General features: G+C 64.4%; 190 protein-coding genes, 7 tRNA genes and 1 pseudogene (1 of these 198 only partly in view). 77 read left to right on the plus strand and 121 right to left on the minus strand.

Going from position 1 to position 230,686, the window contains the following annotated elements:
• Nucleotides 1–622 carry the 3' portion of a PQQ-dependent sugar dehydrogenase gene (locus ABB29_RS10205; RefSeq protein ID WP_083487775.1) on the plus strand. It extends 584 nt beyond the left edge of the window, so 622 of the gene's 1,206 nt are visible here — the last part of the coding sequence; the start codon falls outside the window, past its left edge; it ends in the stop codon at nucleotides 620–622.
• Nucleotides 619–1,035, plus strand: coding sequence for a hypothetical protein (locus ABB29_RS16715; RefSeq protein WP_057658705.1), 417 nt, complete (start codon nucleotides 619–621; stop codon nucleotides 1,033–1,035). The genes ABB29_RS10205 and ABB29_RS16715 overlap by 4 nt, the downstream gene beginning before the upstream one ends.
• A gap of 402 nt (nucleotides 1,036–1,437) precedes the next feature.
• Here the strand turns inward: ABB29_RS16715 and ABB29_RS10215 are convergent, their stop codons facing one another.
• Complete coding sequence (locus ABB29_RS10215; protein ID WP_057658707.1) at nucleotides 1,438–2,235, minus strand: amidohydrolase; 798 nt, start codon at nucleotides 2,233–2,235, stop codon at nucleotides 1,438–1,440.
• 29 nt (nucleotides 2,236–2,264) lie between these two features.
• Nucleotides 2,265–3,413, minus strand: a complete 1,149-nt coding sequence (locus tag ABB29_RS10220) for a pyridoxal phosphate-dependent aminotransferase (protein WP_057658708.1) — start codon at nucleotides 3,411–3,413, stop codon at nucleotides 2,265–2,267.
• 42 nt (nucleotides 3,414–3,455) lie between these two features.
• On the opposite strand from ABB29_RS10220, the gene ABB29_RS10225 reads away from it, so the two are divergent.
• From ABB29_RS10225 to ABB29_RS10285, 13 genes are all read left to right on the plus strand, one after another.
• Nucleotides 3,456–3,980, plus strand: a complete 525-nt coding sequence (locus tag ABB29_RS10225) for a DUF3293 domain-containing protein (protein WP_057658710.1) — start codon at nucleotides 3,456–3,458, stop codon at nucleotides 3,978–3,980.
• Nucleotides 3,981–4,071: 91 nt separating this feature from the next.
• Nucleotides 4,072–4,716, plus strand: a complete 645-nt coding sequence (gene ccmA / locus ABB29_RS10230) for a heme ABC exporter ATP-binding protein CcmA (protein WP_057658713.1) — start codon at nucleotides 4,072–4,074, stop codon at nucleotides 4,714–4,716.
• On the plus strand, nucleotides 4,713–5,396 hold the full coding sequence (ccmB, locus tag ABB29_RS10235) for a heme exporter protein CcmB (protein ID WP_057658714.1): 684 nt from the start codon (nucleotides 4,713–4,715) through the stop codon (nucleotides 5,394–5,396). The genes ccmA and ccmB overlap by 4 nt, the downstream gene beginning before the upstream one ends.
• Nucleotides 5,397–5,406: 10 nt before the next feature.
• Nucleotides 5,407–6,156, plus strand: coding sequence for a heme ABC transporter permease CcmC (gene ccmC, locus ABB29_RS10240; RefSeq protein WP_057658715.1), 750 nt, complete (start codon nucleotides 5,407–5,409; stop codon nucleotides 6,154–6,156).
• Entirely contained in the window at nucleotides 6,153–6,317 is a 165-nt protein-coding gene (ccmD, locus tag ABB29_RS10245) for a heme exporter protein CcmD (protein ID WP_057658716.1), read from the plus strand. Before ccmC ends, ccmD begins: the two co-directional genes overlap by 4 nt.
• On the plus strand, nucleotides 6,314–6,799 hold the full coding sequence (ccmE, locus tag ABB29_RS10250; protein WP_057658718.1) for a cytochrome c maturation protein CcmE: 486 nt from the start codon (nucleotides 6,314–6,316) through the stop codon (nucleotides 6,797–6,799). The genes ccmD and ccmE overlap by 4 nt, the downstream gene beginning before the upstream one ends.
• Nucleotides 6,800–8,722, plus strand: a complete 1,923-nt coding sequence (locus ABB29_RS10255; RefSeq protein ID WP_057658720.1) for a heme lyase CcmF/NrfE family subunit — start codon at nucleotides 6,800–6,802, stop codon at nucleotides 8,720–8,722.
• Complete coding sequence (locus ABB29_RS10260; RefSeq protein WP_083487777.1) at nucleotides 8,719–9,321, plus strand: DsbE family thiol:disulfide interchange protein; 603 nt, start codon at nucleotides 8,719–8,721, stop codon at nucleotides 9,319–9,321. Before ABB29_RS10255 ends, ABB29_RS10260 begins: the two co-directional genes overlap by 4 nt.
• A complete protein-coding gene (locus ABB29_RS10265; protein ID WP_057658722.1) occupies nucleotides 9,318–9,770 on the plus strand; it encodes a cytochrome c-type biogenesis protein in 453 nt (150 codons plus the stop codon). The genes ABB29_RS10260 and ABB29_RS10265 overlap by 4 nt, the downstream gene beginning before the upstream one ends.
• Nucleotides 9,764–10,795 (plus strand): tetratricopeptide repeat protein, encoded by a 1,032-nt coding sequence (locus tag ABB29_RS10270; RefSeq protein WP_057658724.1) that lies wholly within the window; start codon nucleotides 9,764–9,766, stop codon nucleotides 10,793–10,795. The genes ABB29_RS10265 and ABB29_RS10270 overlap by 7 nt, the downstream gene beginning before the upstream one ends.
• 150 nt (nucleotides 10,796–10,945) lie before the next feature.
• The gene (gene metX, locus ABB29_RS10275) at nucleotides 10,946–12,073 is read left to right on the plus strand and encodes a homoserine O-acetyltransferase MetX (protein WP_057658726.1); all 1,128 of its coding nucleotides are present in this window, start codon (nucleotides 10,946–10,948) and stop codon (nucleotides 12,071–12,073) included.
• 42 nt (nucleotides 12,074–12,115) lie between these two features.
• Nucleotides 12,116–12,703, plus strand: coding sequence for a cysteine dioxygenase family protein (locus ABB29_RS10280; protein ID WP_057658728.1), 588 nt, complete (start codon nucleotides 12,116–12,118; stop codon nucleotides 12,701–12,703).
• Nucleotides 12,704–12,808: 105 nt separating this feature from the next.
• A tRNA-Leu gene (locus ABB29_RS10285) sits at nucleotides 12,809–12,894 on the plus strand.
• Nucleotides 12,895–13,279: 385 nt separating this feature from the next.
• Here the strand turns inward: ABB29_RS10285 and ABB29_RS10290 are convergent.
• Nucleotides 13,280–13,888, minus strand: coding sequence for a hypothetical protein (locus ABB29_RS10290; RefSeq protein ID WP_157062602.1), 609 nt, complete (start codon nucleotides 13,886–13,888; stop codon nucleotides 13,280–13,282).
• 1,534 nt (nucleotides 13,889–15,422) lie between these two features.
• Between ABB29_RS10290 and ABB29_RS10295 the strand changes: the two genes are divergently transcribed.
• From ABB29_RS10295 to ABB29_RS10305, 3 genes and pseudogenes are all read left to right on the plus strand, one after another.
• Nucleotides 15,423–15,911: a hypothetical protein gene (locus ABB29_RS10295; RefSeq protein WP_157062603.1), complete on the plus strand. Its 489-nt coding sequence runs from the start codon at nucleotides 15,423–15,425 to the stop codon at nucleotides 15,909–15,911.
• A 237-nt stretch (nucleotides 15,912–16,148) separates the two neighbouring features.
• Nucleotides 16,149–16,883 carry a TetR/AcrR family transcriptional regulator gene (locus tag ABB29_RS10300; protein WP_057658732.1) on the plus strand — a complete coding sequence of 245 codons (735 nt, stop codon included), beginning with the start codon at nucleotides 16,149–16,151 and terminating at the stop codon, nucleotides 16,881–16,883.
• Nucleotides 16,884–16,990: 107 nt separating this feature from the next.
• A pseudogene (locus tag ABB29_RS10305) lies at nucleotides 16,991–17,170 on the plus strand (HupB); the annotation flags it as partial.
• Nucleotides 17,171–17,196: 26 nt separating this feature from the next.
• Here ABB29_RS10305 and ABB29_RS10310 read toward each other — a convergent pair.
• From ABB29_RS10310 to ABB29_RS10335, 6 genes are all read right to left on the minus strand, one after another.
• Nucleotides 17,197–17,643 carry a hypothetical protein gene (locus tag ABB29_RS10310; protein WP_057658734.1) on the minus strand — a complete coding sequence of 149 codons (447 nt, stop codon included), beginning with the start codon at nucleotides 17,641–17,643 and terminating at the stop codon, nucleotides 17,197–17,199.
• 4 nt (nucleotides 17,644–17,647) lie between these two features.
• The gene (locus ABB29_RS10315) at nucleotides 17,648–17,845 is read right to left on the minus strand and encodes a PspC domain-containing protein (RefSeq protein ID WP_057658735.1); all 198 of its coding nucleotides are present in this window, start codon (nucleotides 17,843–17,845) and stop codon (nucleotides 17,648–17,650) included.
• Nucleotides 17,846–17,990: 145 nt separating this feature from the next.
• Complete coding sequence (locus ABB29_RS10320) at nucleotides 17,991–19,073, minus strand: class III poly(R)-hydroxyalkanoic acid synthase subunit PhaC (protein ID WP_057658737.1); 1,083 nt, start codon at nucleotides 19,071–19,073, stop codon at nucleotides 17,991–17,993.
• Complete coding sequence (gene phaE / locus ABB29_RS10325; protein WP_057658739.1) at nucleotides 19,070–20,386, minus strand: class III poly(R)-hydroxyalkanoic acid synthase subunit PhaE; 1,317 nt, start codon at nucleotides 20,384–20,386, stop codon at nucleotides 19,070–19,072. Before phaE ends, ABB29_RS10320 begins: the two co-directional genes overlap by 4 nt.
• A 73-nt stretch (nucleotides 20,387–20,459) precedes the next feature.
• Nucleotides 20,460–21,074 (minus strand): CDP-alcohol phosphatidyltransferase family protein, encoded by a 615-nt coding sequence (locus ABB29_RS10330; protein ID WP_057658740.1) that lies wholly within the window; start codon nucleotides 21,072–21,074, stop codon nucleotides 20,460–20,462.
• Nucleotides 21,075–21,131: 57 nt separating this feature from the next.
• Nucleotides 21,132–23,000 (minus strand): 3-hydroxybutyrate oligomer hydrolase family protein, encoded by a 1,869-nt coding sequence (locus ABB29_RS10335; RefSeq protein WP_083487781.1) that lies wholly within the window; start codon nucleotides 22,998–23,000, stop codon nucleotides 21,132–21,134.
• A gap of 127 nt (nucleotides 23,001–23,127) precedes the next feature.
• Between ABB29_RS10335 and ABB29_RS10340 the strand changes: the two genes are divergently transcribed.
• Together ABB29_RS10340 and ABB29_RS10345 are read left to right on the plus strand one after the other, a co-directional pair.
• A complete protein-coding gene (locus ABB29_RS10340) occupies nucleotides 23,128–23,898 on the plus strand; it encodes a 3-hydroxybutyrate dehydrogenase (RefSeq protein ID WP_057658742.1) in 771 nt (256 codons plus the stop codon).
• Nucleotides 23,899–23,901: 3 nt separating this feature from the next.
• Nucleotides 23,902–24,567, plus strand: a complete 666-nt coding sequence (locus ABB29_RS10345; RefSeq protein WP_057658743.1) for a response regulator transcription factor — start codon at nucleotides 23,902–23,904, stop codon at nucleotides 24,565–24,567.
• Between the two features lie 325 nt (nucleotides 24,568–24,892).
• On the opposite strand, the gene ABB29_RS10350 is transcribed toward ABB29_RS10345, so the two are convergent.
• From ABB29_RS10350 to ABB29_RS10370, 5 genes are all read right to left on the minus strand, one after another.
• Nucleotides 24,893–25,483 carry an HAD family hydrolase gene (locus ABB29_RS10350; protein ID WP_057658744.1) on the minus strand — a complete coding sequence of 197 codons (591 nt, stop codon included), beginning with the start codon at nucleotides 25,481–25,483 and terminating at the stop codon, nucleotides 24,893–24,895.
• 131 nt (nucleotides 25,484–25,614) lie between these two features.
• Nucleotides 25,615–28,359 (minus strand): galactose oxidase-like domain-containing protein, encoded by a 2,745-nt coding sequence (locus ABB29_RS10355; RefSeq protein WP_083487783.1) that lies wholly within the window; start codon nucleotides 28,357–28,359, stop codon nucleotides 25,615–25,617.
• 243 nt (nucleotides 28,360–28,602) lie between these two features.
• Nucleotides 28,603–29,091: an NUDIX hydrolase gene (locus ABB29_RS10360; RefSeq protein WP_057658748.1), complete on the minus strand. Its 489-nt coding sequence runs from the start codon at nucleotides 29,089–29,091 to the stop codon at nucleotides 28,603–28,605.
• Nucleotides 29,092–29,176: 85 nt separating this feature from the next.
• A complete protein-coding gene (locus tag ABB29_RS10365) occupies nucleotides 29,177–32,533 on the minus strand; it encodes a hybrid sensor histidine kinase/response regulator (RefSeq protein ID WP_057658750.1) in 3,357 nt (1,118 codons plus the stop codon).
• Nucleotides 32,534–32,632: 99 nt separating this feature from the next.
• Nucleotides 32,633–34,852 (minus strand): TonB-dependent receptor, encoded by a 2,220-nt coding sequence (locus ABB29_RS10370; protein ID WP_057658751.1) that lies wholly within the window; start codon nucleotides 34,850–34,852, stop codon nucleotides 32,633–32,635.
• 171 nt (nucleotides 34,853–35,023) lie between these two features.
• On the opposite strand from ABB29_RS10370, the gene ABB29_RS10375 reads away from it, so the two are divergent.
• Nucleotides 35,024–36,421, plus strand: coding sequence for a GntP family permease (locus ABB29_RS10375; protein WP_057658753.1), 1,398 nt, complete (start codon nucleotides 35,024–35,026; stop codon nucleotides 36,419–36,421).
• A gap of 51 nt (nucleotides 36,422–36,472) precedes the next feature.
• Here the strand turns inward: ABB29_RS10375 and ABB29_RS10380 are convergent, their stop codons facing one another.
• The 33 genes from ABB29_RS10380 to trpB all read right to left on the minus strand — a co-directional run bounded on the left by ABB29_RS10380 (nucleotide 36,473) and on the right by trpB (nucleotide 70,973).
• Nucleotides 36,473–37,612, minus strand: a complete 1,140-nt coding sequence (locus ABB29_RS10380; RefSeq protein ID WP_057658755.1) for an NAD-dependent epimerase/dehydratase family protein — start codon at nucleotides 37,610–37,612, stop codon at nucleotides 36,473–36,475.
• Between the two features lie 159 nt (nucleotides 37,613–37,771).
• Nucleotides 37,772–39,880, minus strand: a complete 2,109-nt coding sequence (pnp, locus tag ABB29_RS10385) for a polyribonucleotide nucleotidyltransferase (protein WP_057658757.1) — start codon at nucleotides 39,878–39,880, stop codon at nucleotides 37,772–37,774.
• A 245-nt stretch (nucleotides 39,881–40,125) separates the two neighbouring features.
• Nucleotides 40,126–40,386 carry a 30S ribosomal protein S15 gene (gene rpsO, locus ABB29_RS10390; protein WP_057658759.1) on the minus strand — a complete coding sequence of 87 codons (261 nt, stop codon included), beginning with the start codon at nucleotides 40,384–40,386 and terminating at the stop codon, nucleotides 40,126–40,128.
• Between the two features lie 198 nt (nucleotides 40,387–40,584).
• The gene (gene truB, locus ABB29_RS10395; RefSeq protein WP_057659426.1) at nucleotides 40,585–41,517 is read right to left on the minus strand and encodes a tRNA pseudouridine(55) synthase TruB; all 933 of its coding nucleotides are present in this window, start codon (nucleotides 41,515–41,517) and stop codon (nucleotides 40,585–40,587) included.
• A 179-nt stretch (nucleotides 41,518–41,696) separates the two neighbouring features.
• Entirely contained in the window at nucleotides 41,697–42,068 is a 372-nt protein-coding gene (gene rbfA / locus ABB29_RS10400) for a 30S ribosome-binding factor RbfA (protein ID WP_057658762.1), read from the minus strand.
• 14 nt (nucleotides 42,069–42,082) lie between these two features.
• Complete coding sequence (gene infB, locus ABB29_RS10405) at nucleotides 42,083–44,755, minus strand: translation initiation factor IF-2 (protein ID WP_057658764.1); 2,673 nt, start codon at nucleotides 44,753–44,755, stop codon at nucleotides 42,083–42,085.
• Between the two features lie 96 nt (nucleotides 44,756–44,851).
• Complete coding sequence (gene nusA, locus ABB29_RS10410) at nucleotides 44,852–46,363, minus strand: transcription termination factor NusA (protein ID WP_057658766.1); 1,512 nt, start codon at nucleotides 46,361–46,363, stop codon at nucleotides 44,852–44,854.
• Between the two features lie 8 nt (nucleotides 46,364–46,371).
• A complete protein-coding gene (gene rimP / locus ABB29_RS10415) occupies nucleotides 46,372–47,007 on the minus strand; it encodes a ribosome maturation factor RimP (protein WP_057658768.1) in 636 nt (211 codons plus the stop codon).
• A gap of 186 nt (nucleotides 47,008–47,193) precedes the next feature.
• Nucleotides 47,194–47,270: transfer RNA gene (locus tag ABB29_RS10420), tRNA-Met, on the minus strand.
• Between the two features lie 62 nt (nucleotides 47,271–47,332).
• Nucleotides 47,333–48,811 (minus strand): NADH-quinone oxidoreductase subunit NuoN, encoded by a 1,479-nt coding sequence (gene nuoN, locus ABB29_RS10425; RefSeq protein ID WP_057659428.1) that lies wholly within the window; start codon nucleotides 48,809–48,811, stop codon nucleotides 47,333–47,335.
• A 9-nt stretch (nucleotides 48,812–48,820) separates the two neighbouring features.
• Nucleotides 48,821–50,332, minus strand: a complete 1,512-nt coding sequence (locus ABB29_RS10430) for an NADH-quinone oxidoreductase subunit M (protein ID WP_057658770.1) — start codon at nucleotides 50,330–50,332, stop codon at nucleotides 48,821–48,823.
• Between the two features lie 33 nt (nucleotides 50,333–50,365).
• Nucleotides 50,366–52,498, minus strand: a complete 2,133-nt coding sequence (gene nuoL / locus ABB29_RS10435; protein WP_057658772.1) for an NADH-quinone oxidoreductase subunit L — start codon at nucleotides 52,496–52,498, stop codon at nucleotides 50,366–50,368.
• Nucleotides 52,499–52,505: 7 nt separating this feature from the next.
• Nucleotides 52,506–52,811, minus strand: a complete 306-nt coding sequence (gene nuoK, locus ABB29_RS10440) for an NADH-quinone oxidoreductase subunit NuoK (RefSeq protein ID WP_057658775.1) — start codon at nucleotides 52,809–52,811, stop codon at nucleotides 52,506–52,508.
• Nucleotides 52,808–53,470 carry an NADH-quinone oxidoreductase subunit J gene (locus ABB29_RS10445; RefSeq protein WP_057658777.1) on the minus strand — a complete coding sequence of 221 codons (663 nt, stop codon included), beginning with the start codon at nucleotides 53,468–53,470 and terminating at the stop codon, nucleotides 52,808–52,810. The genes nuoK and ABB29_RS10445 overlap by 4 nt, the downstream gene beginning before the upstream one ends.
• 8 nt (nucleotides 53,471–53,478) lie before the next feature.
• Nucleotides 53,479–53,967, minus strand: a complete 489-nt coding sequence (gene nuoI / locus ABB29_RS10450) for an NADH-quinone oxidoreductase subunit NuoI (protein ID WP_057658778.1) — start codon at nucleotides 53,965–53,967, stop codon at nucleotides 53,479–53,481.
• Between the two features lie 3 nt (nucleotides 53,968–53,970).
• Nucleotides 53,971–55,062 (minus strand): NADH-quinone oxidoreductase subunit NuoH, encoded by a 1,092-nt coding sequence (gene nuoH, locus ABB29_RS10455; RefSeq protein WP_057658780.1) that lies wholly within the window; start codon nucleotides 55,060–55,062, stop codon nucleotides 53,971–53,973.
• A complete protein-coding gene (gene nuoG, locus ABB29_RS10460; protein ID WP_057658782.1) occupies nucleotides 55,059–57,308 on the minus strand; it encodes an NADH-quinone oxidoreductase subunit NuoG in 2,250 nt (749 codons plus the stop codon). The genes nuoH and nuoG overlap by 4 nt, the downstream gene beginning before the upstream one ends.
• Entirely contained in the window at nucleotides 57,305–58,657 is a 1,353-nt protein-coding gene (nuoF, locus tag ABB29_RS10465) for an NADH-quinone oxidoreductase subunit NuoF (RefSeq protein WP_057658783.1), read from the minus strand. The genes nuoG and nuoF overlap by 4 nt, the downstream gene beginning before the upstream one ends.
• A 4-nt stretch (nucleotides 58,658–58,661) precedes the next feature.
• Nucleotides 58,662–59,189, minus strand: coding sequence for an NADH-quinone oxidoreductase subunit NuoE (gene nuoE / locus ABB29_RS10470; protein WP_057658785.1), 528 nt, complete (start codon nucleotides 59,187–59,189; stop codon nucleotides 58,662–58,664).
• A complete protein-coding gene (locus tag ABB29_RS10475; RefSeq protein ID WP_057658788.1) occupies nucleotides 59,186–60,493 on the minus strand; it encodes an NADH-quinone oxidoreductase subunit D in 1,308 nt (435 codons plus the stop codon). Before ABB29_RS10475 ends, nuoE begins: the two co-directional genes overlap by 4 nt.
• On the minus strand, nucleotides 60,490–61,215 hold the full coding sequence (locus ABB29_RS10480) for an NADH-quinone oxidoreductase subunit C (RefSeq protein WP_057658790.1): 726 nt from the start codon (nucleotides 61,213–61,215) through the stop codon (nucleotides 60,490–60,492). Before ABB29_RS10480 ends, ABB29_RS10475 begins: the two co-directional genes overlap by 4 nt.
• 53 nt (nucleotides 61,216–61,268) lie before the next feature.
• Nucleotides 61,269–61,838: a NuoB/complex I 20 kDa subunit family protein gene (locus ABB29_RS10485; RefSeq protein WP_057658792.1), complete on the minus strand. Its 570-nt coding sequence runs from the start codon at nucleotides 61,836–61,838 to the stop codon at nucleotides 61,269–61,271.
• The gene (locus ABB29_RS10490) at nucleotides 61,829–62,185 is read right to left on the minus strand and encodes an NADH-quinone oxidoreductase subunit A (RefSeq protein WP_057658794.1); all 357 of its coding nucleotides are present in this window, start codon (nucleotides 62,183–62,185) and stop codon (nucleotides 61,829–61,831) included. Before ABB29_RS10490 ends, ABB29_RS10485 begins: the two co-directional genes overlap by 10 nt.
• A 402-nt stretch (nucleotides 62,186–62,587) precedes the next feature.
• Nucleotides 62,588–62,672: transfer RNA gene (locus tag ABB29_RS10495), tRNA-Leu, on the minus strand.
• Between the two features lie 55 nt (nucleotides 62,673–62,727).
• Nucleotides 62,728–63,204, minus strand: a complete 477-nt coding sequence (secG, locus tag ABB29_RS10500; RefSeq protein WP_057658796.1) for a preprotein translocase subunit SecG — start codon at nucleotides 63,202–63,204, stop codon at nucleotides 62,728–62,730.
• Nucleotides 63,205–63,269: 65 nt separating this feature from the next.
• Nucleotides 63,270–64,028 carry a triose-phosphate isomerase gene (gene tpiA / locus ABB29_RS10505; protein ID WP_057658797.1) on the minus strand — a complete coding sequence of 253 codons (759 nt, stop codon included), beginning with the start codon at nucleotides 64,026–64,028 and terminating at the stop codon, nucleotides 63,270–63,272.
• 114 nt (nucleotides 64,029–64,142) lie between these two features.
• Nucleotides 64,143–65,081, minus strand: a complete 939-nt coding sequence (locus tag ABB29_RS10510) for an isopenicillin N synthase family dioxygenase (RefSeq protein ID WP_057658799.1) — start codon at nucleotides 65,079–65,081, stop codon at nucleotides 64,143–64,145.
• Between the two features lie 91 nt (nucleotides 65,082–65,172).
• On the minus strand, nucleotides 65,173–66,513 hold the full coding sequence (gene glmM / locus ABB29_RS10515) for a phosphoglucosamine mutase (RefSeq protein ID WP_057658801.1): 1,341 nt from the start codon (nucleotides 66,511–66,513) through the stop codon (nucleotides 65,173–65,175).
• A complete protein-coding gene (gene accD, locus ABB29_RS10520) occupies nucleotides 66,510–67,409 on the minus strand; it encodes an acetyl-CoA carboxylase, carboxyltransferase subunit beta (protein WP_057658804.1) in 900 nt (299 codons plus the stop codon). Before accD ends, glmM begins: the two co-directional genes overlap by 4 nt.
• A gap of 406 nt (nucleotides 67,410–67,815) precedes the next feature.
• Nucleotides 67,816–68,403, minus strand: coding sequence for a carboxymuconolactone decarboxylase family protein (locus ABB29_RS10525; protein WP_083487785.1), 588 nt, complete (start codon nucleotides 68,401–68,403; stop codon nucleotides 67,816–67,818).
• Nucleotides 68,404–68,538: 135 nt separating this feature from the next.
• Nucleotides 68,539–69,348: a tryptophan synthase subunit alpha gene (gene trpA / locus ABB29_RS10530; RefSeq protein ID WP_057658808.1), complete on the minus strand. Its 810-nt coding sequence runs from the start codon at nucleotides 69,346–69,348 to the stop codon at nucleotides 68,539–68,541.
• Nucleotides 69,345–69,725 (minus strand): DUF3144 domain-containing protein, encoded by a 381-nt coding sequence (locus ABB29_RS10535; RefSeq protein WP_057658810.1) that lies wholly within the window; start codon nucleotides 69,723–69,725, stop codon nucleotides 69,345–69,347. The genes trpA and ABB29_RS10535 overlap by 4 nt, the downstream gene beginning before the upstream one ends.
• Nucleotides 69,726–69,743: 18 nt before the next feature.
• Nucleotides 69,744–70,973, minus strand: coding sequence for a tryptophan synthase subunit beta (gene trpB / locus ABB29_RS10540; RefSeq protein ID WP_083487787.1), 1,230 nt, complete (start codon nucleotides 70,971–70,973; stop codon nucleotides 69,744–69,746).
• A gap of 99 nt (nucleotides 70,974–71,072) precedes the next feature.
• On the opposite strand from trpB, the gene ABB29_RS10545 reads away from it, so the two are divergent.
• Entirely contained in the window at nucleotides 71,073–71,990 is a 918-nt protein-coding gene (locus tag ABB29_RS10545) for a LysR family transcriptional regulator (protein ID WP_057658811.1), read from the plus strand.
• Between the two features lie 71 nt (nucleotides 71,991–72,061).
• On the opposite strand, the gene ABB29_RS10550 is transcribed toward ABB29_RS10545, so the two are convergent.
• From ABB29_RS10550 to prmB, 7 genes are all read right to left on the minus strand, one after another.
• Nucleotides 72,062–72,706, minus strand: coding sequence for a phosphoribosylanthranilate isomerase (locus ABB29_RS10550; RefSeq protein ID WP_245622600.1), 645 nt, complete (start codon nucleotides 72,704–72,706; stop codon nucleotides 72,062–72,064).
• On the minus strand, nucleotides 72,703–73,485 hold the full coding sequence (truA, locus tag ABB29_RS10555) for a tRNA pseudouridine(38-40) synthase TruA (protein ID WP_057658815.1): 783 nt from the start codon (nucleotides 73,483–73,485) through the stop codon (nucleotides 72,703–72,705). Before truA ends, ABB29_RS10550 begins: the two co-directional genes overlap by 4 nt.
• Nucleotides 73,486–73,538: 53 nt before the next feature.
• On the minus strand, nucleotides 73,539–75,353 hold the full coding sequence (locus tag ABB29_RS10560; RefSeq protein ID WP_245622601.1) for a type IV pilus assembly protein FimV: 1,815 nt from the start codon (nucleotides 75,351–75,353) through the stop codon (nucleotides 73,539–73,541).
• A 126-nt stretch (nucleotides 75,354–75,479) separates the two neighbouring features.
• The gene (locus ABB29_RS10565) at nucleotides 75,480–76,505 is read right to left on the minus strand and encodes an aspartate-semialdehyde dehydrogenase (protein ID WP_057658819.1); all 1,026 of its coding nucleotides are present in this window, start codon (nucleotides 76,503–76,505) and stop codon (nucleotides 75,480–75,482) included.
• An 86-nt stretch (nucleotides 76,506–76,591) separates the two neighbouring features.
• Nucleotides 76,592–77,623, minus strand: coding sequence for a 2-hydroxyacid dehydrogenase (locus ABB29_RS10570; protein ID WP_057658821.1), 1,032 nt, complete (start codon nucleotides 77,621–77,623; stop codon nucleotides 76,592–76,594).
• On the minus strand, nucleotides 77,616–78,713 hold the full coding sequence (gene aroC / locus ABB29_RS10575; protein ID WP_057658822.1) for a chorismate synthase: 1,098 nt from the start codon (nucleotides 78,711–78,713) through the stop codon (nucleotides 77,616–77,618). The genes ABB29_RS10570 and aroC overlap by 8 nt, the downstream gene beginning before the upstream one ends.
• Complete coding sequence (prmB, locus tag ABB29_RS10580) at nucleotides 78,710–79,639, minus strand: 50S ribosomal protein L3 N(5)-glutamine methyltransferase (RefSeq protein WP_057658824.1); 930 nt, start codon at nucleotides 79,637–79,639, stop codon at nucleotides 78,710–78,712. The genes aroC and prmB overlap by 4 nt, the downstream gene beginning before the upstream one ends.
• A 112-nt stretch (nucleotides 79,640–79,751) precedes the next feature.
• Here prmB and ABB29_RS10585 point away from each other — a divergent pair, with 112 nt between their 5' ends.
• Nucleotides 79,752–80,423 carry an SCO family protein gene (locus ABB29_RS10585; RefSeq protein WP_057658826.1) on the plus strand — a complete coding sequence of 224 codons (672 nt, stop codon included), beginning with the start codon at nucleotides 79,752–79,754 and terminating at the stop codon, nucleotides 80,421–80,423.
• The gene (gene asd / locus ABB29_RS10590; RefSeq protein WP_057658829.1) at nucleotides 80,420–81,262 is read left to right on the plus strand and encodes an archaetidylserine decarboxylase; all 843 of its coding nucleotides are present in this window, start codon (nucleotides 80,420–80,422) and stop codon (nucleotides 81,260–81,262) included. Before ABB29_RS10585 ends, asd begins: the two co-directional genes overlap by 4 nt.
• 62 nt (nucleotides 81,263–81,324) lie before the next feature.
• Here the strand turns inward: asd and ABB29_RS10595 are convergent, their stop codons facing one another.
• Nucleotides 81,325–82,908 carry a transglycosylase SLT domain-containing protein gene (locus ABB29_RS10595; RefSeq protein WP_057659433.1) on the minus strand — a complete coding sequence of 528 codons (1,584 nt, stop codon included), beginning with the start codon at nucleotides 82,906–82,908 and terminating at the stop codon, nucleotides 81,325–81,327.
• 47 nt (nucleotides 82,909–82,955) lie between these two features.
• On the opposite strand from ABB29_RS10595, the gene ABB29_RS10600 reads away from it, so the two are divergent.
• From ABB29_RS10600 to pcp, 10 genes are all read left to right on the plus strand, one after another.
• Entirely contained in the window at nucleotides 82,956–84,548 is a 1,593-nt protein-coding gene (locus ABB29_RS10600; protein ID WP_281177434.1) for a helicase HerA-like domain-containing protein, read from the plus strand.
• Nucleotides 84,549–84,602: 54 nt separating this feature from the next.
• Nucleotides 84,603–85,112, plus strand: coding sequence for a transcription elongation factor GreB (greB, locus tag ABB29_RS10605; RefSeq protein WP_057658831.1), 510 nt, complete (start codon nucleotides 84,603–84,605; stop codon nucleotides 85,110–85,112).
• A 94-nt stretch (nucleotides 85,113–85,206) separates the two neighbouring features.
• Entirely contained in the window at nucleotides 85,207–85,866 is a 660-nt protein-coding gene (locus tag ABB29_RS10610; protein ID WP_057658834.1) for a dienelactone hydrolase family protein, read from the plus strand.
• Nucleotides 85,863–86,279 (plus strand): HIT domain-containing protein, encoded by a 417-nt coding sequence (locus tag ABB29_RS10615; protein WP_057658836.1) that lies wholly within the window; start codon nucleotides 85,863–85,865, stop codon nucleotides 86,277–86,279. The genes ABB29_RS10610 and ABB29_RS10615 overlap by 4 nt, the downstream gene beginning before the upstream one ends.
• Nucleotides 86,280–86,307: 28 nt before the next feature.
• On the plus strand, nucleotides 86,308–87,039 hold the full coding sequence (gene pxpB / locus ABB29_RS10620) for a 5-oxoprolinase subunit PxpB (RefSeq protein WP_057658838.1): 732 nt from the start codon (nucleotides 86,308–86,310) through the stop codon (nucleotides 87,037–87,039).
• The gene (locus tag ABB29_RS10625) at nucleotides 87,036–87,992 is read left to right on the plus strand and encodes a 5-oxoprolinase subunit C family protein (RefSeq protein WP_057658840.1); all 957 of its coding nucleotides are present in this window, start codon (nucleotides 87,036–87,038) and stop codon (nucleotides 87,990–87,992) included. Before pxpB ends, ABB29_RS10625 begins: the two co-directional genes overlap by 4 nt.
• The gene (locus ABB29_RS10630; RefSeq protein ID WP_057658842.1) at nucleotides 87,989–88,750 is read left to right on the plus strand and encodes a 5-oxoprolinase subunit PxpA; all 762 of its coding nucleotides are present in this window, start codon (nucleotides 87,989–87,991) and stop codon (nucleotides 88,748–88,750) included. Before ABB29_RS10625 ends, ABB29_RS10630 begins: the two co-directional genes overlap by 4 nt.
• Complete coding sequence (locus tag ABB29_RS10635; protein ID WP_057659436.1) at nucleotides 88,747–89,463, plus strand: DUF969 domain-containing protein; 717 nt, start codon at nucleotides 88,747–88,749, stop codon at nucleotides 89,461–89,463. Before ABB29_RS10630 ends, ABB29_RS10635 begins: the two co-directional genes overlap by 4 nt.
• On the plus strand, nucleotides 89,450–90,418 hold the full coding sequence (locus tag ABB29_RS10640; protein WP_057658844.1) for a 5-oxoproline transporter, DUF979 family subunit: 969 nt from the start codon (nucleotides 89,450–89,452) through the stop codon (nucleotides 90,416–90,418). The genes ABB29_RS10635 and ABB29_RS10640 overlap by 14 nt, the downstream gene beginning before the upstream one ends.
• Before the next feature lie 57 nt (nucleotides 90,419–90,475).
• Nucleotides 90,476–91,129, plus strand: coding sequence for a pyroglutamyl-peptidase I (gene pcp, locus ABB29_RS10645; protein ID WP_057658845.1), 654 nt, complete (start codon nucleotides 90,476–90,478; stop codon nucleotides 91,127–91,129).
• 113 nt (nucleotides 91,130–91,242) lie between these two features.
• Here the strand turns inward: pcp and dcd are convergent, their stop codons facing one another.
• A complete protein-coding gene (gene dcd, locus ABB29_RS10650) occupies nucleotides 91,243–91,809 on the minus strand; it encodes a dCTP deaminase (RefSeq protein ID WP_057658847.1) in 567 nt (188 codons plus the stop codon).
• A gap of 196 nt (nucleotides 91,810–92,005) precedes the next feature.
• Nucleotides 92,006–92,863: an iron-sulfur cluster carrier protein ApbC gene (gene apbC, locus ABB29_RS10655; RefSeq protein ID WP_057658848.1), complete on the minus strand. Its 858-nt coding sequence runs from the start codon at nucleotides 92,861–92,863 to the stop codon at nucleotides 92,006–92,008.
• A gap of 520 nt (nucleotides 92,864–93,383) precedes the next feature.
• Between apbC and ABB29_RS10660 the strand changes: the two genes are divergently transcribed.
• From ABB29_RS10660 to rnfB, 4 genes are all read left to right on the plus strand, one after another.
• Nucleotides 93,384–96,254, plus strand: coding sequence for a TonB-dependent receptor plug domain-containing protein (locus ABB29_RS10660; protein WP_211260724.1), 2,871 nt, complete (start codon nucleotides 93,384–93,386; stop codon nucleotides 96,252–96,254).
• A 147-nt stretch (nucleotides 96,255–96,401) separates the two neighbouring features.
• The gene (locus ABB29_RS10665) at nucleotides 96,402–96,845 is read left to right on the plus strand and encodes a DUF2147 domain-containing protein (protein ID WP_057658850.1); all 444 of its coding nucleotides are present in this window, start codon (nucleotides 96,402–96,404) and stop codon (nucleotides 96,843–96,845) included.
• Nucleotides 96,846–96,954: 109 nt separating this feature from the next.
• A complete protein-coding gene (metG, locus tag ABB29_RS10670; RefSeq protein ID WP_057658852.1) occupies nucleotides 96,955–99,024 on the plus strand; it encodes a methionine--tRNA ligase in 2,070 nt (689 codons plus the stop codon).
• 13 nt (nucleotides 99,025–99,037) lie between these two features.
• Nucleotides 99,038–99,445: an Rnf electron transport complex subunit RnfB gene (gene rnfB, locus ABB29_RS10675; RefSeq protein WP_083487791.1), complete on the plus strand. Its 408-nt coding sequence runs from the start codon at nucleotides 99,038–99,040 to the stop codon at nucleotides 99,443–99,445.
• Here the strand turns inward: rnfB and ABB29_RS10680 are convergent.
• The 8 genes from ABB29_RS10680 to ABB29_RS10715 all read right to left on the minus strand — a co-directional run bounded on the left by ABB29_RS10680 (nucleotide 99,442) and on the right by ABB29_RS10715 (nucleotide 110,229).
• A complete protein-coding gene (locus tag ABB29_RS10680) occupies nucleotides 99,442–101,013 on the minus strand; it encodes a tetratricopeptide repeat-containing sulfotransferase family protein (protein WP_342667059.1) in 1,572 nt (523 codons plus the stop codon). The two genes, rnfB and ABB29_RS10680, sit on opposite strands and share 4 nt — an antisense overlap.
• Nucleotides 101,014–101,052: 39 nt before the next feature.
• On the minus strand, nucleotides 101,053–102,627 hold the full coding sequence (locus ABB29_RS10685; RefSeq protein WP_057658857.1) for a tetratricopeptide repeat-containing sulfotransferase family protein: 1,575 nt from the start codon (nucleotides 102,625–102,627) through the stop codon (nucleotides 101,053–101,055).
• Nucleotides 102,620–103,552 (minus strand): TraB/GumN family protein, encoded by a 933-nt coding sequence (locus tag ABB29_RS10690; RefSeq protein WP_245622602.1) that lies wholly within the window; start codon nucleotides 103,550–103,552, stop codon nucleotides 102,620–102,622. The genes ABB29_RS10685 and ABB29_RS10690 overlap by 8 nt, the downstream gene beginning before the upstream one ends.
• A gap of 54 nt (nucleotides 103,553–103,606) precedes the next feature.
• Nucleotides 103,607–104,554, minus strand: coding sequence for a DUF1684 domain-containing protein (locus tag ABB29_RS10695; protein WP_245622604.1), 948 nt, complete (start codon nucleotides 104,552–104,554; stop codon nucleotides 103,607–103,609).
• Between the two features lies 1 nt (nucleotide 104,555).
• Nucleotides 104,556–106,334, minus strand: coding sequence for a DNA mismatch repair endonuclease MutL (gene mutL, locus ABB29_RS10700; protein WP_245622605.1), 1,779 nt, complete (start codon nucleotides 106,332–106,334; stop codon nucleotides 104,556–104,558).
• 89 nt (nucleotides 106,335–106,423) lie between these two features.
• Complete coding sequence (locus ABB29_RS10705) at nucleotides 106,424–108,052, minus strand: N-acetylmuramoyl-L-alanine amidase (protein WP_057658865.1); 1,629 nt, start codon at nucleotides 108,050–108,052, stop codon at nucleotides 106,424–106,426.
• An 84-nt stretch (nucleotides 108,053–108,136) separates the two neighbouring features.
• Nucleotides 108,137–108,613: a tRNA (adenosine(37)-N6)-threonylcarbamoyltransferase complex ATPase subunit type 1 TsaE gene (gene tsaE / locus ABB29_RS10710; protein ID WP_057658866.1), complete on the minus strand. Its 477-nt coding sequence runs from the start codon at nucleotides 108,611–108,613 to the stop codon at nucleotides 108,137–108,139.
• A 140-nt stretch (nucleotides 108,614–108,753) separates the two neighbouring features.
• Entirely contained in the window at nucleotides 108,754–110,229 is a 1,476-nt protein-coding gene (locus tag ABB29_RS10715; RefSeq protein ID WP_057658868.1) for a bifunctional ADP-dependent NAD(P)H-hydrate dehydratase/NAD(P)H-hydrate epimerase, read from the minus strand.
• A 32-nt stretch (nucleotides 110,230–110,261) separates the two neighbouring features.
• Here ABB29_RS10715 and queG point away from each other — a divergent pair, with 32 nt between their 5' ends.
• Nucleotides 110,262–111,341, plus strand: a complete 1,080-nt coding sequence (gene queG, locus ABB29_RS10720) for a tRNA epoxyqueuosine(34) reductase QueG (protein ID WP_425414766.1) — start codon at nucleotides 110,262–110,264, stop codon at nucleotides 111,339–111,341.
• Nucleotides 111,342–111,359: 18 nt separating this feature from the next.
• On the opposite strand, the gene pgi is transcribed toward queG, so the two are convergent.
• The 6 genes from pgi to pcnB all read right to left on the minus strand — a co-directional run bounded on the left by pgi (nucleotide 111,360) and on the right by pcnB (nucleotide 117,071).
• Nucleotides 111,360–112,877, minus strand: a complete 1,518-nt coding sequence (gene pgi / locus ABB29_RS10725) for a glucose-6-phosphate isomerase (RefSeq protein ID WP_057658873.1) — start codon at nucleotides 112,875–112,877, stop codon at nucleotides 111,360–111,362.
• Complete coding sequence (panD, locus tag ABB29_RS10730; protein WP_057658875.1) at nucleotides 112,874–113,254, minus strand: aspartate 1-decarboxylase; 381 nt, start codon at nucleotides 113,252–113,254, stop codon at nucleotides 112,874–112,876. The genes pgi and panD overlap by 4 nt, the downstream gene beginning before the upstream one ends.
• Nucleotides 113,255–113,425: 171 nt before the next feature.
• A complete protein-coding gene (gene panC / locus ABB29_RS10735) occupies nucleotides 113,426–114,271 on the minus strand; it encodes a pantoate--beta-alanine ligase (protein WP_057658878.1) in 846 nt (281 codons plus the stop codon).
• Nucleotides 114,272–114,340: 69 nt separating this feature from the next.
• The gene (gene panB, locus ABB29_RS10740; RefSeq protein WP_057658880.1) at nucleotides 114,341–115,153 is read right to left on the minus strand and encodes a 3-methyl-2-oxobutanoate hydroxymethyltransferase; all 813 of its coding nucleotides are present in this window, start codon (nucleotides 115,151–115,153) and stop codon (nucleotides 114,341–114,343) included.
• A 15-nt stretch (nucleotides 115,154–115,168) separates the two neighbouring features.
• On the minus strand, nucleotides 115,169–115,678 hold the full coding sequence (folK, locus tag ABB29_RS10745) for a 2-amino-4-hydroxy-6-hydroxymethyldihydropteridine diphosphokinase (RefSeq protein ID WP_057659440.1): 510 nt from the start codon (nucleotides 115,676–115,678) through the stop codon (nucleotides 115,169–115,171).
• A 10-nt stretch (nucleotides 115,679–115,688) separates the two neighbouring features.
• Nucleotides 115,689–117,071, minus strand: coding sequence for a polynucleotide adenylyltransferase PcnB (pcnB, locus tag ABB29_RS10750; RefSeq protein ID WP_057658881.1), 1,383 nt, complete (start codon nucleotides 117,069–117,071; stop codon nucleotides 115,689–115,691).
• A 60-nt stretch (nucleotides 117,072–117,131) separates the two neighbouring features.
• On the opposite strand from pcnB, the gene ABB29_RS10755 reads away from it, so the two are divergent.
• Nucleotides 117,132–117,206, plus strand: a tRNA-Glu gene (locus ABB29_RS10755).
• Nucleotides 117,207–117,270: 64 nt separating this feature from the next.
• On the opposite strand, the gene ABB29_RS10760 is transcribed toward ABB29_RS10755, so the two are convergent.
• Nucleotides 117,271–117,975, minus strand: coding sequence for a pirin family protein (locus ABB29_RS10760; RefSeq protein ID WP_057658883.1), 705 nt, complete (start codon nucleotides 117,973–117,975; stop codon nucleotides 117,271–117,273).
• Between the two features lie 289 nt (nucleotides 117,976–118,264).
• Here ABB29_RS10760 and fdxA point away from each other — a divergent pair, with 289 nt between their 5' ends.
• Nucleotides 118,265–118,588: a ferredoxin FdxA gene (gene fdxA / locus ABB29_RS10765; RefSeq protein WP_057658884.1), complete on the plus strand. Its 324-nt coding sequence runs from the start codon at nucleotides 118,265–118,267 to the stop codon at nucleotides 118,586–118,588.
• Between the two features lie 196 nt (nucleotides 118,589–118,784).
• Here fdxA and ABB29_RS10770 read toward each other — a convergent pair whose 3' ends face one another.
• The 3 genes from ABB29_RS10770 to ABB29_RS10780 form a co-directional block, all read right to left on the minus strand.
• Nucleotides 118,785–119,294 carry a hypothetical protein gene (locus tag ABB29_RS10770; protein ID WP_057659441.1) on the minus strand — a complete coding sequence of 170 codons (510 nt, stop codon included), beginning with the start codon at nucleotides 119,292–119,294 and terminating at the stop codon, nucleotides 118,785–118,787.
• Between the two features lie 14 nt (nucleotides 119,295–119,308).
• Nucleotides 119,309–120,217: a 4-hydroxy-tetrahydrodipicolinate synthase gene (gene dapA / locus ABB29_RS10775; protein ID WP_057658885.1), complete on the minus strand. Its 909-nt coding sequence runs from the start codon at nucleotides 120,215–120,217 to the stop codon at nucleotides 119,309–119,311.
• A 213-nt stretch (nucleotides 120,218–120,430) separates the two neighbouring features.
• Nucleotides 120,431–121,027, minus strand: coding sequence for a DNA-3-methyladenine glycosylase I (locus ABB29_RS10780; RefSeq protein ID WP_057658886.1), 597 nt, complete (start codon nucleotides 121,025–121,027; stop codon nucleotides 120,431–120,433).
• A 229-nt stretch (nucleotides 121,028–121,256) separates the two neighbouring features.
• Between ABB29_RS10780 and ABB29_RS10785 the strand changes: the two genes are divergently transcribed.
• The 5 genes from ABB29_RS10785 to ABB29_RS10805 all read left to right on the plus strand — a co-directional run bounded on the left by ABB29_RS10785 (nucleotide 121,257) and on the right by ABB29_RS10805 (nucleotide 125,508).
• Nucleotides 121,257–121,832, plus strand: a complete 576-nt coding sequence (locus ABB29_RS10785; RefSeq protein WP_057658887.1) for a glycine cleavage system transcriptional repressor — start codon at nucleotides 121,257–121,259, stop codon at nucleotides 121,830–121,832.
• A 2-nt stretch (nucleotides 121,833–121,834) separates the two neighbouring features.
• Nucleotides 121,835–122,320, plus strand: a complete 486-nt coding sequence (locus tag ABB29_RS10790; RefSeq protein ID WP_057658888.1) for a peroxiredoxin — start codon at nucleotides 121,835–121,837, stop codon at nucleotides 122,318–122,320.
• Between the two features lie 124 nt (nucleotides 122,321–122,444).
• A complete protein-coding gene (locus tag ABB29_RS10795; RefSeq protein WP_057658889.1) occupies nucleotides 122,445–123,848 on the plus strand; it encodes a PhoH family protein in 1,404 nt (467 codons plus the stop codon).
• A gap of 2 nt (nucleotides 123,849–123,850) precedes the next feature.
• Nucleotides 123,851–124,669 carry a bifunctional hydroxymethylpyrimidine kinase/phosphomethylpyrimidine kinase gene (gene thiD / locus ABB29_RS10800; protein ID WP_057658891.1) on the plus strand — a complete coding sequence of 273 codons (819 nt, stop codon included), beginning with the start codon at nucleotides 123,851–123,853 and terminating at the stop codon, nucleotides 124,667–124,669.
• Between the two features lie 5 nt (nucleotides 124,670–124,674).
• Nucleotides 124,675–125,508: an alpha/beta hydrolase family protein gene (locus ABB29_RS10805; protein ID WP_057658894.1), complete on the plus strand. Its 834-nt coding sequence runs from the start codon at nucleotides 124,675–124,677 to the stop codon at nucleotides 125,506–125,508.
• A gap of 109 nt (nucleotides 125,509–125,617) precedes the next feature.
• On the opposite strand, the gene galE is transcribed toward ABB29_RS10805, so the two are convergent.
• A complete protein-coding gene (gene galE / locus ABB29_RS10810) occupies nucleotides 125,618–126,634 on the minus strand; it encodes a UDP-glucose 4-epimerase GalE (protein WP_057658896.1) in 1,017 nt (338 codons plus the stop codon).
• A gap of 168 nt (nucleotides 126,635–126,802) precedes the next feature.
• On the opposite strand from galE, the gene tviB reads away from it, so the two are divergent.
• The 14 genes from tviB (at nucleotide 126,803) to ABB29_RS10880 (ending at nucleotide 144,218) form a co-directional block, all read left to right on the plus strand.
• Nucleotides 126,803–128,092 (plus strand): Vi polysaccharide biosynthesis UDP-N-acetylglucosamine C-6 dehydrogenase TviB, encoded by a 1,290-nt coding sequence (gene tviB, locus ABB29_RS10815; protein WP_083487796.1) that lies wholly within the window; start codon nucleotides 126,803–126,805, stop codon nucleotides 128,090–128,092.
• Between the two features lie 101 nt (nucleotides 128,093–128,193).
• Nucleotides 128,194–129,201: an NAD-dependent epimerase gene (locus ABB29_RS10820; protein ID WP_057658898.1), complete on the plus strand. Its 1,008-nt coding sequence runs from the start codon at nucleotides 128,194–128,196 to the stop codon at nucleotides 129,199–129,201.
• Between the two features lie 94 nt (nucleotides 129,202–129,295).
• Nucleotides 129,296–129,919 (plus strand): XrtA/PEP-CTERM system exopolysaccharide export protein, encoded by a 624-nt coding sequence (locus ABB29_RS10825; RefSeq protein WP_057658900.1) that lies wholly within the window; start codon nucleotides 129,296–129,298, stop codon nucleotides 129,917–129,919.
• Between the two features lie 2 nt (nucleotides 129,920–129,921).
• Nucleotides 129,922–131,484, plus strand: a complete 1,563-nt coding sequence (locus ABB29_RS10830) for an XrtA system polysaccharide chain length determinant (protein ID WP_057658902.1) — start codon at nucleotides 129,922–129,924, stop codon at nucleotides 131,482–131,484.
• An 8-nt stretch (nucleotides 131,485–131,492) separates the two neighbouring features.
• Nucleotides 131,493–132,212 carry a P-loop NTPase family protein gene (locus ABB29_RS10835; RefSeq protein WP_211260726.1) on the plus strand — a complete coding sequence of 240 codons (720 nt, stop codon included), beginning with the start codon at nucleotides 131,493–131,495 and terminating at the stop codon, nucleotides 132,210–132,212.
• 95 nt (nucleotides 132,213–132,307) lie between these two features.
• The gene (locus tag ABB29_RS10840) at nucleotides 132,308–133,648 is read left to right on the plus strand and encodes an outer membrane beta-barrel protein (protein WP_170185865.1); all 1,341 of its coding nucleotides are present in this window, start codon (nucleotides 132,308–132,310) and stop codon (nucleotides 133,646–133,648) included.
• A gap of 52 nt (nucleotides 133,649–133,700) precedes the next feature.
• A complete protein-coding gene (locus ABB29_RS10845) occupies nucleotides 133,701–134,507 on the plus strand; it encodes a polysaccharide deacetylase family protein (protein WP_170185866.1) in 807 nt (268 codons plus the stop codon).
• Nucleotides 134,504–135,667: a glycosyltransferase family 2 protein gene (locus ABB29_RS10850; protein ID WP_057658909.1), complete on the plus strand. Its 1,164-nt coding sequence runs from the start codon at nucleotides 134,504–134,506 to the stop codon at nucleotides 135,665–135,667. Before ABB29_RS10845 ends, ABB29_RS10850 begins: the two co-directional genes overlap by 4 nt.
• Complete coding sequence (locus tag ABB29_RS10855) at nucleotides 135,664–136,893, plus strand: glycosyltransferase family 4 protein (RefSeq protein ID WP_057658911.1); 1,230 nt, start codon at nucleotides 135,664–135,666, stop codon at nucleotides 136,891–136,893. The genes ABB29_RS10850 and ABB29_RS10855 overlap by 4 nt, the downstream gene beginning before the upstream one ends.
• On the plus strand, nucleotides 136,883–138,052 hold the full coding sequence (locus ABB29_RS10860; RefSeq protein ID WP_170185867.1) for a glycosyltransferase: 1,170 nt from the start codon (nucleotides 136,883–136,885) through the stop codon (nucleotides 138,050–138,052). The genes ABB29_RS10855 and ABB29_RS10860 overlap by 11 nt, the downstream gene beginning before the upstream one ends.
• A complete protein-coding gene (locus tag ABB29_RS10865; protein ID WP_057658914.1) occupies nucleotides 138,049–139,833 on the plus strand; it encodes an asparagine synthetase B family protein in 1,785 nt (594 codons plus the stop codon). The genes ABB29_RS10860 and ABB29_RS10865 overlap by 4 nt, the downstream gene beginning before the upstream one ends.
• The gene (locus ABB29_RS10870; protein WP_083487804.1) at nucleotides 139,823–141,004 is read left to right on the plus strand and encodes a glycosyltransferase family 4 protein; all 1,182 of its coding nucleotides are present in this window, start codon (nucleotides 139,823–139,825) and stop codon (nucleotides 141,002–141,004) included. The genes ABB29_RS10865 and ABB29_RS10870 overlap by 11 nt, the downstream gene beginning before the upstream one ends.
• Nucleotides 141,005–141,006: 2 nt before the next feature.
• Nucleotides 141,007–142,884, plus strand: coding sequence for an asparagine synthase (glutamine-hydrolyzing) (asnB, locus tag ABB29_RS10875; protein WP_057658917.1), 1,878 nt, complete (start codon nucleotides 141,007–141,009; stop codon nucleotides 142,882–142,884).
• Between the two features lie 2 nt (nucleotides 142,885–142,886).
• Nucleotides 142,887–144,218, plus strand: coding sequence for an O-antigen ligase family protein (locus ABB29_RS10880; protein WP_057658920.1), 1,332 nt, complete (start codon nucleotides 142,887–142,889; stop codon nucleotides 144,216–144,218).
• Nucleotides 144,219–144,295: 77 nt separating this feature from the next.
• On the opposite strand, the gene ABB29_RS10885 is transcribed toward ABB29_RS10880, so the two are convergent.
• The 3 genes from ABB29_RS10885 to ABB29_RS10895 form a co-directional block, all read right to left on the minus strand.
• Complete coding sequence (locus tag ABB29_RS10885) at nucleotides 144,296–145,054, minus strand: YdcF family protein (protein ID WP_057658922.1); 759 nt, start codon at nucleotides 145,052–145,054, stop codon at nucleotides 144,296–144,298.
• A gap of 1 nt (nucleotide 145,055) precedes the next feature.
• A complete protein-coding gene (locus tag ABB29_RS10890; protein ID WP_170185868.1) occupies nucleotides 145,056–146,588 on the minus strand; it encodes a lipopolysaccharide biosynthesis protein in 1,533 nt (510 codons plus the stop codon).
• Nucleotides 146,589–146,722: 134 nt separating this feature from the next.
• Complete coding sequence (locus ABB29_RS10895) at nucleotides 146,723–150,658, minus strand: non-ribosomal peptide synthetase (protein ID WP_057658927.1); 3,936 nt, start codon at nucleotides 150,656–150,658, stop codon at nucleotides 146,723–146,725.
• A gap of 315 nt (nucleotides 150,659–150,973) precedes the next feature.
• Here ABB29_RS10895 and ABB29_RS10900 point away from each other — a divergent pair, with 315 nt between their 5' ends.
• Together ABB29_RS10900 and ABB29_RS10905 are read left to right on the plus strand one after the other, a co-directional pair.
• Nucleotides 150,974–152,761 carry a hypothetical protein gene (locus tag ABB29_RS10900; protein WP_057658928.1) on the plus strand — a complete coding sequence of 596 codons (1,788 nt, stop codon included), beginning with the start codon at nucleotides 150,974–150,976 and terminating at the stop codon, nucleotides 152,759–152,761.
• A gap of 432 nt (nucleotides 152,762–153,193) precedes the next feature.
• On the plus strand, nucleotides 153,194–154,591 hold the full coding sequence (locus ABB29_RS10905) for a hypothetical protein (protein WP_057658929.1): 1,398 nt from the start codon (nucleotides 153,194–153,196) through the stop codon (nucleotides 154,589–154,591).
• A 77-nt stretch (nucleotides 154,592–154,668) separates the two neighbouring features.
• Here the strand turns inward: ABB29_RS10905 and ABB29_RS10910 are convergent, their stop codons facing one another.
• The 5 genes from ABB29_RS10910 to ABB29_RS10930 form a co-directional block, all read right to left on the minus strand.
• A complete protein-coding gene (locus tag ABB29_RS10910) occupies nucleotides 154,669–156,345 on the minus strand; it encodes a glucosamine inositolphosphorylceramide transferase family protein (protein WP_057658931.1) in 1,677 nt (558 codons plus the stop codon).
• A gap of 3 nt (nucleotides 156,346–156,348) precedes the next feature.
• Nucleotides 156,349–157,128, minus strand: a complete 780-nt coding sequence (locus tag ABB29_RS10915; protein WP_057658933.1) for an alpha/beta fold hydrolase — start codon at nucleotides 157,126–157,128, stop codon at nucleotides 156,349–156,351.
• Entirely contained in the window at nucleotides 157,121–157,900 is a 780-nt protein-coding gene (locus ABB29_RS10920; RefSeq protein ID WP_057658935.1) for an alpha/beta hydrolase family protein, read from the minus strand. Before ABB29_RS10920 ends, ABB29_RS10915 begins: the two co-directional genes overlap by 8 nt.
• 195 nt (nucleotides 157,901–158,095) lie before the next feature.
• On the minus strand, nucleotides 158,096–164,650 hold the full coding sequence (locus ABB29_RS10925; protein WP_057658937.1) for a non-ribosomal peptide synthetase: 6,555 nt from the start codon (nucleotides 164,648–164,650) through the stop codon (nucleotides 158,096–158,098).
• Nucleotides 164,647–172,149 (minus strand): polyketide synthase, encoded by a 7,503-nt coding sequence (locus ABB29_RS10930; protein WP_211260728.1) that lies wholly within the window; start codon nucleotides 172,147–172,149, stop codon nucleotides 164,647–164,649. The genes ABB29_RS10925 and ABB29_RS10930 overlap by 4 nt, the downstream gene beginning before the upstream one ends.
• 133 nt (nucleotides 172,150–172,282) lie before the next feature.
• Here ABB29_RS10930 and ABB29_RS10935 point away from each other — a divergent pair, with 133 nt between their 5' ends.
• Complete coding sequence (locus ABB29_RS10935) at nucleotides 172,283–172,936, plus strand: J domain-containing protein (RefSeq protein WP_057658939.1); 654 nt, start codon at nucleotides 172,283–172,285, stop codon at nucleotides 172,934–172,936.
• Nucleotides 172,937–172,963: 27 nt separating this feature from the next.
• On the opposite strand, the gene ABB29_RS10940 is transcribed toward ABB29_RS10935, so the two are convergent.
• From ABB29_RS10940 to ABB29_RS10990, 10 genes are all read right to left on the minus strand, one after another.
• A complete protein-coding gene (locus tag ABB29_RS10940; protein ID WP_057658940.1) occupies nucleotides 172,964–174,358 on the minus strand; it encodes a TIGR03013 family XrtA/PEP-CTERM system glycosyltransferase in 1,395 nt (464 codons plus the stop codon).
• A gap of 219 nt (nucleotides 174,359–174,577) precedes the next feature.
• A complete protein-coding gene (locus tag ABB29_RS10945; protein WP_157062606.1) occupies nucleotides 174,578–175,363 on the minus strand; it encodes a 4'-phosphopantetheinyl transferase family protein in 786 nt (261 codons plus the stop codon).
• Between the two features lie 146 nt (nucleotides 175,364–175,509).
• A tRNA-Arg gene (locus tag ABB29_RS10955) sits at nucleotides 175,510–175,586 on the minus strand.
• Between the two features lie 181 nt (nucleotides 175,587–175,767).
• Nucleotides 175,768–175,860 (minus strand) — tRNA-Ser (locus ABB29_RS10960).
• 85 nt (nucleotides 175,861–175,945) lie between these two features.
• Complete coding sequence (csrA, locus tag ABB29_RS10965) at nucleotides 175,946–176,155, minus strand: carbon storage regulator CsrA (protein WP_057658947.1); 210 nt, start codon at nucleotides 176,153–176,155, stop codon at nucleotides 175,946–175,948.
• A gap of 150 nt (nucleotides 176,156–176,305) precedes the next feature.
• Nucleotides 176,306–178,960 (minus strand): alanine--tRNA ligase, encoded by a 2,655-nt coding sequence (gene alaS / locus ABB29_RS10970; protein ID WP_057658949.1) that lies wholly within the window; start codon nucleotides 178,958–178,960, stop codon nucleotides 176,306–176,308.
• 108 nt (nucleotides 178,961–179,068) lie between these two features.
• On the minus strand, nucleotides 179,069–179,626 hold the full coding sequence (locus tag ABB29_RS10975) for a regulatory protein RecX (RefSeq protein WP_083487812.1): 558 nt from the start codon (nucleotides 179,624–179,626) through the stop codon (nucleotides 179,069–179,071).
• Between the two features lie 17 nt (nucleotides 179,627–179,643).
• The gene (recA, locus tag ABB29_RS10980) at nucleotides 179,644–180,681 is read right to left on the minus strand and encodes a recombinase RecA (protein ID WP_057658951.1); all 1,038 of its coding nucleotides are present in this window, start codon (nucleotides 180,679–180,681) and stop codon (nucleotides 179,644–179,646) included.
• A gap of 180 nt (nucleotides 180,682–180,861) precedes the next feature.
• Nucleotides 180,862–181,503 carry a transcriptional repressor LexA gene (lexA, locus tag ABB29_RS10985; protein ID WP_057658953.1) on the minus strand — a complete coding sequence of 214 codons (642 nt, stop codon included), beginning with the start codon at nucleotides 181,501–181,503 and terminating at the stop codon, nucleotides 180,862–180,864.
• Between the two features lie 46 nt (nucleotides 181,504–181,549).
• Nucleotides 181,550–182,047, minus strand: a complete 498-nt coding sequence (locus ABB29_RS10990; RefSeq protein ID WP_057658955.1) for a CinA family protein — start codon at nucleotides 182,045–182,047, stop codon at nucleotides 181,550–181,552.
• A gap of 180 nt (nucleotides 182,048–182,227) precedes the next feature.
• Between ABB29_RS10990 and mutS the strand changes: the two genes are divergently transcribed.
• Nucleotides 182,228–184,813, plus strand: a complete 2,586-nt coding sequence (mutS, locus tag ABB29_RS10995; protein WP_211260729.1) for a DNA mismatch repair protein MutS — start codon at nucleotides 182,228–182,230, stop codon at nucleotides 184,811–184,813.
• Between the two features lie 33 nt (nucleotides 184,814–184,846).
• On the opposite strand, the gene ABB29_RS11000 is transcribed toward mutS, so the two are convergent.
• Entirely contained in the window at nucleotides 184,847–185,476 is a 630-nt protein-coding gene (locus ABB29_RS11000) for a glutathione S-transferase family protein (RefSeq protein ID WP_057658957.1), read from the minus strand.
• A 99-nt stretch (nucleotides 185,477–185,575) separates the two neighbouring features.
• Nucleotides 185,576–186,268, minus strand: a complete 693-nt coding sequence (locus ABB29_RS11005; RefSeq protein ID WP_057658959.1) for a helix-turn-helix transcriptional regulator — start codon at nucleotides 186,266–186,268, stop codon at nucleotides 185,576–185,578.
• Between the two features lie 185 nt (nucleotides 186,269–186,453).
• Here ABB29_RS11005 and katG point away from each other — a divergent pair, with 185 nt between their 5' ends.
• Together katG and ABB29_RS11015 are read left to right on the plus strand one after the other, a co-directional pair.
• Nucleotides 186,454–188,697: a catalase/peroxidase HPI gene (katG, locus tag ABB29_RS11010; protein ID WP_057658961.1), complete on the plus strand. Its 2,244-nt coding sequence runs from the start codon at nucleotides 186,454–186,456 to the stop codon at nucleotides 188,695–188,697.
• A 241-nt stretch (nucleotides 188,698–188,938) separates the two neighbouring features.
• Nucleotides 188,939–189,553: a DUF937 domain-containing protein gene (locus tag ABB29_RS11015; protein ID WP_057659451.1), complete on the plus strand. Its 615-nt coding sequence runs from the start codon at nucleotides 188,939–188,941 to the stop codon at nucleotides 189,551–189,553.
• Between the two features lie 55 nt (nucleotides 189,554–189,608).
• Here the strand turns inward: ABB29_RS11015 and ABB29_RS11020 are convergent, their stop codons facing one another.
• Together ABB29_RS11020 and ABB29_RS11025 are read right to left on the minus strand one after the other, a co-directional pair.
• Nucleotides 189,609–191,045, minus strand: a complete 1,437-nt coding sequence (locus ABB29_RS11020; protein ID WP_057658963.1) for a DHA2 family efflux MFS transporter permease subunit — start codon at nucleotides 191,043–191,045, stop codon at nucleotides 189,609–189,611.
• Nucleotides 191,042–191,470, minus strand: a complete 429-nt coding sequence (locus ABB29_RS11025) for an RNA-binding S4 domain-containing protein (RefSeq protein WP_057658965.1) — start codon at nucleotides 191,468–191,470, stop codon at nucleotides 191,042–191,044. Before ABB29_RS11025 ends, ABB29_RS11020 begins: the two co-directional genes overlap by 4 nt.
• A 55-nt stretch (nucleotides 191,471–191,525) precedes the next feature.
• Here ABB29_RS11025 and ABB29_RS11030 point away from each other — a divergent pair, with 55 nt between their 5' ends.
• Nucleotides 191,526–193,016, plus strand: a complete 1,491-nt coding sequence (locus ABB29_RS11030) for an MATE family efflux transporter (protein ID WP_057659453.1) — start codon at nucleotides 191,526–191,528, stop codon at nucleotides 193,014–193,016.
• Nucleotides 193,017–193,258: 242 nt separating this feature from the next.
• On the opposite strand, the gene rplS is transcribed toward ABB29_RS11030, so the two are convergent.
• The 7 genes from rplS to ffh all read right to left on the minus strand — a co-directional run bounded on the left by rplS (nucleotide 193,259) and on the right by ffh (nucleotide 201,740).
• The gene (gene rplS, locus ABB29_RS11035) at nucleotides 193,259–193,681 is read right to left on the minus strand and encodes a 50S ribosomal protein L19 (RefSeq protein ID WP_057658967.1); all 423 of its coding nucleotides are present in this window, start codon (nucleotides 193,679–193,681) and stop codon (nucleotides 193,259–193,261) included.
• 203 nt (nucleotides 193,682–193,884) lie between these two features.
• Entirely contained in the window at nucleotides 193,885–194,634 is a 750-nt protein-coding gene (gene trmD / locus ABB29_RS11040; protein WP_057659455.1) for a tRNA (guanosine(37)-N1)-methyltransferase TrmD, read from the minus strand.
• Nucleotides 194,635–194,644: 10 nt separating this feature from the next.
• Entirely contained in the window at nucleotides 194,645–195,139 is a 495-nt protein-coding gene (gene rimM / locus ABB29_RS11045; protein WP_057659457.1) for a ribosome maturation factor RimM, read from the minus strand.
• A gap of 115 nt (nucleotides 195,140–195,254) precedes the next feature.
• A complete protein-coding gene (gene rpsP / locus ABB29_RS11050; RefSeq protein WP_057658968.1) occupies nucleotides 195,255–195,515 on the minus strand; it encodes a 30S ribosomal protein S16 in 261 nt (86 codons plus the stop codon).
• A 103-nt stretch (nucleotides 195,516–195,618) separates the two neighbouring features.
• Nucleotides 195,619–196,425, minus strand: a complete 807-nt coding sequence (locus ABB29_RS11055) for an aminotransferase class IV (protein WP_057658972.1) — start codon at nucleotides 196,423–196,425, stop codon at nucleotides 195,619–195,621.
• 76 nt (nucleotides 196,426–196,501) lie between these two features.
• A complete protein-coding gene (locus ABB29_RS11060; RefSeq protein ID WP_170185869.1) occupies nucleotides 196,502–199,750 on the minus strand; it encodes a S8 family serine peptidase in 3,249 nt (1,082 codons plus the stop codon).
• Nucleotides 199,751–200,369: 619 nt separating this feature from the next.
• The gene (ffh, locus tag ABB29_RS11065) at nucleotides 200,370–201,740 is read right to left on the minus strand and encodes a signal recognition particle protein (protein WP_057658975.1); all 1,371 of its coding nucleotides are present in this window, start codon (nucleotides 201,738–201,740) and stop codon (nucleotides 200,370–200,372) included.
• Nucleotides 201,741–201,845: 105 nt separating this feature from the next.
• On the opposite strand from ffh, the gene ABB29_RS11070 reads away from it, so the two are divergent.
• The 5 genes from ABB29_RS11070 to ABB29_RS11090 all read left to right on the plus strand — a co-directional run bounded on the left by ABB29_RS11070 (nucleotide 201,846) and on the right by ABB29_RS11090 (nucleotide 207,570).
• A complete protein-coding gene (locus ABB29_RS11070; protein ID WP_057658977.1) occupies nucleotides 201,846–202,637 on the plus strand; it encodes a cytochrome C assembly family protein in 792 nt (263 codons plus the stop codon).
• A gap of 204 nt (nucleotides 202,638–202,841) precedes the next feature.
• On the plus strand, nucleotides 202,842–203,297 hold the full coding sequence (locus tag ABB29_RS11075; protein WP_057658979.1) for a MarR family winged helix-turn-helix transcriptional regulator: 456 nt from the start codon (nucleotides 202,842–202,844) through the stop codon (nucleotides 203,295–203,297).
• Between the two features lie 47 nt (nucleotides 203,298–203,344).
• Nucleotides 203,345–204,790 (plus strand): efflux transporter outer membrane subunit, encoded by a 1,446-nt coding sequence (locus ABB29_RS11080; protein ID WP_245622607.1) that lies wholly within the window; start codon nucleotides 203,345–203,347, stop codon nucleotides 204,788–204,790.
• Nucleotides 204,787–205,983 (plus strand): HlyD/EmrA/EmrK family protein, encoded by a 1,197-nt coding sequence (locus ABB29_RS11085; RefSeq protein WP_057658981.1) that lies wholly within the window; start codon nucleotides 204,787–204,789, stop codon nucleotides 205,981–205,983. The genes ABB29_RS11080 and ABB29_RS11085 overlap by 4 nt, the downstream gene beginning before the upstream one ends.
• Nucleotides 205,984–205,986: 3 nt before the next feature.
• A complete protein-coding gene (locus tag ABB29_RS11090) occupies nucleotides 205,987–207,570 on the plus strand; it encodes a DHA2 family efflux MFS transporter permease subunit (RefSeq protein ID WP_057658983.1) in 1,584 nt (527 codons plus the stop codon).
• Between the two features lie 142 nt (nucleotides 207,571–207,712).
• Here ABB29_RS11090 and ABB29_RS11095 read toward each other — a convergent pair whose 3' ends face one another.
• From ABB29_RS11095 to ABB29_RS11105, 3 genes are all read right to left on the minus strand, one after another.
• Nucleotides 207,713–208,108, minus strand: coding sequence for a DUF805 domain-containing protein (locus ABB29_RS11095; protein ID WP_057658985.1), 396 nt, complete (start codon nucleotides 208,106–208,108; stop codon nucleotides 207,713–207,715).
• A 96-nt stretch (nucleotides 208,109–208,204) separates the two neighbouring features.
• The gene (radA, locus tag ABB29_RS11100) at nucleotides 208,205–209,596 is read right to left on the minus strand and encodes a DNA repair protein RadA (RefSeq protein WP_057659460.1); all 1,392 of its coding nucleotides are present in this window, start codon (nucleotides 209,594–209,596) and stop codon (nucleotides 208,205–208,207) included.
• A gap of 73 nt (nucleotides 209,597–209,669) precedes the next feature.
• Nucleotides 209,670–211,559, minus strand: coding sequence for a M61 family metallopeptidase (locus ABB29_RS11105; RefSeq protein WP_057658988.1), 1,890 nt, complete (start codon nucleotides 211,557–211,559; stop codon nucleotides 209,670–209,672).
• 667 nt (nucleotides 211,560–212,226) lie between these two features.
• Between ABB29_RS11105 and ABB29_RS11110 the strand changes: the two genes are divergently transcribed.
• On the plus strand, nucleotides 212,227–212,670 hold the full coding sequence (locus ABB29_RS11110; RefSeq protein ID WP_157062608.1) for a hypothetical protein: 444 nt from the start codon (nucleotides 212,227–212,229) through the stop codon (nucleotides 212,668–212,670).
• Between the two features lie 350 nt (nucleotides 212,671–213,020).
• Here ABB29_RS11110 and ABB29_RS11115 read toward each other — a convergent pair.
• From ABB29_RS11115 to murJ, 6 genes are all read right to left on the minus strand, one after another.
• Nucleotides 213,021–213,096: transfer RNA gene (locus tag ABB29_RS11115), tRNA-Thr, on the minus strand.
• Nucleotides 213,097–213,131: 35 nt separating this feature from the next.
• Entirely contained in the window at nucleotides 213,132–214,082 is a 951-nt protein-coding gene (gene ispH, locus ABB29_RS11120) for a 4-hydroxy-3-methylbut-2-enyl diphosphate reductase (RefSeq protein WP_057658991.1), read from the minus strand.
• 7 nt (nucleotides 214,083–214,089) lie between these two features.
• Complete coding sequence (gene lspA / locus ABB29_RS11125; protein WP_057659463.1) at nucleotides 214,090–214,593, minus strand: signal peptidase II; 504 nt, start codon at nucleotides 214,591–214,593, stop codon at nucleotides 214,090–214,092.
• Nucleotides 214,594–214,604: 11 nt separating this feature from the next.
• On the minus strand, nucleotides 214,605–217,436 hold the full coding sequence (ileS, locus tag ABB29_RS11130; RefSeq protein ID WP_057658993.1) for an isoleucine--tRNA ligase: 2,832 nt from the start codon (nucleotides 217,434–217,436) through the stop codon (nucleotides 214,605–214,607).
• Complete coding sequence (locus ABB29_RS11135) at nucleotides 217,433–218,380, minus strand: bifunctional riboflavin kinase/FAD synthetase (protein ID WP_057658995.1); 948 nt, start codon at nucleotides 218,378–218,380, stop codon at nucleotides 217,433–217,435. Before ABB29_RS11135 ends, ileS begins: the two co-directional genes overlap by 4 nt.
• Nucleotides 218,381–218,410: 30 nt before the next feature.
• Complete coding sequence (gene murJ / locus ABB29_RS11140; protein ID WP_057658997.1) at nucleotides 218,411–220,024, minus strand: murein biosynthesis integral membrane protein MurJ; 1,614 nt, start codon at nucleotides 220,022–220,024, stop codon at nucleotides 218,411–218,413.
• Between the two features lie 110 nt (nucleotides 220,025–220,134).
• Here murJ and rpsT point away from each other — a divergent pair, with 110 nt between their 5' ends.
• Nucleotides 220,135–220,401, plus strand: coding sequence for a 30S ribosomal protein S20 (gene rpsT / locus ABB29_RS11145; RefSeq protein WP_057658999.1), 267 nt, complete (start codon nucleotides 220,135–220,137; stop codon nucleotides 220,399–220,401).
• Nucleotides 220,402–220,576: 175 nt separating this feature from the next.
• On the opposite strand, the gene obgE is transcribed toward rpsT, so the two are convergent.
• The 3 genes from obgE to rplU all read right to left on the minus strand — a co-directional run bounded on the left by obgE (nucleotide 220,577) and on the right by rplU (nucleotide 222,416).
• Nucleotides 220,577–221,641, minus strand: a complete 1,065-nt coding sequence (gene obgE, locus ABB29_RS11150; protein WP_057659001.1) for a GTPase ObgE — start codon at nucleotides 221,639–221,641, stop codon at nucleotides 220,577–220,579.
• A gap of 187 nt (nucleotides 221,642–221,828) precedes the next feature.
• Nucleotides 221,829–222,083: a 50S ribosomal protein L27 gene (gene rpmA, locus ABB29_RS11155; protein ID WP_057659003.1), complete on the minus strand. Its 255-nt coding sequence runs from the start codon at nucleotides 222,081–222,083 to the stop codon at nucleotides 221,829–221,831.
• Between the two features lie 12 nt (nucleotides 222,084–222,095).
• The gene (gene rplU, locus ABB29_RS11160) at nucleotides 222,096–222,416 is read right to left on the minus strand and encodes a 50S ribosomal protein L21 (RefSeq protein WP_057659004.1); all 321 of its coding nucleotides are present in this window, start codon (nucleotides 222,414–222,416) and stop codon (nucleotides 222,096–222,098) included.
• A 300-nt stretch (nucleotides 222,417–222,716) separates the two neighbouring features.
• Between rplU and uvrA the strand changes: the two genes are divergently transcribed.
• Nucleotides 222,717–225,692, plus strand: coding sequence for an excinuclease ABC subunit UvrA (gene uvrA / locus ABB29_RS11165; protein ID WP_057659007.1), 2,976 nt, complete (start codon nucleotides 222,717–222,719; stop codon nucleotides 225,690–225,692).
• Entirely contained in the window at nucleotides 225,689–226,117 is a 429-nt protein-coding gene (locus ABB29_RS11170) for an acyl-CoA thioesterase (RefSeq protein WP_057659009.1), read from the plus strand. Before uvrA ends, ABB29_RS11170 begins: the two co-directional genes overlap by 4 nt.
• A gap of 92 nt (nucleotides 226,118–226,209) precedes the next feature.
• On the opposite strand, the gene ABB29_RS11175 is transcribed toward ABB29_RS11170, so the two are convergent.
• Nucleotides 226,210–226,656, minus strand: a complete 447-nt coding sequence (locus tag ABB29_RS11175) for a copper chaperone PCu(A)C (RefSeq protein ID WP_083487817.1) — start codon at nucleotides 226,654–226,656, stop codon at nucleotides 226,210–226,212.
• Nucleotides 226,657–226,715: 59 nt separating this feature from the next.
• Between ABB29_RS11175 and ABB29_RS11180 the strand changes: the two genes are divergently transcribed.
• The gene (locus tag ABB29_RS11180) at nucleotides 226,716–227,492 is read left to right on the plus strand and encodes an enoyl-CoA hydratase/isomerase family protein (RefSeq protein ID WP_057659011.1); all 777 of its coding nucleotides are present in this window, start codon (nucleotides 226,716–226,718) and stop codon (nucleotides 227,490–227,492) included.
• A 7-nt stretch (nucleotides 227,493–227,499) separates the two neighbouring features.
• Here ABB29_RS11180 and ABB29_RS11185 read toward each other — a convergent pair whose 3' ends face one another.
• The 3 genes from ABB29_RS11185 to ABB29_RS11195 all read right to left on the minus strand — a co-directional run bounded on the left by ABB29_RS11185 (nucleotide 227,500) and on the right by ABB29_RS11195 (nucleotide 230,610).
• Nucleotides 227,500–228,831 carry a substrate-binding domain-containing protein gene (locus tag ABB29_RS11185; protein WP_057659013.1) on the minus strand — a complete coding sequence of 444 codons (1,332 nt, stop codon included), beginning with the start codon at nucleotides 228,829–228,831 and terminating at the stop codon, nucleotides 227,500–227,502.
• An 85-nt stretch (nucleotides 228,832–228,916) separates the two neighbouring features.
• Nucleotides 228,917–229,810: a sulfurtransferase gene (locus ABB29_RS11190; protein WP_057659015.1), complete on the minus strand. Its 894-nt coding sequence runs from the start codon at nucleotides 229,808–229,810 to the stop codon at nucleotides 228,917–228,919.
• Nucleotides 229,807–230,610, minus strand: coding sequence for a CoA pyrophosphatase (locus tag ABB29_RS11195; RefSeq protein WP_057659017.1), 804 nt, complete (start codon nucleotides 230,608–230,610; stop codon nucleotides 229,807–229,809). Before ABB29_RS11195 ends, ABB29_RS11190 begins: the two co-directional genes overlap by 4 nt.
• Nucleotides 230,611–230,686: the final 76 nt, after the last annotated feature.

The raw sequence follows: 230,686 nt of genomic DNA on the forward strand, positions 1-230,686 counted from the left end.
CCAGCAGCGGATGATGGCCCAGGATCTGGGCAAGCTCCAGGGCAAACTGGTGCGCCTGAACCTGGATGGCAGCGTGCCCGCCGACAATCCTTTCGTCGGCCAGTCCGGGGCGCGCCCCGAGATCTGGAGTTACGGCCATCGCAACATGCAGGGCCTGGCGGTCGATCCGCGCACCGGCAAACTGTGGCAATCCGAGCATGGCCCGCGCGGCGGCGACGAGATCAACCTGCCGCAGCCGGGCAGGAACTATGGCTGGCCGATCATCACCGACGGCATCAATTACTCCGGCCTGCCGATCCCGGAAGCCGAAGGCAAGGACAAGCCAGGCATGGAGCGTCCCTATCATGTCTGGGCCAAGTCGCCCGCGCTCAGCGGCATGGCGTTCTACACCGGCCATACCGGCAAGCCGTGGAACGACAGCCTGTTCCTCGGCTCGCTGGTCGAGCAGAACCTGATCCGCCTGCAGTTGAAAGGTGATCGCATCGTCGAGGAAGAGCGGCTGCTGGGTGACCTGAAGCAGCGCGTGCGCGATGTGCGGGTCGCCGACAACGGCGCAATCTACGTGCTGACCGATGAAGATGAAGGCCAACTGCTGCGGATCATGCCGCCGGAGGCACCATGAAGATCGTCGCGCCAGCTGCTGGCCTGTTGTGTCTGCTCGGCAGCTGCATGGCATTCGCAGTGCTGGCGCAAGGCCCGGCCGACAACGCTGGACCGCCAGTTGCCGGTTACGACGAAGCCAAGGCCCGTGCCGACAGCGATGAGGCGGCGATGGCCCCGGACCAGCGCGCGGCGCTGATCAGCGCCCAGAGCGCCCTGCTCGACCAGACCCTGCCGGCTTGCAAGACCCCGGCGCCGGATCTGTCGCCATTCGTGGTGGTGGTGCAGCTGGACGCCGCAGGCAGGATTGGCAGGACCTGGCGCAAGGGCAACTCGCCATTGTCGATCTGCGTGCAGAAAACCTTGCAAGGCCGGCAGTTGCCAGCGCCACCACAAACGCCGTTCCTGACCTCGTTCGAACTGAGTTTCAAGTAGAGCGCAGCTTGCTGCGCTAAAGGCTCAAACAACCCGTCCTGGTGGCCGGTGCAGCGGAGCGAGCTCCGCTCTACGGAAATGTTGGAAACCGCAGCACCCACGTAGAGCGCAGCTTGCTGCGCTGAAGCCTCAAACAACCCGTCCTGCTGGCCGGGACAGCGGAGCAAGCTCCGCTCTACGGAAATGTTGGAAACCGCACTACCCCCGTAGAGCGCAGCTTGCTGCGCTGAGAGCTCAAGCAACCCGTCATGCAGGCCGGTGCAGCGGAGCGAGCTCCGCTCTACGGAAATGTTGGAAACCGCATTACCCCCGTAGAGCGCAGCTTGCTGCGCTAAAGGCTCAAGCAAGCCGTCCTGCAGGCCGGTGCAGCGGAGCGAGCTCCGCTCTACGGTTGATGGTGGTTCAGCGCCATTCGAAGCGATCGGCGTCCAGCATCGCCGGGAAATGCGCCCGGTGATCGGCCAGCGCCTGGGCTGAAATCGTGGTGCTGAGGACGCCTTCTTCAGCACCCATTTCGATCAGCGGCATGCCGAGGAAATCGATCACCGCGCTGTCGCCGGCGTAGGCCAGCTGGTTGCCGTCGGTGCCGACCCGGTTGACGCCGACCACGTAGGCCAGGTTTTCGATGGCACGGGCGCGCAGCAGGGTTTTCCATGGATAGGCGCGCACCGCCGGCCAGTTGGCGACGAACAGCTGCAGGTCGTAATCCATCTGCCCGGGACGCTCGACATCATGGCGATTGCGGCAGAACACCGGAAAGCGCAGGTCGTAGCAGACCTGCGGATTGATCCGCCAGCCTTTCCACTCCACGGTCAGCCGCTCACGTCCGGCGGCGTAGCGTTTGTGTTCGTTGGCATAGCGGAACAGATGGCGTTTGTCGTAATGGCGCAGCTCGCCGTCGGGAGTTGCCCACAGCATCCGATTGAATACGCCTTCGGCGGTCTTGATCTGGACACTGCCGGTGACCGCCGTATCCAGCGAGCGCGCCTGCGCGCGCAGCCAGGCCACGGTCGGGCCATCCATGTCCTCGGCACGATCAATGGCATCGTTGCTGAAGCCGCTGGTAAAGGTCTCAGGCAACACCACCAGATCGGTGCTGCCCGCCAACGGCGCGATCAGATCGCCGTAGTAGTCGCGATTGGCGGCCGGGTCGTGCCAACGGGTGGCGCCCTGTACCAGCGAAATCCTCAGGTCCTGCATATCCGGTTTCCTCGTCCGTGCGCGGGCGCTTACAGTTTTTCCAGGCGTTCGATCGCCGCATCCAGGGTGGTTTCGTTCTTGGCGAAGCACAAGCGCGCCAGCCGCTGCTGCGCTGGCGGCGACTGGTAGAACGGCGACAACGGAATCGCCGCCACGCCATGTTCAACCGTCAACCAGCGCGCGAACTCGGCGTCGGGCAGATCGCTGACCGCCGAATAATCGACCAGCTGGAAATAGCCGCCGGGCACCGGCAGCGGCTGCAACCGGGTTTGCGACAACTGCTGGCGGAAACGGTCACGCTTGGCCTGGTAGAACGCGCCCAGCTGCTGGTAGTGCTGCGGTTGCTCGCGGATCATCGCCGCAAACGCGAACTGGGCCGGGCTGAACGTGGTGAAGGTGTTGTACTGGTGGACCTTGCGGAACTCGGCGCTCAATGCCGCCGGGGCAATCGCGTAGCCGACCTTCCAGCCGGTGCAGTGATAGGTCTTGCCGAAACTGGAAACGACGAAGGCACGCGCGGCAATCTCCGGGTAACGCAGCGCCGACTCGTGCTGGCGGCCATCGAAGACGATGTGTTCGTAGACCTCATCGGAAATCAGCAACAGATCATGGCGCTCCAGCAGCTCGGCCAGCGCCTGCATGTCCTGCGGCGAGAACATCGCTCCGGACGGGTTGTGCGGGCTGTTGATGATCAGCAAGCGGGTACGTGGGCTGACCGCGGCGCGCACGCGCTCCCAGTCGACCGCGAATGTCCGCGGATCCAGCGGTACATGCACCGCGCGCGCGCCGGCCAGATCAATCGCCGGCTCATAGCAGTCATAGGCCGGATCCAGCACGATGACCTCGTCACCGGCGCGTACCACCGCATGGATCGCGTTGAAGATGGCCTCGGTCGCGCCGCTGGTGACGGTGACCTCGCTGTCGGCATCGATCTGGCAGCCGTAGCAGGCCTGCGCCTTGTCGGCGATGGCCTGGCGCAGGACCGGCACACCGGTCATCGGCGCGTACTGGTTGTGGCCGGCGCGCATCGCCCTGTCCAATTCGTCGACCAGGCGTTCGGGGACCGGGAAATCGGGGAAGCCCTGGCCCAGGTTGACGGCGCCATGCTCTGCCGCCAGTTGCGACATCACGGTGAAAATGGTCGTTCCGACGTTGGGCAATTTACTTTGCAGTGACATCCTCGGTTCCGGCAGCGCATTCAGGAACGCAAAGTGTACGCAATGCGCGGCATTGGCGATGATGTCGACATGAACATCCGGCGGATCGACGGGACAGAGGCCGCACGCCTGGCGCAGGCATGGCTGTCAGCGCACTACGCGGTCGAAGCCGGCGAGGATGTCCCATTCACCGTGGATGGCCCGCTGGCGTTCCGCGTTGGCGGGACGGCGCCGGTCATCGAGCGTTGCTGGCCGGCAGCCCGGTATCTGTTCATCACCGCCTGGAATCCGGCAGCGGTGCTGGTCCCGCCACGCCACAACCAGTTGGCCGATGCGCGCCTGCAACAACAATTGCGACAGTTGCGGTTGTCCATGCATCCCGCCTCGGCCTGTGATGCCGGCGGCGGTTGCTACGAGCGCGGCTGGCTGGTACCGCAGGCGACGACGGCCCAGGCCGACCGGCTCGCACGCGCATTCGGCCAGGGCGGCGTGCTGGTCTGGGATGCCGGCCAGGCCGTGCGCCTGCGGATGATGTGGCCGCCACCACCGAAAGCCCCGGCGCACCGCTACATCGATTGGGCAGGCTGAACCGGTCGAGCCGGCAGGCTCGCAACCGTTGGCGAACGAATACAATAGCCGGCCCTGCTTCATTGCCGTTCCCGAGGAAGATCGAGTCCTGATGCTGCCGTCCGCCCCGTCACCCTCGCCACTGCTGTCCGTGCAGGGACTGTCTTTTTCGCGCAATGACGAACCGGTGTTCGGCCCGCTGGATTTTGTCGTCGATGGCGGCGAAGCCCTGCTGGTGCAGGGCGGCAATGGCGTCGGCAAGACCACCTTGTTACGGGTGCTGGCCGGACTGCTGCGCGCCGATAGCGGCCACATCCAGCTGGATGGGCGTCCGGCCCAGTCCTCGCTGCTGGCCCGGGCACTGGCCTATCTGGGCCATCTGCCGGCGCTGAAGGCGGACTTGAATGCGCTGGAGAACCTGCAGTTCCTGTGTGGACTGCATGGCCGCCGCCCCCGGCAGCTGCCGGTCAATGCGCTGGCCATGGTCGGCCTCGGCGGTTATGAGGACGCGCCGGCACGGCAGCTGTCGGCAGGCCAGAAAAAACGCCTATCGCTGGCCAGGCTGTGGTTGTCGCCGGCGCCGCTGTGGTTGCTGGACGAGCCTTACGCCAATCTGGATCTGGACGGCATCACTCTGGTCAACCGGATGATTTCCGCGCATCTGCGCGAAGGTGGCGCGGCGCTGGTCACCACCCATGGCGCCTACGCCGCGCCACCGGTGCAGACGCGGACGCTGCTGCTGGGACAGCCCGCATGAGCGCGCCCGGCCTGCTGTCCGCCGCGCGTGCACTGCTGGTCCGCGACCTGCGCCTGCTCTGGCGGCGCCGCGGTGATGCCTTCCAGCCGGCGCTGTTCGCGCTGCTGGTGGTGGTGTTGTTTGCCTTGAGCCTGGGCGGCGATCCGCGCAGCCTGTCCAAGGTCGCCGCCGGCGTGCTGTGGGTGGCGGTGCTGCTGGCCGGGCTGCTGGCGCTGGACACGCTGTTCCGCGGCGATGCCGAGGACGGCTCGCTGGAACAATGGATCCTGGCGCCGGTGCCATTGGCCTGGCTGGTCGCCATCCGCGTGTTCAGCCACTGGCTGACCACCGCCCTGCCACTGCTGCTGGCCACCCCACTGCTGGGTGAACTGCTTCACCTTCCGCGCGAACAACTGCCGGTGCTGATGCTGTCGCTGCTGCTGGGTACACCGTTGTTGAGTCTGCTCGGCGCGGTGGTCGCCGCGCTGACAGTGGGGATGCGCCGCTCTGGTATCCTTGTGGCCTTGTTGGCATTGCCGTTGTACGTGCCGGTGCTGGTGTTCGGCGCCGGCAGCGTGGCTGCAAGCAGCCAGGGTCTGGACGCCGTCGGCGCCCTGCTGTTGCTGGGCGCGGGACTGGTACTGGCCCTGGTGCTGGCACCGCTGGTTGCCGCCGCCGCCATCCGCATTGCCTTGAACTGATATCCATTCGATGAATCCAATCGTACGCTGGTTCCACCAACTCGGCTCACCACCGACTTTCGATCGCTTCGCCGCCCGCTGGACCCCGTGGTGCTACGCGGTGGCGGTGGTGCTGCTGGGCGTGGGCCTGTGGCAGGCGCTGTTCGTGGTACCGGCCGATTACCAGCAGGGCGACAGCTTCCGCATCCTCTACATCCACGTGCCCAGCGCCTGGATGAGCATGTTCGTGTTCGCGCTGATGGCGTTGTACTCGGCCATCGCCCTGATCTGGCGGATCAAGCTGTGCGAAATCCTGGCCATGGCCTGTGCGCCGATTGGCGCCGCCTTCACCATCATCACCCTGGCGACCGGCTCGATCTGGGGCAAGCCGATGTGGGGCGCCTGGTGGGACTGGGACCCGCGCCTGACCACCGAACTGATCCTGCTGTTCCTGTACCTGGGCGTGATTGGCCTGTACCAGGCCATCGAGGATCACCGCGCCGCCGCCCGCGCCGCCGGCCTGCTGTCGATCGTCGGCGTGGCATTGCTGCCGATCATCCGTTACTCGGTGGTCTGGTGGAATTCGCTGCACCAGGGCCAGACCATCAACCTGTTCGGCAAATCGAGCATGGACAGCAGCATGATCCTGCCGCTGCTGATCATGGTGCTGGCAACCAAGTTCTGGTTCCTCGGCTCGCTGCTGGCGCGCGCGCGCGCCGACAACCTGCGTCGCGAAGCCGGCAAGGACTGGGTGGCCAGGCTGGCCGGGGACTCGGCATGAGCTACCTCGGCTACGTCATCGCCGCCTATGCGGTGTTCTTCGTGGTCCTGTTGTGGGACCTGCTGGTGCCGCAGTGGCAGATCCGCCGGCAGCTGCGTGCTGTCCGGCTTCGCAAGGCGCGCCAGTCGCGCAGGCACCAATCCGTGGAATTGAATCGATGAATCCTGTTCGCCGCCGCCGCCTGTTGTGGGTGCTGCTGTTGCTGGCCGCCGCCGGCGTCGCCGCCAGCCTGATTGCGATGGCGCTGCAGCGCAACGTCGCCTATCTGTACACACCGGTCGAGGTGCTGCGTGGCGACACCGCCGAGCATTCGCGTTTCCGCCTCGGCGGCATGGTCGAAAAAGGCTCGTTCCAGCGCGAACCGGGTTCGCTGCAGGCGCGCTTCCGGGTCACCGACGGTGACGCGCAGTTGCCGGTGGTCTACGACCGGATCCTGCCGGACCTGTTCCGTGAGGGCCAGGCGGTGGTCGCCACCGGGCGCATGCAGGATGGCGTGTTTGTCGCCGAGGACGTGCTGGCCAAGCACGACGAGACCTACATGCCCAAGGAAGTGGCCGACAAGATGGGGATGGCGCACAAGAAGCACGACGTCGAGCCAGCGACATCGGCAACGCCGGCTCCGGCCGCGACGGAATCCCGATAAGTGCTGCCTGAAATCGGTCAACTCACCCTGATCCTGGCCCTGCTGGTGGCGCTGCTGCAGGCGCTGTTGCCGCTGGCCGGCGCCCAGCGCGACAAGCACAGCTGGATGGCCGTCGCGCGACCGGCGGCGTTCGTGCAACTGGCATTGTTGCTGCTGGCATTCGCGATCCTGACCTGGGCGTTCGTACGCCAGGACTTTTCCGTCGCCTACGTTGCCGAGAACTCCAACACGTTGCTGCCGATGATGTACCGCTACTCGGCGGTCTGGGGCGCGCACGAGGGTTCGTTGCTGCTGTGGGTACTGGTGCTGGCAATCTGGACCGCCGCGGTAGCCGCCTGTTCGCGTGCGCTGCCGCAGGTGGTGATGGCGCGCGTACTCGGGGTGATGGGTCTGGTCAGCATCGGCTTTCTTGCCTTCCTGATCTTCACCTCCAACCCGTTCGCGCGGTTGTTGCCGGCGCCACTGGAAGGCCGTGACCTCAACCCGCTGCTGCAGGACCCGGGGCTGATCATCCACCCGCCGATGCTGTACCTGGGTTACGTCGGTTTCGTGGTGCCGTTCGCGTTCGCCATTGCCGCACTGCTGGATGGTCATGTCGATGCCCGCTGGCTGCGCTGGACGCGGCCGTGGACCAACGTCGCCTGGGGTTTCCTGACCATCGGCATCGCCCTCGGCAGCTGGTGGGCGTACTACGAACTGGGCTGGGGCGGCTGGTGGTTCTGGGATCCGGTCGAGAACGCCAGCTTCATGCCGTGGCTGGTTGGCGCCGCGCTGATCCATTCGCAGGCCGCCACCGAAAAGCGCGGCAGCTTTGCCGGCTGGACACTGTTGCTGGCGATTGCCGCGTTCTCGCTGTCGTTGCTGGGCACCTTCCTGGTCCGCTCCGGCGTGCTGACCAGCGTGCACGCGTTTGCCGCTGACCCGACCCGCGGCCTGTTCGTGCTGATCTTCCTCGGCCTGGTGGTCGGCGGTTCCCTGCTGCTGTACATCGTGCGTGCACCGCAACTGCCCGAGGGCGCACCGTTCGCGGCCGGCTCCCGCGAAACCCTGCTGCTGGTCAACAACGTGTTGCTGACCGGCGCCTGCGCGATGGTGTTCCTCGGCACCTTGTACCCGATGCTGGCCGACTCGCTGGACATGGGCAAGATTTCGGTCGGCCCGCCCTACTTCAGCCTGTTGTTCATCGTGTTGATGGCACCGCTGGTGGCGTTGTTGCCGCTGGGACCATTGAGCAAATGGCAGCGCGAACAGATGTCCCGGCCCCTGGCGATGCTGTTGCCGTGGGCAGGGCTGGCCCTGGTGGCGGCCGCGATCGGCTTTTTCATCGCACCGCAGGGGCCATGGAAAGTCGCCGCCGGCATCGCTGGCGCGAGCTGGGTGGCGCTGGGCACGCTGCGTTTCCTCTGGACCCGGGTCAAGGCCAAAGGCCGCCTGACCCCGGAAATGACCGGCATGGTCCTGGCCCATCTGGGTATCGCCGTGTTTCTGGTCGGTGCGCTGCTGGTCGAGGGCCTCAACGTGCAGCGCGAAGTCGCGCTCAAGCCGGGGCAGACGATGGAGATCGGCCGCTACAGCTTCCGCTTCGAAGGCGTCGATGAACTGACCGGCCCCAACTACCGCGCCCATCGTGGCCATGTGCAGGTGCTGCGCAGCGGCAAACTGCTGACCCGTCTCAATCCGGAAAAACGCGCCTATGCCAGTGGTGGACAGGTCATGACCGAGGCCGGCATCCGGCCGGGGCTGTTCGGTGATCTGTATGTCGCCATCGGCGAACCACTGGGCGATGGCGCCTGGGCGGTGCGCGTGCATGTCAAACCGTTCGTGCGCTGGATCTGGCTGGGTGCCGGATTGATGGCGCTGGGCGGGTTCGTTACCGCCACCGATCGTCGTTTCCGCCGCAAACCCGAGGTACGCAGCGCATGAGCCAGGTCCCGCCCACCCCGCCACCGTCCGGTGCCCGGCACAGCAAGGGCGCCTTGACCTTTGCCGCGGTCATCATCGGTCTGTTCTTCATCGGCCTGATGGCGCTGTTGTTCTACGGGGTCAAGCAATCGGACCGGCCCGACCGCGAATCGTTGCCGTCGCCGCTGATCGGCAAGCCGGCGCCGGATTTCGATCTGCCGGTGCTGCACGACCCCAGCATCCGGGTGACCCAGAAAAAGCTGGCCGGCCAGCCCTATGTCATGAATGTCTGGGGCAGCTGGTGTCCGGAATGCCGGGTCGAGCATCCGGTGCTGAGCCGTTTTGCACTGACCAAGCGGGTCCGCTTCATCGGCTACAACCTCAAGGACCAACGCGACGATGCGCTGCGCTGGCTCGAGCAGTACGGCAATCCCTACGTGCTGGTGCTGGCCGACGAGGATGGCCGCACCGCGATCGACTGGGGCATCTACGGTGCGCCGGAAACCTTCCTGGTCGACGGCAAAGGCATCGTCCGCTGGAAGCATGTCGGTGCGGTCAGCGATGAGATCCTCGCCAACGAGCTGATCCCGATGCTGGCAAAGATCGAGGCCGAGCAATGAAAGCGGCCATCGGCTTGCTGCGGACGATCTGCGTGCTGGCGATGCTGTGGCTGCCGCTGCACGCCATGGCCCAGTCCAGCGACGCCACACCGCTGCAGTTCCGCGACGACGCCGAGGAAGCCCGCTTCCACCAGTTGACCAGCGAGTTGCGCTGCGTGATGTGCCAGAACCAGTCGCTGGCCGACAGCAATGCACAGATCGCGCATGACCTGCGCCGGGAAGTTCTGGATCTGATGCAGCAAGGCCAGTCCGATGCGCAGATCAAGGAGTTCCTGGTCCAGCGCTACGGCCAGTTCGTGTTGTACCGGCCGGAAATGGAACCAGGCACCTGGCTGCTCTGGTTCGGGCCACTGCTGCTGGTGGTGGCCGGAGGCATCGTGGTGGTGCTGCTCATTCGCAAGCGCAACGGCCAGCAGGTGGTCGCGGCCGACGAGGATCAGGAATGGTGATTGGATTTGCAGTGGCCGCGGTGGTGCTGGTGTTGCTGGCCTTGCTGCCGGTGTTGTGGCCGCTGCGTCGCGATTCGCGGATGCTGTGGCTGGCCTCGACCGCAACCCTGGCGATTGCCACCTTCGCGCTGTATCACCTGGTCGGCACACCAGCGGCACTGGATCCGCAAGCGCAGCCCGCACAGATGCCGGCGACCCTGCAGCAGGCCATCAGCGAACTGGAAGCCGAGCTCAAGCAGAACCCAAACCAGGCCGAAGGCTGGCGCCTGCTGGGCCGTTCCTATGCCGCCGAACAACGCTATGCCGACGCCCAGGGCGCATTCGAACGGGCCCTGAAATTGACCCCTGACGACGCCGACGTGCTGGTCGAGACCGCCCAGGCGCGGCTCTACAACAATCCGCAGAAGCGCTTCGATGCGCAGGCGGTGGGGCTGCTGCAGCGCGCCCTGCAGCTGCAACCCGGCCACCAGCGTGCGCGCTGGTTCATCGGCATTTCGCAACGCCAGGATGGCAAGCCGGCCGAAGCGGCCAAGACCTGGGAGGGCCTGCTGCCGCTGGTGCAGCCGGCGACCGCCGCGACCCTGCTGCCTCAAATCAACGAAGCCCGCGCCGAGGCTGGCCTGGAACCGTTGTCGTTGCCATCGAACAGCGCGCCGCAACCTGCCACAGGTGACGCCGGCGGATTGCTGACGGTGACCGTGGACATCGCGCCGCAACTGCGCGCCAAACTGTCGGCCAACGACACCCTGTTCGTGTTCGCACGACAGATCGGCGGACCACCGATGCCGGTCGCCGCCAAGCGGGTGCCGGCCAACCAGTTCCCGATCAGCTTGACCCTCGGCGATGGCGACAGCCCGATGCCGACCTCGAAGTTGTCGCAGCTGGATCAGGTGCAGTTGGCGGCGCGGGTGTCGAAGGCCGGTGATGTCATGACCCGCAGCGGTGATCTGCAGGCCGCGCCGGTCACCGCCGAGGTCAGCCAAGGGGCCAGCTATACGCTGTTGATTGATCAGGTCGTCCCGTAACGCGGAGCCTGCTCCGCTACCTGCCCTGCAACGTTCGTGTGTGGCTGCATGGCGATTCCTTCCGCGCAGCCTGCAAGGGCAACGACTGACGCAATACGCGAATGGTCAGGGAACTCGCCAGCGCAGCAGGCTCCGCTCTACACTGGGGCAATGACTGAATTCATTCCGCCTGGTACCCGCTACATCGACCTGCCCTCGCCATTCCCGATGAAACGCGGCGGCGCACTGCATGGCGCGCGCATGGCCTACGAAACCTGGGGCCGCCTCAATGCCGCCGGCGACAACGCGGTGCTGATCGTCACCGGCCTGTCGCCCGACGCCCATGCCGCCGCCAACGCCGGCAATCCGCAGGATGGCTGGTGGGAGCCGATGCTGGGGCCTGGCAAACCGATTGATACCGATCGCTGGTTTGTCATCTGCGTCAATTCGCTGGGCAGCTGCAAGGGTTCGACCGGCCCGGCCTCGATCAACCCCGCCAGCGCCGCGCCCTATCGGCTGGATTTCCCGGATCTGTCGATCGAGGACGGCGCCGACGCCGCCTGGCACGTGGTCCGCCAACTGGGCATCGGACAGCTGGCATGCCTGATTGGCAACTCGATGGGCGGGATGACGGCGCTGGCGCTGCTGCTGCGGCATCCCGGCTGCGCCCGCCACCACATCAACATCTCCGGCAGTGCCCAGGCATTGCCGTTCTCGATTGCGATCCGGTCATTGCAGCGCGAAGCAATCCGCCTCGACCCGCAGTGGAACAACGGCAACTACGACGACGATTGCTATCCGGAATCGGGGATGCGCATGGCCCGCAAGCTGGGCGTCATCACCTACCGTTCGGCGCTGGAGTGGGACGGCCGTTTTGGCCGCGTACGCCTGGATCAGTCGCAGCAGGACGCACAGCGTGCCGAAGAAGATCCGTTCGGCCTGGAATTCCAGGTCGAAAGCTATCTGGAAGGCCACGCCCGCCGCTTCGTCCGCAAGTTCGACCCCAATTGCTATCTGTACCTCAGCCGGTCGATGGACTGGTTCAGCGTCGCCGAGAATGTCGGTGACGACATGCTGGCCTCGTTGGCGCGCATCCAGGTGCAGAAAGCGCTGGCGATCGGCGCGACCACCGACATCCTGTTCCCGCTCGAGCAGCAGCGGCAGATTGCCGAGGGGCTGGCCGCCGGCGGCGCACAGGCGACGTTTATGCCGATGGATTCACCACAGGGCCATGACGCCTTCCTGGTCGATTACCAGCGTTTCGGGCCGGCGGTCGGCGATTTCCTGGCCAGCCTGTGAGCGATGTTAGGATCGGGATTGTTTATCGCAGGATGAGTTGCCATGGCGCTTGAATTCCCCGGCCAGCAGACGTTGATCGCCGCACTCGATGCCGCGGTGGTGCTGGGCGATGCGCCAGCGGTGACCGATGCGTTGCGCTCCTCGCTGTGCTCGATGATCCGCCAGCAGGACGTGCGCCTGCCCGAATGCGTGTTCAACCCGATCGAAGACCACTACGCACGCCGGGAGCTGTATACCAGCGCCCAGTACGGCTACAGCGTGGTGGCAATGACCTGGGGCCCCGGCCAGGGCACCCGCATCCATGATCACTCCGGCCTGTGGTGCGTCGAAGGGGTCTGGCACGGCCGTCTGGAAATCACCCAGTACGAGCTGGCCGAGCAGCGCGACGACCACTACCGGTTCAACCCGGTCGGCACCATCGAAGCCGGCATCGGTTCGGCTGGCAGCCTGATCCCGCCGCACGAATATCACACCATCCGCAATCCCAGTGACAGCGCGGTCGCCGTCTCGCTGCACGTCTACCAGCGCACTATGGTCCGCTGCGGCGTCTACAGCCCCGATGACAGCATCGCCGGCGGCCCGTGGCAGCGTCGCGGCGAGCGGCTGCTGGGCACCGACCAGGCAGCCTGAGCGGCTACCGCCCGCGCAGCCGGCGCGGAGCCACCAGTTGCCGCGGAAAAACTTGCCCGCGCCCCTGTATGAATCCGCGCGGAGTCGGCTATACTTCCCGCCCGCGCCGAAGTGGCGGAATGGTAGACGCAGTGGATTCAAAATCCACCGCCGTTAAAAGCGTGTGGGTTCGAGTCCCACCTTCGGCACCAGATAAAACAAGGGGTTAGGCTTCGCGGCGTAGCCCTTCTGTTTTTCTGCAACACTTCTTGACCCTTAGTAGCCCCGTGAACGGCGCTACGCAGCGTCACTCATAGTGCCGGTGATTCACATTGTCGCCACACGCATAGCAGCGTCGTTAAGCGCCGCTCATGCGCGCGTAACCGAGACCCGATGCGGCTCGTGCCCTGCGGGCCGCCAGCGCCAGCAGCGGCACCCAGCGCCGGACCATCAGGAATCCAGCAAGCAGCCAACGCGAACACGGCGAGGTCGTAGCCCGAACCGCCACGCAATTCCATCGAACCATAAAGCCCTCCCAGGCGACATTGCCTTCGCCGATTCTTCTGTCCAGCGGTCGCGCCGGGTGATACTGGAATTCTACTTGCTGCGCTTCGAGAGCTTGCTGGTATCCCAGCGAATCCAGTTAGCACTTAAAGCCTTGTACCAAGGCACATGCCACATGTCAGTATCATCGTAACCCTTAGCCATCAGAAGCTCATTATGGGCCATCACATGCACCACCCTGAAAATGGTGGGTTCCTCACCTTCAATTAGGAGCCTAGCCTCACGCAGCTTTCTCAGTTCATCTCGAAACGGTTCCTCGCTAATTGTTGGCTCATCAAGCTTTTCAAGACGAATCAATAAACCTATGTAACGCTGCTTAAGCTGAGCATGCAGCGAGGCCATTGCCGAAGAACGCATCGTGATGTTGATGAGACTAAGTATCGCTACCATCGCCGAGGAGACGACCACAACCCAACTCGGCGCACTCTGAATAATCGCGAGCACCGCACCAGAGCCAACAATCAAGTTGAGTGCGTTCACTAAAGAATCGGAGCGCTCGTAGAATGCCTGCCTTCGCTCGTGATATCGAACAGAAGCATCTATGGCCCACGCCACATGACGTAGTTCTTCAGCCCTCACCTTCAAGGAGTTGGAAGCTCCGAGCGAGCTTTCTTTTAGTTGTTCGTCTTGATCTTCGCTCACTTTCCAATCTTCTTCGGCGGCACCGGTACCGACAAGGAAACGTTGTCTGACTTCCGAGCCCCATCATTGGGCCTAGCTCCACCGGTCAAACTGTCACGAAACGGTTGCGGTGGTTTTCGCGGGGCCGAACCGCCCTTGTTACCACCGCGTCCTGATCCATTTCCGCCCTTGTTGAAGTTCATCACTTTTTCCTCGTTTTCTTATCTGGTGGTGGGACACTATCCGAAACGTTCGTTTCACCTTTACCCTTTCCTGGTAACGAAATTTTCTCTTTAACTGTCGTATCAGGATGACGCTTAGCGTAGCTCTCCGAGACAAACTGGCCTGTCTTGGCGCTGCGGTGATTGGTAACTCGATCTTTTGACTTTTTCGACACAGCAGCGCTCCTCTCGAAAAGGCGAAGCCCGCACAAGGCGGGCTTCGCACGGACAGCCTTACTTCTTTGGCTTGGACGGCGGTGGATTGATTTCCCTCACCGTGGTCGCCGGGTGGCGCTTAGCATAGCTTTCAGTGACGAACTGACCCGTTTTCGCGCTGCGATAGTCGGGAGTCGCCGGAGGCTTCTTCGCTGACATCGGTCTTTCCTTATCGGTTGATGGCAATATGGCGCGTCTGAGCTGGTGTGAAGGGTGCCCCTTAAGGGGCACCCTTCCCCGTTACTTCTCGTTCTTTCCAGCGATTACTTGCTAGGTGCAGAACGGAAATGTGCGCATACGTGTTCCAGTCGTCCAAAACGACGACGCACGTAGGCTGTCACAAACACGGATTGACCGTTGCTCATGTCGCGCCTCCTAAAAAGCTGGAGGCGTGGTGGCCGGTGAGGAAGGAATTCGCGTGATGCTTTACGGGTACAGCGTTTAATTGCTATACTTGCCCGTCTAGCTAACGGCAACACGTTTCGTTCCACCCCCTAAGTGGTCAAGCAGCCTAATCAGCTTGCCCTCTTCGGTCCCGGCTAATCAGCGTTTGCGCGCTTCGTAGCCGCTACTGCGTTACATCTCTACACTTTAATTTCTAAGAATTTCCAAGGGCTCCGCAGACGCGGGGCCCTTTTTTGTGACCTACGACTCTATTGTACAGCAGTCAGCTTCCTGAATCAAGCGCGCTGCTGTGGATAAATTCCTTTGTTAATTTCTATACGGCACAATATGTGGGGGTCTTAAAGCACTTCCTGCCACTATTTATTCAATCTCAGCTGGTGAGATTCTATCCAAACGATAATTTAACAACTTCGGGTCAAACATATGGTGCCGCTGGCAATAAGCTAAAAGCACCTCGCTCGCTCCACTCGTAAGGCGTTCGCAGGGCCCAGGCACGACTGGCCGAATACAGCGAGCGCCGATGCCAGAACAAGGTCCTCATGCGCGTCCTCACAGCGTTGAACGACGCCAACGGCGCGGCGGTTGCCTTCGGTTCTCCAGAGCCGCCGGCAATGCTGGGGCCGATGTCCCCCGTCACCGGTTGCGCGATTGCCGTGCTATTTTTCGACCGACCCAGAGTCACATTCCCTCCCCTGTCACGACAAGGCATGGTCATGAATCGAAAAGCACTGAGCTCGACCCGCAATGCAGTCGCGGTATCCCTGCTGTTGCTGGCCACGGCGCCACTGGCGCAGGCCCAGCCGACCGGCTCGGACTTCGACCTGGTCTGTACCGGTACTGGCGAGAAGATGGAAAGCCACACCGATTACGACTGGGATTCCAAGCACCATGATTACCAGGAGCGCACGTCGGTGGGCAATGTGCAGGTCGCTGGCAGCGTGCAGGTAGAAATCCACGGTGGCGAAGGCCGCTTGCGCCTGCCCAAGAACCTGCTGCCACTGCTTACCGGTGGCGAGGGCGGCTGGTTCCCGATCCGGGACCTGGTGGTCAGCCCGGAGCGCATCCAGGGCTCGTTCAAAATCAATGGCCTCAACAAACCGAAACTTTCAATCGATCGCCGCACTGGCAGCCTGAAAATCGACGGTTCACAGACCTTCGAGGGCTCCTGCGAACCCTTCAATCCGGCCTCGACCAAGTTCTGATCCACGCCGCAGCCCGCGGTTTCGAGGATATGCGGCCGGCATCGCTGCAGGCGATGCCGGCAGTTAGCGACTATCCGCCCCCCTTGCGCAGGTCGCGTCGGCGTCCTCTGGCGCCGGCAAGCACACCCGGATGGCAACCGGGTTACCAGATCCAGCAAAAAGTTCCCGTACCCCTTTCCATACGCCGGCTCATTGTGCGATGGTACAGCATGCATTCAGTTTTGAAGGGGGCAAGCCATGAGCATTCTCGACGTGCGTCGGCTCGAGTTACCCAGCGAAGCCTTGACCGCGCTGCCGCTGCGGGGCCGCCGCGAGGTCGGGCTGTGCAAACGCGGACAGATGCGGGCGGCGCGCTTTCTTGATGCGGCCACCGCGATCTTTGCCGAGAAAGGTTACCAGCACGCCAAACTGAGCGACATCGTCGCCCGCGCCGGTGGTTCGCTGGCGACCCTGTACCGGGTTTTCGGCGACAAGGAAGGACTGGCCCACGCCATCCTCGAGCGCCATATCGAAACCCACGTCAACATGATGCATGACCTGGGGTTGTCCGAACTGCCGCCGGAGACCGCGTTGCGGCGGGTCGCCAGCCGGGTCGCCCGCAACATGGGCAAGACCGAATCGCTGGTCGTCTATCGCATCGTCATCGGCGAGGGCCAGTCGTTCCCGGCCCTGCGCAGCTGGTACTTCAGCCACGCCATCCCGATGCTGCGCAGCCAGCTGACCCAGTATTTCCAGCAGCAGGTCAAGGCCGGTGCGTTGCGGCTGCAGTCTCCCGAACAGGCCGCCAGCCAGTTCCACATGCTGCTGTTCGGTGATTTCCTGATCGCCCTGGCCAGCGGCTACGTCGAGACCGTCAACGCCGAGCAGCTGGAAGAACGCGCACTGGCCGCGGTGGAGGTGTTCCTGCGCGGGACCTCGCGCCACGCCTCGCCGGCAGCGCGGCAACACCCGCATATCCTCGCCACCAGCTGAGCGCGGAGCCGCGCTGCAGCCGATCAATCTTTTATTGACGCCGGCCTCATCTGCTCATTACCCCCGGCGGCCTAGCCTTCGCACATCCAGATCGCGGAGAGCCAGCCATGCCACGTGGTGAAAAAGACGCTTATACCGACAAGCAGAAACGCAAGGCCGAACACATCGAAGAAGGCTACGAAGACCGCGGCGTGTCCCACGACGAAGCCGAGCGCCGGGCCTGGGCTACCGTCAACAAACAGGATGGCGGTGGCAGGAAATCAGGGTCCGGCAGGGATTCGAAAAAATCGCATTGAACCGGACCAGCTGCGCGTCAGCGGGAACGGCCCGGCCACCAGCCTTGTCCGGTCATCGCATAGCGGTCAGCGGCACGCTCGAACGGGTTGCGGACGCTGACCCCGCCGCATAGCAGGTACAGCGGCAGGAACAACGGCCCCAGCAGCATGTACTGCAGCACGTGTGCCCGCTCGTGCGCGGCCAGCAGGATTGGCGGATGCTGCGCCCTGCCGGCACGGTGTTCGTAGGTCTGGCACGGGCAATCCAGGCTTGGGCCGGTGTGCAGGATGCAGTTGCCGAAGGTAATCGCCCCGCCCGGTCCCCACGGCCAGCGCTCGAACACCAGCGCCATCTCCTCACGACGCAGGCGCAGCCGGGCGCCCGCGGGCAATCCAACGAGGCCGGCCATCAGCCCGATCAGGGTGTTGGGGCTGGTCCAGAGGATCCCCAGCCCCAGCAGCAGGCCACCCCATCCGCGCCGCATGCGGTTAGTCTTCGCTGGGCATCAACAGCCACAGCAGCAGGTACACCAGGATGCCGGGGAACGCGGCCGAGGCGATCGAGACGATCACGAAGATCACCCGCAGCAGCGTGGAGCTCCAGCCGAATCGCCGGGCGATGCCACCCATGACGCCGGCGATCATGCGGTCACTGGAAGAACGAAAGAATGGCCGTGACGAATCCATGGCAAGCACCTGCTGAAAGTCGATGAAGCCAGTCTAGCGCGAAGCCGGCGATGGCCGCGTGTAGGCGTGCCGGTCCGCTGACGATGCCTGCCGCCTCGCTGCGCCGGGCATTGCCGCCTGGCGCCGCCAGGCGACAACCACGGCCTCAAGCCGAACGCTGCGCCAGCCAGCGGTGAATCGAGGACGGGACTTCACGCTGGGCCCGGCTGGAGACGTAGATGCCGATGTGGCCGCCGCGGAAGCTCAGCTCGCTGTAGTCTTCGCTGGAGACCAATGCCTGCAGCGCACGCGACGCGTCCGGCGGCACCAGGTGATCCTGCTCGGCATAGATGTTCAGCACCGGCATGTCGATGAAGCCCAGGTCGACCGCCTCCTCGCCGATGCGCACGCTGCCGTTGACCAGCCCGTTGGCCTGGTAGAACTGCTTGATGAACTGGCGGAAGGCTTCGCCGGCCAGGTCGGGTGAATCGAAGATCCACTTCTCCATGCGCAGGAAGTCCTCGACCGCTTTCTTGTTGTCGAGGATGTCGACCAGGCCCACGTACTTCTGCAGGTTGAGCCGGAATGGCTTCAGCATCAGGTAGCAGGCATTCATCATGTCCGCCGGTACGTTGCCCATCGTCTCCACCAGCAGATCCACGTCCAGTTCGCGGGTCCAGTGCGAGAGCATGTTGTCCGGGGTGTGGAAATCGACCGGGGTCACCATCGTGATCAGGTTCTTGACCTTTTCCGGATGCAGCGCGGCGTAGCACAGCGAGAATGCCCCGCCCTGGCAGATGCCGAGCAGGTTGATCGCGTCCAGCCCGTACGCATCGCGCAGGTGGTCGACCGCGCCGTCGATGAACCGATTGATATAGTCGTCCAGCTCCAGGAAACGATCCGAACGATCCGGATAGCCCCAGTCGATGATGTAGACATCCTCGCCCTGCGCCAGCAGGCCGCGGACCAGCGAGCGATCGTCCTGCAGATCGACCATGTACGGTCGGTTGACCAGCGCATAGGCGATCAGCAGCGGCACCCTGGCGGTGGGTGCGGTGGCGCCGATGAACCGGTACAGCACCACCTTGCCGTCGCGCCACACTTCCTGCTTGCCGGTGGCGCCGTAGTGGACATCGTCGACTTCCGGCAGCACCTGCAGGCCGGCACTGAGCTTCTGCTGGGTAACCCGGGCTTCTTCGGCCAGGCCGTCGACGCTGAAATTGAGCGGACTGTTGTTGGGCGGGCTCATCGACGCGATCCCCTGGCCGGCTTGCCGGCCTGGTTACGCGCCACCCAATCCTTCACCGATGAGGTAGCTGCCGCGGGCCTGGTCTTCGCGCTTTTGCTTTTGCCCGCGGTCGCTGCGGTGGAACGCGATCTGGTCGCCGCTGGCGCGGCGGCTTTCTTGGTCGCCGTGGCGGTGGTGTTGCGGCTGGCGCTGGCACGCTTGCCGGTGGCAGCGCGCTTGGATGGTGCTGCCGGCGCCTTCGCCGGTTTGCTCGCTGGCGCCGGTTTCGCCCGGCTGGCGGTCTTGCCGGCTTTCTTGACAGCCTTGGCCTTGCCGGCAGGCTTGGCCACCGATCTTGCCGCGGCCGGCCGACTGCGCGGCCGTGGCGCATTGGCCGCTGCCGGGCGCTGGGAAGTTTCCCCACCGGCACCGGTCCCGGCCGCACGCGCCTGGCGGCGCAACAACCGCTCCAGCTCGACAATCTTGCGGTGCGCGGCATCGACTTCGGTACGGGTCGGCACGCCCAGCAGACCGCACAGCTGTTCGGTCTCGCGCTGCACTGCCAGTCTCACCCGCATCTGCGCGTTGGTCATTGCGCCGTATACATGGCGGAATTCATCGGTCATCGCGATCTCGGCATAGCTCTGCTCGGCCGCATCAATCCACAGATCGAACAACCCGCGCGCGCTGGTGATCTGCTTGTCCGGCTCGGCGTGTTGCGCCAGCAGTGCCTCGAAATGCTTGAACGCGCCATCGGCGGTCTTCAGCATCAACGCGTTGAACTCATTGGAATGGCGCTGGTACTCCTGTTGCGCCAGCGCCAGTGCCTGCCAGCGTTCCTGATGCTCGCGGGACAGGCCAAAGGTCGGCGCATGCAGCCAGCGCGCGTTTTCACGCTCAAGCGCCTCGATATAGGGCCGCGCCTGCTGCATCCATTGCTCCATTCCCTGGCCGCCGCCCTGCCCCAGCATCGAGCGGAAATGCCCGGCAAACGCTTCCGGGCCGGCACCGCCGCCCAGCGCTTCACGCCAGGCCTGGGCGATGTCGGCCGGCGCCTGCTGCTGGCCAGCGAACTGAGCCGCGACCTGCTGCATCTGCGCATACCACTGGCCGGCCTGGTGCTGGATGCGATCGACCGCGTCCTGCAATGGGTTGGCCGGCTTGGGCATGAATTGCGACCAGAAGCCCATCGCCTGCTGCTGCCAGTCCGGCGTCATTGACGGTGCAGGCGCTGGCGCAATGCCGGCCTGGCGCAGGGCATCGCCCCACAAGGTCCAGTATTGCCTGGCGACGTTGTCCAGATCGCCCGGCCAAGATGATGCGGAATTGATCATGAGCCCTCCTGTGCTGATTGATTCTAGGCGTTCAACACAGCATCGGGGAAATAAACGGCGCCGATGTGACAGTTCAGGGTTTGGGGATGCGCAATGTACGGCTGATCATCAGCGTGCCGGACAGCGCGTACAACAGCACCAGCGGATGCAGCAGCCACGGTCCGACCTTGATGCTGCCCAGCCACAGCTGTCCACCCAGATGGCCGCCATAAGCGGCAATGGCCAGCACGATCACCAGCAGCAGGCTGGTCGGAATCGGCGTGCCTTCGAAATAGCGGACCTTGGCGTCTTCGCCGGCCAGGCTTTCGGCGGTGACGTTGTAGCGCGCCAGCCGGCTGACCCCGCAACCGACGAAGTACGACAGCACCACCCAGTCCCAGCCACCCTGCATACCGCAGGCGTAAGCCAGCGCCGCCGGGGCGACGCCAAAAGAAATCACGTCTGCCAGCGAATCCAGTTCCCGGCCCAGCACCGACTGCTGCTTGCGCCAGCGGGCAACCCGGCCGTCCAGCGCATCCAGCACGAATGCCAGCGGAATCAGGCTCATGCCGATCATCAGATCCGAGATCACGCCTTCCTGCAGGAACCGCATCGAGGCAAAGATGGCGCCGGTACCGCAGAAGGCATTGCCGAGGGTGAACCAGTCAGCCAGCTGGAAGTCGCGAATCAGGGAAAAGTGGCGAGCCATGCAGATGCACCGGAATGTGAAGCCAACAGACTGCCAAGCTCCCCGGGTTTCAGCAAGTCATTGCAACTGCGGCAGCTTCAGCTGCGCCGCCTGCAGCGTGCCCTGCCCGCGTGGCTGGCTGGCGATGACGCTGTCGCCGGCCACCCGGCCACGACCATCCAGCTGGGCGTCAATCTGATCCAGCGCCGCGTACATGTACGGCAGCAGCGGCACGTATCGGCTGCCGTAATCCGGCAGCGCCAGGAACCCATCGAAATGCTGCGCATGGCGCACCTGCCAATAACTCACTGGACGCCCGGAGGCCTGCGCCATCACCACATACGGCGCACTGCTGAACGCCGGCGGGATCAGCCCGTCATCGGTGCCATGCACGACCACCACCGGCAGTCCAGCCCGCGGCAAGCCAGCCTTCACTTCGGCGATGCCGGCCCTGACCCGGGCGGCATCGGCGCCGTCGCCGGTGCTCAGGCCGCGCAGGCATTGCAGGCCGGCCAGTGTCGGGTCGGCTCCGCCCAGCTGTGGATCGATGATGCCGACGCCGGCCCCGGGCGGGATGCCGCTGCCTTCGGCCCACCAGTTGCCGCGCTCGGCGGCGGTCGCCGGCCGGGCACTGAAATCGGGATTCTGCGCGGAAAAACCAAAACCACAGGGATGCTCGCCGACGCCATAGCGGCCGTAGCTGGACGCATAGGTCACCGCAATCGCCCGCCATACGTCGAAACCGACGTTCAACGCCCCGGCCACCAGTGCTTCATCGCTCCAGCCGGCATCGCGCAGTTGCTGGTATGCCGAAGCCGCCTGCGCGGCGATGTTGTCGCCACCGATCTGGCCTGCGGCCTTCAGGCTGGCGCAACGGGCGCTCCAGGCCGGCTCGGCCTGCGCCCGCAACGGCGGTTGTGGCAGCCGTTCGGCCGGCAGATGCAGCAGCGCGCACGGCATCAGCAGTGCGGCCTCGGTGACATAGTCATAAAGGTCGCGGCTGCCATGGCCGTCAATCTGGATGTTCGGCTCGCCGGCGACCACCGCATCCAACCAGTCACCGTCCAGCTCGGCCGCGCGCAACACCGCGCCACCGCCGTTGGAAATGCCGGTGGCAATGATCCGGGTATTGTCGAAACGGAATGGCGCTGCGTGCGGATACTGTTGATCCAGCACCGACAGGGCGAATTCGGCAGCTTGTTTGACGTGGCGGCCCCAGTCTGCCTCGGGGTTGTCCTGCGAATGCGCATGCTTGACCGCAACCCCACTGGCCGCTGTCGCTGCCTGCGGCGCGAACGCCAGCGCGGCCTCGTCGGCGCCAGCCACGGTGCCGTCCTCGCGACTGCCGACGCGCGCATCCAGATCAAAGTAATCGCTGCCGGCGCCCTTGTCGGTGTAGACCACCGCGCAGCCCTTCGGCAACGCCCACGGTGCGGCCACCGCAATCGCGCCATAGACGCCACGCGAGCCCGACGAAGCCGCCACCACCACGCAGCGCTTGCCGGTGTCGAAGGCATCCGGCAGCTGCATCAGCACGCGGTGCGGTTGCGCGGCGCCGGGCAGGCTCAACAGGCTCGAGAATTCGCGGCCGGGGATCCTGGCCACGCTGCCGTAGACCTGGCCATAGCCACCGGTCGCCGACAGGTCGGCGATACCGCGCCAGTTGCTCCAGATCGCCCGCCGCCGCAGTTCCGACGCGGTCGGATGTTCGGGATCGGCGAAGGCCGGCGCGGTCATCGCCCGCAGGCCATCCAGTCCCAGGCCGGCGCTCAGCAGATCATCGTCACCGCGGTGTTCTGTCATGCTTGGTGCTTGCACCATCGGGATTGCCGCCTTGTCGGTCATGGGGTGGGTGCCGGCGTCGGTGCTGGCGCAGCCACCCAGGCATGCGACCAGCAGCATGCTGGCGAACATCGACAGACCCGAGCGCTGCGGTAAGGATGACATCGACAAATCCCCTGCTTGGCAATACCTGCACGCTACCGGATTGGCCCGCGCCGATCATCGTACTTTGGTACCACGTAGGGTCCAAGCCAACTTGCTACGCTAGGCTCCCCACCCGCAGGAAGCCAGCATGAGCCGCCACACCATCCTGATCACCGGCGCCGCCAACCCCAGTGGCATTGGCGCCAACATCGCCAGCGAACTGGCCAAGGCCGGTCACCACGTCATCATCAGTGATCTGCAGCTGCAGGCCTGCCAGCAGGTGGCGCAGCAGATCCAGCAGGCCGGTGGCTCGGCCGAAGCGGTCGCCCTGGACGTCACTTCCGATGCCAGCGTCGAGGCCGCGCTGGCCGCGATCTCGCGCCCGGTCGATGTGCTGGTCAACAACGCCGGCTTGCAATTCGTTTCACCGTTGCAGGACTTCCCGATGCAGAAATGGGATTTCCTGGTCCAGGTGATGCTGGTCGGGGTCGCCCGGCTGACCCGCGCAGTGTTGCCCGGCATGCGCGAACGCGGCTTTGGCCGCATCATCAACATCGGCAGCATCCACGCGCTGGTCGCCAGTCCGTACAAGAGCGCCTACGTGGCAGCCAAGCATGGGCTGGTCGGATTTTCCAAGGTCATCGCGCTGGAAACCGCCGACAGCGACATCACCATCAACACGATCTGCCCGAGTTACGTCAAAACCCCGTTGGTGGAAAAGCAGATCGCCGATCAGGCGCGTACCCGCGGCATCGCCGAATCGGAAGTGATCAGCGAAATCATGCTCAAGCCGATGCCGAAAGGCGTGTTCATCGAAATGGACGAACTGGCTGGCACTACCGCCTTCCTGGCATCGCCGGCAGCGCGCAACATCACCGGCCAGACCCTGGTGCTGGACGGCGGCTGGACCGCGCAATAACCCATGCCACGCCTGCTGATTGCCGATGACCACCCGCTGTTCCGGGCCGCGCTGCGTGGAGCCGCCAGCGATGCAGTAGCACAGTTGTCGGTGCGCGAAGCCGATTCGCTGGATGGGGTGCTGGCGGCTCTTGAAGCCGATCAGGACACCGACCTCGTGTTACTGGATCTACATATGCCGGGCAATCACGGACTGGCCGGGCTGGCGGCGATCCGCGCCCAGTATCCGGCGGTGGCGGTGATCGTGGTCTCGGCCAATGACGACCCGCGGGTGGTCAGGCGCGCGCTGGATCATGGCGCGGCCGGTTATCTGCCCAAGAGCGCCGGACTGGACGAGCTGCGCGATGCCATCCGCAGTGTGCTGGCCTGTGAACAGTGGCTGCCTGCATCGCTGCGCGCGGCCGTGGCGCGGGCGCAATCCTCGCAGCACGACACCGCACTGGCCTCGCGCCTGGCCAGCCTGTCGCCGCAGCAGTTCCGGGTGCTGACCCTGGTCGCCAAAGGGCTGTTGAACAAACAGATCGCCGACCAGCTGGATGTACAGGAACGCACGGTCAAGGCGCATCTGTCGGCGATCTTCGAGCGTCTGGATGTGCGCAACCGGACCCAGGCCAGCGTGGTCCTGCGTGAGCTCGAATTGAGCGATCCGGCACGACAACTGGAAGCATGAGTCAAGTGTTTCATCGCCTGCATCCGGGCCGGTCAATTTTTGACCAATGTTCTTGACACGCTTGCGGCACAAGCGCGGCAGCCGCTTATCCACATGTTTGCCGACAACTCATCCACATCGGTTGTGGACAAACTTTTTTCTAGGTTAATCATGTTCCACGCATGTGGAACAGAACGTTCGCGCAGACAAAATCGGCTGGTCAATAATTAGCCAAACAGCTTGACACGATTGCGGCACAAGGCGCGCAGACGGTTATCCACATGCTTTGCCGAATTCCATCCACACCCACTGTGGACAACCCCGCAGGCGCCCGGCCAGACACTGCTCAAAGTCGCTGCCAGCGATAGATCCTGTGATCGGCCAAGGCCAGCATTGCCTGATCTTCGGCGGTGTCGCCGTAAGCGTGGATTGCCGCGAACTCATGTCGGTCCAACTCAGCCAGCACACGCCGCGGCTTTTCCTCCGCCACGCACTGCCGACCGGCATAGGCACCAGTCAAGCGATCACCGCGCTGTTGCAGCGACGAGCAGATCAGCTGCAGTTGATGCTGCCGGCACCAAGGGGCGAGATAGCTATCCAATGCGCCGGATACGACTATCACGGTATCGCCGCGGGCCTGGTGCCAGGCGATACGTTGCATCGCCACCGGTCTCAACAGACCCGGGATGATCTCGCGAGCGTAATCCTGGCCGCGTTGCCGCACCTGCTCCGCTGAAACACCCTGGAACGCGAAGCGTATCGCTGCTGCGCGCAGCAGCGATGGATTGACCACACCGGCACGATAGCCAAGCACCAGTGGCGCGAAGCACGGCACACCAAGCCATCGGCGCAATGGATGGGCGGAAAAGCGCAGAAAATCGGCGAAGGTTTCCCGCGTGGTGATGGTGCCATCGAAATCGAACAGGGCCAGATCCATCGGCGACGTCGTTGTTTCCCTTGGCCCTGCAGCTTAGCGCATCCTCCTGGCTGGCCAGGGCCTGGGCAACGCCTCACCTGACGTCACTGGTCCTACGCGTAACGACGGAAAATTCGCCACGCCGCTCGCTGCTACGGCTGGCCACGGCAGCTCAGGCCCAGCGCGTTCACCAGACTGCTGCTGCGCCCGGTCAGACCGTGCGCCGGTCGGTCGTGCTCGCAGCTGGCTTCCTGTTTGCGGCCGCCATGATCCCGTCCGGTCGCGCTCAACAGGCGGCCTTCACCCACAACTTCGCCGGCACCGCGCAATGGTTTGCAGACGGCCTGGATCTGATCGACGTAAACGCCACTGCCACTGGCCAGGCCGCTGACCGCTTCGCCTTCGTCGCAGCGCTGCTGGAAAACACCGCCACCAGTGCCGCCTGCCGCACCACGTGCGATCACTTCGGAGATCCAGCGACCTTCAGCATCCACTTTCACGCATAACGGGCTGACCATATCGACGTGCCAGCCGGAACGTCCTTCGATGCCGGCCATCACTTCGTCGCTATGACATGACAGATCGAACGAACCACCATCGCCACCGCCATGGACCTCAGTCGTCGATAGCTGGAAGTATGGATACTCGTTGACCGGATCGTTGCTGCGGCAGAGCAGTCCCAGCGAGTCGATCAGGCCACCAGCACGTCCATACAGGGCGCGGCCGACACCGTCGAAGGCGCAGCGGCGCGTGGGCTGCCACCCGCCACCAGCACCACCGATCGGGGCCAGCGCGGTGATCGGCCCGGTCCTGCGCGAAGCACTGGCGAAGGGCGCGCATTCGAGCTGTACCTGATCGACCAGCGCACCTGAGCGTCCGGCCATGCCGACCACCGCCTGGTTCCGGGGACAGCTGGTTTCGAAGCCGGAGCCCGCCGGCAACCCGGCGACCTGCCGGTTGCCGGGCTGGCCCTGCCAGTTGCCCGCCGCATCCACGCGCACGCAGCGCGGACCGATCTGGCTGAGCACCTGGATGCTGGTGCCATGGACACCGGCCAGTACTTCGTCATTGGCGCATTCGAGCTTGAACACGCCGCCGCCGGCACCGCCGATGGTGCTGGTCCATTCGGCACCGACTACCGCCATGTCACCGCTGGTTATCCGCACCATCCGGGCTTCGGAAGGCACGCCCTTGTCGTTGACGACAAACAACAGGTAATAGCCTGGCGGCACTACTGCGCTACTGTCCGGAATCTTGGCCGCCAGATCCGCGCCATGCTGCTCGTGCGCGAGCACGATGCGACGCTGATCGAAATTGAACGAATGAGTCACCGAACCGCTGCGGATCAGCACCACCTGTGAAACCGGCCTGCTATCGGCCATGGCAATCAACAACTCTTCGCCCGGCGTCAGTACCCTGGTTGCTGCCTTCAGCTGCGGTCGACGGGCCAGCCGGCCGCGTTCATCGAACAGATACGCCGGCAGATAGCGTTCGGCATTGACGTTGAGCAGCGGCCCGGGTGCGCCGCCACCCGCTACCAGCACCGTCGCGTCCGGCAACAACAAGGCGGTCGAATGGTACATGCGTGGCAAGGTGCCGCTGGCGCCCTGGCTCCAGCTGTCGGTCTTCGGGTCCCAGAGCTCGGCGCTGTTGTTGGCACCCGTAAGCACACTGTCACCACGGCCGCCGCCGGTCACCAGCACCTTGCCATCCGGCAGTACCGTGCCATTGCCCCAGAAACGCGGGCTGGACACCGGCGCGCTCTCGAGCACGCGTGGATTGGGCCGGTTGATCGACAAGCGCGCGACCCGCTCGCTCAGCGCGCCCACCTGCAGGATCTGGCCGGGTGCATACATCACCGCGGTGGCCCCATCGCCGGTGAATCCGGTGGCCAGATCATCCAGCCGCTGGACATGGCCCTCGCCCTGCGCATCGAGCCAGAACATCCGCCCTTCCGTGTCCAGTCCGAACAGACGGTTGTCGACCGCAAGGAAGCCGCGTGGATACCAGTAGCGGAAGCCGTAAGTGGGTGCGTTGCGCAGCAGCGAGAATTCGCCATCAACCGAACGCACTTCCGGCAGATCGACACCTCCGCTTCCGCCCATGATCAAGGTGCGGGCATCGGCCATGGTGGTTACGGTGCCGTACCAGCGTGGGCGATTCATGTTGTTGCCTGCGCACATCGAACCGCCATCGGCCGCCAGCAGCACCGAGTTGTCGTTGGGCTGGTTCAGCGATCTTACTTTTTCACCTTCTACCGTGGGCTCTGGCGTTATATCGCCGCCCGCGATGAACAGCTCACCGCTGCCCGGCAACAGCGTCTGCGCGCTGCAGAACACATCGGTGTCGGTGGTGTTGTCCAGGGTCAGGTGGCCACTGTCCAGCGAACGGGTCTTGGGATTCCAGATGTCATAGATGAACTTGCCGGTCTGGGTACCCATGCCGTCGGTACCGTAAGTGGCGACGCGTCCGTCCGGCAACAGCGCCGCGTGGATGGCGATCAATGGCCAGGGCTTGTCCTTCAACCACAGCCCATCGATATGTGGCAGCAGCTTGCCGGGCGCGGCCGGAGATGGCGCCTGCAGATCCAGCCGATCGCGCCTGTCCGCCGCCAACCAGTACGACGCGCGTTCGTGCCAGCTGGCAAGCGCAAGCGCTGGCGGTTCAATCGATGCGGCTCCCGCGCCGACGCCGTCCCCGTCATCGGCGCCCGGCCGGATGTCCCGGATTCCGTCAACCGGCCCCTCGCCGGCAGACGTCGAAAGGTCGCTGGCTTCGGCGTCTGGATCCGGATCGATGATCAGTACGGCTGCCGTCGCGGCGACCGAGATCGACAACGCCAGTGCAAGTAAAGAACGAAAGTTTTTTGATTTGTGCGGGGGACGACGCGGCGACATCGATGGTCTCTGTATCCAGGGGGTCGATGCATCGGTCCAGCGATGACCTGCTTCAGCGCAAGCCACGACAGAACCAGACCTGTCGTGATCGACAGCTGGTCGGCAGCACACAGGCGCTGGCGTTCAAAGGTCCCGGCGTTCGCCGACTGGACGCGATGCTTCTACTGGATAAAACGCATACCAGCGGTGGCGCGGACATGCAGGCACAACAAGTGACAGCCTTCACGTCACAAAGATGCCGCACTAGAGACGCGAATAACGCCACGACAGCATGCGTCCATCGCGATACGGCATGACGCCGTGGAATGCACGTGGATCATCGTCGAATACCAGTGGCAGAAAGTGACGATCACCATCCCACAATGGCAACTGCATGATGTCCTTGACCGCTTTCCATTCCAGTGTGCCTTCCGGATTGCGCTCCAGCGGCGTGCCACTGAAACCGCGGATGAGGAACACGAAGCCCAGCCAGTCCTCACCGTGTTTGCCGAATCCGGGCCAGCTGATGGTGCCGCGCAATTGCATATCGGTACATTCGATCGCCGCCTCTTCGCGGATTTCGCGACGCATGCCGCTGACCACATCCTCATCGGCCTCGATCTTGCCACCCAGACCGTTGTACTTGCCCAGATGCTGGTCATCCGGCCGCGCGTTGCGGTGGATCAGCAACACCTGTGAAGCGTCGGCGGACAATACGTAGCCGAGCGTGGCGACAATCGGGGTATACGGCATGCGGTTCTCGGTTGTAAAAAACGGCAGGCGAAGTGTAGCGGCCGCCGCAGTGGCCTGTCGCGTCGGTGCCCGCAGCTGCAACCGCTCACGGGTGGCTGGAATGACGCTGTGCGGACAGCAGCCGGTCCAGCACCGACTTCAGCGCCAAAGGCCGCACCGGCTTGGCCAACAACGACAGATCCGCCTCCTGCACCGCGCGGCGCACGCCGGCGCTGTCGTCGGCGCTGAGGATCAGGCAGGGTCGCGGTCCGAACCGATCCGCCAGCCGTCGCATCAGGACGACGCCGGTATCGCCGTTGTCCAGGTGATAGTCGAACAACCACGCATGCGCCGGGTGTCGTGCCAGTAACGCCGCCGCGCTGCCGTGGTCATGCGCGGTCAGCACCACGCAGCCCCAGCCTTCCAGCACACTTCGCAGCGCCTGCAAGGCAGTCGGATCATTGTCGACCGCGAGGATGACGCTGCCAGCCAGGCCCGCCAACGGCGTTGCATCACCCGAGCGGGCGATGCCGGCGTCGAATGGCATCGCCACCCGCGCTACGCTGACCGCGAACATCGAACCGCGCCCGCTGCTGCTGGCTACGCTCAACGGCGCATGCAGCAACTGGCTGATCCGTTCGGCAATCGAAAGCCCCAGGCCCAGGCCCTGCCCCCCCGCATGTTCGCCACGGCGGAATTCTTCGAAAATCAACCCGCGCTCGGCGTCATCGATGCCGGGGCCGGTGTCCAGTACCTGCAGCTGGATGCAATCACCCTGTCGGCGCGCGCCCAGCAATACCTCGCCGTGGCGGGTGTAGCGCACGGCGTTGGCGAGGAAATTCTGCAGGATGCGACGCAGCAGTTGCGGGTCGCTGTGCACCCAGGCCTGACTGCGCCGGTAGCGGAAGCGCAGGCCATGTTCGCGTGCCAGCACGGAAAACTCCGAAGCCAGCGGATCCAGCACTTCGGCCAATGGAAAATCACGCGGTTCCGGCACCAGTCCACCGGCTTCCAGCCGTGACATGTCCAGCAGGCCGGTCAGCAGACCGCTGGTCGAATCCAGCGCACCGCGGATCTGCGCCACCGATTCGCGTTGACGTGGCTCCTGGACCTGCTGGGCCAGGCCGTCGATGAATAGATGCGCCGCATGCAGCGGCTGCAGCAGATCGTGGCCGATGGCGGTCAGGAAGCGGCTCTTGGCATCGTTGGCGTGCTCGGCATCGCGCTTGGCGGTTTCCAGCAGCTCGGTGCGCTGGTGCACGCGCTGCTCGAGGGTTTCGTTGGCGCGCTTGAGGTCGCGTTCGGCATGCCGCGAAGCGGTGACATCGGTATAGGTGGCCACGAAGCCACCGCCCGGCATCGGGTTGCCACGTATTTCGATGATGCTGCCATCCGGAAACACCCGTTCGGTCAGATGCGGGGTGCCGGCGCGCATGTATGCCAGGCGTCGTTCCAGAGCGCGCTCGTCGTGGCCGCGATGCGGCAGGCGCTGCAGGGCCAGGCGGGTCAGATCCGCAATCGGCCGGCCAACCTGCAGGTACTCGGCGGGGAAATCGAAGATTTCCGCATAGCGCCGGTTCCAGGCCACCAGCCGTTGTTCGCGATCGACCACGCTGATGCCCTGACTCATGTTGTGCAATGCCGCTTCCAGCACCTGCTGGTTGAAGCGCAGGTCCTGCGATACCTCACCTACTATCGCTGCCACCGTTTCCAGCTCGCCGGTTTCGCGACGCGCGGCATCCAACAGCAGGCGCGCCGACGCCGCGCCCAGTACCGCCGACAGTTCGCGTTCCAGCCGCGACTCGGTCTCCGCCGGCACCGGACCACTGGCTGGCGCCGTGGCCAATAATTCGTCGACCCGTTCACGCGAGAGGAAGCGGCGTCCGGCTTGCCACAAGGTGTTGCGATCCAGATTGCGCCGCGCCGGATGCGGTGATTCGCGCCGCCACGCGGTTGCCAGCAGAGTCACCACGGTGCCGGTGAACAGGCTGGCGCCGACTGCCCGGCCGAGCGGGCTCCAGCCGGTCAAGCCGAACAGCCCCGACGGTGACAGCCATGACTGCCCCAGCGGACCCGCATCGACCCATGCCGGCGCGTGCCCTGCCGCCTGCAACAGCATCGGCAGCAGCATCACCCAGGCCCACGCCGCGAAACTGGCCAATACACCCGCCACCGCTGCCAGCGGCGGGGTGTTGGGTCGCCAGACCGCAAAGCCGAGCACCGGCACCAGCGTGGCCAGCGCCGAAAACGACACCGCGCCGACATCGGCCAGCGCGTCATTGCCACTGAGCAGGCGACTGTAGGCCCAGGCCAGCAACATGATCACGGCGATGCCGCCGCGCCGCAGTGCCAGCAGTGCACCCCGTTGATCGGCGCCGCCACTGCGTGACCAGACCCCGCGCAACAGCCCCGGCGCAAACCAGTGATTGCCGATCATCAAACTCAGAGTCAACGTGCTGACCACGACCATGCCGGTGGCCGCGCTCAGGCCACCGAGGAAGGCGAACAGCGCCAGTCCTTCATTGCCCTGCGAAAACGGCAGCGCCAGCGCGTACATGTCCGAGGGTACCGATGATCCCAGCGTCGACAGGCCGGCACGGGCCAGCGGCAAAGTCGGCAACGCGATCAATATCAGATACAGCGGAAACAGCCAGCGTGCGGTGCGCACGTGGCGCTCATCACGGCACTCGACCACGCCGACGTGGAACTGGTGCGGCAGGATGAACATCGCCAATGCACCCAGCAGCACCAGCGGTGCGAAACCGGTCGCCGGCGGCTGTGGCGCGGCGACCGCCGGCACACGCGGCAGATCGCCCAGTTGCAGCCAGACAAACACACCCAGCGCCAGCATCGCCACCAGCTTGAAGAGCGATTCGAAGGCCATTGCCAGCACCAGCCCGCGGTTGTGTTCGGCGGCACTGGCGCGACGGGTGCCGAACAGCATCGCGAACAGCGCCATCGCCAACGCCACGTACAACGCGCTGTCGCCCCAGAACGGTGGCGATTCGACCGGGTCGAACGAATGCAGGGTCAGGGTCGCGAAGCTCATCGCCACCGCTTTCAACTGCAGGGCGATATAGGGAATCAGACCCAGTGCGGCGACCAGGGTCACCGTCGCCGCCAGCCAGGCGTCGCGCCCGAGCCGGGTGGCGATCAGATCCGCCAGCGATGTGGCATTGCTCTCGCGGGCCAGGCGCACCAGCCGCATCATGAAGGCGACCGCCAGCGCGTAGAACACGATCGCGCCAAGAAACGTCGGCGGCAACGGCCAGCCGTAACGCGCGGCCTGGGTGACCGTGCCGTAGAACGTCCACGAGGTGCAGTGCACGGCCAGCGAGAGCGCATACACGTAGCGCCAGTGGCGGGCGAACACCGCCGCCTTGCGCTCGCCATACAGGGCGGTGCCGAACATCAACGCCAGCCACGCCACCCCGGCCAGGGCCACCGCCCACAAGCTCAACATGTCCGGTTGCCGTTCCCGCGTCGCTGCATCATCAGCCTCTCCCCTGCTGCGCGCAGGATAAACCAGAAGGCGGCGGCAGCGCCGCCGCCACTGGCGGGATCAGAAGCTGTAGCGTGCGGTCAGCGTGTACTGCCGCGGGGGACCGTAAAAGCCGGTCAGCACGCCGTAGCTGGCGATGTTGTAGCCAGTGGTGCGGTATTCCTCATCGGCCAGGTTGGCGCCTTCCAGCGACAACGACCAGGCATCGTTGACGGTCCAGATCACACCTGCACCCAGCAGTCCATAACCGGGCTGCTTGATCGCCGGGCTCAGATCGGTGGTTGGCCAGACCTCGGACTGGTAGGAATAACTGACCCGGGCCGACAACTGGCCGCCGTTGGCCAGCGGCGTGCGGTATTCGACGTTGACCGCACCGGAATATTCAGGCGCATTGGTGAAGTACTGGCTGTCGGCGATATCGACCCCGCCGCTGATGAACTCGTCGTACTGCGCATCCAGCCAGGCCAGGTTGCCACTGATCAGCCAGTGCTCGCTGGGCAGCCACTGGTATTCGGCTTCGATGCCCTGCACGGTGCCCTTGCCGGCATTGGTGAAATCGCCGAAGAAACTCTGGCTGCCATCGGGCAAGGTGTAGGAGGTGAATACCGACAGCTGGATGTCCTTGTACTGGTTGTAGAAATACGCCAGGTTGAGGAACATGCTCTGGTCCATGAATGCCATCTTGCTGCCGACTTCGTAGCTGTCGACCTGTTCGTCATCGAACGGCTCGCCCGAGCGCGGCACCGCGGTGGTATTGGCGCGGATGTTGTAGCCGCCGGACTTGAAGCCACGCGAGGCCGAACCGTAGACCATGATGTCCGGAGTGATCTGGTAGTCCAGCGAGGCCTTCGGCGAGGTGTTCTTGAAGTTGACCGTCTTGTCGAAATTGGCCGCTGTCGCCCATGACGTGGTGTAGTCCAGATCCGTATAGAAACGGTTCAACGCCACCGCATGCTTGTCCTCGTCGGTGTAGCGTGCGCCCACGTCGAGCTTGAGCCGATCGGTCAGATCGAAGGTCCAGTCGGCATACAAGGCGATGCTGTTGGTATTGACGTAACCCTGGGTGTCGCCATACAGGGGGTTGGTCAGGCTGGGCGGCAGCAGCGTATTGGTGAAATGGTTGAGCACCTGGCCGCCGGCGTCGCCGTTGAAGTAATACAGACCGACCACGCCGCGGGCAACGCCACCGGCATCGAAGTTGGCCTGCAACTCCTGGCTGACCTGCTGATCGTTGTAGAACGCGCGCACATCGACCAGCGGCAGCGGAGTAGTATCGAAATCGATATTGGTTTCGGTATCGGACTCGCGCTTGGCGAGGGTGTACTTGAACGACCAGTCATCGCTGGCGCGCCAGTTGATGGTCGCCGAGGCGCCCTTCATGGTGGTGTCGTTGATGTTCTTCATGCCGCTGCGGATGTCATAGCGATCATCCAGCGGCGGATAGGCCGGCGCCAGCGGATTGGGCGCCAGCATCCTGGCGCCACGCACGCCGGACTGGTCATCCATCCAGTCGAACGCGAACTGCACGTCGATATCGTCTCCGGCATAGGCGCCCAGTTGCAAGCGCGCGGCATTGATTTCCTTGTCGCTGACCTGCTGGCCGCTATACAGGTTTTCGCCATAGCCATCGCGGTTCATGCTGGCGACCGCTACCCGCGCGCGCAGGCCACTGTCTTCGCCGCCGATGGAGCCGCCGAGGCTGGCCTTGGCGTCGAGCTGGTTGTGGTTGCCGACCGCCAGCGAGACATGGCCTTCGGTATCCTTCGACAATCCCCGCGAGACGTACTTGATGGCGCCACCAATGGTGTTCTTGCCGTACAGCGTGCCCTGCGGGCCGCGCAGTACTTCGATGCGACCTACATCAAACACATCCAGCAGTGCGCCCTGCGGACGGGCGATGTAGACATCATCCAGATAGATGCCCACGCCCGGGTCGACGCCCCACAGCGGATCCGCCTGGCCGATGCCGCGGATATAGGCGGTCACGGTGCTGGTCGAGCCACGCGCGGCATAGATGGTCAGGTTGGGTACCTGAGCATCCAGATCGCCCAGATCCTGGATGTTGAGTTTGTCCAGCGTCTCCGGGGTGAACGCGGTCACCGCCACCGGCACTTCCTGCAGGGTTTCCTCGCGCTTGCGCGCGGTCACCGTAACCGTGTCCAGCGTGGTCGCCGAATGCCGTGGTGCCTGTGTATCGCTGTCGCTGTCCTGTCCCCACGCCAGCGTCGCTGGTGCCAACAACACACAGCCAATGGCCAGGCTCAAATGCTTGCGCTTCATCGGTCTCCCCTCCTCCCGGGTATGACATGGCGACACCCGCGTGCCGCCGATGCTGCACAAGCTACGTGATGCGCCGACGGCTGCGCATTGTCCGTTGGTACAGTGGGAACCACCCCGGCAGCTGCCGATACTCTGCGCATCTGTCGTGCGGCGCAAGCCGAGGAGCCATGGATGTCTTTCCTGATCGTGCTGGCCGCGCTGTGTTTCCTGATGTGGGTCGCCTATCGCGGCCACAGCGTGATCCTGTTCGCGCCAATCGCTGCATTGGGCGCGGTGCTGCTAACCGATCCGGCGCTGGTCGCACCGATGTTCACCGGCCTGTTCATGGACAAGATGGTCGGCTTCCTGAAGCTGTATTTCCCGGTATTCCTGCTCGGCGCGGTGTTCGGCAAGCTGATTGAAATCTCCGGTTTTTCCAAGTCGATCGTCGCCGCCACCATCCGTGTCGTCGGCCGCCAGCGGGCGATGCTCTCGATCGTGCTGGTCTGCGCGCTGTTGACCTACGGCGGGGTGTCGTTGTTCGTGGTGGTGTTCGCGGTCTATCCATTCGCGGCGGAACTGTTCCGCCAGAGCGACATTCCCAAGCGGCTGATGCCCGGCACGATTGCCCTGGGCGCGTTTACCTTCACCATGGATGCGCTGCCGGGCACGCCGCAGATCCAGAACATCATCCCGACCACGTTTTTCGGCACCAACTCATGGGCCGCGCCGGTGCTGGGCACGCTTGGCGGTGTATTCATCCTCAGCGTCGGCCTGCTGTACCTGGAATGGCGGCGGCGGATAGCGCTGCGCAATGGCGAGGGCTATGGCAGCGATCTGCGCAACGAACCCGAGCCTTTCCACGGCGGCGAGCTTGCCCATCCATTGATCGCGGTTTTGCCCCTGCTGCTGGTCGGAGTCGCCAATTTCCTGCTGACCCGCTGGATTCCGCACTGGTACGGCGACAGCCAGTCATTCGTGCCAGCCGTGATCGGCAACCCGGCACCGGTGGTGCAGGAAGTCGCCAAGCTGGCCGCGATCTGGGCAGTGCAAGGGGCACTGCTGGTCGGCATCGCCTGCGTGCTGGTCTTTGCCTGGAAACCGGTCATCGGCCGCTTCGCCGAGGGCAGCCGCAACGCCATCGGCGGCGCCTTGCTGGCTTCGATGAACACTGCATCCGAATACGGGTTTGGCGCGGTCATCGCCGCCCTGCCCGGTTTCCTGCTGGTCGCCAATGCGCTGCAGTCGATTCCCAATCCGCTGGTCAACGAAGCGATCTCGGTGACCGCGCTGGCCGGCATCACCGGTTCGGCCTCCGGCGGCATGAGCATCGCACTGGCAGCGATGGCCGACACCTTCATCGCCAATGCCAACGCCGCCGGGATCCCGATGGAGGTATTGCACCGGGTCGCTTCGATGGCCTCCGGTGGCATGGACACGCTGCCGCACAACGGCGCGGTGATCACCTTGCTGGCCGTTACCGGCCTCAGCCATCGCCAGGCCTACAAGGATGTATTCGCGATCACCCTGATCAAGACCACCGCGGTATTCGTGGTGATTGGCCTGTACTACGCCACCGGGCTGGTCTGACCCAGCCGGAGACCGTACGCCGCGACGACGTCGTATCCGCTGGGGTCAAGCTCAGGCGTCGCGTGCATGCCACAGCGCCAGCAACTGGGCTTCACGCTGGCGGCTGATGCCGGCGCGCAGTTCGGCCTGGCGTTCGGACGGCAGGCTGTGGAACCAGTCCATCAGATCGCGCACCGTGGTCGCGTACGGGCGATAGCTCAGTCCGGCGGCGATGGCGCGCGCATTGCTGACCTGACCATAGCCGGCATAGGGACCGCTGGCCGCGGGCACCCAGATCGGCAGCTCTACGTCGTTCTGTTCAAGAAACCCGGCGCTGACGTGGGTATAGCGCACGTCGCCGCCGGTGACAGCCTGCGCGCCGACCAGCATCTCGTCCATGGTCATCGGTTGCGCGGGTCCGACCGCATTGAAGGTGCCGATGGTGCCGGCTTCGGCCAGCCGGATCATCCATTCACCCAGATCGCGACCATCAATGAACTGCACCGGATCGCTGCCGTCACCGGGCACCAGCATTTCACCGCCTTGCGCCACCCGGTGCGGCCAGTAGGTGAAGCGGTCCGTTTCATCGCGTGGCCCGACGATGTAACCGGGCCGGACGATGGTCACCCGCTCGCCAAACTGCTTGCGTGCTTCGGCTTCGCTCAATGCCTTCAGCGGTCCGTACAGGTGTTCGATATCGGCGCGCAGGCTGTCCTGGGTTTCGGCCATCGCGTCCTTGCCCGCGTATGGCGCCAGCGCCGCCTGTTCGGTAATCCCGGGCTGGCTGCCATCGGCGTATACCGAGATGGTCGAAATGAACAGGTAATGGTCGATATTGCCTTTCAATACCTGTGCCGCATCGCGGACCCAGAACGGCAGGCTGGTCGGGTTGTCGATGCAGACGTCCCATTTGCGCCCCTTCAGCGCCTTCAGGTCGCCGCTGTTGCGATCACCCAGCAACTGCTCGACCTCGCCCGACCACTCCGGTGCCGGCCGCTTGCCGCGATTGAACAGGGTCACCCGGTGGCCGCGCTTGAGCGCGTAATCGACCTGGAACGGCCCGGTAAAGCCGGTGCCACCCAGGATCAGGATATCCAGCGGCTTGTCGGCGCGACCCACATTGTCGCCAGCCGCGCGTGCGGCCCAGGCCGGCAAGGCGGTGGTGGCGGCGGCAAGCGCGCCCAGCTTGAGCAATTGACGACGACTGGTCATGCGCGCCTCCGACAGGCTGTAGTGATGGGATCGACTTGTACTCCGCCGACCGACCGCCCGCCCCTGTCGAAAGTACCAGCTACACCGGCCGCGGCGATCAGCGGGCAAACAAAAAGCGGGCCGGAGCCCGCTTTTTGAACAACAGCTGCAGGGTGCGGCTTATTCGGCCGGCACGCCTTCGCCTTCTTCCACGGCCTTGATCGACAGGCGGATGCGGCCCTGCTTGTCGACTTCCAGCACCTTGACCTTGACCACGTCGCCTTCCTTCAGCTTGTCGCTGACCTTCTCGACGCGCTCGCTGGAAATCTGCGAGACGTGGACCAGGCCGTCCTTGCCCGGCAGGATGGTGACGAACGCACCGAAGTCCATGATCTTGGCGACCTTGCCTTCGTAGATGCGGCCCGGCTCGACGTCGCTGGTGATCTGCTCGATGCGGCTCTTGGCGGCCTGGGCAGCAGCGGCGTTGACCGAAGCGATGACGATGGTGCCGTCGTCCTGGATGTCGATCTGGGTGCCGGTTTCCTTGGTGATGCCCTGGATGGTGGCGCCGCCCTTGCCGATCACTTCGCGGATCTTGTCCGGGTGGATCTTGATGGTCAGCAGGCGCGGTGCATATTCGCTCAGCTCCGAACGCGGCGCGGTCAGGCCGTGGGCCATTTCGCCGAGGATGTGCAGGCGACCGGCCTTGGCCTGGTGCAGGGCCTGCTTCATGATTTCTTCGGTGATGCCTTCGATCTTGATGTCCATCTGCAGCGCGGACACGCCTTCGGCGGTACCGGCCACCTTGAAGTCCATGTCGCCGAGGTGATCTTCATCACCGAGGATGTCCGACAGGACGACGAAGTTGTCGCCTTCCTTGACCAGACCCATGGCGATACCGGCCACCGGTGCCTTGATCGGCACGCCGGCATCCATCAGCGCCAGCGAGCTGCCGCAGACCGAGGCCATCGACGAGGAACCGTTGGATTCGGTGATTTCCGAGACCACGCGGATGGTGTACGGGAATTCCTCGATGGTCGGCATCACTGCCAGCACGCCACGCTTAGCCAGGCGGCCATGGCCGATTTCACGGCGCTTCGGGCCCATCATGCGGCCACACTCACCCACCGAGTACGGGGGGAAGTTGTAATGGAAAAGGAAGTTTTCCTTGTACTCACCGGAGACGGCGTCGATCACCTGGCCGTCACGGGCTGTGCCCAGGGTGGTGACCACGATGGCCTGGGTCTCACCGCGGGTGAACAGCGCCGAGCCATGGGTACGCGGCAGCACGCTGGCCTTGACCGCAATCGGGCGCACGGTGTCGAGTGCACGGCCGTCGATACGGACCTTGGTCGACAGCACCGAGCCGCGCATGGTCTGGTATTCCAGTTCGCCGAACTCCTTGTTCAGTTCGCCGCTGCTCCAGCCTTCGCTTTCAGCGCGACCGGCCAGCTGTTCCATCACGTCTTTCTTGATGCTGGCGATGGCGTCGCGGCGCATCAGCTTGTCGCGGACCTGGAAGGCGTCAACCAGTTGGTTACCGACTGCTTCCTTCAGCGCCGAGATCAGCACTTCGTTCTTGGCCGGGGCGACCCAGCTCGACGGCTGGGTGCCGGCTTCGACGGTCAGCTCGTTGATCAGGTTGATGACCTTCTGCATTTCGCGGTGACCGTAGGTCACGGCGCCGAGCATCACTTCCTCGGACAGCAGCGCGGCTTCGGATTCGACCATCAGCACGGCGTTGGCGGTACCGGCGACGACCAGCTCCAGCTGCGAGTCCTTCAGCTCGGTCACGGTCGGGTTGAGGATGTACTCACCGTTCTTGTAACCGACCTTGGCGGCGCCAATCGGGCCCTTGAACGGAGTGCCGGCCAGCGACAGCGCGGCGGACGCGCCAATCAGGGCGGCAATGTCACCGTCGATGTCCGGGTTCAGCGACATTACGGTGGCGATGATCTGCACTTCGTTCTTGTAGTCTTCCGGGAACAGCGGGCGGATCGGGCGATCGATCAGGCGCGAAATCAGAGTTTCCTTCTCGGTCGCGCGGCCTTCGCGCTTGAAGAAACCACCCGGGATGCGGCCACCAGCGTAGAACTTTTCCTGGTAATCGACGGTAAGGGGGAAGAAGTCCTGGCCTTCGCGAGCCGACTTGGCGGCGACGGCGCTGACCAGCAGTACGGTGTCATCCATCTTGACGATGACCGCGCCGCCAGCCTGACGGGCGATTTCGCCGGTCTCGAGGGTCAGGGTGTGCTTGCCGTACTGGATGGTTTTGGTGATTTTTGCCACGTTGATTCCTCAGGGGATGCTGCTTGATTCGAATGGACCCCACACGACCCTTGCCGCGGAGGGCTGGCCGGAGACCCCGGCCGTAACACGATGAAACCTTGTTGCGTTGGTGCGGGCGGGAGCAATCGTCCCGGTCACGCCTTCATTAACTTCCAATCCACGACTTCATGCACTCAAGCCGATGCACATTTCAACGGCCGAAATGCAAACCGCGGTGCATCTCTGCACCGCGGTGGGGTATTGCATCAGCGACGCAGGCCAAGTTTTTCGATCAGGGCCTTGTAGCGCTCGTTGTCTTTCTTCTTGAGGTAATCAAGCAGGCTGCGGCGGCGGTTGACCAGCTGCAGCAGACCACGGCGGCTGTGGTGATCTTTCTTGTGGGTCTTGAAGTGGCCGCTCAGCTGTTCGATGCGGGCGGTGATCAGCGCGACCTGGACTTCCGGCGAACCGGTGTCGTTGGCACCACGCTTGTTGTCTTCAATGACTTTCTGGGTATCGATGGACATGTGTTTTCTCTTGAGATGCGAGGCCTGCAGAAGCGAATCGGTCACGGATGCCGCGCCGACGCACCGCCTGGTCCGCCGTTTGCTATGGGTTGAACGTGAAGTGCTTGAAAAGCGGGCGGAATTGTAACAGGACCGAACGCTCATTGCGAACCTGTGACAGTGCCGCCAGCGCCGATGGCCCAGCCGGCGCAGTCCTGTTCAGCTGGCGGCCCAGCGGAACAGCCGTTGCGGCTGCAGGCTGCCGTTGCCATCCAGCCGTCCCAGGCCCATGCACCTGCCCTGCCCGGTGAAAAGAGCGACCGTATGCTCGCCGGCCAGATCGCCGGCGGGCCGCTGCACGCTCTGGCCGAGGCCCAGCCGGCGCTGCTCGTCGGCGCTGACCTCGACCCGTGGAAAACCGCTCAATCCGGCCTCGACCGGCAGCAGCCAGTCCTCCAAATGCGCCGGATCCTGCATCGCCAGCGCCTGCAGCGCTTCCAAGGTGACCATCCGCGGCTGCATGAACGGCTCGACCCACAGCCGCCGCAAGTGGCTGACATGGGCACCGCAACCCAGCGTCTCGCCCAGGTCACGCACCAGGCTGCGGATGTAGGTGCCGGAACCGCAGGTCACCCGCAGTGACACCTGTTGCGGCGCCTGCGCCAGTATCTCGATGCGCTGGACCTCGACTTCGCGCACCGGCGCCTCGATCGCCTCGCCACGGCGGGCCTTGGCGTACAGCGGCTCACCGCCCTGCTTGAGTGCCGAGTAAATCGGCGCCCGCTGCTGGATACGTCCGGTCAGCGGTGCCAACGCCGCCTGCAGGCTGGCCGCGTCAATCGCCGGCACCGGCCGTTGCAGCAGTACGCTGCCGTCGGCGTCGTCGGTATCAGTGGTGAGGCCCAGCATGGCGGTGACCTCATAGGCCTTGGCCGACCCCAGCAACAGCCCGGCGATCTTGGTCGCCTCGCCAAAGCACAGCGGCAACAGGCCGGTGGCCAATGGGTCCAGGCTGCCGGTATGGCCGCCCTTCTCGGCACGCAACAAATGCCGCACCTGCTGCAGGGCGCGGTTGGAGCTCAGCCCCTGCGGCTTGTCCAGCAACAGGATGCCGTCGAGTGGGCGGAAGATGGTTTTAGGTCTGGAGGTCATCGCCAACAATGATAGGTACTTGCGCGAATCGGCACGCCCGCTGGGACGCAGTGGTGCCTGCATCGCTTCCCGGGACAGGGCGGCGCCACCTCGCCATCGCAATCATGCAGACAGGCCGGCCATGCCCCGCTGACGCATCAGGCCGGGATTCGCCGACGCGCTGGGCGCCGGCACATCAATCAGCTCGCGTCGTCGGGCTCGTCGCTGCGCGACAGATCGCGCAACAGGTTGTCGATGCGCTCACCGCGGTCAACCGAGTCGTCGTAATGGAAGTGCAGTTCCGGGGTGTGCCGCAGCTTGACCCGGCGGGCCAGCTCCATCCGGATCTGGTAGGCGATTTCACGCAGGCCCTTGACCGCTTCGGCCGATTTTTCCGGCATCAACGCGGTCACGAAAACCTTGGCATGGGCCATGTCGCGGGTGACTTCGACGTCGGAAACGCTGACCGACGGCAGGCCATGCTCGCGCACGGCCTCGTGCACCAGCGTGCCCAGCTCGCGACGGAGCTGGGCGGAGACGCGATCGGTGCGATGGAACGATTTGCTCGGCATCTGCTATCGATCCATTACAGCGTGCGCTGCACTTCGATACGCTCGAAGCACTCGATCTGATCGCCCGGCTTGACGTCGTTGTAAGCCTTCACGCCGATACCGCATTCGGTGCCGTTGCGTACTTCGTCGACGTTTTCCTTGAACCGGCGCAGCGATTCCAGTTCGCCTTCGTAGACCACCGTGCTGTCGCGCAGCACGCGGATCGGCTTGTTGCGCTTGACCACGCCCTCGACCACCATGCAGCCGGCGACGGCGCCGAACTTGGAGCTGCGGAAGACATCGCGCACTTCGGCGATACCGATGATCTCTTCGCGGATTTCCACGCCCAGCAGACCGGATGCCACCTGCTTCACCTGGTCGATCACGTCATAGATGATCGAGAAGTAGCGCAGATCAACGCCGTTGGCTTCGATGATGCGACGCGCCGAGGCGTCGGCACGCACGTTGAAGCCGATCACGGTGGCCTTGGACGCGACCGCCGAGTTGGCATCGGATTCGGTGATGCCACCGACGCCGGCATTGATGATGTTGATGCGGATGTCGTCGTTGGACAACGCCACCAGCGAATGGCGCAGCGCTTCGGCCGAACCCTGCACGTCAGCCTTGATGATCAGGTTCAGGCTCAACTGGCCCTCGCCCTTGCCGAGCTGGGCCATGATGTCTTCCATCCGGCTGCCTGCCGACTGCACCAGGCGCGACTCGCGACGCTTGGCATCGCGCTGCTGGGCCACGTCCTTGGCCAGACGCTCGTCGGCGACGACGACGAAGTCATCGCCGGCTTCAGGCACGCCGGACAAGCCCAGCACCTGCACCGGAATCGACGGGGTCGCCTCGGCCGGCTGCGCGCCGGTCTCGTCGAACAGTGCACGCACGCGGCCGTACTGCACGCCACAGACCAGATAGTCGCCCTTCTTCAGGGTGCCCTGCTGGACCAGTACGGTGGCCACCGGGCCACGGCCCTTGTCCAGCGAGGATTCGATGACCACGCCACTGGCGCGGCCTTCGTAGACGGCCTTCAGTTCCAGCACTTCGGCCTGCAGGGTAATCGCATCCAGCAGGGTGTCGACGCCGGTACCGACCTTGGCCGACAGTTCGACGAACTGGGTGTCGCCGCCGAATTCCTCGGCGACCACGTCCTGCGCCAGCAGCTCGTTCTTGACCCGCTGCGGATCGGCGCCGGACTTGTCGATCTTGTTGACCGCCACGATCAACGGAACACCGGCGGCCTTGGCATGCTGCACGGCTTCAATGGTCTGCGGCATCACGCCGTCATCGGCGGCCACCACCAGCACCACGATGTCGGTCAGCTTGGCACCGCGGGCACGCATCTGGGTAAACGCGGCGTGGCCGGGGGTATCCAGGAAGCTGATCACGCCCTTGTCGGTTTCGACATGGTAGGCGCCGATGTGCTGGGTGATGCCGCCGGCTTCGCCACTGGCGATCTTGGTCCGGCGGATGTAGTCCAGCAGCGAGGTCTTGCCATGGTCGACGTGGCCCATGATGGTGACCACCGGCGGACGCGACAGTTTTTCGCCCTGGTTTTCCTCAACGTGGGCCAGCAGTTCGTTCTCGACGTCATCGTCGTTGGCGCGCACGGCGTTGTGGCCGAGTTCTTCGGTGATCAATACGGCGGTGTCGTGATCGATGGACTGGGTGATGGTGGCCATCACGCCCATCTTGAACAACGCCTTGACCACGTCGCCGCCCTTCATCGCCAGCTTCTGTGCCAGATCGGCGACGGTGATGGTGTCGCCAATGGCCACGTCGCGCACGATCGGTGCGGTCGGACGTTCGAAACCATGGGCGCCGCCGCTGCCGCCACGCGACTGCTCGACCTGGCGACGCGACTTCGGCTTGCCGCGGGAGGTGCTGCGGCGGGCGCGGTCGGCGGCCGACAGATGCAGCTGGCCAGCGAAACGGCTGGTGCTGTCGTCGTCCTCGACCCCGGCGACCATGGCGTGCGAGCCACGGGTCTTGTTCTTGTTGGCGCTGGCGCGATCCTCGACGATGCGGATGCTGCCCGGATCCTTGCGCAACGGCGCCGGGGCCTTCGGCACGTGGTGTCCAGGCGTCGGCTTGGCGGCGCGGCTGCTGCTGCTGCCCTCCTCGTCGACCGGCACGGCACCAGCGGCGAGCGCGGCGGCTTCGGCTTCGGCCTGCATCCGCGATGCGTCGGCAGCGGCCTTGGCTTCCTCTTCCTGCTGGCGCTTGCGCTCGGCTTCTTCCTTGCGCTTGCGGTCTTCTTCAGCCAGGCGCTGCTGCTCTTCCAGGTTGCGCTGCTTGGATTCCTCCAGCTTGCGCAGGATTTCAGCGCGCTCGGGATCCTTCTCGGTCGCCGAGGTCGGCGGCGGCGGCAGCTCGATCTCGCCATCGGCCGGCTTGACGTAGGTACGCTTCTGCCGGACCTCGACGTTGACGGTGGTCTTGCTGCGACCGGCGGCCACGGTCACTTCCTGGACCTTGCGGCGGTTCAGGGTGATCTTCTTTGGCGCAGCATCCTCGCCTGCCTTTTCCGTCTTGCCGTGGGTACGGCGCAGGAACCCGAGCAGTTTCATCTTTTCGGTGCTGGTCACCACCTGGTCCGGACCACTGAAACTCATGCCGGCTTCGGCCAGTTGTTCCAGCAGTTTTTCGACGGGGGTGTTGACCAGTTCAGCGAGCTTGCGGATGGTTGTTTGCTGCGACATTCGTATCCTATGACCTAGTTTGCGCCCCCTACGCTCAGTGCAAGGGTAACGCGGATTCTAAACCCTGAGGGTGCCAGGGGGGCGTTCATTGCCGGCTCATTCGCCGCGCTCCAGACGGGCGATCTCCTCGGCGCGGGCCGCCAGGATCAGCGCGGCGGCGCGCGCTTCATCCAGGCCCTCGATGCCAAATTCGACCACTTCGTCGGCTGCCAGATCGGACAGGTCCTCACTGGTGCGGACGCCATGCGAGGCCAGCGCGTAGGCGGTTTCCTCGTCCATGCCATCCAGTGCCAGCAGGTCTTCCGCCGGCTGGTTTTCTTCCAGCACTTCCTCTTCAGCCAGTGCTTCGTTGAGCAGCGCGTCGCGGGCGCGGGCGCGCAGTTCCTCGACGATATCCTCGTCAAAGCCTTCCACCGCCAGCAGTTCGCCGACCGGCACGTAGGCGATTTCCTCGACCGTGCTGAAGCCTTCGGCGACCAGGATGGTCGAGATTTCCTCGTCCACTTCCAGCTTGTCCATGAACAGCTGGCGGGCGACTGCCTGTTCAGCTTCGGACTTGGCGGCGACCTGGTCCTGGGTCATCACGTTGAGCTGCCAGCCGGTCAGGCGGCTGGCCAGGCGCACGTTCTGGCCGCCCTTGCCGATGGCCTGGGCCAGGCGATCCTCGGCCACGGCCAGATCCATCGAGTGCTTTTCCTCATCGACGATGATCGACTGCACTTCGGCCGGCGCCATCGCATTGATGACGAAGGTGGCCGGATTGTCGTTCCACAACACGATGTCGACGCGCTCACCGTTGAGCTCGTTGGACACCGCCTGCACGCGCGAACCACGCATGCCGATGCAGGCGCCGATCGGATCGGTGCGGGTATCGTGGGCGAGCACCGCGATCTTGGCGCGGTCGCCCGGGTCGCGGGCGCAGGCCTTGATTTCGACCAGGCCCTGGCCGACTTCCGGCACTTCCAGCTTGAACAGCTCAATCATGAATTCCGGCGCGGCGCGGCTGATGAACAGCTGCGGGCCACGCGGCTCGGAACGCACGTCGAACAGATAGCCGCGGACACGGTCACCGGCGCGCAGGACGTCGCGCGGGATGCCCTTGTCCTTGGCGATGAAGGCTTCGGCATTACCGCCGAGGTCGACAAAGATGTTGCCGCGTTCGGCACGCTTGACCACACCGGTGACCAGCTCGCCGATGCGGTCCTTCCAGGCATCGACCACCTGCGCACGCTCGGCTTCGCGCACGCGCTGGACGATGACCTGCTTGGCGGCCTGCGCGGCGATGCGACCGAAGTCGGGGTTTTCAATCTGTTCTTCGATGTAGTCACCGACTTCGACGCCTTCGGCTTCGTCGACTGCGTCCATCAGACGGATCTGGCGGTCGGGCGACTCCATCACCACGTCGTCGGCCACCACTTCCCAGCGGCGGAAGGTTTCGTAGTTGCCATCCTTGTGGTCGATGGTCACCCGCACCTGCACGTCCTGGTCCAGGTAGCGCTTCTTGGCGGCAGACGCCAGCGCGGCTTCAATCGCGTCGAAGATCACTTCACGCGGCACGCCTTTTTCGTTGGCGACCGCATCCACCACCAGCAAAAGTTCCTTACTCATTTCTCATCTCACTCCGCTCGCGGCTTGGTGGCCGCCGGCTTGTTAGAGGGTTGCTTGCCTGTTTTCTTGGGGGCCGGCTTCTGCGCCCCTGTCTTCTTGGCCCCTGCCCCACTCGGGCCGGTGCCGGATTTCGGTTTCCTGCCGGGCTTTTCCGGGGCAAATCCCAGCGCCGCCCAGTCCGGTACCAGGCGCGCCTTGTCGATGTTGTCGAACGCCACCGGCACTTCATTGCCATCGACCGCAAACACGACCTGTTCGTCCTCGATGCGGACGATCATGCCCTGCAGGCGGCGCCGGCCGAGCTGCGGCAGCTTCAGGTTGACCTTGGCCGACTCGCCCTGGTGCCGCGCGAACTGCTGCAGCGTGAACAGCGGGCGGTCGATGCCCGGCGAGGACACTTCCAGGGTGTAGTTGCCGGTGATCGGGTCTTCCACGTCCAGCTGTGCCGAGACTTCGCGGCTGACGGTTTCGCAATCGTCGATGTTGACGATGCGGCTGTCCTGTTCGGCCGCCGGCACGTCGATGTACAAGCGCAGCGTGGCACTGCCCGGCGCGGGCAGGTATTCGGCCCCCAGCAGTTCAAGCCCGAGGGCCTGGACCGTCGGTGCCAGCAGGCTAGCGATTTGGTTTGCCTTTTCGCTCACGTGATGACCTGTCGCCTGGAAGGGATGTCGCCGCAGAGGCGATATTACAAAAACAAGAAAGGGCCCGATGGGCCCCTTGTCCGATGCGCTGGATTCCGGTGTAAAGATGGGAACATGCATCTTTACAAGCCCGAGCTTCTTAATCGGGAGAGCCTCTTTGCAAAGGCTCTCCCGAGAAGAAAAGCTTGGTAGCGGGGGCAGGATTTGAACCTGCGACCTTCGGGTTATGAGCCCGACGAGCTGCCAGACTGCTCCACCCCGCAGCAGAAGCGGAATTATGAAGAACCGGGCCGGATAATGCAAGCCCAATTCAGCAAAATAACTCTTATCCGGTGACCGTTGCGGCAAATGCCTGCTGGCACCATGCCATCAGCGGATTCCAGGCAAAGCCCAGCACCAGCAGTGCAACCGCATTGATGCCGAACACGATCGGCATGAAGCGATCCTTGCGTGGTACCGGCACCGCGCCGACCGGTTCATCGAAGTACATGACCTTGATCACGCGCAGGTAATAGAACGCGCCAATCACCGCGCACACCACCGCGACCACGGTCAGCCAGATCAGGCCACCATGGACCGCCGCGCCGAGCACCGCCAGCTTGGCCCAGAAGCCGAGGAACGGCGGGATACCGGCCAGCGAGGCCATCACGAACAACACCAGCAGCGCCTGCCAGGGATTGCGTGCATTCAGGCCCTTGAAGTCGTCGATGCGATCGGCCTCGAAGCCCTGCCGCGACAGCAGAATGATGGCGCCGAACGCGGCCGCCGACATCAGCGCGTAGCTGATCGCGTAGAACAGCGCGGCCGAATAGCCCTGCGCGCCGCCACCGGCGAAACCGACCAGCAGGAAGCCGACGTGCGAGACCGTCGAATAGGCCAGCATGCGCTTGAGGTTGGTCTGGGCGATGGCGATGACGTTGCCGATGATCAGCGAAGCGGTCGCCAATCCGGCAATCAGCCAATGCCACTGTGCGGCGGCCGGACCGACGCCGTTTTCCAGCAGGCGGAAGGCCATCGCGAACGCCGCCAGCTTGGGACCGGAGCTGATGAACAGGGTGATCGGGGTCGGCGCGCCCTGGTAAACGTCAGGCAACCACATATGGAAGGGAGCCGCGCCCAGCTTGAATGCCACGCCGGCAACCAGGAACACCACCCCGGTCAGCAGCAGCAGGCGGTTGTCGCCGCCCTGCCCGGCCAGCGCCTGCGCGGCGGCTTCGTGGATGCCTGGCAGATGCAGGGTGCCGGTGGCGCCGTAGACCAGTGACATGCCGTAAAGCAGCAGGCCCGAGGCCAGCGAGCCGAGCACGATGTATTTCATCGCCGCTTCCGCCGACAGGCCGTCATCGCGGTTCAACGCGACCAGCGCGTAGGAACACAACGCCAGCAGTTCCAGGCCGAGGTAGGCCATGACCATGCTGCCGGCCGAGACCATCATCATCATGCCGGCGGTCGCGAACAGCACCAGCACCGGTACTTCACCCGGATACAGATCACGCTCGCGCAGGTACGGCCAGGCGTAGATCAGCGACAGACCGCTGACCAGCACGATCGCCAGCTTGGTGACGTTGGCCATCACGTCGCGGACGAACATGCCATTGAACACGGTGCCCAGGCCACCGGCATTGGTGTACAGCATGAACAGCGCGGCGGCGAGCACCGCCAGCGCCAGCACGTGGGTGATCGCCCGCTGCGACTTGTCCAGGAACAGGTCAAGGATCAGCAGCACGAACGCACCGGCGATCAGGGTCACTTCCGGCAACAGCGGCAACAGGTCGGTAGCGGGGGGCAACATCGGCGTTGTCATCATTCTTCCTTACAGCTTGCTGTTGGCGAGCTGCATCGCCAGTTGGGCAATCGAGGGCTCCATCAGGTCGGTCAGCGGCTTGGGATAGACGCCCAGCGCCAGCACGCCGGCGGCGAACAGGCCCAGCACCAACGCCTCGCGGCGGTTGATGTCCTTCAGCTCGGCGACGTGGGCATTGGCGACCTCGCCATACATCACCCGGCGGACCAGCCACAACGTGTAGGCGGCGCCGATGATCAGGGTACTGGCCGCGGCCAGCGCGATCAGCGGATGCTTCTGGAAGCTGGCCAGGATGACCATGAATTCGCCGACGAAGCCGCTGGTGCCCGGCAGGCCAGCGTTGGCCATGCCGAACAGCACGAAGAACACCGCGAACCATGGCATGACATTGGCCACGCCGCCGTAGTCGCGGATCATGCGGGTGTGCATGCGGTCGTACAGCACGCCGACGCAGGAGAACATCGCACCGGAGACGAAACCGTGCGAAATCATCTGCACCATCGCGCCCTGCAGACCCAGGCGGGCCCCATCGAGATTGCCGTAATCACGGACCAGGCCAAAGGCGATGAAGATGCCGATGGTGACGAAGCCCATGTGCGAGACCGACGAATAGGCGATCAGCTTCTTCATGTCGTCCTGGACAAGCGCCACCAGACCGACGTAGATGACCGCAATCAACGACAGCGTGATCACCACCCAGGCGTATTCGTGGCCGGCGTCGGGCACGATCGGCAGGTTGAAGCGGATCAATCCGTAGCCACCGATTTTCAGCGCGATGGCGGCCAGGATCACCGAACCGGCGGTCGGCGCCTCGACGTGCGCGTCCGGCAACCAGGTGTGGACCGGGAACATCGGCACCTTGACCGCAAACGCGATCAGGAAAGCGAAGAACAGCCAGGTTTGCTCCTTCATGCTCAGCGGCAACGCGTACAAATCGGCGATCTGGAAGCTGCCACCCTTCAGGTACAGGTAGATCAGCGCCAGCAGCATGAACACCGAGCCGAGGAAGGTGTACAGGAAGAACTTGACTGCCGCGTAGATGCGACGCGGGCCGCCCCAGACGCCGATGATCAGGAACATCGGAATCAGCATCGCTTCAAAGAACACGTAGAACAGCATCGCATCGGTGGCGGCGAAGATGCCGACGGTGACGCCTTCCAGGATCAGGAACGCGGCGACGTACTGATTGACCCGCTTGTCGATCGAGGTCCAGGCACCGATCAGGGTCAACACGGTGACCAGCGTGGTCAGCAGGATCAGGGCGATGGCAATGCCATCGGCGCCCAGCGCGTACCAGATGTTGAAGCTCGGGATCCAGGCGTGCTTCTCGACGAACTGCATGCCCGGGTTGGCGGCATCGAAGCCACTCAGCAGCGGCAGGCTGAGCAGGAAGGTCAGCACCGCCACCGCCAGCGCGGTCCAGCGCGCAAGACTTGCCCTGCCGCTACCCAACGCGAGCACCGCGGCTCCGCCGAGAATCGGCAACCAGATCAAAATACTTAGCAAAGGCCAGTTCGACACGAGTGGTATCCGTTCAGTTCAGCGCCAGGGCGCTCATTGCCAGAAACGCAGGACGACGGCCAACAACACAATCAGGCCGAGGATCATTGCGAAAGCGTAGTGGTACAGGAAGCCCGACTGGGTCCGGCGCAACAGGTTGGCGGCCAGGTCCACCAGCTTGGCGCTGCCGTTGACGAAGGCGCCGTCGATGAGCCGGCTGTCGACCGTGCGCGAGGCACGCCCCAACTTCAGGCCCAGCCCGGTAAAGCCCCAGCGTCCAAGCCATAGAGCGTCCATGCCGTACTTGTTTTCCAGGATCCGCACCGGCAGCGCGAAGGTCTTGCGCGCCTGTGCGGCCCATTCCGGCTTGAGCAGGAAGAACACCGTAGCGGTGACGAAACCGGCCAGCGCCAGCCAGAACGGCCACGCGGTCAGACCGTGCAGGGCGAACGCCCACGGGCCATGGAATTCTTCCTTCAGCGCGGCCATGGTATCGGCGGCCGGATTGATGAAATCGATCGCACCAAGGAAGAACGGCAGCTGCTGGTGATGGCCGCTCCAATCGGTGGCGAACAGCATCGGGCCGATGGTGAAGTAACCGATGAAGATCGACGGGATCGCCAGCAGGATCAGCGGCAGCGTCACCACCCACGGTGATTCGTGCGGTTCATGCGCTCCGTGGTGGCCGTGCTCCTCATGCGCATGATCGTCATGCGCATGATCATCATGGCCATGATCGGCATGCACGTCGCGGAAACGTTCCTTGCCGTGGAAGGTCATGTACAGCAGGCGGAAGCTGTACAGGCTGGTGATGAACACGCCCAGCAGCACCGACCAGTAGCCGTAGCTGGCGACCAAGCTGTGCGCCTCGTGGGCATGGTGCTGGGCGGCCTCGATGATGCTGTCCTTCGAGTAGAAGCCGGAGAAGAACGGCGTGCCGACCAGCGCCAGGGTGCCGATCAGGCTGGTGATGTAGGTAATCGGCATGTACTTGCGCAGGCCGCCCATCTTGCGCATGTCCTGCTCGTGGTGCATGCCGATGATGACCGAACCGGCGGCCAGGAACAGCAGTGCCTTGAAGAAGGCATGGGTCATCAGATGGAACACCGCCGCCGAATAGGCCGACACGCCCAGCGCCACGGTCATGTAGCCCAGCTGCGACAGGGTCGAATAGGCGACCACGCGCTTGATGTCGTTCTGGACGATGCCGATCAGGCCGGTGAACAGCGCGGTGGTGGCGCCGATGAACAGCACGAAGTTGAGCGCGGTATCGGACAGTTCGAACAACGGCGACATCCGCGCGACCATGAAGATGCCGGCGGTGACCATCGTCGCCGCGTGGATCAGCGCCGAAATCGGGGTCGGACCTTCCATCGAATCCGGCAGCCAGACGTGCAGCGGCACCTGTGCCGACTTGCCCATCGCGCCGATGAACAGGCAGATGCAGATGATGGTGGCAATCGACCAGATCGCCGGCTCATCCATCAACTGCCAGCTGTGGCCGAACAGCGAAACCGCGCCCGACCAGACCGGGATGGCCTTACCGGCCAGCAGGGTCGAGTTGGCGAACACACTGGCGTAATCCAGGGTGCCGAACATCAGCAGCACGCCGGCGATACCGAGCAGGAAGCCGAAGTCGCCGACGCGATTGACCAGGAAGGCCTTCATGTTGGCGAACACCGCGCTCGGCTTCTTGAACCAGAAACCGATCAGCAGGTACGAGACCAGGCCCACTGCTTCCCAGCCGAAGAACAGCTGCAGGAAGTTGTTGCTCATCACCAGCATCAGCATGCTGAAGGTAAACAGCGAGATGTAGCTGAAGAAGCGCTGGTAGCCGGGATCCTCGGCCATGTAGCCGATGGTGTAGACGTGGACCAGCAGCGACACGAAGGTCACCACCACCATCATCATCGCGGTCAGCTTGTCGATCATGAAACCGACGTGGCCGCTCAGGTTGCCCACTTCGAACAGGGTGTAGATGTTCTGGTTGAACGGCGACGCGCCCTGCCAGACCAGCTGGTACAGCACCAGCATCGACAGCGCGCAGCTCACCGCCACGCCGAGGATGGTGACGATGTGGGCACCGGCGCGGCCGATCTGGCGGCCAAACAGGCCGGCAATGATGCTGCCCAGCAGCGGCGCCAGCACCACCGCCAGCAGGATGTTCTTGGAGATTGCGACTTCCATCAGTGCATCAGCCTTTGAGCGTATCGACTTCGGCGACGTTGATCGTGCGCCGGGTACGGAACAGGGTGACCAGGATGGCCAGGCCGATGGCCGCTTCGGCAGCCGCCACCGTCAGAATGAAGAACACGAAAATCTGCCCCGCCGGGTCGCCCAGCTGGCGCGAGAACGCGACGAAGTTGATGTTGACCGACAACAGCATCAGTTCGATCGACATCAGCAGCACGATGACGTTCTTGCGGTTGAGGAAGATGCCGGCAACGCTGATGCAGAACAGCACCGCGCCGAGCGCCAACAGATGTCCCAGGGTGATCATGGCTGCTTCTCCGACGGGCTGGCGGGGGCGTCGACGACGGTCTCCGGCACGGCCGGCCTGACCACGTCCATCTTGACCATGCGGACCCGACCGGCCGCCTTGACCCGCGACTGCTCGGACGGGTTCTGGGTCTTGATGCCGGTGCGCTTGCGCAGGGTCAGCATGACCGCGGCGACCACCGCTACGGTCAGGATCACGGCGGCGAATTCGAACGGCAGCAGGAATTCGGTGAACAGGCTGCGCGCCAGCCAGGTGGTATTGGATACATCGGCAGCGGCCGCGGCGGCATTGTCAGCCGGCAACGGGCTGGCCATGCGTGCCTTGACCCCGATGAGCACCAGCATCTGCGCCAGCATTACCACCGCCACCACCACCCCGACCGGCAGGAACTTCACCCAGCCCTCGCGGACGGCGACGATATCGATGTCCAGCATCATCACCACGAACAGGAACAGCACCATCACCGCGCCGACATATACCAGCACCAGCGCCACGCCCAGGAATTCAGCGCCGACCAACAGCCAGACGCAGGCGATCGAGAAGAATGTCAGTACCAGGAACAGTACCGAGTGCACCGGGTTGCGCACGCTGATGACCGCACCGGCCGCGGCTACGGCGATGGCGGCGAACGCGTAGAAACTGATTAATACCCAATCCATGTCTAACCTCAGCGGTATGCGGCGTCGGCGGCGCGGCGCTCGGCGATTTCGGCTTCGAGCCGATCCCCGATCGCCAGCAGCTGCGGCTTGGTGACCACGTTCTGGCCACGTTTGTCGAAGTGGTATTCCAGTACATGCGTCTCGACGATCGAATCGACCGGGCAGCTTTCTTCGCAGAAGCCGCAGTAGATGCACTTGAACAGATCGATGTCGTAGCGGGTGGTCCGGCGGCTGCCGTCTTCGCGCTTGGTCGAATCGATGGTGATTGCCAGCGCCGGGCACACTGCTTCGCACAACTTGCAGGCGATGCAGCGTTCTTCGCCGTTCGGATAGCGGCGCAGCGCATGCAGGCCACGGAAACGCGGCGACTGCGGGAACTTCTCCATCGGATACATCATGGTGTATTTCGGCTTGAAGGTGTACTTCAGGGTCAGCCAAAGGCCCTGCAGCAATTCCAGCAGCAGCAGGCTCTTGAAGTAATGGACCACTTTATTCATCACTCAGACGCCTTTCTCGAACACGTGGAAGAACACCATCAATGCGGTCACCGCGATCCAGGCAATGGTCAGCGGGATGAACACCTTCCAGCCCAGGCGCATGATCTGGTCATAGCGGTAGCGCGGGAAGCTGGCGCGGAACCAGATGTAGGCGCTCATGAAGAACACCACTTTCAGGAACAGCCACGGCCAGCCACCGGTCCAGATCCAGTTGACCCAGGGCGACACGTCGGCAGTGATCCAGCCCTGCAGCGGGCTCAGCCAGCCGCCCATGAAGAACAGCGCGACCAGGAAGCTGACCAGGATCATGTTGGCGTATTCGGCCAGGAAGAACAGCGCGAACGCGGCGCCCGAATACTCGACCATGTGGCCGGCGACGATTTCCGACTCGCCTTCGACCACGTCGAACGGGGCGCGGTTGGTTTCGGCGACGCCTGATACCCAGTAGACGATGAACAGCGGGAACAGCGGCAGCCAGAACCACTCGAAGAAGCCGTTGTTGCCGGCCTGCGCCATCACGATCTGGCTGAGGTTGAGGCTGCCAGCGGCGATCATCACCCCGACCAGGGCAAAGCCCATCGCGATTTCGTAGCTGACCACCTGCGCGGCAGAACGCATCGCGCCGAGGAAGGCGTACTTGGAGTTGGATGCCCAGCCAGCCAGGATGATGCCGTACACACCCAGCGAGGTCATCGCCAGCAGGTACAACAGGCCGGCATTGGCGTTGGACAGTACCAGCTGGGCATCGAACGGCACCACCGCCCACGCGGCGAAGGCCGGCGCCAGGGTTATCAACGGCGCGATGATGTACATCGCCTTGTGCGCGCTGCTGGGCTGGATGATTTCCTTGAACAGCAGTTTGAAGACGTCGGCGAAGGCCTGGAAGATGCCCATGCCGACGTACATCGGCCCGTGGCGCACGTGCATCCAGCCAATCAGCTTGCGTTCCCAGACCACGTAGAACGCGACGGTGATGATCACCGGCATCGCGATCAGCAGGATCTTCAGCACGATCCACAGAATCATGCCGATGTCGCCCAGCCCGAAGAACCACTCGCGCAGCGGGCCGATGGCATTGATCAACAACTCGTTCATGCGCTCACCACCGTCACCCGTCCCGCGCCCAGCGGCGCGGTCGCGCCGTAGCCGCTTTCAATCCAGACCGTTCCCGCCGCCACCCGTGCGTCCAGGTGTACCGGCAAGGTCGCGGTGCCATTGCTCGCCGACAGCTTGACCACCCTGCCCTGCGCCAGGCCAGCAGCTTCCGCGTCGGTCGGTGCCATCACCGCACGGGCGCCCACGGTCAGCGGGTGCTGCTGCAGCGCGTCGGCGCGGCGCACGGTGGCGTCGGTGCGGTAGATCGCCGCGCTGACCGCCAATTCCAGGCCGTTGCTGTCGGCCGCAGCGGCGGCGCTGCTGGCAATGCTGGCTGGCGCCTGCTGCTGCCCGGCCAGTGCCCGCGCGCCGGCGATATCGGTGAATTCAAACGATGCCAGCTTCAGCTCGCCACCCAGCGCACGCAGCACGCGCCAGCCTTCACGGGCGCCACCGGGCAGCTTGCCGCCGGCCTGGGTCAGCTGATCACGGCCATCCAGATTGGTCAGCGTGGCTTCGATTTCGGCCAGCGAACCAATCGGCAGGATGACATCGGCAACGTTGCGGGTGGACTGGCAGGCAAACTGGCTGAACGCAACGACCTTGGCCGCGTTCAGGGCTTTCTGCGCGGCGCCGGTGTCGGCGAAGTCCAGGCCCGGCTCGATGCCGTAGATGATGTAGGCGTTGCGCGGTTGCGCCAGCATGGCGGCGACGTCGCGCTGCGTCGGCAACACGCCGTGACGGGCCAGGCCAACGGCATTGGCGCCCTGCGGAATACGGCACAGCGAGGCGCCGGTCGCGGCAGCGAAGGCGCCCGCGGCGGCACGCAGCGCGGCGGCATTCGGGTGGTTTTCGACCATGCCACCGACAATCAACACGGCACGGCGAGCCGACTGCGCGGCATCGCGCAAACCGGCATCGTCAAGCGCGGCCGCCAGCTGCGACGGCGCGACAATCTGCTTGCTGGCGACGTTGAAGGTGAAATCGAAATCCACCGGGTTGACCACATGCACCTTGGCGCCGTTGCGGTTGGCCTTGCGGATGCGCTGGTGCAGCAGCGGCAGTTCGTGGCGGATGTTGCTGCCGAACACGATGATGGTGTCGGCCTGCTCGATCTCGGCCAGTGGCAGTGCGAACGGCTGGGCCACCGCGCCATCGGAGAAATCGCGGTTGTTGATGCGGTGATCCAGGTTGCCGCTGCCCAGTCCAGCAGCCAGCGCCGCCAGCAATCCGCCTTCCTCGTTGGAGGTGGCGGGATGGACCAGCACGCCGAGATCGTCGCCCTGATGGGCACGCAGGATCTCGGCGGCGGCGGCCAGGCCTTCGGCCCAGCTGACTTCACGCCATTCGCCATTGACCTTCTGCAGCGGCTTGAGCGCACGGTCGTCGCTATACAGGCCCTGGTGCGAATAACGATCACGATCCGACAGCCAGCACTCGTTGACCGCTTCGTTGTCGCGCGGCACCGCGCGCAGCACTTCGCCGCGCCGCGTGTGCAGGAACAGATTGGAACCCATCGCATCGTGGTAGCCGATCGATTCGCGCGCGATCAGTTCCCACGGACGGGCGCGGAACTGGAACACCTTGTTGGTCAGCGCGCCGACCGGGCACACGTCGATGACGTTGCCGGACAGCTCGGTAGTCAGCGGCTTGCCGTCGTAGGTGCCGATCTGCAGGTTTTCACCGCGGTACATGCCGCCCAGTTCGTAGGTACCGGCTATCTCGGCGGTGAAGCGCACGCAACGGGTGCACTGGATGCAGCGGGTCATTTCGGTGGCGACCAGCGGACCCAGATCCTCGTCGGGTACCACACGCTTGCGTTCCTGGAAGCGGCTGACCGAACGGCCATAGCCCAGCGACAGGTCCTGCAGTTCGCACTCGCCGCCCTGATCACAGATCGGGCAATCCAGTGGATGGTTGATCAGCAGGAATTCCATCACGTTGCGCTGCGCCTTGAGCGCCTTCTCGCTACGGGTGAACACCTTCATGCCGTCGGCTACCGGCGTCGCGCAGGCCGGCAGCGGCTTCGGCGAAGCACGGCCGCCCATCTCGGCGTCGACCAGGCACATGCGGCAGTTGGCGGCGATCGCCAGCTTGTCGTGATAGCAGAAACGCGGGATCGGGATGCCGGCCTTGTCGGCGGCCTGGATGATCATCGAGTTCTTCGGCACGGCCATGGACTGGCCGTCGATCTCGATGGTGACGTGATCCGGCGGAACGTTGGGATTTGCAGGTTGCGCACTCATGCGGCAGCCGCCTCCGGGTTGGCTTTGGCATCGACAATGGAGTGGCCATTGAGGATGTAGTACTCGAATTCATGCCAGAAGTGGCGCAGCATGCCCTGCACCGGCCACGCCGCGGCTTCGCCGAATGCGCAGATGGTGTGGCCTTCGATCTGGCCGGCAGCAGCCTTCAGCGTATTGAGGTCGTCGACGGTGGCCTTGCCATCGACGATGCGGGTCAGCATCCGGTACATCCAGCCAGTGCCTTCACGGCACGGGGTGCACTGGCCGCAGCTTTCGGCGTAATAGAAGCGCGCGATGCGCTGGCAGGCACGCACCATGCAGGTGGTTTCGTCCATCACGATGACCGCGCCCGACCCCAGGCCCGAACCGGCCTTCTGGATGCTGTCGTAGTCCATGGTCAGGCCCATCATGGTCTCGCCGGGCAACACCGGCATCGATGAACCACCCGGGATCACTGCCTTGATCTTGTGGCCGTTGCGGATGCCGCCGGCCATGTCCAGCAATTCGGCGAACGGCGTGCCGAGGCGGATTTCGTAATTGCCCGGATTGGCCACGTGGCCGGATACCGAAAAAATCTTCGGACCGCCATTGTTGGGCTTGCCGAGGTTGAGGAACCACTCGGCACCATTGCGGATGATCGCCGGCACCGAGGCATAGGTCTCGGTGTTGTTGATCGTGGTCGGCTTGCCGTACAGGCCAAAGTTGGCCGGGAACGGTGGCTTGAAGCGCGGCTGGCCCTTCTTGCCTTCCAGCGATTCCATCAATGCGGTTTCCTCACCGCAGATATAGGCGCCGGCGCCGAGCGCGTTGTAGATGTCGATGTCGATGCCGGAGCCGAGCACGTTCTTGCCCAGCCAGCCGTTGGCATAGGCTTCGGCGGTGGCCTCTTCCAGATGCTCGAACGGCTCGTGGTGGAATTCGCCACGCAGGTAGTTGTAGGCCACGGTGCTGCCGGTGGCGTAACAGGCGATCGCCATGCCCTCGATCACCGCATGCGGGTTGAAGCGCAGGATGTCGCGGTCCTTGGCGGTACCGGGTTCGGATTCGTCCGAGTTGCAGAGGATGTACTTCTGCATCTCGCCCTTGGGCATGAAGCTCCACTTCAGGCCGGTCGGGAAACCTGCGCCGCCGCGACCACGCAGGCCGGACGCCTTGACCATCTCGACCACGTCGGCCGGCGGGATCTTCTCTTCGATGATCCTGCGCAGGGCGCTGTAGCCACCGGTCTTGAGGTAGTTTTCGTATGACCACGGCTTGTCGAAGTGCAAGGTGGTGTAGACCACCTGGTGCTCTTTCGGCGCCGGACCGACCGGGCCGTAGCCTGCGGATGTGTGCGGATGCTGTGCCATGCGCTTATTCCAACCCGTCCAACAGCTCGTCGACCTTGGCCGGGGTGAGCTTCTCGTGATAGTGGCCGTTGATCACGACCACCGGGGCGCCGCAGCAGGCGGCCACGCATTCTTCTTCGCGCTTCAGGTACACGCGGCCATCGGCGGTCGACTGGCCCAGCTTGCAACCCAGCTTCTGCTCGGCGTGCCTGACCAGATCCTCGGCGCCGTTGAGCCAGCAGCTGATGTTGGTGCAGAAGGCGACGTTGTTGCGGCCGACCGGCGCGGTTTCGAACATCGAATAGAAGCTGGCGACTTCGTAGGCCCAGACCGGCGGCAGGTCCAGGTACTTGGCGACACCGGCGATCAGCTCGTCGGTCAGGTAGCCCTGGTTCTGTTCCTGTGCGGCATGCAGGCCCTGCAACACCGCCGAACGCTTGCGATCCGGCGGAAACTTGCTCAGCCAGTGATCGATGTGCGCGCGCGTGGCGTCGCTGAGAACGACCAGCGGGTCGACATGACGCGCTGCTTCAAAATTACCCGTGGCCCTCATCGGTCCACCTCACCAAATACCAAATCGTAAGTACCAATCATGGCCACCACGTCGGCCAGCATGTGGCCCTTGACGATCGCGTCCATGGAAGAAAGATGGGCAAACCCCGGGGCACGCAGCTTGACCCGGAACGGCTTGTTGGCGCCGTCCGATACCAGGTAGCAGCCAAACTCGCCCTTCGGTGCCTCGACCGCGGCGTAGGTTTCGCCGGCCGGCACGCAGTAGCCTTCGCTGAACAGCTTGAAGTGATGGATCAACGCTTCCATGTCGTCCTTCATCTCTTCACGGCTGGGCGGCGCGACCTTGAAGTTCTGCACCATCACCGGGCCGGGGTTGGCCTTCAGCCAGTCCACACACTGCTTGATGATGTGGTTGGACTGGCGCATTTCCGCCACCCGCACCAGATAGCGGTCGTAGCAGTCGCCGTTGACGCCGACCGGGATATCGAAATCGACCGCGTCGTACCTGGCGTAAGGCTGCTTCTTGCGCAGATCCCATTCGATGCCCGAGCCACGCAGCATCACCCCGGTCATGCCCCAGGCACGCGCTTCTTCCGGCGACACCACGCCGATGCCGACGGTGCGCTGCTTCCAGATACGGTTGTCGGTCAGCAGGGTCTCGTACTCGTCCACGCGTTCCGGGAAGGTACGGGTGAAGTCCTCGAGGAAGTCCAGCAGCGAGCCTTCGCGGGCCGCATTCAGCCGCTTCAGCGACTTGCCCTTGTGCCAGGGCGATTCCTTGTAGCGCGGCATGTGATCCGGCAGATCACGGTAGACGCCACCGGGGCGGTAATAGGTCGCATGCATGCGCGCGCCGCTGACCGCTTCATAGCAGTCCATCAGCTCTTCGCGCTCGCGGAATGCGTACAGCATCACCGCCATCGCACCCAGATCCAGACCGTTGGAACCGATCCACATCAGGTGATTGAGGATGCGGGTGATCTCATCGAACATGGTGCGGATGTACTGCGCGCGTTGCGGCGCTTCGATCCCCATCAGGGTTTCGATGGCGCGCACGTAGGCGTGCTCGTTGCACATCATCGACACGTAGTCGAGGCGATCCATGTAGCCAATCGACTGGTTGAACGGCTTGGATTCGGCCAGCTTCTCGGTGCCACGGTGCAACAAGCCGACGTGTGGGTCGGCACGGATGATGGTTTCGCCGTCCATTTCCAGGATCAGGCGCAACACGCCGTGCGCGGCCGGATGCTGCGGGCCGAAGTTCATCGTGTAGTTGCGGATTTCCTGCTTGCTTTCGGCAGGATTGCTCGCAAATGCCTCGTGGGCCTGCTCAATCTGGGTCATTTGGATGCCTCCCGCTGCACGGCTTCGTCGGCAGCGGTCTGGTAGCGCGCATCATCGCGGATCACGCGCGGCACGCCGACGCGGGGTTCGACCGAGGTTACCGGCTCGTAGATGACGCGCTGTTTTTCTTCGTCGTAACGCACTTCCACGTTACCGATCAGCGGGAAATCCTTGCGGAACGGATGGCCGACGAAACCGTAATCGGTCAGGATCCGGCGCAGGTCCGGGTGGCCTTCGAAGATGATGCCGTACAGATCGAAGGCTTCGCGTTCAAACCAGTTGGCGCCGACCCAGATGTCGGTGACCGAGGCCACCACCGGCAGGTCGTCATTGCTGGCGAAGCAGCGCACGCGCAGGCGCTGGTTGTGCTGGTAGGAAATCAGGTGGGCAACGGCGGCGAAGCGACGTTCCGGGCCGCCACCCTGCGGGCGCTGTTCCCAGTTGAAGCGGCCGGGGCCATTGCCTTCGACACCGCGGCTGAAGCCTTCATTGGACACGTCGGAGGTGTCCCACTCATCGCTGCCATAGCCCAGGTAGTCGACGCCGCACAGGTCGGACAACTGCTCGAAACCGAGTTCGTCGCGCAATGCCAGGCAGGTCTCGTGCCACTGCGACGCCGCGACTTCCAGCGTGATCTCGGCGCGTGGCCGGGCCACGAGGATCTGCGCATCGGCAAAACGCGCGCGCAGCCGGTCAATGAAGTTTGAAGCTTGCTCTGCCATGGGGCGTGGCGTGCTCTTGGAATTTGAAAGGGGGAAAGCCACCAGCGGGCGGGTCAGCGCTCGATGGTCTTGTTGGCGACCGACTGGGTCCGCCAGATCTTCTTCTGCAACTGCAGGATGCCGTACACCAGTGCTTCGGCGGTGGGCGGGCAACCCGGCACGTAGACGTCGACCGGGACGATGCGATCACAGCCACGCACCACCGAGTAGGAGTAATGGTAGTAGCCGCCGCCGTTGGCGCAGCTGCCCATCGAAATCACCCACTTCGGGTCGGGCATCTGGTCGTAGACCTTGCGCAGCGCCGGCGCCATCTTGTTGACCAGGGTGCCGGCGACGATCATCACGTCGGACTGGCGCGGCGACGGCCGGAACACCACCCCGTAGCGGTCCAGATCCAGGCGCGAGGCACCGGCGTGCATCATCTCGACCGCACAGCAGGCCAGGCCGAAGGTCATCGGCCACATCGAGCCGGTACGCGCCCAGTTGAGCAGCGCGTCCATGCTGGTGGTCACGTAGCCTTTTTCCAGCAACGGGTTGTCACCCTCGGGGCGCAGGATGTCATCCACCCGCCCTTCCGGGATCGGGTTGGTCATCAGACGGTCAATGGTCTGGATCACTCCCATTCGAGCGCTCCCTTCTTCCAAACGTAAATAAAGCCGAGGAACAGCATGCCGACGAACAGGCCCATGGTCACCAGCGCGCGTGCGCCCAGTTCCTGGAACACCTGCGTCCACGGCACGATGAAGATGATTTCCAGATCAAAGACGATGAACTGGATGGCGATCAGGTAATAGCGCACGTCGAACTTCATGCGCGCGTCTTCGAATGCTTCGAAGCCGCATTCGTACGGCGAGAGTTTCTTGGCGTCCGGACGCCGCGGCCCGAGGAAGCGGCCAACCACCATCAGCGCGATGCCGATGCCGGTGGCAACCATCAGGAACAGTAAGGTCGGAAGGTAATTGGCCAGCACTCGCGATTCTCTTCTTGTCCTAATCCGTCCCGCGCAAATTCTACATGCAACGCTGCACGCAGCTTGCGAAAGACTCGCATTTGGCTTGTGGAGCCACGCCGGGCGCGGCTTTGCGCGGGTGCGCCAGGGATTGGCGGGACGCCGGTTGGCGGCTCCCGTGGCACCCACTTCGCCGGCACCACGGTGACCGCGATGACGGCGCCTCGCCGTACCCCTTCCGCAACACGTACCGGGGCCCGACGAATCCGTCTTATTGTACCGTCTGGTTTACGAAGTAGTAAACGTTTACCGCCCTGATCACGCTGCGGTCCGGCAAAAAAAAGCCCGCATCGCTGCGGGCTGGGTGCTTCTGCAGATCGTCTTCCTCGGTGCCGTGCGGACAACCGGGAAAAGGACTGGTATTGGTGCCCTGGAGGGGACTCGAACCCCTACGACTTTCATCGCTACCACCTCAAGGTAGTGCGTCTACCAATTCCGCCACCGGGGCAAGTTCCACGCGCCGCGGCTGGGCAGCGACGCGCGGGGGACTATTGTAGCTTCCTTCAACCGCCTTGTGACGGGGCTGCCGGTGCTGGTTGTTCTGTGGCCGGCGCCGGCTGCGGCGCGGTCTGTGCCGGTACCGTCGCTTCCGGTGCGGCGGGCACGGTCGATGCCGGCGCGGTCTGGATCGGCGTGCTGGGCACGGTCGACGGTTGAGTCGATACCTCGCCCGGTGCCGGCGTTGCCGGCGCGGTGGCAACCGGCGCTTCGCTCATCACGCCCAGGTTCTGCTCGGTGGCCGGACGACCACCATGGCTGGCGTACCAGGCCATGAACAGGCTGATGCCGAAAAACGCCACTGCCAGCCACTTGGTGCTCTTGGACAGGAAGTTGGACGCGCCACGCGCGCCGAACACGGTGCCGGAGGCGCCCGCGCCAAAACCGGAACCCGCCTGGGCGCCGGAACCACGCTGCATCAGTACCAACGCGACAATCGCCACGGCGACCAACACGTAGATCACATTGAGGATCAACATCATTTCGAATTCGTCTCGATTCGGTTGTTAAGCCCGGAGGAAGCCGGACTTCCGGAGTGCCACCCGGTTTACGCGCTTTCCGCCGCCGCCGAGGCAATGGCAAGGAAGTCGCGGGCCACCAGCGAAGCACCGCCTACCAGCCCTCCATCGACATCAGGCTGCGCGAACAGTTCCGCGGCGTTGTCGGGCTTGACGCTGCCGCCGTACAGGACGGTCAGCGAATCGGCAATTCTAGCATCGTGTGCGGCGACTACGCCACGGATGAATGCGTGCACCGACTGGACCTGCGCCGGCGTGGCGGTCTTGCCGGTACCGATGGCCCAGACCGGCTCGTAGGCGACCACGGCCCTGGCGAAAGCGGTCACGCCCGCGGCCTGCAGCACCGCCTGCAGCTGGCGGCCGATGACCTGCTCGGTCTCACCGGCCTCCCGCTGCTGCAGGGTCTCGCCGACGCAGCAGATCGGCACCAGCCCGGCGTTGCCCGCGGCGATGAACTTGCGCGCCACCAGTTCGTCGCTTTCGGCATGGTACTGGCGACGCTCGGAATGCCCGACCATGCCGTACGCGGCGCCGACGTCCATCAGCATCGCCGCGGACACTTCACCGGTGTAGGCGCCCTTCTCGTTGCTGCTGACGTCCTGCGCGCCGAAACCGATTCCGCGCGGGGCGTAATCTTCAATCAACTCGCCCAGGTATGGCAGCGGCGGCAGGATCACCAAGTCCACCGGGCCTTGTGGCCGGCCGGCGGCGATTTCGTCCATGAGCCCGTAGGCGAACTGACGATCGCCGTGAAGTTTCCAGTTTCCCGCCACCAGTTTGCGACGCATAAGACCAATTCCTGTCCAATCAAGGCGCGCAGGATAGCCGATGTCCAGGCAAAGCGCCCGTGGTATCGCCGCCGCGGGCCCCCGCGGCAATCCGCCGGCGGGCGGACGAAGCGGCTACTTCAGCTTGATTTCGCGCAGCCGCTGCTCCAGGTAGCCCTGCGCGGTAATCGGCTGCGGATAGCGGTTGGGGTTGTCGGCGGTGATCGTCGAAGGCAGTACGTCGATCAGGAAATCCGGATTGGGGTGCAGGAAGAACGGCACCGAATAGCGCGGCTGGCGCGCCTGTTCGCCCGGTGGATTGGTGACCCGGTGGGTGGTGGACGGATACACGTGATTGGTCAGCCGCTGCAGCATGTCGCCGATGTTGACCACGATGGTGTCGGCGTCGGAGGTGAACGGCACCCACTCGCCCTGCTGCGAGCGCACTTCCAGGCCAGCGGCGCTGGCGCCGACCAGCAAGGTGATCAGGTTGATGTCCTCATGGGCACCGGCGCGCACATTGGGGATGTCGTCGGCGGTGATCGGCGGGTAATGAATCGGCCGCAGGATCGAATTGCCGCTGTTGGTGACGCTGACGAAATAATCTTCCGGCAGGCCGATATGCAGCGCCAGCGCCGCCAGCACCCGCGAGCCCAGCTGGTCCAGTGCCAGGTACAGGCCATAGCCATGTTCGCGGAAGCCCGGCACCTCATCGGGCCACAGGTTGGGCGGCATGAACTCGGCATATGGCGAATCCTGCGCAATCTCGCGACCGATATGCCAGAACTCCTTGAGATCGAAATGCCTGGAGTCCTTGGCCGTCTCGACCCCGAACGGGGTGTAGCCGCGGGCACCGCCACCACCAGCCACGTGGTATTTGCGCTTGACTTCGTCCGGCAGCGCAAAGAACCGCTTGAACGCGTCATAGGCCGCGTCGATGCTCTGCTGGCTGATGCCGTGGTTGCGGATGCCGGCAAATCCCCACTGCCGGTATGCAGCGCCCAGTTCGGCCACGAACGCCTCGCGGTCGCTGTCAAAACGGGTGATGTCCAGGGTGGGAATACGCGAACTCATGCCAGCTCCATTGCAGGTGACGCAGACAGGCTGCGCCACCCAGGTTGAATGATGTATTGCTCGGGGCGCTCACGCCCTGCCTGCGCCCGGTTCAGGCGACGGCCCGCACCGCATTGGCGAGGCTGTCCAGGGTGTCCTGCATCAGTGTTTCATCGTCTGCTTCCACCGTCACCCGCACCACCGGCTCGGTGCCCGATGGCCGCAGGAAAGCGCGGCCACGGCCGGCCACGGCCGTCTGCGCCTGGGCCAGAGCGGCCTGCACGCTGGCGGCTTCGACCGGACGGCTGCCAGCGGACAGGCGCACGTTGATGGTCTTCTGCGGCACTTTGCCCAGGCCTTCAAGCGCCTCGCGCAGGGACTGGCCACTGCGCTTGATCGCCTCGAGCACCTGCAACGCGGCCACGATCGCATCACCGGTGGTGGCGCGATCCAGGCACAGCAGATGGCCGGAGGCCTCGCCACCGAGCACGCCCTGCCCTTCGACCAGCGCCTGGTGCACGTAGCGGTCGCCGACCTTGGCCCGGACGAAGGCGATCTCGTGCTGCGCCAGCGCCCGCTCCAGTCCGTAATTGGTCATCAGGGTGCCGACCACCGCACCCTTCAGCCGGCCGCTGCGCTGCCAGGATTTGGCCAGCACGTACAACAGATCGTCGCCATCGACCGGACTGCCCTGGTCGTCCGCCATCAGCACACGATCGCCGTCACCGTCGAAGGCGATGCCCAGGTGCGCACCGGCTTCCCGGACCTTTCGCGACAGATTGTCGATGTGCATCGAACCGACGCCATCGTTGATGTTGACGCCGTTGGGCTCGGCGCCGATGGCGATGACCTCGGCACCCAGTTCGCGGAACAGCAATGGCGCGATGTGGTAGGTCGCGCCGTGGGCGCAGTCCAGCACCACTTTGAGCCCACGCAGATCGAACTTGCGGGCGACGCTGGCCTTGCAGAATTCGATGTAGCGGCCGACCACCTCGCGGCTGCGGATGGCCTTGCCGAGGCGATCCGAATCGACGGTGACGAAGTCCTGGTCCAGCGCTGCTTCGATCGCCAGCTCGGTCTCGTCGGCGAGCTTTTCGCCCTCGGCCGAGAAGAACTTGATGCCGTTGTCGTAATGCGGGTTGTGCGAGGCACTGATGACGATGCCTGCGTCGGCGCCTAGGGTGCGGGTCAGGAATGCCACCGCCGGGGTCGGCATCGGCCCCATCAGCTGCACGTCAGCGCCGGCGGCGACCAGCCCGGCCTCCAGCGCGGCTTCGAACATGTAGCCGGAAATGCGCGTGTCCTTGCCGATGACCACGATCGGCCGGCGTCCGCAACGCTCTCCCAGCACCCGGCCCAGCGCGTTGCCCAGGCGCATCACGAAATCGGCTGAAATCGGCGATTGGCCGACCCGGCCACGGATGCCGTCGGTACCGAAGTAGCGCCGGCTCATTCGGCGGTTACCAGATCGCTGTCCACCGGCTTGGGCTGGCGCATCATCATCGCGAAAAGATCGGCCAGCCGATCGCGCAGTTCGCGGCGGTCGCAGATCTGGTCGATGGCACCGTGCTCAAGCAGAAATTCCGAGCGCTGGAAACCTTCCGGCAGGGTTTCACGCACGGTCTGTTCAATCACCCGCGGGCCGGCAAAGCCGATCAGGGCTTCGGGTTCGGCGATGTTGATGTCGCCGAGCATCGCGAACGAAGCCGACACGCCACCGGTGGTGGGATGGGTCATCACCGAAATGAAGGGCAGGCCGGCTTCGCGCAGCTTGCCCAGCGCGGCCGAGGTCTTGGCCATCTGCATCAGCGAAAACAGGCTTTCCTGCATGCGTGCGCCGCCGCTGGCGGAGAAGCTGACGAACGGCGAACCGATTTCCAGTGCCCGTTCGGCGCCCAGCGAGAAGCGCTCACCGACCACCGAGCCCATCGAGCCGCCCATGAAGGCAAAGTCGAATGCGCTGGCGACCAATGGCTGGCCCTTCAGCAGGCCCTGCTGGGTGACCAGCGCGTCGCGTTCGCCAGTGCTTTTCTGCGCGGCCTTGATCCGCTCGGAATACTTCTTCTGATCCTTGAACTTGAGGATGTCGGTCGGTCCCAGCGCGGCACCGACCTCGCCGACGATGCTGTCGGCGTCAAACAGCGCGCGCAGGCGCGCGCGGGCGCGGATCGGCATGTGGAAGTTGCACTTCGGGCAGACTTCCAGGTTTTCTTCCAGTTCCGGGCGATACAGGACGGCGCCACAACGGTCGCACTTTTCCCACAACCCTTCCGGGACACTGCGTTTGCTCTTGGTGGCACCACCTTCGGTGCGGATGCCCGAGGGCATCAATTTGCTCAGCCAGCTCATGCGTTAGCCTACTTGTACGGACATGCCTTAACAGACAGGCCGATCAGCATACTCGACTTGACAGGGCCGATAAATGCGCCGCTCCCGGCCAGGGCGCTGCATGCCAGGGCCGGCGGTGCGATCGCCTGCCTGACAATGGACCGGGCCACCCGCCCCCGCCGGCATCTAGGGCCGAGGCTCAAGGATTCGGGTCAGGTATTCATCGCCAGCCAGCAACGCTGGCCACGGGCTGACTGGAAACCGTAGGGCGTGAACCTGCAGGCCGCGTGGATGGCGTCCTGCCGGCCATGCTTTCACATGCCACGGGAATCCTGCTTGTGGCTGATCATGTTGCAGGCCCGCCTGGCCTGGACCCGTCCGCGGGTAAGCGATGCCCTGTCCGCAAGTGGCCGGCAGGCTCCGGCAACTACGGCTTGCCGCCGGCGTCACCATCGGTGTAATACGGCACGTTGCCCTTGACTGCGAACATCCGTGCCCAGACATCCATCAACAGCGTGCACATGATGATGGTTTCCACTTCCTCATCCTTGAAATACTTACGGACCTGACTGGTGGCAGCCGGCATATTTTCATAATCGACACTGGAGATGGCCGCCGCATAATCCAGCGCGGCTTTTTCCTTGTCCGAATACAACTCGCTTTGTCGATAGGCCACGATATTGTCTATCTTGTGGATATCAATACCTGCATCACGCGCAGCCTGGGTATGGAAAATCGTGCAATAGCTGCACTTGTTCTTGATCGAGGTCCATAGCCGCACCAACTGTGCAGTCTGCCGGTCAAGCGGCAACGACTCGTAGCTGAAAGAGCCGTACTTCTTGGCAATCTGGGTGGGAAGGTCGGCGTAATTGGTGACATTGCCGCTGTAAAGCGTTTGCTTGAACGCCACCCCACCAAAATCCTGATGGACAATATCCTTCTTTTCGTCGGCTGCGACGGCACCCGTACTCAACGCCGTGGCGGCGCTGAAGACCAGCCATGATCCCATTTTCATTATGGTTGCACTCCCTCCGTTAAGTAATAACGAGGTTAGCAGCCAGCAGAGGATGCACCAAGCAATCCAGTGATTAAGTGAGATAAGTCACTACGAACGTTCGATGGCATGGCGCCATGGGAACTGATGCCCCGCTCACGTGGTGGAATCAAGCGCCTGTCGCAACGGCCGCAGGAACTCGCTGGCACTGGTACTTGCCTGGCCGGCATCGGATGCGCCAGCCAGCATGTCCACCAATGCACTGCCCACCACCACGCCGTCGGCGTCGCTGGCCATGGCACGGGCGCTGGCGGCATCGCGGATGCCGAATCCGGCCGCCACCGGCACCGGGGAAAGCTGGCGGATATGGCGCAGACGCTCGCTGGCAGCGGCCGTATCCAGTCGCTCCGACGCGCCGGTGACCCCAGCAAAACTGACGTAGTACAGATAGCCCTGGGCCTGCTCGCACAACCGTCGCAGGCGTGATTCGCTGGTGGTCGGCGAGGCCAGCGCAATCAGTGACAACCCGTGCCGGTTGAATACCACGCGGGTCTCGTCGGCCTCCTCCGGAGGCAGGTCGACCAGCAATACGCCGTCCACCCCAGCCTGCGCGGCTTCGGCGGCGAAGGCCCCGGTGCCCTTGATCTCGACCGGATTCAGATACCCCATCAACACCACCGGGGTCGCCTGGTCACGCTGGCGGAATTCGGCGACCGCGCGCAACACGTAGGACAAGCCCGCGCCCCGGCCCAGTGCCCGCTCGGAACTACGCTGGATGGTCGGGCCATCGGCACCGGGGTCGGAAAACGGCACTCCGAGTTCAATGACATCGGCGCCGGCGGCGACCAATGCATGCATCACCGGTACCGTCGCTTCCAGGCTGGGATCGCCGGCGGTGATGAACGGGATCAGCGCCTTGCGGCCGCCCGCCTTCAATCGGTCAAACGTGTGCTGGAACCGGCTCATTCGGGCTTGTCTGCGTTCGCCGCGGCGGCCTGCGCCGCCTGCAGGGCCGCGTATTCGGCGGCCAGTTCCGATTCGCCGACCGCGATGTTGCGCTCCTGGCCGAGGCCATCGAGGTGCTCGTTGAGCATGCGCCGGTACAGCGTGGTCATGTAATCCAGGAATTCGCTGCGGGCCGCGGCGGCATCGCCTTCCACCGACAGGTACACGTGGGCATTGAAGCGTGCGGCTGCGTACAAGGCGGCAATGCTGGTGCGCTTGAGGCCATGCTGCTGCGCATGCTTGTTGGTCAGTTCCAGGTACTGGTTGACGCAGTCGAAGAATGCCGGATCCAGCGGGGTGCCGACGGTGCCTGGGGCGGGAGTGTCCTGTTGGCTCATGGTGTTTTCCAAATTGGTTCAGAACTGGATGTTTTCACGCGCGGCGATGGTATGCACGTCCTTGTCGCCACGACCGGACAGATTGCACAGCACCAATGCGTCTTTGGGCAGCTCGCGGGCCAGTTTGATCGCCTGCGCTACCGCGTGGCTGGATTCGAGCGCGGCCAGGATGCCTTCGGTCCTGGCCAGCAGATGGAACGCCGCCAGCGCTTCGTCATCGGTGACCCCGACGTAACGGGCACGACCGCTGTCACTGAGGAAGGCATGTTCCGGACCGACGCCGGGATAATCCAGGCCGGCGGAGACCGAATGGGTTTCTATGATCTGGCCATCGTCATCGCACAGCACATAGGTGCGGTTGCCGTGCAGCACACCGGGGCGCCCGGCGGCGATCGACGCGGCGTGGCGGCCGCTGGCGATACCGTCACCGGCGGCTTCGGCACCGACGATGGCGACCTCACGATCGTTGAGGAAGGCGTGGAACAGGCCGATGGCATTGCTGCCACCGCCGACGCAGGCGGTGATGACGTCAGGCAGGCGGCCGTAGTCTTCCAGCATCTGCGCGCGTGCTTCGCGGCCAACCACGGCGTTGAAATCGCGGACCATGCGTGGATATGGGTCCGGGCCGGCGACGGTACCGATGATGTAGAAGGTATCGCGCACGTTGGTCACCCAGTCGCGCATCGCCTCGTTCAGGGCGTCCTTCAGCGTGGCCGACCCGGAGGTCACCGGCACCACCGTGGCACCAAGCAACTTCATTCGATAGACATTGATCTTCTGCCGCTCGATGTCGGTGGCGCCCATGTACACCACGCACTCCAGCCCCAGCCGCGCGGCGACCGTGGCGCTGGCGACGCCGTGCTGGCCGGCGCCGGTCTCGGCGATGATGCGGGTCTTGCCCATGCGGCTGGCCAGCAGCGCCTGGCCGATGGTGTTGTTGATCTTGTGCGCGCCGGTGTGATTGAGGTCCTCGCGCTTGAGCAGGATGCGGGCGCCGCCGACGTGGGTGGACAGGCGCTGGGCTTCGTAGATGGGGCTGGGGCGACCGACGTAATGCTTGAGGTCGTGGTCGAAGGCGGCGATGAAGGCCGGATCCTGGCGCGCGGCATCGTAGGCTTCGGCAAGTTCCTGCACCGGGCCAATCAGGGTTTCGGCGACGAAGCGTCCGCCATAGCGGCCAAAGTGGCCGGCGGCGTCGGGATAGGCGTGGAAATCGGCGACGTGGCTGGGGTCTGCGGGCAGGGTCATGAGGATCGGCACTTCAGGGATTCATCTTCAGCTTAACGCACGAATCGGACCGGGCAATATCGATGAATACTGCGCCATTCGTCAGTTAAACTCACAGGTATGAGCCGTCCCCTGCCCTCCTTGAATGCCTTGCGCGCCTTCGAGGCCGCTGCCCGCCTGCAAAGTGTCAGCCTGGCGGCGGCCGAGCTGCATGTGACCCACGGTGCCATCAGCCGACAGGTCAAACTGCTGGAACAGGAACTGGGGTTGGCCTTGTTCACCCGTCACGGCCGCGGCCTGGCGCTGACCAGCGCCGGTGTCCAGCTGCGCGATGCCAGCAGCGCCGCGTTCAACCAGTTGCAGCAGGCGATTGCGGGCCTGCGACCCGCCTCAGGCAAGCGGGCGCTGGTGCTTGGCTGCCCGAGCAGTCTGCTGGCGCGCTGGTTGATCCCGCGACTTGGGCAGCTTGAGCAGGATCTGCCGGGGCTGCCCCTGCACCTGGTGGCGCTGGAGACGGATCTGAGCAGTGCCCATCAGGATCTGGATGCGGCGCTGTTTCTGGGCCAATCGCCCTATCCCGTCGGTTGGGACATCCATGAACTGGCGGTCGAAACCATTGGTCCGGTATTGGCGCCGGAACTGGCCGAGCGATTGCATCTGGACACCTCGACGCCGCAAGCACTCTGTTCGCCAGCATTGCTGCACACCACTTCGCGGCCACAGGCATGGCCGAGCTGGGCCGCCGGCAATGGCCTCGACCCAGATGACTTCAACATGGGCAACGGCTTTCCGCATCTATATCACCTGCTTGAAGCCGCCTCGGCCGGGCTCGGCATCGCCATTGCCCCGCGACAACTGGTCCAGGACGAACTGGACAACCGACGCCTGCTGGCACCGTGGGGATTTACCGACACCGACGGCAGATGGGTCTTGGCCGCCCGCGCCGCGCATCGGGACCGGCGCATACCCGCGCTGGCCACCTGGTTGAGTGGGCAATTGCAGCAGCCATTCCGGCTAGGGCCCGATCATCCCGCGTAAAGCCGCGCGTACGCCAATGCCACGGATGGGATTGCGTTGGGCCGGGCCGCTGTGGCTCAGGAAATCCTGAATCAGCCGGCTGCGACATCCGCCCGCCGCACCGCTTCGACAAAGCCGCGCATTTTTTCCGCGTCCTTGATACCCGGGGCTGATTCGATGCCGCTGGATACGTCAACGCCCCACGGGCGGGCGACGTGGATGGCAGTGGCGACATTGCCGGGCGAAAGACCGCCGGCAAGCAGGAAGGGCGTGCCGCTGCTGGCCTCGGGCATTTGTCGCCAATCGAAAACCGCACCGCTGCCGCCAGCCTCACCGGCGCCGTGGCCGTCGAACAGGAAACCGCTGGCCGAGGAAAAAACCGGCAGCAGCGCGCTGACCTCGGCGGGCTGGCGTCCGCCCATGGCGATGGCTTTCCAGTAAGGCACGTCGAACTGGCGGCAGAAGGCTTCGTCCTCGCTGCCATGGAACTGCAGCAGCTCCGGCCGCAGCTGTTCGACCATGCTCCGCACTTCATCGACGGGATTGTCCATCAGCAAGGCGACCACAGCGATTTCTTCCGGCACCAGCGCTCGCAGTGACAACGCCTGCTGCAGGGTGACGCGGCGGCGGCTGTGATGGGCGAATACCAGGCCGATGTAGTCCACCCCCAGTTCTATCGCCGAGTGCACATCCTGGGCGCGGGTCAATCCGCAGAACTTGATCCGGGTGTGGCTCACAGGGTGACCTCCGCCGGCAGTTTCCATTCGGCTGGATACAGTGGGCTGACGAAGACCAGTCCATCGGCCGGTGCAGTCGGGCCGGCCAGCGTCCGATCACGACCGGCCAGCAGTTCGGCCAGCCAGCTTTCCGGTTGCTCGCCCCGCCCCACCAACAACAACGACCCGACGATGTTGCGCACCATGTGATGCAGGAAGGCATTGGCCTGGACCTCGACGATGACTTCCTCGCCATGCCGGCTGACGTTGAGATGATGCAGGTTGCGTCGCGCGTGCGGTGCCTGGCAATGCACGGTGCGGAACGCGCTGAAGTCGTGTTCGCCCAGCAGGTGCTGGCCGGCACGGTGCATCGCCGCCGCGTCCAGCGGCAGCCGCTCCCAGCTCAGGTACTGGCGTCCGAGCGCCGGGCGTACCCCGCGATTGAGGATGCGGTAGCGATAACGGCGCGCGCGCGCGGAAAAACGGGCGTGGAAGTCATCGGCCACCGGCTGGCACCAGCGCACGCAGACCGAGGCCGGCAGCTGCGAGGTCGCGCCCAGCGACCAGGCGCGCGGCGAGCGTACCGCGTCACTGTCGAAATGCACGACCTGGCATTGGCCATGCACGCCGGAATCGGTGCGCCCGGCGCAGACGGTTTCGATAGGGCTGTTGGCGACAAAGGAAAGCGCGTTTTCCAGCACCGACTGCACGGTGCTGCTGTCGTGCACGCCCGGCTTTGCCAATCGTTGCCAGCCGAGGAAATCACCGCCGTCGTATTCGACGCCCAGTGCGTAGCGCATGCCAGCTACCCCACCCTGCGCCGGTCAATGCCGTTGCCTGCGAACATGACGGCTCAGCCGATCTCGCGCAGCAGCTGCCGGGCTTCGCCACGCGCCACGTCGTCGTCGCTGTCGAGTACTTCGTGCAGCAGGTCGCGGGCAGTGGCGACATCGCCCAGATCCAGATAGGCCATGGCCAGTTCCAGTCGATCACGACCGGCCGGCTGGGTGCTGGACGGGCTGCTGGCGACCGCAGCGTTGGCTGCCTTGGCGGCTTCCACCGCGGTCGGCCCGGAATGCCACGGCGGCTGGATGGAAGCACTGTGGCTGAAGGTGGTGACCGGCTTGCCGACCGCTGGCTCCAGCATCGGCGAACCCGCCGGCTCGGCCACTATGTCGTCCACGGGTTCCGCCGCCGTCGCCACGTCGTCACTGGCAAGTGGCTGTGCTTCGGGCTCGGTAACCGGCACCGCCGCGGCCAGCGCGGCACTGTCGAAGCGCGGCGCACGCACGGGTTTGGCCGGCGCATCAATGGCCAGCCGCCTGCGTCGATGCGAGAAGCCCCAGATCACCGCGGCCGCCAACAGCAGCAGCAAGCCGGCACCGGCCCACAGCGGCAGACCACCGCTGCCATTGCTCTGTGCCAGCTGTTGCTGCGCGGCGGCCAGATCGCTGTCTTTCATCGCGATCAGTTTTGCCTGCTGCTGCTTGAGTTTCTCCAGCTCGGCGACCTGGGCGCGCAGTTCCTGCACCTCGGTTTCGCGCGCGGCCAGGTCTTCCTGGCTTTGTTGCAATTGTTGTTCTGCCAGCATGTCGCCCTCGCCTCCGCTGCTGATGCCGGATTGTGTGCCCGCCTGGCCTGCGTTGTCGGAAACCGGGGGCGCGATTTCCAGGCGTGCGTTGTTGTTTGCCGGTGCCGCGCCGGTTGCTGTAAGGCTGCTGCTGTTGTTGGCAACCGGTTGCGGAATCGGCTGGCGGGCCTGCCGCCATTCGGCGATCTGGCTGCGCACCAGCGCGGCGGCCTCGGCCTCCTGCAGCTGGGCGATGTCGGCTGACGGTGGTACCCGCAGTACCGCACCCTGCTTGAGCAGGTTGATGTTGCCCTTGATGAAGGCCTCGGGATTGGCGCGCAGCAGCGCGACCATGGTCTGGTCGAGCGTATAGCCGGTGCCGGCGCGCAGCCGGCTGGCGATTTCGGACAGTGTCTGCCCACGCTGGACCACGGTGTCCTGCATCGGCGCGGCCATGGCAGCGGATGGCGCGGCGGCTATCGCTTGCGGTGCTGGCACTGGCGCGGGCGCAATTGCCGTGTCGGCGGTCGGTTCGGCCGGCGTTGCTTCCGGCTCGGCGGCCAGCGGCTCACTCGACGCTGGCGGGCTGCTGGCCGGCATCTGCGGCTCGCGCACGATGGTATCGCTGGGCGCGGCCTGCGGTGCCTGGATGTAAGGCTGGTCGGCAGCGGCCACGGTGCCCGGTGCCTGCACCAGCGCCGAATACTCGCGTACCAGCCTGCCCTGGCCCCAGTCCACTTCAATCAGGAAATTGACCGCCGCCACGTCCACCGGCGCCTGGCTGGTCACCCGGATGACCGGACGACCGCTGTCATCCAGCGCCACCGCGAAACTGAGATCGTTGACCAGGCCTTGCGGCCGCGGCAGGCCGACGCGCTCGAAGGTGACCGGCGACGCCAAGCGTGCCTGCAGTTGCTCCAGTTCACCCGGCTCGTTGGAGATCACCGGGATTTCGGCCACCAGCGGCTGGCCAGGCTGCGACTTGACGCGTATTTCGCCCAGCCCAAGCGCCATCGCGCTGAAGCTGGCAAGCACCAGCCACAACGCCACCACCCATCGCATCGGATGTCTTGCCACCGGCATGACCTCAATCCCCATTACGTTTTCCAACAACAATATACCGGCTAAAACTGCACAAGGACATGAGGAGTCCGGCTGCCCGCGGCCCATGCCGCGGCAACCGGGGGTTGGCGGGACGCCGCGGTGGGCGTCCCGGACCCAGGTTCAGCCTTCGCTGGCGACCAGTTCTGCCAGCTGCACCGCGTTCAGCGCGGCACCCTTGCGGATGTTATCGCTGACGATCCACAGGTTGAGACCGCGCGGGTGCGAAAGATCTTCGCGGATGCGGCCCACGTACACCGGATCGGTGCCCGAGGCATGGGTCACCGGCGTCGGGTAGCCACCGGCCTTGTGCTCGTCGACCACTTCCACGCCCGGCGCGGCAGCCAGGATCTCGCGCGCCTGCTGCGGGGTGATACGGGTTTCGGTTTCGATGTTGACCGCTTCGGAATGACCGAAGAACACCGGTACCCGCACCGCGGTCGGATTGACCATGATGCTGTCGTCGCCGAGGATCTTGCGGGTCTCCCAGACCAGCTTCATTTCTTCCTTGGTGAAACCGTTGTCCTGGAAGTCGTCGATGTGCGGGATCAGGTTGAAGGCAATCTGGACCGGGAAACGTTCCGGCTCCGGATCCTGGAAGTTGAGCAGGGCACCGGTCTGGCGGCCCAGCTCTTCCATCGCCGAACGGCCGCCACCGGACACCGACTGGTAGGTCGCCACGTTGATGCGCTGGATCGGCGAGACCTTGTGCAGCGGCGCCAGCGCGACCAGCATCTGCATGGTCGAGCAGTTGGGATTGGCGATGATGCCGCGCGGCCGGTTGCGGACCTGCTCCGGGTTGACCTCGCTGACCACCAGCGGGATATCGTCGTCATAGCGGAACGCGGACGAGTTGTCGATGACCACCGCGCCAGCGGCGGCGAATTTCGGTGCATATTCCTTCGACACGCTGCCGCCAGCGGAGAACAGCGCGATGTCGACGCCGGTCGGGTCGAAACCCGCCAGGTCCTGCACATCAATCTGGTTGCCGTTGAATTCGACCGTGCCGCCGGCCGAACGCGCCGATGCCAGCGCGACCAGTTCGGACACCGGGAAATTGCGCTCGGCCAGGATGCTCAGCATCACTTCGCCGACGGCACCGGTGGCACCGACGACGGCGACCTTGAAACTGCGATTGGGATTGCTCATGGATTCGTAATCTTCAATGGAATGTGGGAGGGACAGCAGGACTACCAGCCATGTTCGGGGAACCGTCGACAGCCGATGACGGTTCCCTATCGTTTTTTGATCGCGGTTTTGCGCTCGGCACCGGCCAGCACCCCGGCGTTGATCGGCGCGGACGGTTGGCCGGCCTGCGGGCCTTGGCCCAGTGCGGCGATCAGATTGTCCACCGCCAGCGCCACCATCGCGCGGCGGGTGGCCAGGGTGCCACTGGCGATATGCGGGGTCAGCACCACGTTGCGCAGCGCCAGCAATGCCGGCTGCACTGCCGGCTCGCCTTCGAAGACATCCAGCCCGGCCGCGGCCAGCCGGCCGTTGGCCAGGGCGTCGGCCAGCGCCAGCTCGTCGACAATGCCGCCGCGGGCGATGTTGACCAGGGTGGCAGTGGGTTTCATCCGCGCCAGTGCGGCGGCGTCAATCAGGTGATGGACCTGCGGCGAATACGGCAACACCAGCAGCAGGTGGTCGGCCTGCGCCAGCAGCTGGTCGAAACCACTGTATGTCGCGTTGCAATCGCGCTCCATGTCCAAAGGCAGGCGTTTGCGATTGTGGTACAGCACGCGCATGCCGAAACCACGCGCGCGACGGGCAATGCCCTGGCCGATGCGCCCCATGCCGACGATGCCCAGGGTGCTGCCATGGATATCGGCGCCGAGCAGGCTGGCGAACGACCATTGCCGCCAATGGCCGGCGCGCAGCCACTGCTCGGCCTCGGTGATGCGGCGAGCCGTCGCCATCATCAGCGCGAAGCCGAAATCGGCGGTTGTTTCGCTCAGCACGTCCGGGGTATTGGTCGCGACGATACCGGCCGCGGTGAGTGCATCGACATCGAGGTTGTTGTAGCCGACGCCGACATTGGCGATGGCACGCAGGCGCGAGGCACCGGCGATTTCCGCCGCGCCGATGCGGTCATTGAGCGTGGCCAGCACGCCGTCGACATCGGCCAGCTGGCGCGCCAGCGCCGTCGAATCGTGCTGGCTGACCTGTTCGGTCACCCGCACATCGAAGTAGTCATCCAGCCGGCCGACGATGTCATCGAACAGCGGTTGCGACACCCATACGCGCTGGCGAGGCGCCTCAGCCATCCACGCTGCCCGCGATCCGCGGCGGCACCTCGCCGACATCAGCGCACTGGGCGCGGTGGCGCAGGGCCTGATCCATCAACACCAGCGCCATCATCGCCTCGGCGATCGGAGTGGCACGGATACCGACGCAGGGGTCGTGGCGACCGGTGGTCACCACTTCCACCGCGCTACCGCTGGTATCGACGGTGGCACCGGGCAGGCGCAGGCTGGAGGTCGGCTTGAGCACGATCGAAGCGCTGATCTGCTGGCCGGTGGAAATCCCGCCAAGGATGCCGCCGGCATGATTGGACAGGAAGCCTTGCGGACTCATCAGGTCGCGATGCTCGCTGCCCTTCTGCGAGACCGCGGCGAAGCCATCGCCGATTTCCACGCCCTTGACCGCATTGATGCTCATCAAGGCCGCCGCCAGTTCGCCATCGAGCTTGCCATAGATCGGCTCGCCCCAGCCCGCCGGCACGCCATCGGCAACCACGTTGACGCGTGCGCCAATCGAGTCGCCGGACTTGCGCAGCGCGTCCATGTAGGCTTCCAGTTCAGGCACCTGCGCGGCATGCGGCCAGAAGAACGGATTGTCCTCCACCGCCGACCAGTCGAAGCCCTGGTGCGTGATCCCGCCAAGCTGCGACAGATAGCCGCGCACGGTCACGCCGAAACGCTGCTGCAGCCATTTCTTGGCGATCACCGCCGCGGCCACCCGCATGGTCGTCTCGCGGGCCGAAGAACGACCGCCGCCACGTGGATCGCGGATGCCGTACTTCTGCCAGTAGCTGTAGTCGGCATGGCCGGGACGGAACTGCGCGGCGATGTTGCTGTAATCCTTGCTGCGCTGGTCGGTGTTGCGGATCAACAGCGCAATCGGCGTGCCGGTGGTCTGGCCCTCGTAGACGCCGCTGAGGATCTCGACTTCATCGGTCTCGCGGCGGGCCGAGGTGTGGCGCGACTTGCCGGTCGCACGCCGCTGCAGGTCATGGCTGAACTCGTCGGCGGCCAGCGCCAGCCCGGGCGGACAGCCGTCGACCACGCAGCCGATGGCCGGGCCATGCGACTCGCCGAAGGTGGTCACCCGCAGCAGCTGGCCAAACGTGTTCATGGACGCGCGTCGGCCAGTTCGCTGATGCGGGCGCTGTGCCGGATCAGTTCACGGCATTCCACCGAGAAGATGCCCATCTGCCCGACCTTGAACTCGATCCACTCGAAGCCGACTTCCGGCAGCAGCTTGATCAGGTGCTGCTCGGACTCGCCCACTTCGCAGATCAACAGGCCGTCCTCGCTCAGGTGCAATGGCGCATCGCGCAGGATCTTCAGCACCAGGTCCAGGCCATCGTCACCGGCGCGCAGGCCGAGCTCGGGCTCGTAGGAATACTCCTTCGGCAGTGCGTCGGTCTCGTCATTGGTCACGTAGGGCGGATTGGTCACGATCAGATCGTAGTGGCGACCGCCGAGACCGCTGAACAGGTCCGACTTCAGCAGCTGCACGTTGTCGGCCAGCAGCCGCGCCTTGTTCTCGGCCGCCAGCGCCAGCGCGTCATCGCTGATGTCGACGCCATCGACCTGCCAGTCCGGCTGGTAATGGCCCATGGCGATGGCGATGCAGCCCGAACCGGTGCACAGGTCCAGCGCGCGGTGCACTTCGCGGCCACCCAGCCAGGGTTCGAAACCGGATTCGATCAGTTCGGCAATCGGCGAGCGCGGCACCAGCGCACGCGCGTCGCTCTTGAAGTTGAGGCCGGCAAACCAGGCTTCGCCGGTCAGGTAGGCAATCGGCACGCGCTCATCGATGCGGCGCTGGAACAACGCCAGGATTGCCTGTTTCTCGCTCAGCAGCAGTCGCGCCTGGCCATAGGCCGGGCCGATGTCCGGTGGCAGATGCAAGGTGTGCAGCACCAGTTGGGTCGCCTCGTCCACGGCATTGTCGTAGCTGTGGCCGAAGGTCAGGCCTGCCTGGTTGAAACGGCTGGCGCCGTAGCGGATCAGGTCGATGATGGTGTGCAGTTCTGCGGCTGCTTCGGCAGTCATGGCGGGGCTTCTGGGGCACGCGGCGGATGCGGCCTTCCAGTATATAGGCAGCGGTCGGGTGTTATCGCGGCTCGCCGGCTATCATGGCCCGTCGTGCTTATGAGTCGTGGTCATGTTCAACAAGAAAATCGGTTATATCCTGGTCATCGCGCTGGCCGCCGGGCTCGGCCTGCTGGCCGCGCAGCACTGGCTGGCACCGGCACCGTCGAAAGCCGCGCTGCCGCAGACCCGCGCGGTCACCCTGTTCCCGCAGAGCCGTGAAGTACCGGCATTTTCGCTGCGCCAGTCCGACGGCACCCAGCTCACCGCCGGCGAACTGAAAGGCCACTGGACGCTGGTGTTCCTGGGCTTCACTTCCTGCCCCGACGTCTGCCCCACCACCCTGGCCGAGCTGGCGCAGGCGCAGAAGCAGTGGACCGCGCTGCCGGAATCAATCCGCCCGCGCCTGTTGTTCGTGTCGGTCGACCCCGAGCGCGATGACCCGGCCAAGGTTGGCGAATATGCGCACGCCTTCCATCCCGACACCCTGGCCGCCACCGCCGATGTGCCGGCGCTGGAGAATTTCGCCAAATCGCTGGGCTTCGTCTTCATCAAGGTGCCGGGCAAGCATTTCGACGAGAATCCGCGGGACTACAGCATGGACCATTCCTCCGGCATTGCCGTGCTGGACCCGCAGGGCCGCCAGGCTGGTCTGATCCGTGCGCCGCTGGACCCGGTGGCAATCGCCGCCGACATGCTGGCGCTGACCGACGCCAGCAGCGAAGGCGCCAGGACCTCGCCATGAGCCTGATCACGCCGCTGACCTATGTCCTGCCGCACCGGCTGCTGTCCTCGCTGGCGCGCAGGCTGGCCTATTCGACATCGCCGGCGACCAAGCAATGGTTGATTGACACGGTGACCCGCAGGTTCGGCGTGGATCTGGATGAGGCCGCCGAACCCGACGCCACGGCCTACCCCAGCTTCAATGCGTTCTTCACCCGCGCGCTCAAGCCTGGCGCGCGGGTGGCCGATGCCGACCCGCGGGCGCTGCTGATGCCGGCCGATGGCCATATCAGCCAGTGTGGTCCGATCAAGGACGGGCGCATCTTCCAGGCCAAGGGCCAGTCATTCACCGCCGCCGAGCTGCTCGGCAGCGAGGAGGATGCCAGGCCTTTCCACGATGGCCTGTTCGCCACAGTGTACCTGTCGCCACGCGACTACCACCGCGTGCACATGCCTTGGACCGGCACCCTGCGTGAAACCGTGCACGTGCCGGGACGCTTGTTCAGCGTCGGCACCGATGCGGTGGCGCGGGTGCCGCGGTTGTTCGCACGCAACGAGCGGCTGGTCTGCCACTTCGATACCGATTTCGGGCCGATGGTATCGGTGATGGTCGGTGCGCTGCTGGTGTCCGGGGTTGAAACCGTCTGGAGTGGCGAGGAAATCCCGGCCTATGGGGATCGCATCCAGCGCAAGGATTACCGTGGCCAGGGCTTCACCCTGCAGCGGTTCGCGGAAATGGCCCGCTTCAATTACGGCAGCACCGTGATCGTGCTGCTGCCGCCGGGCGTGGCCACGCTGGAGCCGCAACTGGGCGCCGAATCACCGGTCCGGCTGGGCCAGGCATTGGCCCGGCTGCGCTAGCGGCCTGTTTGCCGAGACTGACCCGGCGGGCGGCCGCCGCTGCGGGCAATGCTGTCCCGGCGCTATTTCCTGCAGCTTTCCAGTTTGATGGTCTGCCCCGGCTGCACGTTGTAGCGTGGCGCCTTGATGCCATTGGCCCGGGCCAGGGTCTTGAGGTCGCACTGGTAACGCTGCGCGACCTTGCCGAGGGTGTCGCCACGGGCAATGCGGTAGTCACGTGCCTGCCTGGCTTTGGGTTCGACCGGTTTCGGCGCGCCGGTGGCGACCGTGGTCGGCACCCCGGGCGGTGGGGTGGTTACCACGGTGCTGACATCGCCAACCGCCACGTTGCCGTTGAACGAGGGACGAATCAACGCCGCTTCGACACTGGCGGCCACCAGCGTGCGCGCCAGATCGGCCTGCGCGCCATTGATGCAATGACGCGTATACAGGCTGGCCATGCGGGTGTTGCCCTTCAGCGTGGTCCCGGTCGGCAACAGCTGATCGGCCTTGTAGCGCGGATTGAGGTTGCGCAGCGCACGCATGAAGCCTTCGCGGGTGCCGCCATTGCCCATGCAGATGGTCAGCTCGTAGATCGATGCCGGGCGGGCCAGCCGGAACGTCGCCGGTTGGCCGTTGATCTTCGGGAACTTGAGTCCGTACTGCTTGGGATGCAGGAACAGCCAGGATGCGGCGATGACCATCGGCACGTAGTCTTCGGTTTCACTTGGGAAGGCGCGGAACACCGACTCGTTCCAGAAATTGCCGCCGCCATTCTCGTTGTAGATACGCTGGGCGCGGCCCTCGCCGCCGTTGTAGGCGGCCAAGGCGTACTCGATGCTGTTGTTCATCGCGCGCATGCGCTCGTTGAGGTATTCGGCGCTGGCCAGCCCGACCGATCTGGGATCGAAGCGGGTATCGAAGCCGGTGCCGTCCGGGCCCAGCCCGAAGCGCTGTCCGGTGGCCGGCATGAACTGCATCAACCCGGCGGCGCCAGCGCGTGAACTGACATGCACGCGGCCGGTGGATTCCTTGGCCATGATCCCGAACAGCAGCGCCTCGGGCAAGCCGTTGCGCTCCCACGACGGCCACATGTCGGCGCGCAGGTACTGGTAATTTTCGTAGGTATCCATCAGCGAACCGCGCATATCGGTCAGCCAGCGACGGATGCCGGCCTGTACCGCCGGGTTGTACTGGACCATGCGATCGAAGGCATGGCGCTGGTCATTGAGCAGCTGCGCGGTGCGGGTGGCCTCGGGCAGGTCGCCGGCCACCAGTGCGGCGTGGTCGCTGCCATCATCCAGCGGATCGGTGATTTCCCAGTCGCCATCTTCCTGGCTGGCGTCGACTTCCTGCTTCAACAACCGTTTGTAGGTCGCCAGCAGGGTATGCATCTGGCAGCCCTTCTGCTTGATGCAGGCGTCCAGCACGTCCTCCATGTCCTCCAGCGCGGCATCGCCTTCGGTACTGCCCTTGGGGTCGGCATTGGCGGTCAGCACCAGCGCATCCTGGTAGCGTTTCTCGGCGGCGGCCATGCGCGCGGCCAGTGCGTCGGCGGCGGCCTGGTCGCGGGCCGATACCCGCGCCGAGGCGGCGGGAATGGCGGTGAACAACAGGGTGGCGGCCAGCAGCGACCAGGACAGGGTATTGCGGGGACTGAAAAACATCTGCAACCACATCAAAGACAAGTCCCGCAGGGTAGCTGGCGGGCCCCCTGCGGGGCAAGGCGCTCACAAAGCCGGCAGCGGCAGGCCGGCGCCGGTCACAGCGGCTAGAATCGGCGCATCGCCACACGAGAAACATCATGGATCCGATTCTGCTGGGCAAGGGCATCACCGACAACATTGCCGTCACCCTGATTCCCCGCTTCGGCAACCGCCACGGGCTGGTTGCCGGCGCTACCGGTACCGGCAAGACCGTGACCCTGATGACCCTGGCCGAGGGCTTTTCACGGCTGGGGGTACCGGTGTTCATGGCCGATGTGAAAGGCGACGTCGCCGGACTGGCAATGGCCGGCGATGGTAGCGAACGGGTGCTGCAGCGTGCCCGCGACATCGGTATCGACGACTATCTGCCACAGCCCAGCCCGGTGCTGCTGTGGGACATGTACGGCAAGCTCGGCCACCCGGTGCGGACCACCGTCAGCGAGATGGGCCCGACCCTGCTGGCGCGCATCCTCGAGCTCAACGACACCCAGGGCGGCGTGCTCGACATCGTGTTCAAGCTCGCCGACGACCGCGGCCTGCTGTTGCTGGATCTGGACGACCTGCGCGCGTTGCTGAGCCTGGTCGCTGCCGAACGCAAGGACATTTCAACCCACTATGGACTGGTCAGCGCGCAATCGATTGGCGCCATCCAGCGCGCGCTGCTGCGCCTGCAGCAGGATGGCGGCGAGCACCTGTTCGGCGAGCCGGCGCTGGAACTGGCCGATCTGATGCGGACCCAGGTCGACGGCCGTGGTGTCATCAGCATCCTCGCCGCCAACCAGTTGATTCTCAAGCCAAGGCTGTATTCGAGCTTCCTGCTGTGGCTGCTGTCGGAACTGTTCGAGACCCTGCCGGAAGTCGGTGATCTGGAAAAACCGAAGCTGGTGTTCATCTTCGACGAGGCGCATCTGCTGTTCGACGATGCGCCAGCGGCCTTGCAGCAGCGCATCGAACAGGTCGTCAGGCTGATCCGCTCCAAGGGCGTGGGCGTGTACTTCTGTTCGCAGTTCCCGGACGACGTGCCGGACGATGTGCTTGGCCAGCTGGGCAACCGCGTGCAGCACGCCTTGCGCGCGTTCACCCCGCGCGACCAGAAGGCGGTCCGGACCGCGGCGCAGACCTTCGTGCCCAACCCGAAGCTGGACGTGGCCGACACCATTTCCCGGCTCGGCACCGGCGAAGCGCTGGTGTCGACACTGCAGGACAAGGGCGTGCCCTCCCCTGTGCAACAGACGCTGGTGTCACCACCGCGCTGCCGGATGGGTGCGATCAGCGACAGCGAACGCGCCGCGGTGCTGGCAGCCAGCCCGCTCGGCATCAAGTATGACCAGCCGGTCAATCGCGAATCAGCCGCCGAGCTGCTGGCCAAGCGGGCCGACGCCACCCTGCAAAGTGCCGGCGCGCCGAAGGCGACAAGCGAACAGGAAGACCCGGACGCGGGCGGCTTCGGCCAGGCGGTCAAGGACGCGATCTTCGGCACCAGGCGCCGCCAGGGCATGCTGGAAACCATGGGCAAGCAGGCCGCGCGCAACGTCGGCAACCAACTGGGCCGCAAGATCGTGCGCGGCATCCTCGGCGGTATCTTCGGCGGCAAGCGCTGATTGCCTGGCCACCGCTGCTGTCGATGAATCCCCCCTCCGGCAACCACTGAACCGATGTCCCGCTGGCGCCCCCCCGCAGAAAAAAGCACCGCCCTGATCACCCGCCAGGGCCATGAACGGTTGAAGCAGGAACTGGATCGACTCTGGCGCCAGCAACGGCCCGAGGTGGTGCGCGCACTCGCCGCCGCCGCCGCCGAAGGTGATCGCTCGGAAAACGCCGAGTACACCTATCGCAAGAAACAACTGGGTGAGATAGACCGGCGCGTACGCTATCTGAGCAAGCGGCTGGAAATGCTGCGGGTGGTCGACAGCGCGCCATCCAACCCGCACGCGGTGTTTTTTGGCGCCAGTGTCGAGCTGGAGAACCTGGCCAATGGTGAAGTTTCGCGCTACCGCATCGTCGGCCCGGACGAAACCGACGCGCCGCTGGGCCTGATCAGCATCGATTCGCCACTGGCGCGGGCACTGCTGAAGAAGCAGCTGGATGACGAAGTGGAAGCACAATTGCCGGCCGGTCCGGTCCGCTTCGTGATTGTCGATATCCAGTATCAGCCAGCCGGGTGATGCCGGAGTATCCATCCCGACGTGCACGTCGTCACCATCATCAGCCGGCAGCGGCGGCCGCGCTAAACTGAGGCAAATTGCCAGGGACATCGCCATGGGCCAATGGATTCAACTGCAGACACCTCACGGAACGGTCGCCGGCTGGCAGGCCGAGCCCGCCGGCAAACCACTGGGCGCGCTGGTCGTGGTCCAGGAAATTTTCGGCGTCAACGCGCACGTGCGCAGCGTCGCCGAAGAGTTCGCGATTGAAGGTTATCTGGCGCTGGCACCGGCGTATTACGATCCCATCGAAGCCGGCGTCGAGCTGGGATACGACGATGCCGGTTACGCCCACGGCAAGACATTGGCGACGCAGTTGGGACTGCAGGCCGCGCAGGACATCACCGCCGCCGCGGCCGACGTGCTGGCCGTCCACGGCCGGGTCGGAACGGTCGGCTATTGCTGGGGCGGCACAGTCGCCCTGCTGGCGGCGCTGCGGCTGGGGCTGCCGTCGGTGAGCTACTACGGCGCGCGCAATCTGCCGTTCCTGGGCGAAAAGCCGCTGGCGCCGGTCATGTTCCACTTCGGCGAGCGCGACCGCAGCATCCCGCCGGAGATGGTCCAGCAACATCGCGATCTATTGCCGCAGATGGCGGTTTACACCTATCCGGCCGGGCATGGCTTCAATCGCGACGTCGGTGACGATTACGATCCGGCCAGTGCAAGACTGGCACAGCGGCGCACGCTGGAATTCTTCGCCCGGCAGCTGGCATGAAGGAGCAGGCTAGCTTCGAGCTGGATGCACGGCTGGCCGCCGACAGCGTATGGCTGGCCGATGGCCCGCTGTCGCAGATCCGGTTGATGAACGACAGCCGGTATCCGTGGCTGCTGCTGGTACCCCGGCTGGCCGGCGCCAGTGAATGGATCGAACTGGATGGCCAGCAGCAGCGGTTGTTGCTCGCCGAGGTCAACCAGGTCGGGCGCGCGCTGAAGCGTCATCACGGCGTGGAGAAACTCAACATCGGCGCGCTTGGCAACATGGTCCGCCAGTTGCACGTCCACCTGATTGGCCGGCATGCCGGCGATCCGGCCTGGCCGGGGCCGGTGTGGGGGCATGGCAGCGCGCAGCCGTATCCGGTCAATGAGCTGCAGGCACGCATTGCCGATTGGCGGGGCTGGCTCGAATGAACAGCCAACTGCACATCATCTGGCTGCGATGAGTACAACCGCGCACCCAGTGCCCGATTTCACCGCGCCCTCGTTCACCGCGCTGGCCGATGACGCGCTGCTGCTGCAATGGGGTCAGCAGATGGACCCGATCATCAACGCGCGCGTGCACGCACTGGTCGCGCGCATCCGCCGGGATTCGCCGGCATGGTTGCGCGACTGCGTGCCGGCCTATGCCAGCCTGGCAATCTTCTTCGACATCATTGCCCTCGGTGCCGATGCACACCACCAGGTGCAGACCTATGTCGCTGGCCTGTTGCGAGATGATGCCAGCGCGGCTGCCGCGCCGACCCGCTCAGCCGTGGTCCGGATTCCGGTGTGTTACCACCCTTCCCTGGCCCCGGATCTGGAAACCAGCGCGCAGGCACTGGACATGAGCGTCGAGGAACTGATCGAACGTCACAGCCAGGCCGACTATCGCGTGGCGATGATTGGTTTCGCGCCGGGGTTTCCCTACCTGAGCGGCTTGCCCGAAAACCTGGCCCTGCCGCGGCTGGCGACACCGCGCGCCCGGGTCGAGGCCGGTTCGGTCGCCATTGGCGGCAACCAGACCGGCATCTATCCGCTGGCCGGTCCCGGTGGCTGGCGGATACTCGGCCGCACCCCACTGCGGCTGTTCGACCCACGGCGGCAACCGCCATCGCTGTTGGTCGCTGGCAACCAGGTGCGCTTCGTGGCGATAAGCCTGGCTGAATTCCAGCAGCACAAGGAGGCGCTGTGAGCCATTGGAAAGTGCTGGCACCGGGTTTCATGAGCAGCCTGCAGGACCGCGGCCGGCACGCGTACCGGCATCTGGGCATTGCCCGCAGCGGCGCCCTCGACTGGGATGCCGCATGGCTGGCCAATCGCCTGCTCAACAATGCGCGCGACGCCTGCGTGCTGGAAATCACCCTGCAGGGACCGCGCCTGCGCTTGCCGGCTGCGGCGTGGATCGCGGTTACCGGCGCCCCCATCCAGCTGTGCTGGCGCGACATCACGTTGCCCATGAACCGACCGATCCTGGTCCCGGCTGGCGAGCTGTCACTACGCGGTGTCGGCCAGGGACTGCGCAGCTATCTGGCAGTGCGCGGGGGCTTCCAGGCGACCACGACGATGGGCAGCCGCAGCACCGACCTGCGCGCCGGTTTTGGTGGTATCGACGGCCGCACGCTGCGCGCCGGTGACCAACTGCCGGTCGGTCCGCAGCCGGCGTTTCGCGGCAGGCTGCCAGCACCCACACGCTGGTGGATTGGCGACGATGTCGATTACTCACTGCATGCCAAGCAGATTCGCTACGTGCCTGCGGGCGATCCCGCGCCAACGCTGCATGGACAGCGCTGGCGCTCCAGCCAGCGTGGCAATCGGCAAGGTCTGCAACTGGATGGCGAGCCCTTGCCGGGGGCGGGCGCCAGCCAGTTGTCCGAACCGGTCGCTCCGGGCACCATCCAATTACCACCCGATGGCCTGCCAATCGTATTGCTGGCCGATGCACAGACCGTCGGCGGCTATCAACGACTGGGCCATGTGATCACCGCCGATCTGCCATTGCTGGCGCAGGCCGCGCCCGGCACCGAGCTGGTGTTCCAGCCGGTCACGCTGGCCGAAGCCTATGACGCGGCTTGCCTGATCCGGCAGCGCATGGTCAGACTCGACCTGGCCATCCAGTCCCGCCAAGGTCCACGCAATACGTCATGAATAAACCGCATATCGATTTCAACTGCGATCTCGGTGAAGGCATCGGCAACGACGCCGCCATCCTGCCGTTCGTCAGTTCCGCCAACATCGCCACTGGCGGTCATGCCGGCGACGACATCAGCATGCGTGAGACGATGCTGCTGTGCCTGCAGCATGGCGTGGCCATTGGCGCGCATCCGGCTTATCCGGACCGCGAGCATTTCGGCCGCCGCGAACTGCAGCTGGCTCCTGCAGAAATCCATGCCACGGTACTGGCGCAACTGCGGCGAATGGCCGATGTCGCTGGTGATATCGATGGCGCGCGCCTGCACCATGTCAAGCCGCACGGCGCGCTGTACAACCAGGCAGCGCGCGACCCGCTCATCGCCGAGGCCATCGCCCGTGCCGTTCGCGATCATGATCCCCGGCTGCGACTGGTCGGTTTGTCGGGCAGCGCCCTGCCCGCGGCCGGACAGGCCATCGGCTTGCAGGTCGTGCACGAAGTTTTCGCCGAGCGGCGCTACGAAGACGATGGCAGCCTGACTCCGCGCCGCCATGCCGACGCCAGCATCGACGATATCGAGCTGGCCGTGCAGCAGGTGCAACGGCTGTTGAGCGATAGCCAGGTGTTGTCGCGCCAGGGCCATCTGGTTGATGTCGTCGCCGACAGCGTCTGCCTGCACGGTGACCGCGCTGACGCGGTCAGCTTCGCGCAGCAGCTGCATGCGGCCATCGTCGGCAGCGGTTATGTCATTTCCGCCATCGGAGCAGAGCATTGAACTATTGGCCGTTGCTGGGCATCGCGGTGGTGGTGCTGGGATTCGTGTTGCGTTACAACCCGGTGCTGGTGGTGGTGGTCGCTGGACTGGTCAGCGGCACCGCTGCCGGCATTCCCTGGCCGGATCTGCTGGCCCTGCTGGGCACCAGCTTCATCGAGAACCGCACCCTGCTCCTGTTCCTGCTGACCTTGCCGGCGATCGGCCTGCTTGAACACTACGGCCTGCGTGAGCGAGCGCGCGACTGGATCATCAGCTTCCGCGGCCTGACCCTGTCGCGATTCCAGATCGCCTATCTGGCCATCCGCCAGCTCACCAGCATGATCGGGCTGACCCATGTCGCCGGGCCGGCGCAGACGGTGCGCCCCCTTGTCGCGCCGATGAGCGAAGCGGCCGCAGAACGCACGCTGGGGCCATTGACCGATGACGAAATCCAGCAGGTCCGCGCCAATGCTGCCGCGGCCGACAACGTCGGCCTGTTCTTTGGCGAGGATGTGTTTGTCGCCATCGGCGCGGTCCTGCTGATACAGGGCTTCTACGCCCGCAACGGCATCGTTCTGGAACCGCTGGCGATTGCGTTGTGGGCCTTGCCGACCGCGATTGCCGCCTTCGTCATCCATGCGCTGCGGTTGAAGTATGTGCAACGGAAACTGGAGCGCGCGCGCCGGCTGTCGCCGCCCAGGCCGGTGCAGGCGGACGTTCATGCTGAAGATTGAGTACTTCTACTGGCTGATCGGCGCGTTCCTGCTGATCACCGCTCTGTTCAACCTGCGCGAACGCCGTCATGCGGCGGGCTTGTTCTGGCTGCTGCTGGTCATGCCGTTCGCCTTTGGCAGCCATATCCTGCAGGCCAATGCCGCGGGTGTGCATTGGCCGGCACAGTGGATGGGGGCCGGCGTCATTGCGCTGGGCGTGCTGGCGGCGCTGGCCAGGCTCGGTACGCCGGCCGACCGCGAGGATGAAAAGCAACGTCGCGAAGCATCAGCGCAACGCCTGCGCAACCGCCTGTTCTGGCCGGCGCTGCTGATTCCGCTGCTGACGATGCTGCTGTTCCTGTCCGGCAAATGGTTGCCCGGCATGGACCAGATACTGGACAGCAAGGCGCTGACGCTCAGTTCGCTGGGGCTGGCGAGCCTGCTGGCGATGCTGGCGGCATGGCGGGTGACCCGCGCCGCGCCCCTGGAGCCATTGGCCCAGGGGCGACGCCTGCTGGATGCATTGGGTTGGGCCGTGTTGTTACCGATGGTGTTGGCGACACTGGGCGGGGTGTTCGCCGCCACCGGCATCGGCGACATCATCGCAGGCCTGGTCGGTCGGGTGATTCCAATCGACAGTCGCCTGGCCTGCCTGTTGGCGTTCGCCGCCGGCATGGTGCTGTTCACCGTGATCATGGGCAATGCGTTTGCCGCGTTCCCGGTGATGATGGCCGGCGTCGGCCTGCCGTTGCTGATCCAGAAGCACGGCGCCGATCCGGCCAGCCTCGGCGCGCTCGGCATGCTGACCGGTTACTGCGGAACGCTGCTGACGCCGATGGCGGCCAATTTCAATATCGTGCCAGCGGTATTGCTTGAGCTGAAAGACCAGTACGGCGTGATCCGCGCCCAGTCCTTCACCGCCTTCGCGCTGCTGGCGGTCAACCTGCTGCTGATGGCCTGGCTGTGTTTCCGCTAGTCCACGCAACGTTCGCCCAGCCGCTATCCTTATCTGGTCTGAACCCGGGGGATCGCCATGAACCGTAGCGTCAAGACCGTGCTGCTGACCGGCTTCGAACCATTTGGCGGCGACAGCGACAATCCCAGCTGGCAAGCGGTGCAGGCCCTGCATGGACACCAGATCGCCGGCCACAGAGTGGTCACGCGCCTGCTGCCAGTGGCATTTTCCAAGTCACTGCGGGCGCTGCGGGCGGCGCTCAACGACAGCAGTCCAGCCGTGGTCATCTGTGTTGGCCAGGCCGGCGGACGCGCGCAGATTTCGCTGGAGCGGGTGGCCATCAACGTCGATGATGCACGCATCCCCGACAATGCCGGCAAGCAGCCGGTGGACGTGCCGGTCATCGACAATGGCCCGGCCGCTTATTTCAGCACCCTGCCGATCAAAAACCAGCTGCTGGCCCTGCGCGAAGCCGGTATTCCGGCAGAAATCTCGCAGAGTGCCGGCACCTATGTCTGCAACCACGTCTTCTATGGCCTGATGCACACGCTGCGCAACAAGAAGCTGCGCGCCGGCTTCATCCATATCCCCTATTCGCCGGCACAGGCCAGCCTGCATCCGGGCGCTGCCAGCATGAGCATCGAACAAGTCAGCCAGGCCCTGCGCATCTGCGTGCGGGTGGCGCTTGATCAGCGCCAGGATCAGGCGATCGCGGCAGGCGCCGAATGCTGAACTGAAGGGCTGCACGCCCATTCGTCAGTTCGGCGCGGACGACTTGTGTATCTGCACCTGATGGCAGCGCCAAGCCGGCTCCAGCGTTCTGCCAATGCTGGCAATGCCCGGAATCAGGTGCGCGGCAGCGTCACCCCGGTCTGGCCCTGGTACTTGCCGCCGCGATCCCGGTAGCTGGTTTCGCAGACCTCGTCGGATTCGAAGAACAGCATCTGCGCCACCCCCTCGTTGGCGTAGATGCGCGCCGGCAACGGCGTGGTGTTGCTGAATTCCAGGGTCACGTGGCCTTCCCACTCCGGCTCCAGCGGGGTCACGTTGACGATGATCCCACAACGCGCGTAGGTGCTCTTGCCCAGGCACACCACCAGCGTGCTGCGCGGGATGCGGAAGTACTCCACCGTCCGCGCCAGGGCAAAGCTGTTGGGCGGGATGATGCACACGTCCGACTCGATATCGACAAAACTGCCGCTGTCGAAATGCTTGGGGTCGACAATCGTCGAGTTGATGTTGGTGAACACCTTGAACTCACGCGAGCAGCGCACATCATAGCCGTAGCTGGAGGTGCCATAGCTGACGATGCGTTCGCCGTTGACCTGTTTCACCTGGCCCGGCTCGTACGGCTCGATCATGCCGTGCTGCTCGGACATGCGGCGAATCCAACGGTCACTCTTGATGCTCATGCAATGGTTCCTGGGCCAGCTCTGCGAAGGTGACCATTCTAGTGGCTGTCACCCGCTTTGGGGTGCCGCTGGAACCGCGCCGGCCGTCGCGCTCGCCGGCAGAGCGCAGCCAACCCGGTGATTTCGACCGCCGCCGGGGTTCCAGCCCGCTGCCTTGCACAGCGCGCCGCGCCCTGTCCGAGCAGCCGGTCCGCGCTTACAGCAGCGAAGCGGCGATCGGCATTGCCGCGCGCGGGCGCTTGTCCAGCTCGGCCGCCAGATTGCCGGCGGCCTGCAGATAGGCCTGGGCCACCGCCGAATCCGGCTGCGCCACCATCACCGGCTGGCCGGCATCACCCTGCTCGCGGATGCGGATGTCCAGCGGCAGCGAACCCAACAACGGCACCCCATAGCTGTCGGCCATCTTCTGGCCGCCACCATCGCCGAACAGGTGTTCGCTGTGGCCACAGTTGGAGCACACGTGGACCGACATGTTCTCGACGATGCCAAGCACCGGCACGTTGACTTTTTCAAACATTTTCAATGCCTTGCGTGCATCCAGCGTGGCGATGTCCTGCGGCGTGGTGACGATGACCGCGCCGGCGACCGGGATCTTCTGGGCCAGGGTCAGCTGGATGTCGCCGGTACCGGGTGGCAGATCAATCAACAGATAGTCCAGATCCCCCCACAAGGTGTCGGTGAACAGCTGGGTCAGCGCCGAGGTCGCCATCGGCCCGCGCCAGATCATCGGCGTGTCCTGATCGACCAGCAGACCAATCGACATCGCCTCGACCCCGAATGCCCGCAGCGGCTCGATCGACTTGTTGTCCGGGCTGTCGGGCTTGCCGCTCAGCCCCAGCATCGCCGGCACGCTCGGTCCATACACGTCCGCATCCAGCACCCCGACCCGCGCCCCCAGCGCATGCAACGCCAGCGCCAGATTGACCGCCGTCGTCGACTTGCCAACCCCGCCTTTGCCGGACCCCACCGCGATGACGTTGCGGACCCGGGGGATGGGAGACAGGCCGGGTTGGACGGCATGGGCGGCGATGCGCGCGGTCGGGACTTGGTTCACGAGGGAATTCCTGGGCAGATAACCTGCCCATTGTCCGGGGTTTGGCGACGCCAGCCTAGTGCATGATCTTCGCGTGCACCATCGGTGTCGGCCCCCGTTCTGTGGGCCATGCAGACCCCGCTCCGGCGGGTTTGTTTTTTTCTGCTTCCCTAAGCGCTTGCGCCCGGTTCGCTGCCGCGTGTCCGCGTTGACCCCTGTCAGCCGGTGCTCCCAGCATCTGTCGACACAGTCCCGATCCGCCTCACGCCGCTGGGCGTGCTCAACCGCTCGCACGGAACACAGATTGTCGAACCCCGATTCTTCTTCACATATTTAAATATGAACAGGGGTTCCAATTAGCTCTGGTTCACACATATTGACAGAATTGTGATGAATGTCACTAATTTATGAACATTTCGCGATTTCAAATGCAACAATTTTTGTTAACCACATGTTAGTTTCCTGAAGGAAGGCTAAAGGAAGTAGTCGCCGTTACGGCATGGAATGTCGGCTCAATCACACGTCCGAGGATCGTCCCAACATGTCAAACAGTTCCATTCGCAAGCCAAAGCGCAGCCGGCTGACCGCTGCCCTGCTGACCGTCCTGGTCATTCCCGCCGCTGGCGCTGCCTTCGCGCAGGATGCCGATACCGCCTCAAACGACCAAGCACGTGCGACCAATCTTGACAAGGTCACGGTAACGGGTTCTTTGATTCCACAAACGGAAGTCGAGACCTTCACGCCGGTGATGACCATCACCGCTGAAGATATCCAGGCGCGCGGTTTCACCTCGGTTGCGGATGTCCTCAAGCAAAGCGCGATGTCCACCGGCGGTGTGCAGGGTGCCCAGTCCTCGGCATCGTTCACCCAGGGTGCGGAAACAATTGGCCTGTTCGGCCTGGATCCGGGCTACACCAAATACCTGATCGACGGTCGCCCGATGGGCAACTATCCGGCGCTGTACAACGGCAGCTCGACCTTCAACAACATTAGCAACATCCCGGTCGACCTGGTCGAGCGCATCGAGATCCTGCCGGGTGGCCAATCGTCGCTGTACGGCTCCGATGCCATCGCTGGCGTCATCAACATCATCCTCAAGAAGAGCATGGATGGTGCCGCGCTGAACATCCGCGGCGGCTGGTATTCCGACGGCGGCGGCAGCAGCGTGCGTGTCGGCCTCGCCGACGGTTTCAGCGCCGCCGACGGCCGCTTGAATGGTCTGGTCGGCGTGCAGTACGAAGAGCGCGACCCGATCTGGGGTTACCAGCGTGACCTGACCAAGCAGTACAACACCCGCGGCACCAGTGCCCCGATCGCCAGCCGCGATTACCTGGTCTTCGGCTACAAGAACATTGGCACCTTGGGCTTTGATGATTACGGCTATGTAGATTTGCCGGCCGCCGCCGAGAATTGCGCCAACGTCACTGGACAGTTCGGCGGCACCGAAGGTCCGCAGAACCGTCCTGGTTTCGGCACCTACTGTGGCTCGTTCTACACTCCAGGTTACCGCACCCTGCAGAACGGCAAGGAAGCGGGCCAGTTCATGGGCCACGTGACCTTCGACTTCAGCGACAACGTGCAGGGCTATGCCGACCTTCTGTACAGCCACGAAGAAGTCGAGAGCCACGTGGGATCCAACTACACCTGGTGGGGCACCGGTACCAAGTGGGGCTATTACTACGATCCAGCTGTCGATGGCTTGATCAACCTGCAGCGCGCTTTCGCCCCCGAGGACATGGGCGTCGGTGGTTACCGCAACTCCATGAGCAAGGACAAGAGCGACGCCTACCAGGCGGCATTGGGCGTCAAGGGCTTCTTTGGCTCTGACTGGGACTACGACGTCGGTGTGAACTACACCCGCTACGAGCTGGATGAAGGCAGCTTCGTGCGCTGGGCTGATCCGATCAACGACTATTTCGAACAGAACGTGCTGGGACCGCAACAGGGTTGGGATCCCTACTACGGCGCCTACCCGGTATTCACGCCGAACTACGCAGCCTTCTACCAGCCCATCAGCCCGCAGGATTTCAACAGCTTCACCGGCTATGCGCACAGCAAGAGCCAGACGTCTGACGGCATGTTGCGCGCGCAGGTGACCAACAGTTCGCTGTTCTCGCTGCCCGGTGGCGACGCCGGCCTGGCCATTGCCGCCGAGTGGGGCAAGCAGAAGTGGGACTACACGCCGGATCCGGGTTTCCTGGACGGTTCCATCTGGGGCCAGACGGCGGTAGCCGGTGGTGGTGAGCGTGATCGCTATGCGGTGACCACCGAGCTGCGCCTGCCGATCGTCGACATGCTGACGGTGACCGCGTCAGGCCGTTATGACGCATTCAAGCCCGATGGCGGCGACACGATCGACAAGCCGACCTACAGCCTGGGCCTGGAATTCCGTCCCATCGACAGCTTGCTGCTGCGCGGCAAATACGGCACTGCCTTCCGCGCCCCGACCTTGTCCGATCAGTTCCAGGGTCTCAGCGGTTCTTACGTGCGCGTGACCGACTACTATGGCTGTGCCGAGGCAGGTTACTCGCCGGAAGATCCAGTCGCCATCGACAAATGCCCAGCTTCACTTTCCAATCGGCAGATTTTCAGCACGACCTCGGGTAATGTCGACCTGGAGCCCATCAATGCTGATGTCTGGAACGCCGGTTTCGTGTGGGCGCCGACTGCGGCGCTGTCGTTCAACGCTGACTACTACAACTGGGATATCAGCAACGAAGTGCGTCGCCAGAGCGTGGACGGCATTCTGTTCCAGGAATATCGCTGCCGTGAAGGACTGGATGACATCACCTCACCGACCTGCGTGCAGGCGTTCAGCCAGATCACCCGCAATGCGGCTTCCGGCAATGTCGAGGATGTCTACGCGCCCAAGGTCAACGTCGCCAATCAGACGCTGGAAGCGGTCACCGCAGGCTTCAACTATGCCGTCAGCGCAGGGGCATTCGGTGATCTTTCGTTCAACGGCAACTACACGCAGATCCTGAACCACGATGTGGTCGAACTGCCGGGCGATCCGTCCAACGACTATCTCAACGACCCGTACTACAGCACCGATCCGGAAAAGCGTGGCAACCTGTCCGCCACCTGGACCAAGAATCGCTGGAGCTCCACCGTATACGCCAACTGGATCGGGGAAACTCCGAACTACGCGGCTTCGATCAGCTCTCGCGGATACGACGCCACCAATGGCGGCAAGCTCGACTCGTGGACGACCTACAACGCCAGCGTTACCTACCAGGCGTTTGAAGGTTTGGATCTTTCGTTCCTGGTCAACAACCTGACCAACGAAATGCCTCCCTTCGATGACAGCTACCCGGGCAGTTCGGGTGCGCCGTACAACGAGTACAACTACAACGTCTACGGTCGTTCGATGTACATCGAGCTGCGCTACGCGTTTGGTGCCGGCAAGTAATCACCCCGCTTCATCAAGGTGACGGAAAAGCCCCGCTTCGGCGGGGCTTTTTTGTGCTCTGCACGCTTCCATACGGCGGCGGATGCGGTATAACAGCAGGCATGCCAGCACGGTGCTGGCGCCGTTCAATACCCTGGGAGGGGATTCATGCGCAACAAACTGCTGACCATGCTGGTGGCGCTGCCCATGCTGGCCTGGAGCATGACCGCCGCGGCGGCCAATCCGGCGGTGGGCCGCTGGAAGACCATCGACGACAAGACCGGCGAGGTGAAGTCGATCGTCGAAATCTACTCCACCACTGATGGCTCGCTGGCCGGCAAGGTGGTCGAGATCCTGAAGTCGGACAAAGGCCCCAACCCGGTCTGCAGCGACTGTTCCGGCGATCGCAAGAACAAGCCGATCAAGGGCATGGTGATCCTGTGGGGGCTCAAGCCCGACGGCGACAATGAGTGGGCCGGCGGCATCATCCTGGACCCGGCCAACGGCAAGACCTACAAGTCCAAGATGGAACTGCATCCGGACGGTCGCAAGCTGGACGTGTCCGGCTGCATCGCCTTCATCTGCCGCGCGCAGACCTGGGTCAAGGAATAGGCGGACCGTCACCGCGGCTGCCACCACCCGCAACTCCGAACAGCCCGGTCCGCCGGGCTGTTTGCATTCCTGCATGCGATAATGGGCAATTCCCCGCACGTCGAACGCCATGAGCCGCAACGCCCTCGTCACTACCGCCCTGCCCTATGCCAACGGTCCGCTGCACCTGGGCCACCTGGTGGGCTACATCCAGGCTGATATCTGGGTGCGCGCACGGCGGATGCGCGGCGACACGACCTGGTTCGTATGCGCCGACGACACCCACGGCACCCCGATCATGCTGGCCGCCGAGAAGGCCGGGGTGACGCCGGAAGCCTTCATCGCCAATATCCAGGCCAGCCATGAGCGCGATTTCGCCGGCTTCGGCGTGGCATTCGATCATTACGACTCGACCAACTCGGCCCACAACAAGGCGCTGACCGAGTCGTTCTACCAGCGCCTGCAAGCCGGCGGCCATATCGCCCGCCGCAGCGTGGCGCAGTTCTATGACACGGCCAAGGGCATGTTCCTGCCTGACCGCTACATCAAGGGCATCTGTCCCAATTGTGGTTCGGCCGACCAGTACGGCGACAACTGCGAAGTCTGCGGTGCCACCTACGCGCCAACCGAGCTCAAGGATCCACGTTCGGTGCTGTCCGGGGCGACGCCCGAGCTGCGCGATTCCGACCATTATTTCTTCGAAGTCGGCCGCTTCCAGGACTTCCTGCGCCAGTGGCTGGCCGGCGATGTCGCCCTGCCCGGGGTCAAAGCCAAACTACGCGAATGGCTGGATGCCGAAGGTGGCCTGCGGGCCTGGGACATTTCCCGCGACGCGCCTTATTTCGGCTTCGAGATACCCGGCGCGCCAGGCAAGTATTTCTACGTCTGGCTGGACGCACCGATCGGCTATCTGAGCAGCTTCCAGGCATTGTGCCGCCAGCAGGGAATCGATTTCGACGCCCACCTGCAGGCCGGCACCAGCACTGAGCTGCATCACTTCATCGGCAAGGACATCGTCAATTTCCACGGCCTGTTCTGGCCGGCGGTGCTCAATGGCGTCGGCTTCCGGGCACCCACCCGCTTGCATGTCAACGGCTATCTGACCGTCGACGGCGCCAAGATGTCGAAGTCGCGCGGCACGTTCATCATGGCCCGCACCTATCTGGATGTCGGCCTGCAGCCGGAAGCACTGCGTTATTACTACGCGGCCAAATCGTCAGGGGGGGTCGATGATCTGGATTTGAACCTCGGCGATTTCACCGCCCGGGTCAATGCCGATCTGGTCGGCAAGTTCGTCAACCTGGCCAGCCGCTGCGCCGGGTTCATCGAGAAACGCTTCGGTGGCAAGTTGGCCGCGGCCCTGCCCGACCCGGCCATGTACCAGCGCTTTGTCGACGCCACCGACGCCATCGCCGCTGCCTACGAACGCAACGATGCCGCCGCCGCGATCCGCCAGACCATGGCACTGGCCGACGAGGCCAACCGCTATATCGACGAACACAAGCCGTGGGTGATCGCCAAGCAGGAAGGCGCCGACGAGCAGTTGCAGGCGGTATGTACGCAGGGCCTCAACCTGTTCCGGGTACTGGTCACCGCGCTGAAGCCGGTGTTGCCAGCCACCAGCGCACAGGCCGAAGCCTTCCTGGCGGCGCCGACGGGGGCCTGGCAGGACCTGCAACAGCCGCTGCTGGCCCACGCGGTACAGCCTTACCAGCCACTGTTCACCCGTATTGATCCGAAACTGATTGCCGCCATGACCGACGCATCCAAAGACACCCTGGCACCGGCTGCCGCAGCTGTTGCCAGCCCACAGGCCAAGCCCGCCGCGAAGCCCCAGGCCGCACCTGTCGCCGACCAGGATACAGGCAAGCTCATCGGCATCGATGACTTTGCCAAACTCGACCTGCGTATCGGCAAGGTCGTGCAATGCGAGTTTGTCGAAGGTTCCGACAAGCTGCTGCGCTTCGAACTGGATGCGGGCGAGCTGGGCAGCCGCCAGATCTTTTCCGGCATCCGCGCCAGCTATGCCGAACCGGACAAGCTGATTGGCCGCAACGTCGTGTTCATCGCCAATCTGGCGCCGCGCAAGATGCGTTTCGGCCTCAGCGAGGGCATGATTCTGTCCGCCGGCTTCGATGCCAACGAACTGGCGCTGCTGGACGCCGATGACACCGCCAAACCGGGCATGCCGGTCCGCTGAGACGGACCCGGCGATGTTGACTCTTGCCGACCGCCTGGACCGCGTATTGCCGCAGACCCAATGCCGGCAATGCGGTTTCAACGGTTGTCGGCCCTATGCAGAAGCGATGGCTGCCGGCAGCGCCGGCCCGGATCATTGCCCGCCCGGCGGTGACAGCGGCGCCCGTGCGCTGGCGGCACTGCTGCGGGTCGATCCCCTGCCGTACGACCGCAGCCGCGGCCTGCACAAGCCTGCACTGCCAGTGGTCATTGTCGAAGCCGACTGCATCGGCTGCACCAAATGCATCCAGGCCTGTCCGGTCGACGCCATCATCGGCGCCGCCAAACAGATGCACGTGGTGATCGAGCCCCTGTGCACCGGTTGCGAGCTGTGCATTCCGGCCTGCCCTGTTGATTGCATCGAAATCGTGGCGAGCCGCTAGATCGCCACTCCGGCTGATTCCAGCAAGGTCCGCAACGGTTGCAGCTGCGATTCGTATTTCTTCCAGCGTTGCAGGGCATCGCGATAGATCGGCGAACGCACCTGGATGGCGCTGGCGGTGGCGACCGGCGCGTCATTGCGGTGGAATTCAAGGCAGGCATCGTCCCAGGGCAATCCGCAGAATTCCAGCAGTTCACGCGATTTCCGTTCCTGTGCTTCGACGATGTCCTCGTACTGGATCTGCAGGATGCGACCCGGCAACTGCTGCTGCCAGAACGCCATCAGATCCCGATACATCAAGTAATACCGTCCGGCATCCATCAGATCAAACGAATAGTCGTAGTACCGCGAGCTGAGCGCGAACAACTGCTTGAAATTGCCCAGGCAGGTGTCCATGGGGTTGCGTTGCAGGCAGATGATTTTCGCGTTCGGCAGCGCCCGCGCAATGAACCCCGCGTACAGGAAATTGTGCGGCAGCTTGTCGATGAAACGCGGATGCCTTCCGGTACCGGGACGGGTGCTCTGCACGTAGCCATCCCCCAGTGCTTTCCAGTCGATGCCGGCCAACCGCTGCAGCGTATCCACGTCCAGCATCTCCGCGCTGCGACTGCCACTGGCCCGTTTCAGCAGGACACTGAAATTCTGCAGTTCGCCGGCACTGTGGACATCCGGATGGCTGGAAATGATCCGCTCGACCAGGGTGGTACCCGAGCGCGGCATGCCGAGGATGAATATCGGCTCGGCACTGTCGCTGGCTGGCGTGGAGGCCGTGGGCAGTGACAGCCATGCGCTGCGAATGGCATCGAATATCCGTTGGTCACGCTGGCTCGACGATCCACGCACCTCGTGCATGGCGGATTTGCCGGCAGTCAAGGCATCGAACGCCTGAGGATACTGGCGCAGGTCCTCGTATTCCTTGGCCAACGCGAGTTGCAGGTACAGACGCGCCTCGCGGTCATGGCCATATTCGGCCAGCCGCGCCTGCCAAGCCTGCACATGGTTGTCGTCTGGCTGTTGGCGGCGTAGCTGCGACAACGCCAGATAGGCCTTCCAGTAGTCCGGGGCCCGCTGCAGACAGGCCAGGTACTGCTGTTCGGCCTGCTGCAGATCACCACTGAAGGTCAATGAGGTCGCCAGATTGAAACGAAAGCCAGCCTCATCCGGCATGCAGTCGACCGCCTGCCGGAAGGCGGCAATAGCCTTGTGGTGTTCGTTGGCCTGCGTGTAGACCACGCCCAGCGTATCCAGGGTCATCGGATCGGTCGGCGCCAATGCCATCGCCTTGTCGGCGATCTCGCAGGACTCACGGGTGAAGCGGCCACTGGCCAACGCGCGCGCGTACTGGGCGGCATAATCGGCGCGTGATGGATTGAGCAGGTGTGCACGTTTCAGCAGCTCAGCGGCCAACGGCATCTGCCCGAGCTGCATCGACGCCACCCCGGCCACGAATGGAATCCCGGCGTGTTCCGGGTGCTGGCGCAGGATGCTCATCGCCAGACGCTGGGCGTTGAGCCAGTCGTTGCGGTTCAGTGCATGCACCGCGTCTTCATAAATGTTTTTGACGTCCATCATATGGATCCAGATAAGGGTTTGCAGCGGCTCGCCGCATCAGTGCGAATGGCGGTGGGACACCTTGTCACCCAGCAGCTCGCGAAGCGGCTCCAGTTCCGTTTCGTAGCGTTTCCAACGCTGCAAAGAGGAACGATAGATGGGTGAGCGAACCTGTACCGCGCTTGCCGTTGTCACTGCATGCGGATTGCGCTCGAATTCCAGGCAGGCTTGCTGCCACTCCAGACCGCAGTGTTCCAGCAGCATCCGAGTGGTTTCTTCCTGTCGCTGGACCAGATCTTCATAGCTGACTTCAAGTATCCGCCCAGGAAAGCTGCGCTGCCAGTGCGCCATCAAAGCATCAAACATCAAGTAGTAACTTCCGGTATCGAGAATGTCGAAGCTGTAGTCGTAGTTCGGCGACTCAAGGCTGAACACCTGGCTGAAATTTGCTAGACAGGTGTCCATGGGATCCCGGCGAAGACAGATCATTCTTGCGTTCGGGAACGCCTTGGCAATGAATCCGGCATACATGAAATTGTGCGGTAGTTTATCCAGGAACCGCATCGTTCCTTGGGCCGGCCTTGTCTCCTCCAGATAATGCTGGCCCAATGCGCGCCAGTCCAGCGGATTGCTTGCCAGACTGTCCAGCAACGTAGACAGTGAACCCGGCGGCATCGCCAGCTGGCGGGACATGGCGACCAGGAAGCTGTTGCGCTCCCCCACCGGGGTGACGTGCCCGTGGCTGCTGATGATTCTTTCTACCAGTGTCGTGCCCGTGCGCGGCATCCCAAAGACGAAAACAGGTTCGGCGCTTTCGCATCCTGACGTAGCATGACGGTCAAACGGGAAGCTCTGCAGCTTGTTGAAAATAGCTTGATCCTGCTCGCTACGATAGCCGAGGCGTGTCTTCCATGCGCGCTTTCCAGCTGACAGATGCCAGAACGCCCTGCTGAACTGGCCAAGATCTTCCAACTCTTTGTACAGCGCTGTGTTCAGATATAGCGCAGCCAGTTGGTCGCCCTCTGCCTGCCGCAGACGCAACATCATTTCAGCCAGGTGGTTGCGATCCAGGCTTTGCTTTCGCAGCCGTGAACGGGCCAGGTACGCTGGCCAATGTGAGGGTTGAAGCCGCAGGCAATGGCCGTATTCCCGCTCGGCCTTGTCATTATCGCCCAGATACGTCCATCCCTCCGCCAGATGGAACCGCAATCCCGCATCGCCCGGAAACAGTTCGACGGCACGCTGGAAGATAGCCACTGACTGTTCTATGGCATTGGCCTGGTTATAGATGTGGCCCAGCAACTCCAGCGAACGCCTGTCAGCGGCCCCCAGGGAAACCGCACGATCTGCCTCGCGCAGAGCGTCTGGCAATCGATGGTCTGCCGCCAAGGCCGCCGCCAAGTGCGCCACGTAGTCCGCGCGCGCTGGCTGCAGCTGCGCGGCATGTGACAGATGCAGGCAAGCCCGTTCGCTGTCGCCCAGATGGCGGCTGGCAACGCCGGCCACAAAATGGAGCCCATCGTGATCGGGAAAGTCAGTCAGTGCCAATGATGAAATCCGCCAGGCCTCGGACCACTGCCCACCATTCAATGCAGTCGCCGCGGCAAGGAAACGCGACTGGCTGCTAGTCATCGCTGTTGCTGCATGCCGAACAAATGCGCTCTACCCGATAACCTTCGGCCTTCAGCTTCTGCACCACGCCATCGGCACCCAGCAGATGCAGGGCACCGACCACCACCAGGGTGTCGTCGCTGCCGGGGCGCGACAGCTGCTGTTCGATGCGCGGCACCCATTTGTCATTGCGTTCGACATTGATGCGCTGGTACAGGCGCGGGTATTCGCGCTTCATCTCGGCGGCCATTTCATTGCCTAGCGTGGCGGCATCACCGGCGCGCCAGGCAGCGTGGAGCTTCTCGGTTTCGGCGGCACCGGCGTCGGCTTCGTCAAGTACTTCGCGCACGAACTGGATCTGCTCTTGCTTGTCCATGCCGTCGAGCAGGTCAATCTGCTCCTGCGCCTGCTCCAGTCCCACGGTTGGCTTGCCATCGGCGGCAGCGGCCTGCATGAAATGATTGTCCAGGCCCAGGCCGGGGTCCAGACCCTGTTTGCCCATCTCGATCAGGCTGATGGTCAGGGCGACAAACCAGGGTTCGAAGGTAGACAGATTGACCAGCGGCAGCCCGTTGCGACTGGCGTAGTCATCCAGCTTCTGCCAGGTAGCCTCGTCCAGGTCTTCGCGCAACACGTTGCCGTCGGTGCGAATGGCGGCCCGGGTCATCCGCGAGGACAGATCGGCCGATTGCATTTCGTCCGGTGACAGCTCGAACATCAACGACTCAGCGTCGGCGTATGCCGCGTCGACATCGGCCGACAGCGGATAATCATCCGGCCGCAGCAGGTGGAAGGAACCGAGCAGGTACACCGCGTTGTCGTCGTCGGATACCTTCCACAACAACGGCACCGGTGGCGTTTGCCGGGCAATCAGGCCTGGTTCGTCGCCCGCAGGTGGTGAAAGATCCTGCGCTGGGCTGGCGGAACAGGCCCATGCAGCCGTCATCAGAAGGCCAGTAACCAGGCTCCGGCGAATCGTGGGTGCCATCTTCATCCTTTGTCAGTGAGTTTCCGTGCCGTGCCTGTACGCTTTCTCGCCGGCCTCGATGGCCACGTCCAGGCGGTTGTCCGCCGGCGGCAGGGGACAGGTGGCGAACGGAGTGAACGCGCACGGCGGGTTGTACGATTGATTGAAATCCAGGGTCAGCTTGCCGTTCAGCGGTGCCACCGTGTCGAGGAAGCGCCCTGCCGGATAACTGCCGTGGCCGCTGGTGCGATCAGCAAAGACCAGAAACAGACCACCGTTCTCACCGGCCAGTGCCTGTAGACGATACGTCTGGCCAGCGTGCTGGAATTCGACGACACCGGGACTGGGCGCGTCAGTGGTTGTACCGATGATGTCGACCATGGGCAGCGTGCTGTCCGGCGGATTGGCGATGAAGCGCGCCTGCACCTTCCAGCCCGGATCCAGCGGCCAGTACTGAAGGCCGGAAAATTGAGTGCGGCTGGCCGCATCGGCGTGTTTCACCCGCAACGCATGTCGACCGCCGCGCTGGATCAGCGTCATCTTGCCTTTGCCATCGTCAAACCCGATGACACCCGGTGTCGCCTGGTGGTCATCCATGAATTCCACCCTGCCGGTCAATGGCTCGCCGTTATAGGTCAACGCCAGGCCGGGCTCGGGAGTGAAATACACCGCATCCCCTTGCTGCGACACCATGCCCAGTTTTGCCGGGCCGACCGCCAGACGAATACCGCTGGCGGCGCCGCTGCCGATGTAGTGCGCCTTCAGTTCCAGCCAATGCAGACCCACCAGGCTGGTCCAGCCATCGGGCTGCAGCAGATCCTGTTGCCGTTGCGTTCGCCACGCGGTGTTTCCGGCAACGAAAGCCGGATCCATCGCTGCCGCTTTCGCCGGCTTGTGGGCACCACCGGAGCCATCGCCACACCCGCACAACAACAGCAGCACGAAGATGGCGGTCAGGCCGCGGCTCATGTATCTGGACATGTCATTTCCCCCTGTCGAACCATTGTTCAATCTCGGCCAGTGACCGATGCACGGCAACACCGCGCGCCAATGCCCCGTTGCCACCGCTGGCGGCTTCGATACTGCGCATCAGCGCGTTCATTTCGGTCAGGCTCAGACGCCGCTGCATGGCCTGGCCGGCATAAGCCGACAGGGCATCGACCCACACCTGCACTGAAGCCGGCTGCATCGATAACAGCGTCCGCACCAATCCAACCACCTCCAGATGTGCCAGCAGCATTGGCACGCCACGGATCTCGATGGCATCGGCCTTGACCAGCAGATCGAAGCCCAGCTGCTTCCAGACATCGAGGCACGATTGCACTGACGCGCAGGCGTCGTCGTCAACGGCAAATGTCTCCGGTAACAACAGTGCCTGGGTCGCCAGCGGTCCCTTGCGCAGGGCAGCTTCCAGCAATGCCTTGGCCTGCCGGGTCTGCGCGTCACTCGGATCGACAATCACCAGTCCCTGTGCGTTCTCGGCCAGGATGTAGCGGCCATGCAGTTGTGCGATGGCATAGCCCAGCGCGGGCACTCCGGTTGCTGCCGCTTCGGTGGTGTTACCAGCGTGATTCTTCGCTACCGGGGCGGCCGGTGCCGCGTACAGTTGTTGATAGGCTGCGCGCGTGTCAGCGATCGAGCGCGCCGACGGCGTGCCCGTACCGCCTGCCCACCATGAGGTGGTCGCCGCATGTTGATAGGCAGGTACATCCGACTGCGACTGCCAGGACTGGTTGGATTGGGCGCGGGTGTCGGCCAAGGCTTCATGCAGCGTACGCTGGATGAAGTCATGGACCATGCGTGCGTCACGAAACCGCACTTCGTGCTTGGCAGGATGGACGTTGACGTCGACCCGTCGCGGGTCCAGTTCCAGGAACAGCACGCAGGCCGGATAACGGCCATGGAAGACCACGTCCTGGTAGCCGCTCTTGATGGCGTGGGCCATGTTGCGATCGCGCACCGGGCGGCCGTTGACATACAGGTACTGCTGTTGCGCACTGGCTCGGGTATGGCCGGGCAAGGCAATCCAGCCATGCACACGCATGTCGGCGGCAGCGTGTTCGATCTGCAGCGCGTGTTCGGCAAATTCCGCGGACAAGGTGTCACGCAGCCGCTGCATCGGATCACTCCGGCTGGCCGGGTAGCGGCGCGTCGACTTGTCGTTGTGGCTGATCCGCAGTTCTATGTCCGGCCGCGCCAGCAACAACGAACGCAGCCATTCCTCGACATGGCCGAACTCGGTGCGCTCGGCGCGCAGGAACTTCTTTCGCGCCGGCACGTTGTAGAACAAATCGCGCACTTCCACCGTGGTGCCCGGTGGATGCGGTTTGGGCGACACCTGGCCGGCCTTGCCGCCATCCACCAGCAAGCCGTGGCCATGTTCGCTGCCCGCCGGCCGCGAGGTCAGCGAAAAACGGCTGACCGACGCAATCGACGGCAGCGCTTCGCCACGAAATCCCAGCGTCGACACGGCTTCCAGGTCATCCAGTGAGGCAATCTTGCTGGTGGCGTGCCGGCAGACCGCCAGCGGCAATTCGTCGGCGGCAATACCGATGCCGTTGTCGCGAATCCGGATAAGTCTGGCACCGCCCTCTTCGAGGGTGATGTCAACCCGGGTGGCGCCTGCGTCCAGCGCGTTCTCAACCAGTTCCTTGACGACCGAGGACGGTCGTTCCACCACCTCGCCGGCGGCAATCTGGTTGATCAGGGTTTCGGGCAGCTGGCGTATCGGCACAGGGGGGCGACGCAGTCGCGTCGTCAACGGAAATCAGCGTCGATGATAGCCCAGTGCCTGCATCGGCGGGCCAACGCCAAGGCACGCCCTCTTCAACGTGGCGAGTCGCCGGCGACTCAGGGCGATCCGGCGCTGCCGTTGCTGGCGACTTCACGGGCCTGCGCTTCGGCACGCGCACGCGCGGCATACAGCGTGCCCGGAGGCGGCTGGCGCAGGAAGTAGGTGTTGACCCCATCCAGCACCGCCCCGGCAACCTTGCGCTGGTAGGCGGGGTCTTTCAGCCGGCGCTCTTCTTCAGCGTTGGAGATGAACGCCGTCTCCACCAGCATCGCCGGCATGTCAGAGGTGCGCAGGACCGCGAAGTTGGCGCGTTCGATATGCGGCTTGTGGTTGTTGCCAACGCGCTTGAGGCCATCGAGCACGTGATTGGCCGCGTCCTCGGAAGCTTTCATGTGGCCGCTCTGGGCCAGGTCCAGCAACACCGCTGACAGCGTGTCCTTCTGCAACGGTACGCCGCCAATCAGATCCGAGGCGTTTTCCTTGTCGGCTAGCCAGCGTGCGCGTTGCGACGAGGCACCTTTCAGCGACAGCACATAGACCGACGAGCCCTGGGCGCTGCGGTTTTCCGCTGCGTCGGCGTGAATCGAGACAAACATGTCGGCGCCGGCTGCACGCGCCTTGCGTGCGCGCATCGGCAGCGGGATGAAAACATCGCTGTCACGCGTCATGTAAGCCTTCATGCCGGGGGTGGCATTGATCTGCCGCGCAAGCTCGCGACCGATCGCCAGCACCACGTTCTTTTCGTAAGTGCCGTTCTTGCCGACGGCACCGGAATCCTGGCCACCATGGCCGGGGTCGATGGCGATCACCAGCGAGCGACTGCCAGCGGCGATTTCACGCAACGGCGGCGCACTGGTCACGGCTTTTTCCGGCGTGTTCTGTACCGGCGCCGGCTTGCCGGTGGCAATGGTGTAGTTGCCGGCGCTGGCCGCTGGCGGTGCGGTGCTGGTGGCCACCGGGCTCGCCGCCACGGAACTGGTCACCGCCGCGGTCGTGGCCTGGCCATTGAGAATGGCCTGCGGCGACGGCGCGCTGCCGCGGGTTGCCGATGCAGCACTGGCAACCGGGGTCGGTACGACGGCGCTGGGCGATGACGTTGCTGAAGCCGTGGTGGTGCTGGAAGCCAATACCACTTGCGAAGTCAGCGCAGCCGTCGCACGCGCGGCATCGGCCGGATTGCCGGCCGGCGCGGCGGTTTCAACACTGGCCGTTGACGATACCGGTGGCTTCGCTGCGCCCGCAGCGACGGTGGCCGCAGTTGTCGCAGGTGCGCTGCCGTCACCCGGCCATTCAATGATCAGGCGGGCTCCGGAGGCGGAGGGCTCGACCCGCGGCTTCAGCGCGACCACTTGCTCGGCCAGGTCGAAAACGATGCGCAAGGTACCCGGCTGCGGCTGGCCGGTGCGGACCGACCGCACGATGCCGGCACCGGCTGGCAGCTTGAGATTGCGGGTGGCGCTGGAGGCGGGCAGATCGACGACCAGCCGCTCCGGATTGCTCAATGTCAGGGTCTTGAATTCGCCCTGGCCACGCAGCTCGACTTCGGCGCGAGTGCCTGCGGCGCCGTTGGCAACCAGCACCTGCTGCACTTCGCCGGCCGATACGGGTGCGGCGATCGCCAAGGCAAGTGCGGTCATCGCCGTCAGGCGATGCCAGGTACTGGAAAGGAGGTCGCCGCTGCGCATGAACCGGATTCAACCATCATCCGATCGTGATTGCAAGAACTTTTCCCTTAATAATCCGTAACCTGCCGGATCTTCCTGAGCAGACTAGCCAGCTGATCGCGGCAAGTGCATGTTATTGGCCAACCGCTGCAACCATTCGGTCCCCTGAGCACTGTCGGCGCACAGCTCGACCTGCCGGCCCTGATCCTGCATCTGCAGATGGATCCGCAGGTCGGCGGCCGGCAGCGCACCACTCCCGCGCTCGGGCCATTCCACCAGCCAGAGCGTGGCCACGGCCTCGTCCAGGCCCAGGAATTCCAGCTCGCCGGCGTCGCCAATCCGATACAGATCGAGATGCCAGGCCTGGCCGCCATCGTCTAGCGGATAACGCTCGATCAGGGTATAGGTGGGGCTGCGGATCGGCCCGCTGACGCCCAGGGCGCGTAACAAGGCACGGGCCAGCGTCGATTTGCCGGCACCCAGATCGCCCTGCAGATGCAGCACCGCCTGCGAAGGCCGGCTGGCGGCGAGCATCTGGCCCAATCGGTCGGTGGCATCGCTGTCGGACAGGAATATCTGCATGGGCGTTAGTTTAGAGCGTGTCGGCGGCTTTTTGAGCTGATGCATCGCGCCCCGCGCTGTACCGGCCACGGTCGATTGGCTGCACGATTGGCCGCGAGCCGGCGAAGCGCTCCGCTGTTGTTTGCGACCGTCACCTGCCGCTAGTGATTGACCCAGTACCGCAGCCAGGGCAGCAGGTCACTGGGCAGCAGGCCACGCTCGCCTTCCTTGGCGGCTGCTTCGTCGGCGGCCAGCGAATGGATCAAGGCACCTGCGCTGGCGGCCTCGAATGCGGCCAGCCCCTGCCCGCGCAACGCTGCGATCACCCCCGTCAACAGATCGCCCATGCCGCCGACGGCCATGCCCGGATTGCCGGCATTGATCACCCGCGGCAGTTGCCCTGGCGCGGCAATGATGGTGCCGGCGCCCTTCAACACAATCACGCTTTGAAAGCGTTCGACCAGCGCCTGCGCGGCGGCAAACCGATCGCGCTGGATGCTGGACGTATCACTGTCGAGCAAGCGCGCGGCTTCGCCCGGATGCGGGGTCAGGATGGCGTCGACCAGCGGCGCAGGACGCTTGGCCAACAGGTTGAGAGCGTCAGCATCCAATACCAGCGGTTTGCCGCTGGCCATCGTCAATGCATGCAGGCCGCTCGCCCATTCGCCCTGCCCCAGGCCAGGCCCCAAGGCGATGCAGTCGGCGGTCGCCAGCAATGGTGGCAGGTCATCACCGGACTCGATGCCGTGGGCCATGATCTCCGGGCGACGGGCGAGGATCGCCGGCAGATGCCGCTCGCGGGTGGCAACGGCGACCAGCCCCGCCCCACTGCGCAGTGCGGCTTCGGCAGCGAGAACCACGGCTCCGGCGGTGCCATGACCACCGCCGACACAGACCACCCGCCCCGACTCGCCTTTGTGGGTATTGCGTCTTCGCGCCAGCAGGCAGCGTGAAATGAATTCCGGCTCCAGCAGCGTCGCCTGCGCAGCGACCTGCGCGAACACCTGCACCGGCACGTCCAGATCATCGAATGCCAACGCGCCGCCGTATTCCAGCGCCGCGCCGGTGCGCAGGCCGATGTGCTGGCCTATGAACTGAAGCGTGCAACTGGCCACGACCGCGACCGTGGCGACGCTGCCCCGCTGCGCATCCACGCCACTGGGCACGTCCAGCGCCAAAACCGGTGCCGGCTGGCTGTTGATGGCGTCGATCAATCGCGACGAAGCCGCATCCGGCGCACGATCCAGGCCGATGCCGAACAGCGCGTCGACAACGACATCCGCGTCGGGCAGTTCGTGTTGGAACCACTCAACCTGGCCGCCGACGCCCAGATAGTCGGTACATGCGCGCTGCGCCAGCCCGGAGCGCGGCGAATGCGCTTGCAGATGGACCACCGTGACCTGGCGTCCGGCACGGCGCGCCAACCGCGCCAGTACATAGCCGTCGCCGCCGTTGTTGCCGGGGCCGCAGACCACGACCAGCCGTCGCGCCTGCGGCCAATGCTGCAGCAGGCACTGCCATGCGGCCTGCCCGGCGCGTTGCATCAGCAGATAGCCATCCCCGCCCAATGCAGTGGTGGCGTGCTGGTCCAGCGCTTTGCCGGCGGCATTGTCGAACAGCGGATAGGTGGCGGACATGCGCCGGATTCTATACTGCACGCATGTCCGAGATGGTCGCCGCCACCCGCCCTTTGCCACCGCCGCAGCTGCAGGCGCTGGCGCAGCGCGTGCGCGGACTGGCGCGGGAATTCGGCTTCCAGCGCTGCGGCATCAGCGACATCAACCTGTCCCAGGACGAAGCGCATCTGCAGGACTGGCTGGCCAACGGGCTGTACGGCAGCATGCACTGGATGGCCCAGCACGGCAGCAAGCGTTCGCGACCGGCCGAGTTGATCCCGGGCACGCTGCGGGTGATCTCGGTCGGCCTGGATTATGGCCGCAATGATGGCGACGAAGCCTGGCAGACCCTGGCCGATGGCCAGCGCGCCTACGTCGCCCGCTACGCGCTGGGCCGCGACTACCACAAGCTGATGCGCAACCGTTTGCAGCAGCTGGCGTCGCGCATCCAGCAGGAAGTCGGCAGCTTCGGCCACCGGGTGTTCGTCGACTCGGCACCGGTGCTGGAACGCGCTCTGGCCCGCAACGCGGGACTGGGCTGGATTGGCAAGCACACCTGCCTGATCGACAAGGATGGCGGCTCGTGGTTTTTCCTCGGCGAAATCTACGTCGACCTGCCGTTGCCGGTGGATGCACCGGCCAGCGCCCATTGCGGCAGCTGCGTGCGCTGCATCGATATCTGCCCGACCGCGGCGATCATCGCCCCGCATCGGCTGGACGCGCGCCGCTGCATTTCCTATCTGACCATCGAACACGACGGCAGCATCCCGGAAGCATTGCGCAAGCCGATTGGCAACCGCATCTTCGGTTGCGACGACTGCCAACTGGTCTGTCCGTGGAACAAGTTCGCCAAACGCAACGACGAGCCGGACTTCCGCGCCCGCAATGATCTGGACGTGGCCACGCTGCCGCAGTTGTTTGCCTGGGAAGAAGACGAATTCCTGCGCCGCACCGAAGGCTCGGCGATCCGCCGCAGCGGCCACGAGCGCTGGCTGCGCAACATCGCCGTGGCGCTGGGCAACGCGCCTGGCCGCCCGGACATCCTGCAGGCATTGGCCTCACGCCGCGATCATCCGTCGCCGCTGGTGCGTGAACACGTCGCGTGGGCGTTACGCCAGCACGGCGTCAGCTAGCGACGCCGCCGGCTTGGTTCAAGCGCGAGCCTGTAGCTCCGCCAGCAAGGTACGGGTGACCGCGTCATCGGCCTGGACCTGTCCACGCAAAGCCGGCAGCAAACCACTGGCCAGTTGCTTGCCCAGCTCCACCCCGAACTGATCAAAGGCGTTGATGCCCCAGATCACCGACTGCGCATAGACGCTGTGTTCGTACATTGCAATCAGGCCACCGAGGGATTGCGGGGTCAGCGCATCCAGCAGGATCATCGTGCTGGGACGACTGCCCGGATAGCTGCGGTGCGGATCATCGCTGCGCTGGCCATTGGCCAGTGCCTCGCTTTGCGCCAGCAGGTTGGACATCAATGCCAGGTGGTTTTCGGCATAGGGATCGTCGTTGCGCACAGTGCCGACAAAATCCAGCGGCACCACGGTCGTGCCCTGGTGCAGCGCCTGGAAGAAGCTGTGTTGCACATCGGTACCGGCACCGCCCCACCATACCGGCACGGTATCGACATTGACCGGGAGGCCATCGACCTGGACCGATTTACCCAGGCTTTCCATTACCAGTTGCTGCAGATACGCCGGCAGCAGCGCCAAGCGCTGGTCGTAGGTCATTACCCCATGCGCGGCATGGCCCAGCGCGTTGCGATTCCAGACCGCGGTCAACGCATGGCGCACGGCGATGTTGTCGGCCAGCGGCGTGTTGATGACATGCGCATCGAAATCGCTGGCCCCGGCCAGCAACGCCTCGAAGCGCTCGAAGCCAATCGCCAATGCAATCGGAAAGCCAACCGCCGACCACAGTGAATAACGGCCCCCGACCCAGTCCCACATCGGCAGCACCCGCTGCGGAGCGATGTCGAATGCGGCCGCGGCGCGCTCGGGATTAGCGCTGACCGCGTAAAGGCGTTCGCTGCCGCCCAGCCAGTCATGCAGGATGCGACCGTTGAGCAGGGTTTCCTGGGTGCTGAAGGTCTTGGAAATCAGCACCGCGGCGGTGCGTTGCGGATCCAGCGGTGCCAACACCCGTTGCGCGGCAGCGCCATCGACATTGGACAGGAAATGCACGCGCAGGCGGTTGCCGGCCGGATCGCGCAGCGCATCAGCCACCAGCCGCGGGCCGAGATCCGAGCCACCGATGCCGACGCTGACGATATCGGTGATCCCGCTTTGTTCCAGTCCAGCGACCAGCGCACCCATCTGCTGGCGCACCGCGCTGGCGGTATTGAACGCTTCACGTGCGAGCGCCGCGTGGCTGTGGTTGCCGCGCAACGCGGTGTGCAGCGCTGCCCGGCCCTCGGTGACGTTGACCTGCTCGCCATCGAACAGGCGCCGGAATGCCTGCGTCAACTCGCGCTGGCTGGCCAGCTGCAGCAACGCATCCAGCGCCTGGCGGTCAAGGCATTGGCGGGCGAAGTTGAAATACAACGGTCCGCTGCGCATCGCCCAGTCCTGCGATCGCTGCGGATCCTGCTGCAGCAATTGCGTCAACTCGACGCCACGCAGGCGGGCTGCGTGGGGCTGGAGGGCGTCACCGACCGTTGTGGAAATCATGCTGCCTGCTTGGGTATCGAATGATTGGTGTGGGTGATGGCATTGGCGCCATCGACGTAGACCAGGTTGGGCTGGAACGCATCGGCCTCGGCCTGGCTCATGCTGGCGAATGCGGCAATGATGATGAGGTCGCCGACCTGGACATGGCGGGCTGCACCGCCGTTGAGCGAAATCACCCCGCTGCCTTCATCGGCGCGGATCGCATAGGTCGAAAAGCGCGCGCCGTTGGTCACGTCCCAGATGTGTACCTGTTCGAATTCGCGGATGCCGGTGGCTTCCAGCAGCAGGCCATCGATGGCGATCGAGCCTTCGTAATTCAGTTCGGAATGGGTGACGGTGGCGCGGTGGATCTTGGCTTTCAGGAGACTCAGTTGCATGGTCGTGGACTACGGCTGGCGAAAGCGGCAATTCTATCAGCCGCACCGTATCACCCGCAGTGGTCTGCTTCAACGCGACGAGTTCAAGACCAATTGGCGTGCAACTGGTTTCAGCGGTGGCCGTAGCCGGCGCAAGACACGTTGAGCCAGCGGCTCCCCGTGCGCTACCCCTCAGCTGAATTCGAGATTGTCGATGAGCCGGGTCTTGCCCAGTTTGGCCGCCACCAGGGCGACCTTGTCGCCGCGTTCGCCCTGGTCCGGCTCGCTCAGATCCGGGCGGCGGATGACGCTGTAATCGACCTCGAAGCCGGCGGCAGTCAGTTGCGCGCGCGCGGCCTCTTCGACCTGTGTGCGCTGCTGCCCGGACAGCAGCGCATCACGCATCGCAATCAGTGCGCGACGGATTTCCGCGGCCTTGGGCCGATCACTGGCGGACAGGTACTGGTTGCGCGAGCTCATCGCCAGGCCATCGCTTTCGCGGACGATGCCACCGCCGAGGATTTCAATTGGAAACGCCAGATCCCGGACCATCTGCCGGATCACCGCCAGTTGCTGGAAATCCTTCTTGCCGAACGCAGCGATATCGGGCTGGACCTGGTTGAACAGACGGGTGACCACCGTGCAGACGCCATCGAAATGCCCCGGCCGATGGGCACCTTCGAGCAGACTGCTGACGCCGGGGACATGGACTTTGGCCGCCAGTTCGACCCCGAACGGATACATCGACTCGACCGTCGGCAACCACAACACATCGCAGCCGGCACCTTCCAGTCCACTGGTATCGGCTTCCGGGGTACGCGGATAACGGGTGAAATCCTCGTTGGGGCCGAACTGGGTCGGATTGACGAACACACTGGAGACGACCCGGTCGGCATACTGGCGGGCCAGCATCACCAGCGAATAGTGGCCGGCGTGCAGGTTGCCCATGGTCGGTACGAAACCCACCCGCAGACCTTCGCGCTTCCAGCCGCTGACGCGGGCGCGCAGGGCGTCCAGTTGGGTGATGGTTTCAATCATGGGTCAATCAGTCCTGGGGCGGCTGGCAGACGATGCCTGGGTGACAAACGGGGTGATTTCAATCGGGATTCAATACGAATGCGCGGCATCGGGGAACGAACCATCGCGCACCGCCTGCGCATAGGCCTGCACCGCGCCACTGACCGAGCCGCCTTCGGCAAGGAAATCCTTGACGAACTTCGGCCGGCGGTGGCCGGTATCCAGGCCAAGGAAATCATGCAGCACCAGCACCTGGCCATCGCAGTCGGGACCGGCGCCAATGCCAATCGTCGGCGCGGCGACGGCCGCGGTGATCTGGCCCGCCAACTGGGTCGGTACGCATTCCAGCACCAGCAGCGAGGCGCCAGCGTCGACCACTGCCCTGGCGTCGGCCAGCAGCTTGTCGGCGGCGGCCTGATCGCGGCCCTGCACCTTGTAGCCGCCGAACTTCAACACCGATTGCGGGGTCAGGCCCAGGTGCGCGCAGACCGGGATATCGCGCTCGCTCAGGTAGCGGATGACCTCCAGCTTGTGGCCGGCGCCTTCCAGCTTGACCATTTCGGCGCCCGCCTGCAGCAGCGCGATGGATGCCTGCAATGCCCGCTCGGCAGTGGCATCGGACTGGAACGGCAGATCCGCCACCAGCAACGCACGCTGCAGGCCGCGGGCGACGGCGCGGGTGTGGTAGACGATGTCGTCGACGGTGACCGGCAAGGTCGAATCATGGCCCTGCACCACCATGCCCAGCGAGTCGCCAATCAGCACCAGGTCGACCCCGGCCCGATCCAGCACCCGCGCGAAACTGTTGTCGTAAGCGGTCAGCATGACCAGCTTGCGGCCCTCCTGCTTGGCCTGCGCCAATGCCGGGACGGTCCAGGGCTTGCTGTCGGTCTGTGTGCTCATCGGCTCATTATCCCCTCATAGGGCGTGGATATTCGACACATCGAGCACGGACACTGCGTTGCGTGCGCTGCCTTGCCCCGGAATCAGCAGATCCGGTGCGATTTCCAGCAACGGCAGCAGTGCGAATGCGCGTTCGTGCAGGCGCGGATGCGGCACGCTCAGGCCGGGAACCTCGATCACCTGCTCGCCGTACAGCAACAGGTCGAGATCGAGGGTGCGCGGGCCCCAGCGCAATTCCTGCCCGCGGTCGCGGCCGAAATCGCGCTCGATGCCCAACAACGCCTGCAACAGATCGACCGCTGCCAGGCTGGTCCGCACCGACGCGGCGGCATTGATGAAGTCCGGTTGCTGCTGGTTGCCCCACGCCGGCGTGCTGTATTGCCGTGACAGCGCCAGCAAGCGCGTGCCCGGCAACTGGTCGATGCGTTCGGCGGCCTGCGCCAGGGTATCCCGCACCGCTCCCAGGTTGCCGCCGAGCCCAATGTAGGCGGTGACTGCCGGCAAGCAGCCGGATGTCGCGCTCATCCGCGCGGGATCATTCAGTGCCGGCGCCGGCACCGCGCCGGCGCCGACGACGGCGGCGGCGTGGCGCACCGTCGCTACCCTCTTCCTCACTGCCCTCCTCACCAGCGGCGGGGGCGCTGGCCAGGTGCCCTGCCAACTCGTCAGCCGACTGCAGCTGTGCCTCGCGCCAGAAAGCGACGTCATCGGCATGTTCGCTGGAGGCGGTCAGCCGCAATACCAGGAAATCGAACGCGGCACGGAAGCGCGGATGGCCAAGCAGGCGCAGCACGCGTTTGCGCTGGCGATTGCCGAAGCGCGACTGCATCAGCCAGATTTCCTGCATCGGCAGCGAGAATCGCCGCGGCAGCGCCACGGTGTCCAACTGGTGCAGGGTGACCCGATCCGCGGCGCGGCGCTGGGCTTCCTCGACGTGCACGCCCTGGTTCTGCAACGCCATCAGCGCGCGGCAATAGGCCGGCCACAGCAGCAGCGCAAACAGGAATGAAGGCGACACCGGCTCATCGTTGGCGACCCGCTGGTCGGTACCGCGCAGGCCTTCGAGCAGCATCCGCCGCAATGCGCCGCTGCGGTTGGCGGCCAGCGCGGTGGCGGTTTCCGGCAGCAACGCCTGCAACAGCCCGAATCGCTCCAGCCCTTCGAAACTGGCCACCGCGTGGCCGGACAGGAACAACTTGAGGATTTCCTCGAACAGGCGCGCGGGTGCGGCGTCGGCCAGCAGATCGGCCAGTCGCGCAATCGGTTCGGCAGTGGCCGCTTCGATCTCGAAATCCAGCTTGGCCGCCAGCCGCACCGCACGCAGCATGCGTACCGGATCTTCGCGGTAGCGCTGTTCGGGGTCGCCAATCAGCTTCAGCGTGCGGGCGATGACGTCTTCGAAGCCACCGGTGTAGTCGCGGATCGAAAAATCCTCGATCGCGTAATACAGCGCGTTGGCGGTGAAGTCGCGGCGCACCGCATCGTCTTCGATGCTGCCATAGACGTTGTCGCGCACCAGCCGGCCATTGTCCATCTCGCGATCGCCGCTGCCGTCGTCGACATTGGCGCGGAAGGTCGCGACCTCGATGATTTCGCGCCCGAACACCACGTGCGCCAAGCGGAAGCGACGGCCGATCAGGCGGCAGTTGCGGAACAGCTGCTTGACCTGTTCGGGGGTGGCATCGGTGGCCACGTCGAAATCCTTGGGATGGCCGCCGACCAGCAGGTCACGCACGGCACCGCCGACCAGGTAACCCTGGAAGCCGGCGTCACGCAGGCGGTATAGCACCCGCAGCGCATTGGGACTCATGTCCTTGCGGGACAGGTTGTGCTGGTCGCGGGGGATGGTTCGCAAAGTGGCGGGCAAGCTGATGGCTGCGGTTCCGTGGGAAAGTTGGGGGCGCTGGCGGCCCGGCAGACATTGCCGGACGTCCAGGCCGCCGCATATACTAATCCGTCAGCTCCGCATCACCCAAACGCTCCCTTCGTCTAGTGGTTAGGACGTGGCCCTCTCAAGGCTAAAACAGGGGTTCGAGCCCCCTAGGGAGCGCCAAGTGACTGCATGATGCCGGTGGCGGCCTGCCACCGGCATTGCCTTGATCCAGGCCGCACCAGCGCTACATGCGCGGCAGGTCGAAGACCAGTACTTCCGCGCCAATCCCGCTTTCAATGCTGATCAGCGGTTCGTCCTGGTACAGCAGCGCATCGCCAGCCGATAGCGCCCGGCCATTGACGCTGACATCGCCCCGCGCCACGTGCACATAGCCCAGCCGGCCCTCGGCCAGCGGCAGTTCGGCACGTTCGCTGCCGTCAAACAGGCCGGCGTACATCCGCGCATTCTGGTGGATGCTGACCGAGCCGTCGGCCCCGTCCGGGCTGACCACCAGCCGCAGCCGGCCCTGCTTGTCCTGCGGGTCGAAGCGCTTCTCCTGGTAGGAAGGCACTACCCCCTGCTGGTTGGGAATGATCCAGATCTGCAGGAAGTGGGTGGTGCCGGTCTCGCTGTGGTTGTACTCGGAGTGCTGCACGCCGGTGCCGGCACTCATGCGCTGGACATCACCGGGGACGATGCTGGCGGCGTTGCCCATCGAGTCCTTGTGGCCCAGTGCCCCTTCCAGCACATAGCTGATGATTTCCATGTCGCGATGGCCGTGTTCGCCAAAGCCCTGACCGGCGGCGACCCGGTCTTCATTGATGACCCGCAGCGGTCCCCAGTGGATATGGCGTTCGTCGTGGTAGTTGGCAAACGAGAAGCTGTGCCAGGAGTCCAGCCAGCCGTGGTTGGCATGGCCGCGGTCCTTGCCTGCGCGAAGAGTAATCATGATGGGCTCCGGTGTTGGTTGGACACAAGCTTGGACTAGGCCATGGCGGTTGATAAGACGGGTCCGGCTCAACTGGCTGTTCCGTATTTGGAACTATGCTGCAAAATAAATGTAATTAACAAGATATCCGCAACAACACTGGCGCGGTGACCCGGTCTGGAGCTGGCCGTCCGGTGCCGGCTCACCGTGCTCGGCAGGGGCCAGCAGGCTTGCGACGAGAATCTTTCTCAACCGCCGACGCGACGTGATTTAAACTTGCCCGGTTTTCCGCAGGATTAATCGATCAGCCATGCCCTTTGTCGTCACCGAAAACTGCATCAAGTGCAAATACACCGATTGCGTGGAGGTCTGCCCGGTGGATTGCTTCCACGAGGGCCCCAACTTCCTGGTGATTGACCCGGACGAATGCATCGACTGCACCCTGTGCGAGCCGGAGTGCCCGATCAATGCGATCTATCCGGAAGACGATGTGCCCGCTGGGCAAGAGCAGTTTGTCGCCCTGAATGCCGAACTCTCCCGGCAATGGCCGGTGATCACCGTGCGCAAGGAACCCTTGGCCGATGCCAAGGACTGGGAAGGCAAGCCCGACAAACTGCCACTGCTGGAAAAATAGGCCGCCCGTAGAGCGTAGCTTGCTGCGCTAGTCCGCCAGCTGACCCGCATCATCGGCAAAGCAGCGGAGCGAGCTCCGCTCTACAACAAATCGCCAGCAAGCTGCGCTCTACCCGGGGATTGGATACGGCGACAAAAAAAGGGCGTCTTGAAGACGCCCTTTTCGTCGGTCTGGCCAGTGACGGGCCAATAAGCGCTTACTTGTTCAAGCGGGTCTTAAGGTCGGCCATCAGCGCCACCGCGGCTTCGGAGGTAGCTGGCAGGCCACGCGGATCGACCGCCGAGATGTAGCTGCCATCCTGCAGGCCGACCACCCGGACCAGGAAATCGCTGCCCTGGTAATTGACGTCATAGGTGCCCAGCAGCTGGGCCCGGCTGGCGATGGTCACGCCGTCGATTGCACCCAGGGCATCGCCGAGCTGGCTGAAGGCGTCATCACGGGCGGCGCGCACGTTGAAGCCATTGCCGGCGGTGGCGGGCCGGGCGGCCTGGCTGGACGCCTGCGAGGCGGTGTTGGGTACCTGCATGGCACCGTTGTTGCTGGGCATGGTCAGGTCCGGCGGCACTTCCAGCGGGCGTTGCTCGGCCGGCAGCGCATAGTCGCCTTTCGGGCCTTTTTTGAACCAGCTGCAGCCAGTCAGCCCGACGAGCGAGACGGCCAACAGACCGAATGCCAACGGACGCAGATGGGAAGACGCAAAACGCATGGTGTTCTCCTGGTTCAAGCCGCGAGTTGGTCGCGGTGGGATTGTGCTTCTAGAGTCTGCACCAGCAACGCCAGCCGATCGGCATCAGCGTGATGGGCGGAAGAAAGTGTGGTCAGCGGCAGTCGCAGGCCGTGACCGAAGCCGGCCCGCTGCAGCAGCGCCTTGACCGGAATCGGATTGGATTCAACGCCAAAGAACGCATACAGCTCGGCCAGTCCGGCATCCAGCCGCGCGACTTCGCTGGCGTCACCGGCCCGGGCCCTGTCGCAGAGCCGACGGAAGGTGCGCGGCAAGGCATTGGAACCGACTGAAATCAGTCCGTCGGCGCCGGCCAGCATCGCCCGCCCGGCAGTGCCGTCATCGCCGCTGAGGATGGCAAAGCCGTCTTCGCGCAACGCCAGCAGGGCGGCCATGCGTTCAGCTTCGCTGCGCGCTTCCTTGATCCCGACGATGTTCGGATGTCCCACCAGCTGCGCCACGGTCTGTGGCAGCAGGTCGCAGCCGGTGCGGCCGGGCACGTTGTACAGCACCACCGGCAGGCCACCTTGATCGGCCACTGCGCGGTAATGGGCAATCAAGCCGTCCTGGGTGGCGCGCACGTACGGCGGCGTCACTACCAGCGCGTATTCGGCGCCATGGGCCTTGGCCAGCCGGGTCTGGGCAATGGTCCTGGCGGTGTTCATCTGGCCAACGCCAGCCAGCACCGGGATGCGACCACCCAGTTCGGCCACCGCCAGTTGCAGGATCTGTACGAATTCATCATCGCTCAAGGCTGCAGCTTCGCCGGTCGAACCCGCCACCACCACGCCCTGGGTGCCGCCATCGAGCTGTTGTTTCAACAGTCGGCGCCAGCCATCCAGATCCAGTTCGCCAGCGTCCGTGAACGGCGTGGCCAGTGCGGTAATGCTGCCAGAGAGGGACAAACGACGAACCTTTGCAGTGGGGCCTGGGCGAGCAGGCGGGTGAGCGGGAAACCGGTGCAGGCACCAGCGGCCGGCCGGAGCCAGCCTGCGATATTAAGGGCGGCGAGAAAGCAGCGGCAAGTATAGGGCCCCGGGCGCGTTCCGGAGCCAGACAGGCGGCGACCGGCCGACCACGAGCCAGCCGCGGCCCGCGAGCGCGCCCGGAAGCGGTGGTCAGGCCAGCGCCTCGCCCAACCGGCGCACCGGTGCGTGGCGATCACAATCGACGGTGTGGTCGTTGACCATGCCGCAGGCCTGCATGTGCGCATAGACAATGGTCGAGCCGACGAACTTGAAGCCGGCCTTCTTCAGGCTTTTCGACAACTGGTCCGAGACCGGCGTGGTAGCCAGCACGTCAGCGCGCGAGCGCAAGCGGTTCTGCACGGGCTTGCCGTCGACATGCTTCCAGTAGAAATCCGAGAGCGCCAGTTGCGGCCGTGGCGCGCTGTCGCGCAGGCGCAGCAAGGCCTGGGCATTGTTGATGGTGGCGCGGATCTTGAGCTGGTTGCGGACGATGCCGGCGTCGAGCATCAGCTCCTGGACCTTCTTCTCGTCGTAGCGGGCAATCCTGTCCGGATCGAAATTGTCGAATGCGCGGCGGTAGTTGTCGCGCTTGGCGAGGATGGTCTGCCATGACAGTCCGGCCTGCGCGCCTTCCAGGATCTGCATCTCGAACATGTGCCGTTCGTCGAACTCCGGCACGCCCCACTCGACATCGTGATAGTGCTGGTAAAAGTCGGGCACGTTGGCCGCCCAGAAACAGCGTGACATCCTGCAACTCCTTGTTTGTCATCCGATTGTGTCCATGTTGCACGTCCGGCTCGCGCGCGTGCAGCAGTCCGGGACAGGCTAGCACGCGCATCGAACGCCGCCGTGTGCCCGCGGCGGCGGCTGCCGGCCCTGGACACCGGCGGCAATCGCTTGCGGGCGCGAAGCACGGCCAAGTATGCTGGCACCCAGCCGGCGGCATTTCCGCTGGCGCCACCAGACCTGAGTAGTGATGCCGGAAGACCTTTCAAACGACTCCAGCGCCCGGCCTTCGCCGAACGAGAACCATCTCCTGATCAACGCCTATACGACGCATCCGGAGTCGCCGCTGCTGGCGGTGACGCGGCGGATTGCCGACAGCGGCTGCAACCTGGTCGATTCACGCCTGTCCACGGTCGGCCGCGACGTCTCGGTCACCGCGCTGGCCACCGGCTCCTGGGATTCGGTCGCCAAACTCGAGGCCATGCTCTCGCGGCTGGAACGCGAGGAAGGCTTCAAGCTCAACTGGTATCGCACCGGTCCCAAGGTGGTCCAGTCCAACCTGTTGCCGTACATCGTCGAAGTGGTCGCCGCCGACAAGCCGGGCATCCTGTTCCAGCTGGCCGACTTCTTCGATCGCCAGGGCATCACCATCGAGAACCTGCAGAGCACGCGCTACCGCGCCATGCAGACCGGTGCCGAAATGTTTTCGGCACAGGTGACCATCGGGGTGCCGTCCAATATGCACATCGCCGCGCTGCGCGATGATTTCCTTGAATTCTGCGACCACCTCAACCTGGACGCGATCATGGACCCGATGAAGTTCTGAGCATGAGCCAAGCCCGTCCCAAGCCGCTGCCCAAAACCACCTTGAACCTGCCGCTGGCGCTGTCAGGCGGGCAGACCGCCAGGCTTGCCGACTATGCCGGGCAATGGCTGGTGCTGTACTTCTATCCCAAGGACAGCACGCCCGGCTGCACCACCGAGGGCCTGGACTTCAATGCACTGCTGCCGAAGTTCAAGAAATTGAATGCCAGCGTGCTCGGCGTGTCCCGTGACTCGGTCAAGTCGCACGACAATTTCTGCGCCAAACAGGGATTCAGGTTTGCCCTGGTCAGTGATGCCGAAGAAAAGCTGTGCAAGGCGTTTGATGTCATCCACGAAAAAAACATGTACGGCAAGACCGTGCTTGGCGTCGTCCGCAGCAGCTTCCTGATAGCGCCCGATGGGCACGTCGCGCAGGAGTGGCGCAAAGTCAAAGTGGCCGGGCACGCGCAAGCCGTGCTGGACGCCCTGAAGGAAGCGCAAACGCAGTGACCCATCGTGTTCTCCCCGCCTTCACTACCTCATCGTGTATGAGTCGTGGTGGTTCGCTGCTGCCTGCGACAAATGTTTTCGTTGTTGTCCCCGTGTTCCCACACACCCACCCGAGGTTGCCTGAATGACCCGAAGCAAGCGCATCTATGTGTTGGACACCAACGTGCTGATGCACGACCCCACTGCTCTGTTCAAGTTCGAGGAGCATGATGTCTTCCTGCCGATGCAGGTGATCGAGGAGCTGGACAATGCCAAGAAAGGCACCACCGAAGTCAGTCGCAATGCACGCCAGGTCAGCCGCTTCCTCAATGAACTGATTGAAGGCGCCGGCGCCGAGCATATCCAGCAAGGCATCGTGCTCAATCATCCGCAGGGCCTGCAGCTGGGCAACCGTAGCCAGATCGGTCGCCTGTATTTCCAGACCACGCCAGTCGATCCCGGTCGCACGTTCGGCGCCATCGCGCCTGACAACAAGATCCTGGCCTCGGTGCTGGCGCTGCGCGAGGATCAGCCCGAAGTGCCGGTCATCCTGGTGTCGAAGGACATCAACCTGCGGATCAAGGCCTCGATCAGCGGACTGGTCGCCGAGGATTACGAAAACGACCGCGCGCTGGACGATTTCAGCCTGTTGTTCACCGGTGCGATGGAATTGCCGGAAGACTTCTGGAGCCGGCACAACGCCGACCTCAAGTCGTGGAGCGACAAGAGCGGTCGTACCAGCTACGAAGTGACGATGACCGCCGACGAGGACTGGTATCCCAACCAGTACCTGTACCTGCCGGGTGAGGACGAGGTCGAGCTGCGGGTCGCCAAGGTCGGCGGTGATCGCAAGGCGACGCTGACGCTGGTCGATGACTTCCGCAGCGGCCAGCATGCGGTGTGGGGCATCACCGCGCGCAATCGCGAACAGAACTTCGCCCTCAACGCCTTGATGGACCCGGAGATTGACTTCGTCAGCCTGCTTGGCACCGCCGGTACCGGCAAGACCCTGCTGGCGCTGGCCGCCGGCCTGGCCCAGACCATGGACCAGCAACGCTATCGCGAAATCATCATGACCCGTGCCACCGTCAGCGTCGGCGAGGATATCGGTTTCCTGCCCGGCACCGAAGAGGAAAAGATGACCCCGTGGATGGGCGCGCTGACCGACAACCTGGAAGTGCTGACCCATAACCAGGAAGGCGGCTCGTGGGGGCGCGCGGCAACCAACGACCTGCTGGCCAGCCGGATCAAGATCCGCTCGATGAACTTCATGCGCGGGCGTACCTTCCTCAGTCGTTACCTGATTCTCGACGAGGCGCAGAACCTGACCCCGAAACAGATGAAGACGCTGATCACCCGCGCCGGTCCGGGCACCAAGATCGTCTGCCTGGGCAACGTCGAGCAGATCGATACGCCGTATCTGACCGAAACCACCTCGGGCCTGACCTTCGCCGTCGATCGCTTCAAGAACTGGGCGCACAGCGCGCATATCACCCTGCGTCGCGGCGAGCGTTCGCGCCTGGCCGACTACGCCAGCGAGGTAATGTAAGCGTGGCAGCAGCCTCGGTTGTCTCCGCCCTGACCATCGCCGGATCCGATTCCGGCGGTGGTGCCGGTATCCAGGCGGATCTGAAGACCTTTGCCGCCCACGGCGTGCACGGACTGTCGGCGCTGGCCGCGCTGACCGCGCAGCACACCCGCGGGGTGACGGCGGTGGAGGTGCCACCGCTGGCATTCCTGCGTGCCCAGGTGGATGCCTGTTTCGAGGATTTCGATATCGGCGCGGTCAAGCTCGGCATGCTGGCCAATGCCGAGGTCATCGACACCGTCGCCGGACTGCTGCGCCAGTATCGCCCACGCTGGCTGGTGCTGGACCCGGTGATGGTCGCCACCAGCGGCGCCAGGCTGCTGCAGAGCGATGCCTTGCAGGCGTTGCGCACGCAACTGCTGCCACTGGCCAGCGTGATCACCCCCAACCTGCCGGAAGCCGAACTGCTGCTGGGCCGATCGATAGAAAGCCATGCGCAGATGCGCGAAGCCGCCGGCGCACTGTTGGATGCGGGGGCCGCGGCGGTGTACCTGAAAGGTGGTCACCTGGCCGTCGGCGACGAGGTCGTCGACCTGCTGGCCGATGCCGATGGCGTGCACGAAACGCGCCGGCCGCGGCTGCCACTGGACGCCCACGGCACCGGCTGCACCCTGGCCTCGGCCATTGCCGCCAATCTGGGTCGAGGGCTGGGGCTGCGCGAGGCCTGCGTGGCTGCCTCCGATTACGTGCATGAAGCGTTGAAACGCGGTTATCGACCTGGACGTAGCGAGGTGGTGGTGCTGGACCATTTTGGCGCCGGGCACGCCACTGGCGCGGGCTGAAGCCGATGCCAGCCAACGCCAGCGAGTTCGCGCTGCAAACCAGTGACGGGCATCGCTACACCTTGCTGGCGCGACTGCCGGCGCAGCCATCACGCTGCCTGCTGTGGATACCCGCGCTGGGGGTGGCGGCGCGTCATTACCTGCCGCTGGCCGAACAGCTGGCCGACCGCGGCGTGGCGGTCTTCCTGCATGAGTGGCGCGGCAACGGCAGCAGTAACCTGCGCGCCGGTGCCGGCCAGGACTGGGGCTATCGGCAACTGTTGCTGCAGGACATCGCCTGCAGCCATGCGACATTGCGGCAGCACTCGGCCGGGGTGCCAGGCATCATCGGCGGCCACAGCCTGGGCGGGCAACTGGCCGCCTGTTACCTCGGCCTGCAGCCGCAGGCGTTCGCGCAGCTGTGGCTGGTGGCCAGCGGCAGTCCCTACTGGCGGGGTTTCCCCGGCCTGCGCGGGCATTTGTTGCCATTGTTCTATCAGTTCGCGATCTGGATTGCGCGGCGCCGAGGCAGTTTCCCTGGTCGCCGTCTCGGCTTTGGCGGCGAGGAAGCGCAAACCCTGATCCGGGACTGGGCCAGCGTCGGCCTGAGCGGCCGTTACGCGGCCGCCGGCGTGGCCGCGGATCTGGAACAGGCATTGGCAGGCGTCACCGCCGAACATCGGGCGGTGGTGCTGGCCGATGACTGGCTGGGGCCGCTGTCGTCGCTGCGCAATCTGCTGGGCAAGATGCCGCAATCTGCCGGGACGGTCGCTTGCCTGTCATCACAGCAGCCTGACTTCCGCGCCGATCATTTCCAGTGGATGAAACAGCCCGGAGGCGTAATCGACCTGCTGCTGTAACAGCATCCGCCTGCCGGTCTGTCGTTCAGGGCGCTGCCCAGACCGTTTTATGGAGATTGGCCGTGGAAGTTGTCGCGCCGGGCGCGCTCGGTGCTGCATCCAACGGTGACTAGTCGTCGGCATAGCCGCGCGGGTTGGCCGACTGCCAGCGCCAGGCATCGCGGCACATCGCATCCACATCCAGCTGTGCCTGCCAGCCGAGCAACCGGTGCGCCAGCGCCGGGTCGGCGTAGACCTCGGCGACGTCACCCGCACGTCGAGCGACGATCTCATAGGCCACCTCGCGGCCGCTGGCGCGAGCGAACGCATCGACCAGCTGCAGCACGCTGACACCGCTGCCGGTGCCGAGGTTGACGGTGAAGCCCTGCCCGTCCCGCACCAGGCAATCCAGGGCATCGGCATGGGCGCGCGCCAGATCCATCACATGGATGTAATCGCGCACGCCGGTGCCGTCGACGGTCGGATAATCACCACCAAACACCTGCAGGCGCTCGCGCCGGCCGACCGCGACCTGGCAGATGTAAGGCATCAGATTGTTGGGAATACCTGCCGGATCCTCGCCGATCAGCCCTGATGGATGGGCACCAACCGGATTGAAGTAGCGCAGGTTGGCCGCCAGGAAGCCGGGATCGGAGCGGCAAAGATCGCCTATCAACTCTTCCATCACCAGCTTGGTCCGGCCGTACGGATTGGTGACACTGAGCGGCGCGTCCTCGCTCACCGGCACCTGCCGGGGGTCGCCATAGACGGTGGCGGACGAACTGAACACCAGCCGTTTGACGCCTGCATCGCGCATCGCCTGCAGCAACACGATGGTCCCGCTGATGTTGTTGTCGAAATAGCGCAGCGGCTGCTCGCAGGATTCGCCGACCGCCTTGAGTGCGGCAAAGTGGACCACGGCATCGAAATCTCCGTCGGCGAACAGATCGGCGAGTGCATCACGGTCACGGACGTCGAGTTCGCGGCAGTCAACCGACTGGCCGGTAATGCGCTGCAGTCGCGCCAGCACCTTGCGCGAGCTGTTGCAGAAGTTGTCCGCGATCACCACCTGGTGGCCCCGCTGCACCAGTTCGACATAGGTATGGCAACCGATATAGCCGGCACCTCCACATAACAGAATCCGCATCGCCACTTCCCTGGTTCGTCCGTTCCACAATACGTCAAACCCGCCGTTTGCAGGCCAGCTTGTGCGGTTGCCGCTATCGTCTGTCCTGCGGACAGCCGATTGCGCGTTATCACTAGCCACCAACCGCTAGACTTGGCGGGCCGATTCCACCAACCGGACCATCACTTGATGAATGCCACTTTGCCGACCCTCGACCAGACCCGCATCGCCGTCATTGGTCTGGGCTACGTCGGGTTGCCCCTGGCCGTCGCCTTCGGCCGCAAGTTCCCCACCGTCGGTTTCGACATCAATACCCAGCGCGTCGGTGAACTGCGCAACGGCCACGACCACACGCTGGAAGTGGCCAGCGACGAACTGCAACAGGCTTCGCAGTTGAGTTTTGCCGATGACCTGGAGGCGCTGAAGCAGTGCAACGTCTTCATCGTCACCGTGCCCACGCCGATCGATGACTACAAGCGCCCGGACCTGCGCCCGCTGGAATCGGCCAGCCGCACGGTCGGCCAGGTCATCAGCCGTGGCGGTGTGGCCATCTATGAATCAACGGTGTACCCGGGTGCCACCGAGGAAACCTGCGTGCCGATCATCGAGCGCGAATCAGGGCTGGTCTTCAACCAGGATTTCTACGCCGGCTACAGCCCCGAACGGATCAATCCGGGTGACAAGCAGCATCGCCTCGAGACCATCCTCAAGGTCACCTCCGGTTCCACCGCCGAGGTCGCCGACTTCGTCGACAGCCTGTACGCCTCGATCATCAGCGCCGGCACCCACAAGGCATCCAGCATCCGCGTCGCCGAGGCCGCCAAGGTCATCGAGAACACCCAGCGCGACGTCAATATCGCGCTGATCAACGAACTGGCGTTGATTTTCCACCGCATGGGCATCGATACCCACGAAGTCCTGGAGGCGGCCGGCACCAAGTGGAACTTCCTGCCGTTCCGGCCGGGCCTGGTCGGCGGCCACTGCATCGGGGTGGACCCGTACTACCTCACCCACAAGGCCCAGCAGATGGGCTACCACCCGGAAGTCATTCTTGCCGGTCGCCGCATCAACGACGGCATGGGCGGCCATGTCGCCCAGCGCGTGGCCAAGCTGATGGCCCAGCGCGGCCTGCAGACCACCCGCTCCAAAATCCTGGTGATGGGGCTGGCGTTCAAGGAAAACTGCCCGGACCTGCGCAATACCCGGGTGGTCGACATCGTCGCCGAGCTGCGCAGCTACAACGCCCAGGTCGACGTCTACGATCCCTGGGTCAATGCCGAAGAAGCTCGCCATGAATATGGCCTGGATCTGGTGCAGTCGCCGCAGCCCGGCCATTACGACGCCATCGTGCTGGCGGTCGCCCATCACCAGTTCGTCGCGCTCGGTGCCGACGGCATCCGTGCGTTCGGCAAACCCGACGCGGTGCTGTTCGACGTCAAGCGGCTGCTGCCGCGGAACCTCAGCGACGACTGCCTGTAATCCATGACTGCCGCCGGAACCGCCGTCGGCAGCCGAGGCTTTTCAAACCTACTGGCCCGAGGCGATAAAATCGTCATTCCAGCCACACCCAGAGATTGCTCATGCGTGTACTTGTCACCGGCGCCGCCGGCTTCATCGGTTCCCACCTCAGCCAGCGCCTGCTTGACCGCGGCGACGAAGTGCTGGGCTACGACAATCTCAACGACTATTACGACCCGACCCTGAAGCAGGCACGGCTGGACAGGTTGTTGCCGCAGCCCGGTTTCCGCTTCGTCAAAGCCTCGCTGGAAGACCGCCCGGCGCTTGAGGCGGCCTTCAACGAGTTCAGGCCACAACGGGTGGTCAACCTGGCCGCGCAGGCCGGCGTGCGTTATTCGCTGGAAAATCCGCACGCCTACATCGACAGCAACATCGTCGGCTTCCTCAACATCCTCGAAGCCTGCCGCCACCGCGGCGTCGAGCATCTGGTCTACGCCTCATCCAGCTCGGTCTACGGGGCCAACCGCAAGCTGCCGTTCTCGGTGGAAGACAGCGTCGACCACCCGGTCAGCCTGTACGCGGCCAGCAAGAAGGCCAACGAGCTGATGGCCCATACCTACAGCCAACTGTTCAACCTGCCGACCACCGGCCTGCGCTTCTTCACCGTCTATGGGCCGTGGGGACGGCCGGACATGGCGCTGTTCCTGTTTACCCGCAAGATGCTGGCCGGCGAACCGATCGATGTGTTCAACAATGGCCACCACACCCGCGACTTCACCTACGTCGACGATATCGTCGAAGGCATCCTGCGGACCCTGGACAACGTGCCGGCCGCCAACCCGGACTATGATGCGCTGCATCCCACCCCGGCCAGCTCCAGCGCGCCGTACCGCGTCTACAACATCGGCAACAACCAGCCGGTCGAGCTGCTGCGCTACATCGAGGTGCTGGAGGACTGCCTGGGCACCAAGGCCCGCCGCAACCTGCTGCCGCTGCAACCTGGCGACGTGCCCGACACCTATGCCGACGTCGACGCCCTGATCCGCGATACCGGCTACAAGCCGGAGACCTCCATCGAGACCGGGGTCAAGCGCTTCGTCGACTGGTACCGCGCCTTCTATTCGGTCTGATGGCAGCGGCCGCCGCACGCTGGCGGCGTGTCCTTGTCCGGGTTCGACTGCCCATCGCGTTAATGCGGTCATAGTCCACCTACAGGGGCACTTCATGAAACTCGACTTCGCAGGCTGGCTGGCCTTCGGATTGGCACTGGCCCTGGCCGGCTGCGCCAGCACGGCAACGGACAGTGGCGCCACGCCGCCAGCGGTGGCACCAACGCTGACCAGTGATTACCACATTGGCGTGGACGACATCGTCCAGGTCTCCGTATGGCGCAATCCCGAGCTTGGCATCACCGTACCGGTACGCCCGGACGGGATGATCTCGGTGCCGTTGATTGGCGATGTCGCTGCCGGCGGCCATACCCCGGAAGAAGTGGCCAAGGACATCCAGGAAAAACTGGCAACCTACGTACGCGATCCGCAGGTGGCAGTGATCCTGACCGACCTGCGCAGCCATGAGTACCTGTCGCGGGTCCGCGTGACCGGTGCGGTACGGCAACCGGTCTCCATCCCCTACCGTCCCGGCATGACCGTGCTTGATGCGGTGCTGGCGGCCGGCGGCATCACCGAGTTCGCCGCGCCTGATCGCTCCAACCTGTATCGCAAGTCGCAGGACCAGACCCAGAGCTATGAGGTCCGCCTGGATCGCATCCTCAACAAGGGTGACCTGGATACCAACTTCACCGTGGCGCCAGGCGACGTCATCACCGTGCCCGAGCGGGTGCTGTAACCATGACAGGCCTGCTGATGAAAAGCGCGGACGAGTTGCCCGCCGCCTACTCCATCGTCCCGGTGGCGATGCATGAATTCCGGCGCCGGGCGGTGGCGCTGACCGCGCTGTTCGCGGGCATCGCGCTGCTGGGGCTGTTCATCGGCCTGCTGCTGCCGAAGAAGTACACCTCCTCGACCACCATCCTGGTCGAGGAGCGCAACATCATCGCGCCACTGATGGAAGGCAGGGCGGTCGCCACCAGCGTGGTCGACCGCGCCAGCATCCTGCGCGAGGTCGCTTTCAGCCGCAAGGTCATGGATGAAATCCTCAAGACCGGCGGCTGGATGCAGGACAACCCGAGCCCGCTGGAGCAGGACAAGCTGATCGAGAAGATCGTCGGGCGGACCAAGGTCAACAACCCGCGCCCCAACCTGATCGAAATTTCCTACACCGATACCGATGCCGAGCGCGCCTACCTGGTCACCAAACGCTTTGCCGAGCTGGTCATCCAGGAAAGCCTGTCGACCAAGGAACGCGAAAGCAGCGAGGCCTATGAATTCATCGACTCGCAGGTCAAGCAGTACCACGACAAGCTGACCCAGGCCGAAAGCGAGCTGGAAGCCTTCCGCAACGGCAATCCGGATGCACGTCCCGGCACCGATGCCGATGTCAACGCACGGATCGGTGAACTACGCCGGATTGCCGAAGGCGGTCGCATGGAGTTGATCGATCTGCGCTCGCAGGACCAGGCCCTGCAGTCCCAGTTGTCGGGGGAGTCGGAAGTGTCGATGGTGCAGACCCGTGCCGGCCAGTTCCGCGCCCGCCTGGCCGAGTTGCAGTCGCAGCGCGACCAGTTGCTGCTGACTTTCACCGAACAGCATCCGGACGTGGTCCGCGTGCAGCACCAGATCCGCGACCTTGAAGAGGATCTGCGCCGCGAGCAGAACAAACCGGCCAGTGCTGGCAAGCCCAGCGCGCTGGACGGCAACGCGACCTTCAATCCGTTATATGCCGAGTTGAAAAGCAAGCAGGCCGAAGTCCGTCGCCAGAGTGCCGCCGCCGCCGCCCGCATCGCCTCTGCCGAAGGCATGCTGGCCGACGAAATGAAGCGCAGTGGCCGCATCGCCGCCTCTGAAAGCACGCTGGCCGAGCTGACCCGCGACTACGAGGTCAATCGCGACCTTTACCAGGATCTGTTGAAGCGGCGCGAGAACGCCCGCGTATCAATGAACCTGGATGCCGAACAGCGTGGCCTGAGTTTCCGTATCCAGGAGCCGGCGGCGATGCCGCTGCGCGCCAGCGGCCTGCGGGTCATGCACGTGGCCCTGGGTGGGCTGGTACTGGCCCTGCTGCTGCCACTGGGCCTGCTGTTCGGCGTGATCAAGCTGGACCCGCGGGTGCGTTCGCCGCAGCAGATTGAACGCGATGCCGGCCTGCCGGTGCTGGCGGCGATGCCGGCCTATGTCACCGAGCGCCAGCGCCGGGTCCGCCTGCGCCGCTATTCGCTGGCCAGCCTGCTGTTCATGACCGTGCCGCTGGTGTACGGGCTTACTTATCTGTTGAAGTGGATCGACGTCCTATGAGCAACGCAATGACTTCCCGCCAGGACGGCCAAGGCCAGCGTGGCAGCCGCGCCCTGGACTCGCATGAGGCCGGCACCGCTTTGAGCCCGGCACAGCTGGAAGATCGCGCCATCATCTACCGCAGCGAGACCGCGCGCCGCGAAGTCGATGCATTCCGCCATCTGCGCACCCAGTTGCTGTCGGTCACCGAGGGCAATTTCATCACTCTGGTGGCGCCGGTCAGCCGCGGCAGCGGTGGCAGTTTCGTGGCCCGCAACCTGGCCGCCGCAGTCGCCTTTGACGAAACCAAGAGCGCGCTGCTGGTGGATTGCGACCTGCGCCACCCGTCACAGGCGCAGACCATGAAGCTGGCCGCCAATGATGGCGGCCTGATCGACTATCTGGAAGATCATGAAAGCAATGCCGACAGCGTGCTGTACGACACCGGGGTGCCGCGCCTGCGCCTGATACCGGCCGGCAAGTCGCGTGAAACCGGCGCCGAGTATTTTTCATCGTTCCGGATGCGCCTGCTGCTGGATTCGTTGCGCAGCCGCTATCCCAACTGCCACATCTTCCTGGATGCACCGCCGGTGCGCGGCGCGCCGGATGCACGCATCCTGGCCGACCTCGCCGACGTCGTGGTACTGGTCGCCGGTTACGGCCGAGACACCGCTGCCGCCATCGCCCAGGCCGGTGCCAACTTCGACCCGGCCAAGTTCGCCGGCGTGGTTTTCAACGAAGGCGTCTGAGGCATGCCGGTATTCACCGAACAATGCCGGTGGCCGCTGTCCCCAGCGGCCACCGCCTGTGTCCCAACCACCGCCAAACCCGCAGGAGTGCCGCAATGAGACAGAGGCTGGCCAACCAGATGCTGCACAGGATTCTGCACACCGGCATCCATGTCGCGGTATTGATGGCGCTGCCCGGCGCGGCCAAGGCGGCGCGGCTGAATTACGATATCGGCGCCAGCGTGATGCACAGCGACAACATCAATCTGTCGCAGGACGATCCCATCGACGAGACGGTGCTGGCGCCGCGCCTGCGCTTCACCTTCGATCACAGCAGTTCGGTGCTGGAAACCGCCCTGCGCGGCGATTTCCAGTACCTGGATTACACCGGCGGCAGTTACGACAACGATCTCCGCGGCGAGTTTGCCGGCGCGCTGGACTGGACCATGCTGCCGGAGCGGCTGCACTTCTTCGCCCGCGACTCGCTCAGCCGGCAGTCGGTCGACAGCCTGGTCGCGTTCACCCCTGGCAACCAGCAACAGATCAACGTCTTCGAAGCCGGTCCCAGCCTGTACCTGCGTTTCGGCGAGGCGATGCGCAGCCAGATCGACCTGCGCTACACCAACAGCTACGCCGAGGAGACCGAGACCCTCAACAACGACCGCTACAACCTGGCGGCGCGGCTGATCCGGGATCTGTCGCCGACCGACCAGCTGTCTTTCAACCTCGAAGCGACCCAGACCGACTACGACAGCATCAGCGAGTTCTACGACTACAAGCGCTACGACGGCTATTTCACTTACAACACCGCACTCAGCAGCGTGACGATGAACATCGACGCCGGCTACTCCGAACTGGAACCGCGCAGTGGCGAAAGCGCCTCCAGTCCGCTGCTGCGGGCACAGATCGAGTGGCAGCTGATGCCGCGCAGCAAGCTGCTCGCCAACCTCAGTTATGAGTTCGCCGACGCCACCCAGGACTTGATCCTGCGGGCGGACCAGCCGGTGCCGCCAGTCAATCCGGGCAACCCGGGCATCGGCAACCCGGATAATCCGGATCTGCAGATCGTGCCGGACATCTTCAAACAGAAGCGCGGGATGCTCGGTTACGAGTACGAAGGCGACCGCCTCAACGTGCTGGTCCAGCCTTATTACGAACAGCTGCGCTACATCCGCGACGATTCGTTCGATCAGAACAGCTACGGTGGCCAGGCCTCCGCGCGCTACCAGCTCAGGCAGACCTGGTACCTCAACCTGCTGCTGGCTCGCCAGCAGCGCGAGTTCATCGACGCCAGCCGCGACGATCGCGACACCACCATTGGCGCGGGCCTGGAGGCCAGGTTCAGCCGCCACTGGGGTGCGCAGTTCGATTACCAGTACCGCAAGCGCGACAGCAATGTCGGCGGCCAGAACTACACCGAGAACGTCGTCGCGCTGGCGTTTACCTATTTCCGCTGAACCCATGTCCCCCTCGCCTTCCCCGATTGGCGGCAACGCCGCTGCAGCCAACATGCCGGGTACACGCCCGCGTCGGGTGCGCGCCGGCGTGGCGCTGATGTACCACGCCCTGGCCAACGGCGGCCAGGTGCCGGCCGGACAGGATCCGGTCTACACGTTGCCCTTGCAGCGCTTCGAACAACAGCTGGACCATCTGCGCGCCGATGGTGGCGGCGGCTCGGCGATTGACTGGCTGGCCGGCCGCAATGATGCGCGCACCCTGCTTAGTTTCGACGACGGCCATCTCAGCAACTACACGCTGGCGTTTCCCGCGCTGGTTTCGCGTGGGATGACCGCGGACTTTTTCGTCAATCCGGTCATGGTGGGCAAGCCGGGGTTTGCCGACTGGTCGCAGCTGCGTGAGATGGCCGATGCAGGCATGTCGATCCAGTCGCATGGCCATGATCATGTGTACTTCACCGGCATGTCGCGACAGCAACTGCGTGCCAGTCTGGTCGATTCGCGCCAGGCCATTTCGCAACGGATCGGTCAGCCGGTGACGTTGCTGGCTCCCCCGGGGGGACGGATGCCTCGCGGCCTGCTGGCATTGGCGCGCGAATGCGGCTACGCGCATGTATTTTCGTCACGGCCGGGCCTTGTCGGTGATCCGGGCAACGGCGCCCGCATCTTCCCGCGACTGGCGATGACCCAGGCGGTCGGGATGGACGGGTTCGTCCACTGGGTCAAGGCCGATGCCAGCAGCCTGCGGCGCGAACAACTCCGCTATGGCGGCCTGGCGCTGGCCAAGCGATTGCTGGGCGACCAGCACTACGAACGCCTGCGCGGCAGGCTCATCGCGACCTTGCGGGGGACCTCGTGAGCGTGGTGTTCTGGCTGTCGCTGGCGGCGATCGGCTTTACCTATGCCGGCTATCCCGTGCTGATGGCGGCGCTGGCGCGCTGGCGGCCGCTGCCACTGCATTGGCAGGCGCAGACGCCAGCGATGGACGTGGTGCTGGTCGTCCACGGCGGCGCCGATGCGCTCGCGGCGAAACTGGAAAACCTGCTGGCGCTGGACTATCCCGCCGACGCACTGACCATCCACGTATTCTGTGACGGCTGCCCGGCCTCGGCGGCGGTCGCGCAGCGCCATGCCAGTGCACGGATCAAGGTCACCGTTTTCCCACAGCGGCGCGGCAAGTCGGCCTGCCTGGGCGATGCTCTGCCAACCCTGAGCGCACCACTGGTGATGTTCAACGATGTACGCCAGCGCACCGATGCCGGTGCCGCCAAAGCGTTGGCCGCCGCCCTCGCCGACCCCACAGTGGGCGCCGCCAGCGGTGAGCTGGTGCTGCAGGCCGACAGCGGCTTCGGCCAGGGCGTCGACGCCTACTGGCGCTACGAAAAATTCATCCGTCGCATGGAAAGCCGCAGTGGCTCGATCGTCGGTGTCACAGGAGCGATTTACGCCGCGCGCCGCGAACTGATCCCGACCGTGCCTGCCGGCCTGATTCTCGACGACATGTGGATTCCGCTGGCGATCGCCCAGCGCGGCGCGCGGGTGGTCTTTGTCAGCGACGCACTGGCCTTTGATCGCGCCAGCGCCGACGCCGCAGCCGAACAGCGACGCAAGCGGCGGACGCTGGCCGGCAACTTCCAGTTGATCCATCGGCAACCGGCGCTGGCCATTCCCGGCGCACACCCGTTGGCGTGGCGGTTGTGGGGCCACAAATGGTCGCGGCTGCTGGCGCCGTGGCTGCTGCTGCTGGCGCTGCTCGGCAACCTGTGGCTGGCGATTGCCGGCAGCGCGTTCTACCAGGCCTTGCTGGCGCTGCAGCTGGTGGCCTATCTGGCCGCCTGGCTGGGCCTGCGCAGACCGGCACTAGCCTCACGCCATGCAGCAGTCCGCCTGGCCAGTGCCTTCGTCAGTCTCAACGCCAGCGCCATGTGGGCGCTGCTGGACTATCTGAGGAATCCACAGGGTTTCCTGTGGCAGACCACCCCGATCAAGGACGTGCCGTCCAGGGACATGCCGCAATGAGTGCCTCGCCGCTGAAGCGCGTCGTCTACGTGGTATCGCTGTTTCCCTGCTGGTCGGAGACCTTCATCGTCCGCGAGATCAATGCACTGCTGGAAAACGGCGTCGATGTGCGCATCGTGTCATTGAAGGCGCCGAGCGAGGCGCTGGTGCAAAGCGATGCCCAGGCGCTGCTGCCGCGGGTACGCCATCCTCGTTCGCTGCTGCATGCGCTGTCCGGCGCCTGCCAGGCGCTGCTGCACGCGCCCGCCGCGACACTGTCGACCCTGGGCCAGGTGATCGCTGGCCACTGGCGCAGTCCGGCGGTACTCGGCAAGTCACTGGGCGCATGGCTGCGCGGGCTCGAGCACTATCCGTGGCTGAAGCGCTTCTCGCCACAGATCATCCATGCCCACTGGGCGACCTACCCGTCGACCGCGGCATGGGCCCTGGGCAAGGTGCTGGACCTGCCCTTCAGCTTCACCTGCCACGCCCATGACATTTTCACCGAACGCCAGCTGATTGCCCGCAAAATCCACGACGCCGCATTGGCGGTGACCATTTCCCGCTTCAACGTCGACTGGTTGAGCGAGCGTGAAACCGGCGCCGCACGCGACAAGCTCAAAGTCATCCATTGCGGCGTTGATCTGGATGCCAACACCTGGCAGTCCGAAGACCGCGCCAGCAACACCATCCTGGCGGTGGGCCGGCTGGATCCCATCAAGGGCTTCGCCACCCTGATCCGGGCGCTGGGCCTGCTCAAGCAGGCCGGCCAGCCGTTCCATTGCCGGTTGCTGGGTTCCGGACCGCTGGAAAACGAATTGCGCCAGTTGTCGTCTTCGCTCGGCCTGGATCAGCAGATCGAATTCAGCGGTGCACAGCCGCAGGCGGTGGTCCGCCAGTGGATGAACGAAGCGGCGCTGTTCGTGCTGCCATCGGAGGTCGCCGCCGATGGCAACCGTGACGGCATTCCGGTGGCGCTGATGGAAGCAATGGCGACCGGCTGTCCGGTGATCAGCACCCGGGTTTCCGGCATCCCTGAATTGATTGACGACCAGCACGACGGCCTGCTGGTCGAACCCGCGCAGCCGCAGGCCCTGGCCGACGCCATGCAACGGCTGCTGACTGACACGACGTTGCGCGCCCGCGTTACCCGCGGTGCGCGCGACAGGATTGAACGCGACTTTGATGCACGCAGGGAAGCACGCAAGTTGCAGGACAACATGGAGGCGATACTGGATGAGTGCTAGACGACTACTGGTGGTGACCGACGAGATGGAGGTCGGCGGCAGCCAGCGCCAGATCAGCTATCTGCTGGAGGCATTGGATCGCAGCCAATGGCAGCCGGAGCTGCTGTACTTCCGCCATGACTCTTTCCTGGTCCACCAGCTGCGGGCCAATGGCATCACCGTGCACCACATCGCCAAGCGCGGCCGTCTTGATCCGCGCTTCCTGCTGGCCTATGCCCGGTTGCTGCGGCAACGGCGGTTCGACGTCGTCCATGCGTTCTCGCTGACCGCCGAGCTGTGGACCCTGCTGGCCAGCTATCTTTACCTGACCCCGCTGGTACTGGTGGCGTCGATGCGCGGCATGTACCTGGATCATCCCGACTGGTTCTGGCGCATCAAGCGTTTCGTCCTGCAACGCAGCGACGCGATCATCTCCAACTCGCGCGCGGGTGCCGAAGCGGCCGCGCAGCGGGCGCGCATTCCGTTGCGCAAGTTCGACGTGATTCCCAACGGCATCCCGCCAAGCGCGCCCCTGCCACCCGGCGAGGCCGACATCATCCGGCGCGCGATGGGAGCGCCGGCCAATCGCTGCATCGCCCTGTTTGTCGGACGCCTGGTCAAGGCCAAGAACCTGGCTTGCCTGCTACGCGCCATGGCCGAGCTGCCAGTCGGGCAGCGGCCCTGGGTGGCGCTGGCCGGCAACGGACCGTTGCGCGATGAGATCGAGCAACTACGCGAACAGCTGGGGCTGGTCGATGACATCCGTTTCCTCGGCGAACGCGATGATGCCGGACGGTTGATGAAAACTGCCGACTTCCTGGTGTTGCCCTCCTCCAACGAAGGCATGTCCAACGTGGTGATGGAAGCGATGGAATGCGGCTGCCCGGTGATTGCCTCGCGGGTGGGCGGCAATCCGGAACTGATCGAGGACCACGCAAGTGGCCTGCTGTTCGACGATGATGATCACCGGCAACTGTCGGCATTGCTGCATCAGTACTGCAGCCAGCCGCAGCTGCGTGCGCGGATGGCAAGCGGCGCCCAGGCGCAAGTCAAGGCGCGCTACAGTGTGGTGCGGATGGCCACTGACACCGCCGCCGTCTACCAGCGTTGTCTGTCAGCGGATGCGCCGGGACTGGCGGTCGCCGATGCCTGTGTCGCGGAAAAGGAGCCACGCTCGTGAACCCGGCTGACAGCATTCGAGGCGATTTCATCGTCGCGGCCGGACCGCGCGCATATGAATGGTTGAGCCAGCTCGGCGGTTTCGACGTCCACAAGGCCGGTCCGTCGCTGTGGCTTGCCACCCGCGGTGCGGTACTCCGCGGCAACAACGCGCAAGGCATGACGTGGGCAGCACTGGCGGATCTGATAGAGGGCGACGTCGGTGCGGTCGAACTGGATGACGACAGCTTCCCGCAGCGGCACTGGCGTGGTCGCTTCGCGCATGCCATGTGGTCCGCGGACAGCAACCGCATCCAACTGTTAACCGACCACTTCAGCTCAGTGCCGCTGTACTGGTACCAGCGCGACGGCCACCACGCTGTCGCCAGCGACCTGCGCCTGTTGCTGGATGCACCGGGCGTGCGCCGCGAGCCCGACCTGCGAGCGGTCTACCACTACCTCAACTTCACCTGCATACCGGCGCCGCTGACGATCTGCAGCGACATCCAGAAGGTCGAACCGGGCACCCGCCTGAGCCTGGATGGCAGCCGCCATTCCAGCGTTCGCTACTACCTGCCCGAGTATCCGGAGGATCTGCAAGGCAGCGACGAGGCATTGGCCGACGAGTTGCGCCAGCGGATCGTCGCCAGCGTGCAGGCTTTCCGGCCGCACAGCGATGCTGGCTGGGGCTGCTTCCTGAGTGGCGGTACCGACAGCAGCAGCATTGTCAGCATTCTTGCGCGGCAGCAGCTGTCACCGGTACACAGCTGTTCGATCGGCTTCCGTGAAGCCGGCTATGACGAACTGGATTTCGCCCGGCTTGCCGGCGAAGCCTGCGGCGCCCGTACCCATCTGGCCCAGGTCGACCAGACCCGTGCGCTGGCGCTGCTGGATACCGTGGTCGAGGCCTACGATCAACCGTTCGGCAACGCCTCGGCGGTGCCGACGCTGGCCTGCGCCGAGCTGGGCCATGCGCAGGGTTTCTCGTTGATGCTGGGCGGTGATGGCGGCGACGAGGTGTTTGGCGGCAACCAGCGTTACGCCAAGGATCGGGTGATGCAGGGCTTCCATGATCTGCCATCACCACTCAAGAAGGCTGCCAGCGCGGTCGGCGAATGGGTGGGCGGTGGCAACAACCACCTGCTCAACCGGGTCCGCAACTTCACCCGTCGCGGTTCATTGCCCAACCCGGATCGGTTCTACACCGACGACTCGTTCGCATCGGATTACTACACCGAACTGCTGACCCCGCAATTGCGCCAGCAGGTGCCGCAGGAAGCGTCGCTGGAAGCGATGCGCCAGATCTACAACCTGGGAGCTCCAGCGGCGCCGCTGCACCGGATCATGCGGCTGGACCTGCTGATGGCCATCGCCCAGAACGATCTGGTCAAGGTTCACCGCGCCTGCAGGCAGCACGGCGTATCAGCGCGTTTTCCGTTGCTGGATACCCAGCTGGTGGACTTCTGCGGCCGGCTGGCAGCACGCTACAAGGTCCGCGGACTGAAGAAGCGCTATCTGTTCAAGCAGGCGATGGCCAGCATCCTGCCGGCCGAAATCCTCAGCAAGCGCAAGCAGGGCTTCGGCCTGCCGATCGCGATCTGGATGAAGGACGACCCGGCACTGCAGGCCCGGGTCCGCGACGTCCTGCTGGACGAAAGGACCCGCGAGCGCGGCTGGATCAACCCGGAGTTCGTCAGCGCGCTGGTCAGGATGCACATGGATGGTGGCTGGGATCACTCCAATGCGATCTGGCAGCTGCTGATTCTTGAACTATGGATGCGGAGATACATGGATGCAAAGTAAGACACGCCCGCTGCACGTACTGATGGTGCTGGAAGCCGCTTACCCGGCCTGGAAAGGAGGCGGCGCCGAAGCCCAGGTGCGCACGTTGAGTCGGGGCCTGCGCCGGCGCGGACATCGGGTCACCGTTGTCGTGCCGCGGTTGCGCTGGGGCCCGCAGGAGACTTTGTCACGGCTGGATGGCGTGCCGGTCTACCGGCTCAGCTATCCGCGGGTGCCGATGCTGTCCGGTCCGTTGATGTGGCTGGCGCTGGCACTGTTCCTGTGGCGGCGGCGCGACAAGTACGACGCCTGGCATGTGCATATCGCCCATCACATGGCGGCCGTCTGCGCGGTACTGGGCAAGGCCCTGGACCAGCGCGTGCTGACCAAGGTATCGGGTTGGTGGGAACTTGAAAAAGGCACGCTGGCACCGCGCCCGAAACCGCTCAACCGACTGGCGCGCCTGCTGCTCGGCAGTACCGCGCAATGGCAGGCGATCAGCCAGCGCATCGCCGCTACGCTGGTCGAACGTGGCATCGCCGCCGATCGCATCGTGCTGCTGCCCAACGCGGTCAACAGCGAACGCTTCGCCCATATCCAGCACCCGCCGGAGGCGGCCACGCGTTTCGTCTTCATCGGCAGGCTGGAGCCGGAGAAAGACCTGATGATGCTGATGGAAGCGTTCGCCGAGACAGCCAGGGCGCATCCGGACGCACAGTTGCTGCTGGTTGGCAGCGGCAGCCTGGATGGCCCCCTGCGTGAGCGCGCACGTGCTTTCGGCATCGAAGCCCAGGTGGTGTTTGCCGGCCATCGCGACGACATCGAGGCAATGCTGGCGCAGGCCAACGTCGGCGTGCTGTGCTCACGCATCGAAGGCCTGTCAAACACCCTGCTGGAATCAATGGCGGCCGGCCTGCCAATGGTCGCCAGCCGCATCAGCGGCAACGAGGATTTCATCCGCGACGGCGAGAACGGCTGGCTGTTCGATGCCGGCAATTGCGCCCAGTTGGCGCAGTGCCTGCGGCGGGCGGCCGACACCGATGGCCGGCAACGGCAGCAGATGGGTGAGAACGCGCGCCGCAGCGTGCACCAGCGCGCCGGGCTGGATACCATCCTGACCCGCCTGCTGGCGCTTTACGCAGGCAAGCCGGTCGCGCTGACGCCCTCCCCTGTCCCCAAGCAGAGCTACTGACGATGTGTGGAATCGCCGGCCTGGTCATGGCCCCCGGACAACCCGCACCATCGGCCGAGCTGGGCCAGCGGATGAACGATGTCATCGTCCACCGTGGCCCCGATGATGGCGGCCTGCATGTCGATGAACGGGCGCTGCTGGGCATGCGCCGGCTGTCGATCATCGATGTCGCCGGCGGCCATCAGCCGCTGTATGCGGCCGATGACAAGGTCGTGCTGGTCTTCAACGGCGAGATCTACAACTTCCGCGAGCTGCGCGCCGGGCTTGAAAAGGACGGCTATCGGTTCCGCACCCACAGCGACACCGAGGTCATCCTGCAGGCGTACCTGCGCGATGGCGTCGACGCCTTCGCGCAGCTCGACGGTATGTTCGCCGTCGCCATCTGGGACCGCCGCAGCGAGGAGCTGATCCTGGCTCGGGATCGCTTCGGCGAGAAACCGCTGTACTACACCGCCAACGGGCAACGGCTGCTGTTCGGGTCCGAGTTGAAGTCATTGCTGCAATCGGCCGATTGCCCGCGCGAGGTCGACAGCGAAGCGCTGCGGGCGTACCTGGCCTTCGGCTATATCCCGACCCCGATGAGTGCCTTCCAGGGCGTGCACAAACTGCCGCCCGCGCATTACCTGCGCTATCGCGGCCAGGCACCCAGCCTGCACCGCTACTGGCAACCCGCACTGACCCCGAAAACCCGTTTGAACGAAGCCGATGCCGCGCAGCGACTGCAGCAGCTGCTGGATGAAGCGGTCGCCAGCCGCCTGGTTTCCGACGTCCCGTTTGGTGCCTTCCTCAGCGGCGGCCTCGATTCCAGCACTGTCGTGGCACTGATGGCGCGGCATCTGTCGCAGCCGGTCAAGACCTTCACGATAGGCTTCAAGGAAGCCGCCTACAGCGAGCTGGACGACGCACGCCGGGTAGCCCGGCATCTGGGTACCGAGCACCACGAGCTGATTGTCGAACCCGACGCGGTCGCCCTGCTGCAGAAACTGGTCTGGCATTTCGACGAGCCGTTCGCCGACTCCTCGGCGGTGCCGACGTTCCTGGTTTCCGAACTGGCCAGCCAGCACGTCAAGATGGTGTTGACCGGCGATGGTGGCGACGAACTGTTCGCCGGCTATGACCGCTATCTGCGCCTGCTCAAGCTGGAAAGCCTGGGCGCGCTGCGTGCACCGGCAGCCAGCATGATGCGACTGGCCGGTGGTGCCCTGCCCAACCCGCTGGGCGAGCGCCTGGCCCGGGTCGGCGAACGCCTGCGGATGCCGTTCGAATCCCGCTACCTCAGCGGGGTCGCGGTCATGCGCGCCGACACCGCCCATCGGCTGCGGGCGCAGGCCGGTGGTGCCGGACATTTCGACCTGCCGGCATTGCGGGCCACCGGCAGTGATCTGGGCGCCGGTGATTCGGCACTGGATCGCGCGGTGGCGATCGATCTGCAGAGCTATCTGCCCGATGACATCCTGGTCAAGCTGGATCGGATGGCAATGGCGGCGTCGCTCGAGGGTCGCTCGCCGTTCCTGCACAAGGGCCTGGCCGAGTTCGCATTGAGCCTGCCGGAGTCATACCGGGTCCGCGATGGCCGCGGCAAGCACCTGTTGCGCGAGGTCGCCGGGCAATGGCTGCCACCGCGTGCGGTCAGCAAGCCCAAACAGGGCTTCGCGATTCCGCTGGCCGACTGGTTGCGTGGACCGCTACGGCAGATGGCGGCCGATACCTTCGCCAGCCGCGCATTCCGCGAGCGGGGGCTGGTCGATGCGCAGGCCGCCGCGACGCTGCTTGATGAGCATCTGCACGCGGGCATCGACCGCAGTGAGGCGCTGTGGCAACTGCTGTGCCTGGAACTATGGGCCAATCGCTTCCTCACGCCACTGGCACGGGCGGCCTGACCATGTGGATGCGTTTGCTGCTGGCGGTGCCGATCCTGTTCATGACCAATGCGGTGCATTTGTCATTCGAGACCGGCCTGCCCGGCCTCAACATCGCCAACATCCTGTTCGGGCTGGTGCTGGTCTGCGTGCTGGCTGGCGGCAAGAAGTACAAGCCACTCGAGGGTCGCGGCGCCATCACCATCGCCTTGCTGCTGTTGTTCGCGGCGCTGACGTTCGGCTTCCTGGTGGCGCAGCTGTCGATGCCGATCGATTTGATGGACGACATCACCTACCTGAAGAACCTGATCTTCTACCCACTGCTGTATTTCCTCTATCGCCGCTGCGGCCAGGACCTTAAAGGCACCCGCCAGTTGATTATCTTCGTCATGATCGTGGCCGCGGTTGCCGGCATCGAAGCAGTCCGCGAAGGCCTGGATTACGGTTTTGGCGCTTATAGCGAGACCCGCCGTGCAGCCGGTCCGTTCGGCGTCGATTACAGCTCAGCCAATCGCGCCGGCGTTTTCTATGCGATGTTCCTGCCGATGTTCGCGGCGATGGCGCTGTTCTTCCGCAAACAGCCAATGTGGCGGCTAGGCGCATTGGCCGGCTGTGCGATCCTGGCGGTGGCGATCATGGCCACTTACTCGCGGCAGTCCTACCTGATTGCGCTGGTGGGCGTGGCGTTGCTGCTGGTGCGTCGCAACGTGGTGCTGGCGATGATCATCGGGCTGTTGATGATTCCGGCGATTGGCCTGTTGCCGGAAAGCGTGACCGAGCGCGTGGCCGAAACCGAGCAGCAGGATGCGGTCGGTGGTGAAAAGCTGGACGTCAGTACCGCCAGCCGCTTCGAGATATGGGGCGGCGCGGTGCAGATGTGGCAGGAGCATCCACTGGGCGTCGGGCTCAACCGGTTCAAGCGCCATATCGGTGACTATGTGCCGGCCTACGCCGGTTACGACGCACACAGCATCTATTTCCTGCTGCTGGCCGAAACCAGTCTGTTCGGCATCGGCGCATTGCTGTACCTGTTCTGGCGATGTCTGCGCATGGGTGTTGGCTTCGTGCGCGCGGTGCCGGCCGATGACCACGAAGCCAAGGCGCTGTCGCTGGGATTCGTGCTGATGGTGATCGCCACCGGTCTGGGCAACGTCTACGGCAGCCCGTTCTTCGAAGGCAACGTGATGTCCAACTTCTGGATTCTGTGCGGACTGATGGAGCATTACATCGCGCTCAAGAAGCGCGGTGCGCAGGCTGTCGAACCGGTGCCGGCCATGGCTCATGCACAGCGTATCGCGCAGCGATTCCCGCTGGCGGCCAGAATCGCACCGGGGCGCTACACCCGCCCTGATTGAAGACCGGTGCCACCCATGCCCGGGTCATGGCGCCAAAGATGGGAAAACACGCGCAGGCCCTCCGCGCCGCTGTCCGCTCAGGACGGCCAGCCCAGCAACGCACGCAGCCGGTAGTACAGCATGCCGACCAGCTCGTGGATCGATGCCTCGCTTTTTGCCAGCGCGCTGGCCTGCGGTATCAGGTAGCCAGGCAGCTCGAAGGGCTGCTGGCGGTAATCAGCCTGCAGTGGACACACCTGGAAGCCGGCGTGGCGCATCGCGAATACCGCGCGCGGCATGTGCATTGCCGAGGTCACCAGTACGACGTTCCGCGGCGGCGGTGCCTGCATCGCTGCCAGGTTGCGCGCGTTGCCCCAGGTGCTGCGCGAGCGCGGTTCCTCGCTGATCGCCGATTCCGGCACGCCCATCCCTTGCAGGTACAACGAAATCAAGCGGCTTTCCGGCGCATAGCCCGCCACCGGAGTACCTCCAGCCACCCACAGGCGTCGGCCCGGCACCTGCCGCCACCACTGCGCCGCGCGTTCGGCCCGGCGTCGGCTGGCAATGCTGAGTGCGGCAACGTCGGTAGCGTCGACCGGCAACTGATCGGTGCCGCCGCCCAGCAGCACGCCATCACGCATCTGGTCCGGATGGCAATCGGGCGCCGAGTACTGGTTTTCCAGCATGGCCAGCAAGGTGTTGGCCAGCAACGGTGTCATCGCCAGCACCGAGGTCATCAGCAGGGCCACGGCCGAGCGCACCAGCCAGGGCCGTTGTTGCCTCTGCCGGCGCTGCCAGCTCCAGCCCAGCAACAACAGGCAGCACAGCATCCAGCTCAATGGCGACAACAACCACATGTCAGTTGCCCCTGTTGCCGGTCGCGAAACGATTGAGCAAAGGCACCATCCCGCGCACCCGCGGGTCCAGCAGCAACACCGGCAACACGTACAGCAGCAGCCACAGGCCACCGGCCACGAACAGGCGCGCCCAATGGTTGTGCAATCCGAACAGGCCGCTGCCGGCCACCACCAGCACGAACGCGCCCGCCGAGACCAACGCCAGCGTCAACGCCCGGCGGTCCAGCCAGGCCCGCAGATCCCGTGGACACAGCAGGTATGCAGTCACCGCCAGTGCCGCATAGCTGGCCACCGTGGCATACACCGCGCCCATCATGCCCACGGTCGGAATCAGCCACAGGTTGAGCAGGATGTTGGATGCCGCCGCCGCCAGGGTGATGGCCAGCACCGTCATCGAGCGTTTGTGCAGCAGCAGGCCATAGCCGGCGATATCCAGCAGTGGATACAGCGCGTACATGCAGCCGATCCACGCAAACACCGGGCCAGAGGCGGCCTTGTCGGCACCACTGATCGCCTGCAGTGCATCGCTGCCGACACAGGCAATGGCCGCACCGATGCCGATCGAAGCGTAGGTCATCGGCAGCAGCACCTTGGCCTTGAGCTGGCGCACGCCCGGGGCGCCGTCAGACTCGTACTTGCCGTTGGCCACCGGCACGAACGATTCCGACAATGCGGCATGCATCAGCATGCTGACCTGCAGCGCCAGCGAGTAGCCGATGGTGTAGATGCCGACCACCGCGAAATCGTCGAGCATGCCTTTCAGCATCAGCCGGTCGATCGAGATCAGCAACACCGTGGCTATCTCGTTGATCACCAGCGGCATGCCGTAGCGCACCGCGGCGCTGAACTGCGAAACATCCAGCGATTCGCGGTTGAACACCAGGTGCTTGCGGATCCAGTACACATAGAAGCTGATGACCAGCAGCGCGGCGACGATTTTGCCGCCATAGGCGGCCAGCGCGCTGCGTTCCAGCAGCAGCACCGCGCCGAGCATGGTCACCAGCTCCAGCCAGCGCCAGGACACGCGGGTAATGGTCAGCACGCCGGAATGCTCGCCCGCGCGCAGCACCATCTGCACCAGGCTGACGAACACCAGCAGCGGGATCGATGCCAGCGCCAGCCACAGCACCGGCGAGAACCGGGCACCGCCGAAGTAGTCCACGCATACCAGCACCAGCATCGCCGCCGACCACAATGCGACGGAGACCAGCAGCGGCAACAGGAACAGGTTGGTGGCGAAGCGCGCCATCCGATCGGAATCGGCGCCCGCATAGGGATAGAAGCGGATGATGGCGTGTTGCGCGCCGAGCTTGGCGACCGCCACCGCGATCATCAGCCAGGTCTCGTAGTAACCGAGGATGCCGTACTGGGTGTTGTCCAGCAGCCGGGTCAGCGCCGGGAACGAGATCAGCCCGGCCAGCATCACCAGGATGCTGCCGCCCGAATAGCGCAGGAAATGGGTGCCTATCCCCGCCTTGCTGGCTGGCAATGGCGCATTGGCCCCGGCGCCAGGCTTGTCCGCGGACGGATCCATCGTCACCTCAGCGCTGTCGTTCATGGGCTGGCCAATAGCAGGGCTGATGCAGCGGGGCAAGGCGACGGGCATCGCGGGAGTGAGCGGCAAAATCTTCGCATTGCCAATTCAACGGCAATTGCGCCTGGCTCAGGTCAACGCGGGTCCGCCCCCTGTGCAACCGACAGGCTTTGCTCCAGCTGCGCGGCCAACGCGACGGCCAGCGCTGGCTGGTCGATGAAGTCGTCGTGCTTGCCGGGCAATTCGATGATCCGCAGTGACGGCCCCAGCCATCGCTGCCAGCCCATGCTCGGTTCTTCGTCCTTGCCGATGCGGGTCCGGAACAGGATGGCGGGCACCTGCAACGGCGCCGCCACGTAGCCGGCCAGGGCATCGAAGTTGCCGCGCTCGACCAGCCGGATCCGCGCCGCCTGCGGCATCGGCCCCGGGGCCGACACCAAGGCCTGGCGCAGGCGCCAGGCCGGCAATGTCCAGAAGCGCACGCGCAGGCGCTGCCACAGGGTCCGCGATTGCCGGGCATCGAGCTGGCGCAACCAGTGCCAGCTCCGCCGCAGGCGCACCCGCAACAACGGCTGGCGGCCGTCGGCGCGTGGCCCATAGGTATCCAGCATCGCCAGCAGGGCGACCTGGCGTCCATGTCGCTGCAGCATCCGCGCCACTTCCAGCGCCAGCACCCCGCCCATCGATCCGCCGCCGAGCAGGAAGGGACCATGCGGCCAGGCCTGCAACAACTCCTGTCCATAGGTCCAGGCCATCGCATCGATGCTCCGCAATGGCTCGCGGCTGCCATCCAGACCGCACGACTGCACGCCGTACACGGTCTGGGTTGGCGGCAACGCCTGCAGCAGCGGCAGATAGTTCAATACATTGCCACCTACCGCATGGAACAGGAACAGCGGTGGCCGGCTGTCATCGCCCTGCCGCAACACCACCAGCGAGCGCCAGCCATCAACCGCGGCCTGTGACGTCCCCGCCCGTTCGGCATCGGTCAGCATGCCATCGATGACCGCGCCGAGACTGGCGATCGTCGGATGCTCGATCAGGATCGCCAGCGGCAGATCAACGCCGAGTTGCTGCTGCAATTCGGTGAACATCCGCACCGCCAGCAACGAGTGGCCGCCCAGCTCGAAGAAATCGTGGGTGATGCCGACTTCCGGACGTTGCAGCAGTCGGCTCCACTGTTGCTGCAGCAGGGCTTCGGTCGGCGAACGCGGCACCAGCCGGCGAGCGGGCAACAGCTCCTCGTCCAGCGTTGGCGCGGGCAGCGAGCGGCGGTCGATCTTGCCGTTCGGGGTCTTGGGCAGGCTGTGCGAAACCATCACGTAGTGGGGTCGCATGTAGGCTGGCAGCGCAATCCGCAAGCGCTCACGCAGCGATGCGGTCAGCTCGGCCGGCGCCGCGCTGCTGGCCACGTGCAGCACCAGCACCTGATCACCGCCGGGCAGTGACTGGCACACGGCCACGCATTCGCTGACCTCAGGCTCGGCCGCGGCCACGGCTTCGATGTCGCCCGGCTCGATGCGATACCCGCGCAACTTGATCTGCTGATCGGCGCGACCGTGGAAATGGAGTTGCCCGGCCTGGATGCGGCCGAGATCGCCGGTGCGGTACATGCGGCTGCCATCGTCGGCGAACGGATCGGGGACGAAGCGCTCGGCGCTCAGGTCGGGCTGGTGCAGGTAGCCATCGGCAACGCCGTCACCGCCGATCCAGATTTCGCCGAGGGCGTGTGGAAACGCGGGTTGCCGCTGCTCGTCCAGCAGATAGAAAGCGGTGCGCGCGATCGGCTGCCCCAGCGGTACCGACGGCATCGCCGCAGTCATCCGCTGCACACTCGACCAGACCGTGGTTTCGGTTGGTCCATACATGTTCCACAGCTCGCGGCAGTGTGGCAGCAAGCCCATCGCCAACGGCAGCGGCAGCGCTTCGCCGCCCAGCAGCAGGCGCAGCGGCTGCAGCACCTCGACGCGCCCGACTTCCTGCAGCAGCGCGATCAATGAGGGCGTGGTCTGCAACAGCGTGCACCGCTGCTCTTCAATCAGGGTGCACAGCGCCTGCGGATCACGATGCTGATCGTCATCGGCAATCACCACGCAACCGCCACACAACAGCGGCAGATACAGCTCCAGCGCGGCGATGTCGAACGACAGCGTGGTCGCCGCGCAGATGATGTCATCCGCGCCGAAGCCTGGACGCTCACGCATCGCACAGAGGAAATTGACCAGGTTGCGCTGCAGTATGCACACGCCCTTGGGATCGCCGGTGGAGCCGGAGGTGTACAACACGTACGCCAGTTGCTCCGGTCCCACCGCCGGCAGCGCTGTCGCCGGCGCGGGCGCGGTCAATTCGGAAAGCTGCAGGATCCGGCGGTCCTGCAGCAACGATGCCGGCAGTTGCCCGGGGTGCTCGACCACGACATGCCCGGTGCCGGAGTGCTCGGCCATCCGCTGCAGGCGTTGTTCGGGAAACGACAGATCCAGCGGCAGGTAAGCCATGCCGGCACGCATGATGCCCAGCGTGACCGCCAGCATGTCGACACTGCGCGGCAAGGCCACCGCGACCAGGGCGCCCGGCCCCAGGCCGGCGGCCAGCAGGTTGTGCGCGATGGCGCTGCTGCGCTGCTCGAGTTGCTGATAGCTCAACGATTGCCCACGGCAATGGACCGCCCGTCGTGAGCCATTCGCGGCGAATACAGGCTCCAGCAATGCCGGCAATGAAGGTGCCTCGGCGCCAGCAGCGGCGGCCGGGTTGACCAGGCTGAAGCTGCGGGCGTCGTCCTGCGCCGGAATCCGCAGTGAACCCACTGCATCCTGGCCACCGGTCGCCAGCAGCGCGATGATGTCCAGGTAAGCCTGGGCCCAGTCGGCGATGCTGTCTGCATCGAACAGGGCGGTCTGGTACTGCACGTCCAGCAGCACTTCGCCGGGCATTTCCCGCCAGTAGAAACCCAGCTCCCAGGCCGAGGCCGGTCTTGGCGGTACATCGGCGTGCACTTTGATGCCATCCAGCGCCACCCGTTGTGCCGACGGAGCCAGCGTCACCACATGCTCCACCAGCAGCATCCGCCCGGGCTCGCGTGGCAGCTGCAACGACTCGACGATACGGCCGAGCGAAACATCCTGGTGCTCGCCCGCCTCGGCCATTGCCTGTTGCACCTGGCGGGCCAGCGACAACAACGACTGTTCCGGCTCGACCCGCACCCGGATCGGCAGGGTGTTGCCGGTATCGCCGACCATGCGCGCCCCGCCGCCCTGTACCGCGCCGACGAACGGCACGCCGCAGACCAGATCGGTCTGTCCGGTCAGGCGATGCATCAGCGCGAAATAACCCGCCATCAACATGCAGATCCGCGACACGCCGTGTTCGCGGCCAGCGTGACGCAGCGAGCGCCACATGTCAGCGCTCAGCCGATGGATAGAGCGCTGCGAGGCAAATGCAATCCTCGGCCCGCGCGGGTGATCGGTCGGCAGCCGCAGCGGCTCGGGCAGCTCGCGGTACTGGCCCAGCCAGTACTCCAGGCTGCGCTGTCCTTCGGCGCCGCGTCGGCGCTGGTTTTCACGATGGACGTAGGCGGCCCACGAGTCGGCGGGCGGCAGTCTGGCCGGTACCCCGCGACGATGCGCGTTGTAGAGCGCGGCCGCCTCCTGGACGATGACCCGCACCGACCAGCCATCGACGACGAGATGGTGCATGACCCCGTACAGGCAGTGATGGTCAGGACCCAACCTGCACAGCGACAGCCGGATCAACGGCGGCACGGTGGGATCAAACGGCACCGCCGCCAGCTCGAAGCAGGCCTGCCGGTACTCATGCCAGGGATCGGCGAGCTGACTGAAATCCAGATGCCGCAACGGCAGGCGTCCGGGCGGCGAATGAATCTGGGTGCTGCCGTCGGCATCGAAATGCACCGCAAGCGCCTCGTGACGCAGCGCAACCGCATCCAATGCTTCCTGCAGCGCGGCGACGTCCAGATCACCGCGCAGTTCCAGTTCAAACGTCTCGGTGAACGCCAGCGCCGCTTCGCGACTGAAGCGGGCGCCCAGCCATTTTTCCGCCTGGGCATCGGTCAAAGGCCATCGCTGTCCAGCTTGCTGCTCCCTGCGGTCAGCGGCCATCGCTGACATATCCGAGTGCTTGGCCAAATGACAGTCCCCTGAATTGCGCCTTGTGTCACATTTTATAACAAATGATGGACCGCATTGATGGGATCGGGCGGCAAGACGCCTTAACTTCTCGCAGACTGAGGTGAATTGCCAATGAATTCAACCGTGAAAAGCGTGTGAATACTGCCCAACAGGGATTCTGCCGGCTGCAACGTCATATAGACTGCAGACCGGACAGGGGGTCCCGAACTTTTTTACCAACGGCCAACAGGAGCCGTTTGCATGCCCATTGACGCCAATTTTTTCCCCCGTTCGCTGGCCACGGCCATCGCAGGCCTGATGTGCGCCGCCGGCATGTCGCTGGCCTTCCCCGCCAACGCCCAGTCCCTCGGCGTCTGCAACAGCTTCTATCCCGCCAATTTCGCCCTCACTCAGGGCAAAGTCAATCCGGCCACCTCCACCCCGGCCAAGCCCGCCAAAGGTGTGCTGATGAAGGAGCCGAGTTTCGGCACCTGCCTGGTCCGGGCGACCGCCCATGGCAGCGAGCCGCCGACCACCTTTGCCCGCAACGACTATTCGCGGCGCCAGGCGTTCAACGCCAACAGCACGTATTTCATCGTCTACTCCGCCGATGGCTGGTGGCATCTGTACGACGCAAACACCCTGAAGTACCTGCGCAAACTGTCGCCCAAGGTCGCCAACGAGTCGGTCCCGGCCGAGTTCCACATGGCTGGCGACGCCGAGCCGCAATGGGATACGACCAATCCCAACATCCTGTACTACGTGCCCAACAATGGCGGCACCAAACTGCTGAAGCTGGACGTGCGCACCAACAGCTATTCGATTGCCGCTGATTTCAAGGGCAAGTTGCCGGCCTGGGGCAACAGCGCCGCCCACATCTGGACCAAGTCCGAAGGCTCGCCTTCGGCGGATTCACGCTACTGGGGCTTCCAGGTCGAGAACAGCAGTTTCGGCCTGCTCGGCTACATGGTCTGGGACCTGCAGAACAACCGCCTGGTCGGCAGCCGCCAGGACAGCCAGCGTCCGGACCACTCAAGCATGTCAGCCGCTGGTCGCTGGTTCGTGACCTCGTCCGATGACACCGGCACCTGGGCCTGGTCGCCGGACTTCAGCAAGAAGAAGAAGCTGCACAACAAGAGCGAGCATTCGGACCTGGCGCTGGGCCCGAACGGCGAGGATTATTACGTCTCGGTGGATTATCAAAGCCAGAATGGCGATGTCTTCTACACCAATATCGACACCTGCCCCGCGGTCGCCGCAAGCGCAACGACCGCACCGGTTTGCCCGCGCACGGTATTGTTTCCCAGCTACGACAATGGTGCCGCCACGGCGATGCATTTCTCCGGCAAGGGTTTCAACAAACCCGGCTGGATGGTGTGGAGCACCTATGGCACGACTGCCAATCGGTCCGGCGTGTGGCCGTGGTTCACCAACAAGATCTACGTGGTAGAGCTGAAGGCCAACCCACGGGTTTACGCGTTGGCCTACACCCGGCGCAACGAATCCGCCGGTGGCTACTGGTCGGAACCGCATGCATCGGTCAATCGTGATTTCACCCGGATTGCCTTCAACAGCAACTGGGGCGTCAACGATGCCGAGGACATCGACACGTACCAGATACAGATACCGGTCAGTGCGCTGCCCGGTGGACTGGTGACCGTGCCCGAGGGTCCCAGGCATATCACCGGCGGCAATCTGCCACCGGTGCTTGGCAGCAACAACAATAATGTGGTCAGCGCCGGCAGCCCTGCGCTGCCGCTGGTGACGCCGCCGCCAGCCACATCGGTGCCTACTGCAACTGCGGACAGTAATCAACTGCCAACCACCCCGGCATCGACGGCCATCACTTCGCAACGCCTGCCATGGTTATCGCGCACGTGGCTGCGCGGTCGCGCAGTGGCTCGTCTGTGGATTATGTCGATATTGGAACCCAGGCCATTGGCGATGAACTCACCGTCACGCGTCGCTGCATTTTCCCTGCCTGGCCTGGGTTGGATTTACCAACAACGCGCGCACCTCGACAGCAATGTCCGCGAATACGAACTCTGAACTGCATCCCGACTGCCAGGAAAAAAGCCGCCACCAGGCGGCTTTTTTTATTGCAGCGAAAAACAATTACATCACAAACACTTGTCATTCACGCCCCCAGAACAAAAGCAGGAAAGTTTTCGGGTAATTTACCCACCTGCTTGAATTCCCTGCAGCCAAGACACACCCCTGTGATTATGTTCGAGCAGATGGCCGCCGCAGCGACGCCATCTCCATAATCAGAAATCCTTTCGACCACCCTGCCGGCCCACCGGAGCCGTATTCCCGATGAAAACCCGATCCCGCATTATTGCTGGAACATGGATGTTCTCCCTCGCCGCGCTGGCGTCCTTCTCCCTGCCCGTTTCATCCGCCAGTGCCCAAGCGCTTGGCGTGTGTAATTCCTTCTATCCCGCGGGATACCTGGCAAGCGAAGGAAAATCCACCGCCGGAATGCCTGCATTGGCGAAACCGGCCAAAGGCAGGATTCTGAAAGAACCCAGCTTCGGCACCTGTCTGGTCAGGGCCACCGCGCATGACAGCGAACCGCCCACGACGTTTGCCCGCAACGACTACTCGCGACGGCAGGCGTTCAATGCCGACAACAGCTATTTCATCGTCTATGCCTACGACGGCTGGTGGCATCTGTACGACGCCAATACCTTGAAGTACCTGCGCAAACTGTCGCCCAAGGTCGCTGATCCGTCGGTATCGTCGGAATTCCACCTGGCTGCCGATGCGGAGCCGCAATGGGACGCAACCAATCCCAACATCCTGTACTACGTGCCGACCAACGGTGGCACCAAACTGCTGAAGCTGGACGTGCGCAACAACAGCTATTCGATTGCCGCCGATTTCAGGGGCAAGCTGCCGGCCTGGGGCAACAGCGCTGCGCACATCTGGACCAAGTCCGAAGGCTCGCCATCGGCGGATTCGCGTTACTGGGGCTTCCAGGTCGAGAACAGCAGTTTCGGCCTGCTCGGCTACATGGTCTGGGACCTGCAGAACAACCGCCTGGTCGGCAGTCGCCAGGACAACCGACGTCCGGATCACTCCAGCATGTCAGCCGCCGGTCGCTGGTTCGTGACCTCGTCCGATGACACCGGCACCTGGGCCTGGTCGCCGGACTTCAGCAAGAAGAAGAAGCTGCACAACAAGAGCGAGCATTCGGATCTGGCCTTGGGCCCGAACGGCGAGGATTACTACGTCTCGGTGGACTACCAGAGCAATGCCGGCGATGTGTTCTTTGTCGATATCGACGCCTGCCCAGCGGTCGCCGCCAGTGCCACCGATGCGCCATTGTGCCCGCGCACGGTGTTGTTCCCGAGCTACGACAATGGCTCCGCCACCGCGATGCATTTTTCCGGCAAGGGTTTCAACAAGCCCGGCTGGATGGTGTGGAGCACCTATGGCACCAGCCAGACCCGCTCGGGTACCTGGCCGTGGTTCACCAACAAGATCTACGCGGTGGAGCTGAAGGCCAATCCGCGCGTCTATCCGCTGGCCTATACCCGTCGCAACGAATCCGCGGGCGGTTACTGGGCCGAACCGCATGCGTCGGTCTCCCGCGACTTCACCCGGATTGCCTTCAACAGCAACTGGGGCGTCAACAACACCGATGATATCGACACCTACCTGCTGCATTTGCCGGCCAGTGCCTTGCCTGGTGGTAGTGGCAGCACACCGCCGCCGACCGACCCGGTCGATCCGCCGGTGGACCCGACCCCGCCGCCGCCGCTGGATCCGGATCCGGTCGACCCCGAGCCACCGGTGCAGCCGCCACCGCCGGTCACAGAGTGCGGCCGCTGGGACTTCTTCTGCATCATCCGTCGCGGCGGTTGGTGGCCCTGAGCGGGGCCACGCCGTGATTCACCGCAAGCAGCAGTCGTGGTCCCCTTACCGAGGACCACGGCTTTTTTCTGCACGCGTCAGTGCGCTGGTGGAACCCCATGCGCGTCAACCACTTCGAAATCACCGTCGACGTTATAGGTGTGGCAGCCATCCAGATCCGGCAACATGTCCGCCGCCAGCGTGCCGACCGGATGCTCGGCATATTCAGTCGGGGTCAGCGTGGTGATCTGATTGAACACCACCGCGCTGCCGTAAATCGGACAACAGCACTGCGCAGGCCGGAACCAGCGCCCATCACGCTCGATGATGCCGCCGGCTGAGCGTGCGCGACGTGCATCGGCGACGATCGGATTGCACGGATGCGGCAGATACGGGCCGGCCAGATCACGGGACACGAACAGGAACAGCTCATCGGACGGGTTGGCACCGGTTTCGGACACGTTGCCGAACAGGTACCAGTAACCGTCCCGGTAATGCAGCGTAGGGTCGACGCACTCGCGGTTCTCGAGCAGATTGGCGGTCCAGCTCCAACGCAACGGGAAATCAACGCAGCGGTACAGTCTGACCTGCAGGCCTTCCGCCGATTCCACCGTCATGTACCACTCGTCCTGCCAGCGGAACACCCGCGGATAGGAAAGGTGGAACGGCTCGTCGAGAATGATGCCCAGGTGTTGCGGCCGGTTGCCTTCATCCAGTTGCAGGCAACTGATCACGCCGCGCTGAGCCGCGTCCAGGTATTGCTCGACGAACAGCAGACGTTTGCCATGATGCTGCAGTGGAAACGGATCGGCCCAGTAGTCTTTGCCTGGCGCGACCAGGGCAGCGAATCTCTGCAGGCGCGGGCGCTCCGGATCCACCGGTCGTTCGCCATCGGCGACCAGAACGAACCAAGGTTGCCGCGCACGCCGCCGTCGCCGTGGCGACTGCAGCAGCAGGACCGCGCTGCGTGCGAGCGCCCTCACTCCCTGGCCCCATCGCGGCGCGTCGACCGTCGCCGTGGGCGCAAGCCGGATGCGGGCATCCTGCGGTGTGCTGCCCCGCTGCGCTGGCGGGACCGCCAACCACTGGCGGATGCCACGCATCAACAGTGCGGGCAACTTCAGCAGTGCCGCGTCGCGATGCTGCAGCAGCGACAACGGGCGACTGGCGCCCCAGCTCTCGCTCATCAAGGTCACCTGCCCATCGGCATCTTCGCGTTGCAGCGCGATGCGGACGCTGCTGTCACCACGTAGCGAGGCAGCTAGCAGGCTTGCGCCAGCCGTCGCCGGCCGCAGCAGTTCGGCCGCCAGCGACCAGCAGCCGGCCCCCACTGCCTGGCAGTATCCCGTCTTCGCCAGCCTGCCGGTGGCGTCCAGCACCAGTTGCGGCCGGAACTCCTGCAGCATCCGTTGCAACGTCGCCATATCGGCGCACCGCTCGATATCCTGCACCTGGTCGGTCTTCAGCATCTGCATCGGTTGCCACGGCGGCATTGCCAGCAGTGGTGACAGCAACGGCATTGCAAGGCGTTCCAAAGCCAGTACCGCGCGCACATCCGACGGCAACGCAGGTTCGGGATCGATGTCCGCATCGGCGATGGCAGCGAGCGGCAACTGCACGGTCATGACCCGCAGGCGCACGCTGCCATTGGCCAGCGCGATGAACCGCAACAGCCATTGCGGAGTGGGTGATGCCAGCACCACCATCAAGGTCAACCGCGCCGCGTCGCCGATCGGCAGCGGATACAACAGCGAAGGCGCCAGCAGCGCGTGCACGGCTCAGAGCTCCGTCATCCAGGCGCGGATGCGCTGGATGACGCGTTCGCGTTGCACCGTCGAAAACAGGATGTGATCGACGTCGGGACGGAACAGCAAGGTCAGCCCGGGATGCCGCCGCGAGCGGCCGAAGGTGGCGTCCAGTTGCCGGCGATGCAGCAGGTAGTAGGAAACACCCCCGGTATAGAAGCCCAGTATTTTGACGCCGCGCTGCAACAGCAGCGCCGCTTCCTCACGGAACTGCGCCGGCTCCGACCAGTCCCGGAAATCCATGACGCCCGGTGCATCGACGTCACGTGCGGCCAGGAAACGTTTCAGCATGCCCGGCCATCGCCTGATGCCGCGGCCAAGCATCAGTCGCAACTGGCCAACGCGGAACCAGATGTTCTGCACCGCCATGCCATCAATCAGCACCAGGCTGGTGACCCGCTGATCGGCCAGCGCCAGCCGCCAGGCCTGATCGGCGGCGCTGCAGATCCCGCCGATGGCAAACTGCGTGTCAGCGGTCGCTGTCTGCAACGTATCGAGCACCTGCTTGAACAACGCACCGGCGGTCGCGTGACTGCCACTGCCGGCATCGCCCACCCGCGGTTGATCGAAACGGAAGACATTGAAGCCTTCCTCGGCCAGTGCGCGAGCCAGGTGAACATGGAAACGGAACGGCCCCGGCCGATGAATCAAACCGGCGTTGAGCAGCACCAGGGTCACTCCTTTGGCTGGTCCGCTGGCGCGGGTCAGGATGCCGTAGGCAAGTCCGTCATCGAGGCTCAGGATTTCATCCATGCCGGCCTCCAGGTACGCATTCGCTGGTCAGCCTAGACAACGCGCCGGTAGCGGCCCGGATCGGAATCAGTCCAGTCAGGTCGATTTCGTCACTCCAGGCGGTAATCGACAACGGCAGATCAATACGAGCGCCGGCAGGCCAATCCTCGTTGTTGCCTGGTGCATCCAGCAGTGTCACCGGCACGGAAGTGTCGGCCAGGACCAGCCCGCCAAGTTGGCTGGAGAATTCCGCGGACAGCGCAAAGCCCATCAGGTCATGCGGATTGGCCGGTGCTTGCTGGCGCAGCAGCGGATAGCGATAGCGCGACTGGCGCTCGGCACGATCACGCTCGCGCAGCTTCTGCAGATAATGCTCGCCGTGGGTCACCGGTTGCCACAACCAGATCGCATCGGCCTGCAACTGGTGCGCCAGTGGCGTGGCCAGCAGCGCCGAACCGCGGATGGTCAACAGCAGCAGTGGCACGCCGGCGGCGCGGGCACGCAGCTCGCTGGCCGCCAGGAGGATGTCTTTCGCTGCCTGCTGCGGCGTATGGCATGCATCGTCGCCCGCCGAATCGCCGGTGCCGAGATAATCAAACCGCAGGCAGGCCAAGCCGCTGCCGGCCAGTTGTTCGGCCATCTGGTGGAAAAAGCGATAACTGCGCATGTGCTCATGCAGCAGCGGCGGACACATCAGGACCGCGGCGCGCAGCGGCGCCCCCGGCGAGTGGAAAACGCCAAACAGCGGCGATGCAGGTGGACCAAAATAAACAGGTGTCAGGCGCGATTCCATCAACGAGAAAATTCCCTTTCCGTCCAGAATATTTGTTGCTGAATTACACCGTCAGAGTGGCTGCGAGCTCCAGCAACAAAGCATCCTCTTGCCACCGTACTTCAACCCCAGGCGCCCGACATCCTGCGCATGTGAATCCTATCACGTAGCAGACACGGTCTGCGGCGACGGCATCGCTGCAGGCCGCATGACCTGTCAGCGCCACAACAAGCGTTTGACGTTGCTCATCCAGCGTCCGATCAAGCCGGGTGGCTCACTGGCCCTGCCATCGGCTGCCAGCTGCTTTTCCGGCAACATCGCTGCCGCCTGACGCAGATCCGACGTCGCCAGGCTCAGCAGCCTCAGGCGCACGCCGGTGTCGCGTGCTACCCGGTTGGCCATCTGCACCGCCAGCATCGAATGTCCGCCCAGCTCGAAGAAGTTGTCTTCCGGCCGCGCCTGCACGCCCAGCATCTCGGTCCACACCTGGGCCAGATAGTGCACGCGTGGATCGGCAAACACCATCGGCCCCACCGCGCTGGCCACCGCGGCAGCAGCCATGGGCGCCGCCTGCGGCGCCGGCAACCGGTTGCGATCCAGCTTGCCATTTGGCAACAACGGCAACTCATCCAGTGCCAGCAGATGTTGCGGCACCATGTAGCCAGGTAGTTGCCGGCGCAGCGAGGCCATGGTGGCATCCAGATCGATGGCGTCGCGCTGTGGTCCGGCCAGATAGGCGACCAGACGCACGTCGCCGGCGACATCCTCGCGGACGATTACCGCCGCCCGATTGATTGCCTCGTGCTGCAACAACAATGTTTCTATTTCACCCAGCTCGATGCGATAACCACGCACCTTGACCTGGTGATCGAGGCGGCCGCCATGTTCCAGCTGTCCATCCATCCGCCAGCGGCCACGATCACCGGTGCGATACAGACGCGCCGGCAGACCGGTCTGCACGGCCGGTCGTACCTGCGCGAACGGGTCCGGCAGGAAGCGCTGCGCGGTCAGTTCCGGTCGCTGCCAGTAGCCGATGGCCACGCCATCGCCGCCGATATGCAGCTCGCCACCGACACCGGGCGGACACGGCTTGCCGTGCGGATCCAGCACCCACACCGAGGTCCGCGCGATCGGCGTACCGATGTGGATATCCAGCGTGCTGCCCTCACCGGTGGATGCAACGACCGGCGCACAGGTTGACCAGACCGTGGTCTCGGTCGGGCCGTACATGTTCCATAACTGAGCGCAACGCGGCAGTAACTGGCTGGCCAGGTCGGCCGGCAATGGTTCGCCACCGCAGAGTGCCTTGAACCCAGGCTGGCCTTTCCATCCAGCATCGAGCAACAGTCGCCAGGTGCTGGGGGTCGCCTGCATCACATTGGCGGCGGAACTGGCCAGCAATGCGCGCAGCAGTTCGCCGTCCATCGCGCTTTCGCGATCCGCCAGCACTACGCTCGCACCGACCATCAACGGCAGGAACAGTTCGAGCACCGAGATATCGAACGACGTCGTGGTCACCGCCAGCAGTCGATCTCCCGCGGCCAGTCCCGGTCGCGCCTGCATCGAACGCAGGAAGTTCACCACCGCCTGCTGTGGAATCGCAACGCCCTTGGGTTTGCCGGTCGAACCGGAGGTGTAGATCATGTACGCCGGGTCTTCGCCGCCGAGTTCGGCGACCATGCCCACCCAGCGCGCAGGCACCTGGTGCAGTTCGGCGCGATCATGGTCGGTCAGGAACAGTTGCTCGCGATCACAACCCAGCGCGGGCGACCAGCGACTCTCGCTGATGATCAGCCGCAGTCGCGCGTCTTGGACCATGAATTGCAGGCGATCGGCGGGATAGGCAGGATCCAGCGGTACGTAGGCGGCACCGAGGTTGAGCACCGCGATCAGGCTGGCCAGCATGTCGGCATTGCGGTCCAGGCAGACACCGACCCGGTCACCGCGGTTGACACCACGTCCCCGCAGCGCCGCTGCAATCTGGTCGGCACGCTGGTGCAGCTGCCGATAGCTGTACTCGACACCCGCCACCCGCAACGCCGTCGCATCCGGCGTAGCCTGCCGCTGCGCCTGCAGCAATGCCGGCAGCGAAACGAAGTCGCCCGCTGGCGCCGCATCGAACTGATTCCACTGCCGCAACTGCTCGATGTCGGCCTGGCAGCAGATGTCGAGTTCGGCCAGACTGGCCTGCGGCGTGGCGACGATGCCCTTGAGCAGGTGCACGAAACGGTGGTGGAAGCGCTGCGCCGATGCCTCATCGATGATGTCCGTGTTGTAGCCCATTGCACCGGACAGGCCATCGGCATGCTCCAGGAACCACAGCCCCAGGTCCTGGCTCATCCCTTTCTGGAACATCAGCAGGTGTTCGTGTTCCAGGTGGCCCCAGTGGGTACGCCGATCACGCACATCCTGGAACGAGAACAGCGCCTGGTAGATCGGCGAGCGTGCCGGGTCGCGGGGTACGCGAAGTGCCTGGATGAGCTCATCGATCGGCACATCGGGATAGCCGAATGCCTCCACCACCGCGTCGCGAATCCGCGCTACCAGATCGAAGAACGGCAGGCTCGTATCCAGTCGCATGCGCAATGGCAGCACGTTGACGAAGAAGCCCATGATCTTTTCCAGCGCTTCGTTGCCGCGGTTACGGTACGGCAACCCAACCACCAGATCCGTTTGCCCGCTCAGCTTGTGCAGCAGCACGTAGTAAGCCGACAGCAGGGTCATGAACAAGGTGCCGCCATGCTGCGAACTCAGTGCATGCAGCTGGTCGGTGGTAGTCCGATCCACATGCACCCACTCGGTGCTGCCATGTCCCGACTGGCGTGCCGGCCGCGGCCGGTCCTCGGGAAGATGCAACGGTTCCGGCGCACTCTGGTCCTGCCCCTGAAGGTGGCGCACCCAGTAGTCGAGCTGCGCCGAGCGTTCGCTGGCCGGTCGATGTTGTTGCCAGCAGGCATAGTCGACATAGCTGGTTTCCAGCTCCGGCAAGGGCGATGGTTCGCCGGCGGCGAACGCCTGGTACAGCTGCGACATCTCGCTGTAGAAGATATCGAACGACCAGCCGTCCCAGATGATGTGATGGGTCATGAAGTACAGCACGTGGTCATCATCAGCCAGTCGGTACAGGCGCACGCGCAGCAGTGGCCCGGCCTGCAGATCGAACGGCTGCGCGGTCAGCGATTCCAGCTCCTGCATGACCGCATCCAGCCGCCGCTCCTGCGGCAGAGCCGACATGTCAGTCAGCGGCAGCAATGATGCGCCGGTATCTTCGTCGACGATCTGACGGGCGTCGTCGTCGCTGTTGGCAATCCGCGTGCGCAACACCGCCTGCCGTCGCAGCATTTCCTGGAACGCGAGCTCGAACGCCTGCACGTCCATCGGTCCGCGCAGCCGGTGCGCCGAAGGCGTGTTGTAGGTGACGGTGCCCGGGTCCATCTGTTCGAACAGCCACAGGCGCCGTTGCATCGGCGTCATCGGCGCCTGCGACTGATCCTGCTGGTGGCTGATTGCCAGCTCGGCGTCGGCATCGGCGCGCCCGCCCAGGCGGCTGCGCAGCGCCGCCGCCAGTTCGGCCACGCTGGGGGTTTCGAACAGCTGTTTCAGCGCCACCGGGATGTCCAGCTCACGAGTCAGCCGCGCGCACAAGCGCGCCGCCAGCAGCGAATGGCCGCCAAGCTGGAAGAAGCTGGCCGTGGTGTCGATGGCGGGCCTGCCCAGCACGGCGGCCATGGCTTCGGCAATGCGCTGTTCCAGCGCATCCGTCGGCGTGTGCACCGGCATTGCCGCTTCCACCAACATGCCGGTCACCGACGGCAGTGCGTGGCGGTCGGTCTTGCCATTGGGCAGCAGCGGGATGGCATCCAGCGCAACGAAATGCTGCGGCACCATGTAGTCAGGCAGGCCGCGGCGCAGATGATCGGCCAGGCCCGATACCGTGCCAGCGGCATCCATCACCACATACGCGACCAGTCGTGCATCGCCTGGGATGTCCTCGCGGACGATGACCACCGCACGGCTGACATGCGGGTGTGCCAGCAATTGGGTTTCGATTTCCCCCGGTTCAATCCGGTAACCGCGGATCTTGACCTGGAAATCCAGCCGACCCATGTGTTCCAGGTTGCCATCGCTACGCCAGCGGCCGCGGTCTCCGGTCCGATACATCAACGATGCCGGCGCAGTGGACGCAGGCATGGGGCTGCCGGCAACTTCGGAGACAGGCTCGGCGATGAAGCGATCAGCGGTCAGTTGCGGTCGATTGAGGTATCCCAGCGTGACTCCGTCGCCGGCAATGCATATTTCACCGGGCACGCCTTGTGGACACAGCCTGCCCTGCGCATCGCAGATCCAGACCCGGGTATTGGCAATCGGCCTGCCAATATGGATGTCCGGCAGGCCACCATCGGCCGCGGCGCGAACCTGGGTAGCGGTCGACCAGACCGTGGTTTCGGTTGGGCCGTACAGGTTCCACAGCGCGCCGCAGCGGTCAAGCAGTTGCCGGGCCAGATCCGCTGGCAAAGGTTCGCCGCCACACAGGGCGGTGAACTGCGGATGGCCGCGCCAGCCGGCCTCGATCAGCAGGCGCCATGTCGAAGGCGTGGCCTGCATGTGGCTGACATGGGTGGTCTGCAGGCATTGCGCCAGTGCCACGCCGTCGATGGCGACGTCGCGGGTGGCGATGATCACCTCGGCGCCAGCGCGCAGCGGCAACATCAGTTCCAGCACGGCGATGTCGAACGACAGGGTAGTCACTGCCAGCAACCGGTCGTCGGGCTGCATGCCCGGTGCCAGCTGCATGCTGGCCAGGAAATTGGCGACTGCCGCATGCGGCACCTGCACTCCCTTTGGGCGACCGGTCGAGCCGGAGGTGTAGATGACATACGCAACCGAGTGCGGCTGCGCGGCATCGCCATCACGCCCCAACCGCCCTTCCGGCAGCGCCGCCAGTTCTGCCTGCAGCGTATCCAGCGCCAGTACCGGGCGCCCACGCAGGTCGAAGCGGCCGGCGTGCCGCTGCTGGGTCAGCAACGTGGCCAGGCCGGCGTCACCGGCCATGTAGGCGAGCCGGTCCTGCGGGAATTCCGGATCCAGCGGGACATAGCCGGCACCGGCCTTGAGGATGCCCAGCAAGGCGGCGACCATCTCGACGCCACGATCAACCGCCAGCCCCACCAGCGCGCCTTCGCGGATGCCATGCAAACGCAGCAGGCGCGCGATCTGGTTGGCACGTGCCTCAAGTTGTCGATAGCTCAGCAGTTGGCGACCGCAACGCACCGCCGGCCGATCCGGCGCGCGGTCGCATTGCCATTCGAAATGTTCATGCATGCGGCAATCGCGGTCGTAGTCGCTGGACGCCGGCTGCAGCGCGATCAGCTGCCGCGCGGCCTGCGCATCCAGCAGCGGCAGCGTCGTCATGTCGGTGTCGGGCTGGGCGACCGCGGCGACCAGCAACTGCCTGAATGCGGACAGCCAGCCGACAACCGTCGACTGGTCGAACAGATCGCTGTTGTACTGGCACTCCAGGCGCAAGCCGCCAGCGACCTGCACCGCGTTGACCGACAGTTCGAAGTTCTCGTGGCTACGCGGGTTGGTGCTGAAATCCAGCGCCAGACCGGGGAATCCACTTTTCTCCTGATCCAGTGCCTGGTCGATGTTGAACATCACGCTGACCAGCGGCAGCCGCGCCGGGTCGCGTGGCACCTGCAGCTTCTTCAGCAGGGTGCCGAAGGTGTAACGCTGGTGTTCGATCGCATCCAGCAGGATCGCGTGCGCTTCGTCCACCCGCGCCGAGAAGCCCGCGGCCGTACCCAGGTCGAAACGCAGCGGCAGCAGATTGACGCAGTGACCGACCAGGCGATCGTGGCCCTCGATCGACTGCCCCGCCGCCGGGATGCCGATGACGACATCGTCCTGGCCGCTGATCCGCGACAGGGTACCGGCAAATGCGGCGAGCAGAGTGGCAAACAGACTGGCACCCTGGCGCGCACCGAGCCTGCGTACATTGCTGACCAGTTCCAGTGGCAGCCAATAATCCTCGCGCCGTGAAGCGAACGTTCGATGCTTGGGCCGCGGCCGGTCAAGCGGCAGTTCCAGCACCGGTGTGCTGCCCTGGAAACGCGACAGCCAGTAAGCCTCATCCTGCCGGAACTGCGGATCCTGCGGATGCAGGGCCTCGGACAATGCGTAGTCGGCAAAGCTGTCGATCGGTTCATCGGTCAGTGTGCTCTCGACAGCGTAAAGCTGGCCGAGCTCACGCACCAGCACCCACCACGACCAGCCATCGCAGACAATATGGTGGGCGTGCATCAGCAGCACATGTTCGTCATCGGACAGGCGCAGCAACTGGGCCCGGAACAGGGGACCATCCAGAAGATTGAAGGCGGTGTCGACGCCCTCGCTCCGCTGCTGTTGCAGCGCGGCTGCCTGTTCCGCCGGGTCGCATTCGCCGAGGTCGACCAGGGTCAAGGACAGCACGCGCTCGCGCAGCACACAGAAGGTTTCACCATCCGGACCGAACACCGCACGCAGCGCATCATGGCGTTCGATCACGCGGTGCAGCGCGGCCTGCAGGCGGGTCACGTCCAACCGCCCACGCAGTACCAGCGACACTGACTCGTTGTAGGCCAGCGATGCGTCTTCGCCCAGTTGCGAAGCCAGCCACAGTTCGCGCTGTGGTTCAGTGGTCGGTACTACCCGGGCCAGTTCGCCGGCGGCGAAAGGATCATGCACCGCCGATTGCCCGCCCGACGCATCGCCAACCACCGAGCTGCTCATGCGCCGACCTGCAGGTATTGTCCATCACGTTGCGGATCCGGCACGTACCAGGCCGGCCGCCCCTGTGGGTCACGTCCCAGGCGTGCGCCATCAACCGGCGGCTGCGCGGCGTCCATCAGCGTGCGCGGGGTGACCGCGTGACGTGGCAGGAAATTGGCTTCCTGCAATTCCAGCACCGACTCCTTGTAGGCGTCGGTGATGGCCCGGAAATCGGCCTCGCTGTGCGCGGTGGTGAAGAAGCAGGGGAAATTGTCGAGGATGTGGATGCCACGGCTGCGCATCATCGCGAACAGCAGATCCTGCAACGGATGGTCTTCCTCGAAATGAGTGCGCCACAACGAGGCGAAGTGTTTGATCCGCAACGGCGCACCGACATCGGCGCAGAAACGGTTGATCTCTTCGGCCATCTGCGCGGTGCGCTGGTTGAGACGCTCCTGCAGCGCAGGGCCATGTTGCTGCATCTGCTGCAACGAGGCCTTGGCCGCCGCCAGCGTCATCGGGTGGCGGACGAAGGTGCCGGCGAAGTAGGTCACGCCTACTTCCGGGATCGAGTCGTCACCATATTGCCAATGGCCACCGTCCAGTGCATCCATGAAAGCGCGTTTTCCGGCCATGACCCCGATCGGGTAGCCGCCGCCGACGACCTTGCCGTAGGTAGCCAGATCCGCCTTGATCCCGAACAACGCCTGGGCGCCACCCGGATGCGAGCGGAAACCGGTGATCACTTCGTCGAAGATAAGCGCGGCGCCTGATGCCTCGGTGATGGCACGTACCTCGCGCAGGAATTCGATCGGTTGGAAATCCGGACGTCGGCTCTGCACCGGCTCGACCAGTACCGCGGCCAGTTCGTGGGCGCGTTCGCGGATGATCCGCAACGTTTCAGGGGTGCCGTAGTCCAGCACCAGCACGTTCTCCGCGGCATTGCGCAGGATGCCCGGCGCCGCCGGCATCGCCCGCAGGTTGCGCCCGGCGCGCACGATCACTTCATCGTTGATGCCGTGGTACGAGCCGGAAAACAGCACGATGGTGTCGCGACCGGTGACGGTTCGGGCGATACGCATCGCCCCCAGCACCGCTTCGGAACCGGTATTGCACAGCGCGGCGCGGTCGTGGCCGGTCAGCTCGCAGACCAGTTGCGCGACTTCACCGGCCAGTGGATGCTGCGGTCCGATTTCGTAGCCGCTGTCCAGTTGCCGGCGCACGGCATCGATGACGAAGTCGGGCTGCCAGCCAAACAGACTGGTGCCGAAGCCATTGAGGGCATCGACATATTCGTGGCCATCGATGTCCCACAGATGCGAACCGCGCGAACGGTCGATGACGATCTGGTAGACGATTTCCTTGGTCAGCGGGCGGAAGCCAGTGACCACGCGCGGGTCCGCCATGTGTCCGCGATGCTGCTGGGTAAATGCCTTCGACTTCGGCGTGCGCGCGGTGTAGCGGGCAATGAACTGGTCAAGCCGACCGCGCTGATGGGCATCCAGCTCGGTTGACGCCGACGCATCGATGCGGGCAATGGCACCGAAGGCCTTCTTGACGTCATAACGTGCGTGCACCGGCTCGGCATCGCCCTCGGCAGTGTCTGCGGCCGGACCCTGCGCATTCAACACAGTGCTTGCCTGCGCTGGCTGTGTTGGCGTGGCGGCGGGTGCAGCCGGCGCATGCGCATCGCTGGCCGGCAGGGCCTGCATGCCGGCCAGCAACGCCAGCTGCTGCGACATCAACTGCATCTGCTGGTCGATCACCCTGCGCATGTGTTCCGCGTTGCCGGCGGCAGCGGGGCTGGCAGCCATCGTCGTCAGTACTGGCATTGGCATTGGTGGCACGGGTGATGCGCTGGCATGCGATTGCGGCGACAGCGCTGGTGCCACGGGTTGCCCTGCCGCGGGCGCATCATCGACCGGGTCGGATGGCAGCTGCGCGTCGAGGCCGGCCACCAGCCGGCCAAGGCTGGCGTATTCGCTCATCAACTGGCGGAAGGTTAGTTTCAGCGAGAATGCTTTCTGCAGCTGCAGTGCCACCTGGGTCAGCATCAGGCTGTCCAGCCCCAGTTCGATGAAGTTGGCGTCTTCGTCGGCCCCTTCCAGGTCAAAGCCGGCGACATCCTCGAACACCTCCTTGACCTGCTGCAACAAGCGCACGCGCCTGCTGGTCGAAGCGGTCGCCGACGAGGTCGGCGCGGAGGGCGCGGGTTCTGATGCGACGGACATGGGTGTCTCCAGGGCGGTAAGTGCAGCCGTTGCCGGATGTACAACGACATTGGCGGGCAACGCCGGCAAGGCGTCGACCCAGTGGCGATGCTTTTCGAAGGGATACGTCGGCAGGCGCAGCCGCTGGCGACGTTGGCGGTGGTCGAAACCGGCCGGCTCGACATTGCCGCCTGCCGCCCACAGTTGGCCGGCGGCATCCAGCAGGCAGCGGGATTCGTGCTCAGGAGCATCCGCCAGCGACGCAATCACCACCGCATGATGTTGCTTGAGGCCGGGTTGCTGGCGGCTCAACAGGCTGAGCGTGCTGCGCGGCCCGACCTCCAGCAAGGCACGCCCGGGCAGGTCAAGCACCCGTGCGACCGCGCTGGAAAAACGTACCGGCTCGCGCAGGTGGCGTGCCCAGTAGTCCGCCGAAACGGCGCTGTCCCGGTCCAGCCAGTCGGCAAGCGCGGTCGAGACAATCGGCACGCTGGGCGCTTGCCTGGCGACGGCTTCGACCTCGGCACGGAATGCCGGCACCACCGGCTCCATCATGCTGGAATGGAACGCATGCGAGGTCCGCAACAAGCGACAAGCGATGCTGTCGCTTTCCAGTTGCTGCTGGAACCCGGCAATGGCCTGATGTTCGCCGGCGACCACGCAGGCACCCGGTGCGTTCTCCGCGGCCAGCGACAACGATGCCGGCAGCCGTGGCAGCAGCGAGGCCAGCGGCAGGCGTACCGACAACATCGCACCACCCGGCATCGACTGCATCAGCCGACCGCGACGGGCGACCAGGCGCAAGGCATCAGGTAACTCGAACACCCCGGCCAGCGTCGCGGCGACGAACTCACCGACGCTATGGCCGATCATCGCCACCGGCTGCACGCCCTGCGCCAGCCACCACTGGGCCAGCGCGTATTCGATGGCGAACAGCGACGGCTGCATGACCGCGGTAGGCAGCAGCGCCTGTTCGTCGTTGCCGAACACCAGCGCGCGCAGATCCTGGTTCATTTCCGGCTGCAACAGTTCGGCGCAGCGGTCGAATGCCTCCCGGAACACCGGTTCGCGCTCATGCAACTGCCGGCCCATGCCGAGGTACTGGCTGCCCTGCCCCGGGAACATGAACACGACCTCGCGCGCCTGCGCGGCCCGATTGCGATTGACCACCGCGGCCAGCTCGGGACTGCGCAGACGGGCCACCGCATCATCGATGTTGTCGGCGGCAAGCGCCAGCCGGTGCGGAAAACGTTTGCGCCCGGTGGCCAGTGTCCACGCCACATCGGCCAGCGAAAGCGCCGGCTGCGCCTGCAGGTGTGCAGCCAGTTGTTCACCCATGTTCGCCAGTACCGCTGGCGTGCGTGCCGACAGCACCAGCAGCTGTGGGCCGTCAGCGCTGTCCGAGGGCGGCAACACGGGCGCTTCTTCCAGCACCACGTGCGCGTTGGTGCCACCGACGCCGAACGAACTTACGCCGGCACGCCGCGGCACCTGTGGATCGCGCGGCCACGGGTGGTTGTCGGCAGTGACCCGGAACGGCGTGGCAGCGAAATCGATAGCCGGATTGGGCGTGTTGAAATGCGCGGTACCGGGAATCAGCTCCTGCGCCAGCGCCAGCGCCGCCTTGATGGTACCGGTGGCGCCGGCAGCGGTGATGGTGTGGCCCAGATTGCTCTTGACCGAACCCAGCAGGCAGAAGCCGCTGTCGTCGGTATTCTGGCGGAAGGCACGGGTCAGCCCTTCGACTTCGATAGGATCTCCGACCGGGGTTGCCGTGCCATGGCTTTCCACATAGCCGATGCTGCGTGCCGGGACGCCGGCGTTGCGCTGCGCCAGTGCCACCACCGCCGCCTGCCCGGCGCTGCTGGGTGCGGTGAAGCTGGCTTTGTTGCCGCCATCATTGTTGACTGCACCGCCGCGGATCAACGCATGGATCGGGTTGCCGTCGGCAATCGCATCCGACAGACGCTTGAGCAGCAGCACCGCGCCGCCGTCGCTGAAAATCGTGCCGCGGGCGTCAGCATCGAAGCTGCGGGTGCGGCCATCGGGCGACAGCATCGCCCCTTCCTGGTACAGGTGCCCGCTGCGGACCGGACAGGCCACCGCGATGCCACCGGCCAAGGCCATGTCGCACTGGCCACCGCGCAGACTGTCGATCGCCTGGCAGATCGCCACCAGCGAGGTCGAACAGGCGGTGTGCACGCTGATGGCCGGGCCGGTCAGGTTGAGCTTGTGGGCGACACGGGTGGCGATGTAGTCCTTTTCGTTGTCCAGCATCACCTGGAAAGCGCCGAGCTTTTCCACCAGCTGCGGGTGCGCCAGCACGTTTTTCTGGTAATAGCTGGCGTTGTACATGCCGGCAAACACGCCGACCGGCACCCGCCCATCGTCGGGCACCTCGCCGGCACGCTCCATGCATTCCCAGCACAGTTCCAGGAAGATCCGCTGCTGCGGATCCATCAACTCGGCTTCCTTCGGTGAAATGCCGAAGAACGCGGCGTCGAACTTGTCGACATCATCGAGGATCCCGCGCGCCGGCACATAATCCGGATCCCGCCGCAGCGATTCGGGAATCGAGGGATCCAGCTCGTCCATGCCGAAGTGGCGGATGCCATCGTTGCCCGCGCACAGGTTCTGCCAGAGCGCCTCGACGCTGGCAGCGCCGGGGAAGCGCCCTGCCATCGCGATGATCGCGATCGGCTCGGCCGCATCGCCTGGCTGTACCCTGGCAGCTGGCAGACGGGCGGCATCGACGCCCTGCTCTTCACTCGTCCCCAGCGCGTTGGCCAATGCCGCGGCGGTCGGTTCGCGGAACAGTGCCAGCGCGGTGATCTCGCCGAGGCCACGCAGGCGGATCTGCTCCAGCACGCGTACCGCCAGCAATGAGGTGCCGCCCAGTTCGAAGAAATTGTCGTCGCGGCCCAGCGCATCGATATCCAGCGCATCGCCCAGAATCCCGCACAATGTGGTTTCGAGTGCGTTGCGTGGTGCCTGGTAGCTGCCTATCCAGTCCGGCCGCGCACGCCCCGGCGCGGGCAACGCCAAGCGATCCAGCTTGCCATTGGCTGACAGCGGCAGCGTCGGCATTGCCACGAACGCAACCGGCACCATGTAGTCCGGCAATGTCGCCATCAAGTAGCCACGCAGTGCCTCCACATCGACGGCTGCCGCATCCGGATGGCTGGAGAAATACGCCACCAGGCGCTTCAGCCCGGGTCGATCCTCACGCGCCAGCACGCCGGCCTGGCGGATGCCGGCAAAGGCCATCATCCGTGCCTCGATCTCGCCCAGTTCGACCCGGAAACCGCGAATCTTGACCTGGAAATCCTTGCGCCCCATGTAATCCAGGGTGCCATCCGGCAGCCAGCGCCCCAGATCGCCGGTGCGATACATCCGCGCCTGTGCATCGTCGGCGAAGGGATCCGGCAGGAACCGCGCGGCGGTCATCGCCGGCTGATGCAGGTAACCGCGGGCCAGCACCGGACCGGCCAAGTACAACTCGCCGGCCACCCCGTGCGGAACCGGCTGCTGGCGATCGTCCAGCACGTACACGCGCGCATTGGCGATCGGCCGGCCAATCGAAGGCAGGCGCGGCCAGCTCGCGGCGTCGGCTGGCAGGCTCAGCGCGGTGACCACATGCGATTCCGTCGGACCGTAATGATTGTGCAGCCGGCACTGCGGCAACTGGCGGAAGAACGCTTCGATGCCGGGATCGATGCGCAGCTGCTCGCCGGCGGTGATGACTTCGCGCAGCTTGCAGGCAGGGCCATCCGCATCGGCAGACAGGCGCTGCGGCATCGCCTCGGCCAGCATCTGCAAGGCGAAGTACGGCAGGAACACCCGCTCGATCGCGTGTTCAACGATGAAATCAAACAACGCACTGGCGCTGAGCCGGGTGTCATGGTCCAACAGGTGCAGCGTGCCACCGTTGCACAGCGTGGCGAATGTTTCCTGGAAGGCGACATCGAAGCCCAGCGCGGCGAACTGCAACGTCGCCTGCGGGTGTTCGGAACCGGGTTGCCGCAGCTGCCACTGGATCAGATTCACCAGCGGCGCATGCGGCATCGCCACGCCCTTCGGCTGGCCGGTGGAGCCGGAGGTGTAAAGCACGTAGGCAAGATGATCCGACCGCAGGCCGATGTCGGCTGGCGACGGATTGTCCGTTGCCGCCTGCCGCCACAGATCCGCGTCGGCAGCGATGTCGACGACGGTGGCAATGCTGCCATCCTCGCCTGCCAGCTCGCGCCAGTCCGGCGTCATCACCGATTGGCTCAGCAGTATTTTCGGCTCGCTGTCGCGCAAGGTGTAGGCGAGCCGTTCAACCGGATACATCGGGTCCAGCGGCACATAGGCGGCGCCCACCTTCAGCACCGCCATGATCGCCACGATCAGATCCAGGCCACGCGGCAGGTAGACCGCCACCCGGTCGTCGGCACCCACCCCATAGCCACGCAGGTGATGCGCCAGCTGGTTGGCACGCTGGTTGAGCTGGCGATACGTCAAGACCGCGCCCGCATATGCCAGCGCAATCGCATCAGGCGTGCGTTCAACCTGTTGTTCGAACAACTCATGCACCAGCACCGCGCCGTACCAGCGAATGGCGTTGTCGTTTCCGAACGCCAGGACGTCGCGCGCCTGCTGCGGTTCAAGCAGCGGCAAAGCCTGCACCGCGCTGTCGGGCTCGGCGCTCAGTCCACGCAGCAGCCGCAGCCAGCAGTCGCCCCAGACTCCGACCTCGCTGGCCAGATAGCGACTGGCATCGAATTCGATCGCCGCGCTGACCGTGTCCGCGGCCAGATCCAGATGCAACACCAGTGGACCACTGGCCAGTGAAGCCCCGCCATCGGCGTTGACATCCAGCCGGACCTGACAGGGCAGCTGGCTGTCCCCCGCCAGCTGCAACCAGTCAGCCAGCGCCGCTGCCGCGGCCTGTGGCTGTCCAGCCGCCTGTTGCAGTTGCCGCCGCACCGCCTGCAGCAATCCGCTGCCGGTCAGTGCGTCATCGAGTGACTGCCGGACCGGTTGCGCCGAGCCATCCGCTGCCAGATGGACGATGGCGACATCGTTCTGTCCGGCCAAGCGTCCCAGCAGCAATACCCAAGCGGCCACCGCAGGCACTGCATCCGCGAACAGCGCCGGCTGCGATTCGGCCAGTGCGGCGATCCCGGTTATCCCGATACGCTGCCGTCTGGTTTCCGCAACGGCCGCCGAGGCATCGACCACGCGCGCCCATTCGGGCAATGCCAGCGCCACCTGCGCCCCGCCCAGAATGGAATCCCAATAGTCGCCTGCTGGATGTTGGTCCGCCACGATGACGCTCCCTCTGGCCTTCAATGGCCCCCGTTATCTGTTAATAACGGCACTGCCAGCACAAGCAGGCCAGCCGTGGCACCTTTGTGCGGCATTTGTCGTTGACATAGGCGACTATCACACCCAATCCGCGATGGAACCTGACTTCTCCCTGCTTTATCGACAACTTGGCGTCCCTCCGGACTGCGGCCTGGAGCAGTTCAAGCAGGCCTACCGGCGCCAGATTGCCGAGCTGCATCCGGACCGCCACGCCAGCGCTGATGCTTCGACCCAGGCGCAGGCGCTGCTGCCGGAGCTGATTGCCAGCTACGCCGCCGCCATCCGTTTCCACAAGGAGCATGGCCGTTTGCCGGGTGCCAGCGTCAATGGCAGCGGTGGCTGGAAGCAGCAGCGGAGCCGCCGCCTCGGCGATCGTCCAGCGCAGACGCAGGCGCACCCAGCCACCTGGCATCGCCATGTCGCCATCGTCGGCGTGTTGTTGCTGGCGGGTGTCTATATCGTCCTCAGCGCTCCGCGCGACGCCTCGCCCGGCCGCAGCCCCGGTGGGCAGCCGATGCCGGCACATGCCGCTGCTTCGCCTGCTCCGGCATTGATCAGGATGGGCATGGACAAGCAATCGGTGCGCGACATCCAGGGCCCTCCCAGCTACCAGCGTGAACAGGTCTGGGAATACGGCCCATCCTGGGTTCGCTTCGAGGACGACGCGGTGGTCGAATGGTACGACTCGCCGCTGTACCCGCTGCGGGTGGCGCGGACCGCTACACCAGTCCAACTGCAGCCGCACTGAGCCAGCGCGACTGCGGACGTGACAGGGTCAGCGTGCGCCGCGCCCGAACAGCACCACCTCGACGGTCTGCAACAGGATCATGATGTCGAACACCAGGCCATGGTTCTTGACGTAGAACAGGTCGAACTTGAGTTTCTCCTCGGCATCGCTGACCGAAGCGCCATAGGGGTAGCGCAACTGCGCCCAGCCGGTGACGCCCGGTTTCACGCAATGACGCACGTCGTAGTAGCGGATCTCCTGGTTGAGCATGTCGACGAATTGCGGGCGCTCGGGGCGTGGACCGACAAAGCTCATGTCGCCGCGCAATACCGCCCACAGCTGCGGCAACTCGTCCAGCCGGGTCTTGCGGATGAAGCGGCCGACCCGCGTGCTGCGATCGTCGTCCTTGGTCGCCCAGCGCGCCACGCCGTCTTTTTCGGCATCCACGCGCATGCTGCGGAATTTTGTCAGCTTGAAATGCTCGCCGCGCTCACCCACCCGTACCTGGCTGTAGAACACCGGGCCACCGGACTCAAGCCAGACCGCCAGTGCGGTCAACGCCATCACCGGCCAGGCCACCAGCAACAACATCCCGGCGGCCGCCAGATCGAAAAACCGTTTGCTCAACCGCCGCGGCGTCGAGTAATCGAAGCCACCGGAAAACACCAGCCATGATGGGTCGACCACGTTCAACTGGACCATACCGGCTTCGCGTTCGAAAAACGTCGACAGATCCACCACTGAAACGCCGCGCTGCACGCAGCGCAGCATCTCTTCCATCGGCAGCCCGCCGCGGCGTTCATCCGGGGCGATCACCACTTCGTCGATCTGCAGCCGTTCGGCCAGGTCGGCCAACCCGCTCTGCGGCTGGATCTGCTTGGCCTCGTCAACCAGGCAGGACTGGCCCGGCACGGGCACGAAACCGACGATCGAAAAGGTCCGGCGGTCCGATTGCCGGCGCAGGCGGGTGTTGATCAATTCGGCATTCTGGCCCGCGCCCAGCACCAGCACGCGTTGTTTCATGATGTTGGTGCTGAACAGATGCTGCGACAGCGAGCGCGCGCCACTGATCGCCAGCACTGACAGCAGCAGGCCCAGCAGCAGCACGCCGCGGCCGATATAGGTTTGCGGCAACAGGTAGTAAAGCACCAGCAGAGCGACGAAACCAAAGGCGAATGACAGCAGCAGGCGCAGCGCGAAATCCATGCGGGTATGCCGCACATGCACCTGGTACAAGCCAAAGGCCGCCATCGCCCCGGTGATCGCCAGTGCGACCAGCAGCGCCCGTCCGGTCGCATGTTCGGCGAACTCCATGCCGGTCTCGGGATCGTTGTGGAAGCGCAACCAGGCCGCGCCGAGCACGCAGGCGACCACGATGATCACTTCCAACAACCATTGGAACCGCAAGGCCTTGGTCTTGCGGCTGGTGTAGGCCGTCCTCACGAGCCGGTCCGGCGGCGCGACGCGGCATGGCACATGCGCCTGCCTGATTGACGGTGCTGGTGGTTTGTTCTTGCCTGGTTCACTGCGCCCCCCTGCCCGCCCCTGCAGACCCGCGTGGGAGGCATGGGCGCAAAGCGTCGATATCGATCATTGGATGGTGCTGCTCTTGTCTTCCATAACGGGCACCAGGCAGCAAACCGGCCAGTGGCCGGCAGCGCATCAATCCGGCCGCAACCGCACCAGCCGCAGGTCGGCTTGTGGCCGCAGCGCGACCGCGGCCAGATAGTCGGCTGCCGGGCCCAGCATATCGACGCGGATCTGGCTGCTGCGGTCACCCGGCAGGGTCAACAGCGCACCTTCCCCGGCGGTAAAACCGCACATCTCCAGGCCCAGGCCGACGCCCGCGGCCTTGAGCATGGCTTCCTTGCGGACCCACAGCGACAGCAGGTGTCGCTCACGCTGCGCCGGCGCCAGGCCGGTCAGCTCACCGGCTTCGGCAGGGTGGCAGATGCGGCTGGCGATTTCGGCCAGATTGCCGCAGCGTGACAAGGGCTCGATATCGACACCGACGCGCTGGCCCACGTCCACGGCAATGGCCAGAAGATGTTCGGCATGACTGAGGCTGGTCGCCGCCACGCAGCCTTCCAGCACCGGCGCACCAGTCGCGGTGCGGCCGAGTTCGACATCCATTGGCGCACGGCCGAGCACATGACCCAGCACCAATCGGTGCAACGCATAGGCCAGCACCCGCACGTCACGATCCTGCTGCCGGTGCTGGCGCAACACCCGGCCACGCTGTGCGTCGTCGAGCCAGTACCAGGCCGGTTGCAACGACGATTGCCACTGGCGCGCGTCGGCAATGACCACCACGGCCTGACCACCGAGGGCGGCGATGCCAGCACGGTACAACTGACTCGCTATCTGCTGCTGCAGAACCGCCGCTCCGGCGGCATCGGCAATGCCATGACCGTCATTGGCAAGCGGGTCCGCTGGTGGATTATGCAAAGTGGTGTCCGCACAGTGAGTCGTTGATTATCAACGTCGACCGTGCAGGCAAGCGGCCGTCTGGCAATAGGCGCAGAAGGCACAGCGCTAGAAGACAGGCAACAAAAAAGCCAGCAAGCGATGCCTGCTGGCTTTTTTGCCTTAGATGGTGCGCCCGGAGAGATTCGAACTCCCGACCGCCTGGTTCGTAGCCAGGTACTCTATCCAACTGAGCTACGGGCGCCTAAATAAGAAGCGGAATTATGCAGACGTTGTTACATTCCGTCAAGACAAAATTCCTCGCAACATTGAATTTTCCGGACCGGAAAAACCTCGCTGCGCATAACCTTCCATGCTCACCGCGAACACCGCTGGCGGTGGTCCGTGGCCATCATGGAAACCCCTGTTTCAAGGGGCGCCAGAAGTGGCGGAGTGAGAGGGATTCGAACCCTCGATAAGGCTTTTGACCCTATACTCCCTTAGCAGGGGAGCCCCTTCAGCCGCTCGGGCATCACTCCGGGAACTTCTATACCGTCGCAGCACTGCGGCGGCCGCATAGGATAGCGGCTGAATGCAGTGCCGGCAATCCCAATTTTCGCAATATCAGTCGGAAGACGCCTGATCATTGGCAGACGATGACACCATCTCATCGCCACGCTGGATGCGCTGGTAGATTTCCTCGCGATGCACGGCGACGTCCTTGGGTGCGGTGATACCGATGCGCACCTGGTTGCCCTTGACGCCGAGGACCGTCACTGTGACCGAGTCGCCGATCATCAGGGTTTCGCCGACACGGCGGGTCAGAATCAACATGTTTCTTCTCCATAGTCCGGGAGCGACGCTACCGGGGCCGCGCCTTTGGTGATGGAACACACAAAGACGCTTCCAAGAAAGGGTTGTTAACGGGTAATGGTAGCGGGGCCATGCAGCGGCCCGCAAGACCAATTTGAGCGAAGTTGCCGGTTAGTTTAAGCGTTCTTGCACCCAAGTGGTTACATTCTGGAGCGCGGAAGCAAGGGCGGGCCCATCCTCGCCACCACCCTGGGCGAGATCCGGGCGACCGCCGCCCTTGCCGCCAATCTGACCAGCGACATGCGCAATCAGTTCCCCGGCCTTGATCCTGCCTGTTGCACTACCGTTTACCCCGGCCACCAGGGCGGCCTTGCCGTCCTGGACGCCGGCCAGCACGATGACCGCATCACCCAGTTGCTGCTTGAGCCTGTCGACCGCATCGCGCAGAGCCTTGGCATCCAGCCCTTCGATGCGCTGGGCCAGCACGCGGATGCCACCAAGGTCGACGGCAGCGGCTGCCAGATCGGCGGTGGCACCGGATGCGGCCTTGGTTTTCAGGGCCTCGAGCTCGCGTTCAAGCCGCTTCTGGCGATCATTGAGGGCGCGGACTTTCTCGACCAGTTCCAGCGGATTACCACCGACGATCTGCGCGGCCTGCTGCAGCTGCTGTTCCTCGCGGTCCACCCAGTCCAGCGCTCCCTGCCCGGTGACCGCCTCGATGCGGCGGACGCCGGCGGAAACACCGCCTTCGCTGACAATCTTGAACAGGCCGATATCGCCGGTACGGGCGACATGGGTGCCGCCACACAACTCGGTCGAATAACCGCCCATCTTCAGCACCCGCACCCGCTCGCCGTATTTTTCACCGAACAGGGCCATCGCACCGAAGTCGAGTGCCTCCTGCATGCCCATGTGATGGACTTCGGCGGCGTGGTTGGCGCGGATCTGGGCATTTACCTGGCGTTCTACTTCGGCCAGCTCCGCAGCGCTCATCGGCTGGAAATGCGAGAAATCGAAGCGCAGTTTGTCCGGCGCCACCAGCGAGCCCTTCTGCTGGACATGGCTACCGAGCAATTCGCGCAGTGCCGCGTGCAACAGGTGGGTGGCGGAATGATTGAGGATGGTTGATGCGCGACGCTGGCCATCAACCTCGGCACTGACGACATCGCCGAGCGCAAGCCGACCCTTGCCGACCGTGCCGAGATGCCCGTGGAACTGGCCGGCGAACTTGAGGGTGTCATCGACCTGCAGCTGCATCGCGCCGTTGTGCAGGGTACCGGCATCGCCGACCTGGCCACCGGACTCGGCATAGAACGGACTGCGATCGAGGAACACGACGACTTCCTCGCCAGCATCGGCATGTTCCACCGGTCGCCCATCCCTCAGCAGCGCCACCACCTTCAGCTCGTCCGCTTGCAGGCCGTCATAGCCAAGGAAATCGGTCGGCGACATCTTTGCGACCAGATCGGCAGGCAAGCCGGCACTGGACGCGAACTTGCCGGCGGCGCGCGCGGTTTCGCGCTGCTGCTGCATGGCCGCATCGAAGCCGTCCATGTCGACCGACAGTCCACGCTCGCGGGCGATATCGGCGGTCAGGTCAACCGGGAATCCATAGGTGTCATACAAGCGGAAGGCATCGGCGCCAGGAATCACCGACTGCGATCGCGCCGCCACTTCGTCGAAAATGCGCATGCCCGAGTCCAGCGTTTCGGCGAAGCGTTCTTCCTCGGCCTTCAACGCGCGCTCGACCAGTTCCTGGGCAGCAGTGAGTTCAGCATAGGCACCGCCCATCAACTGCACCAGCACCGGCACCATCTTGTGGAAAAACGGCTGGCGCACGCCAAGCATCCAGCCATGACGCAGGGCGCGGCGGATGATCCGGCGCAACACATAGCCACGGCCTTCGTTGGAGGGCAGCACGCCATCGACAATCAGGAACGAGCAGGCGCGGATGTGATCGGCAATCACCCGCAGCGACTTGTTCTCCAGATCAGCGGTGCCGGTCAGCTCGGCCGCATGCTTGATCAGGGTCTGGAACAGATCGATTTCATAATTGGTGTGCACGTTCTGCAGGATCGCCGCCAGCCGCTCCAGGCCCATGCCGGTATCGACGCAGGGCGCCGGCAACGGCTGCAGGCTGCCATCGGGCTGGCGATCAAACTGCATGAACACCAGATTCCAGATCTCGATGAAGCGATCACCGTCTTCATCAGGCGAACCCGGCGGACCGCCGGCGATATGGTCACCGTGGTCGTAGAAAATCTCGGTGCAGGGACCGCAGGGGCCGGTGTCGGCCATCTGCCAGAAGTTATCCGATGCGAACGGTGCGCCTTTGTTGTCGCCGATACGGACGATGCGCTCGGCTGGCACGCCAATCATCTTGTGCCACAGGTCATAGGCTTCGTCATCGGTGTGATAGATGGTGACCAGCAACCGTTCGGCGGGCAGCTTCCAGACCTGGGTCAGCAGTTCCCAGGCCCAGGCGATGGCTTCCTTCTTGAAATAGTCGCCGAACGACCAGTTGCCGAGCATCTCGAAAAAGGTGTGGTGGCGTGCGGTATAGCCGACTGAATCCAGATCGTTGTGCTTGCCGCCCGCCCGCAGGCAGCGCTGCACGTCGGCTGCTCTCACATAGCTGCGCTTTTCCGCGCCAAGGAACACGTCCTTGAATTGCACCATGCCCGAGTTGGTGAACAGCAGGGTCGGGTCGTTGCCTGGGACCAGCGAGGCTGACGGCACCACCGTGTGGCCCTTGCCGCGGAAGAACTCGAGGAAGTCGTTACGAATCTGCTGGGTGCTGAGGGGTGTGGCGCGGGGGCTGGTCATAACTCTGGCATGGGCTGGAGGGGGCGCAGCCGACGACTGCGTACCCACCACATGCGGACACAGCACCGGACTGACAACCAATGCTCTAGATTAACAGGCCGGAGCCGTTCAGTCCTCCGCCCCAAGCCGGGTCGCCCGCTGGATGGCATCGCCTTCGAATCCGCGCCGGAACAGCAGGTCGGCGGCTTTGCGCCGCTGCGCCAGGCTTTGCAAGCCGGCCGGACCGAAACGGCGGCGGACGAGGTCGCACGCCGTTTCGGTCCAGTCGCCATCAAACCCATCCATTGCTTCGCTGATCAGGTCGGCCTCGAGCCCCTGTTGCGACAGCTCGGCGCGGATCCGCCGTGGTCCGTAGCCGCCGCTGACCCGGCTGCGGACAACCAGCTCGGCGTAGCGGCGGTCGTCCTGCCAGCCCTCCCCGGCCAGACGCTCGACCACGGCCTCGGCTTCGGCCGCTTCGACGCCTCGTTCGACCAGTTTGCGGGCCAACTCGCGGCGCGAATGCTCGCGCCGGGTCAACAGCGCCAATGCCCGTTGCAGCGGTGTCAGCGGCTGGCGGCCACGTTTGCCTTCAGCCGCGGGTGATGACGGTGACGACCCATCCTCGCCATCTTCATGGGCATCCTGCCCCACCGTATTCCGCCGCTTATGGCCCCAGCCGCTCATTGCCCTACGCCAACGACTTACTCGTCGTCGGCTTCGTCACCAGCCGAATCATCGGCGACGACGACCGGTTGCAGGCGTTCGCGCAGTTCGGCCTCCAGACGCGCGGCAATCTGCGGGTTCTCACGCAGGAAGGTACGGGCGTTGTCCTTGCCCTGACCGATGCGTTCCTCACCGTAGCTGTACCAGGCACCGGCCTTGTCGACCAGCTTGGCTTCCACGCCCAGCTCGATCAGTTCACCTTCGCGGCTGATGCCTTCGCCGTACAGGATTTCGGTGACGATCTGCTTGAACGGAGGCGCCAGCTTGTTCTTGACCACCTTGATCTTGGTCTGGTTGCCGATGATCTCGTCGCCCTTCTTGATCGCACCGATGCGGCGGATGTCCAGGCGTACCGAGGCATAGAACTTGAGTGCATTGCCGCCGGTGGTCACTTCCGGGCTCTGGCCCGGCATCATCGCGCCGATCTTCATGCGCAGCTGGTTGATGAAAATCACCGTAGTGTTGGAGCGCTTGATGTTACCGGTCAGCTTGCGCAGCGCCTGGCTCATCAGGCGTGCCTGCAGGCCCGGCAACTGGTCGCCCATCTCGCCTTCGATTTCCGCCTTGGGGGTCAGTGCCGCGACCGAATCGACCACCACGATGTCGACCGAGCCCGAGCGCACCAGCATGTCGGAGATCTCCAGCGCCTGTTCGCCGGTGTCCGGCTGCGACAGCAGCAGGTCGTCGACGTTGACGCCCAGACGGGCGGCATAGATCGGGTCGAGCGCATGCTCGGCGTCGATGAAGGCAGCGGTGCCGCCCTGCTTCTGGCACTGGGCAATCGCCTGCAGGGTCAGGGTGGTCTTGCCGGATGACTCCGGCCCGTAGATTTCCACCACTCGTCCGCGCGGCAGGCCGCCTATGCCCAGGGCGTTGTCCAGCATCAGCGAACCGGTGGGAATGATCTCGATCGGTTCGATGACCCGGTCACCCATGCGCATGACCGAGCCTTTGCCGAACTGGCGCTCAATCTGGGTCAGGGCCACGGAAAGGGCGCGCTTCTTGTTCTCGTCCATCGTCAGTTCCTCAAAGGTTCGAATCGGTTGATGCAAAGACTAATCAGGGTCAATCGCACGGGCTGCGACAACACGGCCCGGAGATGAATCATGCAAGCGTCGGGGCGCGGCGACCATCGGAGATCATCCCGGTGCGGCTCGGATAAAACCACCTTGTGCGTGGGCAATTCCGCAGTTGGTTCATCGGTTCGGCCTCACCAGCCCGCAATACAGTCCTTCGATTGCGAAGTCCTGGTCAGGCAGCACTTCAATCGGCGAATAGTCGGGATTGCGCGGCAGCAGGCGGATCCGGTCCTTGCCGATCTTCAGCAGCTTGACGGTGATTTCCTCATCGATGCGGGCGACCACGATCTGGCCCGAGCGGGCGTCGCGGGTGCGGTGTACGCCAATCAGGTCGCCGTCGAAGATGCCCTCGTCGCGCATCGAATCACCCATCACCCGCAGCAGGTAGTCTGGCGATGGTGCAAAGAAAGTGCGGTCCAGCATCACGTAATCATCGACACCAGCATCGGCACCAATCGGCGCACCGGCCGCGACTCGGCCCAGAATCGGCAGACGCAAGGCGTCATCCTGGTGCGACTGCAGGTCCAGCGCGTGCTGGCTGGGAGCCGGTGCCTGCAGCAGGCGGATGCCGCGGGCACGGCCGGGAACGCGTTCAATCGCGCCGGCAGCTTCCAGCGCTTCCAAGTGGTACTGCGCGGCGCGGACGCCCTTGAAGCCCAGCGCGCGCGCGATTTCTGTCTGCGACGGCGGCATGCCTTCGGACTCGAGGCGCTCGGCGATCAGGGCAAGGATGGCTTGCTGGGTATCGGTCAGGTCCATGCTTAGTAGTATTACTACTAACGGATACCGGCCGCAAGCTTTTTCTTCAGTTGATCAGCTCATCCAGCCCGCGCAGCGCGCTGGCCACGGTCTGGCGCCGCACCGCGTCGCGGTCGCCATCGAAATGGAACACCTGCGCACGTGCATAGCCGCCGCGGCGCTTCCAGCCAATCCAGACCGTGCCGACTGGCTTGTCTTCGCTGCCGCCCCCCGGTCCGGCGATGCCGGTGACCGCCACCGCCACGGTCGCGCCGGAATTGACCAGCGCACCCGACACCATCTCGATCACGGTTTCACGGCTGACCGCGCCGTGGGTTTCCAGCGTCTGTGGCTGTACCCCCAGCAGCGCCTGCTTGGCCTCATAACTGTAAGCGGCCATGCCGCAGTCGAACCACTCCGAGGATCCGGCGATGTCGGTCAGCGACTTGGCGATCCAGCCACCGGTGCAGCTTTCGGCGGTCACCACGTAGTCGCGGTTGTCTTTCAAACGCTGGCCCAGGGCCTGGGCCAGTTCGCGCAATTGCTTGTCGTCGGGAATTGCCATTTGCTTTCAACGTGAGGACTCAGCCGTTTGTAGCTCAAATTGGCGGTGCTGTCTTGTCCGAGCTGCCGCGCGACGGCGGTTGCCTGCGCGCCGGCCCAACGATCCGGCCTTTCCACTAGAATCCAAACCCCTGGCCCAGCCGTCAGCGGCCACCATCACGATCGCCAAGCGCAAGGATTTATGAGCGGCAGCAAAGCAGACCACACTCCGTTGATGAAGCAGTTTTTCGCCGCCAAGGCCGAATATCCGGATCTGCTGCTGTTCTTCCGCATGGGTGATTTCTACGAGTTGTTCTATGACGACGCGCGCAAGGCGGCGCGGTTGCTGGATATCACCCTGACCCAGCGCGGCAACTCGGCCGGGGCGCCGATTCCGATGGCCGGTGTTCCGCACCATGCCTACGAAAGTTACCTGGCGCGGCTGGTGGCGCTGGGCGAATCGGTGGCGATCTGCGAGCAGATTGGCGACCCGGCGCAGGCCAAGGGGCTGGTCGAGCGCAAGGTAGTGCGGGTCATCACCCCCGGTACGGTCACCGATGAAGCACTGCTCAGCGAGCGACGCGACACGCTGCTGATGGCGGTTTCGCGCAATCGAGGCGGTTATGGGCTGGCCTGGGCGGATCTGGCCGGTGGCCGTTTCCTGGTCAACCAGGTCGAAGGCGACGACGCGCTGGAGGCGGAACTGGCGCGACTGGAACCGGCCGAACTGCTGCTGCCGGATGAAGATGGCTGGCCGGGGTTTCTGCAGCAGCGGCATGGGGTTCGCCTGCGCGCACCGTGGTTGTTCGATGCCGACAGCGGCCGCCGCCAATTGCTGCAGTTTTTCGGCCTGCACGACCTCAACGGCTTTGGCCTGGAGCAGCAGCCACTGGCGATCGCCGCTGCTGGCGCATTGCTGGGCTACGTCGAGGAAACCCAGCGCCAGCGGCTGCCGCATCTGACCGCGATAACCTTCGAATCGGCCGACGACGCCATCGCCATGAATGCGGCCACCCGTCGCCATCTGGAACTGGACAGCCGGGTTGATGGTGATCATCGGCACACCCTGCTCGGCGTGCTCGATTCGACCGTCAGCCCGATGGGTGGGCGGTTGTTGCGGCGTTGGCTGCACCGTCCGCTGCGTGATCAGCAGGTGCTAGGTGAACGTCATCTGGCGGTGTCGACGTTGATCGACAGCGCCGCGGCTGACAGCTTGCGGGAATCGTTCCGCGCGCTCGGCGACATCGAGCGCATCCTGACCCGGATCGCGCTGCGCTCGGCGCGCCCACGGGATCTGTCGACCCTGCGCGATGGACTGGCACTGCTGCCGCAGATCCGCCAGCAACTGCAACCGTTATCCTCCCCACGCCTGCTGCAATTACATGATGCACTGGGCCAGCACGACGATTGCACCGCCCTGCTGCAGCGCGCGGTCGCGACCCAGCCGCCGCTCAAGCTCAGCGATGGCGGGGTGCTGGCCGACGGCTTTGATGGCGAACTCGACGAGCTGCGCCAGCTCAGTACCCACGCCGACCAGTTCCTGCTGGATCTGGAACAGCGCGAACGCGCCAGCAGCGGCATCGCCACCCTCAAGGTCGGCTACAACCGCGTCCACGGCTATTACATCGAAATCAGCAAGGGCCAGTCGGACAAGGCGCCGGTGCATTACACCCGCCGGCAGACACTGACCAATGCCGAGCGCTACATCACCGAAGAGCTGAAGGGATTCGAAGACAAGGTACTGTCGGCGCGCGAGCGCTCACTGGGCCGCGAAAAGCAGCTGTACGAACAATTGCTGGATACATTGCAGGCGCATCTGCCCGGCCTCAAGCAATGCGCGCATGCCTTGAGCGAGCTGGACGTGCTGGCCGCTTTCGGCGAACGCGCGCAGGCGCTGGACTGGGTTCGCCCGGTCCTGCAGGCAACGCCCGGACTGCGCATTGAACGTGGCCGCCATCCTGTGGTCGAGGCGGTACGCGACGAACCGTTTGAACCCAACGACATCGCGCTCGACGAGCAGCGCCGCATGCTGATCATCACCGGCCCCAATATGGGCGGCAAGAGTACCTACATGCGGCAGGTGGCGTTGATCGTGTTGTTGGCGCATATCGGCAGTTTCGTGCCGGCCGACGCGGCGGTGCTGGGGCCGGTTGACCGCATCCTGACCCGCATCGGCGCCGGTGATGATCTGGCCAAGGGCCAGTCAACGTTCATGGTCGAAATGGCCGAAACCAGCTATATCCTGCACAACGCCAGCGGCCAGTCGCTGGTGTTGATGGATGAAATCGGCCGCGGCACCTCGACCTACGATGGCTTGGCGCTGGCCGATGCAGTAGCCCGGCACCTGGCCGACCACAATCGTTGTTACACCTTGTTCGCGACGCACTATTTCGAACTGACCGCGTTGGCGAGCGCTGACAGTGGCATTGCCAACGTGCATCTGGATGCGGTCGAGCACCAGGACCCGCAACGCGGCGACACGCTGGTCTTCATGCATGCGGTCAAGGACGGGCCGGCGGATCGCAGCTTTGGCCTGCAAGTGGCGGCCTTGGCGGGCCTGCCCCGCAGCGCCGTGCAGCAAGCACGGCGACGGTTGGCGGAGCTTGAGCAGCGTGGCAATCAAAGCCAGGCGCGGCAGATGTCGCCGGAAGCGCTGGATGCGCCACAACAGCTTGGCCTGTTGCAGGCGCCGAGCGCCGCCCTGGATGCACTGGCGGCGCTCGAACCCGACGATCTCACGCCGAAGCAGGCGCTGGAAGCGCTGTACCGGCTGAAAGCGCTGCAGTAATCGACAGCATTAACGCAAAGAGCAGTCCGCCAGTCAGGCTTTCATGCTCGGATGGGGATGCGCTGGAACCAGTGCATCGTCGCGTTGGCGCGCGGCCAGCGCCGCCGGACGTTGCGCGTGCCTGGCCACGAACGCTTCAAACGCGGGCCGCCGCGGCAGATGTCCGAATGCCATGTAGTATTCGAGAAAGGCGGTCATGTACAGGTCGGCGGTAGTGAACTGATCACCAGCCAGATGGGTCTTGCCCTGCACTGCCTGTTCCAGCGTCAGCAACACGTCTTCCTCGTTGCCGTAGCCGGCACCGGGCACCAGCGTACCGCCCTGCTTGGCGGTCATCAGCGCCTCCACCGGACCGGCCAGGAACAGCAGCCAGCGATAGTAGGCGCCGCGCTCCACTGATCCGATGGCCGGTGCCAGTTTCTTTTCCGGTGCCAGTTCGGCCAGGTACATGCAGACGGCGGCGTTCTCGGTTACCACCATATCGCCATGGCGAATGGCCGGCACCTTGCCCATCGGGTTGATCGCCAGGTACTCAGGCGACTTCATGTCCGCGCCGTAATCAAGGATGACTTCATCGTAGTCCAGGCCGGTTTCCTCCAGCATCCAGCGGGTGATGCGGGCGCGGGAAAACGGATGGGTATAGAACGTCAGTGCGTGGCTCATGGCGTCATGCCTGGTTGCTGAGGAGATCCCAGTGTGCGCAGTGACTGCTGACAACCCGTGTCAGCAGTGTCCAGCCGCAACCGGCAGGGGCCGTTCCGCTCAGCGCGCGGGCAGACGCACCAGCTGCTGCCGCCAGCGCTGCAGCAACTGGTGGCGCGGCTCGGGGTAAGGGCGGCCGGTGTCCTCCAGGTTCACGACCCGATCGGCACGGAAATGACGGAAATCGTTGCGCTTCTCGCACCACGCCGCCAACAGCCGCACATCGGCGAGGAAGGCCATCGCGAACGGCCATATCACCCGCTCGCTGGCACGACCCGCAGCGTCCTGATACTGCATCCGCAGCGCATGGCCTTCGCGAATCGCCCGCCGCAGCGTCGGCAGCCACGGTTCGGGTTCGACCGGACTCCAGTCCGGGGCGAACAATCCGCTGGTCTCCACCTGCAGTCGCAACTGCTCGGGCAACACGCTGGTGATCCGCTCCAGCGCGTTGCCGGCTGCCGCCGCCAACCCGGGGTCCGCGTGCGATGCCACCCAGCGCGTTCCCAGTACCATGGCTTCCAGTTCCTCGACCGAAAACATCATCGGTGGCAGCATGAAACCCGGGCGCAGCTGGTAGCCCACCCCGGGGTCGCCGATGATGTCCGCGCCCTGCCCGCGCAAGGCGTCGATGTCGCGATACAGCGTGCGCAGGCTGATGCCCAGTTTTTCGGCCAGTTGCGCCCCGCGCACGGCACGGCGTCGACCGCGCAGGTCATCCAGCAGGCGCAACAGGCGGGTGGCGCGAATGGTCATTGCTCGCAGGTCCGGGCAATGACTGCGGCAGTGCAATGGACAAGCATGGAGTGCAAACAGGCAGCGGGAATTCTTTCCATCATAGCGATACTCAATCGCAGCCAATGCAATAAACGATTTCCCCCTATCGACAACCAGGACTAAGCTCGTCGGACAAGCCCGTCACCCACCAGAAGGAACCTGTCATGTCCAACGCCGGCAAATGCCCCTTCAACCACGGAAGCAACGGCACCAGCAATCGCGACTGGTGGCCCAACCAGTTGCGGCTGGACCTGCTGCACCAGCACTCCCGTAAATCCAATCCACTGGCCGCGGACTTCGATTACCCGCAGGCGTTCAAGAGCCTGGATCTGGAGGCGCTGAAACGCGATCTGCATGCGTTGATGACCGATTCGCAGGACTGGTGGCCAGCCGATTTCGGCCACTACGGCCCGTTGTTCATACGCATGGCGTGGCACAGCGCCGGCACCTATCGCATCGGCGATGGACGTGGCGGCGGTGGCCGTGGCCAGCAACGATTCGCCCCGCTCAACAGTTGGCCCGACAACGTCAGCCTGGACAAGGCGCGGCGGTTGTTGTGGCCGATCAAGCAGAAGTACGGGCAGAAGATTTCCTGGGCGGATCTGTTCATCCTGACCGGCAACGTCGCGCTGGAATCGATGGGCTTCAAGACGTTCGGCTTCGCCGGTGGCCGTGAGGACGTCTGGGAGCCTGACCTGGATGTCTACTGGGGCCGCGAGACCACCTGGCTCGGCGGCGACCTGCGCTATGCCCACGGCTCAGAAGGCGTGGACAAGGCCGGCGGCGTGCTGGTGTCGGATGACGATGCCGATGGCGACGAACATTCGCGGCGACTGGAAAACCCGCTGGCGGCGGTACAGATGGGCTTGATCTACGTCAATCCGGAAGGCCCGGACGGCAATCCCGATCCGCTGGCCGCGGCCCAGGACATCCGCGACACCTTTGCCCGCATGGCCATGGACGACGAGGAAACCGTGGCCTTGATTGCAGGCGGGCATACCTTCGGCAAGACCCATGGCGCGGCACCGGCCGACAACGTCGGGGTCGAGCCCGAAGCCGCGGACCTGGAAGCGCAAGGCTTTGGCTGGGCCAACCGGCATGGAAGCGGCGTCGGCGCCGATACCATCACCAGCGGCCTGGAGGTCACCTGGACCACTACCCCGACGCAATGGAGCAAAAATTTTTTCTGGAACCTGTTCGGTTACGAATGGGAATTGAGCAAGAGCCCGGCCGGTGCCCACCAGTGGATCGCCAAGGGCGCGGGGGCGACTATTCCGCACGCCCACGATCCCGATGTGCGACTGCTGCCAACCATGCTGACCACCGACCTGGCACTGCGCTTCGATCCGGCCTACGAAAAAATCTCGCGCCGGTTCATGGAAAACCCGAACGCGTTTGCCGACGCGTTCGCCCGGGCCTGGTTCAAGCTGACCCACCGTGACATGGGCCCGCGTGCCCGCTACCTGGGCCCGGACGTGCCGGCCGAGGAATTGATCTGGCAGGACCCGGTGCCGGCGGTTGATCATCCATTGATCAACGGCCAGGACATTGCCGCACTGAAACAGGCCGTCCTCGGCTCGGGTCTGACCATTCCGCAACTGGTATCGACGGCATGGGCGTCGGCATCGACCTTCCGCGGCTCAGACAAGCGTGGTGGTGCCAATGGTGCTCGGATCCGGCTGGCACCGCAGAAAGACTGGCCGGTCAACCAGCCCGCGCAACTGCAGCAGGTACTGGCGAAACTGGAAACCATCCAGCGCGAGTTCAACGCCAGCCAATCCGATGGCAAACGCGTGTCGCTGGCGGATCTGATCGTGCTCGCCGGTTGCGCCGCGGTCGAACAGGCCGCGCAGGCCGGTGGTCATACGGTGGCGGTGCCGTTCAGTCCCGGCCGCAGCGATGCCAGCGCCGAGCAGACCGACGTGGCGTCGTTCGAACCGCTGGAGCCAATTGCCGATGGCTTCCGCAATTACCTGAAGGATCATTACAGCGTGCCGGCCGAAGCGCTGCTGATCGACAAGGCGCAGCTGTTGACCCTGACCGCGCCCGAGATGACCGCACTGATAGGCGGCATGCGGGTACTGGGCGGCAACGCCGACGGATCCATGCATGGCGTGTTCACCGAACGCCCGGGCACCTTGAGCAACGATTTCTTCGTCAACCTGCTGGACATGCGCACGCGCTGGCAACCGGCGTCCGAGGCACGCCAGGCATTCGAGGGGCGCCAACGCGACAACGGTGAGCTGAAATGGACCGCCAGTCGGGTGGATCTGGTATTTGGTTCCAACTCGCAATTGCGTGCACTGGCCGAAGTCTATGCGGCCAGCGACGGCGAGGAAAAACTGGTCGCCGATTTCGTCGCCGCCTGGGCCAAGGTGATGGATCTGGATCGCTTCGACCTGGGCTGATTTTTCCCGGGGCAGCGGCGCTTGTGCCGCTGCTCCTGCAACTGGAAGGTAATCATCAGCCAACATCGCGAAGGTTGTGGAAACGTGCCCGCTCGGCTGCGCCTGTATGCCTGATGGCCGAAGTCGGACGCCGCCGGGCGAGCCCGGCTCCAACCAACCCCATGCGCCCGGTTAACGATAAGTGCGGGTTTGCCCGGCTACCATGCGCGCACGCATTCCGCGCTTTGCCAAGGATCCGAGCATGAACAACAACGCCTCGATGGTGGACGACCTGATGCAGCAACTGCAGGGCGCGCCACTGCAGCAATTGTCCCGGCAGCTGGGTATCGATCCCGCCCAGGCCAGCCAGGCAGTGGGCGCCGCCTTGCCAATGATGATGGGCGCGCTGGGCCGCAATGCAGCGCAACCACAAGGCGCCGACTCGTTGTTTGCTGCCCTGCAGAACAACCACAGTGGCCTGGATATCGGCAGCGTGCTGGGTGCGGTGATGGGCACCGGCACGTCGCCGCAGACCGATGGCGCCGGCATTCTTGGCCATATCTTTGGCGGCGCCCAGCCGCGTGCCGAGGCCGGTCTCGGCCAGGCCACCGGCATCGGCAACCAGACCGCCAGCCAACTGATGAAGATGCTGGCCCCGATCGTGATGGCTTATCTGGCCAAGCGGATGTTTTCGGGTGGCCAGGCCGACCCGGCGCAACTGGGACAGGCGCTGGGACAAGAACAACAGCAGATTACCCAGCAGGCCGGTATCGGCGGCAATCTGCTGGGCGCGGTGTTCGATCAGGATGGCGACGGCCAGCTCGGCATGAGCGACCTGATGAGTCTGGGTAGCAAGTTCCTCGGCGGCGGTCGCTGAGCGCAGCGCAGGATGTTGCCGCGCGGCCAATCCGTCGCGTGGCAACCGCAGCCGGTCAGGTCGCCGGCAGCTGGTTGGGCTTGGGGTCGGCCAGCTCCTTGCCCGCCTCGGCACGACCGGCCATTTCCGCGCCGGCATCACCCGGCAGCCGCCACATCATCCATGCCGAACTGGCGGAAATAAATCCGACCACGACGAATGCGATATAGAAATTGTGCACATCGGTTTCCGGCCGGTGGTTGATCCAGCCGACGATTTCCAGGATATAGCCGCCGATGGCCACGCCCAGGCTGAGCGACAACTGCTGCATCATCCCGGCCAGACTGCTGGCCTGGCTCATGCGAGGCGCGTCGACATCGGCGTAGCTGATGGCGTTGAGGCTGGTGAACTGCAGTGAGCGGAAGCAGCCACTGACGAACAGAGTGGCCAGGATGAATACATGCGGCGTGGTCGGGCGGAACAGACCGAAGCCGCACAGCATGGCCGAGGCGATCAGCGCATTGGCAATCAACACGCGGCGGAAACCGAACCGCTTGAGCACGCGGGCGGCAATCGTCTTCATGAACATCGCGCCCGCCGCCGACACGAACGTCAGTAGACCCGACTGCACCGGACTCAGGCCGAAGCCCAGTTGCAGCATCAGCGGCAGCAGGAACGGCGTGGCACCAATGCCGATGCGGAACAACATGCCGCCGAGTACACCGGCTCGATAGGTCGGCACGCGGAACAGGCGCAGGTCCAGCAGTGGACGCGGATGCCGTCTCGCGTGCCACACGTAGCCAAGCAACAGACCGATGCCAAGCGCCAGCATCGCCAGTGCCCAGCCAGTCGGAACCTGATGCCGGCCGAGCGTGGAAAAGCCGAACATCGCCGCAGCCAGGCCAATCCCCGACAGCAGGAAGCCCATCGCATCCAGCGGTACCGGCTCTTCTTTCAGGTCGGGAATGAAACGCCGCGCCATGACCATGCCCAGCAGTCCCATCGGGATGTTGATCAGGAAGATCCAGCGCCAGTCGAAATAGGTGGTGATGAAGCCGCCCAGTGGCGGCCCGACCATCGGTCCGACCAGCGCCGGGATGGTGACCCAGCTCAGCGCATTCACCAGCTGCGCCTTGGGCACCGAACGCAGCAGGATCAAGCGCCCTACCGGCACCATCATCGCCCCGCCCATGCCTTGCAGGAAGCGCGCCACGACCATGGTCTCCAGCGACACGCTGGCCGCGCAGCACACCGAGCCGAGCAGGAAAACCGCAATCGCGGTGATGAAGGTACGGCGCCCGCCAAAACGATCAGCGACCCAGCCGCTGATGGGAATGAACACCGCCAACGCCAGCAGATAGGCGGTCAACGCCAGTTTCAGCGCAATCGGCTCGGTGCCCAGGTCGTTGGCGATCGCTGGCAGCGAGGTCGAGATCACGGTCGAATCCATGTTCTCGATGAACAGCGCGCAGGCGATGATCAGCGGCAGCAGGCGTTGCTGGCGCAGGCTCATAACGCGTCGATGTCGCCCAGCGCCTGGATCAACCGGCGCGCGCGTTTGTCGGGTTTGGACAGCGGCGCCTGATAGCCGGTGCGTTCGGCACGGCGCAGCGCCGCGGCGGCCTCGCGTTGCTGGCGCGATGCCTCGCTCTCGCGGTACAGCGCCTGCGCGACGCTGGCCGGACCACGCTGATCACTGAGCCCGAGCACGGTGATGTCGTAGCGTTCCTGCGCCCGGCTGAGCCTGACCTCGTCACCGATGCGTAACATCCGCGATGGCTTGGCGCGCTGCCCCGCCACTTCCACCTTGCCGGTGGCGATGGCCTGCTTGGCCAGGCTGCGGGTCTTGTAGAAGCGCGCCGCCCACAGCCAGACATCCAGCCTCAAACCGCCTGCATCGGCGCCGCCGTCGGCGGGTTTTTCCTGTCCCGTGATCATGCCGGAAGTTTACCCGTCCACTCATGATGAAGATGACATCTGGCAAACTGCCGGCATGGCCAATTCCCAAACCCGCAACCTCACCGAAGGTCCAATCGGCAAAACTCTGTTTGTGTTCGCGCTGCCGATCCTGGCGGGCAACGTGCTGCAGTCGCTCAACGGCTCGGTCAACGCGGTCTGGGTCGGGCGCTTCCTTGGCGAGCAGGCGCTGACCGCGACGGCGAACGCCAATAACATCATGTTTTTCCTGATCGGCGCGGTGTTCGGCGTCGGCATGGCCGCCACCATCCTGGTCGCCCAAGCGATGGGCGCGAAGGACATGGCCCAGGCCAAGCGTGTGATCGGCACCAGCGCCACCTTCTTTTTCAGCGTGTCGGTGGTGATTGCGCTGATCGGGCTGCCATTGTCGCGGCATATCCTGGTCTGGATGAGCACCCCGGCCGAAGCGCTGCCACTGGCCGAGGCCTATCTGCGCATCATCTTCATGGCAGTGCCGTTCCTGTACATGTTCGCCTTTCTGTCGGCGATCCTGCGCGGCTCCGGCGACACCCGCACCCCGTTCTTCTTCCTGCTGCTGGTGGTGGTGCTGGACATCGGCTTCAATCCGCTGCTGATCTTCGGCCTCGGCCCGTTCCCGGAAATGGGCATCGCCGGCTCGGCCACCGCCACCCTGATCGCCAATATCATCAGCCTGGCCGCGATGATCCTGTGGCTGCGCCATCGCCGCCATCCATTGTGGATCAGCCGCCACGAGAACGCGGTCTACAAGCCGAACCCGCTGATCCTGAAGTCGCTGATCATCAAGGGCGTGCCGATGGGGCTGCAGATGATTCTGATCTCGCTGGCGATGATCCTGATGATCAGCATGGTCAACGCCTATGGCGTGGACACCACTTCGGCCTACGGCGCCGCGCTGCAACTGTGGACCTATGTGCAGATGCCGGCGATGGCCATTGGCGCGGCGTGCTCGTCGATGGCGGCGCAGAATGTCGGCGCCCATCGCTGGGATCGGGTCGAAGCCACCGCCAAGGTCGGCACGCTGTTCAACTTCCTGATGACCGGTGCGCTGATCCTGCCGATCATCGTGTTCGATCACAGCACCTTGTCGTTGTTCCTGCCCGATGGCAGCCCGGCGTTGGCGCATGCCAGCCATCTCAACCACATCGCAGTGTGGTCGTTCCTGTTCTTCGGGGTGACGTTCGTGGTCTCCGGTGTGGTCCGTTCGACCGGCGCGGTGATACCACCGCTGGTGATCCTGGGCATTGCCCTCTGGGGCATCCGCATTCCGTTTGCAAAACTGCTGCAACCGACCCTCGGCGCCGACGCGATCTGGTGGAGTTTCCCGGTCAGCGCGGTCTGCGCGATGTTGATGTCGCTGGCCTACTACAAGTGGGGCCGCTGGCGCAGCGCCAGCATGCTGGTCGGTGCCCATGAGACCGGCGCCACCCCGGCCGAAGTGCCGGCGCAGCCGCCCTCGCCGGTGGCCGATCCGGCGCCGGTGCCGACGAGCACAGCAAACGCCCGTCCGGAACCGGATGCCTCGTAGCGACCCATCGCATCGCAGCGCACAAACCCTGGCAGATTATCGCGCGGTGCATTTGCCGGATCTGGTCTGCTTCGAGGCTGGATGATCCAACATTCGTTGCTTGAAAGCCCGGCCCTCCCCGCGATGACGAGGTTGAGTTTGAGGTGCCAGAGGCTGCGCGGCAATGACGATTGTTTGTTCGCGGTGCAAACGAAAACGGCCACCCGAAGGTGGCCGTTCCTGCAACGCGGTGAGGCGTCGACTTATTCGGCGGCAGCGTTGCTGGCGGCGGCAGCGGCCAGGCGTGCCTTCTTGGCAGCGGCGTTGGCAGCCAGGTCTTCCTTGATGCGTGCAGCCTTGCCTTCCAGTTCGCGCAGGTAGTACAACTTGCCGGCACGGACCTTGCCGCGACGCTTCACTTCGACCGAGTCGATGGTGGCGCTGTGGCTCTGGAACACGCGCTCGACGCCATAACCATGCGAAATCTTGCGCACGGTGAAAGCGGAGTTCAGGCCGGCGTTCTTCTTGGCGATGACCACGCCTTCGTACGCCTGCACGCGCTCACGGTTGCCTTCCTTGACCTTGACGTTGACGACCACGGTGTCACCCGGGCTGAAGACAGGCAGTTCGCGGGCGACCTGGGCGGCTTCGAATTCCGCGATGATGGATTTGTTCAATTTGCTCATTGGCTTGTACCGATTCAGTCCGACTTTTCAGTTCGGGTGGTTGTGTCATCTCGACAACTAAAACTGATGCAGTCACCGGATTGTGCTGCACGATATTGTTATGGGTGAGGCGTGTTGCGTGGTGTTGCGCGAACCCCGGCATGGATGCCCGGATTCAGGAACCCGGCATTATACCGGCCCTGGCGAGCAAAAAACCAGCGTTATCAGGCGTCTGCGTCGTGTTCCCGGCGAAATTGCGCCAGCAGCTGGGCGTCGGCCTTGGACAGGGCCGCTTCGTCCAGCAAATCCGGGCGCCGCAGCCAGGTCCGGCCGAGCGCCTGCATCCGCCGCCAGCGGGCGATGGCGGCGTGGTCACCTGAACGAAGTACCGCCGGCACCTCGCCGAGGGGATGGCTTGCCGGGTGGGTGTAATGCGGGCAATCGAGCAGACCATCTCCTTCGAAACTGTCCTGCACCGCCGACTCGGCGTCATTCAACGCTCCGTCCTGCAGGCGGGCCACCGCATCGATCACCACCGCCGCGGCCAGTTCGCCACCGGACAGCACGTAGTCGCCAATTGAAATCTCGGCATCCACTTCCGCCGCCAGCACCCGTTCGTCGACCCCTTCGTAGCGGCCACACAACAGGATGAAACGTGGCATTGCCGCCAGTTGCCGGACCCTGGTCTGGGTCAACGGCGCGCCCTGCGGGCTGAGGTAGAACACCGGTGCCGGCCTTGCATCGGCCTCGCGTGCGGCACGCAGGCAGGCCTGCAACGGCTCGATCATCATCACCATGCCGGGGCCACCGCCAAACGGACGGTCATCCACCCGCCGGTAGCCACCCTGGGCGTAGTCGCGGGGATTCCAGCCATGCACGTCCAGCAGATCGCGCTGCTGGGCACGCCCGACCACACCAACCGCCGCACTTTGGGCGATGAATTCCGGGAACAGGCTGACCACGTCGATACGCATCGGCATCGAACTAGAAATCCGGATCCCAGTCCACCGTGATCACGCCGCTGTCGAAATCCACCGAGGTGACGTAATCGGGCTCGACGAAGGGCACCAGGCGGTTCCTGTCGCCCTGCACCGACATCACGTCATTGGCACCGGTCGAGAACAGGTGCGAGACAGTGCCGAAATCCACGCCTTGCAGGTTGACCACCCGCAGGCCTTCCAGATCGACCCAGTAGAACTCGCCCGGCTGCGGCGCTGGCAAGGCCGAGCGCGGTACCAGGATCTCGGTGCCGCGCATGGCTTCGACCGCGTCACGATCTTCGATACCGGGCAGGCTGGCGACCAGATGCTTGCCCGAAGGCTTGCCGCGGGCACCCTTGAATTCGCGCTGGCGACCCTGCGGATCGCGCAGGATCCACGGCTGGTAGCCGAAGATGGCTTCGCGCGGCTCGGTCCAGGATTCAATCTTGATCTGGCCGCGCACGCCAAAAGCGCCCAACATGCGTCCCAGCAGGATCATTTTCTGGTCGGGTGAAGCTGTGGCTTCCACCGCGGTGCCGGAATCCGAATCCGTCGGGAGCGTTGAGCGCTCGATGTTCATGGCAATGGCCGCACGTCAGTGCGGCCAGACCTCATCAGGCAGCCGAGGCTTGGGCCTTGGTCGCTTCCTTGTACAGGTTGCGGACCTTGTCGGTCAGCTGGGCGCCGTTGCCAACCCAGTGGTCGACGCGCTCGATGTTCAGTTCGATGCGCTTTTCGTTGCCGGCGGCAACCGGGTTGTAATAACCCACGCGTTCGATGTTGCGGCCATCACGGGCGCTGCGGACGTCGGTGACGATGATGTGGTAGAACGGACGCTTCTTGGCGCCGCCACGGGTAAGGCGAATCTTGACCATTTGCTTTTTTCCAGTGTTGCCCAGTCGCCAGGATGGCGAGGTAAGCCGCGTATTGTAAGCCATTGAAAGGGTGATGGAAACCTGCCTTGGCGCCGGTTTAGCGCTACAGCGGTTGCCACGGCTGGTCCTGCAGTGCTTGCCGCAGCTGCGCCAACAAAGTCTCGCCGGCACCGAAATTGACCTCATCGATGGCATCAATCTGCTGGATGCCGCTGGCATTGGTGGCAAAAGCAGCAGCAAACCGAGGCAGATCCTGGCGACGGACCACGGCATGGCGTTGGCCGATGCCCAACCCGGCCAGACCTTGCTGAACCAGATATTCAGCACTGCCGCGCAGCGCCGGGCCGATTGGCCAGACCCACTCCCGCCCGTCCCACAGCACCAGGTTCCAGACCGACCCTTCGCTGATGGCACCGTCACCGGCCACGAACAAGGCATCGTCGAAACCCGCGGCGAGAGCCTCGCGGCGGAACTGGAACAACGGAAACGTCGCCACATGCTTGAGCTCGGCGAACGGACGGGTGTAGTCGAATGATTTGACCCGCATCGGCGGCTTGTGTGCCGGCGCCGGTGGACCCTGGCTGACCAGTACATCGGGGCAGCCCGGGTGCTGCGGCTGGCGATGATCGAACGTGCTCGAGAATACCGTGATCCGCAAGCTGCCATCGGCCTGCTGTTGGCTGGCCTGGCGTAATTGCCGGCGCAACGCCGCCTCGTCGAGTTCGACATCAAACAAACGGCGGGTGGCGTACTGCAGGCGCCGCAGGTGGAAGTCCAACCCCTGGGCAGCGCGGTTGCGTACCTGCATGACGGTGAAATGACCAAAATTGGCCAGCGCCAAGGGACGCAATGCGGTCTCGTCCAGGCGCTGGCCATTCAACAACAACAGTGGGGTGCGGACGTCAGGCATGCGGCCATTGCAGCACACCCTTCGACCGGTCCACCAGCGGCCACCATCCGTGGCAGCCGCTGGCGATGCTGCTGGCTTACTCGACCTGCAAGCGGACCGGCAGCGCCGTGACTGGCAGAGTCGGGTCGTTGCTGGAAACGCAGACCTGGCCCAGGTAGTGACCCGCGGCCAAATCAGCGCTGTTGACGTCGATGCTCGCGGCACTCTGCTCGCCGGCGACGATGCTGCCACTGGCTGGCGTCATCGCCCCCAGCCACGACGCGCCACACTGGGTGGTTCCGGCCACTTCAAAGGTCATGCCCGGGAAGTTGCCAACCGCCCGCCAACGATTGCTGGCGCTCGGCGAGGTCACCGATTGCGCTGGATGACCACTGACCTGGTTGGAGTAGAACCAGGCCCAGCGATCGGCAAACAGCGTATCCATGTAGGCGACCAGCCAGTAGGTGCCTGCCGGCAGGTTCACCGTCTGCCCTGCCTGCAGAGGGTTGAACTCCAGCCGGCTGTCATCGATGACCCGCATGCCAGGGCCGGTGGCTGTGGTGGTGTAACTCCAGACGGCAGCATCCGGGGAGGTAATCGGATCGCCGGCGGGCACGCCACCGGCATCCGGATAGATCGACCAGGTGATGCGATCAGTGATGGTGCCGACTTCCTTGCCCGAGACCACGAAGCCGGTCACCGACAGATGGTTGAGCTGGACCGGGCCGACCACGGTGAAGTCGTCGCTGGCGAAGGTACCGGTATTGCGGTCAGTGAAGAAGGTGCTGCGATTGCCCGAGGTCACCTCGTCGTTGGTGCCGACATACACCGGCAGCGACACCACCCCATCGACCTGGTTCTGCCATTGCAGCACGCCGCCACCGACGTTGAGGATGCCCAGATTGGCTTTGCCGCGCTGGCCGGCCGCCAGGCTCATGTCGACACCGGCTTCCGGCAGCAAGGCAATCGCAGGCGGTGGCACGAACACCGATATCGGCAAGCGATGGGTATTGTTCAACGCCTTGCCGCGCAACTGCGGCTCCAGCACCAGTTGGCCATGGCTCCAGGCATCGACGCTGTCGATGTCGCGCGCATCGATGGTCACCGTCACGCTGACTTCGGCCCCGCGCTTGACGATGAACGATGACGGCGACACGCTGCCCGGCACCCCTTCGACCCGTGCCTTCCACTGGATGTCGCGGTTCAGCGGATTGCGGAACGTGCGGGTAAAGCTGCACTCGCGGCTGCATTCGTCGTTGGCCATCGACGGCGTGTTGAGCTGGCTGATATCGCCGCCATCTGCAGGATTCGCGTCCAGATAGTCAGCCGCGCTTTCGTCCATCAGCAACCATGCATCGTTGGCCTGCACGGCCTGCACGCGACCGGCACCCATCGCGAACGGATCCGCTGGCGTTTCTTCATCTTCCAGCAAGACCAGCGGCGTTGAGGTCATCATGATCGCCGACTTGATTTCACTGGGAGTCCAGTCCGGATGCAGCTGGCTCAACAGTGCAGCCACGCCGGCCACATGCGGCGACGCCATCGAAGTGCCGTTCTTCAGGCCCACCAGTTCTTCCAGACCCTCGATTTCAGGGCCTGCTTCGGCGGCCAGGATGGCGAAACCAGGGGCTGTGATATCGGGCTTGATCAGGTCATAGAACGCAGGACCACGCGAGCTGAAACCAGCCAGCGAGTCCACCACGTTGCTGGTACTCACCGCTGGATAGGTAACGCCGGCGGTGGCGGCGCGACCGTTGGCGAACTCGAACAAGGCATCGCCGGCCTTCAGCGACAAGGCGAACGTCGGTATCAGGGTATCCGGCACCGATGGTGTCAGGTCATCATCCTTAATATTGTTGGCAATCACCACCGCGCGCGCGCCGGCGCTGTCGGCATGGTTGACCTTGGTGGTGAACGAACAGCCGCCACGGCGAATCACCGCGATGCCATCGCTGAAGGTCTGCGCGGCATAGGGTTCGCAGCCATCGGCACCGCTGCTGAAAGTGGGCGATATCCGCAGCGGTGTATTGCCGGGGATGGCAGCCGTATGAGGGACGCCATTGACGCCCTGGGCCAGGGTGATATTGCGCAGTGCCTCCGGTGGCGTACCGGGGCCGGTGACCTGCAAGGTGACCGCGAACGGACCACGACCGTGCTTGGCGGCCGCGGTGGTGATGGTCCATGGTTCCTGATGGCCGACGGTGGCGGGATCCGGACCGGAATTGCCGGCCGAGGCCACCACGGTGACGCCGGCGTCCACCGCACCGAGGAAGGCCAACGAGGGAGCGCTGGTCCATGGCGATGCACCGCCACCAATCGAGAAATTGATGACGTCCACGCCATCCTGGACCGCCTGGTCAACCGCCGCTGCGGTCGCCGTATTCGGGCAACCGCCCGTTTCACTTTCGTAACAGACGTCGTAGGCAATGATGTTGGCGCGCGGGGCGACACCGGAAATATCGAACGTTTCGCCGGAAAGTTCGACGGTGCGTGGATTGCCGGCGACGGTCGAGGCCACGTGGCTGCCATGGCCGCTGTTATCGAGGAAGCCGGGCTCGTCCCTGACCACGGTCGACTCACAGGCATTGACCGGTTCGCCGCAGACAAAGTCGTAACCGCCGATCAACTTGTCGTTGCAGCGCCCTTCGTCGACGCCACCGGGTGCGCAGGTACCCAGGTAAACCCCGCTGCCTTTCGGATTGATGTGCCGATAACCGTCGCGGGCGACACTGCTGAAGGACGGACTGCCAGCATTGATGCCGGTGTCCAGGATGCCGACGACAATGCCCTCGCCGCGGGCACCATCGCGTGGTGCGGTGATCCGGTCACGCGATGCCGGTGCGCTTTCCCACAGCTCGGTGGCGCCAATCAGTTTCGGGCCACGATCGGTGTCCAGTTCGTATTCGCGGTAGGACTCGACCAGCATCACGTCCGGCATCTGCTGGATGCGCTGGGCTTCGGCGTCGGTCAATTCCATCACCGCACCGTTGACCGCGTGGTACATGCGCTGCTTGACCAACGGGCTGCGGCCGATGGTCTGGCTCAAAACGGTTTCGTGTTGGCGCTGCATGCTGCGCAGGTGCTGCGCGTAGGCGCTCTTGGTGGCGGCGCGCGGGCCGCTGACGGTCAATGCGCCGCGCTGGTCGCGGGCGGGCATCGGAATTCCGTTGATACCGCCCTTGTAGCTGGCGATGGCAGGCTCGCGATAGATGATGATGTAAGGACCGACCGGCTGTTGTTTCTGCTCCTGGGCGCCGCCCGGATTTTCTGTTTGCGCGTGCGTCGGTGGCAATGCCATCACCCCGCCGCCCATCAACAATAATGTCGCCAGACTTGTTTTCTTCATGCGTAACGCTCCTTGCAATAACGGATGGACCCGATCGCCAGGCCGGGCGCTTCTCACTCCCTCCACTGCTCCCCCTGTGACAGCACACCGCTCATTCCGCATGGCGGAATCGATACGCGCATTGCGCCGCAGTCGTGCAGTGCGCGCACGCTAGAACAAAAGAAAATCACCAGCAACGCCGGTTCGCGGAGCATCACGCGAAAGCCGTGTTTTGCAGGGAAAACAGCGTTGAAAGCAGTGACCGGCACTGCTGAATGTGACCAATACGGCCATCCCGTGCCGCGAACATCACATTATCAATGTGAATCTTTGCGGTGACCCACGCCATGCAGCGCGGCGTATCAAACGGCAGCGTATGGCTTCAGGCAAGCAGTCGATGCCAGGTAGAACAACGCCGGCAAAGCGGCTCCTCCGGGCCATGCCCAGTGGTCAGCACATCAAGCGAAACGAAAATGGCCGCGACAATCGACGCCGCTTCTTCGGCGCCAGGCAACCCGGATGCAGGCCACCGGCAAACATGCAGCGACGGCGGGCCCGACGCGGGGGCGCGCATGCGACTGGCAGTCGCCAGCCGCGCCTGATGGTCGCGGCAAGCGGTTGGCGTGGCCCGGAAAAAAAATCAGCGGAACGGCATGCCGCCGCGACCACCCATCATGCCCTTCATGCTGCGCATCATGCCCTTCATGCCGCCGCCGGCCAGCTTGCCCATCATCTTTTCCATCTGCTGGTACTGCTTCATCAGCTTGTTGACGTCGGCCGGGGTGACCCCGGCACCACTGGCGATGCGCTTGCGCCGCGAGCCATTGAGCAGGTCCGGATGCCGGCGTTCCTTCTTGGTCATCGAGTTGATGATCGCGACCATCCGCGGTACTTCCTTGCCCTGCTGGACCTGCTGTTTGACGTGGTCAGGGATCTGGCCCATGCCCGGCAGTTTGTCGATCAGGTTGCCGATGCCGCCCATGTTCTGCATCTGCTCCAGCTGATCCTTCATGTCGTTGAGGTCGAACTTCTTGCCCTTGGCGACCTTGGCCGCCAGCTTGGCCGCCTTTTCCTGATCCACGCCCTGCTCGACCTGCTCGACCAGCGACAGCACGTCGCCCATGTCAAGGATGCGGGCGGCGACGCGTTCGGGATGGAACACATCCAGGCCGTCAGGCTTCTCGCCGACACCGATGAACTTGATCGGCTTGCCGGTGACGTAGCGCACCGACAACGCCGCGCCGCCACGGGCATCACCATCGGTCTTGGTCAGCACCACGCCGGTCAGCGGCAGCGCCTCGGAGAACACCTTGGCGGTATTGGCCGCGTCCTGGCCGGTCATCGAATCGACCACGAACAGGGTTTCGACCGGTTTGACCGCAGCATGCAGTGCCTTGATCTCGGTCATCATCGCTTCGTCGATCGCCAGCCGGCCGGCGGTATCGACAATCAGCACGTCGACAAACGACTTGCGCGCGTCGTCGATGGCGGCGCGGACGATGGCTTCGGGCTTCTGCCCGGCATCGGACGGGAAGAAGATCACATCGACCTGCTGGGCCAGTGACTTGAGCTGTTCGATCGCCGCCGGACGGTAGACGTCGGCGCTGACCACCATGACCTTCTTCTTGCGCTTTTCCTTGAGGAACTTGGCCAGCTTGCCGACCGTGGTGGTCTTGCCGGCGCCCTGCAGGCCGGCCATCAGGATCACCGCCGGTGCCGGCACGTTGAGGTTGAGTTCGGTCGCGGCCGAACCCATCACCGCCGCCAGTTCATCGCGGACGATCTTGATCAACGCCTGGCCAGGGGTCAGCGACTTCAGTACTTCCTGGCCGACCGCGCGCACCTTGATGCGTTCGATCAGCGCCTGCACCACCGGCAGGGCGACATCGGCCTCGAGCAGTGCGATGCGCACCTCGCGGGTGGCCTCGCGGATGTTTTCCTCACTCAGCCGGCCACGGCCGCGCAGGCGTTCGATGGTGCCGGAAAGTCGCTGGGTCAGGGATTCAAACATGGGCCGGTCGTCAGGTTGCAAAAGGCGGGCGACGATTATAGCCGGGCCGGCCACGACGCTGCGGACGGCTGACGGCGCGGCGCGGGGATATGCGACACTTTGTCGATGACAATCGTTCTCATCGCCATCGCGCTGTACCTGCTGGCCGCCGGCCTGTTGATCCGGGACCTGGCCAGCGACGCGCCGGCGCGGCCGAACCACTGGCTGCTGCCCGCCTGCATCGGCATCGTCATGCACGGCGGCTATCACCTGTGGGTCGCCTCGCGGATGAGCGGCGGCATGGATCTGCATTTCTATTCGGCGCTGTCACTGGTCAGCCTGGGGATGGCGGCGATGACCACACTGGCCGGCGCGCGCGGGCGGATGGCGGCGCTGGGCGTGGTTGCCTTCCCGTTGGCGGCGTTGCTGCTGTGGCTGTATCACCAGCATGGCCACCGTCCCAGCGAAGATCTGGACTGGCGGCTGCAACTGCATGCCTGGATGGCGCTGCTGGCATATGCGGTGTTGGCGATTGCGGCGTTGCTGGCGCTGATGCTGGCGGCGCAGGAGCGGGCCCTGCGCCGGCGTGAATTCCACCGCTGGCTGCGCGCCCTGCCGCCACTGACCGAACTGGAAGAGGTGCTGTTCCGGACCATCGCCATCGGTTTCGGGTTGCTGACCGCCACCCTGCTGACCGGGGTGATGTTCGTCGAGAACCTGTTCGCCCAGCACCTGGTCCACAAGACCGTGCTCAGCGTGCTGTCCTGGCTGGTGTTTGGCGGCCTGCTGCTGGGGCGCTGGCGTTACGGCTGGCGTGGCGGCAAGGCGGTACGCTGGACGCTGGTGGCGATGGTCCTGCTGCTGCTGGCGTTCTTCGGCAGCAAGTTCGTGCTGGAACTGGTGCTGCAACGGCGCTGACCCGCGATGACGGCAGCAGCCTTCGATCCGTTGTCGTGATTTGCCTGACTGGATGTTAACCATGTCGCCCGTACTGGGCGATAAGGCAGACGATTTTTCCTTATAAATCAGCAACTTGAATCGGAACAAAAGTTCTTTTGGCTATTATATCCAAAGCAATATTTGCCTTGACAACTATTGCCGGCGATATGAAAATGGCGGCCCATGAACACACGGCCCGACCCCAACTGCAGCGGTTCCTCGTTCGGTCTGCTGATCCGGCAAGTCCGCGATGCCCTGTGGGCGCGGATCGAGCATGAGCTCCAGCGGTCCGGCCATGGCCTGACCTTCAGCCAGTACATCACCCTGAAAAAGCTCGCCGCCGGCGTTGCCAGCGCAACCGATCTGGCACGCGCCGCGGAGATGAGTCCGGGCGCGATGACCCGGGTGCTGGACAAGCTGGAAAGCGCCGGGCTGATTGCCCGGGTCGCCGACCCCGAAGACCGCCGCGCCCTGCATATCCATATGACCGATGCCGGCCACGCCATCTGGGGTGACGTGCAGCAATGCGGCATGCGGGTCCTCGAGCGGGCATTCGACGGCATGGACGAAAACGAGCAGCAGCTGCTGACGCGCCTGCTGGAGAAAGCCCGCACCAACCTTGCTCTGACGGACGAATGATGATGTCCACACAATATTCCCTGCTCCGCTCTCCCCTGGCCGCGGCGATGACCGTTGTCATGCTGCTGTCCGGCTGTGTCAGCACTGGCGGCCTGGCCCCGGCCGGACAACCAAGCGACGCCGACAGCCTGACCGCCAGCCAGAGTCTGTCGGCGCACGCCCTCAGCGATGCCGCATTCCCACGGCAGGACTGGTGGAATGCGCTGGGCGATCCGCAACTGGATGCGCTGATCAACGAAGCCCTGCAAGGCACCCCGTCGCTGGACGCGGCCGACGCGCGGCTGCGCAAGGCGCGTGCCCAGGCCGGACTGGCCAATGCCGCGCGTAAACCGACGCTGGCCGGCAGTGCCCAGTACGCCGGTGCCATCCTGCCCGAAACCCTGGCCGAACCGCCGTTGGGTGGCGAGTACCTGCCAGCCGACGTGCTTGCGCTGGATTTCAAGTGGAATCTGGATCTGTGGGGCGGCAAACGCGCGCAATGGGAAGCCGCGGTAGGCCAGGCCAAGGCCGCCGAGGTCGAGGCACAGGCCGCACGGGTAACGCTGGCGGCCAACATCGCCCGCGCCTACATCAACCTGGCCCAGGCCTACGATGCGCGCGACGTGGCCAATCACGAACACCAGCGCGCCACCGATCTGCTGTCGCTGGCGCAGCAACGCGTCGACGCCGGCCTCGACAACAACCTGCAACTGCGCCAGGCCGAAAGCACCCTGGCCAGCAGCGAACAGCAGGCCCAGGCCGCGCAGCAGCAGATCGATGCGCTGGGCAACGCGATTGCCGCGTTGCTGGGCAAGGGCCCGGACCGCAGCCTGTCGATCGCCCGCCCGCAGGTGCTGCAGGCCACCACGCCGGCGATTCCGTCGGTCCTGCCCAGCGAACTGCTCGGCCACCGCGCCGACGTGGTCGCCGCACGCTGGCAGGTCGAAGCCGCCAACCGCGGCATCGACGCACGCAAGGCCAGCTTCAAGCCCAGCGTCAACCTCAACCTGTTTGTCGGCCTGGCCTCCGATGGCCTGTCGGATCTGTTCAGCAGCGATGCGTTGCTGGGCTTCGGCGGTCCGGCGCTGAGCCTGCCGATCTTCGAAGGCGGCGCGTTGCGCAACCAGCTGGATGCCGCCGATGCCGATTACGATCTGGCGGTGGCGTCCTATAACCAGACCCTGGTCGGCGCGCTCAACGAAGTCACCGATGCATTGCAGGCGGCGCAGTCGCTGGATCAGCAGATCGCATCGGCGCAACGCGCGCGGCAGGCCGCGCAGGCCGCCTGGGATCTGGCCAGGACGCGCTATTCGGCCGGACTTGGCACCCAGATCGACGTGCTGGCCGCACAACGGCCGCTGCTGCAGATCGAACAGCAACTGACCAGCCTGCAGGCGCAGCGCCTGATGAGCATGGTCGATCTGGACACCGCCCTGGGCGGTGGCCTGGTGCTTGAAGACGCTCCCCTCCCCATTGCCGACACTTCGTCCAAATCTCCGGTGGACACGCCATGAATTCCAACACTGCTTCGCAAACCCCGACGCCGGCGCCCGCCGCACCCAAACCCAGCAAGCGCCGCCGGGCGTTGCTGATCCTGGCCGCCGTGGTCATCGTCGTCGGCGTGGCCTGGGCCGCGTTCTATCTGTTGTATGCACGCTGGCACCAGGACACCGATGACGCATACGTGCAGGGCAACGTGGTCAGCATCGTGCCGCAGACCGCCGGCACCGTGGTCAGCATCGACGCCGACGATGGCATGAAGGTCAGTGCCGGCCAGGCGCTGGTGCACCTGGATCCGAATGACGCCCAGGTCGCCTATGACCAGGCGGTGGCCAATCTTGCCGGCAGCGTCCGCCAGGTCCGTGGCCTGTACAGCAACGTCAGCGCCGGCCAGGCCGACGTCCGCGCCCGCCAGGTCGCGGTCGATCAGGCACGCGCCGACGTCAAGCGTCGCGAGGGTCTGGTCGCCAGCGGCGCGGTCTCGCGTGAAGAGCTGTCGCATGCCCGTGACGTGCTGGCCGCGGCCGAAGCCGCGCTGAGCGCTTCCGGTGGCCAGTTGTCGCGCAGCCGCGCCCTGGTCGATGCCACCACCCTGCAGGAAACCCCGCAGGTGCAGTTGGCCGCCTCGCAGTTGCGCCAGGCCTATCTCAACCTGCAGCGCAACGCGATCGTTGCGCCGGTGTCCGGTTATGTCGCCAAGCGCCAGGTACAACTGGGCCAGCGCGTGCAGCCGGGTACCACGCTGATGACCATCGTGCCGCTGGAACAGGTCTGGGTCGAAGCCAACTTCAAGGAAACCCAGCTGCATGACATGCGCATCGGCCAGCCGGTGGAAGTGCAGTCCGATGTCTACGGCGGCGACGTCACCTACCAGGGCAAGGTCAGCAGCCTGGGCCTGGGCACGGGCAGCGCGTTCTCGCTGTTGCCGGCGCAGAATGCCAGCGGCAACTGGATCAAGATCGTCCAGCGCGTGCCGGTCCGCATCGACCTGGATCCCAAGCAGCTGGCCGATCATCCGCTGCGGCTGGGCCTGAGCATGAGCGTGGATGTCGATATCCACGACCAGAGTGGGCCGATGCTGGCTGCTGCCCGCAATAACGAAAAGCCGCTGCTCTCGACCACCGCGTATGAAAAGCAGCTGGCCGATGCCAATGCGCTGATCACCCGCATCATCGAGCAGAACCTGCCCGCCTCCGCGCGCGAGTAAGCCATGTCCACGATTGCCGAACAGGAAGAAAGCTTTGGCTTGCCGGTCACCCCGGAACCAGCCAAGGCCTTCGCCCCACCCAACCTGGCACTGACGACGATAGGCCTGGCGCTTGCATCCTTCATGCAGGTGCTGGACACCACCATCGCCAACGTCTCGCTGCCGACGATTTCCGGCAATCTGGGCGCCAGCGCCAACCAGGCGACCTGGGTCATCACTTCGTTCGCGGTCAGCAACGCCATCGCGCTGCCGTTGACCGGCTTCATGACCCGCCGCTTTGGTGAACGCAAATTGTTCATGTGGGCGACACTGGCCTTCGTGATCGCCTCGTTCCTGTGTGGCATTGCCAACAGCATGGGCCTGCTGGTCACCGCCCGCGCCCTGCAGGGTTTTGTCGCCGGGCCGATGTATCCGGTCACCCAGGCGCTGCTGATTTCGATCTATCCACCGGCCAAACGCGGGCAGGCCATTGCCTTGCTGGCGATGGTCACCGTGGTCGCGCCGATTGCCGGACCGATCCTCGGTGGCTGGATCACCGACAACTACAGCTGGGAATGGATTTTCTTCATCAACATCCCAATCGGCATTTTCTCCAGCATCGTCGTCGGTCGCCAGTTGAAGGGCCGGCCGGAGAAACTGGAAACGCCGAAGATGGATTACATGGGCCTGGCGATGCTGGTGCTGGGCGTCGGTGCCCTGCAGATCGTGCTGGATCTGGGCAACGACGAAGACTGGTTCAACTCGACCAAGATCGTTGCCCTGAGCATCATCGCCGCGGTCGCCCTGATCGTCTTCGTGATCTGGGAAATGACCGACAAGGATCCCATCGTCAACCTGCGGCTGTTCCGCCATCGCAACTTCACCAGCGGCACGATTGCGATGGTGCTGGCCTACTCGGCGTTCTTCAGCGTCGGCCTGCTTGTGCCGTTGTGGCTGCAACGCAACCTGGGCTACACCGCCATCTGGGCCGGCTTCGCCAGTGCGCCACTGGGTATCCTGCCAGTGCTGCTGACGCCGTTCGTAGGCAAGTACGCGACCCGCATGGATCTGCGCTGGCTGGCCACCGTCGCCTTCATCGCGATGGCCGCAACCAGCTTCCTGCGCGCCGGCTTCAACCTCGACGTCAACTTCGAACGGGTGGCGTTGGTGCAGTTGTTCCAGGGTTTTGGCGTGGCCTTGTTCTTCATGCCGGTGCTGACCATCCTGCTGTCGGATCTGGAGCCGCATGAGATCGCCGCCGGCTCCGGCCTGGCCACCTTCGTGCGCACCCTGGGCGGCAGTTTCGCCGCCTCACTGACCACCTGGGGCTGGAACCAGCGCACCACCATCCACCACGCGCAATTGACCGAACACATCAGCGCCCACGACAGCAACATGCTGCAGCAAGTGACGGCACTGGGGCACGGTGACCTGCAGACCGGCGCGGTGGCGTTGAACCGGATGATCTCGCAGCAGGCAACCCAGATTGGTTTCAACGAAATCTTCCACCTGCTCGGCATTCTGTTCCTGGTGGTGATCGTGTTCGTCTGGTTCGCCAAGCCACCGTTCGACGCCAAGGCCGGCGGTGCCGCGGCGGGCGGCCACTGACCTGCAAGCTCGTAATGGAAGCATGAAAAAGGGCCTCGATGAGGCCCTTTTCATTTCGCGGCAGTTGACATTCGAATCCAAGAACGGCTTACCGGTCAACGACTCATGCGTGGACGGGTTGGGTCGGTTGCATCCGCCCGGATCAAACCGCTTGTTGCGAGCCCTTGGGATCCGGCCCGAACCGATTCGGGCCGCGGGTGCCTTCCATGCACATGAAAACCAGGACCATGATTCCGCCAATGAACGGAATCATTGCACACAGCACCATCCAGCCGGATTTGTCCTGGTCATGGAAGCGACGCACCTGCAGTGCCAGCATCGGGACCGCCATGGCCAACGCGAACAGCATGACCAATCCCAGCGCCAGGTTTCCCAGCAGGCCCGGGGGCTTGTCCGAGACGACCGCGCCTATCGCGATCATCATGCCCAGCACGATCAACACCAGCAGGTAGAACAGCTGGAACATCCAGAACTCACTGCGTCGCGAGCGCCCACTGAAATCCGCGTAGCGCCTGAGCGGCAACACCATCCATTCCATCCGGCAACCTCATTCATGGCAGAAATACAGCTCGCCATGATGCGCGCGGTGGAAACGGGAAAATATCTGATTTGTTTGAAAACGCGGCCGCGGAGCCTAGTCGGCAGCCGCTTCCAGCGCCTGCGACAGGCGTTCCACCGCGATGATTTCCAGACCCTTGTAGCTGCCGGACTTGGGCGCATTGCCCTTCGGCACGATGGCGCGCTTGAAACCGTGGGTGGCCGCTTCGCGCAACCGTTCTTCGCCATTGGGGACCGGCCGGATTTCACCGGACAGCCCGACCTCACCGAAGGCCACCGTCTTGTCCGCCAGCGGCTTGTCGCGCAACGACGACAACACCGCCAGCAACACCGGCAGATCGGCAGCGGTTTCCTGTACCCGGATGCCACCGACGACATTGACGAACACGTCCTGATCACCGACCACGATGCCGCCGTGCCGGTGCAGGACCGCCAGCAGCATCGCCAACCGGTTCTGTTCCAGACCGACCGCGACCCGGCGTGGATTGGACAGCGGTGATGAATCGACCAGCGCCTGCACTTCCACCATCAGCGGCCGGGTGCCTTCGCGGGTGACCAGCACGCAGCTGCCCGGTTGCTGGCTGTTGCTGCCCGACAGGAAAATCGCCGACGGATTCGGTACTTCCTTCAGGCCCTTGTCGCCCATCGCGAAGACGCCGAGTTCGTTGACCGCGCCAAAGCGGTTCTTGAAGGCGCGCAACAGGCGGAAGCGGCTGCCGCTCTCACCCTCGAAATACAGCACCGCGTCGACCATGTGCTCGAGCACGCGCGGACCGGCGATGCCGCCTTCCTTGGTCACGTGGCCGACTAGGAATACCGCGGTACCGGTTTCCTTGGCGTAACGCACCAGTCGCGCCGCGCTTTCGCGGACCTGGCTGACCGAACCCGGTGCGGCGGTCAGTGATTCAGTCCACAAGGTCTGCACCGAGTCGGCAACGATCATCCGCGGTCGCGCCTCGACCGCGTGTTGCAGGATCCGCTCGATGCCGGTTTCGGCCAGTGCCTGCAGGTTGTCCAGCGGCAGGCCCAGCCGCACCGCGCGACCGGCGACCTGGGCCAGCGATTCTTCGCCGGTGACGTACAAGGCCGACAGGTTGCCGGACATCTGCGCCAGCGCCTGCAGCAACAACGTCGATTTGCCGATACCGGGATCACCACCAATCAGCACCACCGCGCCTTCGACCAGGCCGCCGCCGAGGACCCGGTCGAACTCACCGATGCCGGTGCTGACCCGGGCTTCCTCGCTGTGGCGGACGTCCTTCAGCGCGGTGATGCGCGGTACTTCAGCCTTGCCGGCCCAGCCCGAACGACGGGCGGCGGCGGGCGCGGCGGTGGCACTTTCCAGCACGATTTCAGACAGCGAATTCCAGGCATCGCATTCGCCGCACTGGCCTTGCCATTTGTTGAAATCGGCACCGCATTCGTTGCAGACGAAGGCGGTGCGGGTCTTGCTGGACGACTTGGCCACGATCAAATTCCCTTGGGCAGACGCTTACTCTAGCCTGCCCCGGTCTCGCCGGGCGAGACCGGGCCTGCCTGGCTCAGCGCGCCTTCAACAGCTTGCCGAGATTGTCGGGCTTGCCTTCGATGCGCTCCAGCTCCGGATACTTGAGCCCTTCGTAATAGGCAATCGACACCGGCTCGATGCGGTCGAAATTCTTGACCAGCAATTCGATCGGCTGCTTGCTGGTCTTGGCCGCGGTCACCGCATCGGTCATCACGTCCGCCGAGTATTCACGACCATTGACGGCCAGCACGCTCATGCCGCTGCCGATGCGGGCGTTGAATGCAGGGCCATCCCACAGCACATCGTTGACCGCGCCCTTTTCGTTCAGGCTCAAACCCAGCGAATAGGTCAGGTCCAGGCCCTTGCGCCGCGCGGCAGCCGATTTGGCCGCTTCCGACGGCTCGTCCTTGTACACCAGCCGCCAGCCGCTGGCTTCGATGCCGGCGGTCAACGGACCGTGACCATCAATGCGCGAACGCAGCAGCGTGGCCCAGTCATACGGGGCAATCCGGTCCAAAGTGCTGACGATGTCCTCGAAGGTGTAGGTGTTCACTTCCCAGACGCCGTTGTCCATGCCGAAGAAGGCCTTGGCGAAATCATCGATCGAGCGCTTGCCGCCGCTCAGTTCGCGCAGCTTGTTGTCGACTTCCAGCCACACCATCAGGCCACCGGAATAGTAGTCCTCGCTCATCTGGTAATTGCGGTAGGGCAGCGGCCGGCGCGAGGCAATCGTCGGATCGTTGGTGGTGTCCTGGATGTTGCGCCAGCTCAGGCCGGGCCGGCCACGGTCATACACGGCCGCGGTTGCCGCCAGCATCGCCCGGGTCTGTTCCTGGCTCCACATGCCGGAACGCGCGGCCAGCACCTGGCCGAAGAACTGGGTCTGGCCCTCGTACAGCCACAACAGGCTGTCGCCCATCGGCACGTTGAAGTTGGGCGTGGTCAGATCGGCACCGCGGCGGTATTTGCCATTCCATGAGTGGTTGTACTCGTGGGGCAGCAGGCCGCGCCCGGTCCAGGTTTTTTCCCATTCGGTGAAGTAACCACGGGCACCGGAATTCTCGCTGGAGCGGTGATGTTCCAGGCCAATCCCGCCGAGTTTGTCGGTCAGCGCCAGCAGGAAATCGTAGTGATCGAAATGGCGCGCCCCATAGAGTTTGTCGGCCTGGGTCACCAGTGCCTTGTGCCGCTCGATCTGCTCCGGCTTGGCTTCCAGATCCTTGGCCTCGTCGGCAAAAACATTGAGGTGCACCGGCTGTTTGGCACCGGGGTCCAGATCAATCCGCTTGTAGTGCTGGCCGGCGAACATCGGCGAATCGACCAGATCGTCGAACCGGATCGGCTTGAAAGTCACCGTGTCGCCCTGCTTGCTGGCGGTTTCCAGCGCGGTCGCATAGGACCAGCCGGGCGGCAGCTTGACGCTGGCCTGGGCCGGGATGTTGCGGCTGTAGTAGCCGGCCGGGTACAGCACGGCGGCATCCCACTGCAGGTTGAGCATGTCAGGGGTCATCACCACCCGACCCTGGTCGTCATCCTGTGGCGACAGATACTCGAACCGGGCGACGATCTCGCTGACGCCTTCGGGCACGTCGAGGTGAAAGGCATACACGTTGTACTGGTCGCGCTTCCATTCCAGCCGCTGGCCGTTGGCGGTGATGACCAGTCCGGCCAGCTTGTCGATCGGGCCACGCGGCGAGTGCTTGCCCGGCAGCCATTGCGGATACAGCAGGGTCAGCGGGCCCGGATGCGCGGGAATCGTCTCGCTGACCCGGAAGATGCGTCGCTGCAGGTCGGTGGCATCCACCTGCAGGCGCAGCGTGCCTTCGAACGGCACATCGCGCGGTGGCGGTATTTCGGTTTGCTGCTGCGCCGACACCATCGGCGAAAAGGCCGCCAGGCAAACGGCCAAGACCACGTGCTTCATCCAGACTCCCATGCGTACAGCGATTCGGTAATCCCCCGATTCTAAAGGCACAACCGCCGCCGCCCATGTGACAAAGGGCCTGATCTGGATGATTGCAGGCGGCATGGACTGCCGCGGGACTACTGACAGACAGCATCGATATGTTGGGCCATGGACTCATCCTGAGTACCGCGATCTCCCGGCCAAGCAAGGAAAACGCGCAATGAGCAATCCACCCCTGAGCAGGGCCACTGCCTAGTGCAATGCCCCTGCGAGGTCCACATCGGTCATGGGTTGATCTGGCGGAATGCGACGACGCCATTGATGCTAATCAAAGCAGCTTGGCCGTTGGCTTGATGGCTACAGGAGAATGGTTATCCAAACGCTGGCTTGTACATCGTCTACATCGTCTTTATGGACAGACTTGCGAAATACGCCCCAATAGAGACTTTATTAACATTTCGTATCGGAGAAGAGATCCGTTAACGTAGACGAGAAAGTAATTCGATCTCTAGATTTCCAATTCCACTTGATACAGCCCGCTGGAATTGGATACGAGAACAGGGTTAGATCCCGGATGTAATACAGGATTCACCAACACGGTAGATGCTTCAGGGATTAATAGTCATGGATGTACGAATCAAAATATTTGCGTCGTTGACCCCATGCCTGGACAAGGAGAAACGCAATGAGGCCCGTTGATAGGAATCGTCGAAATCTGCTTGGAATCATACCGATAAGCGCAGCATCACTACTGCTTGGCACTGCAATCACCGCGAGGAGTGCAGCAGCCGTCGGCGGAACTGATAGGAAAATGGAAGTTGCGCCTCATGCAAAGAACTTCCTGGTGAGAGTCGACTCTCTCGACCCCAAGACCAAACCGGCTAATAGTTCCGTCATGCTCGAAGTTGAAGCGAGCCAGCCATACAGCTTACTCGCAACGCCTCTGGCCTTGCCGATGCAAGTGCTGATTACCCATGACAGTGCTCATAGCACATCATCAGTTGAGATTTATACGGTCAGCATCCTCGATGCAGCCGGTAATGAAATCGCAACCAACAATATGGATGAGTCGTCGTCGGTCAGCTTCATCAAGCAGCAGATAGCTGTTTCTTTCAGAGTGCTGTCGTAGTATCGCGCGGTGATCGCGGTGTCCAGGCCGGCAATGGATGTTGCCAGTATGGATGCCGTTAGCACCCGGAATGGCGACAGCTGCAGTCCACAACCGCAAGCTTCGGTCTCAAGCTCAGTCAAGGGTGCGATACGCAAGCAACCACAGCGAAGGCAGCTGCAGATACCCAGGCTGGTCACGGCGCAATGCTCGCCATGCGGGCATGGCTTATTGGGAAACCGTGGGGAATTGATACTGGCAGTTGGACGGATAACCGCACGAAACCCGGAAATGAAAACGCCCGGAACCTATACAGGCCGGGCGTTTGGGGCCGATTGGGGCAAAAACCGCAATCCGGCAAGTCATATCGGTGGTGCCGGAAATAGGAATCGAACCTACGACCTACGCATTACGAATGCGCCGCTCTACCAACTGAGCTATTCCGGCGGGACCGTGAATTTTAGGGGCTGGCCGGGGTCCGGTCAATTGACCAGTTGCAGGCGCAGTTCCTTGGGCAGAGCGAAGACCATGTTTTCCGGATGCCCGTCCAGTTCGCCGACCGAGCCGGCACCCAGTTCGCGCAGGCGCTCGATGACGCCTTCGATCAGTACGTCCGGGGCCGAGGCGCCGGCGGTCACCCCGACCTTGCGCTTGCCGGTGATCCAGGATGGCTGGATTTCCTCGGCGCCGTCGATCAGGTACGACTCCACTCCTTCACGCTCGGCCAGCTCGCGCAGGCGGTTGGAATTGGAGCTGTTGGGCGAACCCACCACCAGGATCAGGTCGCACTGCGCGGACAGGTCGCGCACCGCGTCCTGGCGGTTCTGGGTGGCGTAGCAGATGTCGTCGTTCTTCGGCCCCTGCATCGCCGGGAAGCGCTTCTGCAGCGCTTCGATGATGCCGATGGTGTCATCCACCGACAGCGTGGTCTGGGTGGTATGGAACAGATTGTCCGGCTGCTCGACTTCCAGGTTCAGGGCGTCGTCCAGATCCTCGACCAGGTAGATCCGGCCACTGCCCTGCTGGGCATCCCACTGGCCCATGGTGCCTTCGACTTCCGGGTGGCCGGCATGGCCGATCAGGACCACGTCGCGGCCGGCCCGGCAGTGGCGAGCGACTTCGAAGTGGACCTTGGTCACCAGCGGACAGGTGGCATCGAAAATCTTGAGACCACGCTGTTCGGCTTCGTTGCGCACTGCCTGCGACACGCCATGGGCGCTGAAGATGACGGTGGCGCCATCCGGCACCTCGTCCAGCTCCTCGACGAAGATTGCGCCACGCTGGCGCAGGTCGTCGACGACGAAGCGGTTGTGCACTACTTCATGGCGTACGTAGATCGGGGCGCCCAGGGTTTCGATGGCGCGTTTGACGATTTCGATGGCGCGGTCGACACCGGCGCAGAAACCACGGGGATTGGCGAGCAGGACGTCCATGCGGGGATTATCGCGCCTTCCTGGCTGACTTGCCGTCGAACAGGCCGAACAGGGCGATGCCAATCGCACCGGCGACGATCGCGGAGTCGGCGATGTTGAACGAGGGCCAGTAATGGTCGCGCCAGTACCACTGGATGAAGTCGATGACGTGGCCGTGGATCAGGCGGTCGATGACATTGCCCAGCGCACCGCCGATGACCAGCGCATACGGCAGCGCCTGACGCCAGTCGCCGCGCGCGGTGCGCGACAGCCAGAATGCCAGCAGGCCACTGATCGCCACCGCCAGCAGGCTGAAGAACCACAGTTGCCAGCCGCCGGCGTCGCTGAGGAAGCTGAAGGCCGCACCGGTGTTGTAGGTGCGGTACCAGTTCCAGAATCCATCGATGACCGGGATCGCCTTGTACTCGGGCAGATCGCTCAGCACCCAGGCCTTGCTCCACTGGTCCAGGGCCACGATCAATACCGACACGATCAACCAGGGCAAGGCGTTGCGGACGGGGCGTTGCTTCATGGTCGTCTCCATCAGAACCAGGTCCTGGTTTCGCCGGGGCCATCGACATTGCTGACGCAGCGTCCGCACAATTCCGGGTGTTCGGCATGGGCGCCGACGTCGGCGCGATGGTGCCAGCAGCGCACGCACTTGGCCTTGCTGGTCGGCTTTGCCAGCACGAAGACCTCATCGGCATCGACCGCGCTGACGGTGACGTCGCCGCTGATCAGCAGGAAGCGCAGTTCCTCGGCCAGCGGCTGCCATTTGGCGGCGGTGGCCGGGTTGACCGAGACCGTGATCTCGGCTTCCAGCGCCGCGCCGATCTGGCTGTTGGCGCGCATCGGCTCCAGCACCTTGGACACCTGCTCGCGCAGCGCCAGCAATCTGTCGAAGTCGGTGGCGTTGAGGGCGGCATCGGCCGGCAGCGGTTGCAGGCCGTCGTACCAGGTCGCGAACAGCACGTTGCCGGCGTGTTCGCCCGGCAGGTACTGCCACATCTCATCGGCGGTGAAGCTGAGCACTGGTGCGATCCAGCGCACGAACGCTTCGGCGATGTGATGCATCGCGGTCTGCGCCGAACGCCGGCCCAATGAATCCTCGCCCATCGTGTACAGGCGGTCCTTGGTCACGTCCAGGTACAGCGAACCCAGATCGACGCTGCAGAAGTTCAGCAGCGCCTGGATGATCTCGGCGAAGTCGTAGCGGGTGTAGGCGGCGATGATTTTCTGCTGCAGTTCATGCGCGCGATGCACGATCCAGCGATCCAGCGCGACCATCTCCGCCACCGGCACCGCATGCGTCGCCGGGTCGAAACCATGCAGGTTGCCAAGCAGGAAACGCGCGGTGTTGCGCAGGCGGCGGTAGGCATCGGCATTGCGCTTGAGGATTTCCTGCGACAGCGACATTTCGTTGCTGTAATCCGCCGAGGCAATCCACAGGCGCAGGATGTCGGCGCCCAGGGTCTTCATGATGTCCTGCGGCTCGATGCCATTGCCCAGCGACTTGGACATCTTGCGGCCGTGCTCATCGACGGTGAAACCGTGGGTCAGGCATTGCCGGTACGGCGCACGGCCATCGATGGCGACGCCGGTCAGCAGTGAGGTCTGGAACCAGCCGCGATGCTGATCGGAGCCTTCCAGATACAGATCCGCCGGCTTCGGCAAGCCACGATCCGGCAGCACCGCCTCGTGGGTGACGCCGGAATCGAACCAGACATCGAGGATATCGGTGATCTTGTCGTACTGCGCGGCCTCTTCGCCCAGCAGTTCGGCCGCTTCCAGGGTGTACCAGACATCGACACCGCCCTGCTCGACCCGGTCGGCCACCGCCTGCATCAACTCGACGCTGCGCGGATGTGGCTCGCCACTTTCGCGATGGACAAACAAGGCGATCGGCACACCCCAGGTGCGCTGCCGCGAGATGGTCCAGTCCGGCCGGCCATCGACCATGCCGCTGATCCGCGCCTTGCCCCATTGCGGGAACCACTGCACCTGCTCGATCGCCGCCAGTGCGTCGCGTCGCAGATGGTTCTGCTGCATCGAAATGAACCACTGCGGCGTGGCCCGGAACGCAATCGGGGTCTTGTGCCGCCAGCAATGCGGATAGCTGTGTTCCAGCTTGCTGAAAGCCAGCAGCGTGCCATTGCCACGCAGCGCGTCGACGATGACGTCGTTGGCTTTCCAGATGTGCAGGCCGGCCAGCACCACATCGCCGGCGGGTGGCGTTGACGGCAGGTAGACACCGCGACCATCGACCGGATTCAGTTGCGCGGCGCTGTACTTGTCCAGCAGCCCGTAGCGTTTGCCGACCACGTAGTCTTCCTGGCCGTGGCCGGGCGCGGTGTGGACGGCACCGGTGCCGTCGTCGGCGGACACGTGTTCGCCGAGGATCACCGGGATTTCGCGATCGGCATAGAACGGATGCGACAGCAGCAGGCCTTCCAGTGCGGCGCCGGCAACCCGCGCATGCACGCGCACGTCGGTGACGCCATACCGCTGCAGTACCCGTTCGACCAGCGCGTCGGCGACCACCAGCCAACGCGGCGTGCCGTTACGCGCCGGCCCTTCGACCAGCGCGTACTCGAGCTCGGCGCCCAGCGATACCGCCAGCGAGGCCGGCAGCGTCCACGGCGTGGTGGTCCAGATCGGCACCGCCACTTCGACCCCCGCCGGAATCCCGACGTCGAACGCCGCCGCCAATGCCTTGCTGTCACGCACCACGTAGGCGACATCGATCGCTGGCGAGATTTTGTCCTGGTATTCGATTTCCGCTTCGGCCAGGGCCGAACCACAATCGAAACACCAGTGCACCGGCTTGACCCCGCGGGTCAGGTGGCCGTTCTCGACGACCTTGGCCAGCGCGCGGATTTCGTTGGCTTCGAAACGGAAATCCAGCGACTTGTACGGATTGTCCCAGTCGCCGATCACGCCCAGGCGCTTGAAGTCGCGGCGCTGGATGTCGATCTGCTGGTTGGCGTATTCGCGGCATTTCTGCCGGAATTCGACCGCATCCAGCTTGGTCCCGACCTTGCCGTACTTCTTTTCGATGGCGATTTCGATCGGCAGGCCGTGGCAATCCCAACCCGGGATGTAAGGCGCGTCGAAACCATCCAGATACCTGGACTTGACGATGATGTCCTTGAGGATCTTGTTGACCGCGTGGCCCAGGTGGATGGCGCCATTGGCATACGGCGGGCCATCGTGGAGCAGGAACAGCGGCCGGCCCTTGGCGTTCTCGCGCAACTGCGCGTACAGGTCATCGGCGTACCAGCGTTCCAGTGTCTGCGGCTCGCGCTTGGGCAGATCACCGCGCATCGGGAAATCCGTCGCGGGCAGATTGAGGGTTGCTTTGTAATCCTGGGTCACGCCGTTACTCGTCGTTTTTCGTCGGAAAGAAGATGCCGGGCTTGCGCCGCATCCAGCTGCATCTGCCGGGTCAGGCTGGGCAGATCGGGGAATTTCAGTTCGTCGCGTAGTTTGGCGACAAATTCGACTTCGATGTGGCGACCGTACAGATCACCGGAGAAATCAAACAGGTGGGCTTCCAGCAGCGGCTCGACACCGTCGACGGTCGGCCGGGTGCCGAAGCTGGACACCGAGGCCATCGGCCGGTCGCCGACGCCATGCACCCAGGTCGCGTAGATGCCTGACAGTGCCGGCTTTTTCGGGAAGCGCAAATTGGCGGTGGCAAAGCCCAGCGTGCGTCCCAGCTGCCTGCCGCGCACCACCCGCCCGCCAATCGCATACGGCCGGCCGAGCAGATCCGCGGCCTGCTCGAAGGCGCCCAGCCGCAGGTATTCGCGGATACGGGTACTGGAGACGCGCTCGCCATGCGCGTGCACCGGCGCAATTTCGTGCGCGCTGAAGCCCTGTCGCGCGCCCAGTGCCTGCAGCAGCCCCAGATCACCGCCGCGGCGATGACCGAAGCGGAAGTCCGGACCAATCCACACCTCGCGCGCGGCCAGGCGCTGCACCAGCACCCGCTGCACGAAGTCCTCGGCGCTGACCGCGGCCAGCCGCTGGTTGAACCGCAGCAGGCCGATCGCCTCCACGCCCAGGTCCTGCAGTCCCTCGATCTTGGCCCGCGCCAGGGTCAACCGTGGCAGCGGCTCGGCCGTGGCGAAGAATTCGCGCGGCAATGGCTCGAAACTCAACGCCGCCGGCTGCACGCCCAATGCCCGCGCACGCGAAACCGCATGGCGCACCAACGCCCGATGACCCAAATGGAGACCATCGAAGGCGCCGATGCAGACCACGCTACCCTGCGGACACACCGGTCCGCCATCGACGTCACGAAACAGCCTGCTCATTACCTTGAAGTATAGCCGGGACGCACGTTCTCAATGGCCCCGAAGATCACGCGGACGGATGCCCTGCAGCCACAGCAGCGCGGCATACACCGCGCCACCGGCGACCACCATCGCGGTCAGTCGCCATCCGCGCTGCCACCACAGCCACGGCGTCCAGTCCTGCCACTGCCAGCGCAGCGCCCCGACCACCAGACCCATCGCCAATGTCGCCAGCAGTAGCTGGCGCAGGAAACGGCCCCAGCCCGGCTGCCGGCGATAGACCCTGGCCTGGCGCAGATACCAGGTCAGCTGCAGGGTGTTGACCCAGCCGGCAATGGCGATCGACAGCGCCAGCAACGCATGCATGCCCGGGATCTGCGCGGCGGCCAGCCGATAGTCGCCGCCGCTGCTGGCCAGCGCCGCCTGCCCGGCCGGGCTCCAGGCCACTACCCCACCGATCAGCGCGAGCACGCAGGCTACGTTGACCACCACCGCGACCACCGCCGCCTTGACCGGGGTCCGGGTGTCCTGCCGCGAATAGAACGCCGGCGCCAATACCTTGACCAGCAGGAAGGCCGGAATCGCGGTGGCCTGGGCCATCAGGCTGAGGCTGCTCATCCAGCTGTCATGGGCAGTGAAGCGACGATACTGGAACAAGGTCGCCATCAGCGGTTCGGCGCACAGGATCAGGCCGACGCAGGCAGGCAAGCCCAGCAGCAGGCAGAGCCGGAAGCCCCAGTCCAGCCCCTTCGAATAGCCATCCTTGTCGGCCGCGGCGTGGCGACTGGACAGGTGCGGCAGGATCACCGTGCCGATGGCGACACCAAACATGCCCAGCGGAAATTCCAGCAGGCGGTCGCTGTAATACAACCAGCTGACACTGCCGCCAATCAGGGCGAAGGCCACCCAGGAGTTGAACAACAGATTGAACTGCACCACCGAGGAACCGAACAGGGTCGGTACCATCAGCCGCAACACCTTGCGCACGCCGGCATGGGCCAGATCCCAGCGCGGCCGCGGCAGCAGGCCGATTTTCGCCAGCGCCGGCAACTGGAACAGCAACTGCACCAGACCGGCGGCAAACACGCCCCAGGCCAGCGCGGTGACCGAGTAGTTCATCAGTGGTGCCAACCCCAGCGCGGCGGCAATCATGGTGATGTTCATCAACACCGGCGACAGCGCCGGGATGGCGAACCTGCCATAGCTGTTGAGAATGCTGCCGGCCAGCGATGCCAGCGAAATGAACAGTGCGTACGGGAAGGTTATCCGCAGCATCTCCGCCAGCAGGTCGGCCTCGGCGCCGGACATGTTGCTGTCGAACAGCGGCGCCAACTGGTTGGCGAAAATCAGCACCAGTGCGGTCAGCGCCAGCAGGAAGCCGGCCAGGGTGCCGGTGATGCGGTCGATCAGCGCCTTGACCTCGGCCTGGCTGTGGGTTTCCTTGTATTCAGCCAGCACCGGCACGAAGGCCATCGAAAACGAGCCTTCGGCCGACAGCCGGCGCATGAAATTGGGAATGCGGAAGGCAATCAGGAAGATGTCCATCGCCGCATTGGCGCCGAAAACAAAGGCATAAACCTGGTCCCGGACCAGGCCGAACACCCGTGACAGCAGGGTCATCGCACTGAAAACGGCGCTGGAGCGCAGCAGACGGTTGCCGCTCATGCACGGGCCCCCGGTCTGGCGCCCGCCAACTTGACCCAAGTCGCTGAATAGTCCATACTTTCCTGTCTCATTTCCCGTTTCATCATTTTCCCAGATTTCAGGAACCCACTGTGGCCAATATCAAGTCCGCCAAGAAGCGCGCCAAGCAGACCGTCGTGCGCAATGCGCGCAATGCAGGTCAGCGTTCGATGCTGCGCACCTCCGTCAAGAAAGTGTTGAAGGCCATCGAAGCCGGCGACGCCGCTGGCGCCCAGGCGGCTTTCGCCATCGCCCAGCCGATCCTGGACCGGTTCAGCGCCCGCGGCCTGATCCACAAGAACAAGGCCGCCCGTCACAAGGCTCGCCTGAACACCCGCATCAAGGCGCTGGCCGCTTAAGCGCCAGGCACTGACGGGAAGATACGAAAACCCGGCTTCGGCCGGGTTTTTTGTTGCCTCGGAGATGGCGCCAGCGAGCCACGGTCGCGCCGGCGCCGAGCGGCCAGCCGCACTGACTGGCGGGCGGCCGCAAGCCGGCCGGCACTCCGCCATCAGCGGTTGCCGCAGGCCCGCATCAGCCCGCATCGCGGGCTTCCTGCTCCTCTTCCTTCTGGCGGTCGAAGAACGCCATGATGTCCTTCATGATCGGCCAGGTGCCCTCGCGTGAAATCGCCGAGGTCATGTACCAGGGCTGCTCCCAGCCCAGTTCGGCGACGATGCCGGCGGCGCGCTCGGCGGCCTCATCCTCGAACATCAGGTCGGCCTTGTTGAGCACCAGCCAGCGCGGCTTGTTCATCAGCTCCGGGTCGTGCTTGAGCAGTTCGCGCTCGATCGCCCGCACCTGCTCCACCGGCGAGGCGACCACGCCGCTGTCGGCGTATTCCTCGGCCACCGGCGCCATGTCGACCAGGTGCAGCAGGATGCTGGTCCGCTGCAGGTGGCGCAGGAACTGCGCGCCCAGCCCGGCCCCATCGGCGGCGCCTTCAATCAGGCCCGGGATGTCGGCGATCACGAAGCTGCGGTGCGGCTCGACACTGACCACGCCCAGGTTGGGATACAAAGTGGTGAACGGATAGTCGGCCACTTTCGGGGTCGCCGCCGAGACCGCCCGGATCAGCGTGCTCTTGCCGGCGTTGGGAAAGCCCAGCAGGCCGACATCGGCCAGCAGCTTGAGCTCGAACTTGAGCAGCCGCTGTTCGCCCTCTTCGCCCGGCGTGGCCTTGCGCGGTGCGCGGGTCACCGAACTCTTGAAGTGCATGTTGCCCAGGCCGCCCTTGCCGCCCTTGGCCACCAGCAGCAGATCGCCATGGCTGGTCAGGTCGCCGATGATTTCATCGGTGTCGACGTTGATGACCACCGTGCCGACCGGCACCGTGATGGTCAGGTCCTCGCCGGCCTTGCCGTACATCTGCCGGCCCATGCCATTCTCGCCGCGCTGGGCGCTGAAGTGCTTCTGGTGGCGGAAATCGACCAGCGTGTTGAGGTTCTCGTCGGCACGCACCCAGACGCTGCCGCCGTTGCCACCGTCGCCGCCATCCGGACCACCCAGCGGGATGAACTTCTCGCGCCGGAAGCCAATGCAACCGTTGCCGCCATTGCCGGCGGTGACCTGGATTTCTGCTTCGTCTACGAGTTTCATGAGTGGGTCATCAACAATCGGAATTGGAAAGGTGGCGCGCGCCCGCCCCGGCTAGTTTAGCCCGGGCACGCTATCGCCGGTGGCGGCCGCACTAGGCGCGGCTGCAATGAAAAACCCCGCCGAAGCGGGGTTCTTCGAACGTCCGGCGGTCAGGCCGGACAAGTGCGGTGCGATCGCGATGGCCGTATCAGGCCACCACGCTCACGGTGCGGCGCTTCTTGGCGCCCTTCACCGAGAACTCGACCTTGCCATCGACCAGCGCGAACAGCGTGTGGTCGCGGCCCAGGCCGACGCCGGTACCCGGATGGAACTGGGTGCCGCGCTGGCGGACGATGATGTTGCCGGCGTCGATGGCCTGGCCACCGTACACCTTCACGCCCAGCATCTTCGGGTTGGAGTCGCGGCCGTTGCGCGATGAGCCTACGCCCTTTTTATGTGCCATGACTGCTTCTCCTTACTTGTTGTCACCACCGGCGATGCCGGTGATTTCGATTTCGGTGTAGTACTGCCGATGGCCCATCTGCTTCTTGTGGTGCTTACGGCGACGGAACTTGATGATGCGAACCTTGTCGGCACGGCCTTGCGACTTGACGGTAGCGGTGACCGAAGCGCCCTTCAGCGCATCGCCCAGCTTGACGCCTTCGCCATCGCCCAACATCAGGATGTTGTCGAAGGTGATATCCTGGCCGGCCTCGGCATCGAGCTTTTCGACGCGCAGGGTTTCGCCCTTCATCACGCGGTATTGCTTACCGCCTGTGACTAGAACTGCGTACATGGGTGTTTCCTCTTCTGTAGTTATTTTATGCCTGCACGCCATCGGGGGCGGACAGAAGCGGAATTGTAAGGGTTTCAGGCGCTTGCAGTCAAACCCCGTCTCAGCCGGTGAGACCGCCCGGGCCAATCATGAATCCCGGCCTGCGAGCCGCTGGACGGGCACCGGTTGCGCACTTTTGTAAGCTGCATTTGCCCCCAAATCAGGGACTCGCTACGCTGGGCGATTCACCGTGGCCGGACCGGCCGGCGGTGGAGCTGGAGCCCCAAACCCTCCCTTTCCTGAACAGGCCACCCTCACGGCATGGACAGTATCCGCATCCGCGGTGCGCGCACGCACAACCTGAAGAACATCGACCTGGATCTGCCGCGTGACAAGTTGATTGTCATCACCGGCCTGTCCGGCTCCGGCAAGTCCTCGCTGGCCTTCGACACCATCTATGCCGAAGGCCAGCGGCGCTATGTCGAATCGCTGTCGGCCTACGCCCGGCAATTCCTGTCGGTGATGGAAAAGCCCGACGTCGACCATATCGAGGGGCTGTCGCCGGCGATCTCGATCGAACAGAAATCGACCTCGCACAATCCGCGCTCGACGGTCGGCACCATTACCGAGATCTACGACTACCTGCGCCTGCTGTACGCACGCGTGGGGCTGCCGCGCTGCCCCGACCACGGCTATCCACTGGAGGCACAGACGGTCAGCCAGATGGTCGACCAGGTACTGGCGCTGGGCAACGACGAAGCCAGCCGCGAGCAGCGCTACATGCTGCTGGCGCCGGTGATCCGCGAGCGCAAGGGCGAGCACGCGCAGGTGTTCGATCAACTGCGCGCGCAGGGTTTCGTCCGGGTCCGGGTCGACGGCCAGCTGCATGAAATCGATGCCGTGCCGCCGTTGGCGCTGCGCCAGAAACACACCATCGAGGCGGTGATCGATCGCTTCCGCCCGCGCGAGGACATCAAGCAACGGCTGAGCGAAAGCTTCGAGACCGCGCTGAAGCTGGGTGACGGCATGGCCTCGGTGATGTCGCTGGACCAGAGCGACGCCTCGCCGATGCTGTTTTCGTCCAAGTACAGCTGCCCGGTCTGCGACTACTCGCTGCCGGAGCTGGAACCGCGGCTGTTTTCGTTCAACTCACCGGTCGGTGCCTGCCCCAAATGCGATGGCCTGGGCGTGGCCCAGTTCTTCGATCCGGATCGGGTGGTCGTGCATCCGGAGCTGTCGCTGTCGGCCGGCGCGGTGCGCGGCTGGGATCGCCGCAATGCCTACTATTTCCAGCTGATTGCCTCGCTGGCCAAGCACTACCGCTTCGACGTCGATGCGGCCTGGCAGAGCCTGCCCGACAAGGTCCGGCAGGCGGTGCTGTACGGCAGCGGCAACGAGCAGGTGACCTTTACCTACTTCACCGAATCCGGTGGCCGCACCCAGCGCAAGCACAAGTTCGAAGGCATCGTGCCGAACCTGGAGCGTCGCTATCGCGAGACCGAGTCGTCGGCGGTGCGCGAGGAGTTGTCCAAGTACATCAGTGAGCAACCCTGCCCCGAATGCGATGGCGCCCGCCTCAATCGCGCCGCCCGCAACGTGTTCGTCGCCGACCGCCCACTGCCGGAACTGGTGGTGCTGCCGGTCGATGAAGCACTGCGCTTCTTCCGCGAGCTGACCCTGCCCGGCTGGCGCGGTGAAATCGCCACCAAGATCGTCAAGGAGATCGGCGAGCGGCTGGGCTTCCTGGTCGATGTCGGCCTTGATTACCTGACCCTGGAACGCAAGGCCGACACCCTGTCCGGTGGCGAAGCCCAGCGCATCCGCCTGGCCAGCCAGATCGGCGCCGGCCTGGTCGGGGTGATGTACGTACTGGACGAGCCGTCGATCGGCCTGCATCAGCGCGACAACGAACGTCTGCTGGGTACCCTGACCCGACTGCGTGATCTCGGCAACACCGTGATCGTGGTCGAACACGACGAAGACGCGATCCGCGCCGCCGACTACATCCTCGACATCGGCCCGGGCGCTGGTGTGCATGGCGGTGAAATCGTCGGCGAAGGCCAGCTGGAGGACATCCTGAAGGCGCCCCGGTCATTGACCGGGCAGTACCTGTCGGGCAAGCGCGCGATCGAAATCCCGAAGGCGCGGCATCAGCCGAATCCGAAGATGAGCATGCAGCTGCGCGGCGCCAGCGGCAACAATCTGAAGGATGTGGACCTGACCATTTCCTCCGGCCTGTTCACCTGCGTCACCGGTGTCTCCGGTTCCGGCAAGTCGACGCTGATCAATGACACCCTGTATGCGCTGGCGGCCAACGAGATCAACGGCGCCTCGCATAAACCAGCGGCCTATCGCGAGGTCGAGGGGCTGGATCTGTTCGACAAGGTGGTCGATATCGATCAGTCGCCGATCGGACGCACCCCGCGCTCGAATCCGGCGACCTACACCGGCCTGTTCACACCGTTGCGTGAGTTGTATGCGCAGGTGCCGGAATCACGTGCGCGTGGTTACGCCGCCGGGCGTTTCAGTTTCAACGTGCGTGGCGGTCGTTGCGAGGCGTGCCAGGGCGATGGCCTGATCAAGGTCGAGATGCACTTCCTGCCGGACGTGTATGTGCCCTGCGATGTCTGCCATGGCAAACGCTACAACCGCGAAACCCTGGAGATCCTTTACAAGGGCTACAACATCAACGACGTGCTGGAAATGACCGTCGAAGATGCGCTGACCCTGTTCGAACCGGTGCCCAGCATCGCCCGCAAGCTGGAAACGCTGATGGACGTCGGCCTGAGCTACATCAAGCTTGGCCAGAGCGCGACCACCTTGTCCGGTGGCGAGGCACAGCGGGTCAAGTTGTCCAAGGAGCTGTCACGGCGCGACACCGGCCGGACCTTGTACATCCTCGACGAGCCGACCACCGGCCTGCACTTCCACGACATCGAGCACCTGCTGGCGGTGCTGCACAAGCTGCGCGATGACGGCAACACCATCGTCGTCATCGAACACAATCTGGATGTGATCAAGACCGCCGACTGGGTGGTGGATCTTGGCCCGGAAGGTGGTCACCGTGGCGGTCAGATCATCGCCACCGGCACCCCGGAAGACATCGCCGCCAATCCGGCCTCGCATACTGGCCGGTTCCTGGCGCCACTGCTGCCGAAGGTCGCTGGCAGGAAGGCCAGCAAGCCAGCCGCCGTGGCCAAACCGGACGCGTTGCCACCGCGCAAGGCAGCCAAGGCAGCCAAGGCAGCCAAGGCGACAAGCAAAGCAGCGCCCAAGAAGAAGGCCAAGAGCAAATGAGTGAGACCCCGAACAACCCGACCGACGCTCGCAAAGTGCTGGCCCGCATCCCGATCAGCGTGCGCTGGCGCGACATGGACAGCATGGGTCATGTCAACAATGCCAAGTACATTTCCTACCTGGAAGAAGCGCGCGTGCGCTGGATGCTGACCGTGCCCGGCGTGTCGATGACCGACCGCATCGCGCCGGTCGTGGCCGCCAACAACATCAACTACAAGCGGCCATTGACCTGGCCCAACGACGTGGTGGTGGAATTGTATGTGGATCGGCTGGGCACCAGCAGCGTGACCATCGGTCACCGCATCGTCTCCAGCGAGGACGCATCGGTGCTGTATTCGGATGGCAACGTGGTGGTGGTGTGGATGGACACCCGTACCGGCCACAGCGCGCCCTTACCCGAGGCGATCCGCAACGCCTCGCTCTGATTCACTCGAGCGCCAGCCTGCAGCAGCTGGCGGTCAGTTCTTGCACGCCAGCGACGCGCGATGCACAGGCATCGCGTGCACGCGCGTGCAACTCAACTGGCGTTGGGGTTGGCGCGCACCTGGAAGCTGGCCGGCAGCTCGCGTCCATCCTGCAGCTTGAGCACGATCGACACCTTGTCGCCCGCCTTGGGCGCGGTCTTCGGTTGCATCAGCATCAGGTGGTAACTGCCGGGCTTGAGTTCGACGCTGCCACCAGCGGGAATCTCCAGCACGTCCACTTCGCGCATCCGGTTGATGCCATCGACCACGGTGCTCTGGTGGATGCTGACATCGGCAAACGCCGGACTCGAGGCCGACACCACCTGCAACGGCGTTTCGCACGGATTGGACAGGGTGGCGAATCCGGCCATCATCGGCATCGCCACCGGCGGCAGGCGGACCCAGGCCGATTCGACCCTGGGCAGGCATTCTGCGGCGTGAACGGAGGTGCCGGCCAGGGCCAGCGTGGCGGCAAGCAGCCAGCGGGAAGCAATCAGCATGGGAATACACCGTTGAAGCGTGGCCCTATGATAATGGCCTGACTTCCGGGAGAACATGAATGAGCGATCTGGTGCAGTGCATCGACCACGGCGACATCCGCGAAATCCGTATGGCGCGGGCACCGGTGAATGCGTTGGATACCGCGCTGTGCCGGGCCTTGATCCACGATCTCGACACCGCCATCGGTGACGGCGTGCGTGGCATCGTGCTGTCCGGCGGCGAACGGATTTTTTCCGCCGGCATGGATGTGCCGCACCTGTTGTCGCATGGCGACAATCGGGCTGCGTTGCTGGACAGCTGGCAGGCGTTCTTCGGCGTCGCCCGCACCCTGGCCGGATCGCGGGTGCCGGTGGTCGCCGCGATCAGCGGCCACGCGCCCGCCGGCGGCTGCGTGCTGGCGCTGTGCTGCGATTACCGGGTAATGGCGCGCAGCGTGGATCCGGCGCGCCCCTTCGCGATCGGTCTCAATGAAACCCAGGTCGGTCTGGTGGTGCCCGAAGGCATCCAGCGTCTGATGCGCCGCGTGGTCGGCAATTACCGCGCCGAGCGCCTGCTGGTGGCCGGCGAGATGGTCGCCGCCGAGCGTGCACTGGAACTGGGACTGGTCGATGAACTGACCGAACAATCGAATGTCCGCGCCCGCGCATTGCAATGGTTGCAGCAGCTGCTGGCATTGCCGCAACAGCCAATGCTGCGTACCCGCGCCATTGCCCGCGAGGATCTGGTGGAAGCATTGTCGCCGCAGTTCATTGAACTGGAACGTTTCGTCGATGCCTGGCAGGAACCCGATACGCAAGCGGCATTGCAGGCATTGGTGGCAAAGCTGCGCAAGTAGGATCCTGCTACTGCAGCCACAGCTCCACCCGTTCGTTGCGGACCCGGCCCGCCTCGGTGGCCGACGACGCCAGCGGCCGGCTACCGCCCAGGCCCAGCGCCCGCACTACCGGAATGCCCTCGCGGATCAGGTGTCCGGCGACGATGTCGGCGCGCTCGTTGCTGACCATGGTCGGCACCAGCCGGTTGCCCGGGTCGTCGTTGGTGAAGGCGGCGACCACCAGTTTGCGGCCACGGTTGGCCGGTTCACGCATGAACGCCACCACCCGTTCCATGTCGCCGGCACTGCGGCTTTCGAAGTAGGTGGTCAGTGATCCGAGGTTGAAGCGCAGGCTCAATGGCAAGCGGGTCGCGCCGGCCACCGCTTCGCCATACGGCGTGCGCGGGTCCGGCGTGCCGGTGCCGTCGACCTGGCGCAGGCGCAGTGATCGATAGCCGGCCTGTTGCACCGCACGTTGACCCGCGGAACCGACCGCGTACAGCGCCAGGCTGCGCCCCAGGGCCGACATCAGGGGACCGCCGCGCAGCACGTAGCGGCGAGTGAGCGGATAGTCCTCGCTGCCCACGCCTACCGGGTCCGGGGCAACGGCAATGCCGGTGTCGGAAACCGGCAACGCCCGCACATTGGCAGGCAGTGGCGTGTCCAGGCCCACCAGCGCCAACGCCGACGGGTCCTTGCTGACCGCCTGCGCCGCCTGCGCCAGTTCTGCATGGCCGATGATCGGCCGTCGCACCTGGGCACCGGCCAGCAGACGTTGGCGGATGAAATCACGGGTACCGCTGCTGGCGCCATCGCTGTGTACATCCAGTGGCAGGTCGGCCCCGCCCAGTTGCGACCAGCGCGTAATCCGGCCATCGAGGATCGCGGCCAGTTGCTGGGTGCTGAGTGCGCGCAACGGACTGGCCTCGTTGACCACGACCGCCAGTCCATCCAGCGCCAGAACGAACTCCTGCTCCGGCGAGTGCAGATCACCCAGCTGCCAGCCGTCCTCGAGTTGTCGTGCAGTCAACGGCTGCGCCATCATCGCCAGTTCCGCCTGACCTTCCACCAGATCCGCGAAGCCGAGGCCGGACCCTTTCTTCTCTATCTCGACGATCAATGGCAGCCCATCGCGGGTCGCGTGCAGTTCGGTCAGCGCTGCATTGATGTCACGTCGCTGGATCTGGATGAAACCCAGTGAGCGCAGCCAGGCATCGACCAGCGCCGGCATCAGATCGCGACCGATGGTATTGGAGCCGTGGATGCGCAGGCGCTCGGCGTCCTGGTCCTGTGCACTCGCGCAGGCGCTGGCCAACAACAGGCAAAGCAGCGCGCATCGGCGCCACTGATTGGTGAACATGCTGGAATCCCCCGTCAATCAAGCGCGGGAGAATGCCGTGGCGGGATGACACTGTCGTGACGACAACGCGTCGTACGCGCCCGGATCAGCCGCCGTTGCTGACCGGATGCGAGGGATCGCTGATCCAGCCACTCCATGAGGGCGGGAAAATCCGCGCGCCGGACAAGCCGGCGTGTTCCATCGCCAGCAGCAGGTGGCATGCAGTCACCCCGGAACCGCACATCAGCACCACCTGGTCGGCTGGATGACCGCGCAGGCTGGCCTGCAGTTGCGAACGCAGCACGTCGACGGGTTTGAAATGGCCATCAACCAGGTTGCTGGAGAACGGATGGTTGACCGCACCCGGCACGTGCCCTGCCCGCGCGTCGATCGGTTCGACATCGCCACGGAAACGCTCGCCCGCGCGCGCATCCAGCAGCCAGCCGGGCGCTTGCTGCAGGCGCGCCTCGACCTGGGCCGCATCGATCTGCTGATCGAGGGCGAAACGGCCGGGATAGTCCGGTGTTGACGGGTACTGCGGACGGTCGGTGCTTTCCGCCAATCCCGCTGCCCGCCACGCCGCCAGTCCACCGTCCAGCACTGCAACCCGCTGATGGCCGAGCAGGCGCAGCATCCACCACAGCCGTGCGGCGGCCATGCTGCCATCGTTGGCGTCGTAGACCACCACCTGATCGCGCGGGGTGATGCCCCATTGACCAAGGCGATGGCGGAACACGTCGCTGTCCGGTAACGGATGGCGGCCTTGCCCGGTCTTGGACAGGTCCGACAGATCCCGATTCAAATCCGCATATACCGCGCCGGGCAGGTGCGATTGTTGATAGGCGTCGCGCCCGGCCTCGGCATCGGCCAGTGAAAAGCGCGCGTCTACCAGTCGAATCCTGCCGCCCTGCTCCGCATCCGCATGTCCGGAGGTCGTCAATGCCTGCTGCAGGGTCGATACGTCGACCAGCGTGGTCCAATGCGGCGTTGGCGTGTTCATCGGCTAGTCTCCAGTTTCTGGCGAAGATTGAGCAGGACCGACGCGGTCGCGCCCCAGATGCGCTGGCCCGGCCAGGCGAACTCGAGCACCTGGCGGCTGCGGCCGCGATAATCCATCTGCTGCCGACGCAGGTTTTCCGGCGCCATCAGATAGCTCAGCGGGACTTCGAATACCTCGGCAACTTCGTCCGGCGAAGGTGTCGCGACAAAATCCGGCGATATCACCGCCACCACCGGGATCACACGGAAACCGCTGATGGTCAGGAACGGATCCAGGTAACCCAATGGCAGCGCATCGCCTGCCTGCAATGCAATTTCCTCACGGCTTTCACGCAGCGCCGCGGCGACCACGCTGATATCCGATGGTTCAACCCGGCCGCCGGGAAAACTGACCTGGCCGCCGTGATGGCGAAGGGTATCGGTGCGCCGGGTCAGGATGACCTGGGTGCCCTGCGGCCGCGGCACCAGTCCCAGCAGCACGGCGGCTTCGGCCAAGGGTCCGGGCGGCAGCAGATCGCTGAGCTCATCGATGTTCCAACCGGGCGATTCCGGCACCGTGTCCAGCGGGTGCAGGATGGATTGCAGGCGCGTGTGCTCGGGCAGCTGCTGGAACCAGCCGGCGCGTTCGGTCTCCCGCCCGGGCAACACCACGTCCATCAGATGCAATCGCTGTTCGTCATTCATCTGCGACCAACCGGCAATTTCGGCAACCGTCCGCATGCAACCTTCGCACACTCCGTCGCTGGATAGATTGCAGACACCAATACAGGGGCTGAGCACGGCGCGGTAGGCTGAATTCATTATCTCGGATGCTTGTTCTACAGGATGTCAGGTGCATCGGCGCAGGCTGCCGCGCAAACACAAACGCCGGCACGAA

This window comes from Pseudoxanthomonas dokdonensis, assembly GCF_001431405.1.
Classification (GTDB): Bacteria; Pseudomonadota; Gammaproteobacteria; order Xanthomonadales; family Xanthomonadaceae; genus Pseudoxanthomonas_A; species Pseudoxanthomonas_A dokdonensis.

What these genes read in the sequence shown, in the direction of transcription:
- ABB29_RS11005 (WP_057658959.1), bottom strand. Translation starts at nt 186,268, where the DNA reads ATGACCATTCGCGCCACCCGCCTGTTGCGCCTGCTGGATGACCTGCGC.
- ABB29_RS10805 (WP_057658894.1), top strand. Translation starts at nt 124,675, where the DNA reads ATGCCAGCCAACGCCAGCGAGTTCGCGCTGCAAACCAGTGACGGGCAT.
- csrA (WP_057658947.1), bottom strand. Translation starts at nt 176,155, where the DNA reads ATGTTGATTCTGACCCGCCGTGTCGGCGAAACCCTGATGATCGGCGAC.
- glmM (WP_057658801.1), bottom strand. Translation starts at nt 66,513, where the DNA reads ATGAGCCGGCGCTACTTCGGTACCGACGGCATCCGTGGCCGGGTCGGC.
- murJ (WP_057658997.1), bottom strand. Translation starts at nt 220,024, where the DNA reads ATGAGCGGCAACCGTCTGCTGCGCTCCAGCGCCGTTTTCAGTGCGATG.
- ccmD (WP_057658716.1), top strand. Translation starts at nt 6,153, where the DNA reads ATGAGCTACCTCGGCTACGTCATCGCCGCCTATGCGGTGTTCTTCGTG.
- ABB29_RS11105 (WP_057658988.1), bottom strand. Translation starts at nt 211,559, where the DNA reads ATGAAGCACGTGGTCTTGGCCGTTTGCCTGGCGGCCTTTTCGCCGATG.
- ABB29_RS10265 (WP_057658722.1), top strand. Translation starts at nt 9,318, where the DNA reads ATGAAAGCGGCCATCGGCTTGCTGCGGACGATCTGCGTGCTGGCGATG.
- ABB29_RS10345 (WP_057658743.1), top strand. Translation starts at nt 23,902, where the DNA reads ATGCCACGCCTGCTGATTGCCGATGACCACCCGCTGTTCCGGGCCGCG.
- ccmC (WP_057658715.1), top strand. Translation starts at nt 5,407, where the DNA reads ATGAATCCAATCGTACGCTGGTTCCACCAACTCGGCTCACCACCGACT.
- ABB29_RS10310 (WP_057658734.1), bottom strand. Translation starts at nt 17,643, where the DNA reads ATGCGGCGCGGATGGGGTGGCCTGCTGCTGGGGCTGGGGATCCTCTGG.
- ABB29_RS10820 (WP_057658898.1), top strand. Translation starts at nt 128,194, where the DNA reads ATGCGTGTACTTGTCACCGGCGCCGCCGGCTTCATCGGTTCCCACCTC.
- ABB29_RS10855 (WP_057658911.1), top strand. Translation starts at nt 135,664, where the DNA reads ATGAGTGCCTCGCCGCTGAAGCGCGTCGTCTACGTGGTATCGCTGTTT.
- metX (WP_057658726.1), top strand. Translation starts at nt 10,946, where the DNA reads ATGACTGAATTCATTCCGCCTGGTACCCGCTACATCGACCTGCCCTCG.
- nuoN (WP_057659428.1), bottom strand. Translation starts at nt 48,811, where the DNA reads ATGACAACGCCGATGTTGCCCCCCGCTACCGACCTGTTGCCGCTGTTG.
- ABB29_RS10565 (WP_057658819.1), bottom strand. Translation starts at nt 76,505, where the DNA reads ATGAGCAATCCCAATCGCAGTTTCAAGGTCGCCGTCGTCGGTGCCACC.
- ABB29_RS10780 (WP_057658886.1), bottom strand. Translation starts at nt 121,027, where the DNA reads ATGTCACGCTGTTTCTGGGCGGCCAACGTGCCCGACTTTTACCAGCAC.
- ABB29_RS11020 (WP_057658963.1), bottom strand. Translation starts at nt 191,045, where the DNA reads ATGAGCCTGCGCCAGCAACGCCTGCTGCCGCTGATCATCGCCTGCGCG.
- ABB29_RS11075 (WP_057658979.1), top strand. Translation starts at nt 202,842, where the DNA reads ATGAACACACGGCCCGACCCCAACTGCAGCGGTTCCTCGTTCGGTCTG.
- ABB29_RS11080 (WP_245622607.1), top strand. Translation starts at nt 203,345, where the DNA reads ATGACCGTTGTCATGCTGCTGTCCGGCTGTGTCAGCACTGGCGGCCTG.
- ABB29_RS10715 (WP_057658868.1), bottom strand. Translation starts at nt 110,229, where the DNA reads ATGTCCGCCACCTATCCGCTGTTCGACAATGCCGCCGGCAAAGCGCTG.
- nuoE (WP_057658785.1), bottom strand. Translation starts at nt 59,189, where the DNA reads ATGAGGGCCACGGGTAATTTTGAAGCAGCGCGTCATGTCGACCCGCTG.
- tpiA (WP_057658797.1), bottom strand. Translation starts at nt 64,028, where the DNA reads ATGCGTCGCAAACTGGTGGCGGGAAACTGGAAACTTCACGGCGATCGT.
- ABB29_RS10270 (WP_057658724.1), top strand. Translation starts at nt 9,764, where the DNA reads ATGGTGATTGGATTTGCAGTGGCCGCGGTGGTGCTGGTGTTGCTGGCC.
- ABB29_RS10640 (WP_057658844.1), top strand. Translation starts at nt 89,450, where the DNA reads ATGCTGAAGATTGAGTACTTCTACTGGCTGATCGGCGCGTTCCTGCTG.
- ABB29_RS16715 (WP_057658705.1), top strand. Translation starts at nt 619, where the DNA reads ATGAAGATCGTCGCGCCAGCTGCTGGCCTGTTGTGTCTGCTCGGCAGC.
- ABB29_RS11095 (WP_057658985.1), bottom strand. Translation starts at nt 208,108, where the DNA reads ATGGAATGGATGGTGTTGCCGCTCAGGCGCTACGCGGATTTCAGTGGG.
- ABB29_RS10690 (WP_245622602.1), bottom strand. Translation starts at nt 103,552, where the DNA reads ATGACGGCTGCATGGGCCTGTTCCGCCAGCCCAGCGCAGGATCTTTCA.
- galE (WP_057658896.1), bottom strand. Translation starts at nt 126,634, where the DNA reads ATGCGGATTCTGTTATGTGGAGGTGCCGGCTATATCGGTTGCCATACC.
- ABB29_RS10545 (WP_057658811.1), top strand. Translation starts at nt 71,073, where the DNA reads ATGAGCCGTCCCCTGCCCTCCTTGAATGCCTTGCGCGCCTTCGAGGCC.
- ABB29_RS10990 (WP_057658955.1), bottom strand. Translation starts at nt 182,047, where the DNA reads ATGGCAATTCCCGACGACAAGCAATTGCGCGAACTGGCCCAGGCCCTG.
- nuoL (WP_057658772.1), bottom strand. Translation starts at nt 52,498, where the DNA reads ATGGAAGTCGCAATCTCCAAGAACATCCTGCTGGCGGTGGTGCTGGCG.
- ABB29_RS10615 (WP_057658836.1), top strand. Translation starts at nt 85,863, where the DNA reads ATGAAGGAGCAGGCTAGCTTCGAGCTGGATGCACGGCTGGCCGCCGAC.
- fdxA (WP_057658884.1), top strand. Translation starts at nt 118,265, where the DNA reads ATGCCCTTTGTCGTCACCGAAAACTGCATCAAGTGCAAATACACCGAT.
- queG (WP_425414766.1), top strand. Translation starts at nt 110,262, where the DNA reads ATGGTCGCCGCCACCCGCCCTTTGCCACCGCCGCAGCTGCAGGCGCTG.
- ABB29_RS10570 (WP_057658821.1), bottom strand. Translation starts at nt 77,623, where the DNA reads ATGGCTGAGGCGCCTCGCCAGCGCGTATGGGTGTCGCAACCGCTGTTC.
- ABB29_RS10760 (WP_057658883.1), bottom strand. Translation starts at nt 117,975, where the DNA reads ATGATTACTCTTCGCGCAGGCAAGGACCGCGGCCATGCCAACCACGGC.
- ABB29_RS10900 (WP_057658928.1), top strand. Translation starts at nt 150,974, where the DNA reads ATGCCCATTGACGCCAATTTTTTCCCCCGTTCGCTGGCCACGGCCATC.
- ABB29_RS10660 (WP_211260724.1), top strand. Translation starts at nt 93,384, where the DNA reads ATGTCAAACAGTTCCATTCGCAAGCCAAAGCGCAGCCGGCTGACCGCT.
- ABB29_RS11070 (WP_057658977.1), top strand. Translation starts at nt 201,846, where the DNA reads ATGACAATCGTTCTCATCGCCATCGCGCTGTACCTGCTGGCCGCCGGC.
- ABB29_RS10685 (WP_057658857.1), bottom strand. Translation starts at nt 102,627, where the DNA reads ATGACTAGCAGCCAGTCGCGTTTCCTTGCCGCGGCGACTGCATTGAAT.
- ABB29_RS10680 (WP_342667059.1), bottom strand. Translation starts at nt 101,013, where the DNA reads ATGGACGTCAAAAACATTTATGAAGACGCGGTGCATGCACTGAACCGC.
- nuoI (WP_057658778.1), bottom strand. Translation starts at nt 53,967, where the DNA reads ATGAATAAAGTGGTCCATTACTTCAAGAGCCTGCTGCTGCTGGAATTG.
- ABB29_RS10220 (WP_057658708.1), bottom strand. Translation starts at nt 3,413, where the DNA reads ATGTCACTGCAAAGTAAATTGCCCAACGTCGGAACGACCATTTTCACC.
- ABB29_RS10335 (WP_083487781.1), bottom strand. Translation starts at nt 23,000, where the DNA reads ATGTCATCCTTACCGCAGCGCTCGGGTCTGTCGATGTTCGCCAGCATG.
- ABB29_RS10915 (WP_057658933.1), bottom strand. Translation starts at nt 157,128, where the DNA reads ATGGATGAAATCCTGAGCCTCGATGACGGACTTGCCTACGGCATCCTG.
- rpmA (WP_057659003.1), bottom strand. Translation starts at nt 222,083, where the DNA reads ATGGCACATAAAAAGGGCGTAGGCTCATCGCGCAACGGCCGCGACTCC.
- panB (WP_057658880.1), bottom strand. Translation starts at nt 115,153, where the DNA reads ATGAGCACACAGACCGACAGCAAGCCCTGGACCGTCCCGGCATTGGCG.
- secG (WP_057658796.1), bottom strand. Translation starts at nt 63,204, where the DNA reads ATGATGTTGATCCTCAATGTGATCTACGTGTTGGTCGCCGTGGCGATT.
- ispH (WP_057658991.1), bottom strand. Translation starts at nt 214,082, where the DNA reads ATGGACGTCCTGCTCGCCAATCCCCGTGGTTTCTGCGCCGGTGTCGAC.
- recA (WP_057658951.1), bottom strand. Translation starts at nt 180,681, where the DNA reads ATGGACGAGAACAAGAAGCGCGCCCTTTCCGTGGCCCTGACCCAGATT.
- tsaE (WP_057658866.1), bottom strand. Translation starts at nt 108,613, where the DNA reads ATGCAGATATTCCTGTCCGACAGCGATGCCACCGACCGATTGGGCCAG.
- ABB29_RS10795 (WP_057658889.1), top strand. Translation starts at nt 122,445, where the DNA reads ATGACCCGAAGCAAGCGCATCTATGTGTTGGACACCAACGTGCTGATG.
- ABB29_RS10920 (WP_057658935.1), bottom strand. Translation starts at nt 157,900, where the DNA reads ATGGAATCGCGCCTGACACCTGTTTATTTTGGTCCACCTGCATCGCCG.
- ABB29_RS10665 (WP_057658850.1), top strand. Translation starts at nt 96,402, where the DNA reads ATGCGCAACAAACTGCTGACCATGCTGGTGGCGCTGCCCATGCTGGCC.
- ABB29_RS10525 (WP_083487785.1), bottom strand. Translation starts at nt 68,403, where the DNA reads ATGAAAATGGGATCATGGCTGGTCTTCAGCGCCGCCACGGCGTTGAGT.
- trpB (WP_083487787.1), bottom strand. Translation starts at nt 70,973, where the DNA reads ATGACCCTGCCCGCAGACCCCAGCCACGTCGCCGATTTCCACGCCTAT.
- ABB29_RS10215 (WP_057658707.1), bottom strand. Translation starts at nt 2,235, where the DNA reads ATGCAGGACCTGAGGATTTCGCTGGTACAGGGCGCCACCCGTTGGCAC.
- ABB29_RS10845 (WP_170185866.1), top strand. Translation starts at nt 133,701, where the DNA reads ATGCCGGGTACACGCCCGCGTCGGGTGCGCGCCGGCGTGGCGCTGATG.
- lspA (WP_057659463.1), bottom strand. Translation starts at nt 214,593, where the DNA reads ATGAAGCAACGCCCCGTCCGCAACGCCTTGCCCTGGTTGATCGTGTCG.
- ABB29_RS11060 (WP_170185869.1), bottom strand. Translation starts at nt 199,750, where the DNA reads ATGAAGAAAACAAGTCTGGCGACATTATTGTTGATGGGCGGCGGGGTG.
- panD (WP_057658875.1), bottom strand. Translation starts at nt 113,254, where the DNA reads ATGCAACTGAGTCTCCTGAAAGCCAAGATCCACCGCGCCACCGTCACC.
- ABB29_RS10595 (WP_057659433.1), bottom strand. Translation starts at nt 82,908, where the DNA reads ATGTTTTTCAGTCCCCGCAATACCCTGTCCTGGTCGCTGCTGGCCGCC.
- ABB29_RS10485 (WP_057658792.1), bottom strand. Translation starts at nt 61,838, where the DNA reads ATGGGAGTGATCCAGACCATTGACCGTCTGATGACCAACCCGATCCCG.
- phaE (WP_057658739.1), bottom strand. Translation starts at nt 20,386, where the DNA reads ATGATCAATTCCGCATCATCTTGGCCGGGCGATCTGGACAACGTCGCC.
- ABB29_RS10830 (WP_057658902.1), top strand. Translation starts at nt 129,922, where the DNA reads ATGACAGGCCTGCTGATGAAAAGCGCGGACGAGTTGCCCGCCGCCTAC.
- ABB29_RS10350 (WP_057658744.1), bottom strand. Translation starts at nt 25,483, where the DNA reads ATGGATCTGGCCCTGTTCGATTTCGATGGCACCATCACCACGCGGGAA.
- accD (WP_057658804.1), bottom strand. Translation starts at nt 67,409, where the DNA reads ATGAGCTGGCTGAGCAAATTGATGCCCTCGGGCATCCGCACCGAAGGT.
- ABB29_RS11175 (WP_083487817.1), bottom strand. Translation starts at nt 226,656, where the DNA reads ATGCTGATTGCTTCCCGCTGGCTGCTTGCCGCCACGCTGGCCCTGGCC.
- ccmE (WP_057658718.1), top strand. Translation starts at nt 6,314, where the DNA reads ATGAATCCTGTTCGCCGCCGCCGCCTGTTGTGGGTGCTGCTGTTGCTG.
- ABB29_RS11110 (WP_157062608.1), top strand. Translation starts at nt 212,227, where the DNA reads ATGAGGCCCGTTGATAGGAATCGTCGAAATCTGCTTGGAATCATACCG.
- lexA (WP_057658953.1), bottom strand. Translation starts at nt 181,503, where the DNA reads ATGGACCTGACCGATACCCAGCAAGCCATCCTTGCCCTGATCGCCGAG.
- ccmA (WP_057658713.1), top strand. Translation starts at nt 4,072, where the DNA reads ATGCTGCCGTCCGCCCCGTCACCCTCGCCACTGCTGTCCGTGCAGGGA.
- asnB (WP_057658917.1), top strand. Translation starts at nt 141,007, where the DNA reads ATGTGTGGAATCGCCGGCCTGGTCATGGCCCCCGGACAACCCGCACCA.
- uvrA (WP_057659007.1), top strand. Translation starts at nt 222,717, where the DNA reads ATGGACAGTATCCGCATCCGCGGTGCGCGCACGCACAACCTGAAGAAC.
- ABB29_RS10860 (WP_170185867.1), top strand. Translation starts at nt 136,883, where the DNA reads ATGAGTGCTAGACGACTACTGGTGGTGACCGACGAGATGGAGGTCGGC.
- ABB29_RS10380 (WP_057658755.1), bottom strand. Translation starts at nt 37,612, where the DNA reads ATGACCAGTCGTCGTCAATTGCTCAAGCTGGGCGCGCTTGCCGCCGCC.
- ABB29_RS10890 (WP_170185868.1), bottom strand. Translation starts at nt 146,588, where the DNA reads ATGGATCCGTCCGCGGACAAGCCTGGCGCCGGGGCCAATGCGCCATTG.
- ABB29_RS10705 (WP_057658865.1), bottom strand. Translation starts at nt 108,052, where the DNA reads ATGCGCAGCGGCGACCTCCTTTCCAGTACCTGGCATCGCCTGACGGCG.
- ABB29_RS11135 (WP_057658995.1), bottom strand. Translation starts at nt 218,380, where the DNA reads ATGAGCAGGCTGTTTCGTGACGTCGATGGCGGACCGGTGTGTCCGCAG.
- ABB29_RS11195 (WP_057659017.1), bottom strand. Translation starts at nt 230,610, where the DNA reads ATGAATTCAGCCTACCGCGCCGTGCTCAGCCCCTGTATTGGTGTCTGC.
- ABB29_RS10375 (WP_057658753.1), top strand. Translation starts at nt 35,024, where the DNA reads ATGTCTTTCCTGATCGTGCTGGCCGCGCTGTGTTTCCTGATGTGGGTC.
- ABB29_RS10785 (WP_057658887.1), top strand. Translation starts at nt 121,257, where the DNA reads ATGCCGGAAGACCTTTCAAACGACTCCAGCGCCCGGCCTTCGCCGAAC.
- prmB (WP_057658824.1), bottom strand. Translation starts at nt 79,639, where the DNA reads ATGACTGCCGAAGCAGCCGCAGAACTGCACACCATCATCGACCTGATC.
- ABB29_RS11085 (WP_057658981.1), top strand. Translation starts at nt 204,787, where the DNA reads ATGAATTCCAACACTGCTTCGCAAACCCCGACGCCGGCGCCCGCCGCA.
- ABB29_RS10365 (WP_057658750.1), bottom strand. Translation starts at nt 32,533, where the DNA reads ATGTTGAGCTTGTGGGCGGTGGCCCTGGCCGGGGTGGCGTGGCTGGCG.
- ABB29_RS10630 (WP_057658842.1), top strand. Translation starts at nt 87,989, where the DNA reads ATGAATAAACCGCATATCGATTTCAACTGCGATCTCGGTGAAGGCATC.
- rplS (WP_057658967.1), bottom strand. Translation starts at nt 193,681, where the DNA reads ATGAGCAAATTGAACAAATCCATCATCGCGGAATTCGAAGCCGCCCAG.
- ABB29_RS10280 (WP_057658728.1), top strand. Translation starts at nt 12,116, where the DNA reads ATGGCGCTTGAATTCCCCGGCCAGCAGACGTTGATCGCCGCACTCGAT.
- ABB29_RS10695 (WP_245622604.1), bottom strand. Translation starts at nt 104,554, where the DNA reads ATGTCCAGATACATGAGCCGCGGCCTGACCGCCATCTTCGTGCTGCTG.
- ABB29_RS10585 (WP_057658826.1), top strand. Translation starts at nt 79,752, where the DNA reads ATGTTCAACAAGAAAATCGGTTATATCCTGGTCATCGCGCTGGCCGCC.
- rpsO (WP_057658759.1), bottom strand. Translation starts at nt 40,386, where the DNA reads ATGTCCATCGATACCCAGAAAGTCATTGAAGACAACAAGCGTGGTGCC.
- ABB29_RS10330 (WP_057658740.1), bottom strand. Translation starts at nt 21,074, where the DNA reads ATGGCTCGCCACTTTTCCCTGATTCGCGACTTCCAGCTGGCTGACTGG.
- ABB29_RS11000 (WP_057658957.1), bottom strand. Translation starts at nt 185,476, where the DNA reads ATGAGCCACGCACTGACGTTCTATACCCATCCGTTTTCCCGCGCCCGC.
- infB (WP_057658764.1), bottom strand. Translation starts at nt 44,755, where the DNA reads ATGTCGCAGCAAACAACCATCCGCAAGCTCGCTGAACTGGTCAACACC.
- ccmB (WP_057658714.1), top strand. Translation starts at nt 4,713, where the DNA reads ATGAGCGCGCCCGGCCTGCTGTCCGCCGCGCGTGCACTGCTGGTCCGC.
- ABB29_RS10320 (WP_057658737.1), bottom strand. Translation starts at nt 19,073, where the DNA reads ATGAGCCCGCCCAACAACAGTCCGCTCAATTTCAGCGTCGACGGCCTG.
- ffh (WP_057658975.1), bottom strand. Translation starts at nt 201,740, where the DNA reads ATGTTTGAATCCCTGACCCAGCGACTTTCCGGCACCATCGAACGCCTG.
- rimM (WP_057659457.1), bottom strand. Translation starts at nt 195,139, where the DNA reads ATGATCCTGCTGGGACGCATGTTGGGCGCTTTTGGCGTGCGCGGCCAG.
- rnfB (WP_083487791.1), top strand. Translation starts at nt 99,038, where the DNA reads ATGTTGACTCTTGCCGACCGCCTGGACCGCGTATTGCCGCAGACCCAA.
- obgE (WP_057659001.1), bottom strand. Translation starts at nt 221,641, where the DNA reads ATGAAACTCGTAGACGAAGCAGAAATCCAGGTCACCGCCGGCAATGGC.
- ABB29_RS10295 (WP_157062603.1), top strand. Translation starts at nt 15,423, where the DNA reads ATGAATCGAAAAGCACTGAGCTCGACCCGCAATGCAGTCGCGGTATCC.
- alaS (WP_057658949.1), bottom strand. Translation starts at nt 178,960, where the DNA reads ATGACCAGCCCCCGCGCCACACCCCTCAGCACCCAGCAGATTCGTAAC.
- ABB29_RS10835 (WP_211260726.1), top strand. Translation starts at nt 131,493, where the DNA reads ATGACTTCCCGCCAGGACGGCCAAGGCCAGCGTGGCAGCCGCGCCCTG.
- trmD (WP_057659455.1), bottom strand. Translation starts at nt 194,634, where the DNA reads ATGCGTATCGACGTGGTCAGCCTGTTCCCGGAATTCATCGCCCAAAGT.
- ABB29_RS11015 (WP_057659451.1), top strand. Translation starts at nt 188,939, where the DNA reads ATGAACAACAACGCCTCGATGGTGGACGACCTGATGCAGCAACTGCAG.
- ABB29_RS10770 (WP_057659441.1), bottom strand. Translation starts at nt 119,294, where the DNA reads ATGCGTTTTGCGTCTTCCCATCTGCGTCCGTTGGCATTCGGTCTGTTG.
- ABB29_RS10225 (WP_057658710.1), top strand. Translation starts at nt 3,456, where the DNA reads ATGCGCGGCATTGGCGATGATGTCGACATGAACATCCGGCGGATCGAC.
- ABB29_RS11185 (WP_057659013.1), bottom strand. Translation starts at nt 228,831, where the DNA reads ATGTTCACCAATCAGTGGCGCCGATGCGCGCTGCTTTGCCTGTTGTTG.
- ABB29_RS10445 (WP_057658777.1), bottom strand. Translation starts at nt 53,470, where the DNA reads ATGGATTGGGTATTAATCAGTTTCTACGCGTTCGCCGCCATCGCCGTA.
- ABB29_RS10535 (WP_057658810.1), bottom strand. Translation starts at nt 69,725, where the DNA reads ATGAGCCAACAGGACACTCCCGCCCCAGGCACCGTCGGCACCCCGCTG.
- nuoG (WP_057658782.1), bottom strand. Translation starts at nt 57,308, where the DNA reads ATGAGTGCGCAACCTGCAAATCCCAACGTTCCGCCGGATCACGTCACC.
- ABB29_RS10340 (WP_057658742.1), top strand. Translation starts at nt 23,128, where the DNA reads ATGAGCCGCCACACCATCCTGATCACCGGCGCCGCCAACCCCAGTGGC.
- aroC (WP_057658822.1), bottom strand. Translation starts at nt 78,713, where the DNA reads ATGAACACGTTTGGCCAGCTGCTGCGGGTGACCACCTTCGGCGAGTCG.
- ABB29_RS11055 (WP_057658972.1), bottom strand. Translation starts at nt 196,425, where the DNA reads ATGCCTGACGTCCGCACCCCACTGTTGTTGTTGAATGGCCAGCGCCTG.
- greB (WP_057658831.1), top strand. Translation starts at nt 84,603, where the DNA reads ATGTCCCGCTGGCGCCCCCCCGCAGAAAAAAGCACCGCCCTGATCACC.
- ABB29_RS11190 (WP_057659015.1), bottom strand. Translation starts at nt 229,810, where the DNA reads ATGAACACGCCAACGCCGCATTGGACCACGCTGGTCGACGTATCGACC.
- truB (WP_057659426.1), bottom strand. Translation starts at nt 41,517, where the DNA reads ATGACCTCCAGACCTAAAACCATCTTCCGCCCACTCGACGGCATCCTG.
- ABB29_RS11090 (WP_057658983.1), top strand. Translation starts at nt 205,987, where the DNA reads ATGTCCACGATTGCCGAACAGGAAGAAAGCTTTGGCTTGCCGGTCACC.
- nusA (WP_057658766.1), bottom strand. Translation starts at nt 46,363, where the DNA reads ATGAGTAAGGAACTTTTGCTGGTGGTGGATGCGGTCGCCAACGAAAAA.
- tviB (WP_083487796.1), top strand. Translation starts at nt 126,803, where the DNA reads ATGAATGCCACTTTGCCGACCCTCGACCAGACCCGCATCGCCGTCATT.
- mutS (WP_211260729.1), top strand. Translation starts at nt 182,228, where the DNA reads ATGAGCGGCAGCAAAGCAGACCACACTCCGTTGATGAAGCAGTTTTTC.
- dcd (WP_057658847.1), bottom strand. Translation starts at nt 91,809, where the DNA reads ATGAGCATCAAGAGTGACCGTTGGATTCGCCGCATGTCCGAGCAGCAC.
- katG (WP_057658961.1), top strand. Translation starts at nt 186,454, where the DNA reads ATGTCCAACGCCGGCAAATGCCCCTTCAACCACGGAAGCAACGGCACC.
- ABB29_RS10905 (WP_057658929.1), top strand. Translation starts at nt 153,194, where the DNA reads ATGCCTGCATTGGCGAAACCGGCCAAAGGCAGGATTCTGAAAGAACCC.
- nuoH (WP_057658780.1), bottom strand. Translation starts at nt 55,062, where the DNA reads ATGAACGAGTTGTTGATCAATGCCATCGGCCCGCTGCGCGAGTGGTTC.
- pxpB (WP_057658838.1), top strand. Translation starts at nt 86,308, where the DNA reads ATGAGTACAACCGCGCACCCAGTGCCCGATTTCACCGCGCCCTCGTTC.
- ABB29_RS11030 (WP_057659453.1), top strand. Translation starts at nt 191,526, where the DNA reads ATGGCCAATTCCCAAACCCGCAACCTCACCGAAGGTCCAATCGGCAAA.
- ABB29_RS10935 (WP_057658939.1), top strand. Translation starts at nt 172,283, where the DNA reads ATGGAACCTGACTTCTCCCTGCTTTATCGACAACTTGGCGTCCCTCCG.
- ABB29_RS10825 (WP_057658900.1), top strand. Translation starts at nt 129,296, where the DNA reads ATGAAACTCGACTTCGCAGGCTGGCTGGCCTTCGGATTGGCACTGGCC.
- ABB29_RS10880 (WP_057658920.1), top strand. Translation starts at nt 142,887, where the DNA reads ATGTGGATGCGTTTGCTGCTGGCGGTGCCGATCCTGTTCATGACCAAT.
- ABB29_RS10370 (WP_057658751.1), bottom strand. Translation starts at nt 34,852, where the DNA reads ATGAAGCGCAAGCATTTGAGCCTGGCCATTGGCTGTGTGTTGTTGGCA.
- metG (WP_057658852.1), top strand. Translation starts at nt 96,955, where the DNA reads ATGAGCCGCAACGCCCTCGTCACTACCGCCCTGCCCTATGCCAACGGT.
- pgi (WP_057658873.1), bottom strand. Translation starts at nt 112,877, where the DNA reads ATGATTTCCACAACGGTCGGTGACGCCCTCCAGCCCCACGCAGCCCGC.
- nuoK (WP_057658775.1), bottom strand. Translation starts at nt 52,811, where the DNA reads ATGATCACCCTGGGACATCTGTTGGCGCTCGGCGCGGTGCTGTTCTGC.
- folK (WP_057659440.1), bottom strand. Translation starts at nt 115,678, where the DNA reads ATGAGCGCGACATCCGGCTGCTTGCCGGCAGTCACCGCCTACATTGGG.
- pcp (WP_057658845.1), top strand. Translation starts at nt 90,476, where the DNA reads ATGAACCGTAGCGTCAAGACCGTGCTGCTGACCGGCTTCGAACCATTT.
- ABB29_RS10300 (WP_057658732.1), top strand. Translation starts at nt 16,149, where the DNA reads ATGAGCATTCTCGACGTGCGTCGGCTCGAGTTACCCAGCGAAGCCTTG.
- ABB29_RS10355 (WP_083487783.1), bottom strand. Translation starts at nt 28,359, where the DNA reads ATGTCGCCGCGTCGTCCCCCGCACAAATCAAAAAACTTTCGTTCTTTA.
- ABB29_RS10975 (WP_083487812.1), bottom strand. Translation starts at nt 179,626, where the DNA reads ATGAGCGGCTGGGGCCATAAGCGGCGGAATACGGTGGGGCAGGATGCC.
- rplU (WP_057659004.1), bottom strand. Translation starts at nt 222,416, where the DNA reads ATGTACGCAGTTCTAGTCACAGGCGGTAAGCAATACCGCGTGATGAAG.
- asd (WP_057658829.1), top strand. Translation starts at nt 80,420, where the DNA reads ATGAGCCTGATCACGCCGCTGACCTATGTCCTGCCGCACCGGCTGCTG.
- ABB29_RS10870 (WP_083487804.1), top strand. Translation starts at nt 139,823, where the DNA reads ATGCAAAGTAAGACACGCCCGCTGCACGTACTGATGGTGCTGGAAGCC.
- ABB29_RS11180 (WP_057659011.1), top strand. Translation starts at nt 226,716, where the DNA reads ATGAGCGATCTGGTGCAGTGCATCGACCACGGCGACATCCGCGAAATC.
- ABB29_RS10610 (WP_057658834.1), top strand. Translation starts at nt 85,207, where the DNA reads ATGGGCCAATGGATTCAACTGCAGACACCTCACGGAACGGTCGCCGGC.
- ABB29_RS10560 (WP_245622601.1), bottom strand. Translation starts at nt 75,353, where the DNA reads ATGGGGATTGAGGTCATGCCGGTGGCAAGACATCCGATGCGATGGGTG.
- rpsP (WP_057658968.1), bottom strand. Translation starts at nt 195,515, where the DNA reads ATGGTCAAGATTCGCCTTACCCGTGGCGGCGCCAAGAAGCGTCCGTTC.
- ABB29_RS10925 (WP_057658937.1), bottom strand. Translation starts at nt 164,650, where the DNA reads ATGAGCAGCTCGGTGGTTGGCGATGCGTCGGGCGGGCAATCGGCGGTG.
- trpA (WP_057658808.1), bottom strand. Translation starts at nt 69,348, where the DNA reads ATGAGCCGGTTCCAGCACACGTTTGACCGATTGAAGGCGGGCGGCCGC.
- rbfA (WP_057658762.1), bottom strand. Translation starts at nt 42,068, where the DNA reads ATGCCGAGCAAATCGTTCCATCGCACCGATCGCGTCTCCGCCCAGCTC.
- ABB29_RS10510 (WP_057658799.1), bottom strand. Translation starts at nt 65,081, where the DNA reads ATGAGTTCGCGTATTCCCACCCTGGACATCACCCGTTTTGACAGCGAC.
- ABB29_RS10885 (WP_057658922.1), bottom strand. Translation starts at nt 145,054, where the DNA reads ATGTGGTTGTTGTCGCCATTGAGCTGGATGCTGTGCTGCCTGTTGTTG.
- nuoF (WP_057658783.1), bottom strand. Translation starts at nt 58,657, where the DNA reads ATGGCACAGCATCCGCACACATCCGCAGGCTACGGCCCGGTCGGTCCG.
- ABB29_RS10315 (WP_057658735.1), bottom strand. Translation starts at nt 17,845, where the DNA reads ATGGATTCGTCACGGCCATTCTTTCGTTCTTCCAGTGACCGCATGATC.
- ABB29_RS11170 (WP_057659009.1), top strand. Translation starts at nt 225,689, where the DNA reads ATGAGTGAGACCCCGAACAACCCGACCGACGCTCGCAAAGTGCTGGCC.
- ABB29_RS10475 (WP_057658788.1), bottom strand. Translation starts at nt 60,493, where the DNA reads ATGACCCAGATTGAGCAGGCCCACGAGGCATTTGCGAGCAATCCTGCC.
- ABB29_RS10360 (WP_057658748.1), bottom strand. Translation starts at nt 29,091, where the DNA reads ATGCCGTATACCCCGATTGTCGCCACGCTCGGCTACGTATTGTCCGCC.
- ABB29_RS11025 (WP_057658965.1), bottom strand. Translation starts at nt 191,470, where the DNA reads ATGATCACGGGACAGGAAAAACCCGCCGACGGCGGCGCCGATGCAGGC.
- truA (WP_057658815.1), bottom strand. Translation starts at nt 73,485, where the DNA reads ATGCGCTACGCACTGGGCGTCGAATACGACGGCGGTGATTTCCTCGGC.
- ABB29_RS10260 (WP_083487777.1), top strand. Translation starts at nt 8,719, where the DNA reads ATGAGCCAGGTCCCGCCCACCCCGCCACCGTCCGGTGCCCGGCACAGC.
- ABB29_RS10840 (WP_170185865.1), top strand. Translation starts at nt 132,308, where the DNA reads ATGAGACAGAGGCTGGCCAACCAGATGCTGCACAGGATTCTGCACACC.
- panC (WP_057658878.1), bottom strand. Translation starts at nt 114,271, where the DNA reads ATGATTGAAACCATCACCCAACTGGACGCCCTGCGCGCCCGCGTCAGC.
- ABB29_RS10480 (WP_057658790.1), bottom strand. Translation starts at nt 61,215, where the DNA reads ATGGCAGAGCAAGCTTCAAACTTCATTGACCGGCTGCGCGCGCGTTTT.
- ABB29_RS10790 (WP_057658888.1), top strand. Translation starts at nt 121,835, where the DNA reads ATGAGCCAAGCCCGTCCCAAGCCGCTGCCCAAAACCACCTTGAACCTG.